Origin of the sequence: Paraburkholderia xenovorans (genome assembly GCF_046030735.1) — a bacterium.
GTDB classification, from domain to species: domain Bacteria; phylum Pseudomonadota; class Gammaproteobacteria; order Burkholderiales; family Burkholderiaceae; genus Paraburkholderia; species Paraburkholderia xenovorans_A.
In genome coordinates this window covers 1-230,239 of sequence record NZ_JAQQBV010000008.1, presented here as the reverse complement: position 1 = coordinate 230,239, position 230,239 = coordinate 1, and the positions used below count along the sequence as shown (strand labels likewise).

The 230,239-nt window shown below is 62.8% G+C and carries 198 protein-coding genes, 1 pseudogene and 1 riboswitch; of the genes and pseudogenes, 94 read left to right on the top strand and 105 right to left on the bottom strand.

Going from position 1 to position 230,239, the window contains the following annotated elements:
• Positions 1–202 (top strand): hypothetical protein (locus PQQ51_RS10680; protein ID WP_408496736.1); only part of this gene is annotated, 202 nt, incomplete at its 5' end.
• Positions 203–299: 97 nt separating this feature from the next.
• Here the strand turns inward: PQQ51_RS10680 and PQQ51_RS10675 are convergent.
• Positions 300–1,301, bottom strand: coding sequence for a LysR family transcriptional regulator (locus PQQ51_RS10675; RefSeq protein WP_408496735.1), 1,002 nt, complete (start codon positions 1,299–1,301; stop codon positions 300–302).
• Positions 1,302–1,500: 199 nt separating this feature from the next.
• On the opposite strand from PQQ51_RS10675, the gene PQQ51_RS10670 reads away from it, so the two are divergent.
• From PQQ51_RS10670 to scpC, 3 genes are all read left to right on the top strand, one after another.
• Positions 1,501–3,684 (top strand): FUSC family protein, encoded by a 2,184-nt coding sequence (locus tag PQQ51_RS10670; protein ID WP_408496734.1) that lies wholly within the window; start codon positions 1,501–1,503, stop codon positions 3,682–3,684.
• Between the two features lie 156 nt (positions 3,685–3,840).
• Positions 3,841–4,065 carry a hypothetical protein gene (locus tag PQQ51_RS10665; RefSeq protein WP_408496733.1) on the top strand — a complete coding sequence of 75 codons (225 nt, stop codon included), beginning with the start codon at positions 3,841–3,843 and terminating at the stop codon, positions 4,063–4,065.
• 107 nt (positions 4,066–4,172) lie between these two features.
• The gene (scpC, locus tag PQQ51_RS10660; RefSeq protein ID WP_408496751.1) at positions 4,173–5,687 is read left to right on the top strand and encodes a succinyl-CoA:acetate CoA-transferase ScpC; all 1,515 of its coding nucleotides are present in this window, start codon (positions 4,173–4,175) and stop codon (positions 5,685–5,687) included.
• A gap of 59 nt (positions 5,688–5,746) precedes the next feature.
• Here the strand turns inward: scpC and PQQ51_RS10655 are convergent, their stop codons facing one another.
• From PQQ51_RS10655 to PQQ51_RS10645, 3 genes are all read right to left on the bottom strand, one after another.
• Positions 5,747–6,001 (bottom strand): GlsB/YeaQ/YmgE family stress response membrane protein, encoded by a 255-nt coding sequence (locus tag PQQ51_RS10655; RefSeq protein ID WP_028197420.1) that lies wholly within the window; start codon positions 5,999–6,001, stop codon positions 5,747–5,749.
• Positions 6,002–6,165: 164 nt separating this feature from the next.
• Positions 6,166–6,873, bottom strand: a complete 708-nt coding sequence (locus PQQ51_RS10650; protein ID WP_408496732.1) for an MgtC/SapB family protein — start codon at positions 6,871–6,873, stop codon at positions 6,166–6,168.
• A 528-nt stretch (positions 6,874–7,401) separates the two neighbouring features.
• Complete coding sequence (locus tag PQQ51_RS10645; RefSeq protein WP_408496731.1) at positions 7,402–8,565, bottom strand: metallophosphoesterase; 1,164 nt, start codon at positions 8,563–8,565, stop codon at positions 7,402–7,404.
• Positions 8,566–8,950: 385 nt separating this feature from the next.
• On the opposite strand from PQQ51_RS10645, the gene PQQ51_RS10640 reads away from it, so the two are divergent.
• Both PQQ51_RS10640 and PQQ51_RS10635 read left to right on the top strand, forming a co-directional pair.
• Positions 8,951–9,280, top strand: coding sequence for a hypothetical protein (locus PQQ51_RS10640; RefSeq protein ID WP_408496730.1), 330 nt, complete (start codon positions 8,951–8,953; stop codon positions 9,278–9,280).
• Between the two features lie 161 nt (positions 9,281–9,441).
• Positions 9,442–10,059: an alpha-ketoglutarate-dependent dioxygenase AlkB family protein gene (locus PQQ51_RS10635; RefSeq protein WP_408496729.1), complete on the top strand. Its 618-nt coding sequence runs from the start codon at positions 9,442–9,444 to the stop codon at positions 10,057–10,059.
• Positions 10,060–10,063: 4 nt separating this feature from the next.
• Here PQQ51_RS10635 and PQQ51_RS10630 read toward each other — a convergent pair whose 3' ends face one another.
• The gene (locus PQQ51_RS10630) at positions 10,064–11,365 is read right to left on the bottom strand and encodes an MFS transporter (RefSeq protein WP_408496728.1); all 1,302 of its coding nucleotides are present in this window, start codon (positions 11,363–11,365) and stop codon (positions 10,064–10,066) included.
• Between the two features lie 70 nt (positions 11,366–11,435).
• On the bottom strand, positions 11,436–12,215 hold the full coding sequence (locus tag PQQ51_RS10625) for a putative hydro-lyase (RefSeq protein ID WP_408496727.1): 780 nt from the start codon (positions 12,213–12,215) through the stop codon (positions 11,436–11,438).
• A gap of 219 nt (positions 12,216–12,434) precedes the next feature.
• Here PQQ51_RS10625 and PQQ51_RS10620 point away from each other — a divergent pair, with 219 nt between their 5' ends.
• The 3 genes from PQQ51_RS10620 to PQQ51_RS10610 all read left to right on the top strand — a co-directional run bounded on the left by PQQ51_RS10620 (position 12,435) and on the right by PQQ51_RS10610 (position 14,072).
• A complete protein-coding gene (locus PQQ51_RS10620) occupies positions 12,435–13,376 on the top strand; it encodes a LysR family transcriptional regulator (protein ID WP_408496726.1) in 942 nt (313 codons plus the stop codon).
• Between the two features lie 133 nt (positions 13,377–13,509).
• Positions 13,510–13,758, top strand: coding sequence for an AbrB/MazE/SpoVT family DNA-binding domain-containing protein (locus PQQ51_RS10615; protein WP_408496725.1), 249 nt, complete (start codon positions 13,510–13,512; stop codon positions 13,756–13,758).
• Positions 13,752–14,072 carry a type II toxin-antitoxin system PemK/MazF family toxin gene (locus tag PQQ51_RS10610; RefSeq protein WP_408496724.1) on the top strand — a complete coding sequence of 107 codons (321 nt, stop codon included), beginning with the start codon at positions 13,752–13,754 and terminating at the stop codon, positions 14,070–14,072. The genes PQQ51_RS10615 and PQQ51_RS10610 overlap by 7 nt, the downstream gene beginning before the upstream one ends.
• A 19-nt stretch (positions 14,073–14,091) precedes the next feature.
• Here PQQ51_RS10610 and mdcH read toward each other — a convergent pair whose 3' ends face one another.
• From mdcH to PQQ51_RS10570, 8 genes are read right to left on the bottom strand one after another with little or no spacing between them, the layout of a single operon-like run.
• Positions 14,092–15,024: a malonate decarboxylase subunit epsilon gene (mdcH, locus tag PQQ51_RS10605; protein WP_408496723.1), complete on the bottom strand. Its 933-nt coding sequence runs from the start codon at positions 15,022–15,024 to the stop codon at positions 14,092–14,094.
• Complete coding sequence (locus PQQ51_RS10600) at positions 15,024–15,713, bottom strand: malonate decarboxylase holo-ACP synthase (RefSeq protein WP_408496750.1); 690 nt, start codon at positions 15,711–15,713, stop codon at positions 15,024–15,026. The genes mdcH and PQQ51_RS10600 overlap by 1 nt, the downstream gene beginning before the upstream one ends.
• On the bottom strand, positions 15,713–16,531 hold the full coding sequence (gene mdcE, locus PQQ51_RS10595) for a biotin-independent malonate decarboxylase subunit gamma (protein WP_408496722.1): 819 nt from the start codon (positions 16,529–16,531) through the stop codon (positions 15,713–15,715). The genes PQQ51_RS10600 and mdcE overlap by 1 nt, the downstream gene beginning before the upstream one ends.
• On the bottom strand, positions 16,528–17,376 hold the full coding sequence (locus tag PQQ51_RS10590) for a biotin-independent malonate decarboxylase subunit beta (protein ID WP_408496721.1): 849 nt from the start codon (positions 17,374–17,376) through the stop codon (positions 16,528–16,530). Before PQQ51_RS10590 ends, mdcE begins: the two co-directional genes overlap by 4 nt.
• Positions 17,373–17,687 (bottom strand): malonate decarboxylase subunit delta, encoded by a 315-nt coding sequence (locus PQQ51_RS10585; RefSeq protein ID WP_408496720.1) that lies wholly within the window; start codon positions 17,685–17,687, stop codon positions 17,373–17,375. The genes PQQ51_RS10590 and PQQ51_RS10585 overlap by 4 nt, the downstream gene beginning before the upstream one ends.
• Positions 17,675–18,661: a triphosphoribosyl-dephospho-CoA synthase gene (locus PQQ51_RS10580; protein WP_408496719.1), complete on the bottom strand. Its 987-nt coding sequence runs from the start codon at positions 18,659–18,661 to the stop codon at positions 17,675–17,677. The genes PQQ51_RS10585 and PQQ51_RS10580 overlap by 13 nt, the downstream gene beginning before the upstream one ends.
• Before the next feature lie 2 nt (positions 18,662–18,663).
• Positions 18,664–20,325: a malonate decarboxylase subunit alpha gene (gene mdcA / locus PQQ51_RS10575; RefSeq protein ID WP_408496718.1), complete on the bottom strand. Its 1,662-nt coding sequence runs from the start codon at positions 20,323–20,325 to the stop codon at positions 18,664–18,666.
• 8 nt (positions 20,326–20,333) lie between these two features.
• Positions 20,334–21,119: a GntR family transcriptional regulator gene (locus tag PQQ51_RS10570; protein ID WP_408496717.1), complete on the bottom strand. Its 786-nt coding sequence runs from the start codon at positions 21,117–21,119 to the stop codon at positions 20,334–20,336.
• A 79-nt stretch (positions 21,120–21,198) separates the two neighbouring features.
• On the opposite strand from PQQ51_RS10570, the gene PQQ51_RS10565 reads away from it, so the two are divergent.
• Complete coding sequence (locus PQQ51_RS10565; RefSeq protein WP_408496716.1) at positions 21,199–22,497, top strand: MFS transporter; 1,299 nt, start codon at positions 21,199–21,201, stop codon at positions 22,495–22,497.
• 136 nt (positions 22,498–22,633) lie between these two features.
• On the opposite strand, the gene PQQ51_RS10560 is transcribed toward PQQ51_RS10565, so the two are convergent.
• Together PQQ51_RS10560 and PQQ51_RS10555 are read right to left on the bottom strand one after the other, a co-directional pair.
• Positions 22,634–24,772, bottom strand: a complete 2,139-nt coding sequence (locus PQQ51_RS10560; protein ID WP_408496715.1) for a TonB-dependent receptor — start codon at positions 24,770–24,772, stop codon at positions 22,634–22,636.
• A 473-nt stretch (positions 24,773–25,245) separates the two neighbouring features.
• Positions 25,246–26,166: a DMT family transporter gene (locus PQQ51_RS10555; protein WP_408496714.1), complete on the bottom strand. Its 921-nt coding sequence runs from the start codon at positions 26,164–26,166 to the stop codon at positions 25,246–25,248.
• A gap of 101 nt (positions 26,167–26,267) precedes the next feature.
• Here PQQ51_RS10555 and PQQ51_RS10550 point away from each other — a divergent pair, with 101 nt between their 5' ends.
• On the top strand, positions 26,268–27,173 hold the full coding sequence (locus PQQ51_RS10550) for a LysR substrate-binding domain-containing protein (RefSeq protein WP_408496713.1): 906 nt from the start codon (positions 26,268–26,270) through the stop codon (positions 27,171–27,173).
• On the opposite strand, the gene PQQ51_RS10545 is transcribed toward PQQ51_RS10550, so the two are convergent.
• The 6 genes from PQQ51_RS10545 to PQQ51_RS10520 form a co-directional block, all read right to left on the bottom strand.
• The gene (locus tag PQQ51_RS10545; RefSeq protein ID WP_408496712.1) at positions 27,170–28,228 is read right to left on the bottom strand and encodes an ABC transporter ATP-binding protein; all 1,059 of its coding nucleotides are present in this window, start codon (positions 28,226–28,228) and stop codon (positions 27,170–27,172) included. The two genes, PQQ51_RS10550 and PQQ51_RS10545, sit on opposite strands and share 4 nt — an antisense overlap.
• A gap of 34 nt (positions 28,229–28,262) precedes the next feature.
• Positions 28,263–29,867, bottom strand: a complete 1,605-nt coding sequence (locus tag PQQ51_RS10540; protein ID WP_408496711.1) for an ABC transporter permease — start codon at positions 29,865–29,867, stop codon at positions 28,263–28,265.
• Complete coding sequence (locus tag PQQ51_RS10535; RefSeq protein WP_408496710.1) at positions 29,868–30,899, bottom strand: iron ABC transporter substrate-binding protein; 1,032 nt, start codon at positions 30,897–30,899, stop codon at positions 29,868–29,870. It lies immediately after the preceding gene.
• A gap of 57 nt (positions 30,900–30,956) precedes the next feature.
• The gene (efeB, locus tag PQQ51_RS10530) at positions 30,957–32,252 is read right to left on the bottom strand and encodes an iron uptake transporter deferrochelatase/peroxidase subunit (protein WP_408496709.1); all 1,296 of its coding nucleotides are present in this window, start codon (positions 32,250–32,252) and stop codon (positions 30,957–30,959) included.
• 34 nt (positions 32,253–32,286) lie between these two features.
• Positions 32,287–33,438, bottom strand: coding sequence for an NHL repeat-containing protein (locus PQQ51_RS10525; RefSeq protein WP_408496708.1), 1,152 nt, complete (start codon positions 33,436–33,438; stop codon positions 32,287–32,289).
• Between the two features lie 103 nt (positions 33,439–33,541).
• Positions 33,542–35,053 (bottom strand): carbohydrate porin, encoded by a 1,512-nt coding sequence (locus tag PQQ51_RS10520; protein WP_408496707.1) that lies wholly within the window; start codon positions 35,051–35,053, stop codon positions 33,542–33,544.
• Between the two features lie 342 nt (positions 35,054–35,395).
• Here PQQ51_RS10520 and PQQ51_RS10515 point away from each other — a divergent pair, with 342 nt between their 5' ends.
• The 9 genes from PQQ51_RS10515 (at position 35,396) to hutC (PQQ51_RS10475) (ending at position 43,956) form a co-directional block, all read left to right on the top strand.
• Positions 35,396–36,076, top strand: a complete 681-nt coding sequence (locus tag PQQ51_RS10515; protein WP_408496706.1) for a hypothetical protein — start codon at positions 35,396–35,398, stop codon at positions 36,074–36,076.
• A 214-nt stretch (positions 36,077–36,290) separates the two neighbouring features.
• Positions 36,291–37,127 (top strand): arylamine N-acetyltransferase family protein, encoded by an 837-nt coding sequence (locus tag PQQ51_RS10510; RefSeq protein WP_408496705.1) that lies wholly within the window; start codon positions 36,291–36,293, stop codon positions 37,125–37,127.
• Between the two features lie 12 nt (positions 37,128–37,139).
• Positions 37,140–37,820, top strand: coding sequence for a methyltransferase family protein (locus PQQ51_RS10505; protein WP_408496704.1), 681 nt, complete (start codon positions 37,140–37,142; stop codon positions 37,818–37,820).
• A 329-nt stretch (positions 37,821–38,149) separates the two neighbouring features.
• Complete coding sequence (locus PQQ51_RS10500) at positions 38,150–38,974, top strand: transporter substrate-binding domain-containing protein (RefSeq protein WP_408496749.1); 825 nt, start codon at positions 38,150–38,152, stop codon at positions 38,972–38,974.
• A gap of 94 nt (positions 38,975–39,068) precedes the next feature.
• Entirely contained in the window at positions 39,069–39,791 is a 723-nt protein-coding gene (locus PQQ51_RS10495; RefSeq protein ID WP_408496703.1) for an ABC transporter permease, read from the top strand.
• Positions 39,792–39,806: 15 nt separating this feature from the next.
• A complete protein-coding gene (locus PQQ51_RS10490) occupies positions 39,807–40,580 on the top strand; it encodes an ABC transporter permease (protein ID WP_408496702.1) in 774 nt (257 codons plus the stop codon).
• A gap of 64 nt (positions 40,581–40,644) precedes the next feature.
• Complete coding sequence (locus PQQ51_RS10485) at positions 40,645–41,436, top strand: ABC transporter ATP-binding protein (protein ID WP_408496701.1); 792 nt, start codon at positions 40,645–40,647, stop codon at positions 41,434–41,436.
• Positions 41,437–41,455: 19 nt separating this feature from the next.
• Complete coding sequence (locus PQQ51_RS10480; protein ID WP_408496700.1) at positions 41,456–43,099, top strand: HAL/PAL/TAL family ammonia-lyase; 1,644 nt, start codon at positions 41,456–41,458, stop codon at positions 43,097–43,099.
• Positions 43,100–43,272: 173 nt separating this feature from the next.
• Positions 43,273–43,956, top strand: a complete 684-nt coding sequence (hutC, locus tag PQQ51_RS10475) for a histidine utilization transcriptional repressor HutC (RefSeq protein ID WP_408496748.1) — start codon at positions 43,273–43,275, stop codon at positions 43,954–43,956.
• 19 nt (positions 43,957–43,975) lie between these two features.
• On the opposite strand, the gene hutC (PQQ51_RS10470) is transcribed toward hutC (PQQ51_RS10475), so the two are convergent.
• From hutC (PQQ51_RS10470) to PQQ51_RS10450, 5 genes are all read right to left on the bottom strand, one after another.
• Positions 43,976–44,719 carry a histidine utilization transcriptional repressor HutC gene (gene hutC, locus PQQ51_RS10470; protein ID WP_408496699.1) on the bottom strand — a complete coding sequence of 248 codons (744 nt, stop codon included), beginning with the start codon at positions 44,717–44,719 and terminating at the stop codon, positions 43,976–43,978.
• Positions 44,716–45,585, bottom strand: coding sequence for an amino acid ABC transporter ATP-binding protein (locus PQQ51_RS10465; RefSeq protein WP_408496698.1), 870 nt, complete (start codon positions 45,583–45,585; stop codon positions 44,716–44,718). The genes hutC (PQQ51_RS10470) and PQQ51_RS10465 overlap by 4 nt, the downstream gene beginning before the upstream one ends.
• Before the next feature lie 41 nt (positions 45,586–45,626).
• Positions 45,627–46,289: an amino acid ABC transporter permease gene (locus PQQ51_RS10460; RefSeq protein WP_408496697.1), complete on the bottom strand. Its 663-nt coding sequence runs from the start codon at positions 46,287–46,289 to the stop codon at positions 45,627–45,629.
• A 23-nt stretch (positions 46,290–46,312) separates the two neighbouring features.
• Entirely contained in the window at positions 46,313–46,963 is a 651-nt protein-coding gene (locus PQQ51_RS10455) for an amino acid ABC transporter permease (protein WP_408496696.1), read from the bottom strand.
• Positions 46,964–47,056: 93 nt separating this feature from the next.
• Positions 47,057–47,884, bottom strand: coding sequence for a transporter substrate-binding domain-containing protein (locus PQQ51_RS10450; protein WP_408496695.1), 828 nt, complete (start codon positions 47,882–47,884; stop codon positions 47,057–47,059).
• Between the two features lie 285 nt (positions 47,885–48,169).
• Between PQQ51_RS10450 and PQQ51_RS10445 the strand changes: the two genes are divergently transcribed.
• Together PQQ51_RS10445 and PQQ51_RS10440 are read left to right on the top strand one after the other, a co-directional pair.
• The gene (locus PQQ51_RS10445; protein WP_408496694.1) at positions 48,170–49,150 is read left to right on the top strand and encodes an isopenicillin N synthase family dioxygenase; all 981 of its coding nucleotides are present in this window, start codon (positions 48,170–48,172) and stop codon (positions 49,148–49,150) included.
• On the top strand, positions 49,147–50,547 hold the full coding sequence (locus PQQ51_RS10440) for an FAD-binding oxidoreductase (protein ID WP_408496693.1): 1,401 nt from the start codon (positions 49,147–49,149) through the stop codon (positions 50,545–50,547). The genes PQQ51_RS10445 and PQQ51_RS10440 overlap by 4 nt, the downstream gene beginning before the upstream one ends.
• A gap of 48 nt (positions 50,548–50,595) precedes the next feature.
• On the opposite strand, the gene PQQ51_RS10435 is transcribed toward PQQ51_RS10440, so the two are convergent.
• Both PQQ51_RS10435 and PQQ51_RS10430 read right to left on the bottom strand, forming a co-directional pair.
• Entirely contained in the window at positions 50,596–54,006 is a 3,411-nt protein-coding gene (locus tag PQQ51_RS10435) for an alpha/beta fold hydrolase (RefSeq protein WP_408496692.1), read from the bottom strand.
• Between the two features lie 220 nt (positions 54,007–54,226).
• Positions 54,227–55,063 (bottom strand): hypothetical protein, encoded by an 837-nt coding sequence (locus tag PQQ51_RS10430; protein WP_408496691.1) that lies wholly within the window; start codon positions 55,061–55,063, stop codon positions 54,227–54,229.
• Between the two features lie 296 nt (positions 55,064–55,359).
• Here PQQ51_RS10430 and PQQ51_RS10425 point away from each other — a divergent pair, with 296 nt between their 5' ends.
• Positions 55,360–57,255: an ATP-binding response regulator gene (locus PQQ51_RS10425; protein ID WP_408496690.1), complete on the top strand. Its 1,896-nt coding sequence runs from the start codon at positions 55,360–55,362 to the stop codon at positions 57,253–57,255.
• Here the strand turns inward: PQQ51_RS10425 and PQQ51_RS10420 are convergent, their stop codons facing one another.
• From PQQ51_RS10420 to PQQ51_RS10395, 6 genes are all read right to left on the bottom strand, one after another.
• Entirely contained in the window at positions 57,256–57,984 is a 729-nt protein-coding gene (locus PQQ51_RS10420) for a response regulator transcription factor (RefSeq protein ID WP_408496689.1), read from the bottom strand.
• A gap of 200 nt (positions 57,985–58,184) precedes the next feature.
• Entirely contained in the window at positions 58,185–58,358 is a 174-nt protein-coding gene (locus PQQ51_RS10415; protein ID WP_408496688.1) for a hypothetical protein, read from the bottom strand.
• A complete protein-coding gene (gene cydB / locus PQQ51_RS10410; RefSeq protein WP_408496687.1) occupies positions 58,333–59,337 on the bottom strand; it encodes a cytochrome d ubiquinol oxidase subunit II in 1,005 nt (334 codons plus the stop codon). Before cydB ends, PQQ51_RS10415 begins: the two co-directional genes overlap by 26 nt.
• A gap of 24 nt (positions 59,338–59,361) precedes the next feature.
• Positions 59,362–60,774, bottom strand: a complete 1,413-nt coding sequence (locus PQQ51_RS10405; RefSeq protein ID WP_408496686.1) for a cytochrome ubiquinol oxidase subunit I — start codon at positions 60,772–60,774, stop codon at positions 59,362–59,364.
• A 317-nt stretch (positions 60,775–61,091) separates the two neighbouring features.
• Complete coding sequence (gene relB / locus PQQ51_RS10400) at positions 61,092–61,379, bottom strand: type II toxin-antitoxin system RelB family anti-toxin (protein WP_408496685.1); 288 nt, start codon at positions 61,377–61,379, stop codon at positions 61,092–61,094.
• Positions 61,366–61,698 carry a type II toxin-antitoxin system RelE/ParE family toxin gene (locus PQQ51_RS10395; RefSeq protein ID WP_408496684.1) on the bottom strand — a complete coding sequence of 111 codons (333 nt, stop codon included), beginning with the start codon at positions 61,696–61,698 and terminating at the stop codon, positions 61,366–61,368. Before PQQ51_RS10395 ends, relB (PQQ51_RS10400) begins: the two co-directional genes overlap by 14 nt.
• Before the next feature lie 573 nt (positions 61,699–62,271).
• On the opposite strand from PQQ51_RS10395, the gene PQQ51_RS10390 reads away from it, so the two are divergent.
• The gene (locus PQQ51_RS10390) at positions 62,272–63,093 is read left to right on the top strand and encodes an alpha/beta fold hydrolase (RefSeq protein ID WP_408496683.1); all 822 of its coding nucleotides are present in this window, start codon (positions 62,272–62,274) and stop codon (positions 63,091–63,093) included.
• A 100-nt stretch (positions 63,094–63,193) separates the two neighbouring features.
• Here PQQ51_RS10390 and PQQ51_RS10385 read toward each other — a convergent pair whose 3' ends face one another.
• From PQQ51_RS10385 to garL, 3 genes and pseudogenes are all read right to left on the bottom strand, one after another.
• Entirely contained in the window at positions 63,194–63,733 is a 540-nt protein-coding gene (locus tag PQQ51_RS10385) for a DUF2867 domain-containing protein (protein WP_408496682.1), read from the bottom strand.
• Positions 63,734–63,922: 189 nt separating this feature from the next.
• Positions 63,923–64,861, bottom strand: a pseudogene (locus PQQ51_RS10380) (2-hydroxy-3-oxopropionate reductase); the annotation flags it as partial.
• A gap of 10 nt (positions 64,862–64,871) precedes the next feature.
• The gene (garL, locus tag PQQ51_RS10375; RefSeq protein WP_408496680.1) at positions 64,872–65,657 is read right to left on the bottom strand and encodes a 2-dehydro-3-deoxyglucarate aldolase; all 786 of its coding nucleotides are present in this window, start codon (positions 65,655–65,657) and stop codon (positions 64,872–64,874) included.
• A gap of 218 nt (positions 65,658–65,875) precedes the next feature.
• Between garL and PQQ51_RS10370 the strand changes: the two genes are divergently transcribed.
• Entirely contained in the window at positions 65,876–67,459 is a 1,584-nt protein-coding gene (locus PQQ51_RS10370) for an aldehyde dehydrogenase (NADP(+)) (protein ID WP_408496679.1), read from the top strand.
• A gap of 160 nt (positions 67,460–67,619) precedes the next feature.
• Here the strand turns inward: PQQ51_RS10370 and PQQ51_RS10365 are convergent, their stop codons facing one another.
• The 4 genes from PQQ51_RS10365 to kdgD all read right to left on the bottom strand — a co-directional run bounded on the left by PQQ51_RS10365 (position 67,620) and on the right by kdgD (position 71,350).
• The gene (locus PQQ51_RS10365) at positions 67,620–67,994 is read right to left on the bottom strand and encodes a DUF1493 family protein (RefSeq protein WP_408496678.1); all 375 of its coding nucleotides are present in this window, start codon (positions 67,992–67,994) and stop codon (positions 67,620–67,622) included.
• Between the two features lie 85 nt (positions 67,995–68,079).
• Entirely contained in the window at positions 68,080–68,823 is a 744-nt protein-coding gene (locus PQQ51_RS10360; protein WP_408496677.1) for a FadR/GntR family transcriptional regulator, read from the bottom strand.
• 98 nt (positions 68,824–68,921) lie between these two features.
• Entirely contained in the window at positions 68,922–70,274 is a 1,353-nt protein-coding gene (locus PQQ51_RS10355; RefSeq protein ID WP_408496676.1) for an MFS transporter, read from the bottom strand.
• 158 nt (positions 70,275–70,432) lie between these two features.
• Positions 70,433–71,350: a 5-dehydro-4-deoxyglucarate dehydratase gene (gene kdgD, locus PQQ51_RS10350; protein WP_408496675.1), complete on the bottom strand. Its 918-nt coding sequence runs from the start codon at positions 71,348–71,350 to the stop codon at positions 70,433–70,435.
• Between the two features lie 239 nt (positions 71,351–71,589).
• Here kdgD and garD point away from each other — a divergent pair, with 239 nt between their 5' ends.
• The 3 genes from garD (at position 71,590) to PQQ51_RS10335 (ending at position 75,034) form a co-directional block, all read left to right on the top strand.
• A complete protein-coding gene (gene garD / locus PQQ51_RS10345) occupies positions 71,590–73,179 on the top strand; it encodes a galactarate dehydratase (protein ID WP_408496674.1) in 1,590 nt (529 codons plus the stop codon).
• Between the two features lie 86 nt (positions 73,180–73,265).
• Positions 73,266–74,108, top strand: a complete 843-nt coding sequence (locus PQQ51_RS10340; RefSeq protein ID WP_408496673.1) for an NAD-dependent epimerase/dehydratase family protein — start codon at positions 73,266–73,268, stop codon at positions 74,106–74,108.
• The gene (locus tag PQQ51_RS10335; RefSeq protein ID WP_408496672.1) at positions 74,105–75,034 is read left to right on the top strand and encodes an SMP-30/gluconolactonase/LRE family protein; all 930 of its coding nucleotides are present in this window, start codon (positions 74,105–74,107) and stop codon (positions 75,032–75,034) included. The genes PQQ51_RS10340 and PQQ51_RS10335 overlap by 4 nt, the downstream gene beginning before the upstream one ends.
• A 69-nt stretch (positions 75,035–75,103) precedes the next feature.
• Here PQQ51_RS10335 and PQQ51_RS10330 read toward each other — a convergent pair whose 3' ends face one another.
• Positions 75,104–75,646, bottom strand: a complete 543-nt coding sequence (locus PQQ51_RS10330; protein WP_408496671.1) for a hypothetical protein — start codon at positions 75,644–75,646, stop codon at positions 75,104–75,106.
• Here PQQ51_RS10330 and PQQ51_RS10325 point away from each other — a divergent pair.
• From PQQ51_RS10325 to PQQ51_RS10310, 4 genes are all read left to right on the top strand, one after another.
• Complete coding sequence (locus PQQ51_RS10325) at positions 75,636–76,628, top strand: TRAP transporter substrate-binding protein (protein WP_408496670.1); 993 nt, start codon at positions 75,636–75,638, stop codon at positions 76,626–76,628. The two genes, PQQ51_RS10330 and PQQ51_RS10325, sit on opposite strands and share 11 nt — an antisense overlap.
• 137 nt (positions 76,629–76,765) lie before the next feature.
• Positions 76,766–77,245, top strand: coding sequence for a TRAP transporter small permease (locus tag PQQ51_RS10320; protein WP_408496669.1), 480 nt, complete (start codon positions 76,766–76,768; stop codon positions 77,243–77,245).
• 7 nt (positions 77,246–77,252) lie between these two features.
• Positions 77,253–78,605, top strand: coding sequence for a TRAP transporter large permease (locus PQQ51_RS10315; RefSeq protein ID WP_408496668.1), 1,353 nt, complete (start codon positions 77,253–77,255; stop codon positions 78,603–78,605).
• 71 nt (positions 78,606–78,676) lie between these two features.
• Positions 78,677–79,873, top strand: a complete 1,197-nt coding sequence (locus PQQ51_RS10310) for a porin (protein WP_408496667.1) — start codon at positions 78,677–78,679, stop codon at positions 79,871–79,873.
• Between the two features lie 129 nt (positions 79,874–80,002).
• Here the strand turns inward: PQQ51_RS10310 and PQQ51_RS10305 are convergent, their stop codons facing one another.
• The 3 genes from PQQ51_RS10305 to PQQ51_RS10295 are packed head-to-tail and all read right to left on the bottom strand — an operon-like array spanning position 80,003 to position 82,076.
• Entirely contained in the window at positions 80,003–80,194 is a 192-nt protein-coding gene (locus tag PQQ51_RS10305) for a 4-oxalocrotonate tautomerase (protein ID WP_408496666.1), read from the bottom strand.
• Positions 80,195–80,254: 60 nt separating this feature from the next.
• A complete protein-coding gene (locus PQQ51_RS10300) occupies positions 80,255–81,031 on the bottom strand; it encodes a class II aldolase/adducin family protein (protein WP_408496665.1) in 777 nt (258 codons plus the stop codon).
• Positions 81,032–81,056: 25 nt separating this feature from the next.
• A complete protein-coding gene (locus PQQ51_RS10295; protein WP_408496664.1) occupies positions 81,057–82,076 on the bottom strand; it encodes an urea transporter in 1,020 nt (339 codons plus the stop codon).
• Positions 82,077–82,328: 252 nt separating this feature from the next.
• Between PQQ51_RS10295 and PQQ51_RS10290 the strand changes: the two genes are divergently transcribed.
• Positions 82,329–82,883 carry a putative glycolipid-binding domain-containing protein gene (locus tag PQQ51_RS10290; RefSeq protein ID WP_408496663.1) on the top strand — a complete coding sequence of 185 codons (555 nt, stop codon included), beginning with the start codon at positions 82,329–82,331 and terminating at the stop codon, positions 82,881–82,883.
• On the opposite strand, the gene PQQ51_RS10285 is transcribed toward PQQ51_RS10290, so the two are convergent.
• The 9 genes from PQQ51_RS10285 to PQQ51_RS10245 all read right to left on the bottom strand — a co-directional run bounded on the left by PQQ51_RS10285 (position 82,858) and on the right by PQQ51_RS10245 (position 92,350).
• A complete protein-coding gene (locus tag PQQ51_RS10285; protein WP_408496662.1) occupies positions 82,858–83,847 on the bottom strand; it encodes an alpha/beta fold hydrolase in 990 nt (329 codons plus the stop codon). The two genes, PQQ51_RS10290 and PQQ51_RS10285, sit on opposite strands and share 26 nt — an antisense overlap.
• Positions 83,844–84,725: a metal-dependent hydrolase gene (locus tag PQQ51_RS10280; RefSeq protein WP_408496661.1), complete on the bottom strand. Its 882-nt coding sequence runs from the start codon at positions 84,723–84,725 to the stop codon at positions 83,844–83,846. Before PQQ51_RS10280 ends, PQQ51_RS10285 begins: the two co-directional genes overlap by 4 nt.
• A 97-nt stretch (positions 84,726–84,822) precedes the next feature.
• On the bottom strand, positions 84,823–85,731 hold the full coding sequence (locus tag PQQ51_RS10275) for an SDR family NAD(P)-dependent oxidoreductase (protein ID WP_408496660.1): 909 nt from the start codon (positions 85,729–85,731) through the stop codon (positions 84,823–84,825).
• Positions 85,732–85,767: 36 nt separating this feature from the next.
• A complete protein-coding gene (locus PQQ51_RS10270) occupies positions 85,768–87,387 on the bottom strand; it encodes a flavin-containing monooxygenase (protein ID WP_408496659.1) in 1,620 nt (539 codons plus the stop codon).
• 199 nt (positions 87,388–87,586) lie between these two features.
• Positions 87,587–88,594, bottom strand: coding sequence for a sulfonate ABC transporter substrate-binding protein (locus PQQ51_RS10265; protein ID WP_408496747.1), 1,008 nt, complete (start codon positions 88,592–88,594; stop codon positions 87,587–87,589).
• A 165-nt stretch (positions 88,595–88,759) separates the two neighbouring features.
• A complete protein-coding gene (locus PQQ51_RS10260; protein WP_408496658.1) occupies positions 88,760–89,638 on the bottom strand; it encodes a MerR family transcriptional regulator in 879 nt (292 codons plus the stop codon).
• A gap of 30 nt (positions 89,639–89,668) precedes the next feature.
• Entirely contained in the window at positions 89,669–90,262 is a 594-nt protein-coding gene (locus PQQ51_RS10255) for a GNAT family N-acetyltransferase (RefSeq protein ID WP_408496657.1), read from the bottom strand.
• Positions 90,263–90,436: 174 nt separating this feature from the next.
• On the bottom strand, positions 90,437–91,330 hold the full coding sequence (sapR, locus tag PQQ51_RS10250) for a sap1 transcriptional regulator SapR (protein ID WP_408496656.1): 894 nt from the start codon (positions 91,328–91,330) through the stop codon (positions 90,437–90,439).
• A 132-nt stretch (positions 91,331–91,462) separates the two neighbouring features.
• Positions 91,463–92,350: a DMT family transporter gene (locus PQQ51_RS10245; protein WP_408496655.1), complete on the bottom strand. Its 888-nt coding sequence runs from the start codon at positions 92,348–92,350 to the stop codon at positions 91,463–91,465.
• A gap of 113 nt (positions 92,351–92,463) precedes the next feature.
• Between PQQ51_RS10245 and PQQ51_RS10240 the strand changes: the two genes are divergently transcribed.
• The gene (locus PQQ51_RS10240) at positions 92,464–93,900 is read left to right on the top strand and encodes an aminotransferase-like domain-containing protein (protein ID WP_408496654.1); all 1,437 of its coding nucleotides are present in this window, start codon (positions 92,464–92,466) and stop codon (positions 93,898–93,900) included.
• 44 nt (positions 93,901–93,944) lie between these two features.
• Here PQQ51_RS10240 and PQQ51_RS10235 read toward each other — a convergent pair whose 3' ends face one another.
• The 3 genes from PQQ51_RS10235 to PQQ51_RS10225 form a co-directional block, all read right to left on the bottom strand.
• Positions 93,945–95,021: a TAXI family TRAP transporter solute-binding subunit gene (locus PQQ51_RS10235; RefSeq protein WP_408496653.1), complete on the bottom strand. Its 1,077-nt coding sequence runs from the start codon at positions 95,019–95,021 to the stop codon at positions 93,945–93,947.
• Between the two features lie 227 nt (positions 95,022–95,248).
• A complete protein-coding gene (locus tag PQQ51_RS10230; protein ID WP_408496652.1) occupies positions 95,249–96,502 on the bottom strand; it encodes a hypothetical protein in 1,254 nt (417 codons plus the stop codon).
• A gap of 396 nt (positions 96,503–96,898) precedes the next feature.
• The gene (locus tag PQQ51_RS10225) at positions 96,899–98,434 is read right to left on the bottom strand and encodes an MDR family MFS transporter (protein ID WP_408496651.1); all 1,536 of its coding nucleotides are present in this window, start codon (positions 98,432–98,434) and stop codon (positions 96,899–96,901) included.
• A gap of 77 nt (positions 98,435–98,511) precedes the next feature.
• Here PQQ51_RS10225 and PQQ51_RS10220 point away from each other — a divergent pair, with 77 nt between their 5' ends.
• From PQQ51_RS10220 to PQQ51_RS10210, 3 genes are all read left to right on the top strand, one after another.
• The gene (locus tag PQQ51_RS10220; protein WP_408496650.1) at positions 98,512–99,297 is read left to right on the top strand and encodes a TetR/AcrR family transcriptional regulator; all 786 of its coding nucleotides are present in this window, start codon (positions 98,512–98,514) and stop codon (positions 99,295–99,297) included.
• Positions 99,298–99,672: 375 nt separating this feature from the next.
• Positions 99,673–101,718 carry a glycosyl hydrolase family 28-related protein gene (locus PQQ51_RS10215; RefSeq protein ID WP_408496649.1) on the top strand — a complete coding sequence of 682 codons (2,046 nt, stop codon included), beginning with the start codon at positions 99,673–99,675 and terminating at the stop codon, positions 101,716–101,718.
• A gap of 355 nt (positions 101,719–102,073) precedes the next feature.
• Complete coding sequence (locus PQQ51_RS10210; RefSeq protein ID WP_408496648.1) at positions 102,074–102,586, top strand: response regulator; 513 nt, start codon at positions 102,074–102,076, stop codon at positions 102,584–102,586.
• Between the two features lie 118 nt (positions 102,587–102,704).
• On the opposite strand, the gene PQQ51_RS10205 is transcribed toward PQQ51_RS10210, so the two are convergent.
• From PQQ51_RS10205 to PQQ51_RS10195, 3 genes are all read right to left on the bottom strand, one after another.
• Positions 102,705–103,301 (bottom strand): Fur family transcriptional regulator, encoded by a 597-nt coding sequence (locus tag PQQ51_RS10205; RefSeq protein ID WP_408496746.1) that lies wholly within the window; start codon positions 103,299–103,301, stop codon positions 102,705–102,707.
• 103 nt (positions 103,302–103,404) lie between these two features.
• The gene (locus tag PQQ51_RS10200; protein ID WP_408496647.1) at positions 103,405–104,031 is read right to left on the bottom strand and encodes a glutathione S-transferase family protein; all 627 of its coding nucleotides are present in this window, start codon (positions 104,029–104,031) and stop codon (positions 103,405–103,407) included.
• 27 nt (positions 104,032–104,058) lie between these two features.
• Complete coding sequence (locus tag PQQ51_RS10195) at positions 104,059–104,685, bottom strand: glutathione S-transferase family protein (protein ID WP_408496646.1); 627 nt, start codon at positions 104,683–104,685, stop codon at positions 104,059–104,061.
• Between the two features lie 151 nt (positions 104,686–104,836).
• On the opposite strand from PQQ51_RS10195, the gene PQQ51_RS10190 reads away from it, so the two are divergent.
• On the top strand, positions 104,837–106,528 hold the full coding sequence (locus tag PQQ51_RS10190) for an ATP-binding domain-containing protein (protein WP_408496645.1): 1,692 nt from the start codon (positions 104,837–104,839) through the stop codon (positions 106,526–106,528).
• A gap of 30 nt (positions 106,529–106,558) precedes the next feature.
• On the opposite strand, the gene PQQ51_RS10185 is transcribed toward PQQ51_RS10190, so the two are convergent.
• Positions 106,559–107,506, bottom strand: a complete 948-nt coding sequence (locus PQQ51_RS10185; RefSeq protein WP_408496644.1) for a phosphoribosyltransferase — start codon at positions 107,504–107,506, stop codon at positions 106,559–106,561.
• 352 nt (positions 107,507–107,858) lie between these two features.
• On the opposite strand from PQQ51_RS10185, the gene PQQ51_RS10180 reads away from it, so the two are divergent.
• A complete protein-coding gene (locus PQQ51_RS10180; RefSeq protein ID WP_408496745.1) occupies positions 107,859–108,329 on the top strand; it encodes a putative pterin-binding protein in 471 nt (156 codons plus the stop codon).
• Positions 108,299–110,134, top strand: coding sequence for a hybrid sensor histidine kinase/response regulator (locus PQQ51_RS10175; protein WP_408496643.1), 1,836 nt, complete (start codon positions 108,299–108,301; stop codon positions 110,132–110,134). Before PQQ51_RS10180 ends, PQQ51_RS10175 begins: the two co-directional genes overlap by 31 nt.
• 128 nt (positions 110,135–110,262) lie before the next feature.
• Here PQQ51_RS10175 and PQQ51_RS10170 read toward each other — a convergent pair whose 3' ends face one another.
• On the bottom strand, positions 110,263–111,117 hold the full coding sequence (locus tag PQQ51_RS10170) for a helix-turn-helix domain-containing protein (protein ID WP_408496642.1): 855 nt from the start codon (positions 111,115–111,117) through the stop codon (positions 110,263–110,265).
• 377 nt (positions 111,118–111,494) lie between these two features.
• Entirely contained in the window at positions 111,495–111,719 is a 225-nt protein-coding gene (relB, locus tag PQQ51_RS10165) for a type II toxin-antitoxin system RelB family anti-toxin (RefSeq protein WP_408496744.1), read from the bottom strand.
• A gap of 163 nt (positions 111,720–111,882) precedes the next feature.
• Between relB (PQQ51_RS10165) and PQQ51_RS10160 the strand changes: the two genes are divergently transcribed.
• The 5 genes from PQQ51_RS10160 to PQQ51_RS10140 all read left to right on the top strand — a co-directional run bounded on the left by PQQ51_RS10160 (position 111,883) and on the right by PQQ51_RS10140 (position 116,758).
• A complete protein-coding gene (locus PQQ51_RS10160; protein ID WP_408496641.1) occupies positions 111,883–112,521 on the top strand; it encodes a C39 family peptidase in 639 nt (212 codons plus the stop codon).
• Positions 112,522–112,579: 58 nt separating this feature from the next.
• On the top strand, positions 112,580–112,840 hold the full coding sequence (locus PQQ51_RS10155; protein ID WP_408496743.1) for a hypothetical protein: 261 nt from the start codon (positions 112,580–112,582) through the stop codon (positions 112,838–112,840).
• Between the two features lie 114 nt (positions 112,841–112,954).
• The gene (gene lhpI, locus PQQ51_RS10150) at positions 112,955–113,899 is read left to right on the top strand and encodes a bifunctional Delta(1)-pyrroline-2-carboxylate/Delta(1)-piperideine-2-carboxylate reductase (RefSeq protein WP_408496640.1); all 945 of its coding nucleotides are present in this window, start codon (positions 112,955–112,957) and stop codon (positions 113,897–113,899) included.
• A gap of 207 nt (positions 113,900–114,106) precedes the next feature.
• Positions 114,107–115,588, top strand: coding sequence for a glucose-6-phosphate dehydrogenase (gene zwf / locus PQQ51_RS10145; RefSeq protein ID WP_408496639.1), 1,482 nt, complete (start codon positions 114,107–114,109; stop codon positions 115,586–115,588).
• A gap of 339 nt (positions 115,589–115,927) precedes the next feature.
• On the top strand, positions 115,928–116,758 hold the full coding sequence (locus PQQ51_RS10140; protein WP_408496638.1) for a DUF4397 domain-containing protein: 831 nt from the start codon (positions 115,928–115,930) through the stop codon (positions 116,756–116,758).
• Positions 116,759–116,881: 123 nt separating this feature from the next.
• Here the strand turns inward: PQQ51_RS10140 and icmH are convergent, their stop codons facing one another.
• The 3 genes from icmH to tssJ all read right to left on the bottom strand — a co-directional run bounded on the left by icmH (position 116,882) and on the right by tssJ (position 119,739).
• Positions 116,882–117,661, bottom strand: coding sequence for a type IVB secretion system protein IcmH/DotU (gene icmH / locus PQQ51_RS10135; protein ID WP_408496637.1), 780 nt, complete (start codon positions 117,659–117,661; stop codon positions 116,882–116,884).
• Complete coding sequence (tssK, locus tag PQQ51_RS10130; protein WP_074287743.1) at positions 117,658–119,004, bottom strand: type VI secretion system baseplate subunit TssK; 1,347 nt, start codon at positions 119,002–119,004, stop codon at positions 117,658–117,660. The genes icmH and tssK overlap by 4 nt, the downstream gene beginning before the upstream one ends.
• Positions 119,005–119,112: 108 nt before the next feature.
• Complete coding sequence (gene tssJ, locus PQQ51_RS10125; RefSeq protein ID WP_408496742.1) at positions 119,113–119,739, bottom strand: type VI secretion system lipoprotein TssJ; 627 nt, start codon at positions 119,737–119,739, stop codon at positions 119,113–119,115.
• Positions 119,740–120,125: 386 nt separating this feature from the next.
• Here tssJ and PQQ51_RS10120 point away from each other — a divergent pair, with 386 nt between their 5' ends.
• The 9 genes from PQQ51_RS10120 (at position 120,126) to tssA (ending at position 130,914) form a co-directional block, all read left to right on the top strand.
• Entirely contained in the window at positions 120,126–120,818 is a 693-nt protein-coding gene (locus tag PQQ51_RS10120) for a tetratricopeptide repeat protein (RefSeq protein WP_408496636.1), read from the top strand.
• A gap of 37 nt (positions 120,819–120,855) precedes the next feature.
• Positions 120,856–121,401 (top strand): type VI secretion system contractile sheath small subunit, encoded by a 546-nt coding sequence (gene tssB / locus PQQ51_RS10115; RefSeq protein WP_408496635.1) that lies wholly within the window; start codon positions 120,856–120,858, stop codon positions 121,399–121,401.
• Between the two features lie 14 nt (positions 121,402–121,415).
• Positions 121,416–122,903 (top strand): type VI secretion system contractile sheath large subunit, encoded by a 1,488-nt coding sequence (tssC, locus tag PQQ51_RS10110; protein ID WP_408496634.1) that lies wholly within the window; start codon positions 121,416–121,418, stop codon positions 122,901–122,903.
• Positions 122,904–122,977: 74 nt separating this feature from the next.
• Positions 122,978–123,481 (top strand): Hcp family type VI secretion system effector, encoded by a 504-nt coding sequence (gene tssD, locus PQQ51_RS10105; protein WP_012426791.1) that lies wholly within the window; start codon positions 122,978–122,980, stop codon positions 123,479–123,481.
• A gap of 88 nt (positions 123,482–123,569) precedes the next feature.
• Positions 123,570–124,049 carry a type VI secretion system baseplate subunit TssE gene (gene tssE / locus PQQ51_RS10100; protein WP_408496633.1) on the top strand — a complete coding sequence of 160 codons (480 nt, stop codon included), beginning with the start codon at positions 123,570–123,572 and terminating at the stop codon, positions 124,047–124,049.
• 94 nt (positions 124,050–124,143) lie between these two features.
• Positions 124,144–125,982 carry a type VI secretion system baseplate subunit TssF gene (gene tssF / locus PQQ51_RS10095; protein WP_408496632.1) on the top strand — a complete coding sequence of 613 codons (1,839 nt, stop codon included), beginning with the start codon at positions 124,144–124,146 and terminating at the stop codon, positions 125,980–125,982.
• Complete coding sequence (gene tssG / locus PQQ51_RS10090) at positions 125,946–127,040, top strand: type VI secretion system baseplate subunit TssG (protein ID WP_408496631.1); 1,095 nt, start codon at positions 125,946–125,948, stop codon at positions 127,038–127,040. The genes tssF and tssG overlap by 37 nt, the downstream gene beginning before the upstream one ends.
• A gap of 28 nt (positions 127,041–127,068) precedes the next feature.
• The gene (tssH, locus tag PQQ51_RS10085; RefSeq protein WP_408496630.1) at positions 127,069–129,744 is read left to right on the top strand and encodes a type VI secretion system ATPase TssH; all 2,676 of its coding nucleotides are present in this window, start codon (positions 127,069–127,071) and stop codon (positions 129,742–129,744) included.
• 57 nt (positions 129,745–129,801) lie between these two features.
• A complete protein-coding gene (gene tssA, locus PQQ51_RS10080) occupies positions 129,802–130,914 on the top strand; it encodes a type VI secretion system protein TssA (protein WP_408496629.1) in 1,113 nt (370 codons plus the stop codon).
• Positions 130,915–131,018: 104 nt separating this feature from the next.
• On the opposite strand, the gene PQQ51_RS10075 is transcribed toward tssA, so the two are convergent.
• The 5 genes from PQQ51_RS10075 to PQQ51_RS10055 all read right to left on the bottom strand — a co-directional run bounded on the left by PQQ51_RS10075 (position 131,019) and on the right by PQQ51_RS10055 (position 138,036).
• Complete coding sequence (locus PQQ51_RS10075) at positions 131,019–131,975, bottom strand: OmpA family protein (protein WP_408496628.1); 957 nt, start codon at positions 131,973–131,975, stop codon at positions 131,019–131,021.
• Positions 131,976–131,985: 10 nt separating this feature from the next.
• On the bottom strand, positions 131,986–132,978 hold the full coding sequence (gene tagF / locus PQQ51_RS10070) for a type VI secretion system-associated protein TagF (protein WP_408496627.1): 993 nt from the start codon (positions 132,976–132,978) through the stop codon (positions 131,986–131,988).
• A complete protein-coding gene (gene tssM / locus PQQ51_RS10065) occupies positions 132,975–136,859 on the bottom strand; it encodes a type VI secretion system membrane subunit TssM (protein WP_408496626.1) in 3,885 nt (1,294 codons plus the stop codon). The genes tagF and tssM overlap by 4 nt, the downstream gene beginning before the upstream one ends.
• 123 nt (positions 136,860–136,982) lie before the next feature.
• Entirely contained in the window at positions 136,983–137,234 is a 252-nt protein-coding gene (locus PQQ51_RS10060) for a hypothetical protein (protein WP_408496625.1), read from the bottom strand.
• Positions 137,191–138,036 carry a M15 family metallopeptidase gene (locus tag PQQ51_RS10055; RefSeq protein WP_408496624.1) on the bottom strand — a complete coding sequence of 282 codons (846 nt, stop codon included), beginning with the start codon at positions 138,034–138,036 and terminating at the stop codon, positions 137,191–137,193. Before PQQ51_RS10055 ends, PQQ51_RS10060 begins: the two co-directional genes overlap by 44 nt.
• 125 nt (positions 138,037–138,161) lie before the next feature.
• On the opposite strand from PQQ51_RS10055, the gene PQQ51_RS10050 reads away from it, so the two are divergent.
• Together PQQ51_RS10050 and PQQ51_RS10045 are read left to right on the top strand one after the other, a co-directional pair.
• A complete protein-coding gene (locus tag PQQ51_RS10050) occupies positions 138,162–139,151 on the top strand; it encodes a hypothetical protein (RefSeq protein ID WP_408496623.1) in 990 nt (329 codons plus the stop codon).
• A 132-nt stretch (positions 139,152–139,283) separates the two neighbouring features.
• The gene (locus PQQ51_RS10045; RefSeq protein ID WP_408496622.1) at positions 139,284–140,429 is read left to right on the top strand and encodes a nucleoside hydrolase; all 1,146 of its coding nucleotides are present in this window, start codon (positions 139,284–139,286) and stop codon (positions 140,427–140,429) included.
• 35 nt (positions 140,430–140,464) lie between these two features.
• On the opposite strand, the gene PQQ51_RS10040 is transcribed toward PQQ51_RS10045, so the two are convergent.
• Positions 140,465–141,421: a LysR family transcriptional regulator gene (locus PQQ51_RS10040; protein WP_408496621.1), complete on the bottom strand. Its 957-nt coding sequence runs from the start codon at positions 141,419–141,421 to the stop codon at positions 140,465–140,467.
• 194 nt (positions 141,422–141,615) lie between these two features.
• Between PQQ51_RS10040 and PQQ51_RS10035 the strand changes: the two genes are divergently transcribed.
• The gene (locus tag PQQ51_RS10035) at positions 141,616–142,230 is read left to right on the top strand and encodes a hypothetical protein (protein WP_408496620.1); all 615 of its coding nucleotides are present in this window, start codon (positions 141,616–141,618) and stop codon (positions 142,228–142,230) included.
• A gap of 113 nt (positions 142,231–142,343) precedes the next feature.
• Here the strand turns inward: PQQ51_RS10035 and PQQ51_RS10030 are convergent, their stop codons facing one another.
• On the bottom strand, positions 142,344–143,396 hold the full coding sequence (locus PQQ51_RS10030; RefSeq protein ID WP_408496619.1) for an NAD(P)-dependent alcohol dehydrogenase: 1,053 nt from the start codon (positions 143,394–143,396) through the stop codon (positions 142,344–142,346).
• Between the two features lie 319 nt (positions 143,397–143,715).
• On the opposite strand from PQQ51_RS10030, the gene PQQ51_RS10025 reads away from it, so the two are divergent.
• Positions 143,716–144,699, top strand: coding sequence for an AraC family transcriptional regulator (locus PQQ51_RS10025; RefSeq protein ID WP_408496618.1), 984 nt, complete (start codon positions 143,716–143,718; stop codon positions 144,697–144,699).
• Between the two features lie 41 nt (positions 144,700–144,740).
• On the opposite strand, the gene PQQ51_RS10020 is transcribed toward PQQ51_RS10025, so the two are convergent.
• The 3 genes from PQQ51_RS10020 to PQQ51_RS10010 form a co-directional block, all read right to left on the bottom strand.
• Positions 144,741–145,523 (bottom strand): molybdopterin-dependent oxidoreductase, encoded by a 783-nt coding sequence (locus PQQ51_RS10020; protein ID WP_408496617.1) that lies wholly within the window; start codon positions 145,521–145,523, stop codon positions 144,741–144,743.
• Entirely contained in the window at positions 145,520–146,152 is a 633-nt protein-coding gene (locus tag PQQ51_RS10015; protein ID WP_408496616.1) for a cytochrome b/b6 domain-containing protein, read from the bottom strand. Before PQQ51_RS10015 ends, PQQ51_RS10020 begins: the two co-directional genes overlap by 4 nt.
• A 107-nt stretch (positions 146,153–146,259) precedes the next feature.
• Positions 146,260–146,904, bottom strand: coding sequence for a hypothetical protein (locus PQQ51_RS10010; protein WP_408496615.1), 645 nt, complete (start codon positions 146,902–146,904; stop codon positions 146,260–146,262).
• A 165-nt stretch (positions 146,905–147,069) separates the two neighbouring features.
• Here PQQ51_RS10010 and PQQ51_RS10005 point away from each other — a divergent pair, with 165 nt between their 5' ends.
• Positions 147,070–147,741, top strand: a complete 672-nt coding sequence (locus PQQ51_RS10005; protein WP_408496614.1) for a heavy metal response regulator transcription factor — start codon at positions 147,070–147,072, stop codon at positions 147,739–147,741.
• Positions 147,738–149,150, top strand: coding sequence for a heavy metal sensor histidine kinase (locus PQQ51_RS10000; protein WP_408496613.1), 1,413 nt, complete (start codon positions 147,738–147,740; stop codon positions 149,148–149,150). Before PQQ51_RS10005 ends, PQQ51_RS10000 begins: the two co-directional genes overlap by 4 nt.
• A gap of 14 nt (positions 149,151–149,164) precedes the next feature.
• Here PQQ51_RS10000 and PQQ51_RS09995 read toward each other — a convergent pair whose 3' ends face one another.
• Positions 149,165–150,670, bottom strand: a complete 1,506-nt coding sequence (locus PQQ51_RS09995; RefSeq protein WP_408496612.1) for a sensor domain-containing diguanylate cyclase — start codon at positions 150,668–150,670, stop codon at positions 149,165–149,167.
• Between the two features lie 228 nt (positions 150,671–150,898).
• On the opposite strand from PQQ51_RS09995, the gene PQQ51_RS09990 reads away from it, so the two are divergent.
• Positions 150,899–151,831 carry a 2-hydroxyacid dehydrogenase gene (locus PQQ51_RS09990; protein WP_408496611.1) on the top strand — a complete coding sequence of 311 codons (933 nt, stop codon included), beginning with the start codon at positions 150,899–150,901 and terminating at the stop codon, positions 151,829–151,831.
• A gap of 13 nt (positions 151,832–151,844) precedes the next feature.
• Here PQQ51_RS09990 and PQQ51_RS09985 read toward each other — a convergent pair whose 3' ends face one another.
• The 3 genes from PQQ51_RS09985 to PQQ51_RS09975 all read right to left on the bottom strand — a co-directional run bounded on the left by PQQ51_RS09985 (position 151,845) and on the right by PQQ51_RS09975 (position 156,126).
• Positions 151,845–152,723, bottom strand: coding sequence for an SMP-30/gluconolactonase/LRE family protein (locus PQQ51_RS09985; RefSeq protein WP_408496741.1), 879 nt, complete (start codon positions 152,721–152,723; stop codon positions 151,845–151,847).
• A 251-nt stretch (positions 152,724–152,974) separates the two neighbouring features.
• The gene (locus PQQ51_RS09980) at positions 152,975–155,530 is read right to left on the bottom strand and encodes an adenosylcobalamin-dependent ribonucleoside-diphosphate reductase (protein ID WP_408496610.1); all 2,556 of its coding nucleotides are present in this window, start codon (positions 155,528–155,530) and stop codon (positions 152,975–152,977) included.
• 311 nt (positions 155,531–155,841) lie between these two features.
• Positions 155,842–156,126: a DUF3331 domain-containing protein gene (locus PQQ51_RS09975; RefSeq protein WP_408496740.1), complete on the bottom strand. Its 285-nt coding sequence runs from the start codon at positions 156,124–156,126 to the stop codon at positions 155,842–155,844.
• 346 nt (positions 156,127–156,472) lie between these two features.
• Here PQQ51_RS09975 and PQQ51_RS09970 point away from each other — a divergent pair, with 346 nt between their 5' ends.
• Positions 156,473–157,570 (top strand): AI-2E family transporter, encoded by a 1,098-nt coding sequence (locus PQQ51_RS09970; protein ID WP_408496609.1) that lies wholly within the window; start codon positions 156,473–156,475, stop codon positions 157,568–157,570.
• Positions 157,571–157,627: 57 nt separating this feature from the next.
• On the opposite strand, the gene PQQ51_RS09965 is transcribed toward PQQ51_RS09970, so the two are convergent.
• Both PQQ51_RS09965 and PQQ51_RS09960 read right to left on the bottom strand, forming a co-directional pair.
• Positions 157,628–158,488 carry an alpha/beta hydrolase gene (locus PQQ51_RS09965; protein WP_408496608.1) on the bottom strand — a complete coding sequence of 287 codons (861 nt, stop codon included), beginning with the start codon at positions 158,486–158,488 and terminating at the stop codon, positions 157,628–157,630.
• 140 nt (positions 158,489–158,628) lie between these two features.
• Entirely contained in the window at positions 158,629–159,738 is a 1,110-nt protein-coding gene (locus tag PQQ51_RS09960) for an OpgC domain-containing protein (protein WP_408496607.1), read from the bottom strand.
• Positions 159,739–160,261: 523 nt separating this feature from the next.
• Between PQQ51_RS09960 and PQQ51_RS09955 the strand changes: the two genes are divergently transcribed.
• The 5 genes from PQQ51_RS09955 (at position 160,262) to PQQ51_RS09935 (ending at position 168,518) form a co-directional block, all read left to right on the top strand.
• A complete protein-coding gene (locus tag PQQ51_RS09955) occupies positions 160,262–161,434 on the top strand; it encodes a porin (protein WP_408496606.1) in 1,173 nt (390 codons plus the stop codon).
• 431 nt (positions 161,435–161,865) lie between these two features.
• Entirely contained in the window at positions 161,866–164,694 is a 2,829-nt protein-coding gene (locus tag PQQ51_RS09950) for a xanthine dehydrogenase family protein molybdopterin-binding subunit (protein WP_408496605.1), read from the top strand.
• On the top strand, positions 164,691–165,413 hold the full coding sequence (locus tag PQQ51_RS09945; RefSeq protein WP_408496604.1) for a (2Fe-2S)-binding protein: 723 nt from the start codon (positions 164,691–164,693) through the stop codon (positions 165,411–165,413). Before PQQ51_RS09950 ends, PQQ51_RS09945 begins: the two co-directional genes overlap by 4 nt.
• Positions 165,410–166,672, top strand: a complete 1,263-nt coding sequence (locus PQQ51_RS09940; RefSeq protein ID WP_408496603.1) for a c-type cytochrome — start codon at positions 165,410–165,412, stop codon at positions 166,670–166,672. The genes PQQ51_RS09945 and PQQ51_RS09940 overlap by 4 nt, the downstream gene beginning before the upstream one ends.
• Positions 166,673–167,510: 838 nt before the next feature.
• Complete coding sequence (locus tag PQQ51_RS09935) at positions 167,511–168,518, top strand: peptidoglycan DD-metalloendopeptidase family protein (RefSeq protein WP_408496602.1); 1,008 nt, start codon at positions 167,511–167,513, stop codon at positions 168,516–168,518.
• Between the two features lie 159 nt (positions 168,519–168,677).
• On the opposite strand, the gene PQQ51_RS09930 is transcribed toward PQQ51_RS09935, so the two are convergent.
• On the bottom strand, positions 168,678–169,076 hold the full coding sequence (locus PQQ51_RS09930) for a hypothetical protein (protein WP_408496601.1): 399 nt from the start codon (positions 169,074–169,076) through the stop codon (positions 168,678–168,680).
• Between the two features lie 395 nt (positions 169,077–169,471).
• Here PQQ51_RS09930 and PQQ51_RS09925 point away from each other — a divergent pair, with 395 nt between their 5' ends.
• From PQQ51_RS09925 to PQQ51_RS09915, 3 genes are read left to right on the top strand one after another with little or no spacing between them, the layout of a single operon-like run.
• A complete protein-coding gene (locus PQQ51_RS09925; protein WP_408496600.1) occupies positions 169,472–169,927 on the top strand; it encodes a (2Fe-2S)-binding protein in 456 nt (151 codons plus the stop codon).
• A 1-nt stretch (position 169,928) separates the two neighbouring features.
• Complete coding sequence (locus PQQ51_RS09920) at positions 169,929–172,163, top strand: xanthine dehydrogenase family protein molybdopterin-binding subunit (protein ID WP_408496599.1); 2,235 nt, start codon at positions 169,929–169,931, stop codon at positions 172,161–172,163.
• A 12-nt stretch (positions 172,164–172,175) separates the two neighbouring features.
• Complete coding sequence (locus tag PQQ51_RS09915; RefSeq protein WP_408496598.1) at positions 172,176–173,471, top strand: c-type cytochrome; 1,296 nt, start codon at positions 172,176–172,178, stop codon at positions 173,469–173,471.
• A gap of 104 nt (positions 173,472–173,575) precedes the next feature.
• On the opposite strand, the gene PQQ51_RS09910 is transcribed toward PQQ51_RS09915, so the two are convergent.
• The 3 genes from PQQ51_RS09910 to PQQ51_RS09900 all read right to left on the bottom strand — a co-directional run bounded on the left by PQQ51_RS09910 (position 173,576) and on the right by PQQ51_RS09900 (position 175,888).
• Positions 173,576–174,232, bottom strand: a complete 657-nt coding sequence (locus PQQ51_RS09910) for an amino acid ABC transporter permease (RefSeq protein WP_408496597.1) — start codon at positions 174,230–174,232, stop codon at positions 173,576–173,578.
• 2 nt (positions 174,233–174,234) lie between these two features.
• Positions 174,235–174,996 carry an amino acid ABC transporter permease gene (locus tag PQQ51_RS09905; RefSeq protein ID WP_408496596.1) on the bottom strand — a complete coding sequence of 254 codons (762 nt, stop codon included), beginning with the start codon at positions 174,994–174,996 and terminating at the stop codon, positions 174,235–174,237.
• A 64-nt stretch (positions 174,997–175,060) separates the two neighbouring features.
• The gene (locus PQQ51_RS09900) at positions 175,061–175,888 is read right to left on the bottom strand and encodes a transporter substrate-binding domain-containing protein (protein ID WP_408496595.1); all 828 of its coding nucleotides are present in this window, start codon (positions 175,886–175,888) and stop codon (positions 175,061–175,063) included.
• A 306-nt stretch (positions 175,889–176,194) separates the two neighbouring features.
• On the opposite strand from PQQ51_RS09900, the gene PQQ51_RS09895 reads away from it, so the two are divergent.
• Positions 176,195–177,088 carry a LysR substrate-binding domain-containing protein gene (locus tag PQQ51_RS09895; protein ID WP_408496594.1) on the top strand — a complete coding sequence of 298 codons (894 nt, stop codon included), beginning with the start codon at positions 176,195–176,197 and terminating at the stop codon, positions 177,086–177,088.
• Between the two features lie 22 nt (positions 177,089–177,110).
• Here the strand turns inward: PQQ51_RS09895 and PQQ51_RS09890 are convergent, their stop codons facing one another.
• Positions 177,111–178,193 carry a calcium:cation antiporter gene (locus tag PQQ51_RS09890; RefSeq protein WP_408496593.1) on the bottom strand — a complete coding sequence of 361 codons (1,083 nt, stop codon included), beginning with the start codon at positions 178,191–178,193 and terminating at the stop codon, positions 177,111–177,113.
• A 411-nt stretch (positions 178,194–178,604) separates the two neighbouring features.
• Complete coding sequence (locus tag PQQ51_RS09885) at positions 178,605–178,961, bottom strand: BON domain-containing protein (RefSeq protein WP_408496592.1); 357 nt, start codon at positions 178,959–178,961, stop codon at positions 178,605–178,607.
• Positions 178,962–179,381: 420 nt separating this feature from the next.
• Here PQQ51_RS09885 and PQQ51_RS09880 point away from each other — a divergent pair, with 420 nt between their 5' ends.
• Complete coding sequence (locus PQQ51_RS09880; protein WP_408496591.1) at positions 179,382–180,113, top strand: DNA-3-methyladenine glycosylase; 732 nt, start codon at positions 179,382–179,384, stop codon at positions 180,111–180,113.
• Positions 180,114–180,386: 273 nt separating this feature from the next.
• Complete coding sequence (locus PQQ51_RS09875) at positions 180,387–180,731, top strand: DUF4148 domain-containing protein (protein ID WP_408496590.1); 345 nt, start codon at positions 180,387–180,389, stop codon at positions 180,729–180,731.
• 333 nt (positions 180,732–181,064) lie between these two features.
• Here PQQ51_RS09875 and PQQ51_RS09870 read toward each other — a convergent pair whose 3' ends face one another.
• Positions 181,065–181,505, bottom strand: coding sequence for a CBS domain-containing protein (locus PQQ51_RS09870; protein ID WP_408496589.1), 441 nt, complete (start codon positions 181,503–181,505; stop codon positions 181,065–181,067).
• Positions 181,506–181,781: 276 nt separating this feature from the next.
• On the opposite strand from PQQ51_RS09870, the gene ribA reads away from it, so the two are divergent.
• Positions 181,782–182,432: a GTP cyclohydrolase II gene (gene ribA, locus PQQ51_RS09865; protein ID WP_408496739.1), complete on the top strand. Its 651-nt coding sequence runs from the start codon at positions 181,782–181,784 to the stop codon at positions 182,430–182,432.
• Between the two features lie 106 nt (positions 182,433–182,538).
• On the opposite strand, the gene PQQ51_RS09860 is transcribed toward ribA, so the two are convergent.
• Positions 182,539–182,742, bottom strand: a complete 204-nt coding sequence (locus tag PQQ51_RS09860) for a hypothetical protein (RefSeq protein ID WP_408496588.1) — start codon at positions 182,740–182,742, stop codon at positions 182,539–182,541.
• A gap of 25 nt (positions 182,743–182,767) precedes the next feature.
• Positions 182,768–183,688 (bottom strand): NmrA family NAD(P)-binding protein, encoded by a 921-nt coding sequence (locus PQQ51_RS09855; protein ID WP_408496587.1) that lies wholly within the window; start codon positions 183,686–183,688, stop codon positions 182,768–182,770.
• 208 nt (positions 183,689–183,896) lie between these two features.
• On the opposite strand from PQQ51_RS09855, the gene PQQ51_RS09850 reads away from it, so the two are divergent.
• A complete protein-coding gene (locus PQQ51_RS09850; protein WP_408496586.1) occupies positions 183,897–184,781 on the top strand; it encodes an AraC family transcriptional regulator in 885 nt (294 codons plus the stop codon).
• A 71-nt stretch (positions 184,782–184,852) separates the two neighbouring features.
• Here the strand turns inward: PQQ51_RS09850 and PQQ51_RS09845 are convergent, their stop codons facing one another.
• The 3 genes from PQQ51_RS09845 to PQQ51_RS09835 all read right to left on the bottom strand — a co-directional run bounded on the left by PQQ51_RS09845 (position 184,853) and on the right by PQQ51_RS09835 (position 187,093).
• A complete protein-coding gene (locus tag PQQ51_RS09845) occupies positions 184,853–185,683 on the bottom strand; it encodes an anti-sigma factor family protein (protein ID WP_408496585.1) in 831 nt (276 codons plus the stop codon).
• A complete protein-coding gene (locus PQQ51_RS09840) occupies positions 185,680–186,198 on the bottom strand; it encodes a sigma-70 family RNA polymerase sigma factor (RefSeq protein WP_408496584.1) in 519 nt (172 codons plus the stop codon). The genes PQQ51_RS09845 and PQQ51_RS09840 overlap by 4 nt, the downstream gene beginning before the upstream one ends.
• A gap of 145 nt (positions 186,199–186,343) precedes the next feature.
• On the bottom strand, positions 186,344–187,093 hold the full coding sequence (locus PQQ51_RS09835; protein WP_408496583.1) for an anti-sigma factor family protein: 750 nt from the start codon (positions 187,091–187,093) through the stop codon (positions 186,344–186,346).
• Between the two features lie 187 nt (positions 187,094–187,280).
• On the opposite strand from PQQ51_RS09835, the gene PQQ51_RS09830 reads away from it, so the two are divergent.
• The gene (locus tag PQQ51_RS09830) at positions 187,281–188,372 is read left to right on the top strand and encodes a catalase family peroxidase (protein ID WP_408496582.1); all 1,092 of its coding nucleotides are present in this window, start codon (positions 187,281–187,283) and stop codon (positions 188,370–188,372) included.
• Positions 188,369–188,929: a cytochrome b gene (locus PQQ51_RS09825; RefSeq protein ID WP_408496581.1), complete on the top strand. Its 561-nt coding sequence runs from the start codon at positions 188,369–188,371 to the stop codon at positions 188,927–188,929. The genes PQQ51_RS09830 and PQQ51_RS09825 overlap by 4 nt, the downstream gene beginning before the upstream one ends.
• Here PQQ51_RS09825 and PQQ51_RS09820 read toward each other — a convergent pair.
• Positions 188,919–191,405, bottom strand: a complete 2,487-nt coding sequence (locus tag PQQ51_RS09820; protein WP_408496580.1) for a GcvT family protein — start codon at positions 191,403–191,405, stop codon at positions 188,919–188,921. The genes PQQ51_RS09825 and PQQ51_RS09820 overlap by 11 nt on opposite strands.
• 244 nt (positions 191,406–191,649) lie before the next feature.
• Here PQQ51_RS09820 and PQQ51_RS09815 point away from each other — a divergent pair, with 244 nt between their 5' ends.
• Complete coding sequence (locus PQQ51_RS09815; RefSeq protein ID WP_408496579.1) at positions 191,650–192,432, top strand: DeoR/GlpR family DNA-binding transcription regulator; 783 nt, start codon at positions 191,650–191,652, stop codon at positions 192,430–192,432.
• A gap of 143 nt (positions 192,433–192,575) precedes the next feature.
• Positions 192,576–196,013 (top strand): DEAD/DEAH box helicase, encoded by a 3,438-nt coding sequence (locus PQQ51_RS09810; protein ID WP_408496578.1) that lies wholly within the window; start codon positions 192,576–192,578, stop codon positions 196,011–196,013.
• Positions 196,014–196,032: 19 nt separating this feature from the next.
• Here PQQ51_RS09810 and PQQ51_RS09805 read toward each other — a convergent pair whose 3' ends face one another.
• Entirely contained in the window at positions 196,033–198,246 is a 2,214-nt protein-coding gene (locus PQQ51_RS09805; protein WP_408496577.1) for a glycosyl hydrolase family 28-related protein, read from the bottom strand.
• 377 nt (positions 198,247–198,623) lie between these two features.
• Between PQQ51_RS09805 and PQQ51_RS09800 the strand changes: the two genes are divergently transcribed.
• The 7 genes from PQQ51_RS09800 to PQQ51_RS09770 all read left to right on the top strand — a co-directional run bounded on the left by PQQ51_RS09800 (position 198,624) and on the right by PQQ51_RS09770 (position 208,419).
• The gene (locus PQQ51_RS09800; protein ID WP_408496576.1) at positions 198,624–200,852 is read left to right on the top strand and encodes a polysaccharide biosynthesis tyrosine autokinase; all 2,229 of its coding nucleotides are present in this window, start codon (positions 198,624–198,626) and stop codon (positions 200,850–200,852) included.
• A gap of 176 nt (positions 200,853–201,028) precedes the next feature.
• Entirely contained in the window at positions 201,029–202,330 is a 1,302-nt protein-coding gene (locus tag PQQ51_RS09795; protein ID WP_408496575.1) for a lipopolysaccharide biosynthesis protein, read from the top strand.
• Between the two features lie 97 nt (positions 202,331–202,427).
• Positions 202,428–203,828 (top strand): glycosyltransferase, encoded by a 1,401-nt coding sequence (locus tag PQQ51_RS09790; RefSeq protein WP_408496574.1) that lies wholly within the window; start codon positions 202,428–202,430, stop codon positions 203,826–203,828.
• Complete coding sequence (locus tag PQQ51_RS09785; protein WP_408496573.1) at positions 203,825–204,613, top strand: glycosyltransferase family 2 protein; 789 nt, start codon at positions 203,825–203,827, stop codon at positions 204,611–204,613. The genes PQQ51_RS09790 and PQQ51_RS09785 overlap by 4 nt, the downstream gene beginning before the upstream one ends.
• A gap of 67 nt (positions 204,614–204,680) precedes the next feature.
• Positions 204,681–205,898 (top strand): glycosyltransferase family 4 protein, encoded by a 1,218-nt coding sequence (locus PQQ51_RS09780; RefSeq protein ID WP_408496572.1) that lies wholly within the window; start codon positions 204,681–204,683, stop codon positions 205,896–205,898.
• 69 nt (positions 205,899–205,967) lie between these two features.
• Positions 205,968–207,428, top strand: a complete 1,461-nt coding sequence (locus PQQ51_RS09775) for a glucosamine inositolphosphorylceramide transferase family protein (protein ID WP_408496571.1) — start codon at positions 205,968–205,970, stop codon at positions 207,426–207,428.
• A complete protein-coding gene (locus PQQ51_RS09770) occupies positions 207,376–208,419 on the top strand; it encodes a glycosyltransferase (RefSeq protein ID WP_408496570.1) in 1,044 nt (347 codons plus the stop codon). The genes PQQ51_RS09775 and PQQ51_RS09770 overlap by 53 nt, the downstream gene beginning before the upstream one ends.
• A 64-nt stretch (positions 208,420–208,483) precedes the next feature.
• Here PQQ51_RS09770 and PQQ51_RS09765 read toward each other — a convergent pair whose 3' ends face one another.
• The gene (locus tag PQQ51_RS09765) at positions 208,484–209,878 is read right to left on the bottom strand and encodes a hypothetical protein (protein WP_408496569.1); all 1,395 of its coding nucleotides are present in this window, start codon (positions 209,876–209,878) and stop codon (positions 208,484–208,486) included.
• A 49-nt stretch (positions 209,879–209,927) separates the two neighbouring features.
• Positions 209,928–210,740 (bottom strand): helix-turn-helix domain-containing protein, encoded by an 813-nt coding sequence (locus PQQ51_RS09760; protein WP_408496568.1) that lies wholly within the window; start codon positions 210,738–210,740, stop codon positions 209,928–209,930.
• 1,357 nt (positions 210,741–212,097) lie between these two features.
• Between PQQ51_RS09760 and PQQ51_RS09755 the strand changes: the two genes are divergently transcribed.
• The 4 genes from PQQ51_RS09755 to PQQ51_RS09740 all read left to right on the top strand — a co-directional run bounded on the left by PQQ51_RS09755 (position 212,098) and on the right by PQQ51_RS09740 (position 217,627).
• Positions 212,098–212,832: a response regulator transcription factor gene (locus PQQ51_RS09755; RefSeq protein WP_408496567.1), complete on the top strand. Its 735-nt coding sequence runs from the start codon at positions 212,098–212,100 to the stop codon at positions 212,830–212,832.
• A complete protein-coding gene (locus tag PQQ51_RS09750; protein WP_408496566.1) occupies positions 212,829–214,271 on the top strand; it encodes a FecR domain-containing protein in 1,443 nt (480 codons plus the stop codon). Before PQQ51_RS09755 ends, PQQ51_RS09750 begins: the two co-directional genes overlap by 4 nt.
• Positions 214,272–214,373: 102 nt before the next feature.
• Positions 214,374–216,947: a CHASE2 domain-containing protein gene (locus PQQ51_RS09745; protein ID WP_408496565.1), complete on the top strand. Its 2,574-nt coding sequence runs from the start codon at positions 214,374–214,376 to the stop codon at positions 216,945–216,947.
• A gap of 74 nt (positions 216,948–217,021) precedes the next feature.
• The gene (locus tag PQQ51_RS09740; RefSeq protein WP_408496564.1) at positions 217,022–217,627 is read left to right on the top strand and encodes a DUF4136 domain-containing protein; all 606 of its coding nucleotides are present in this window, start codon (positions 217,022–217,024) and stop codon (positions 217,625–217,627) included.
• Positions 217,628–217,639: 12 nt separating this feature from the next.
• Here PQQ51_RS09740 and bluB read toward each other — a convergent pair whose 3' ends face one another.
• The 5 genes from bluB to cobA are packed head-to-tail and all read right to left on the bottom strand — an operon-like array spanning position 217,640 to position 221,482.
• Positions 217,640–218,335, bottom strand: coding sequence for a 5,6-dimethylbenzimidazole synthase (gene bluB / locus PQQ51_RS09735; RefSeq protein WP_408496563.1), 696 nt, complete (start codon positions 218,333–218,335; stop codon positions 217,640–217,642).
• Complete coding sequence (locus PQQ51_RS09730; RefSeq protein WP_408496738.1) at positions 218,319–219,617, bottom strand: cobyrinic acid a,c-diamide synthase CobB; 1,299 nt, start codon at positions 219,615–219,617, stop codon at positions 218,319–218,321. Before PQQ51_RS09730 ends, bluB begins: the two co-directional genes overlap by 17 nt.
• 31 nt (positions 219,618–219,648) lie before the next feature.
• Positions 219,649–220,251: a cob(I)yrinic acid a,c-diamide adenosyltransferase gene (cobO, locus tag PQQ51_RS09725; protein ID WP_408496562.1), complete on the bottom strand. Its 603-nt coding sequence runs from the start codon at positions 220,249–220,251 to the stop codon at positions 219,649–219,651.
• Positions 220,248–220,709 carry a cobalamin biosynthesis protein gene (locus tag PQQ51_RS09720; RefSeq protein WP_408496561.1) on the bottom strand — a complete coding sequence of 154 codons (462 nt, stop codon included), beginning with the start codon at positions 220,707–220,709 and terminating at the stop codon, positions 220,248–220,250. The genes cobO and PQQ51_RS09720 overlap by 4 nt, the downstream gene beginning before the upstream one ends.
• Positions 220,706–221,482, bottom strand: coding sequence for a uroporphyrinogen-III C-methyltransferase (gene cobA, locus PQQ51_RS09715; RefSeq protein WP_408496737.1), 777 nt, complete (start codon positions 221,480–221,482; stop codon positions 220,706–220,708). Before cobA ends, PQQ51_RS09720 begins: the two co-directional genes overlap by 4 nt.
• A 232-nt stretch (positions 221,483–221,714) precedes the next feature.
• Positions 221,715–221,993: riboswitch (cobalamin riboswitch) on the top strand.
• Positions 221,994–222,154: 161 nt separating this feature from the next.
• Between cobA and cobW the strand changes: the two genes are divergently transcribed.
• From cobW to PQQ51_RS09695, 4 genes are all read left to right on the top strand, one after another.
• Positions 222,155–223,258 (top strand): cobalamin biosynthesis protein CobW, encoded by a 1,104-nt coding sequence (gene cobW, locus PQQ51_RS09710; RefSeq protein WP_408496560.1) that lies wholly within the window; start codon positions 222,155–222,157, stop codon positions 223,256–223,258.
• Between the two features lie 6 nt (positions 223,259–223,264).
• Positions 223,265–227,065 carry a cobaltochelatase subunit CobN gene (gene cobN, locus PQQ51_RS09705; RefSeq protein ID WP_408496559.1) on the top strand — a complete coding sequence of 1,267 codons (3,801 nt, stop codon included), beginning with the start codon at positions 223,265–223,267 and terminating at the stop codon, positions 227,063–227,065.
• The gene (locus PQQ51_RS09700; protein WP_408496558.1) at positions 227,062–228,111 is read left to right on the top strand and encodes a magnesium chelatase ATPase subunit I; all 1,050 of its coding nucleotides are present in this window, start codon (positions 227,062–227,064) and stop codon (positions 228,109–228,111) included. The genes cobN and PQQ51_RS09700 overlap by 4 nt, the downstream gene beginning before the upstream one ends.
• Before the next feature lie 89 nt (positions 228,112–228,200).
• A complete protein-coding gene (locus PQQ51_RS09695) occupies positions 228,201–228,782 on the top strand; it encodes a vWA domain-containing protein (protein ID WP_408496557.1) in 582 nt (193 codons plus the stop codon).
• Positions 228,783–228,808: 26 nt separating this feature from the next.
• Here PQQ51_RS09695 and PQQ51_RS09690 read toward each other — a convergent pair whose 3' ends face one another.
• Positions 228,809–229,753: a flagellar brake protein gene (locus tag PQQ51_RS09690; RefSeq protein WP_408496556.1), complete on the bottom strand. Its 945-nt coding sequence runs from the start codon at positions 229,751–229,753 to the stop codon at positions 228,809–228,811.
• Positions 229,754–230,239: the final 486 nt, after the last annotated feature.

Sequence of the window (230,239 nt, the reverse complement as noted above, 5' to 3'; positions counted from 1 at the left end):
TAAAAAGGCGGGGTTTTTGCGTTTCAAGGCGCCATTGACGCGACACGAAACCCGCCGGCTCACGAAAGCGGGATTCTGCGTTCCGGCGTCCCGATGCGCGGAAAACGCCAGTCTGAAAAAGCGGCGCAAGAACCGCCGCTTCCCCTATCAATTCCCCTTCGACGACTATCCGGACGTACTACTCTCTCGTGGCGACGGGTAGCGGTCATTGCCAGCTACCTCGCGCTTTGCGCATCCAGTTTAAAGTTTCCAGCAGGCACATTGCTTACAAGCAGCAATGTGCAGGGTTGTTGTCCGCGTCAACGCGAAGCAGCATCTCCATCTCCACTGCCAACAGAGTGAACACCCATCACACAATCGTTCGCAATAGTTTCGCCGACTTCTGCAAGCAGCGCCTCGTCGCGAGCAATCACCTGTGGCAAATGATTGCGCAGGAATTCGACCCAGGTCCGAGTCTTCGCATCGATGAACTTTCGTGACGGGTACAGCGCGTAAATGTTCGTCTTCTGCAATCTGTATTCCGGCAACACGCGAACCAGGGTTCCATCGCGCAGTCCCGCGATCGCCGCGTAAAGCGGCACCATGCCGATCCCCATTCCCTCGCGAATCGCCACGATCAGCGACTCCGCGATGTTCACCTGCACGGGGCCATTTACTTCCATCGTTTCGCTGCCGTTCGGCCCGTCAAGAACCCATTCATGCGGCGGGAATGCCGGCGTATGCAGGATCAGGCATTCATGATTCACGAGATCGCCTGGCTGCATCGGCGCGCCATGCGTCTGCACATATCCAGGCGACGCGCACAGAATGTTGAACGTTGTACCAAGCGGCAACGAGACGAGCTCCGAATTGGGCAACGTGGAAGCGGCAACCACCGCGACGTCGCTGCTGCCTTCGAACAGATCAGGCATGCGCTGCGACAACGTGAGTTCGACAGTCACTTCCGGATACTGCGTGCGATAGCGCGAAATGGCCGGCAGCACGTAGTGCTGACCGATGCTAGCAAAGCTGTGCATACGCAGAACGCCGCTCGGACGCTCATGCGCACAGCTCGCTTCTTCTTCTGCGGTATCGACATCGGCGAGAATTTGCTGGCATCGCTTCAGGTAGCGCTCGCCCGCAGTGGTGAGCGCGAGTCGGCGCGTCGAGCGGTTCAACAGGCGTGTACGCAGGTGAGCTTCGAGTTCCGACACCGCGCGGGACATTGCGCCGGTCGTCGAACTGAGCGACTGCGCGGCGGCCGTAAAACTACCTGCTTCGACCACGCGCACGAACACTCGCATATTTTGTAACGTATCCATCGATCCTTCTATTTCACGGCAGAAGCCGTATTGTCCGCCTGTCGTCAGCGGGCATTGTTGTTCGTTCTGGAAGGGACGTTCCGAGCCAGTCCTATTAATGCGCGCACCGCATGCTCCTACAATCGGCGCCTTGCCTGCCGGTGTGCGCAGTGTCCATCGGTATCTCTCTCAGCGATAAACCGGGGCGCCTTGTCTCCTGATGAAACGCCAGCATGCGATCAAAGCGACGGCAGACTCGCGCCAGCAGTGGAGCGCCATGTTCCTGGCGCTCCACGTGCTCCGACCGACGATTCGCGATTGGGCGAACAGCGACGGCCTGACCTGGCTGCATCTGTTGAAAACGGTTACGGCGGGACTGTCGGCGCTCGGCATCGCGATGCTGCTGGATCTGCCGCAGCCGCGTATCGCGATGACCACGGTGTTCGTGCTGATGCAGCCGTTCAGCGGCATGGTGCTCGCCAAAAGTTTCTACCGGATCCTCGGCACTGCGGTGGGCACGCTCGCGGCGTTGGTGCTCGGCGCGCTGTTCGTCCAGCAACCGGAGTTGTACATGCTCGGCATGATCGGCTGGGTGGGCGCGTGTATCGCGGCGGCGGTGCGGTATCGGCATTTCAGATGGTACGGCTTTGTACTGGCGGGTTACACGGCCGCGCTGATTGGCATTCCGAATGTGACTGCGCCTCATGACCTGTTTCTGGCAGCGTTGACGCGCGCAGCGGAAGTGGCGGTCGGCATTGTGTGTTCGAGCGCGGTGAGCGCGCTGATCGTGCCTCAGCGCTCCAGCCTTGCATTGCGGCGTGCGCTGGAAACGCGCTACCGGAATTTTACTGCGTTCGCCATCGACGTGCTCGGCCGCGGAATCGAACGCGGCCGCTTCGAGCGGCACTTTGCGGACCTCGTCGACGAAATAGTCGGTTTCGAGGCGACGCGCACTTTCGCAGCTTTCGAAGACCCGTCGATGCGTTCACGCAGCCAGCATCTGAGCCGTCTGAACGGCGAGTTCATGGATGCGTGCGCGCGCCTTCACGCGCTGCACCAGTTGCGCAAGCGCTTGCGCGCGAGCGGGGCGGAGCGTGTCGTCGACGCTATTACACCGTACTTCGACGAGATGTCGGCGTTGCTTGCGTCGACGCGCGACGCAGGGGTGGACGCGTCGCGTGCCGCAGCGCGTCTGCGGCAGTTTCAAGCGGGCTTGCCACGCCGCGTGCGTGAAACGCGACGCCCGTTAGAGAGCACTCCAGTCGAATCGTTGGCGGAGTTCGATACAGGCGCGGAATTGCTGTATCGATTCGTTTCCGAATGGATCGGTTACTGCGAGACATACGCGGGTCTTGCACAGCGTCGTGCTGCAAAATCCGCGGCACGGCCTCGCAGCACGAGCCGTTATGTAAGCAAGACGAATGGTTTTGTCGTCGCGTTCACGTTCGTCCGCTCCGCCGTGGTGATGGCGATTGCCGGCTGGTTCTGGATCGAGACCGACTGGCTGAGCGGTGGTTTTGCGGTGATCGGCGCGGCGCTTGTTTGCGCGTTGACGTCTACCGCGCCGAACGCGTCGAAGATGGCGATACAGATGGCGCTCGGCGCCGCGCTCGCCACGATGACCGGCTATCTGTTCGCGTGCTACGTGTATCCCAACATCGACGGCTTCCCGCTGTTATGCGCGATGCTCGCGCCCGTGCTTGCGCTGGGCGCATTCATCGCGACACGCAAACTCTCCGCGGGATACGGCATCGGATTTTCCGTGTTCTTCTGCCTGCTGGCGGGACCGGACAATGTCATCACGTACGCGCCGGATCTGCTGATCAACAACGGGATCGCAATCACCGCGTCGTTGCTGTTGGCGGCGCTCGTCTTCACTGTGGTGTTTCCGGCCGACATGCCCTGGCTGATCGCGCGCATCGAAGCCGACTTGCGCGCGCAGGTCGTGTCCGCATGCAAGGACGAACTGCGCGGGCTCAATCAGCGTTTCCAGTCGAGCACGCACGATCTGACCTCGCAACTGCGCATGCTGCTGTCGCGTCGTTCACGGCGCCGCCGGCAGGCGCTGCGATGGACGCTCGTCACGCTCGAAGTCGGCCACGCGACGATTGATCTTCGCAACGAGCTGGTTTGCGCAGGTTATGCGCAAGCACTTCATCCGCGTTGGAACAGCAGCTTCGCGCGTACCTGCGATCAGCTCGCGCAACTTTTCACCCGACCGGATGCGCGTAGCCTCGAGAGCGCGATCAGTTCCGTGCGAGCGGCGACGTGGATCGCGCAAGACGTGCTCAAAACCGTCCATGCGGATCGCGACCGACGTCATGACCTGCAGCGCATCCTGAGTTGTTTGCATTTCATTCGCACAGCCTTGCTCGACAAGGACGCGCCGTTCAACACGCTTTGACGTATGCCGTTTCGCGATCCTTCTTCCAGTTGGAAAGATCACTTCCGCGTGGCGCCGTTTATCTGCAGGGAGCGCGGTCATATAGTTTTGTTGCTGCCTCAATGCTCTCCCAAAAGGATCTGCTACGAGGCGCAACCGAAAGTACTGGAGAACGAAATGAAAGCTTTGAAGATTGCCCTGATCGCCTGTGCCATGTCTGCTGCTGTAGCCCACGCGCAAACCGCACCGTCATCGGTTGAACAACAGCAAGTCGCGCAGGCGAATGTACAGCGTGCCCAGAGCTTCGCTGCGGAAAAGCGCGCGGTGGTACCGAAAGCGAAAGCGAGAACTGAAGAATGCGTCGGTCCTATGAGCTTTTGCAATCTCTACTTCGGCAGCTAGGCGGCGCCACGCATCACGCTAAAAAACCAATCCGGCTGCTGAGCGGAGCACACCGCAGATGTGCGCGCCGGTAGCCCGGACGGATGACTATGGAGAGACTCAGTTTCATGTACGAAGACCGGATTCGTTGTGCCGCGTTGCGCGGCAAGATCACGTCGGCGGCCGAAGCGGCGCTTCTGATTCAGGACGGCATGCGCGTCGGCGCCAGCGGGTTCACGCGCGCGGGCGACGCCAAAGCGGTCCCCGTCGCGCTTGCTGAGCGTGCCCGTCAGGAAGGCAAGCCGCTGCGTATCACATTGATGACGGGCGCGTCGCTCGGTCACGATGTGGATCGCATGCTAACCGAGGCACACGTGCTCGCGCGCCGCTTGCCGTTCCAGGTCGACAAGACCTTGCGCGACGCGATCAATCGCGGCGAGGTGATGTTTGTCGACCAGCATCTGTCCGAAACCGTCGAGATGTTGCGCGCCAACCAACTCGGCAAACTCGACGTCGCTATCATCGAAGCCACTGCGATCACCGAGACCGGCGGCATTGTGCCCACGACCTCGGTCGGCAACTCGGCCAGCTTCGCGATTCTCGCAGACAAGGTGATCGTCGAAATCAATCTTGCTCAACCTCGCGAACTCGAGGGGTTGCACGACATCTGGATTCCGGGTCGCCGTCCGCATCGCGAACCGTTGCCGATCGTTCGTCCGCAAGACCGGGTGGGCACGCCCGCAATCGACATTCCGCTCGACAGGATCGCCGCGATCGTCATCACCGACAAGGCGGATAGTCCGTCCACCGTGCTGCCGGCAGACGCGGAAACTCAGCAGATCGCCGGTCATCTGATCGAGTTTTTCCAGCACGAGGTGTCGCACGGGCGCATGCCGAAGCGCTTGCCGCCGTTGCAGGCGGGCATCGGCACGATTGCCAATGCGGTGCTCGCGGGTTTTGTCGAATCACCGTTCGAGGACTTCGAAATCTATTCAGAAGTACTGCAGGATTCGACCTTCGACCTGATGGACGCAGGCAAGGTCACGTTCGCATCCGGCGCATCGATCACGTTGTCGGCCGCGCGCCAGGCGCAGGTGTTCGGCGAGATAGAGCGCTATCGTGAGCGCCTCGTGTTGCGGCCGCAAGAGGTCAGCAATCATCCGGAAGTGATTCGCCGGCTTGGTTTGATCGCGTTGAACACCGCGCTCGAATTCGATATCTACGGCAACGTGAATTCGACCCATGTGGGTGGCACGCATATGATGAACGGCATCGGCGGGTCGGGCGATTTCGCGCGCAATGCGTCTTGCGCGATCTTTGCGACGAAGTCGATGGCGAAGGGCGGACGCGTGTCGAGCGTCGTGCCGATGGTGCCGCACTGCGATCACAACGAACACGACGTCGACGTTGTCGTGACGGAGCAGGGGCTCGCCGATCTGCGCGGACTGGCGCCGCGGGAGCGCGCGACATTGATCGTCGAGAAATGCGCGCATCCGCTGTATCGCGATCTACTGCGCGACTACTATCGCGATGCGTTGCAATGGGGTGGACAGACGCCGCATCGGCTGGACCAGGCTTTCGCCTGGCATACACGGCTGCGCGACACCGGCTCGATGCTGCCGGCGAAAGAAGCGGGTCTTTAAAAGAAACACGGCGTCAGCGGGCAATGGCCGCTGACGCCGCAAGACATAGGATGCTTCGCTCAGGTCCCGCGCCGCACGAGCCGGATAAGAAACAACAGAATGACCGCGCCGATCACAGCGGTGATGATCGAGCCGATCCAGCCGCCGCCGAGCGAAATGTGCAGCACGCCGGCCAGCCAGCCGCCGATGAACGCGCCGACAATCCCGACGATGATGTCGACGATCAGGCCGAAACCGCCGCCCTTGACCAGCACACCGGCCAGCCAGCCGGCGATCGCGCCGATGATGAGCCATGCAATGATGCCGTGTTCCATAATCGAGACTCCATGGTTGAGTGTGAATAATTCACGGTGACAGAGCTTAGTCGAAGGCTATGGGACAAGTCCACATTCAGGACGCGGAATTAACTTTATCTAAAACAATTGCAAGCTAAGTGTAGACGATGCGCACGAATATGGGTGGACTTACACATGCTGCATTACTCAGGTGTCGGTTCGGCCTCCCTGGCAGTCCAACTGACGCTGGACACGCTCTTTTCCATGCTGATGCGGCTCGCCATCTGCTCCAGCTTCGATTGATCTTTCGGATGCAGCTTCAAGGTGGCCGTGACGCGAATGCGTCCCGTCTCGTCGTCGACGTCTTCACTCGTCAGGCTTTGAAACGAAAGCGGCGCCGAGTACATCGAGTTGGATACCACGGTGCGAATGTGAATCTCATCGGTTTCGAGGCACACAATTGTCAGCACATACTCGCGGATCAGGTCGGCGTTTGAAACTGGCGTTGCGTTGATCATGCGGCTGACTTCGCGCAACACCGTGTTGGTCAGCAAGACCACGATAGTGCCGGCGAGGGCCGGGCCGTAGTGGCCTGCGCCGCACAGCACGCCGACCGCCGCCGAGCACCACAGCGTTGCTGCCGTGTTGATCCCCTGGATGGAACCCTTGTCGCGCATGATCACGCCGCCGCCAAGGAAGCCGACGCCGGACACGACGTAAGCGGCGATCTGCGTGATCCCGGCAGTGCCGTTGCCGGTCAGCACGCCGAGCGTCACGAACAGACAGGCGCCGCTCGCGACCAGCGTGATGGTGCGCAGGCCGGCATTGCGCTGCCGCATCTGCCGTTCGAGGCCGATCGCGACGCCGCAGGCGAACGCGGCAAGAAGCCGCCAGATGAATTCGATGGTCATCGGTAGATGGGAGTGACGTGCGTAACCGCACAGTGTGAACCACACGCGTGACAGCGTCGCGTATCCGCTCGCGGAACGCGATGAAGGTCAGGCGTGACGAAGCCCATGAGCCGAAGCGCACGACACGAACAGGAACGAACGAAGCGTCCGCAAACACAGCGGGCTGCGCAACGCTTCAATGGCAATACGAGGGTATCAACGACGCGCACCATCAGGCCCGAAGGCAAGACGGCGGCAGGCGGAAAACTAACGGCTGGCGCGGAAATCTTGCCGATCAGGCGATCGGGCGAATCGATGCTCGACGGGTACTACTGCTACTGTCCAAGATCGCAATTCCGGGTTGATGAACTGGGCGAATTTTAGGCGGCTCTGCAAATGTAAGTCAAGCCATCAGCGAATCTGACGATGTGCTTGCAATTCGCCAGGTTAAGGACGTTTTTTTCGGCATAAATACGGACTCCGAATATTGGCGGTATTCGTCGTCGAAACACTGTGTTTGCTCATTGGCGGATCGAAAGGCGGCCGCGGTCAGTCAGGCTCGCCCGGCACGAGCCGCAGCCGCGTGATCTCCGACGGCGCGCCGAGGCGCTTCGGCGGTCCCCAATAGCCGGTGCCGCGGCTGGTATAGACCCACAGTCCATTCAGGCGCGCGAGACCCGCTGTGAAAGGCTGCTGGAATCGAACGAAGAAATTCCACGGGAAGAACTGGCCGCCATGAGTATGGCCGGACAACTGCAGCGTGAAGCCCGCTGCTGCGGCGGCTTCAGCGGAGCGCGGCTGGTGCGCGAGCAGCACCTTGATCAGCACGTCGCCAGGTGCGCCGGCAATCGCCGCGGCCGGGTCGCTGCGATGCAGCGGATCGTGATGGCCCGCCGAGTAGTCGGTCACGCCGGCAATCATCGCGCGCGCGCCGTCGTGGTCGACGATCACGTGCTCGTTCATCAGCACGTTCAAGCCGAGCCGCCGGAATTCGTCGATCCATGCGTTCGCGCCGGCGTAGTACTCATGGTTGCCGGTCACCAGAAACGCGCCGTGCCGTGCGCTGAGTCGCGACAGCGGCTGCGTGTGATGGGTCAGTTGCGACACGCTGCCGTCCACCACGTCGCCGGTGACCGCGATCAGATCCGGCTTCAGGCGGTTCACGGCGTCGACGATCGCATCCACATAGCGGCGCTTGATGGTCGGCCCTACGTGAATGTCGCTGATCTGCACGATGGTGAAGCCCTCGAGCGCTTTCGGCAGATCGTCGATCGGTACTTCGATCGTCACGACTCGCGCGCGGCGTCGCGCGTTGAACAGGCCGACGAGCGTCGACAGCAGCGCCAGCAACGGCACGGCCGCGGCGGTGTCCATTCGCAACGCGGGCAATGCGAGCGTGTTCGGCCAGATTGCGTCGACGGTCAGCAGTGAGGCAAGCACGAGGTCGCGCACGAAGGTCAGCACCAGCAGCGACGAGAAGAAGCCCATCGCGAGCAATCCGATCCACGCAAGGCGGTCGCCGAGCGGCTGCCGCTTAATGGTGCGCGCCAGCATCCCGAGCGGGATCAGGAGCACCGACAGCACCAGCCACAAAGCACACAGCCAGCGGCCGGCCGCGTCGATCGGCAGATCGGGGATCAGCCGGAAACCGACGTAGATATGCAGCAGGATGCCAATCAGGATGATGCGAACAAGGAACGAGGAGCGGCGCATAGAGACGATAGAGGCGGGAAGGGGCCGCCACGAGCGGCGTGACGGCGGCGGCTCGGCGAGCGTAATGCGATTTCATGGTCGACGAGCCGGTTCATTCTACCGACATGTGCAGGCGCTTGCCGGAGCCGCCGGATTTCGCGGCGTGAGCTTGCTGGGCGACTCCTTCCGACGCGGGTTATAGCAGCGCAACTCGTGACGCGACGCAGCATCCCTGACTCGCTGCAGAGCCTTTCAACAAGGCCGCCGCACCCTAATTAAATGGGCTTTGAATTGCCTTCGCGAGTGGACTATTCTTGAAGAGAACCGGCTTGCAGACGGGCCGTCGCGGTCCGGCAGCGGTTCATTGCGTCGTCGGCACGAAGCGCGGCGCGGGAGGACACGCATCATGAAGCTGCTCAGATCAGGCAACCCCGAACGCCACTTTCATCACACGCATCACGTCGGGCGAGAGGGGAGTCATGTGATGCTGCCGCTGGTCGGCATTTCGTTGATGGCCGTTGCGCTGTACTTCGGCGTACGCGATGTCGACTTCTCGGAACTCGGCAAAAGCGCGCTATTCGATGTCGTGATGCTGTGCGTCGCGCTGGGCATTGCTGGGTTGTTCGGCGCGGTCGGTGCGTGGCTGCGATCGAGCGGCGACGATGCCGACGAGGGCTTCTGCTTCGTCGGCGCGGTGATCGGCGTGGTGGTGTTTTACATCGCTGTGCTTGGGTGAATACAGCGGCGCGGCGACATGCGTCGAGCGATGCCGGCGGTTTCGTCGCACGGAAGGGAACCGCTTCGGCGCGTTGCCTTTGCCTTTGCCGCGGCTGCCGCCGTCGTTGCCGCCATAATAGCGACGGTTTTCACTCGAACACGCAGTGCGTGCACAACCTCATGGCGGATCTTTTCGACGACCTGCCGACGCCCGACGTCGACTGGTATCCCGAGTGGCTCGCGCCCGCAGCGGCGACGAAGGCGCTGATGCAACTCATCGACGAAGTGCAGTGGCGGCAGGACACGATGGGCACACCGGCCGGCCGCGTGCCGTTGCCGCGCCTGACCGCGTGGCAAGGCGAGCCGGACGCGGTGTACGTCTATTCGGGAATTCGCAATGTGCCGCAGCCGTGGACGCCGACAGTCGCGGAACTGAAGGCCGCCGCCGAAACCGCGAGCCGCGCGCGTTTCAATAGCGTGTTGATCAACCGCTATCGCAGCGGCACGGACAGCATGGGATGGCACGCGGACCGCGAACCTGAACTCGGCGTACGGCCGGTGATTGCTTCCGTCAGTCTGGGCGTGGCGCGCACCTTCGATTTGCGGCACAACCGGACGGGCGCCGTGCAGTCGTTTTCGCTGAAGGGCGGCTCCCTGCTGGTGATGAAAGGCGACACGCAAGCCGATTGGCGGCACCGGGTGCCCAAGGAGCCGCGCGTGGCCGGCGAGCGCATCAATCTGACTTTTCGCTGGATAACACCGCGTGCGCCGCAACGTGGCGCTAACCAGAGATGCTAGCCGTCTACACGCCAAGCTCACGCCCTCTGGTTTCAGGCAACGTCAACGCGGCGAGAATCACCACGCCGTAAGCCGCCGCGGCGAACACGCCGATCGCACGACCGAGCGTCATGGTCTGCGACACATAGCCGATCAGGAACGGGAACGTCGCACCGACCGCCCGGCCGAAGTTGTAGCAGAAGCCCTGGCCGGAACCGCGAATGCGCGTCGGAAACAGTTCGGTGAGAAATGCGCCCATCCCCGAGAAAATGCCGGACGCGCAGAAGCCGAGCGGAAAGCCGAGAACGAGCATCGACAGATTGTCGAGCGGCAGTTGCGTGTAGATCAGCGCAATCGCGCACGAGGCCAACGCGAACGCAATGAACGCGCGTTTGCGGCCGAACCTGTCGCTGACATACGCGCCTGTCAGATAGCCGCAATACGATCCCACGATCACCACGCCGAGATAGCTGCCGGTGCCGATCACGCTCAGATGCCGTTCGGTTTTCAGATAGGTCGGCAGCCATGTGGTCACCGCGTAGTAGCCGCCTTGGACGCCGGTCGCGAGAATCGACGCGCGCAGCGTAGTCCAGACGATCTCGCCGCGAAAAATGTCGAGCAACGACGCGCGTGTTCGTGTCGCCGAGTCCGCTTCTTTCTGCTGACGATGCACTGCCGGCTCGTCGACGAAGCGCCGGATCCAGATCACGAACGGCGCGGGCGCAATGCCGATGGCGAACAGTACGCGCCACGCGTAGTCGGCGGGAACCAGCGAGAACACGGCTATAAAGAGCAGCGTCGACACGCCCCAGCCGATCGCCCAGCCGGCTTGCACCAGACCCACCGCTTTGCCGCGGTCGCGCGCACGGATGACTTCGCCGATCAGCACCGCGCCCGCGGTCCATTCGCCGCCGAAACCGAGCCCCATCAGCCCGCGCGCCCACAACAACTGCGAGAAGTTCTGCGCGAGCGCGCAGGCGAGCGTGAAGATCGCAAACCACAGAATCGTGATCTGCAAGGTCTTAACCCGGCCGATCCGGTCCGACAGCACGCCGGCCGCCCAGCCGCCCACGGCCGAACTCAGCAGCGTGACCGTGCCGATCAGGCCGGCGTCGCCGCGCGTGATGCCCCATGTGGCGATCAGCGTCGGAATCACGAAGCTCAGGAACTGCGTGTCCATCGCGTCGAGTACGTAGCCGATCTTGCAGCTCCAGAACGCGCGCTTCTCACTCGCGGAGATCTGCCGATACCACGCGAACGGGCCTTTTCCTGGACCGGGCGATTCGTAGCGCTCGGTGTCTGCGGTCAACTGCGCTTCGGTTTCCATGCTTGTGCTCCGGTCGTGATGGTGAACCGTGTCTTTCGCACGGCTTAAGGTGAGTCGAACAACGCGGCGGCTACAGCACCGCCAGCGTGGTGTTGGGGATGTCGGTGACGAGCATGTGTCCTGGCTTGTGCGCGATCGCGAATGGCAACCGCGCGCTCTCGATCGCCGCTTGCGGAGTGACGCCGCAGGCCCAGAACACCGGCAATTCGTCGCTGTGAACTTCGACTGCATCGCCGAAATCGGGCCGCGCCAGATCGCGAATGCCGATCAGCGACGGATCGCCGATGTGAACCGGCGCGCCGTGCACGGCCGGAAAACGGCTGGTGATCTGGATTGCGCGGATCGCGTCGGCGGCTTTCATCGGTCGCATCGAGACCACGCGGTTGCCGCCGAACACACCCGCGTTGACGTTGCGCTCGCGGGTGCGATACATCGGTACGTTGACCTGCTGGTCGATATGGCGCAGCGCGATGCCTTCACGCCGCAGCATTTCTTCGAACGAAAACGAGCAGCCGATCGCGAAGACCACCAGATCGTCGCGCCAGAGTTCGTTCAGGCTGCGCACTTCTTCGGCGCGCTCACCGTGGCGGTACACATAAAACGCGGGCACGTCGTTACGGATATCCAGATCGGCGCCGAGCGCGGGCACGCGCCAGTCGCCCGGCTCGCCGATGCCGAGCAGCGGACAGGCCTTCGGATTGAGCGTGCAGAAGCGCAGGAAATCGTCGGCGTATTGCTTCGGCAGGATTGCCAGGTTGGCTTGCGCGTAGTCGCCGCAGTAGCCGGCGGTCGGGCCGGAAAGGTGGCGGCTGCGTACCTGCTGACGAAATTCGGACGGCGTAAAGGACATGAACGGCTGGACTCCGGGTGAGTTTCGGGTGAGCTTCAGATAGCTGATACGAACCAGATTAGTAACGACAAAAATATCCATCCAGCGAGTTTTTCTTGCTTTTCGTTAAATTAAACTTAACGGAACCGGCGGCGATTTACGGCGATGATTCAATGCGTCGTGTCGTTAATAGAAGAACTTCGAGAGAACATCGGCAGAACTTATGGGAGATCTCGCGCAATGAATACCCGCTTTGTCGAAACGTTTCTGACGCTCGCGCGTCTAGGCAGTTTTCGCGCGACCGCAACCGCGATGCACGCGACACCCGCGGCGATTTCGCTGCGCATCAAGACGCTCGAAGCGGAGTTGGGCGTCGAGTTGATCGAGCGCGATGCCGCCGACTTTCAGCTCACAGTGAACGGCGAACGATTGCTCGCGCATGCACGGTCCGTCGTGCAGGCTACGCGCTCGTTGCAACTGGCTGCGCAGGACGAAACGCAGGTGACCAAGCGGCTGCGGCTCGGCGTGATCGAAACGGTGGTGCATAGCTGGCTGCCGGACTACATTCGCATGCTGAATGCCGAGTACAACCGCATCGTCGTGGATCTGAGTGTCGACTCGAGTGCGATCCTCGGGCCGCGACTGCGCGTCGGCGAACTGGACCTGGTTATTCAGGTGGAAGACACACAGGGCGATGCCGATCGGTCGATCATGTCGACGTTGCTGGCGAGCTACCCGGTGCGCTGGATCGCGCGTAGCGATCTGATTCCCGCGAGCCGCGCGAAGCATGTGCAGACGTTGCTGGCAAAACCCGTACTGACGTTCGGCCGCGGCACTGCGCCGCAAATCGCGGTGGAGGGCATTGTCGCGGCTCTTGCAAAACGCAACGGTGTGGCGTGGGCGGATACGCAGGTGACCTGCATGCCTTCGGTGGCGGTGATCGTGAAGCTGCTGCGCGACGGCTACGGGATTGCAGCGGTGCCGGCGCTGTTCGTCGAGCCGTTTCTCGCGAGCGGCGAACTCGGACAATTGCAGGTGCGTCCGCTGCCCCCGCCGATCAACGTCGAGATGGTGTATCGCGACGACGCCGACGTCGGTGTGCTGGCGGCGTCGCAAGTGGCGCGCAGCGCGTGCGATCGGTATGCGAAGGCGATGGGGCGGAAGTTGATTGAGCGGAGGTGAGCGGTGATAGCGCGATGAAAATCACCGCGTGGGACAGGCCATTCGTCCTATGCCATTTGACATGCTACACTGTAATAACATTGTGTTTACTTTTGCGTGTCGACCGCTTAGCATTTCACTTACAGGCGCTGCCATGAAAACGACCATCCGCAGAATGGGTAATTCCCACGGCGTACTGATTCCGAAACCGATTTTGGCCCAGTTGGGTCTGGAGGACGAAGTGGATATGCAAGTTGAAGGCAACGCGCTGGTGATCCGGCGTCCTCAGAAAAAAGCACGCGCGGGGTGGGCGGACGCAAGCCGGTCGCTGGCGGCGTCCCAAGGCGACACGCTGGTCATGGGCGAGTTTCCGAATTCGGACGACGCGGGGTTTGAATGGTAGCGCGCGGCGACGTCTGGCTCGTCGCGCTAGACCCGACCGTCGGCAGTGAGATTCAGAAAACGCGGCCTTGCGTGGTCGTTTCCCCGCCGGAGTTGCACGATCATCTGCGCACCGTCATCGTCGCGCCTATGACGACGGGTGGTCAGTCGGCGCCTTTTCGGGTGCCACTCACTTTCTTGCGAAAAAAAGGTTTGATTTTGCTCGATCAGATTCGCACGGTGGACAAAACGCGACTCGTGAAGCGCGCCGGCGCGGTGTCTGATCGCGCGCTGTCGGATGCGTTGTCTACGCTGCAGGAAATTTTTGTCGAGTAGGGGAGGGGCGTGTCGGTGCTCAGTTCGGCAAAAGCCGCCTGCGCGCCGTCGCCACCAGATTGTCGAATGAGAACGTGCTTGCGGCGAGCGCACTCGTGTCCGGAAAATTCTCGCGGGCAATATCCGTCAGCACCTGCCCGGGCGGCGCTTCGATCAGCACGCGCGCGCCCAATTCCTGCATCACCGTCAGCGCGTCGAACCAGCGGACGGTGTAGCGCATGTTGGTCGCGAGGTCGTCGCGGATGGCGTTGGCGGTGTACAACGGGCGGCCGCCGCGATTGCCTACGTAAGTGCTGTGCGGCGCGTTGAACGTGAGGTTCTGCGCATACGCGACCAATTCATCAGCCGCTTGCGCGAGCAATTCACCATGCGACGGCACGCTGACCGCAAGCCGCGTGGCCTTGCGCGCACCGGCCGCCAGTGCGCGATCGATAAAGCGGTCCAGCGCCGCATTGGCGCCTGACACGACGATCTGGCGCGGCGCATTCACGTTGCCGACATAGACCCGCTGGTTGCTCGCGTCAGCATGTTGGGCGGCTAACGTTTCCACCTCGTGTTCGGTCAAACCGGACACGGCTGCCAGGCCGTAACCGGACGGATACGCGGTCTCCATCAGCTCGGCGCGTTTGCGGACCATGCGTAGCGCGTCGGCGAAACCTATCGCGCCACAGCTCACCGCGGCCGCATAGGCGCCGACTGACAAGCCTGCGCTGATCTCCGGCGTGAGTTGCTCGTCGGCCAAGGCGCGCGCGATCGCTACGCCGGCGACCGTCAAGCCGATCTGCACGGCGACGGTGGAGCGCAACGCGTCGGATGTGTCCAGCGTGAGCACGTCGTTGCCGAGAACCTCGGACGCTTCATCGAGCGTGTGCTGAACGACCTCGCGCTTCGGCAGACGGTGAAGAAACCCGTCGGTTTGCGCGCCTTGACCAGGAAAAAGAAGCGCCAGCATCAGAGATAGCCGTGAGCCGGTGCCCACGGATCCGCAATCAACTGTGGGCCGCGAGCCTGGCGCGCCATCACGCGAGTTTTCCCTGCTGCCCATTCAACCAGTGCGACGCCACCAGCCGGTGTTTCAAGCTGCGCGTCCACGCGAATTCCGGCCTGGTGCGCGAGCGCTTGAAGCCGGTCGAGCAAATGGGCGGCGGCGTCGCGTGAAAGTTTTTCGGGTGTGCGAATCAGCAGATCGAGATCGCTGGATGCGGAGACGGTCGGTACGCGCGTGGCGAGTTCGAAGCCGGTGCTGCCGGTCGGCCCCCAGACGAGATCTACCCACTCTGCGCGGCGCATGTCGTGTCGCAATGCAGAGAGCGCCACGAAAGCCGGCAACGCAGCGCGCGGCGGTGGTTGTTCGAGAAGAGCCTCAGGCGCGACCGCGTGTTCGACATCGTCCACATGAACCCACGTGCCATACCGCTGCGACCGTTCAGTGCCGCGCAATCCCACCGCGACGAACCCGTCAGCCGCCAACGCGCGTCTCACCACCGCATACGGCGCCCGCTCGAAGGCCGCACGCACCCAGTCCGGCTCGCCATCGAAACGCGGCAAGCGGCGCAAGCGCAGCAAGTCGTGCGAACGCCACCGCGTATCGGCGGTCGACGCACGATCGGAATCGAACGGGGGCGCCGCGCAAATCTGCATCACTCGGCGTCCCATTGTTCCGCGAGACGCCGCCGCACTTCGATCGATGCCGCGCGGTTCTGTTGCGCCGCCGCCGATTCGAGCCGATGCGACAGATCGCGGCGGCCGTCTTCACGCGTGCTGCGGATCTGTTCGCGCAGCACCTGACGAACTCGCTCGACTTGCGCCGCATCCGGCGCATCCGCATCGACGCCTTCGATCAACTGATCGAGCAAACCGAGCTTCGCGAACGAGGTCATCGTGTACGACATCGGCACGACGGTTTCGCCGAGCTCGTCGAGCGCTTCGACCGTGCGGCGCGTGACGCGCGCGGCCGCTTCCTTGCCCATCGCATGAACCATCGTGCCGGGCGCGTCGAGCGCGACAATCCGGTTCGCCTGATAGCCGTGCGCGAGGAAGGCACCCGACATCGCCGGCCCGACGATCAGCGCGATCACCGGATGCCCGGCGTCGCGCGCGCTGGCATACGCATCCACGCCGGCCGCGCACGCGAGATGAATGCCGAGCATTTCCTCGCGATAGCCGTACGCCTGGCTTTTTACATCGACGATCGCGACGATCGGACGGCGCGTGCCGCTCGCTTCGTCCGCGGCAATGGCTTCGCGTACCGCGCGCCCGAGCAGCCAGCCCTGTTCAAGGCCGACGACGTTATCGGTCGCGCGCGGAAAGCGGTTGTCCGGATCGGGCACGACCGCGATGAAGCGCGCGGTCTCGTCGCCGAGCACGGCGTCGCCGCTCCAGACGGGCGCGGCGCTCGAAGGAACGCCCGCCAGCGCGCGAAACCAGCGTGCGCCGCGGCTTTGAGTGGTATCGCTCATGCTGGCTCCTTGCGGGCGTTGAACACCGCGCGCATCGTTTCGGGCGTGACGCCGGCCGGGTCGATTTGCGCGAGGCGGTTCAAAAACGTATCGACCTGTTCGCTACGATGCGCAGCCGGCAGACCTTGCGAGAATGCGGCGCGCACGGCCGCGTGAAGGGTTTGGGTATCGTCGTCGACCAACTGGTCGGCAAGCGCGGTCGCGGCGCGCTGTTCGCCGCCGATCAACTGCCACACGCGGCGCCGGTCGCTGGCATCGAGTTCGTCGATGCCGGCTTCCTGTTCGATCACTTCGGGGCCGTTCATCCCGAGCCGCCCCTGCTTCGTGACGATCAGATACGAACACAGCGCGGCCGCGAGCGACATGCCGCCGAAGCATCCGACCATGCCCGCGATCACGCCGACCACCGGCACATGGCGGCGCAGCGCGACGATCGCGGCCTGGATTTCGGCGATCACCGCGAGGCCCAGATTGGCTTCCTGCAAACGCACGCCGCCGGTTTCGAACAGCACGACGGGGCGCACGATCTTGCCGCGTTCGCAGTCGCGCAACGCCATTTCGAGCGCGGCGGCGATCTTGCTGCCCGAAACTTCGCCGATGCTGCCGCCCTGAAACGCGGACTCGATGGCGGCGATCACGGCCGGCTCGCCGTCGATCGTGCCGCGTGCGATCACGCAGCCGTCGTCGGCCTGGCAGACGACGCCTTGCAGCGGCAGCCACGGCGATTCGATCTTGTCGAACGGGCCGAGCAGTTCGCGGAACGTGCCGGCGTCCAGCAACGAGCGGGCGCGTTCACGCGCCGGCAATTCGATGAAGCTGTCGCGCAGCAGCGGTGCGGTACTCATGCGTCGTCTCCCTGTTCGGCGGCTTCGACCGCTTCCGCGAGCCGCAACGCGACCACGCCGGGCGTCGCGCCGAAGTCGTTGATTTCGATCTGCACCGCGCCGTCGTAGCGTGTGAAGAAACGGTCGAGCACGCTTTTCCAGATGTGGCTGTAGCCGTCGACGCTGGTGCGCACGACGACATGTGCGCCGAGCGCGCTGCCGTTATCGGCCGGCGCCAGTAGCACTTCCAGATCGCCCGAACCCACCACGCCGACGTGCGCGCGGGTCGTGACGGCGCGTTGCGCCGGATAGTCGAAGGTCAGATTTTCCATGTGACTGAACTCCCGCCGGCGTCAGGATGCGCCAGCATGTCGAGAAAGAGGGTGGCGGCGAGCAGATCGGCTGAGCCGCCGGGCGATGCGTTGAGCGACAGCAGATCGTGTTCGAGTGCGGCGAGCGCGGCGCGGCCTTCCGGTGTGGAACTACCGCCGGCTTCCAGCACGCGGCGTGCGCCCTGTTGTCCGGCCTGCAAGCCGGGCAGGCCGGCGCGATGCAGCAGGCAGGTGTCGTCGAGTGAGGCCATGATCGACAGCAGCGCGTCGACGCGCGCGGCGTTTTCGGCTATGCCGCGCGCGCGTGCAGCAAGCAGCGCCGGCAAGCCGATGTCGATCACGTGCGGAAAACCGTCTTGTGCCTCGCGCCGTGCGCCGCCCACCTGATAGCGCTGACGGGCGCGCTCGCCGTGACTGTCGCTGGGCGCGGCGAAGCGGTCCGGGAAGCAGGCGATTTGCGCGGCCTGCATGCAGACGTGCGACGCGTTTGCAGACCTGGCGCCGGCCGGCAGCGCCGCGCCGGCCACCAGCAAACCGACGATCCAGATTGCGCCGCGATGCGCGTTGCTGCCGCCGGTTGCATTCAACATGTCCGCTTCGCCGGCGCGGCCGATCTGCGCAAGTTCAGTGCGCAACAACGCGGACGGTTCGCCGCGCCGCCGCGCCGCTCGCGCGAGCGCGGCAAAGGTCGGTTCGAGCGCGTGCGCGGAGCGCAGCATGGTCGCGAGATCGAGGTCGCGATGCGCGCCGCTGCCGCGCCGGTCTACCAGTGCGGGCTTCGGCGTGAGCTCGGCTTCTTCGATCAGCGCGGATGCGGCGAAGCGTGCGAGTTGTTCATCGGAAAACGGAGAAGGCGACGGCGCGATACGAGTACTAAGCGTGTGTCCGGCAAACGATTCGGCAAACGATTCGGCAAACGCATCGCGCAAGCGCACGGGCAACCGCAGGGGCAACCGCAACACCGCGGGCGCCATGATCACCAGCTCCTGAAGCGCGCCGGCGGCGCGTACAAACCGCCCGACCACGTCACCAGATCGTCGATGCTGCGTGCAGCCAGCAACGAACGTTTCGCTTCGCCGCGCCGGATGCCGAGATCTTCCGGATACGCGACGATGCCGCGGCGGCGCAACTCGGCCGTTTTTTCGGGCTTCGCGCGCAAACCGATCGGCGTGACGCCGGCCACCGCGGCGAGCGCGGCGCGCCGCTCGTCGATGCCTTCGGCCTTGTGCAAATGCGCGATGCCTTCTTCGGTCACCACGTGGCTCACGTCGTCGCCGTAGATCATCACCGGCGCGATCGGCATGCCGCTTTTCGCGCCGACCGCAACCGCGTCGAGTTCGTCGACGAAGGTCGGCTCGCCGCCTTTCTTGTAGGTCTCGGCCATCTGCACGACGAGTTTCTGTCCGCGCGAAACCGGCCCGGTGTCTTTCAGCAGCTTGAGCCACGCTTCGCTCGAATGACGCCGCCCGCGCGGATCGTGGCCCATGTTCGGCGCGCCGCCGAAGCCGGCCAGCCGGCCGCGCGTGACGGTGGAGGAGTTCGCGTCCGCATCGATCTGCAACGTCGAGCCGATGAACAGATCGACGCCGTATTGTCCGGCCAGTTGGCAGAACACGCGGTTCGAACGCAGGCTGCCGTCGCTGCCGGTGAAGAACACGTCGGGGCGCGCTTCGATATACGCCTCCATTCCCACTTCGCTGCCGAAGCAATGGATGCTGTCCACCCAGCCCGATTCGATCGCGGGGATCATCGTCGGATGCGGATTGAGCGTCCAGTTGCGGCAGATCTTGCCCTTCAGGCCGAGCGATTCGCCATAAGTCGGCAGCAGCAATTCGATTGCCGCCGTATCGAAGCCGATGCCGTGATTCAGCGAGCTCACGCCGTACGGTTCGTAGATGCCGCGGATCACCATCATCGCGGTCAGCACCTGCAGGTCGCCGATGTGACGCGGATCGCGCGTGAACAAAGGCTCGACCGCGAACGGCCGGTCCGCCTGTACGACCACGTCGACCCACGAACCCGGAATATCGACGCGCGGCAGTTCGTCGACGATCTCGTTGACCTGCACGATCACGATGCCATGCCGGAACGCGGCGGCTTCGGCGATGGTGGGCGTGTCTTCGGTGTTCGGGCCGGTGTACAGATTGCCATGACGATCGGCCTTCTCCGCGCAGAGCAGCGCAACGTGCGGCGTCAGATCGACGAACATCCGCGCGTACAACTCGACGTACGTATAGATCGCGCCGATTTCCAGCTGGCCGTCTTCGAGCAATTGCGCGACGCGCAGACTTTGCGGTCCGGCGAACGAGAAATCCACCTTGTGCGCGATCCCGCGTTCGAACAGCGTCAGATGTTCAGGCCGGCCGATGCTCGAAATCAGCAGATGCACGTCATGAATCTTGTGCGGATCGACTTTGGCGAACGAACGCGACAGGAAGTCGGCCTGCTTCTGGTTGTCGCCTTCGAGGGCGACGCGGTCGCCGGGTTTGATCAGCGTTTCGAGCGCATCGACGATACGGTGGGACGGCAGGATGCCGTCTTCGAGCCACGGTGCGATGGCCGCGAGGCGACGGTTCTTTTCGTCGCGGCGCGTGGTCCATGAACGGGTGGCGGGAGGCGCTTCGGCGGGTTGGTTCATCGGCGGATTCAGCTCCCGTTGGTAGTGCGCGTGCGTCTCGCGCGGGGCTTGGGTTGATTCGCAAGCGCGGCTTCGGCCTGCGCGCGTTCGGTGAGAAAACGATGCAGCAGATCGCCCGTGCCCAGCAAATGCGCGACGACCAGCGTTTGCGCGGCCGGAATGTCGCGGCGTTGCACGGCGTCGAGCAGCGCGGCGTGTTCACTGTCGGACTCGCCCTTGTACGACGGCAAGCCGAACTTGAGCCGCAAGTAGCGTTCGCCGCGCTTATGCAGCGCGTCGATCATGCCTGCAAGTTGCGGACGGGCGGCGGGCGCGTACAGGCTCATATGAAACGCCACATTGCGCGCGACGTACAGCGACGGATCGGCTTCGCGCTCGGCGGCGCGGCACAGGCGGTCGGCTTCGCGCAACGTGGCGGCGGTGTGATTGGGAATCGCGAGGCTGATGGCGAGGCTCTCCAGCGCCGAGCGAATCTCGTAGATCTCGCGGGCCTCGTCCGCCGACAACGGCGCGACAGTTGCGCCTTTATTCACGGCCGCTCTGGCCCAGCCTTCGCTCTCCAGCTGACGCAACGCCTCGCGCACGGGAATCGCGCTGACGGAGAAATGCCGCGCGATTGCGTCCTGCCGCAGCGGCGCGCCAGGCGCCAGCGTGCCTTCGACGATCGCCGCGCGCAGCGCCTCGGCGATCACACGGGACGTGCTCTCGCGCGGCGCGGCAGCGGGGAGCGCGTCAGGAAGAAACGGGCTGCGCGCCGGGGCGTCCAGGGGAAAACCATCGATTGCGTCGCTCATAGTATCGAATATTATATATAAAAAGACGCGTCATGCGCACAAGGTACCCGAAAGATAACCGTAGTATCGGAGGAGCACGATGAATTCACTCACCGACCGCACACCGGTCGCACGGCGGCGCACGCCGCTCAATCGTTCGCAGATCGCGGGTTTTTGGGGCGCGTGGGCGGGATGGACGCTCGACGGGATGGATTCGTTCATCTACGCGCTCGTTCTCACGCCCGCGTTGACCGAACTGCTGCCGCGTTCCGGCTATGCGGCGACGCCCGCAAATGTCGGTCTCGCGGGTTCGATCCTGTTCGCGCTGTTTCTCGTCGGTTGGGGACTGTCGTTCATCTGGGGACCGCTGGCGGATCGCTTCGGCCGCACCAAGGTACTGGCCGGCACGATCTTCACGTTCGCGATTTTCACGGGCCTTGCGGCGACCTCGCACAACGTGTGGGAACTCGGCATCTATCGTTTCATTGCCGGAGTCGGGATCGGCGGCGAATGGGCGCTCGCGGGGACCTATGTCGCCGAGTCGTGGCCGGAAGACCGCCGCAAGATGGGCGCCGGTTATCTGCAAACGGGCTATTACGCGGGCTTCTTTCTGGCCGCGGCGCTCAACTATACGATCGGTGTGCACTACGGCTGGCGCGCGATGTTCCTGACCGGCGCGGTGCCGGTGGTCATCGCGATCATGGTGTTGCTGCGCGTGAAGGAAACCGAGAAGTGGCAGAAGGCGGAGGCGGGCGCGGCCAAGGTGAAACCGCTGCGCGAGATTTTCGGACCGGTCTACCGGCGCCGTACCTGGGTCGCGTGCATTCTGCTGACGATCGCGATCATCGGCTTGTGGGCGGGCGCGGTGTATGAGCCGTCCGCAGTCATTCAACTCGCGACGAAGGCCGGCATGGCGAAGAACGATGCGATCAGAACCGCGTCGATCGCAACCGGCTTGCTGTCGATCGCGACGATTCTCGGCTGCCTCGCATTGCCGCCGCTCGCCGAGCGCATCGGTCGCAAGAAGACGCTCGCGATTTACTTCCTCGGGATGGCGGTGGCGATCGTCGGCAGCTTCGGCTGGGCGTTCTATCTGCCGAACGGACTCGCGCCGTTCATCGCGTGGCTTTGCGTGCTGGGGTTCTTCGGCGGCAATTTCGCGTTGTTCAGCTTGTGGCTGCCGGAGCAGTTCGAGACCCGCGTGCGGGCGACTGCGTTCGCGTTCTGCACGTCGTTCGGACGGTTTGTCGGCGCAGGCGTCAACTTTCTGCTCGGCGCGGCCGTGCTGCGCATGCATACGCTCGGCGTGCCGGTCGCGTTGACGGCGCTCGCGTTCGTCGTCGGTCTGCTGGTGATTCCGTTTGCACCGGAGACGAAGGGAGAAGTGCTGCCGCAGTGAAGCCGGTCATTCAGGCGTTGCACTACGATCCATAAAAAAAACCGGGCGCCAGAATGCGCCCGGTTGTCGGCAGGTTTTCGCCTGGTTGTCGTTCAAAGGCGTCGACGCTATCAGAAGCTCGACGCCTTCAGCACTTTCACATATGCCACCGCGCCGACACCGTCAGCGTACGCGGCGCACCTGGCATGTTGTACATATCCGAGTTGCCGTGCGCCGAAATGTAGTACTTGCGGTCGAACAGGTTGTCCAGCGTCAACGCGACGTCCATCTTCTTGCCGTGATACCCGGCGCCCAGGCCGAACGTCACGTAAGAAGGCAGCGTCACCGCGTCGCTGGCCGACGCGAAGCGGGCCGACTGGAACTGCGCGCCCGCGGCCGTGTAGAAGCCATACACCAGATCGCGCTTCAACCACACGCTTGCGCTGTGCCGCGGCATCAGGCCCGGCGTGTTGTCGTGCAGAACCAGGCCGGCTGAACTCGCCTGCGCGGAACCGTCGACGTCGCCGTTCAAATACGTGTAGCCCGCGTACACCGACCATTTCGGCGCGATCTCGCCGGTCAGCGACAACTCGAGGCCGCGCGAGTGCTGCGTGCCGATCGGCAGCGAGTAAGTCGGATTCGTCGGATCGGCGATCTGTTGATTGGTCTGCTTCATGTCGAACAGCGCGACGCTCGCATTGGCGCGGCCCAGATCGAACTTCGAGCCGATTTCGTAGCTGGTGGTTTTTTGCGGCGCGAGTGTCGAACCGTTGGCGATCACGCCGCTGCTGATCAGCGTGTCGGCGAGCGGCGTGAACGACTGGCTATACGACGCGTACAACGACACCCAGTCGAGCGGCTCGTAAATCAGGCCGACACGCGGGCTCCACGCGCGATCCGTGCGATCCAGATTCACGTGCGCGGCCGTGTAGTCGTTGCGGGTCTGCGTCAGATAGTCGAAGCGCAGGCCGGCGAGCACCTTCCAGTGTTCGGTCAGCGAAATCAGGTCCTGCGCGTACGCGCCGGCGAGACCGAGCACGGTCGAGCCGTTCGTCTTCGCAGGGGTGCCCGGCGTGACGCCAGGCAAATCGACGAGTTGCGGATTGAAGAGGTTGTAGGTGGCCACCTTGGTGGTCGTATAAATCGTGTCGAACTTCTGTTGCTGCGACAGTTCCACGCCATACAACAACTCGTTCTTCAGGCCGAACAGCGAGGTTTTCTGCGTCAGCTCGAACATGCCGTCCACGCCGTGGTCGTCGCGAAAACGCGTGCTCTGGTCGAGCGTCACGACCGGATTCGCCGCGGTCTTGATCGGCTCATACGTGACGTAGTTTTTCCGTTCGAGCGAGAAGTCGTACGCGCGCACCGCGGCATGGAACGACAACGAATCGTTGAAGCGATGATCGAGCGAAGCGGTCGCGCTTTTGACTTCGATGTCGTTATACGACGTATTCGCGGCATCGGCCGATCCGTAGTACGTGTTGATCGGCACGTTGACCGGGCGCCCGAGGTAAGCGGGCAAGCCTTGATCCGATGTGCGGCGATCGTGCAGATAGTCGGCCTCGAGATTGACGGTCGTGTCCCGGTCGATACGGAACTGTCCCGAACCCGCGATTGCCTGGCGGTTCAACTGGAACTGGTCGCGAAAGCTGTTGGAGTTTTCGGTCGCACCGGTCAGGCGAAAACGCGCGGCGTCGTTTGCATTCGCGCCGACGTCGAACTCGGCACGCCGTTCGCCTTCGGTGCCGAGCGTGAGGCCCACCGTCTGTTGCGGATCGGCGCTCGGTTTTTTCAGCACGCGGTTGATCAGGCCGCCGGCCGAACCGCGGCCATATAGCACTGCGGCGGGTCCTTTCAGCACGTCGACGCTTTCGACGTTCGACAGGTCGCGATAGTAGAGCGCGTCGTCGCGGATGCCGTCCACGTACTGATCGGTGATGTTGTTGAAGCCGCGCAGCGTGATCTGGTCGCGCTGGCCGTCGCCGACCGAGAAGCCGATGCCCGGCACGTTGCGCAACGCGTCCTGCAGCGAGTTCGCGTTCTGTTCGTCGAGCAGCGTGCGCGGCACGACGTTGACGGTTTGCGGCACATCCATCAGCGACATGTTGGTCTTCGTCGCGGTGCGGGACGTGGTGGTGTCGTACGAGCGGTCGGTGCCCGCCTTGACGGCGATGGCAGGCAGCGTGTTGTCGGCGGCTCCGTTGGCGGCCGGCGCTTCCTGCGCCATCAGAGGACGCGCGCCGGCGAGAGACGACGCGAGTAAGAGTGCGTGGTACGTTTTTTTGTTGACGTTCATGACGACGTTCTTCGAGGATGAATCGGTGGTTTGAGTTGTGTAGCGATGCGAAAGCGCGCGCTGTGAACGCACAAAGCGGGCGTCAAAAAGCGCAGGCGCGCACGCACGGCAAAGCGGATGCCGTGTGGTCGGTCAGTCGAAAAGTAGCGGTGGGTTCCCCTGTAGCTGTCGAATGAATTCAAAAATTGAAACGGCCGGGGCGCCGCGAGTCAGCGCACGTGATGCGCGGACGTGACATCGGCTGCCTCGGAGGGCATGTCGATGTGGGGATGGGAGGTCAAACAAAAACCGGATCGTTGTCCGGCTTGTAATATCTAGAAATTATAGCGAGAACAATTCTCGTTTGTGCGGGAATGTAGAGAAATAAGCCTTTTTTAAAGGGCTATTGTGAGCAAAATGAAAGCTGATTGACTTATGAAAGACGCGCATCGCGCATTGCTTCACAGGTGTTGCGCAGCGACGCTGCGCGAGGCTCAATCCGTGCGATGTCGCGCGCGTGTTCCGGCACGCAGTATCGAGAACAACGGCCACCCGAGATTCACGCCGAGACTCGCCACGACGATCAGGACCATTCCCGCGAGTTGCGCCGGTGAAAGCGCGCGACCGTACACGAGCGCGTCGACCACGATGGCCGTCAGCGGATACACGAACAGCAGCACTGCGATGATCGGCGTGGTCAGCTTGGGCAGCGCGCCATAGATCAGCACGTACGACAGGCCGGTGTGCAGCACGCCCATGCCGACCAGCCAGAACCACTGCATCGGCCCGATATGTTGCGCGGTCAGCGGCGCGATGAACGGCAGACACACCACGCCGACAGCACACTGCGCAAGCGTCAGCAGATGCGGACGCAAATTGCCGAGCCCTTTCGCGATCAACGTGACGGACGCATACAGCACCGAGCCGACGAGTGCTTCGCCAATACCGATCAGGTAGCTCGTATGCCCCTGCAGATTGTCGGCGGCCGCGACACCGGAGGCCAGCACCAGCCCGACGAACGCGGTCGCGATCCAGCCGAGGCGATCGGCGCCGAGCCGCTCGTTGAACAACGCTGCGCCGATCAGTACGACCCAGAACGGCTGCACGTGAAACACCACGGTCGCGACCGCGATGCTGGTGCGATGGATCGCGTCGAAGAAACCGACCCACTGCGTGACCATCAGCACACCTGAAATCAGCGCGAGCGCGACCGTGCGGCGCGTGAAATGCGCTCGCGTGAAAAAGCCTTTCCACGCGCAGTATGCGGCGAGCGCGAGGAAACCGAACAGGCAGCGAAAGAACACCAGCGTGAGCGCGCCGAGCCGCGCTTCCTCGACGAAGATGCCGAGCGTGCCCATCAGAAGCCCGCCGCTGGCCAGCGTGATGGCGCCTTGTTGACGTTGGGTGAGGGACATGCCGGGCGTCTCCGTGATCGTAAAGCCCGAGTATTGCGTGGCTTGCGCGGCACCGGCAAACGAATTAAATTGAGAAATTCCATAAACTGGATTGATAAATCATGCACCCGGAATTCGACGTCGATTTGCTGCGGACCTTTCTGGCGGTCGTGGACACGGGCAGTTTCACGAAGGCCTCGACCACCGTGCATCGCTCGCAGGCAGCGGTGAGCATGCAGATCAAGCGTCTTGAAACGATGCTCGGCACCACGCTGTTCGCCCGCAATACGCGCAATCTGTCGCTCACGCGGCCCGGCAATACGCTGCTCGAATACGCGCGGCGCGTGCTGGCGCTGCATGAGGAAGCGTGGTCCGCGATCGTGCGGCCCGAGGTGAGCGGGCGCGTGGTGCTCGGCGCGCCGGACGATTACGTGTCGTCGTTGCTGTCGCCGGTATTGCGGCGTTTTTCGAACCTGTATCCGCATGTGGAGATCGAAATCGTCTGCGCGCAGAGCACGTCGCTCGCGCCGATGCTCGCGGACAACAAGATCGATCTCGCGTTCGTCACGCGCGACCGCAAACTGCGCGGTGAATTCGTGCGCAGCGAACCGATGGTGTGGGTGGGCGCGTCGGAGGATACGCCGGTGCTGGCGGCGTCGCCATTGCCGGTGGGACTGTACGAACCGGGCTGTGTCGCGCGGCAGCACACGCTCGCCGCGCTGGACGGCGCGCGCATCCGCTATCGCGCGGCGTTCAGCAGCGCGAGCCTGATGGGCCTCGTGGCAACGGTGGATGCCGGGCTGTCGGTGATCGCGCTCACGCGTTGCAGCGTGCCGTCACGATTCGCGATTCTCGGCGAAGCGCAAGGCTTGCCGACAATCGCGCCGCTGGAAATCGTGGTGGCGCGCAGCGCGAAATCGGATCGGCCGACCTGCGATTATCTGGCTGCGCAGATGGTGCAGGATTTGTCGGTGCGCCCTCCGGCGAGAGACGCCCAGTCAGGCCGTGGCACAAACCACGCCGTCTAGATCCGCGGATACGCGGTGACTTCGCCATCCACTGCCAGCCGCACGCGCTCGCCGGGACGCGGCGTCAGATAGCCCGGCACGCGCGCGCGAAGCTGCGTCTGCGTGCCGGATTGCAACTGCAGCGCGACGGCCGCGTCCTGCCCCTGGAAGGTCACTTCGCGCACGATGGCGTCAAACGATGCCGCACCGTCGGCCGGCGTTTCTTCGGCGCGCAAGAGGCGGATCTGCTCGGGCCGCACCATCACGTCGACGGCGCCGTTGCCCATCGGCGCGCTCAACATCAGTTCGCCCAGTTCGCAACTCACACGGTCTTGTCGCACGACACCCGGCAGCAACACCGCCTCGCCGACGAACGACGCGAGATCGCGCGTCACCGGCCGCCGGTACAGCGTTTCCGGCGTCGCCGTCTGGATCAGCTTGCCGTGCCACAACACGGCGACCTCATGACCGAGCGACAACGCCTCCGACTGATCGTGCGTGACCAGCACCGCTGTCGCGCCGGCCGCAGCCAGCGCACTCGCGACAGCCTGGCGCGTTTCGAGCCGCAGCGCGGCGTCGAGCGACGAGAACGGCTCGTCGAGCATCACCAGCGTCGGCGACGGCGCGAGCGCGCGCGCCAACGCGACGCGTTGCTGTTGTCCGCCCGACAACTGCTGCGGCGCGCGTTCGGCGTAGTCCGCGGTGAGGCCCACCAGTTCCAGCAGCTCGGCCACGCGATGCCGCGCACGCCGCTGCGTACGCGGCAGGCCGAACACGATATTGTCCGCAACCGACAGATGCGGAAACAGCGCGCCTTCCTGCGGCACATAGCCGATGCGGCGCTGTTCGGACGGGATATGCAGGTTGTCGCCGGCCACCATGCGGCCGTCGATTTCGACACTGCCGCGGTCCGCGCGCTCGAAGCCGCACAGGAGCCGCAGCAACGTGGTTTTGCCGCTGCCGGACGGGCCGAGCAGCGCGAGCAGCGTGCCGCGTTCGACGGACAGATCGATGCCGTGCAGCACCGGATGGCCGTCGAACGATTTTTGCAGTCCGCGGATACGAAGTTCGCTCATGAAAATCCGATAGAAAAAGCAGGGCGTCGGCCGCTCACGCGCGTTCGCCGAGCAGCGCCGATTTGCCGAGCAACGCGAACAGCAGCCCGGAGGCGAACAGGGAAATGCCGGTCAGCAACGCCGCGTACGGCGCGGCGGCGGCGAACGCCATCGTCGACGTATCGGCCCAGACTTGTGTCGCGAGCGTCTGGGTGTCGATCGGCGAGAGCAGCAGCGTCGCGTTCAGTTCGGTGACGACCGAGATGAACACCATCGCCGCGGCCGCGCCGAGTCCCGGCCCGGCGAGCGGCAGGACGACGCGAAACAGCGTCTGCGACCAGTTGAGACCCAGCGCCCGCGCGGTTTCTTCGAGACGCGGTTGCGCCTGCATGAAGGCGGCGCGCACGCTGACCAGCGCGATGGGCATGAACAGCATCGAGTACGCGATCACCAGCAGCGTCGCGCTTTGATACAACGGTTGCAGCGCGTGGACCGCGAGCGACACGATCGCCAATGCGATCACGAGACCCGGCACGCCTTGCGCGAGAAACACCGTGCGTTCGAACAGCGTGGCGACCCGTGTCGGATAGCGCACCAGCAGGAACGCGAGCGGTATCACGAGCAACGTGGTGAGCACCGCGGCCGCGAGGCCGAAACCGAGCGACGTCACGGTCGCGTTGAACAGCAGTTCGGGCGACACGTCGGCCGGCGTGACGGCGGCGGCTCCGGGCTGCGTCAGCCAGTAGCCGATCATGCCGAGCGGCACGCCGAGCGTCGCGATCGCGAGTGCGGCGAAACCGGCGACGACGATCCAGCGCCACGCGCCGAGCTCGTAGCGCAGCACCGCGCGACGCGTGCCGCGATCGACGCGTTCATAGCGCGCGGCGCCCCGCACGCGAAACTCGAAGGCCAGCACGACGAGGCAGATCACGATCAGCAGACAGGCGAGCAGGGAAGCACCGCCGCCGTCGAAACTGGTGCGATATTCCGCGTAGATCTGCGTGGTGAACGTGTGAAAGCGCAGCAGCGTGAACGCGCCGAACTCGGACAGCACGCCGAGCGCGACCAGCAGCATGCCGCCGAGCAGCGCGGGCCGCAGTTGCGGCAGCACGACCCGCACGAACGTGGTCCAGCGGTTGCAGCCGAGCGAGCGCGCGCTTTCTTCGAGCGCCGGGTCCATGCCGCGCAACGCGGCGGCCACCGGCAGATAGACGAGCGGGAAATACGCGGAGGTGAGCACCAGCAGCGCGCCGTTGAAGTCCTGCAGATCGAGACTCAGCGACACCCATGCATAGCTCGAGATAAACGCCGGCATCGCGAGCGGCGCGGCGCTGAGCACGGCCCACGCGCGGCGTCCGGGCAGATGCGTGCGCTCGACGAACCATGCGGCGGCCGTGCCGATCACGGCAGCGGCGACGGTGGTCGAGACCGTGATCGTCAGCGTGTTGATCAGCAGTTCGCCGACCAGCGGCCGGACGATCAGATCGATCGCTTCGCGGATCCCGAAGCTCGCGGCGCGCCAGAACGTAAACGCAATCGGCAGCAGGACCAGCAAAGCGCTGAGTGCTGCTGCCGCGAACAAACCGCGCGGTGCGCGCAAACGGCTGCGCACCGCGGCGGTCGTTACAACCGGTGGCCCGGCTGACAGAGCTTCGCTCATTTACAGCAGACCGGCCTGACGCAGCAGCTTGCCGGCCTGGCTGTCGTCGCCGAGTTGCTGGATGCTCAGCGCGGGCGGGTTCAGTTCGGCGATCGGCTTGAGGATCGGGTCCGGTGCGACGCCCGAGTGCAGCGGATATTCGAACATCACGTGGCTGTTCGCCATCAACTGCTGCGCGCGTTCGCTGACCAGGTACGCGAGGAATTTCTGCGCGCCGTCCGCGTTATGCGCGGACTTCAGCACCGCCGCACCCGACACGTTCACGAGTGCGCCGGCGTCGCCGTTGCCGAAGTGATAGATCGCGCTGCGGGTTTTCGAATCGCCGATTTCCGCATGCAGACGCGCCCAGTAGTAGTTGTTGATCAGACCCGTCGCGACGCCGCCACGGTTGACCGCGGCGACCACGCCTTCGTCGTCGTCGAAAATCTGCGAGTTGGCTTTCAGGCCCTTCAGCCACGCGACGGTTTGCGCTTCGCCTTTCAGCGCGAGCACGGCGCTCACGAGCGGCAGGAAGTCGCCGTCGCTCGGCGCGATGCCGACCTTGCCCTTCCACTCCGGCTTGGCCAGATCGAACAGCGATTGCGGCAGTTGCGACGGTTGCAGCTTCGCCGTGTTGTACGCGAGCACGTTTTCACGCGCGGTCACCGCGACCCATACGCCGGCCGGCGAGTTGAAGCGCGACGGCACGGTGGCGAGCGTCGAATCGGAGACCTTGCTCAGCAGGCCTTTCTCTTCGAGCAGCATCAGCTCGGGCGAGTTTTCCGTGAAGTACACGTCGGCCGGTGTGGCGGCGCCTTCCGTCACGAGTTGCGCGGCCATCGCCGGGCCTTCGCCGTTGCGGATTTTCACCGAGATGCCCGATTGCTTCTCGAAGTCCTTCGCCAGCAGATTGACGACCTGTTCGTGCTGCGCGTTATACAGCGTGATCGATGCCGCGTGTGCCGCCGACGGCACCGTCGCGAAAGCCGCGAACGTCAGCGCCGCGGCGCTGCTGATGAGGCGCAGACGCGCGCCAAACCCGATTTGAGCCATGATTCCGAAGTCCGTTATTAATGGTGTGGTTGATGATGTTGCGTGCGTGTTGCGGCGTTATGTCTCGAACAGCCCCGCGCCGATATACGAACCCGGCTTCGCGCCCGGCGGCACCGCGAAAATCGCGCTGCCGACGTGCGTCGTGAACTGGTTCATCATGTCGAACTTCGCGAGCCTGTCGTTGATCGGAATGAAGCCGGTGCGCGGGTCGCCCTGATGCGCGACGAAAATGAGACCCGCGTCGTACTCGGTCTCCTGGCGCCATGGCGGCCAGCGCTCGATGTAGAAGTTGGTGCCGTCGTTATACGAATACGAGCGGCGCAGAATCTGCGCACCGTTGTTGCTCGCCTGATTCGACAGACGCACGTGCGAGTTCTCCGGAATCACCGGATTGCCGTCCTTGTCTTCTTCCTTCAGGTCGACGGCGTCGAACTCGTTCTTCTTGCCGATCGGCGCGCCGCTGTATTTGTGGCGGCCGAACACCTGTTCCTGGAAATCCAGTTCGGTGTTGTCCCAGTGTTCGAGCGTGATGCGGATGCGCCGCACCACGGTGTACGTGCCGCCTTCCATCCACGGTGCGTCGGGCGTGGCGCGCGCCCACACGAATTCGTTCATCAAGTCCGGCTTGGCCGTCGACGGATTGTTGGTGCCGTCCTTGAAACCCATCAGATTGCGTGGCGTCTGGCCGCGCGGACCCGACAGGAAGCCGGACTGGCCCCAGCGCATCGCCGCGACGCCGTACGCGTGACGCGACAATTGCCGGACCGCGTGAAACGCCACTTGCGCGTCGTTCGCGCAGGCCTGGATGAACAGGTCGCCGCCGGTCTTTTCGGGGATCAACTGATCGCCGTTGAAACGCGGCAAATCGACGAGCGCGGCGGGGCGGCGCGATGCGAGCCCGTAGCGGTCCTTGCCTTCATGCGTGAAGAGACCCGGGCCGAAGCCGAACGTGATCGTCAGGCCGCACGGGCCGAGGCCGAGCACGTCGCCGGAATCGGGCGCGGCCTTGTTGGCGTCGGCGTCGCCTTGCGGCAGCGGCGCGGCCGTGTTGCCTTGCGTAAGACGCGCGGCGGCGTCGGTCCACGCGCGCAGCAGCGCGATCACGTCGTCGCGTTTGTCGGTGGTCAGGTCGAGCGCGGCCACATACGTGTGGCTCTGCTGCGACGTGACGATGCCGCCCTGATGCAATCCGTAGAACGGCTCGACGGCCATCTGCGGATCGACGCTGTGAGGTGCCGCTTTCGCGAGCGCGGCCTGCGGCGCGAGCCCTGCGCCGAGCCCCGCGCCTACCGCGGCGCCACCCGCCTTCAGAAAGCCGCGCCGTGACGGCCGCGGCGGTTGATCGTTTGCCATGATGACTTCACCTTCCGGCTTTCAATAAAAACGCTTATTTGGCCAGCACCAATGTGTTGACGTCGTCCTGCACGTAGTAGAAGCCGTCGCCTTCGGGCGTCATCGCGAGACCGAACAGATCGCCGTTACCCGGCGGCGATTGCGCCTTGTCGGTGTCGATCCAGCGCGCGTAGATCTGCTTGCCGGTGGCCGGATCGATTTCGACGATCTGGCCGTTCAGCGCGTTCGTGACGAGCAGGTGGCCGTTGGGCGCGGTGATCATCGCGAGCGGGCGATGCAGCAGGCCGTCCGCGGTCAGTTGACGGCCGACGCCGGCGCTGGTGTCGCGCGTCATCGGATCGTCGATCTCGGTGACGCGGTTGCCGATCGCATCGGACACGTACAGCTGTTTCTGGTCGGCGGAAAGCGCGAGGCCGGTCGGGCCGACGAGGAACACACCCTTGTCGGCCTGCGCGCCGAAGCCGCTGCCCACCACCGTTTCCTTCTTCACGACCGGCGGCTTGCCGGCCGGCACGTCGAGGTCGAGGCGCAGCACGGTGGCCTGCTTGAACACCGGCGGCGTGCCGTCCGCGCCGCCCACGCCGAAGCCGGCGTTGCTGACGAACAGCGTTGCGCTGGTGCCGTTGTCGACCACCGCCATGTTGCCCCACGGGTCATTGATGTTCGGGCTCGTGATGGTCGATGCGATCTGGCCGTTCGGGTCGATCACGATCAGGCAGCCGGCGCCCTTGGTGCCGGTCGTGCCGTCGTTGCTCGGCGTGCTGCCGACGATCACGTAGCCCGATTTGAGCATCGTCATCGCGGTGGACAGGCCGATCCCGCCCGGGCATTCCTTCAGATCGCGCGGCACCTTCGCGAACACCGTCATCTGTTTGGTGTCCGGATGATAGTTGATGATCGTGCTGCCGGTGCCTTGCAGATTGGTCGAGTTGTTGAAGTTGCCGACCAGCACGTCGCCCTGCTTGACGGTGCCCGCCGTGACCGGCGCGACCACGACCGCGTACGGGTTCTGGTCGCCGTTGTCCGGCACGGTATTGATCAGCGTGGTGTGATGCTTGACGGTTTCGAGGAAACCTAGCGGCTCGGCGCGTGCGACGCCCATGGCGGCCAGCGCGGCAGCGCCGACGGCCGTGGCGATCAGGGCCCGCGCGGCGCGCGGCGAAAAGAGGCGCGTGGGTCGGTTCATGAGTGGGCCTCCGTGCTGGCGCACGAAATGGTGAATGCGGTCATGATCGAAAGCATGAAGTTCGTTTTACGGGAAGCGTGAGTCATAAAAGGCGCGGTCGTCATCAGAACGTGATGTTGGTCCGCACGCCGACCACGAATGTGTTGCGCAGCGGTTGTGTCGGATCGCTCGGGTTCTGGCCGGCGCCCGCGTTGAACGTGTATTGCGCGTCGGCCTGCAGTTGCCACCACGGATTCACCTGATATTGATAGGTCGCTTCGAGCGTGGTTTCGTTGGTTCGTACGCCGTAAGGACCGGCGCTGAACGCGCGGGCGTCCTGATCGAGTCCGTTGACGTTATTGCCGACCTTGATATACGTGAGCGCGATGCCTGCGCTGTCGTAGTCGCGGCCCTTGAACGGCGCTTTCAGCACCACCCCGACGTTGGCCGCGAGGCTGACCAGATTGCGGTCGCCCGGCGCGCCCATCACGCGGGCGAACACGCCGAGGCTGCGCGGCTCGTCCGGGTCCGGACGCCAGATCATCTGGTCGGCCACCGCGTAGATGCTGTAGTCGCCGTGATGGTTCTGCGCGGTGCCGTTGGTGGCCGCCAGATTCGCGAGCGACACGCCGTTGGTGTCGTAACGCTGGTCGGCGAAACTGCCGTTGTTGTACCAGAGCCCGAGCTTGTACGTGCCGGGCAAACCGCCGCCGCCCATGCCGACCATTTCGCCGTCCGCCGGCTGGTTGATCGCGTACTGCAATTCGCCGATGAACAGCGTACCGTTGTGCAGGTTGAAGTTGGTGCCGCTCTTGTTGTCCGGATTGTTGCCGAGCGGGTCGCCGTCGAATACGCCTGCGAGCGCCGTCAACGAAGGCGTGATCTGGCCGCGCACACGCACGCCGAGGTCGGCGAGCGGATAGGCCGGGCCGCCCGAGGGCATGTCGTACGAGGGCAGCGCCGGCCAGCCGAACATCGTATTGACGAACAGCGCCGAATACGAGCTGGTGATGAATTCCTGGTCGATACTTTGCTGACCGATCTTCACGTCGACGCGCTTGTTCAGGAACGATTGCTGATACCACAACTCCCACAGGCGTGTGGTGTCGTCGGCTTCGATCCCGCTCGCCGTATTCAGCGTGCCGAGTTTGTTGGCGCTGAGGTTGGCGCCGTGAATCTGCAGCGCGCTCGCGTTGAAGAGACCGCCCGGCAGACCGAACGCCTTTTGCGTATCCAGTTGCACGGTCGCGGTCGTCAGGCCGTCGTAATCGGCGCCGCGCGCGAGGCCGCCGCGCAGGTTCGCGAGCACTTCGCTGGTTTCGGTGAGCGCGAACGTCACGCCGTATTTGCCGAGCCACGGGCGCAGTCCGCCGATGTCGCCGAGCAGTGTCTGGCGATTCCACACGCCGGTCCACTGATCGGTCTGCGTCGCCTTGATGTTCAGGTCGGCTTCCGGCGCTTCCGGCGCGGCGTCAGGGTTCGCTGCGGCCATCGCTGCGCCGGCTGTCAATGAGGCCCACGCGAAAGCGGTGCAAAGAACCACGCGTCGTTTCGACGGCAGACGCGAACGGCGCGTAACACTGTCGCGGAGCGAACGCGCTTTTGCAGCGGGTTCGTCGAGTTGAACGAACGTCATCGAAATCCTTTTATTGTGTTGTATCGACCAATTTCGTCATCGCGGCATGCGTCACCAAGGCCCCCCGGCGTTGGCTGCATTCGTACGCGATGCTCGATGAAGCGGATGGGCCAAATCGTACGCATGCAGCCTGGGTGCGTCAACACAAATGAGAACGATTCGCATCAATATTACTGACATATAACCCTTGTCTTTACGGACTGATACAAAAGAGTATTTGTGTGTAATTAAAAAAGAATTCGAATGTAATGATTTGGTATGCGTGTAGTCATACAGAACGCTCGACGCCATGCGATGTCGAAGCGCACGAGTGCCCCGAAAGAATCAAGTCAGGAGATTGAAATGAATAAACGCAGATTGTTGGTTTCGTTGCTGGCGAGCGCCGGTTTGGTGATGAGCGCCGCGGCGAATGCGCAGTTGAATCTGAAGCAGTTCGGCATAGGCGGTGGCAGCGGTTCGGCGGATGCCGGTGCGACTGCGTCGTCAGGCGGCGTGTCGCAGTTGTTGCAATCGTATGTGGGCGCAAATCAGCAGGTGTTGAGCGGCCAGTCGAGTCTTGCTTCGGCGATGGGTTTGAGCGGCGCCGCCGGTCAGGCGCAACAGGCCGCGGGGCTGCTGAGCGGCGGCACGCCGTCGGTGAGTCAACTGACGCAGGTGGGCAGCACGCAGCAGTCGCTCTCGCAGACGTTGACGCAGGCATTCGCCGGGCAGGCGAGCGGCGGCGCGTCGACACCGGTCAACAAGCAGGCTTTCACCGACGGTCTGACATCGCTGGGTAAGGGCGTCAGTCAGTACTCGAGTCTGCAGTCGGGATTGGGCAGTGTGGGGCAGATGAATCCGTCGTCGTTGCTTCAGTCGGGGCTGAACCCGCAGACGGCGCAGAGCGCTTCCTATATCGCTCAATCAGCACCGGGGCAACTGCAATCGTTGATGTCGACGCTGAGCTCGGCGGTGCAATTCGCGTCGAGTCACGGCATCAGCGTGCCTTCTATCGCGACGTCGGCGCTGAAAGGCGGGATGTAATGCGGTGTGTGCCTGCAAAGCTTTGTCAGTGCGGCGAAGCCTTGCAGGCCGGTTACGCGATGCCGACGATCGACCGCGAAAACGCGCAACACGCTGGCTGCACATCAGAAAAGCTATGATGACTGCTCAGTTAGTCGCTCAGTTAGTCGCTCAGTTGGCCGCCCGATCAGACGCCCGGCGGCGCACTATCCATAGCTCATAGAGACACCAGACAATGTCCCACTCAGTCGACCTTGCACGCTACTTCACCCGCATCGGCTATCAAGGTCCGCGTGAACCGACACTCGACGTGCTGCGCAATCTGCAAGCGCTGCACCCGCGCGCAATCCCTTTCGAGAACCTCAATCCGATCACGCGCCGTCCGGTCAAACTCGACCTCGAATCGGTCGAAGAAAAACTCGTCGCGCAGCACCGCGGCGGCTACTGTTTCGAACACAACGCATTGTTCGCCAACGTGCTGACGCAGTTGGGTTTCAGCATCGCGCCGCTGCTCGGGCGCGTAGTGTGGGGCCACCCGCTCGATGCGATCGTGCCGCGCACGCACATGGTTCTGCGCGTCGACATCGATAACGAAGCATGGATCGCCGACGTGGGTTTCGGCAGCGTGACGCTCACCGCGCCGTTGCGTCTCGCGGCCGGCCTCGCGCAACCCACGCCGCTCGGCACGTTTCGTCTTGCCGACGCATCGCACGGCGCGCTGCAACTCGAGGTGCAGTCCAAAGACGACTCGTGGGCGCGCATCTATCGTTTCGACTTGCAGCCGGTCGAGTGGGTCGATTACGAAACGTCGAACTGGTACACGTCCACATCGCCGGATTCGATCTTCGCAAGCACGTTGATCGTCTGCCGCGTGCTGCCGGAATCGCGTCTGTCGCTGTTCAACGATCAACTGAACGAGCGTGCCGGCAACGGTCAGCTCATCAGCGAACGAACGCTCGCCAGCGCAGACGAATTAGCTGCGTGCCTGCACGAAGCCTTCGGTCTGAATACCGGCGACATCGACCTCGCCGAACTGTTCGAACGCGTGCGCTCGCGCGCGGCACCCGCATAAACGGGCATCGCGATGATCGCGCGCCTCGTCCTGCAAACGGTGGTCTGGCTGGCTTGCATGGGCGCGTTGCTGTTCGGCGCGGCCGGCACGCTCGCATGGCCGGCCGCGTGGTGGTATCTGATCGAAACGGGCGCGTTGAGTTTGTGGATCGGCCTCTGGCTTGCACGCCACGATCCCGGTCTGCTCGCCGAGCGGCTCACGCCTATCGTCCAGTCGCAGCAAAGCCGCTGGGATCGCATCTTCATGGTGGGCGTCGCGCTGGCGTGGTGCGCGTGGCTCGTGCTGATGGGATTCGACGCGCAGCGTTTTCGCTGGTCGGCGCCGATGCCCGTGCCGCTCGTCAGCCTGGGTTCGCTGTGCGTGTTCCTCTGCCTCTTCATGTGCCGCTATGTGTTTCAGGCGAACAGCTTCGCGGCGCCGGTCGTGAAGATCCAGACCGCGCGGGGGCATAAGGTGATCGACAGCGGCCCTTATGCGTATGTCCGTCACCCGATGTATTCCGCCGCGCTGCTGCTGTTCGTCGGCACCCCGTTGCTGCTCGGCTCGTGGTGGGGGCTCGCGTGCGTGCCGGTGCTGGCGATCGGCATCGGCTGGCGCGCGGTGCGTGAAGAACGCGTGCTGGTCGAGCAACTCGACGGCTACACCGACTACACCACGCGCGTGCGTTATCGCTTCATCCCGCACGTCTGGTAATACGCCGGTTCACCCTGTGATTCCGCGCTTCGCCGCACCCTCCGGCGCAAACCTGTCTAGACAAAACGCACCACGCTGACGCAGCCTGCACGGTGTCGTGCACCTCTTCCTGCCTTTCGAAATGCCCTCAAAACCCTTGTCGGACGGTGCTGACTAGGGGTTTGCCCGATGATTTCGGCAATTTCATGCAAATCCTCTTGCGATCGATTTTTGACTCATGCAAGCTTGTCTATACAAATTACGCGGCAGTTAAAAATCAGTTCGACGGTTTCCCCAATCCAAGGAGTTTCGACGTGAAAGTGAAGCGCACGACGTTAGCAACAGCATTGATGGGCGCCGTCCTCGGCGCCGCGACCCTTTTCGCGGCACCGGCGCAGGCAAAAGAGTGGAAGACGGTGACGATCGCGCTGGAAGGCGGCTACGCACCGTGGAACCTGACGCTGCCGGGCGGCAAGCTGGGCGGTTTCGAGCCGGAACTGGTCGCGAATCTGTGCGAGCGGATCAAGCTGCAATGCAATCTGGTCGCGCAAGACTGGGACGGCATGATCCCCGGTCTGCAAGCCGGCAAGTTCGACGTGTTGATGGACGCAATCTCGATCACGCCGGAACGTGAAAAGATCATCGCGTTTTCGAAGCCGTATGCGGCCACGCCGGCCACCTTCGCGGTGAGCGACGCGAAGATCCTGCCGAAGGCCGCGCCGGGCGCGAGCGTCATCAAACTCTCGGGCGATCCGAAGACCGATCAGCCGACCGTCGACGCATTGCGCAAGCAACTGAAGGGCAAGACGATCGGCATCCAGTCCGGCACCGTCTACACCAAGTTCATCAACGACAGCTTCAAGGACATCGCGACGATCCGCGTGTACAAGACCTCGCCTGAGCGCGATCTCGATCTGGCCAACGGCCGCATCGACGCGTCGTTCGACGACGTGACGTATTACGCCGCCAACATCGACAAGAAGGAAACCGCGTCGATCGTGATGGCCGGTCCGAAGATCGGCGGCCCGATCTGGGGTCCGGGCGAAGGCCTCGCGTTCCGCAAACAGGACGCGGATCTGAAAGCGAAGTTCGACACCGCGATCAGCGCCGCGATGGCGGACGGCACGGTCAAGAAGCTGTCCACCAAGTGGTTCAAGACCGACGTCACGCCTTGAGCGGTTCGCGTGTTTCGCTGTAACGGCAGGCGCGCGGCACTCCGCCCGCGCCCGCCGGCTGGTTCGATCCGTTGTCATGGATGAGGGGTAGGGAATGGCTCTGATAGAGATGCTCGGCTTCGGGCCGGAGGGCTGGGGCGGCGTGTTGCTGCTCGCGGCATTGATGACCGTCGCGCTTACGCTGGCGGCGCTCGCGGTCGGCGCGGTGTTCGGCGCGCTGGTCGCGACGGCCAAGCTGTCGCGCTTTCGCACGTTGCGCGTGATCGGCGACATCTACACCACGGTGTTTCGCGGCGTGCCCGAACTGCTCGTCATCTACCTGTTCTATTTCGGCGGCTCGACGCTCGTGACCACCATCGGCCAATGGTTCGGCGCGGACGGTTTCGTCGGCGTGCCGCCGTTCGTGATCGGCGCGCTGGCTGTCGGCATGATCTCCGGCGCGTATCAGGCGGAGGTGTATCGCGCGGCGGTGCTGGCGGTGTCGCGCGGCGAACTCGAAGCCGCGCGCTCGATCGGCATGCCGACGCTGACCATGGCGCGCCGCATCCTGATCCCGCAAGTGCTGCGCTTTGCATTGCCCGGAATCGGCAACGTGTGGCAACTGAGCCTGAAGGATTCGGCGCTGATCTCCGTCACGGGGCTCGCCGAATTGCTGCGCACGAGCCAGGTGGCGGCCGGGTCCACGCATCAGTACTTCACGTTCTTCGTGGTGGGCGGCGCGCTGTATCTGCTGATGACCAGCATCTCGAACCGGATCTTCAACCGCGCCGAAGCGCGCGTGGGCCGATCCTTCAAACGCAACTTCGCGCGCAACTGACGAGGACCGGACATCATGCATTTCGACTTCGATTTCCTGTTCGACACGCTGCGCCAGTTGATCGCGGCCGTGCCGACCACGCTCGGGCTGTTCTTCTGTTCGCTGATTCTCGGCGGCCTGCTTTCGCTCGTGATCGTGACGATGCGCGTGTCGCCGAACTGGCTGCCGAACCGCTTCGCGCGCGCTTATATCCTCGTGTTCCGCGGTTCGCCGCTGCTGATCCAGATGTTCCTCGTGTACTACGGGATGGGGCAGTTCGGCGTGATACGCGAGAGTTTCCTGTGGCCGGTGTTGCGCGAGCCGTATATGTGCGCGGTGTTGTCGCTCGCGCTATGCACCGCCGGATATACCGCCGAGATCATTCGCGGCGGGTTGATGGCCGTGCCGGTCGGCCAGATCGAAGCGGGCTATTCGATTGGCTTGTCGGGCTTCGCGCTGCTGCGCCGCGTGATCGGTCCGATCGCGTTGCGCCAGTGCTTACCCGCGTATTCGACCGAAGCCGTGCTGCTGGTCAAATCGACCGCGCTGGCGAGTCTCGTCACCGTGTGGGAAGTCACCGGCGTCGCGCAGCAGATCATTCAGCAAACCTACCGGACTACTGAAGTATTTGTCTGCGCCGCGCTGATCTATCTGTTCCTGAATTTCGTCATCGTGCGCCTGCTCGGTTTGCTCGAAACGCGCCTGTCGCGCCATCTGCGCGCGGCGCCGGCGCAAAGCGCGCCGAGCCGGCCGCTGTCCGCGTCGAGTTCCACCGCGACACCGACGCCCGCGCCGACCGAAGCGCCTTAAAGCCACACGCGCCACACGCGCCACACGCGTAGCCCCGCTGAATTTGCAGAATCTGGAGAACCCCATGAACGCTACCGCACCCGTTGCACTGTCGGTCAAGAACATCCACAAGTCGTTCGGCGAGCATCACGTGCTCAAAGGCATTTCGCTCGACGCGCATCAAGGCGACGTGATCTCGATCCTCGGCGCGAGCGGCTCGGGCAAGAGCACCTTTTTGCGTTGCCTGAATCTGCTGGAAACACCTGACGACGGTTCGGTTTCGCTCGCGGGCGAAGAGCTGAAAATGAAGCGCCGCGGCGACGGCAAATTGCAGCCGAGCGACCGACGCCAGGTGGACCGCGTGCGCTCGCAACTCGGCATGGTGTTCCAGAACTTCAACCTCTGGTCGCATATGACGGTGCTGGAAAATCTGATCGAAGGACCGATGCGCGTGCAGAAGCGCAGCCGCGCCGAGTCGGTTGAAGAAGCCGAAGCGTTGCTCGCGAAAGTCGGTCTCGCGGAAAAACGCGGCCACTATCCGGCGCATCTGTCGGGCGGTCAGCAACAGCGCGTGGCGATTGCGCGCGCACTGGCGATGCATCCGAAAGTCATGCTGTTCGACGAGCCCACCTCGGCGCTCGATCCGGAACTGGTCGGCGAAGTGTTGCGCGTGATGCGCTCGCTCGCCGAAGAAGGCCGCACGATGCTGGTGGTCACGCACGAAATGGGTTTTGCGCGTCACGTATCGAATCGCGTGATGTTCCTGCATCAAGGCCAGGTGGAAGCCGACGGCACGCCGGACGAAGTCTTCGTCGAATGCAAGTCGGAGCGTTTCCGGCAATTCGTGTCGAGCCATCAAGACCGCACCACCAACTAAATCTTTAGCGAGCACTCTCATGGCCGTGATCCGTTCCGATCGTCCTCTCGACTGGACTCAAGTGGCGGCGGTGGCCGCCGGCGAACCGCTCGAACTTTCCGACTCGGCCCGCGCACGCATCGCAGCGGCGCGGGTGCTGGTCGAACAGATCGTCGAGCGAAGCATTCGTGCATATGGCGTGAATACCGGCGTCGGCGCGTTATGCGACGTGATCGTGTCGCCGAGCGAGCAGCGTACGCTGTCGCGCAACATTCTGATGAGCCACGCGGTCGGCGTGGGCGCGCCGCTCGGCGTCGCCGAGACGCGCGCGATCATGGCTGCGGCGGTCAACAACTTCGCACATGGTCACTCGGGCATTCGTCTCGACGTGGCCGACCGGCTCGTCGCGCTGCTGAACGCGGATTGCCTGCCGGAAGTGCCGGCGTTCGGCTCGGTCGGTTATCTGAGCCATATGGCGCATATCGCGCTCGTGTGTATCGGCGAAGGGTATGCGCGCTATCGCGGTGAACGGATCACGGGAAGCGCCGCGTTGCGGATGCTCGGCCTCGAACCGCTGGTGCTCGAAGCGAAAGAGGGCTTGAGTCTCGTCAACGGCACGCCGTGCGTGACGGGTCTCGCGGCGCTCGCGCTGGCGCGCGCAGAACGTCTGCTCGACTGGACCGACGTGGTCGCGGCGATGAGCTTCGAAAACCTGCGCGGCCAACTCGCTGCGTTCGACGCGGATTCGCTCGCGTTGCGCATTTCGCCGGGGCTGAACCTGGTCGGCGAACGGATGCGCACGGCGCTCGCCGACAGCGGCATTCTCGCCGCGGTGGTCGGCCAGCGCACGCAAGACCCGTTGAGCATGCGCACCATTCCGCACGTGCACGGCGCCGCGCGCGACGTGCTCAGCGCGACCGCCGAGGTGGTCAATCGCGAGCTCGCATCGATCACCGACAACCCGATCGTCGCCGGCACGCCGGACAACCCGCGCGTGTATTCGCAGGCGCATGCGGTGGGCGCGTCGATTGCTCTGGCGATGGACAGTCTCGCGACCGCGGTCGCGCAGGTCGCGGCGATGGCCGAGCGGCGTCTGGACCGCCTCGTCAATCCGCTCGTCAGCGGCATGCCGGCGTTTCTCGCGGAGCCGGGCGGCACCTGTTCCGGTTTCATGATCGCGCAGTACACGGCGGCCTCGCTGGTCGCGCAGAACCGGCGCCTCGCGATGCCCGCGAGTCTCGACGGCGGCATCACGTCGGCGTTGCAGGAAGACCACTTGTGCCACGCGACGCCCGCCGCGCTCAAAGCGCTGGAGATCGTCGACAACGCCGGGCGCATCGTCGCAATCGAACTGCTGGCGGCGGCGCAAGCATACGACCTGCAAACCGTCGACGCGCCGCGCGCGCCGCATACCGAAGCGCTATGGCAGCGCGTGCGCCGCGCGGTGCCGACCTATCGCGACGACCGTCCGCTCGCCGACGACATGAGCATCGCGTTCCGGATGATCGCCGACGGCGCGCCGCCGCTGCTGCCGAACCCGGGTAACATTCGCCCTGGCCCGGCCACCCCGGCAATCGGCGGCGCGGGCCTCGCCGCTCTCGCGAAGGCCGCCACGCTGGCGAGCGCGGGGCATCCCGGCGCGGCGTCCGCGAACGACGGTCTGGCCACGGCGCACATCGCCTGACGGAGACTAAGCCGGCGAGCGGGCTTACCCGCCGGCGAACCGGCATATTGCGCACCACCCACGAGGTCGACGTGAACACTATTACAAACACAAACGCGCAAACCGCTGACTTGCAGGGAAACCCGGACAACCCAGGTTGCCCAGCTCGCAATCAGGACATCCCTGTGAAGGCGATGCCCGCCTATGAGCAGATCAAGCGCTATGTGATCAAGCGCATCAGCGAAGGCGACTGGAAGCCGGGCGGTTTGATCCCGTCCGAAACGGAACTGGTGAAGGAGTTCGGCGTTGCGCGCATGACCGTTTCGCGCGCGCTGCGCGAGTTGACCACCGAACGCGTGCTCACGCGCGTGCAGGGCTCGGGCACTTTTGTCGCGCCGCAGCGTTATGAGTCGACGGTGCTGGAGATCCGCAACATCGCCGACGAAATCGCGGCGCGCGGCCATCGTCATTCGGCGCGCGTGTTGACGCTCGAGCCGAGCGACGACCCGCAGGCGCTCGAAGCGCTCGGCCTTGCCGGCGGCCCCGCGTTCCACTCGTGCATCGTGCACAGCGAGGAGGGCGAGCCGATCCAGTACGAGGATCGCTACGTCAATCCGAAAGTATTCCCCGATTACCTGCAACAGGACTTCACCGTCGAGACGCCGAACCATTACATGGTACGGCTCGCGCCGATCCAGCGCGCGGAGTTTCGCATCTACGCGCAGAAACCGGACGCGTATGTGCGCCGGCATCTGATGATGGAGATCGGCGAGCCGTGTTTGCAGTTGTGGCGCCGCACATGGGTCGGCGACGATGTCGCGACGTCGGTGCAGTTGTGGCATCCGGCTTCGCGTTTCCATCTGGCCGGCAACGTTTGAACGCGGCCGCGACGCGCGGCTAACCCTGCCGCTGCGACATATCCGGCGAGAACCGGCAACCCAGCCGATACCGTGAGCCCGGATGCACGAAGCGCGCGAACGTCACCGCTACGCCGCTCGTCCACGTGCGGCGCATGAGCGTGAGGCAGGGTTCTTCCGCGCGAATTTCCAGCAGATCCGCTTCGGCGCGCGTCGGCAAACCGGCGTCGACAACATGCTCGACGTCATGCGCGGGCACGATATCGAACAGATACTCCGAAGGCCGGATCGTCGAAAAGTCCTGCCGCAGGAATTCCGGCGCGATCGCCGGATTGACGTAGCGGTCTTCCAGTTGCACCGGCAAGCCGTTTTCGCGATGCACGCAGATCACATGAAAAACCGAAGCGCCCGGCGCGAGCCCGAGCGCATTCGATACGGTCACCGGCGCGGTTTCGCGTTGCGCAAGCACCGTGTCGTACCCGTACTCGTGACCGCGCGAGCGGATCTCGTCGCCGATATGCGCGATCATCAGCAGCGTGGATTGCGGCTTGGTCTGTGCGACGAAAGTGCCGACGCCCGACACGCGGGTGACGAGCCCTTCGTCGGCGAGTTCGCGCAGCGCGCGATTGACCGTCATGCGCGATACGCCGAGCGTGCCGACCAGATCGAGTTCCGACGGTAGACGATCGCCCGCTTGCCGCGCGCCCGATTCGATGATCCGGCGAATGTGCTGCTTGACCTGTTCGTAGCGCGCGGCCGGTAAGTCCGTAGTCAACGCGTTCATACCGGATCCGCTTCGTCGGGACCGCGCGCCCAGAATGCATTGCGATCGAAGTAGTTTTGCAGGAACTGCCGCCAACGCGGTTGCCCCGCGTCGTGGAATACGTCGCGTGGTGTGCCCTGCACGGCGATGCGGCCCTGGTCGATGAACATCACCTTGTCGGCAACCTGCGCGGCGAAGCCCATTTCATGCGTGACCACGGCCATCGTCATGCCGTCGCGCGCGAGTTGCTTCATCACCTGCAGGACTTCGCCGACCAGTTCCGGATCGAGCGCCGAGGTCGGTTCGTCGAACAGCATGATGTGCGGCTCCATTGCCAGCGCGCGTGCGATCGCCACGCGTTGCTGCTGGCCGCCTGACAGTTTCGCCGGATACGCATCGCCCTTGTGCGCGAGGCCGACGGTGTCCAGCATCGCGTTGGCGCGGCGGCGCGCTTCGTCGCGCGACAGGTGGCGCACGCGCAGCAGCGCTTCCATCACGTTGCCGAGCGCCGTCATATGCGGCCATAGATTGAACTGCTGGAACACCATGCCGACGTTGCGGCGCACGCGGTTGATCTCGCTCTGCGACGCGCGCACGCGTTTGCCGTTGCGCTCGCTATAGCCGAGCAGTTCGCCTTCGATGCGCACGTCGCCCTGATCGTAGGTTTCGAGCGCGGCGAGGCAGCGCAGCAGCGTGCTCTTGCCCGAGCCGGACGGGCCGATGATGCAGACCACTTCGGAGCGGGCGATGTCGAGGTCCACGCCGCGCAGCACGTCGACTTCGCCGAAGCGTTTGCGCAGGTCGCGTACTTCGATCAGCGGCGCATCCTGCGACGTACCGGTGTTCAACGTGGACGCGGGAGAGGGCATGTCGGCGATGGCGTTCATAGAAAGGTCCGGATTTCGTTCAGGCTTCGTTCACGCTTCGTTCACGCGATAAAGCGCGCGATGCGGGCCTCGGCCCACATGCCGGCGCGCGAGGTCAGCTCGACCAGCGCCAGATAGCACGCGCACAGCACCAGCAACGTTTCGACGAAAGCGAAGGTGGCCGAGCCGATGCCGGTCAGCACGAACGTGAGTTCGGGCACGGTGACGATCGACAACACCGCGGTTTCCTTGCTCAGCACGATGATCAGATTGGTCAGCGCCGGCACGATCAGCACCAGCATCTGCGGGACCTGAATGCGCAGGATCGCTTGCCAGCGCGTGAGTCCGAGGCAGGACGCCGCCTCCAGATGACCCGGCGGCACCGACTGAAAACCGGAGCGGAACGCTTCAGCGAAATACGCGCTGCCGTACAGACCCAGGCCGAGCACGCCGGCCGTCATCGGTTCGAGCGTGAGGCCGATCGACGGGCCGCCGTAGTACAGCAAAAACAGTTGCACCAGAAACGGCGTGCCGCGAAACAGCTCGATATAGAAGCGCAACAGGCCGCGCACCCAGCGTCCGCAAAAGAGTTGCAGCACCGCGATCAGAAAGCCGATCAGGATGCCGATCGCAACGCCGGCGGCCCAGGTGCCGAGCGTGGTCGCGAGACCGGCGGCGATCGGTTGCAGGTTGTGCGTGATGACGGTGGGGTCGAGCTTTTGCATGGCGGGGTCGCGCGGTGGTGGCGTCAGGCTTGCTGCAAACGGTATTCGGCGGCATGCGCGACGAGCGCCAGCGCACCGCAGATCACGAAATAGATCAGGCCCGCGGCGAGGTACGCTTCGAGCGGCCGGTAGGTGCTGGCCGCGATGTTCTGCGCGGTGCGCGTCAGCTCGGCCACGCCCACCACCGAGATCAGCGAAGAAGCCTTGATCAGCAGCACCATTTCATTGACGAGCGAAGGCAGCGTCGAGCGGATTGCCTGCGGCACCTGGATGCGCCGCAGCATGTCGAGCGGCGAGAGTCCGAGCATGCGTGCGGCTTCGAGATGGCCTGGCGGAATGCTGAGAAAACCGCCGCGCAGAATCTCGGCGATATAGGAAGCGGAACAGAGCGACACGGTGCTGATCGCGGCGACCACCGGCGACACGTTGATCCCGGCGAACGGCAGCAGGTAGTACACCAGCAGCAGTTGCACCAGCATCGGCACGCCGCGAAAGAAGAACACATAGGCGCCGCCGAACATGCGTGCGGCGCGTTTCGCGGAAAGCCGCGCCGCGCACACGCCGATGCCGACGAAAAAGCCGATCACGAGACCCGTCAGCGAAATGCCGATGGTGGCGAGCGCCGCATGCAACAGCAACGGCAAGCCCTGGGCGAAGACGGTTGTGCTGAACATGCGCGTCGCACTCGCTAGAACAGTAGGGCGATGCGGCTCGCAGCGGAGCTCGCATCGCGTGCATCAGGACATCGGCGCGTGGGCGCCTGTGTTTCAGTAATTCGGCGTGGGCATTGAAGTCGGTGCGTCCATCGCCACGCCGAACCACTTCTTCTGCAACGCGGTGAGGCGGCCGTCGTTATGCATCTTGACGAGCGCGGCGTTGAACGCGTCGGCGAGCGGCTTGCTGTCGGCGTCTTTACGCAGGCAGTACGCGAAGTACACCTTCGCGCCGAACGGCGGCTGCACGACGGCGAATGTCTCGGGGCGCTGCTTCGCGACATACGCGATGTTGGTCATCGAGTTTGCGACTGCCGCGATGCGGCCGGCGGCGAGATCCGCGTAAGCCTGATTGTTGTCGACGTACTCGCGGATTTCAGGCGGCTTCGGCAACGTGGCGACATAGGCCTTCAACTGATCGAGCTGCGCGGAGCCTTTGCCCGCGCCGACCGTCTTGCCGGCGATATCCGACGATTGCTTGAGCGCGGCATCGTTCGCGCGTTTGAGCAGCGCGTCGGTTGCATCCGCGATCGGCAGCGTGTACGTGTAGCGTTCCATGCGTGCCTTGGTGACGGTCAGCGGACCGCCCACCATGTCGAACTTGCCCGCTTCGAGACCCGGCAACACGCTCGGCCACGGCAGATCGATGAAGCGCACTTTCACGCCCAATTCCTTGCCGACTTCGGCGAACAGGTCTTTGTTGAAGCCCGCTTGCTGGCCGTTTTCGAGGAAGTCGAAAGGCGCGAATTGCATCTCGGTGCCGACCACCAGTTCGCCGGCTTTCTTCACTTTGGCGAGCTGGTCTTCCGCGTGGGCGCTAACGCTTGCCGCGCACAACGCCAGCATGACCAAACGACACTTCCAGCCTGCAAGGATGCTCATGAGTTTCTCCAGTTGGCAAAGCGGTGCCGCGCGAAAGCGCTTCGTCAGCGGGGCTCGGCGCGAGTCATGCGAGGCAGTATATACCGCAGTTTTTGCGCGAAATAAATAAACACGCGAGTAGAGAAAAGCCCTGATGCGAGTCGCCGCGATGCTGCTTGCGAGTGCTGTTTTGGCGGTATATACAACTGGGACGCAAGAGGCGATCGCGTGTGTCGCGGCCGGTGCGCGGCCGCCTCGTTCAGCGCTTTCGTCAGTCGAATCGCCAGCCCTTCAGGGAGCAACGCAATGCCCGTGACCCGCATTCCGATCATCGATCTCGCCGGCGTGCGTGCCGGCGATCCGCAAGCTCTTTTGCGCGTTGCACAGGACATTCGCGAAGCGTGCACGACGATCGGCTTCTTCTACATCGTCAATCACGGTGTGCCGCAAAGCGCGATCGATGCGGCCGAACACGCGGCGCGCGCGTTCTTCGCCTTTCCGGTGGAGACGAAGCGCCGTGCCGCGGTCAATCAGCGTCATCGCGGCTTCAATGCGCTCGGCGACGCGACGATGTATCAGGCGAAACGTCCCGACTACAAGGAGTTCTTCAGCATCGGTCTCGAGTTGCCGGAAGACGACCCCGACGTGCTCGCGGGTCAGGCGCTGCGCGGGCCGAACAATTGGCCGGACTTCATGCCCGAACTGCGGCCCGCGCTGTACGGCTATTACGAAGCGGTCGGCGCATGCGGCGCCGATCTGCTGCGCGCAGTGGCGCTGAGTCTGAACGTCGACGAACATTTTTTCGCGCCGCGCTACACGAAGCGGATGCAGCGCACGCAGATGGTCTACTATCCGCCGCAGCCGCCTCAGTCTGACGCGGATCAGTTCGGCGTCGCGCCGCATACGGATTACGGCTGCATCACGTTGCTGTGGCAGGATCGCGTGGGCGGCCTGCAAGTGCGCGAGATCGCCAACGACACGTGGATCGATGCGCCGCCTGTGGACGGCAGCTTCGTCGTGAACGTCGGCGATCTGCTGGCGCGCTGGACCAACGACCGGTTCCGCTCGACGCTGCATCGCGTGATCAATGCGTCGGGGCGCGAGCGTTATTCGATCGCGACGTTTTACGATCCGACCTACGGCGCGCGGGTCGATCCGCGTGAGCTCGGCGCGAGCGAGGCCGAGCTCAAGTATCAACCGGTCGCCGCGGGCGACTATATTCTCGGGCGCATCAACGATTCGATGGGCTACCGCAAAAAACACGCTGCACAGGGAACCACTGCATGACAGAACACAACCCCGCGTCGCTCGCGGCCACGCTCGACGCGTTGCGTGCGGCGCTCGGTGCGGACGCGGTGCGCGTCGGCGAACAGATCGGCGAACACGCAATGACCGACTGGACACGCCACGATCCGACGCGTCCCGCTGCATTGTTATTGCCGCGTAGTACTGAAGACGTGTCGCGCGCGCTGGCGATTTGCCATGCAGCGCATCAGCCGGTGGTGCCGCAAGGCGGGATGACCGGACTTGCCGGCGGTGCGATCGCGCGTGCCGCGGATATCGCGCTTTCGCTCGAGCGGCTCACGGGTGTGGAAGAGATCGACACGGCTTCGGCCACGCTGACGGTGCGCGCGGGCACCACGTTGCAGGCCGCACAGGAAGCGGCCGCCGAAGCGGGCTTCGAACTCGCGCTCGATCTCGGCGCGCGCGGTTCGTGCCAGATCGGCGGCAATCTCGCGACCAACGCGGGCGGCAATCGCGTGATCCAGTCGGGCACTGCGCGCGACCAGGTGCTGGGGCTCGAAGTCGTGCTCGCGAACGGCGACGTGCTCACGTCGCTCGGCAAGATGGTGAAGAACAACACGGGCTACGATCTGAAGCACTGGTTCATCGGTTCCGAAGGCACGCTCGGCGTGATCACGCGCGCGGTGCTGCGGCTTCATCCGCCGCGCGCGGCGCGGCATACCGCGCTGGTCGCGCTCGACGGCTACGATGCGGCGGTCGACTTGCTGCGGCGTCTGTCGACGCGCTTCGGCAACGACATCGGCGCGTTCGAGATCATGTGGCCGGATTTCTACGATTTCGGCGTGAAGCTGACCGGCACGCGTTCGCCGTTCGAGCATGCGCATCCGCTCTATGCGCTGATCGAACACGCGAGTTTCGATTCGGGCGACGACGGCGAACGCTTCTCCGCCGCGCTGACCGAAGCGCTCGACGCTCACGCGATCCGCGATGCGGTGATCGCGCAATCAGTGGCCGACGCACGCGCGTTATGGGCGATTCGCGAATGCACCGCCGAGTTTCCGGCACGGCTCGACGCGATCAACTTCGACGTGAGCTTGCCGATCGGCGGAATCGGTGTGTTCGTCGATCGCTGCCGCGCGGCGCTCGATCTGCGCTGGCCGGGCAACGAATCGTATTTCTTCGGCCATATCGGCGATTCGAATCTGCACGTTACTGTCGACGGTCATTCGATCCCCGGCGTCGATCATCACGCGGTGTATGCGTTCGTCTACGAGATGCTCGGGCCGTTGCACGGTTCGGTGTCGGCGGAACATGGGATCGGTTTGCTCAAGCGCGAGTTCTTGCCGATTTCGCGCTCGCCTGCTGAACTGGCCGCGATGCGCGCGATCAAGTTCGCGCTGGACCCGCACGGCATTCTGAATCCGGGCAAGCTTTTTTGAAGCCGGCGCGCCGCGTGAATCCACGCGGCGCCCGCATATTGTTCACTTTCAATGCGCGTCCAGATACCGTCCGATCACCGGGTACACGTCCACCGCTGCGTGCTTGCCGAAGATGCAGTCGATGTGTCCATAGCCCGGAATCAGATGCCGCTCGTAAGGCTGTTCGGGGAAACGTCGCCGCAGCATGTCGTAAGTGAGCTGGGTGCTTTCCGGCAGATATGTTTCGTTCCTGTCGCCATGGATGAAACCGATCGGCAGCCGCAGCCCTTCGAGTCCTTTCATGCCGTCTGAGCCGCTCAGATAGACGTCCCGGCCGTCGGCGTCGACGACCTTGCCCGCGCGCACCATCGCGGCCAGATGCTTGAACAGCGACATGTCGTGTATGCCGAGGATTTCCTGCAAGTTCGAATGCAGCGTTTCGTTCAGCTTCTCGTGTTCGTAGAGCAAGCCGTAGAGGAAGGTCGCGCGGTGGCAGATCGGATTGCCGCAGCCTTCGTCATGGTCGAGCGGATAGAGCCGCAATGCTTCGTCGAGCAGATTCTGCGGCCACTCGCCGTCTTGCGTGTAGGCGGTGAGATCGTTCACGCCGAGGTATTTCATGATGCCGGGCACATGCAGGCCCGCCTTGATCCGTTGCAACGTGCCCGGCACCGGATGCGTGGACACCTGCGAGATCACCGCCGAGCGCACGCCGTCGAGCCCCGCGAGCAGCGCCATGCTCAGCGCCACGCCGCCCAGGCAATGGCCGAGCACCTGAATGGTCGGCGCGCCCGTTACCTCGCGTATTTTGGCTATCGCGGACGGTATGTCTTCGCGAGCCACCTTGTCGACGTTGGTCGGCACCATCACGCTCGGCATTTCGATGCTGACCCGCAGATCGACCAGCCACACGTCGTAGCCCGCCGCGCACAGATATTCCACCAGGTTGGTCGCGATCAGGTCGGTGGAGAAGATGCGGCTCGATACGCCCGAGCCGTGGATCATCAGCAGTGGGCGCGCGGCCTGGTTAGCGGAATCGACGTAACGCGTGAGGCGCAGTGGAGTTTTGTCCGGCGTCTCGAAGAAGAACACTTGCGGCGCGGGCGCGCGCAATGCCCGCTTCAGACGCGGCGTCGCCCTCGAATCGAAGAATTGCAGCGGCGCGGCCACGCCGCCGTATTCGGTGAACAGCACGCCCGCGAAGAACTTGCCGAATTTCAACGTCCATTCGAGTCGCGTCTTCAGATCCGGTGTATGCGTGACTTCCAGCGTGCGTTGCTGCTTGAGGAAATTTTCCGGCGTGATGATCAGCGTCGCGTTGCCGATCACAGGCGCATCGGCTTGCGGCGATTCGCGCACTTCTGCGTAGAGCGTATTGGTCTGCTCCCATAGATTGAGCGGCGAGCTGCGCGTAATGATCTTTTGCCCGGTCAGATAGTACGGTTTGCCTTCGACCGAATCGAGCGTCATCCGGTAGTTCATGTTGCGCTCGTCGACATCCGACGGGTTCACTACGAACAGATTGAACGTGCCGTCGACAATGGTCAGCGGTTGCGCGGAGAGCGCGGGGCAGGTCAGCGTGCCGGCTGTGCGCGCCATGTGCTGCGGATTGGCGAGCATGTCGGCGAGATCGTCGGATTCGACGGTCAGCGTGAAGTCCATCGGCATCGCGCGATCCTCGCCGGGGATAACCGGCGTGTAGTGGCCGATCATCGTTTCGGTGAAGCGCAGGCCGATTTTTTCGGGCGGCGGCGTGTCGGCGGTGCCCTTCGACGCGTAATCGATCTGCCACCCACGCGACGCCGCGAGCAACGCGCAATTGCGCTCGGCCAGCGCGGAAATCGTCAACAACGGATTGACGCCGAGCGACATCGGCATCACCGCGCCGTCCATCACGTATAGACCTTCGTGAATCGCGCCGCTGGTTGAACCGCTGAACACGCGGCCCATATGGTCGACCACGCCATGCTGCGCGTCTTCGCCCATTCCGCAGCCGCCGAGCGGGTGCACGGTGACGATCTGGTTGCCGAGCAGCTTCGTGGAAATCGGATTGCGCAGATACCTGCCGCCGAGCGGCGTGCTCGCTTTCTCGAGCGTCGCTTCGATCGTCTGGAACACCGGCTGCTTGCCCGCGTTTTTCCATTCGATGCGTGCTCTGCCTTTGTCGTTCACGCTGATCCGGCCGCTTTCGTCGTCGTGCGCCATCACCAGGTAGGTTTGCGTGTGGTTCAACGCGCCGTGGTACGGGCCGCGCAAAATGCTTTCGATCGCGCGGGCGTCGTAGCCGAGCCGTTCGCCGAATTTGCGCGGCTGCGGCACGTCGACGCCTTCGAGCGGTGCCGCGCCGCCGAGCACACCGATCATCGCCGCGCCCACCGGTCCCGCAAGCGAACCTTCTTCGATGACGAAACCGTCGCGCACATTCGCCGTGTCGCGATGATCGATCAGCCCCGTGATGGTCGGGCCGACCGGTGGGATGTCGCCCGGCTTGTGCGCGCCCCAGCCGACGCCGTTGATCGTCTGCGCGGCGTTGTACGCGAAAGCGAGCACGTCGCCATTGCCGGTGAAATGCTGGCCGAGCATCGGCGACACGTCGAGCCCTTCGTTGCGTGAGCGCAGCAGCAGCGCGGTAGACCCGATCGTGCCCGCCGACACGATGACGATATCGGCGCTGACGAACAGATCGGGCGCGTCGTAGCTTTCGCGGCCCAGATCCACGAGCTGGTAGTTCACTGTCCAGGTTTGCGTCGCGGCGTCGCGCACCACCGAATGCACTGCGGCGCCCGTGAAAATCTGCGCGCCGTGCGTGACCGCATCGGGCAGGTAGTTCATATGCGTCGAATTTTTCGCGTCGTAATTGCAGCCCGAATTGCAATCGCCACAGCCGACGCAGCCTTTCTGCCCGACGCCCGCCGCGTTCGTACGGTCTTCGAACGTGACGGTGATCGGCGGCCGGCTGAAGCGGCTCTGCATGCCGAGCGCCTGCGCGGATTTTTCGAGTGCCTGTAGTTTCAGCAGCAGCGGAAAATCTTCGGGCACCGGCGACGGTTGCAGCATCGCGCGAGCCAGCGCATAACCGTGGTCGCGACCGGCTGCGTCGCCGCGCAATCCGGCCGGCCAGCGCGGATCGTCCCATACGCGCGGATCGGCTTCGAGCGCCACGTTCGCATTGATCAGCGAAGTGCCGCCGAGCCCGCAACCCACTACGGCGTTCACGTCCGGATTCACGTGGACTTCGAGCAACGCGAGCGGCGAACCGATTTGCGCGAGCGGCGTGTTGTACTGCACTTGCGCGGCGCCTTCGAGCGGCGTGCGCGGATATTCTCCGGCCATGAATTCGCGCCCGCGTTCCAGCACGCACACGCTGCGTCCGGCACGCGCCATCCGGCTCGCGGCAATCGCGCCGCCATATCCCGAGCCCACCACGACTACTTCGTAATGCGACTGGATCGCCGTGATGGCGCTCGATAAGCGGTTCATTCGACCACCTCGTCAGGAATGGGAAACGCCGGGTGGGGCGCCCGGACTTCGGAACAAAGACGGTGTGCGGCTAAAGCTTTTTTATCGTAGGCGGTGCGCTACGACAAAAAAAGGCGCATCGTACGTGGCGCGCGGAGCATGTATAAAGCGCGTGGGAAACGAAAACCGCCGGCGCGTTACCTTATTCGACACAAGCACTGCGTCCGGCATTCGTCTGATGTTAAGCCGCAACCCGCTCGATTTCGCTGTGTCCCATTTCGCGGGATTTGCCGGATTCGCCGGATTCGCCGGATTCCGCAGATTCCGCGGCGAGCAGATTCAGCGCGATCAGTATGGCGGCGCGGTTGTCGAGTTCGATGTCGATGCCGAGCACGTCGGTCAACCAGCGGCCGATACGCGTATTGGAAAAATCGCCGGCGCCGGCCGTCTTTTTCATCGTGACGCCGAGTTTGACGGCGCGATAGTGATACGAGGGCACGCTATGCTGAGCCGCAACCGCCGACAGTCCGCCTTTTTCTTCCGAGCACCAGCCGAGGCTGCCGGCCAGCACGATACGATCGGGTTCGTCGAGGCGGTCGATAAACGCGCGCGCCGCAGCGCGCACGCACTCTTCGTCCAGACCGTATTGCATCAGCACGCTTTGCACGGGGTCTTCCAGCGCTTGCGCGTGCAGATCGATCTCCTGCGCCATGCCTTCGTTTTCCATCGACACGTTGCGCTGATGGCCTGCGCTGCGCAGGCAGTCGATCAGGTAGCGGCGAAAATACGCGCACAGTGCGTAGCCGTTGGACGGCGCGCTTTCGGCGCACGCGCTGGTTTCGGTATGGCCGGGCGCGAGCCGCAGCACTTTGGCGTAAATGAACTGCGCGACCAGCTCTTCCTTGTCCTCGCCGAGCGCGTGCAATTCCTGTGGGTGATAGGTTCGCAGCGCCCGTTTGACCAGTTCGACCATCGACACCATTTCGTCGGCGGACAACTGGGTGCGCCGGCGCCACAGGTCGGGCAGGATCGCGTCGTCGAGATGGCGGACGAACGCGTGGCTTGGAACTGCGCCCATGAAGGCCTCCATTAGGGGAAAGGCAAGGAGCGCGGTGAGCCTTGCGGTGAGCCTTGACTACAGGCCGTGGAATGAAGAGAGGGGCTTTGAAACCGCGCTGAACGTGAAACCAGTATCGTTGCCGGCAGCGGCTTCGCCTATATGGATTAAGTGGTAGCCGATGGGTAAACCGTCGGGTAAACCATCCGGGTTGTCGGCCGGATTTGCGCAATGTGAACGGATTTGCCGTGACCGGCGATGCGACCGACGGCAATTCTTCTGGATCGAAACAAGTGCTCTGCACGGAGGCCGCCGCGATGCGGGTCGACCCTTTCCAGCGTGAAATCGATGAAGACCTCGTGCGCGTGCTGTACGCGCAGGATCCGATCGCGTTCTTTTCGCACTGGTTCTCGATAGCGGTGCTGGTGGCGATCTACTGGCCGGATATACCGTCGCCGCGGCTGTTCGTCGCGTGCTTCGGGTTTTATGCGGCGGCCAATTGCGGCGGCCTCGCGCTGTGGATCTGCCACCGCCGTTATCCGCGTCTCGTGTCGCCGCGCGGCTGGATCTATCTGCACGCGGTGCGCGGCATGCTGCTCTACAGCGCGCCGGGCTTCGCGGTGTGGTTCGCGTTCCAGAGCCCGCACCCGGATTTGCCGCTGTTGCACACGGTGATGCTCGTCACGCTGGCGGCGGGCGTGTTCATGTCGAACGGTTTCGATCTGCTGAATTTTTCGACCGCGATTCCGTTCCTGCTGTTTCCGTCGATCGTGCTGCATTTCGGCACGCATACGTTCGACCGCACGATACTCGCGATCGTCCTCGCGTTTTTCGTCTGCGCGATCAATGTCTATGCGCTGAGTTACCGCAAGCTGTTTCAGCGGGTCGTGCAGGCGCGGGTCGATCAGCAGTATCTGGCTGAGTCGCTGGCGGCGCAAAAGCGTGTCGCCGAAGAAGCGAGCCTCGCTAAGACGCGCTTCTTCGCCGCGGCGAGCCACGATTTGCGCCAGCCGTTGCATGCGATCGGATTGCTCGCCGCTTCTCTTAACGATCCTCTCAACGATCCGCTTCACGATCCGGCCGCTACGCCCGTTCAGCATGCGAAGACCGCGGAACATATCGTCTATAACGTCGAAGCGTTGAACCAGCTGTTCAACCAGGTGCTGGATCTCGCGCGGCTCGAAAGCGGCGTCACGCAGGTGATCCGGCTGCATTTTCGGCTCTCCGAACTATTCGAGCGGATCGGCAGCCAGTACCGGCCGCAGGCCGCGGCCAAAGGGCTCGCGCTGCGAATCGCGCCGACCGGCGTGATCGTGCATGACGACCCCGTACTGCTCGAACGCGTGCTGAGCAATCTGGTCTCGAACGCGGTGCGCTATACCGAAGAAGGCGCGATATGGGTGGGCTTCCGGCGCGCGGGCCGGTCCTCGGGCGGCTTTATCGAAGTGCGCGATTCGGGTATCGGCATTCCGCTCGACGAGCATCAGCGCATTTTCGAAGAGTTTTATCAGGTCGCCAATCCGCAACGCGACGCGCGCCAGGGCCACGGTCTCGGTCTGCCGACGGTCAGGCGGCTGGTGACGATGCTGGGCGGCGAACTGCAATTGCGTTCGGCGCCGGGCCGCGGTTCGGTGTTCCGCTTTCCCGTGCAAGGCGGCGACGCCGGCGGGATTGTCGCGAGTTTGAACGAGGGCGTGGCGGGCGGTCCGTCCGCGCAAGGGCGGCGCGTGCTCTGCATCGACGACGAACCGTCGATTCTCGAAGGCCTCGCCAGTCTGCTCGCGCGTTGGGGCTGCGTGGTGCGCGGCGCGCGCGACGAAGCGGACGCGCTCGCCGCGCTCGGCGACGGCTTCGTGCCGGACGCCGTGCTATGCGACTACCAGTTGGCGAATCATCGCACCGGCGCGCAGGCGCTGAGCGCCGTGCGCGCGATGCTCGCGCGGGCAGGGCATGAGGGCGTGGTGACGCTGTTGATCACCGGCGACATGGCGTCGGCCGAACTGGCGGCGCTCGCGTTGCAGGGTATTCCGGTGCTGCACAAGCCGGTTACGCCGGCGCGCCTGCGGCGCACGCTGGACATGCTGTGGCAGCAGGCGGATCTGGACAAGGGGCGGGCGGTGGCCGCCCGTGGTTTGTCGGTGGGCGACGGAGGGTTCGACTCGGCAGACGGTTCGCCCAGCGGCGACCACCGCCCGCCGCGCATGTCGTTCTAGCTACAAGGTCTTTCCCGCTTCGAGCCAGCCGTTGATCACGGCGATCGCGGTCGACCGGTTGTGCACGCCGAGCGCCCGGAAAATCACCGACAGATGCACCTTGACGGTACCCTCCGCAACGCCCAGTTCGCGCGCGATCATCTTGTTGGTCCAGCCGCGATGCACGAGCCGCATGATGTCCTGCTGCCGCGGCGAGAGGTTTTCCAGCAGATGTTGCTGGTGCGGTTGCAACGCGTGAATCTGCGCGCCGGGTTCGGCCGGCGCAGCGCCGCTGTCGCCAGGTGCGGAGGCGGCCGCTCGTGTCGGGTTGGCTTGCGTGTCGCGTGAGCCGAGCAGACTGAGCGCTTCCATCGGCACATAGGCGCCGCCGGACAACACCAGTTCGATCGCCTTGAGCATCACGCTCGCCGGTTGCCGCTTCGGCACGAAGCCGAGCGCGCCGGCGGCCAGCACCGCGCGCATTTCGTCGGGCGATTCTTCGGCGGACAGCACGACCACCGGCAGCGCGGGGTTCGCCTTCAGCAACATGTCGAGCGACGACGCGCCGCTCATCCCCGGCATGTGCAGATCGACGATCGCGAGATCGTGATCCGCATCGGGCCGCGCGGCGGCGGCGAGGGTTTCCCAACTGTCGGCTTCGTCGAACTGGGCGTCGGGGTCAAGTCCCCGCAGCAGACTTTTGACGCCTTGCCGGATCAGTTCATGGTCGTCGGCCACAAGAAACTTCATGATGTCTCCGCGAGACGGGCCTGCGCGTAGTGGAGTTCAATCGCCGCGTGTTTCGATCCGTCGCAGTATGAGTCAGGCTGGTCTCCCGCGCGTCGTTTGCGGCTTGCTAGGTAGACGAGCCGTAGGCTCCCTTTTTCAAGCGCACCGCGCAGGATGCCCGCAGATTATGCGCGACAGATCCAACCGGCAAGACGCCCCATTCATTTGACTGCGAATAATGTCGCGTTCATCAGAAGTTTGAACGCGAAGCCGAGCGACATCGCCGACGCCACACCGAAGCACCATAGCGCGATGAACCAGAGCCAGCCCGGCAGTTTGCGCGTGCCGGCCTTATGCCCGGCCAACTGCTTAATGATAGTGATGTTGGTCGCCATGCCTCACCTTCCCGCGAAATACCCAATAACCCATCGTCGTGTACGCGATGATGATGGGCAGAATCACCAGCGCGCCGACCAGCGTGAACATCTGGCTCGAGCGCGGCGCGGCGGCTTCCCACAGCGTCATGCTCGACGGAATCGCATACGGCCACAGGCTCACCAGCAAGCCGAGATAACCGAGCAGCACCAGCAGCAACGCGAGCACGAACGGCGTGTTGTGATGCCGCGCCCGCACCGCGCGATACATGAAGAACGCGCACACCGCGACGAGGAACGGCACCGGCAGCAGACGGTAGAACATGCCGTCGTGGAACCAGCGTTGCGCGATCTTCGGGTCCTGCAGCGGCGTCCACAGACTGACCATCGCGATGAACACCAGCAGCAGGATCGTGAGCGGCCATACGACGCGATGCAAGCGGCGCTGCAGATCGCCTTCGGTCTTCGCGACCAGCCAGCCGCAACCGAGCAGCGCGTAAGTGACCAGCAGGCCGAGACCCGTCAGCAGACTGAACGGCGTGAGCCAGCCGAACGCGTCGCCGGCATAGCCGCCGTCGATCACCGGGATGCCTTGCAGGAACGCGCCGAGCGCGATCCCCTGGAAGAACGTCGCGCCCGCCGAGCCGCCGATGAACGCGAGGTCCCACAGGTGTTTGGTGCGATTCGCCTTGGCGCGAATCTCGAACGACACGCCGCGAAAGATCAGGCACACGAGCATGAAGATCAGCGGCAGATACAGCGCCGACAGCACGGTCGCGTAGACCGCGGGAAACACCGCGAACAGCGCGGCGCCGCCGAGCACCAGCCAGGTTTCGTTGCCGTCCCACACCGGCGCGACGGTGTTCATCATCAGATCGCGTTCCTTTTCGTCGGGGAAAAACGGGAAGACGATGCCGATGCCGAGATCGAAGCCGTCGAGCACCACGTACATGAAAAGGCCCAGCGCGATGATCGCGGCCCACACTACGGTTACGTCCATTTCCATTCTCTTCGGCAGATGAGGTTAAGCGGCGTCGATCATGTGATCGGCGGCTGACAGCGGGCGGCGTGCGGTCTGGTTCGGCGTGTGCTCCGGCGCACCGGGCGGCGTCTGACCCGGCAACGCGGGACCCGAGCGCATCAGCTTGAGCATGTAGTAGATGCCGGTGCCGAACACGAGGAAATAGACGACCACGAACGCCATCAGCGAAATGCCAACCTGCTGCGTGGTGAGCGGCGATACCGCCTGCGACGTGCGCATCACGCCGTAGACGACCCACGGCTGACGGCCCGCTTCGGTGGTCACCCAGCCGGCCAGCAGCGTGATGAAGCCGCTCGGTCCCATCACGATCGCGAAGCGCTGGAACCCCTTCGATTCGAACAGACGCTCACCGCGCCGCAGCACCGCCGCGGCGATCGACATCACGATCATCAGCACGCCGAGTCCGGCCATGATGCGAAAGCTCCAGAACACGACCGTCGAGTTCGGCCGGTCCTGCGGCGGGAATTCCTTCAGCCCACGAATCTCGCCGTCCCAGCTATGCGTGAGGATCAGGCTGCCGAGATGCGGAATCGACACCGCGTAGCGCGTGGTTTCTGCCTGCATGTCGGGAATGCCGAACAGATTCAGCGCGGTGCCGCCTTTCTCGGTTTCCCACAGACCTTCGATCGCGGCGATCTTCGCGGGCTGATATTCGCGCGTGTTCAGGCCATGCTGATCGCCGACGAAAGCCTGGATCGGCGTGAGGATCAACAGCAGCCAGAGCGCCATCGAGAACATCTTTTTCACGGCCGGATCGCGCCTGCCGCGCAACAGATGCCACGCGCCCACCGCCGACACCACCAGCCCCGCGACGATGAACGCGGCGAGCGCCATATGCGCGAGGCGATACGGGAACGACGGGTTGAAAATGATCTTGAACCAGTCGAGCGGCACGACGTGGCCGTTCACCACGTCGAAGCCTTGCGGCGTTTGCATCCAGCTATTGGACGCGAGAATCCAGAACGTCGAAATCAGCGTGCCGATCGCGACCATCAGCGTCGCGCCGAAGTGAGCGCGCGGACTCACCCGCTGCCAGCCGAACAGCATGATGCCGAGGAAACCGGCCTCGAGGAAAAACGCCGTCATGACTTCGTACATCAGCAACGGACCGGTAATGGGACCGGCGAAGCTCGAAAAACCGGACCAGTTGGTGCCGAACTGATAGCTCATCACGACGCCGGACACGACGCCCATCCCGAAAGCCACGGCGAAGATCTTCGACCAGAACAGACACAGATCTTTGTAGTACGCCTTGCCGGTTTTCAGCCAGCGCCATTCGAGCACGGCGATGAAACTGGCGAGGCCGATGCTGAGCGCCGGAAAAACGATGTGGAATGAAACGGTGAACGCAAACTGGATGCGGGCGAGATCGAATGCCGAAATTGCGGAGTTCATGAGCGTGAGGAGCTTTAGGTGCGTCGAGCCCGGAGGCGGACTACGCGCGTCGACCGCTGTCGGTGCGCACTGCGCGAGGCAGTGGCCGAAGAGTAGGGGATCGGCGTTTTTTTTGCTGCACCGCGACGTGCGTCAAAAAACCACGTTGTTTTGCGCTCTTTTTCGCTTTTAAGACGGCAAAGCCTTGATGAGTATCAAGTTTTCCTGACTAGCTGTTTTTGTGCGAACGACGTGCATCACGCCAGACTGCGGCAATCGACCGCGCTGCAACAAGGGGGGCGACGCAGCGGTCGCAGTGCCACGCCGCGTCGAATTCACTACGCGATCGAGATGAACAGTTGCTTGCCGCAGGCGGCGGCATACCGGCGCAACGTGTCGATTGACGGCGAGTGCTGGCCGGACGCAAGCGCCCGTTCGAGCCGCGTGATGGCCGGCGCTTTCGTGCCCATGCGTTCGGCCACTTGCGCCTGCGTCAAACCCGCCTCGCGACGCGCTGCGAGCATCTGGTCCAGCAGCGCGAATTCTTCGCGATTCAGCCGTTCGTATTCGGCGCGTACTTCGGGATCGGCGAGCGCGCGGGCGCGCATTGCCTTATAGGTTGCCATTTCTGATCTCCAGCAGTCTTTTGCGCGCGATCTCGAGTTCGTTGCGCGGCGTTTGTTGCGATTTCTTGATGAAGCAGTGAAGCATCATGATCTTGCGTTCCACGACGGCGCAGTAGAACACCCTGGCGATACCCTCGGCGCCTTTGAGGCGCATCTCGAACAACCCGCCGCCCATGGATGCCGTATGCGGTTCGCCGAGATTCGGCCCGTATTCCTCCATGCGATCGGCTAACGCGATAAAACGTGCGAGGAGTGTTTTCGGCAATGAGGCAACGTTCACTTTGACGCGTTCGTTGTAGAAATCGATCGTAAATGCCATCTGAAATCATAGTAACAAATATGTTATTAACGTGCAAGCTACTGACCTGAGCGGTCTTTTGCTGGGGATCAGCTAAAGCCTGGCGAGCAGCAGTGCTTGAGATCGAACGACTCAGAGAGGGCGAAAGCAGGACCGCGATGAGCGGTTACGACGGCGTTGGCGTAATCAGGGTGTTCGTTCTGGTTTCCGGGCGGGGTTCTATCCGCAGTTCTGTCCGCAGTTCTGTCATTAGCCGACAATAACTCCATCGCCGCCGACTTTCTATCGGCCGATCGGCTAGTCAACAGCCCGGTTTGCTTCTACGATGCAAACAGCCACGCGGCGTTCGTCCAGACCGTGTGGTCGTCCCACGCAGTCATTCAACATTCGTTTCGACTAGTCATTCCGGCTTCCGCGCGGTGCATTGCGTTTTCATTCCGCGCCCGCACGAGTCCGTCATCAATACGTGTCGCTTACCGTGTCATGCTCGAACAGGCGTCTGGTCGCGCGAGCACTTGCCGCCCGGCCGGTCCTGGAGAGCACGCTTCATCCACCTGCCGGCGACGGCAGACTTCATCCAACAGGAGTCCGCAGATGAGCACGATCACCACGAAGGACGGTACGGAGATTTTCTACAAGGACTGGGGCAGCGGCCGCCCGGTCGTTTTCTCGCACGGCTGGCCTCTTAGCGCGGACGCGTGGGACGCGCAGATGCTGTTCCTCGGCAGCAAAGGTTTTCGGGTCATCGCGCACGACCGTCGCGGCCACGGGCGTTCGGCCCAGACGTGGGACGGCAACGACATGGACACCTACGCCGACGATCTCGCCGCGCTGATCGAGCATCTCGATCTGAAGGACGCGACGCTGGTCGGTCATTCGACGGGCGGCGGCGAAGTCGCGCATTACATCGGCCGTCACGGTACGAAGCGGGTGGCCAAGGCCGTGCTGATCGGCGCAGTGCCGCCGCTGATGCTGAAAACGCAAGCCAACCCCAACGGCACACCGATCGACGTATTCGACGGCATCCGCAAAGGCGTGGTCGACGATCGTTCGCAGTTTTTCAAGGACCTCGCGCTGCCGTTTTACGGTTATAACCGGCCGAACGCGAAGAAATCGCAGGGCGTGATCGATTCGTTCTGGGTGCAGGGCATGGCGGGTTCGATCAAGGGGCTATACGACTGCGTCAAGCAGTTCTCCGAAGTCGACTACACCGAAGACCTGAAAAAGATCGACGTGCCGACGCTGGTCCTGCATGGCGACGACGACCAGATCGTGCCGATCGATGCAGCGGGCCGGCGCACGGCGGAGATCGTGAAGAACGCGACGCTCAAGGTTTATCCGGGCGGACAGCACGGCATGTGCACCGTGGAGGCGGATAAGGTGAATGCCGATCTGCTGGCGTTTCTCGGCTCGTAACGCGGCGCTGCGCTGAGCTCTCGATTGAGGTTATGAAAGCGGCGCGCCGATAATCGTGCGCCGTTTTTATTTGCCGCGGCAGTCGCGTCGACATCGCTCATCACGTTGTCGGCCACCCGACACGCGCCGCATGTCGCAACGCCGAGCGAACCACCGCGCGATGGAACGGCGCGATCGCAAGAATATAGAAACGGCCGAGCCCGTTATGGCAGTGCACCACCGTCGATAGAACCAGATAGCGCGCACGGCCGTTGCCGATATCGCGAGTTTGCTGCAGCACCGAAAGCCGAAAATCGAGGTGGCTATCGTCCTCGCCGAGGATGATCTCGCGGGCACTGCGCGTGTAGATCCTGAAGATGTCGACACGCTCGCGCGAGCCTGTCGCCGCTTCCTTGCGCAACTGCGCCGACGTCTTGAGGCCGAAGCGCGCGACCAGCGCATCGCGCAGTTTCAACAAGTGCATGACCCATCCCGCCTGATGCGCGAACAGAAAGCGCGCGAGCAATTCCGGGTCGTCGATTGCGTTGTCCGGCAAGCGGACCGCGAACGCGTCGGCGAGATCGGGTGCGTCGTACAGGCGAGCGACGCCGGACTCGGCGGGCAAGGTCACGGAAAGCACGGAAAGGTCGGCGGCGGTCATGGGCGCGGATTGGACTCGATCGATTCGGCGAGGGCGAGGCAGCGCGGGTGAGCGCGCCGTCCCGCGTCGATTGTGTGGGATGAGGTCGAGTCTACGCCCACCCGCGCGAAGGGCGTCGCAAATCGTTCGGAGAGACCCGCGAACCAGAGCCGATGGATCGACTCATGCGCCGTGCCCCGAACGCGCCACTCAAGCGCTCTTCTGTCCGATCTCGTGATTGGCGAGTATTTCGAGCGCGCGCACCATCGCCGAGTGATCCCACGCGTTGCCGCCGTGCGCGACGCATGCATTGAACAGCGCCTGGCAGGTGGCCGTGTTCGGCAGCGACACGCCAAGCGATTGCGCGGTCGACAGCGCGAGGTTCAGGTCTTTCTGGTGCAGTTCGATCCGGAAGCCCGGATCGAAGCTGCGCTTGGTCATCCGTTCACCGTGCACTTCGAGAATCCGCGACGACGCGAAGCCGCCCATCAGTGCTTCGCGCACACGCGCCGGATCGACGCCGGCCTTGGAGGCCAGCAGCAACGCTTCGCCGACCGCCTCGATCGTCGCCGCGACGATCACCTGGTTGGCCACCTTGCACACCTGGCCGGCGCCGACCTCGCCGATCAGCGTGACGTTCTTGCCCATCATGTCGAACAGCGGCTTCACGCTGTCGAACGTGGCGCTCGCGCCGCCGACCATGATGGTCAGCGAGCCGGCCTTCGCGCCGACTTCGCCGCCCGACACCGGCGCGTCCAGGTACTCCGCGCCGCGCTCGCGCACGCGCGCCGCGAACTCGCGGGTGGCCATCGGCGAAATCGAGCTCATGTCCACGACCGTTTGCCCCGCGCGCAAAGCACCGGCGAGCCCGTTCTCGCCGAACAGCACGCGTTCGACGTCCGGCGTATCCGGCACCATGATGAAGATCACGTCCGCTTGCGCGGCGACGGCGGCCGGGCTGTCGCACGCGACGGCGCCTGCCTGTTCGAGGTCGGCCGGCACGCCGCTGCGCGTGAACGCGGCGAGCGCGACACCGTTCTTGAGGAGATTGGCCGCCATGGGCTTGCCCATGATGCCGAGTCCGATAAAGCCCGCTTTTTGCATGGAATGCTCCTGAGAGGTCGTCGCGGCCGTGGCGGCAGCCCGTCCGCTGACGGGTTCATGGGTGGATGAAGTGCTTCTGCACCGCTTGCGCCGCGCCTTTGAGCAAGCCCATGTCCGCGCACACGGCGATCACCCGGCAGCCCATCGACCGATAGCGTTCCGCATCGGCCTGCACCGGCGCGAGAATGCCGCTCGACTTGCCGGCGGCCTGCGCGCGTTCGAACACGTGGGCGATCGCCTGCTGCACGTCCGGGTGGGCCGCATTGCCCAGGTGGCCGTAGGTGGCGGCGAGATCGGACGGACCGACGAACACGGCGTCGATGCCGTCGACGGCGAGAATCTCGTCGATTGAATCGACGGCTTTGCGGCTCTCGATCTGCACGATCACGCAGACGTTGTCGTTCGCGATGTCGAAGTAGTCGGGCACGGTCGCATAGCGATTGCCCCGGTGGCTCACGGACACGCCGCGAATGCCTTGCGGCGGATAGCGCGTCGCGGCGACCGCGCGGGCCGCGTCTTTCGCGCTCTCGACAAAGGGCACGAGGAAGTTCGACACGCCGCTATCGAGCAGACGCTTGATGAACACGCTGTCGTTGGCCGGCGGGCGGACCACCGGTGCGCTCACGCTGTCCTTGAGCGCCATCAGCTGCGGGATCAGCGTGAGGACGTCGTTCGGCGCGTGCTCGGCGTCGAGCAGCATCCAGTCGAAACCGACGCCGCCGAGCAGTTCGGTCGCAATCGGACTGGCAAGCGACATCCAGCAGCCGATCAGGGTTTCGCCGCCGCACACGGCACGGCGAAAGCTATTGGGCAAAGACTGATACGGCGTGACGCTTGGCATGACTGTCTCCTCGAACTGCGATGGATCGGGGCGTTGCGGCGTTGCGGATGCTTGTTATAAGTTGTCGTATGTCTTAATCAGATTAGCATTCGTGCAATCTGCGGCGACAGGCGCGTATACCCGGATTTTGGTGGGAATGGGGTAAGCATCAGTTGCGCGGCTAGCCTCCTATGTTGTAGGATGACTTATATCTATAGCGGTCATTCAAGGAAAGCGAAATGTCTATTACCGGCGAAATGCTGATCGGTCGCAAAGCGGTGCGCGGCGAAGAAAAACCGTTGCGTGCGTTCAATCCTGCCACGGCAGCCGACATCGCGGAACCGGTTTTCGGTAGCGGCACGGTGGCGAATGTCGATGCAGCCTGCGAACTCGCGCGCGTGGCGTTCGATCCGTACCGGGCGCTGCCGCTCGCGGTGCGCGCCGAATTCCTCGAGCGTATCGCCGATGGCATCGCTGCGCTCGGCGATGCGCTGATCCAGCGCGCGCACGAAGAGTCGGGCCTGCCGAAGGCGCGTCTCGAAGGCGAACGCGGCCGGACGACCGGCCAGCTCAAGCTGTTCGCGCAAGTGGTGCGCGCCGGGCAGTGGCTCACCGCCACGCTCGATTCGCCGCTGCCGGAGCGCAAGCCGCTGCCGCGCTCGGACCTGCGCATGCAAAAGATTCCGCTGGGCCCGGTTGCGGTGTTCGGCGCCAGCAACTTCCCGCTCGCGTTTTCGGTGGCGGGCGGCGATACGGCGGCGGCGCTCGCGGCCGGCTGCCCGGTTGTCGTGAAGGCGCACCGTGCTCACCTCGGCACGTCGGAGATGGTCGGCCGGGTGATCCAGACGGTCGCGCAGGAAATGGATTTGCCTGAAGGCGTGTTCTCGATGATCGTCGGCGCGGGTAATTCCGTCGGCGAGGCATTGGTCGCGCATCCGGCGATCAAGGCCGTCGGTTTCACGGGTTCGCGCGCGGGCGGCACGTCGCTGATGCGCGTCGCGGCGGCGCGTGCCGAGCCGATTCCGGTCTATGCCGAAATGAGCAGCATCAACCCGGTGTTCCTGTTGCCGAATGCGTTGGCTCAGCGCGGCGACAGCATCGCGCGTGGCTTTGTCGATTCGCTGGTGCTGGGCGCGGGTCAGTTCTGTACCAACCCGGGTTTGGCGATTGCCGTCGACGGCGATGCGCTGAAGCGCTTCGTGGCAGTGTCGTCCGACGCACTGGCTGTCAAGCCGGCGCAAACCATGTTGACCAGCGGAATTCACGCAGCGTACGAAGAAGGCGAGAGCAAGCTGGAAGCGATACGCGGTGTCGAAGCGGTGGCGCGCGGTGCCGATGCAACCGGTCCGACTCAGGCGCGCGCCGCGCTGTTCGTGACCGACGCGTCGACGTTCCTGTCGACGCCCGCGCTCGAAGACGAAGTGTTCGGTCCGGCCTCGACGATCGTGCGTTGCAAGGACGAGCAGGAATTGCTGGCGGTCGCCGAGCATTTCGCCGGCCAGTTGACGGCCACCGTGCAACTGGACGCCAGCGACGTGCCGGCCGCGAAGCACCTGATGCCGATTCTCGAGCGCAAGGCGGGGCGTATCCTGGTGAACGGCTTCCCGACCGGCGTCGAGGTCTCGCACGCGATGGTGCACGGCGGCCCGTTCCCGGCGACGTCGGATAGCCGCGCGACGTCGGTTGGTACGACTTCGATCGAGCGTTTCCTGCGCCCGGTGTGCTATCAGGATTTCCCGGCGGAGCTGTTGCCGGAGTCGCTGGCTGACGGCAATCCGCTGGATCTGTGGCGCCGTCGTGATGGTGAGATCACGCGCGGGTGAGGTGTTTCGGCGCGCCGCTGGGGTTGTGGATGAGCGGTGCGCTGGAGTAGGGTGAAAGGCCAAGGCCGGGACATTTCCCGGCCTTTCTTTGTGGCAATCTGATATCACGTCAGGTCCGGGTGCGCTCACAACCCATCGCCGACTCGCCTCGCAGCACGCGTTATTGTCCGGGGTAAGCCGCAGCTTCAATCGCCTGCGTGTCCCAGCAGCCGGCGCGCATGGCGTCTGCGAGCATGCCGAGCGTCAATGCGTGAGCGGGTTTTTCGCGCCGTTTTGGCAAGAGCGAGCCGACGGCTCCAAGCACGTCAAGGCTATCGGGTCCGAAATAGCGGTTGTATGGAAAGTTCTCGGCCACGATGTCAAATCGTCCGGCCCACTTGTCGATGAATTGGATCGCGTCGATCCCGGTCAATCCCAAGTCAATTTCCACCCGGCTTTCAGGTTCGATACGCAAGTGCCCGAAAATCGGTTTGCCCAACTCTTCGCGCGCGAATGCTTCGAGTTTTTCCCACGTTTCGTCTTTTCGGTCGGTCATCGCGCCAACTTGTCCTCTGGCCTAAACAGAACAGCCCCGCAGCTCCAACAAAGAGCAACGGGGCTGTAAGCAAACCACCACCCAATCAGTTATTCGTTTCCACAGGCTCATTAGCACGCCGCAACCGCTCGCGGCTGTTCGACAGATGCATGCGCATCGCCGCGCGCGCGCCCTCGGCGTCGTGACGCGAAATTGCCTCCAGAATGCTTTCATGCTCCAGATTCACGAGCGACAAATAAGCGTCCGGCTCCGCGCGCGCGATACCCGCCGAATCCAGCCGATTGCGCGGAATCAGCGCGCTGCCCATCTGCGTGAGGATGTCGACGAAATAGCGGTTGCCGGTGGCGCGCGCCACGGAAATGTGGAATTGCAGATCGGCGTCGACGCTGTCCAGACCGTTGTGGCGGGTCGCCTCGATCGCGTCGAGCGCCGTGCGCATACGCGCGAGATCTTCCGGCTTCGCGCGCTGCGCCGCCAGACCCGCGCATTCCGTCTCCAGACTGATACGCAGTTCCAGAATCGACAACACGTCGCGCAACGTGGTGGCAGGCACCATGTCGATGCCCAGCTTTTCACGCTGCGGCTCCAGCACGAAGCTGCCGATCCCGTGGCGCGTCTCGATGATCTTGCCGGCCTGCAGACGCGAAATCGCCTCGCGGATAACCGTGCGGCTCACGCTCAGCGTGACCATCAGTTGCGATTCGGTCGGCAGTTTGTCACCGGGTTTCAGCGCATTGGACGCGATCTGCTCGGTGACATACCCGACGACGAACTCGGCCAGATTGCGAGCGCGTCGTGGCGGTGCTGCGGAAGCCAGTGGTGTAGCCATCGAAAACGCCCCTTGAATCAAATAGTTGCAGATATTTTCCTGTGTTTCATTATACCGTCGTCTGACGACTGATTATATAAACGCCAGATCATTTCGTGTCACGCGTGCCGTAGCTCGACCCGCTTGATGTCCTTCACGATCACGAGATAGCTGAATACGGTGAGCAACGCGTTCACCCCGACGAACACCAGCGCGCCGTTGAACGAGCCGGTCTTCGCGACGAGATAGCCGATCACGATCGGCGTCACGATGCCGGCCACGTTGCCGAACATATTGAAGATCGCGCCTGACAAACCGAGCGCTTCCTTCGGCGACGTGTCCGCAACGACCGCCCAGCCGAGCGCGCCGATCCCTTTGCCGAAGAACGCGAGCGACATCAGCGCGACGACGATCCAGTCCGTCGACACATAATTGCAGCCGATGATGCACACCGACAGCAGCATCCCGCCGACGATCGGCACCTTGCGCGCGACCGTCAGCGAGTGGCCGCGGCGGATCATCCCGTCGGACAGAATGCCGCCGAGCACGCCGCCGGAGAAGCCGCAAATCGCGGGCAACGACGCCACGAGGCCGGCGTGCAGGATCGTCATACCGCGCGCCTGCATGAGATAGATCGGAAACCAGGTCAGGAAGAAGTAGGTCAGCACGTTGATGCAGTACTGCGCGACGTACACGCCGACCAGCATGCGGTTGCCGAGCAGTTGACGCACCAGCGACCAGCCGCCGGCACGTTCGATATCCGCGGCACGAGTGGCTTTCGAATGGCCGCTGATCACGCCGCCGCCTTGCTGGATATAGTCGAGCTCGGCGCGCGACACACCCGGATGGTCGGCGGGATTCTTCATCACCTTCAGCCACGTGAGCGCGAGCAGCAGGCCGGTTACGCCCATCACGAGATAAACCGCGTGCCAGCTGAACGCATGCGTGAGCCACGCCATCAGCGGCGTGAAAATCACGGCCGCGAAATACTGGGCCGCGTTGAAAATGGCCGACGCCGTGCCGCGTTCGTTGGTCGGAAACCAGCTCGCGACCACTTTCGCGTTCGCCGGAAACGCCGGCGATTCGGCGACGCCCATCGCGAAACGCAGCACGAACAACGCGGTGACGGCCGCCGCCGCGCTGCCCAGCAGACCGATCGAACTTTGCAGCAACGTAAAGAGCGACCAGAGGAAAATGCTCGCCGCGTACACGCGTCGCGCGCCGAAGCGGTCGAGCAGCCAACCGGCCGGCAATTGCGACAACACGTACGCCCAACTGAACGCGGAGAAGATGTAGCCCATCTGGATCGCGTCGAGGCTGAATTCGGTGCGCATCGCCGAGCCGGTCACCGAGAGCGTCGCGCGGTCCGCGTAGTTGAATGTCGTGATGAGAAAAATCAGCAGCAGGATCGCGTAGCGGACTTTGGTGCGCTTCGCGGCGTCGGCGGGGTTCGCTGTGCGGCTCATTTCCATGGTCATCTCCTGAATCTTGTGCGCGGGAACGGGGTCCCGGGTTTTCTGGTGCGCGCGGCCGGCGTTGCCGCGATAAAAAACGCCCGGCGACGTTACCGTCCCGGGCGCTTCCTGAAGGCGTCGTGCGCGATGCGCACGGCTTGCCGGCGCCGGTCGCGTTACTGCGAGCCGAGCTTCTTGATCAGCACGTCGAGCTTCGCGACTTCTTCTTCGGTCAAATCGGTCAGCGGCGCGCGCACTGGACCGGCGCTGTGGCCGACCAGCTTCGCACCGGCCTTCACGATGCTGACCGCGTAGCCCGCGCGGCGGTTGCGAATGGCCAGATACGGCAGGAAGAATTCGTCGATCAGCTTGCCGACGGTCGCATGGTCGTCCGCGGCGATCGCGCGATAGAACTCCATCGCGGTCTTCGGAATGAAGTTGAACACGGCCGACGAATACACCGGCACGCCCAGCGCCTTGTACGCCGCGGCATAGACTTCAGCGGTCGGCAGGCCGCCGAGGTACGAGAAGCGGTCGCCGAGGCGGCGGCGGATCGACACCATGTTTTCGATTTCGCCCACGCCGTCCTTGAAGCCGATCAGGTTCGGGCAACGCGCCGCGAGGCCTTCGAGCATGTCGGCGTTAAGCTTGGAGTTCGCACGGTTGTAGATGATCACGCCCATGTTCGGCACCGACTTGCACACTTCTTCGGCGTGCGCGGCGATACCTTCCTGGCAGGCTTCGGTCAGATAGTGAGGCATCAGCAGAATGCCGTTCGCGCCGGCGCGCTCGGCTTCCTGCGCGTAGGCGATCGCCACGCGCGTCGGGCCGCCGGCGCCGGCGAGAATCGGCACCTTGCCCTTGCAGACTTCGGTCGCCGTGCGCACGACCTTCGAGTAGTCGTCGTGCGTCAGCGAGAAGAACTCGCCCGTGCCGCCCGCCACGAACAGTGCCGACGCGCCGTAGGGCGCGAGCCATTCGAGGCGCTCGGCGTAAGTGTCGGCGCGGAAGTCGCCTTGTTCGTCGAAGTCGGTGACCGGGAAGGAGAGAAGGCCTTCCGAAACGATCTGCTTGAGTTCCTGCGGTGTCGTCATGATGTATATCCAGGCGTCGGAATTGTGGTGACCGTAGGTCACGATTTTGGGTGGTGACTGAGAAATGGAGATTTCTTATACGTCATCGTACAACAACAAATCCGCTAACTCAACGGGGATTTAACGGCATAATGCGTGCCCTAGGGTAAATACGGAACCGCGACCGCATCTTTCATGTTGTAGGATGACGTATGAATAGCTGGCACAGCAGGCGCGCTGGCGCCAAAAGGATCGATGCAATGGATAATTCCCCGCTCTACATTCGCGTTCACCCCAATGACAATGTTGCGATCGTCGTCAACGACGGCGGTCTGGGCGAGGGCGCGGTATTTCCCGACGGCCTCGCGCTGCGCGAGCGTGTGCCGCAAGGGCACAAGGTCGCGCTGGCCGATCTGGCCGAAGGCGACGAAGTCATTCGCTATAACGTCGTGATCGGCTATGCGCTGAAGGCGCTGCCGAAGGGCAGCTGGATCAACGAACACGTGATTCGCATGCCGAGCCCGCCGGGCCTCGAAGACCTCCCGATCGCCACCATCAGGGCGCCGGAGATGCCGCCGCTCGAGGGTTTCACGTTCGAGGGTTATCGCAATGCCGACGGCTCGGTCGGCTCGCGCAACATTCTGGCGATCACCACCACAGTTCAATGCGTGGCCGACGTGGTGCAGCACGCCGTGACGCGCATCAAGGCCGAGTTGCTGCCGACGTACCCGAATGTCGACGACGTCGTGAGCCTCGGCCACACGTACGGCTGCGGCGTCGCGATCGACGCGCCGGACGCGATGGTGCCGATCCGCACGGTGCGCAATATCAGCCTGAATCCGAATTTCGGCGGCGAGGTGATGATGGTCAGCCTCGGTTGCGAAAAGCTGCAACCCGAGCGTTTGATGCCGCCGGGCACGATTCCGATCGCCGCGGCGGCGAATGTCGCGGAAGTCGCCGACATCGGCGATATCGAGGCGGATCTGAACGGCGACGTGGTGGTGTTGCAGGACGACTCGCACGTCGGCTTCCAGTCGATGATCGAATCGATCATGAAAATGGCCGACGGCCATCTGAAGCGGCTGAACAACCGGCGTCGCGAGACCTGTCCGGCATCCGATCTGGTGATCGGCGTGCAGTGCGGCGGCAGCGATGCGTTCTCCGGACTGACCGCGAACCCCGCGGTGGGCTTCGCGACCGACCTGCTGGTGCGCGCCGGCGCGACCGTGATGTTCTCGGAAGTCACCGAAGTGCGCGACGGCGTCGACCAGCTGACGGCGCGCGCGGCCAACGCGGAGGTTGCCGCGGCGATCATCCGCGAGATGCAGTGGTACGACGATTATCTGAAGCGCGGCGGCGCGGACCGCAGCGCCAACACCACGCCGGGCAACAAGAAGGGCGGCCTGTCGAACATCGTCGAGAAGGCGATGGGTTCGATCATCAAGTCGGGCAATTCAGCGATTTCCGGCGTGCTGTCGCCCGGTGAGAAGGTTCGCCAGAAGGGCCTGATCTACGCGGCCACGCCGGCCAGCGATTTCATCTGCGGCACGCTGCAAGTCGCCGCCGGCATCAACCTGCATGTGTTCACGACCGGCCGCGGCACGCCGTACAGCCTCGCCGAAGTGCCGGTCATCAAGGTCGCCACGCGCTCGGATCTGGCGCGCCGCTGGCACGATCTGATGGACATCAACGCAGGTACGATTGCGACCGGCGCCGCCACCATCGAAGACGTCGGCTGGGAACTGTTCCGCCTGATGCTCGACGTGGCGAGCGGGCGCAAACAGACTTGCGCCGAGAAACTCAAGCTGCACAATGCCTTGACGCTGTTCAACCCGGCGCCGGTGACCTGATCCGGGCTCGCCCGAACCGCTTTGAACCGCTTTGAACCGCCCGGCTGTCCCGATCTGATCGACGTAATCACCTAGTAGATAGACACATGACCGACTCAACGCTTGAACGCCCAGTGACACAGAAACCTTTTCGCCGCCTTCTGCTGACCGGCGCCGCCGGCGGCCTCGGCAAGCAACTGCGCGGCGCGCTCGCCGCGTGGGCCGATATCGTGCGTGTCAGCGATATCGTGCCGCTCGGTGAAACGGCTGCACATGAAGAAGCGTCGATCGTCGATATCGCCGACGAAGCCGCGGTGCTCGCGCTGCTCGAAGGCGTGGACGCGGTCGTGCACCTCGGCGGCATTTCCGTCGAGGCGCCGTTCGAAGACCTGCTCGAAGCGAATATCCGCGGGATGTACAACCTCTATTCGGCGGCGCAGAAGCAGGGCGTGAAGCGCATCGTCTACGCCAGCTCGAATCACGCGGTCGGTTTTCATCCGACCACGTCGGTGCTCGACATCGACGCGCCGCTGCGCCCGGACAGCCTGTACGGTGTGACGAAGTGCTTCGGCGAATCGCTGTCGCGCTATTACTTCGACCGCTTCGGGCTGGAAACCGTGTGTCTGCGGATCGGTTCGTCGTTCGAGCAGCCGAAGAACCCGCGCATGCTCGTCACCTATCTGAGCTTCCGCGACCTGATCGAACTGGTGCGCTGCTCGCTGTTCACCAATCGCGTGGGTCACGCGATCGTCTACGGCGTGTCGGACAACCGCACCAAGTGGGTCGACAACACGAAGGCGGCGTTCCTCGGCTTCCGTCCGCAAGACAGCTCGGTCGAGTTCGAGCATCTGTTTCCGGTCACGGCGCCCACCGCCAATTTCGACGATCAAACCCAGTACTACCAGGGCGGCCCGTTCGTGCTGGCCGGCCCGATGGAGCCGAAGCGATGAGCGCCGCGACGAATCCGCGAGTCGAACGGCTCGAAGGTGCCGGCGAGGTGCCCGCGCAGGTCGGCGAAAGCCCGGTGTGGCGTGCGGCGGAACAGGCGCTCTACTGGGTCGACATTCCGGCGCGCAAGATCGTGCGCTTGCGGGTCGACTCGGGTGAGCGGTCCGAATGGGTGATGCCGGAGCAGGTGGCCTGCATCGCGTTCGATCATCGCGGCACTGTGCTGGCCGGCTGCGAGACCGGGCTCTTTGCCGTCACGTTGCCGCAAGGCGCGCGTCACGGCGAGGCGGTTGCGGTGACCGGCAGGAAACTCGCCGCGCCTTCGTTTCCGGTCGCGGGCATGCGTTTCAACGACGGCCGCTGCGACCGGCAAGGGCGCTTCTGGTCCGGCACGATGGTGCAGGACATGTCGGCGGCCAATCCCGCCGGCGCGCTGTATCGCTTCGATGAAAAGGGCGTGCTGTCCGCGCCGGTGGTCGACAGCCTGATCACGCAGAACGGCCTTGGCTGGTCGCCGGACGGCACGACGATGTATATGTCCGACTCGCATCCGTTGCGGCGCACCATCTGGGCGTTCGACTACGACACCGAAACCGGCGAGCCGCGCAACCGGCGCGTGTTCGCCGATCTGCACGACTACGCCGGCCGTCCCGACGGCGCAGCGGTGGATGCCGACGGCTGCTACTGGATCTGCGCGAACGACGCGGGCCTGCTGCTTCGCTTTACGCCGCAGGGCAAGCTCGACCGGCAGATCGCCGTACCGGCGGTAAAGCCGGCCATGTGCGCATTCGGCGGCCGGGATCTGGATACGCTGTTCGTCACGTCGATTCGCCCCGGTACAGGCGCCACCGAACACGACGGCCATCTGTTTGCGGTGCGTCCGGGCGTGACCGGCCTGGCTGAGCCGGAATATGCCGGCGCGCTCTGAAAGCGGCTGGTAATCGTCTACGAACGGGCGCCGCGCAATTAGTCTGCCGGTGCCCGACAGTCGCCTGTTTTATTCATCACTCGTCGTACAACAAAGTGGCGAAAATGCCACTTTGCAGCCATCTCTTTTTCTCATCATCAGCCGCCCGGCATCCGCGTCATTTAACTCTAAATCCTTTGTTGACTTAGGGTTGCGCGTGATTTCCAGCCGGAAACTCTTACGCAAAAATTGGACTTGTCCGGGTAAATACCGGCTGTACAACTGCACCCTCGTTTTATAGACTTCATATGTCGTCGTACAACATATGAGCCCAAACAATTTGCTTTCGAGATAGCTTGGGTTCGCGGGACGAAGAGGGCGGGTGCTCTGCGTAATGTGTCGATCGCGCGGGCTCACGCCGATGCAGTTGAAGTGCAGAAGTCGTGTTGTCTGACAGGAGTGCTGAGTATCTGTGCCGGGGACTTTGCACAGGCCAGCGCGGCAAAGCGTCGTTGCCCCACGGGCGAGGATGGCCGAGCCGGAGACGCAATAAAACCATGTCACATCCGCGAGCGGCCCTTTCCAATCGACTGGATGGTTCAAAATTTCAAGGAATGTCACGATGAAAAACAAGTTCGCCACTTCCCGTGTTTCGCTGCTCGTCGCCGCTTCCGTGCTGGCCTTCAGCACCGTGTCGGCTCATGCGCGCACGTTCCGCGTGTCCGATGTGCATAGCGACGCCTATCCGACCAACATGGCCGTGAAGTACATGGGCGAGCAGATCAGCAAGGCGACGAACGGCAAGGACACGGTGAAGGTGTTCGGCAACAGCGCACTCGGTTCGGAAAACGACACGATCGACCAGGTGCGGATCGGCGCGCTCGACATGGCGCGCGCGAACGGCGCCGCGTTCAACGAAATCGTTCCTGAATCGATGATCCCGTCGCTGCCGTTCCTGTTTCGCGACATCGACCATTTCCGCAAGGTGATGTACGGCCCGGAAGGCCAGAAGATTCTCGACGCGTTCAAGGCGAAGGGCATGATCGCGCTGACGTTCTACGAGAGCGGCGCGCGTTCGATGTACTCGAAGAAAGCGGTCCATTCGCCGGCCGACATGAAGGGGCTGAAGGTGCGCGTGCAGCCGTCGGATCTGATGGTCGACGAAATCAGGGCGATGGGCGGCACGCCGACGCCGATGCCGTTCGCCGAAGTCTATACGGGCCTGAAGACGGGGCTCGTCGACGGTGCGGAAAACAATCTGCCGTCGTACGAAGAAACCAAGCATTTCGAAGTCGCTCAGGTCTACTCCGAAACCCAGCACTCGATGACGCCGGAAGTGCTGGTGTTCTCGAAGAAGGTGTGGGACACGCTGACGCCGCAGGAACAGGAGATCATCAAGAAGGCCGCGGCCGACTCGGTGCCTTACTACGTGAAGCTGTGGACCGCGCGTGAAAACGACGCAGCCAAAATCGTGACGAAGGGCGGCGCGACGATCGTGCCGGCTGCGCAGATCGACCGCGCAGCGTTCGTAAAGGCGATGCAGCCGGTGTGGGCGAAGTATGAAAAGACGCCGCAGATGAAGCAGCTCGTCGACGAAATCCAGGCCGTCAAATAAAGAACCCGTTGTGCCGTGACACGAAAAGCCGTGCAGATGTTCTGCCGGCTTTTCTGCTGCATGTTTCCTGTACCGCTGAAGTTGTACAGGATGCCTGAACGAACAAGATGAGTCAGTCGTATGCAAGGATGGGGTCAATGAGCTTCATGAAACGCCCAAATGATTTTCTGTTTCGCCTGCTGGTGGTCGTCGCGTCGGTGAGTCTCGCCGTGCTGTGCCTGCTGGTGATCTACAGCGTCGTGATGCGCTATGTGTTCAGCGACGCGCCGGATTTCGTCGAGCCGATCGCATTGCTGCTGGTCATCGTGATCGCGATGTTCGGCGCCGCGTTGAAGGTTCGCGAAGGCGGCCATATCGGGCTCGATTCGCTGGTGACGAAATTGCCGCCGAAAGGCCAGACCGTTGCGCATGCGTTCCAGCATCTGTGCCTGATCGCATTGGCGGTGGCGATTTTCTTCGGTTGTCTGCAGATGGCCGAAACGACGATGGACGACCGCATTCCGATTCTAGGCCTGCCGGAAGCGCTTCGTTATGTGATTCCGGTCATCGCCAGCGTCTGCATTGCACTGTTCTCGTTCGAGAATCTCCTGGCGCTTTTCGTACAGAAACAAAAATAGAACAATCATGGAACTTGCCCTTCTTTCTATCAGTTTTCTTGTCTTCCTCGTTCTCGGGGTTCCGGTTTCATTCGCGTTGGGGCTATCCTGCGTCCTGACCTATCTGTATGAAGGCCTGCCGGCTGCGACCGCGATGCAGTCGATGATCTCCGGCATGAACGCGTTCTCGTTCCTCGCCGTGCCGTTCTTCATTTTCTCCGGCGAGCTGATGCTGCACGGCGGTATCGCCGACCGTATCCTGCGTTTCGCGCAAGCCACTGTCGGGCATTTCCGCGGCGGCCTCGGCATGGCGAACGTGGTCGCCTGCACGTTGTTCGGCGGCGTGTCCGGTTCGCCGACCGCCGATACGTCGGCGATGGGCGGCGTCGTGATTCCGCTGATGAAGCGCGAAGGCTATAGCGCCGCGTATGCGGTCAACGTGACCACGCACTCGTCGCTGGCCGGCGCGTTGATGCCGACGTCGACCAACATGATCATCTACGCGTTCGCCGCACAAGGCATCACGGGGACGCTCAACGGTCACCAGATGAGCGGCGTGTCGATCGGCGATCTGCTGTTCTCCGGTCTGCTGCCCGTGCTGTGGGTGATGGGCTTCGTGCTGATCGCCGCGTACTGGCAAGCGGTGCGCTACGGTTATCCGCGCCGTCCGGACGGTTCGACCGAACTGCAGCGCTTTCCCGGCTGGTTCGCGGTGGGCCGCACATTCCTCGGCGCATTGCCCGGCCTGATGGTGATCGCGATCATCCTGGTGTGCGTGGCGAAAGGGATTGCGACGGCGACGGAGGCCGCGGCTATCGCGGTGGCTTATTCGCTGGTGCTGACCATCGTCGTATATCGCACGATGACGATGACGAAGCTGTTCCATGCGCTGTCGAAAGCGGCGAAAACCACTGGCGTGGTGCTGCTGCTGATCGGCGTGTCGAACATGTTGCGCTACCAGATGGCGTATCTGGAGATTCCCGATGCGATCGAGCGCATGCTCGACGGCGCGACCAGCATGCCGTGGCTGATGCTTCTGTACATCAACCTGATCCAGATTTTCCTCGGCACGTTCGTGGACATGGCAGCGCACATCCTGATCACGACGCCGCTGTTCCTGCCGATGGCGATGCATAGCGGCGTGGGTCCGGTGCAGTTCGGGATCATGATTCTGCTGAACTGCGCATTGGGTCTCGTGCATCCGCCGATCGGTTCGGTGCAGTTCATCGGTTGTGCAATCGGCAACGTGTCGATCGGCGAAACCACCAAGGTGGCATGGCCGTATTACCTGGCGATTTTCAGCGCGATCAACGTCGTGACCTATGTACCGATGTTTTCCACGTGGTTGCCGAGCCTGATCAATGGACACCCGGTTTTCTGACGAGTGCATTCGGAGTGGACGCTGTACAGACAGCGCCTAATTAAAAATAAGTTTTTTACAGAGGAGCACAAATGAAAAAGGCACTTGCAACCTCCGCCCTTGGGTTGGTCGCCCTCGGCGCGCACGCTCAGAGCAGCGTGACGCTCTACGGGATCATCGATACCGGCATCGGTTATCAGAGCAGCCAGGCGGCGCTCGGTTCGAACTCCGGCGGCCACTCGGTCGTGAAGGTGGTCAACGGCATCTGGGCCGGCAGCCGTTTCGGCCTGAAGGGCAGTGAGGATCTGGGCGGCGGCACCAGGGCGATCTTCCAGTTGGAAGAGGGCTTCAACAGCGCGACCGGTGCGCAAGGCGTCTCGGGTCTCGCGTTCAATCGCCAGGCGTATGTGGGTGTCGCCAATTCGACGTTCGGTTCGCTGACGGCAGGCCGCCAGTACACCGCGTACTACACGATGCTGTCGCCGTACAGCCCGACCACGTGGCTGACCGGCGCTTACGGCGCGCATCCAGGCGATATCGATTCGCTGGATACGCTGTACCGCGCGAACAACTCGCTGGTGTATACGTCGCCGAACATTCATGGCCTGACGGTCAGCGGCTCGTATTCGCTGGGCGGCGTGGCCGGCAGCCTGAATGCCGGTTCGACGTACAGCGCGGGCGCGCAATATGCGAACGGCCCGATCGGCCTCGCGGTGGGTTTCCAGCGCATCAATAACTCGACGCCGGGCGGCGGCGCGTGGGGCGCGGATTCCACGACGTCGAACGCGGGTGCTCAAGCCGGCGTGTCGGGCATCAACAACGGCTACCAGACGGCGCAAGCGCAGCAACGTGTTGCGGTGACGGGCGGCTATACGTTCACGTCGCAATGGGATATCTCGTTCTCGTATTCGAACGTGCAATACATCCCGGGTATCAACTCGAAGTTCAGCAACGAGGCAATCTTCAACACGGGTGGCCTGGTGCTGCACTACAAGCCGCTGCTGTCGCTGGATCTGGCCGCGGGATATAGCTACACGCGTGCTACGGAGTCGAACGGGATCACGAGTTCGGCCAGCTACAACCAGTTCAACCTGTCGCAGTACTACAGCCTCTCCAAGCGCACCGGCCTGTATGCGCTGGAGGCTTATCAGCGCGCGAACGGCAAGACGCTGGGCACGAGCGGCAACATCATCAACGCCACCGCCGATATCGGCGACGGCCAGAACGGTGCGCCTTCGTCGTCGCGCAGCCAGTTTGCTGCGGGCGTCGGCATCATCCACAAGTTCTAAGTATCGGGTGGAACGGCGGCGCGGTTTCGATACGCGTCGTCCGGCAGGACAGGAGCTGCGTGCGTTATGCCCGCAGCTCTTTTTTTTGGCTTGTTTTTTTGCGCTGAGTTTTGTGGCCGACGCTGCTGCTTACGCGTCTGTGTCGGACCACAGGCGGCCACCTGTCGCCCAGTTTTCTCGCTTCACGTCGGTGAGAACGATGTCGACGGAATTCGGCTCGACGCCGAGCGTTTCGCATGTTGCCTGGGTAATGGCTTTGACGAATTCGCGTTTCTGCTCGAGCGAGCGGCCTTCAAACAGTTCGATGTGAAACGTGGGCATTGCGGAGTCTCCGTGATGGATCGGGTTGAGTGTGAAGCTCGGAAAATCGGCGGACTGAATTCACTCGCGATAGCTGCGGTCGAGACGGTCGAGTTTGCGCAGCAGGGCCGGCCATTCTAGTACGCCTTCAACGGCACCGCCGTCATGGAGCTGTTCTGCGGTGCGCGCGCAAACGGAATCGTCGGGCACGATCAATTCCGCACCACCGGCCTGGGCCTGCAACTGGATCTCGCATGCCTTGATCAGCGTGGCCATCAGCACATACGCTTCGGCGACGGTGCGCCCCGCGGTCAGTGTGCCGTGATTGCGCAACAGCATCGCCGGTTTGTCCGCGAGATGCGCGACGAGGCGTTCGCCTTCCGCTGGTGTGAACGCGAGACCTTCGTAGTCGTGATACGCGAGGTGGCCATAAAAGCGCAGCGCGTGTTGCGAGGCCGGCAGGAGTCCCGCCGGTTGCGCGGACACCGCGATGCCCGCGGTATTGTGCAGATGCATCACGCAGAACGCGTCTTCGCGCGCCGCATGCACGGCGGCGTGCAACGCGAAACCGGTGGCGTTCACCGGATGCTCGCTCGTGCCGACCACATTGCCTTCGATATCGATCTTCACGAGGTTCGACGCGCGCACTTCGTCGAACGCGAGACCGAATGGATTGATCAGAAAGTGGCCCGGTTCGTCGGGCACGCTCGCCGAGATATGCGTGTAAATCAGGTCGTCCCAGCCGTTGAGCGCGGCGAGCCGGTAGGCGGCGGCCAGGTCGACGCGCGTGCGCCGTTCCGAGTCGGATTGCGGGCCGGTCTCGGCGATGCGGCCGGCGGGTGTGTGGGTGAAGGACATCGGTAGCTCCTGTCGCTGTCTTCTGTCATTGTTTTGCGTGCTGAACCTGCGCGGTCTGGCCCGGATGTCTCGCGGGTGCCGACGCCAGCAACTCGATCGCTCGCCGGGCGTTTGCGTGTTCAGGATGTGGGCTGCTGGGCACAGCGGCATTGCGTGCTGCGCTAACCGCCATACGCCTGCTAAAACCGAAGCGATTCGCGAACCACTGCATGCTCCATGTCGCCAGCACAAACGGTGCGGTCATCGCAGGCAAGCCGTAATATGCCGCGAGCGCTTCCAGCACGACAGAAAGCGCCACGCCGGCCGCGATTGTCGTGATGCCGCAGTCAGCCAGAGCGATCGCGGTCAGTGCGCCGTTGAATCCTAACAGGCCCACGCTGAACGAGCTTGTATGCGCGCCGATCAACAGATGAGCAAAGCTCGCGAAGCCCGCGCCGAACAAAGCCCACAACGCGTGTCGTCGCGATGCCGCTGCAATGCCGATCACCACCAGCAAACCCGGCAACGCACCTGACGCAAAACCGATCTGTGCGAAGCTGGAGAACACGCCAGTGCACCCTTGCACGACACTCAGCGCGTGATCTGGAGAAAGTTTGGTTTGCGGCTCCATGCCAGCTTTCATGAGCGGTAACCAGAGCCACGTAACGATCAGGCACGGGCTCGAAAAAACGCTGAGCCCGCGCGCGCGCAAACGGCGCGACCACGGCTCCAGCAACCACGCGGTGGCGGTCGCCGCGAGAAGCGCCACCGCGGCGGCTGTTGCGTTGTCGGCGATGAAGCTGAACGCGGCGAGGCCGGCCAGCGCACCGTTGAAACCGTGTAGACCGGCACGTGTGTCGTCTTCGTCGCAGCCGGCCAGCAACGCGCTTACGTTCGCCGCGACTGCACCCATCAGCGCCGCGCACGCGAGCCGCGGATCGTAGAGCAGCCACGCGGCGAGCAGGCACGCGCCGGTGAACGAGTCAGCTTGCAATGCGATCTGGCCGAGGCTGCGCAGCAAGGTGCGCAGCGCGGCGGATTGCGCTTCGGTTGCGGCGGCGTGCATGGCGTGAGATTGACCAGGTTCGATTGCGACGATGCGCGTCGCCGCCGAGGCGTGTGGACAGCGCCGTCGACGAGTCGCGCGGGATGCGAACCGCGAGCATAGGCCGCCGGCGCGCCGGCGGGCATGGCCGCACGTTGATAGTGGCTATTTGCAACACATACGCAGGGTAGGGACGTACAAGGGAATCGCAAGCTTTCGCGCTAGGATGGATGCCCGGTGCGCGTCGCGCGCCGCTATTCACGGAGACGGCGCATGCGCGAACTACGGTGGGCTTCGGAAGAGGGCGACGGTATCGAACATCTGGCGTTCGACGCGCGCGCGGACGGCTTCGCGGCGGAAAGCGCGGTGGTCGGGCAGCGTTACGGCAACGCGTACGGGCTGCACTACGCGGTGCGTGTCGACGCGCAGTGGCGCACTACCTACGCGTGGCTGAAAATCGTCGGCGGCGGCGAGCTTGAGCTATATGGCGACGGCAACGGTCATTGGAGCGATGGCCATGGTGTCGTGCTGGATGCAATCGAAGGCTGCGTCGATATCGATATTGCCGCCACGCCGTTTACCAATACGCTGCCGATCCGACGTTTGCAACTTGCAGAGGGCGAACGCCGCCCGATATCGGTCGCGTATATTTCGACGCCGGATTTGCAGGTCACGCGAGTCGAGCAGGCTTATTCTTGCCTCGCGCTGAATCGCGAGTATCGCTATGAAGGCATCTTTCGCGATTTCACCGCGGACATGCAGGTCGATCAGGACGGACTCGTGATCGACTATCCGACGCTGTTCAGACGCCTGCCGCTCGCGCGTTGACCGGCGCAGGCGTCGGCGCCATTCCCGCGCGATCCGCGCCATGCCGTTCGACAAAGCGTTCGATGCATGCCGCGATCCGTTCAGGCTCGCGCAATACCACCCAGTGGCCCGCATCGATCTCCGTGCGGCTATACGGGCCGAGCCAGGACTCGAGACCGAGCGATAGTTCCGGTCCGACATAACGGTCACGCAACGGCACGATGAATTGCACGGGCGCATGCGCGTGGCGCGCACGCGGGCGCAACAGCTTGTCGATGAAATTGGCGCGGTAGAGGTTCAGGCCGTTGAGCGCATTGCGCAACTGCGAAGGATCGCGCGCGGGCCGCACACGTTCGGTCAAACGTAGCCACAGCGGCCACATGCGAGCGCCGCCTGCGCGCCACACCAGTTCCGGCAGCAAGGGCAGATGAAAGAAGAAGATGTACCAGGACTTGAGCGTTTGCCGCAGGCCGCTGCCGAATGGGCGTTTTGCGGCCGGATGCCTGCGTTGTTCCTGGGCGCTCTCGTCCGGGACAACGGGCGCGTCAGGCCGTCCCTTGTCCCCATGCAGATTCAGCGACGCATGATCGAGACATGGTCCCGAGATCGATGTATACGACGCAATACGGCCCTTGAAAGCCGGATCGGTGACGGCTTCCCAGCTTTGAATGGAACCCCAGTCGTGCCCGACCAGATGAAACGGCCGCCCGCCACAAGTCGCATCCGCAACAGCCGCAAGATCGGCGGCCAGCCGTTCGAGCCGGTACGCCGAGCGGGAATGCGGCGCGTCGGACGAGCCCGCGCCGCGCACGTCGTAGCTGATCACCCGGTAACGCGTATCGAGTTGCGCACGCACCGGTTCCCATACCGCAGCCGAATCCGGGTAGCCGTGCACCAGCACCACCGGTTGCGCGTCGCGCGGTCCGCTGACGTAGACCGCGAGCCGCACGTCGCCGGCCTCGACCGACAGCGTATCGCGTATCACGCGGCCGCCTGCGCGCCGCGCCGTATGCCTTTGCGAGCGCTCGGCGTGACCGCGTTAGTGGCCTCGATCGCGGCGACGAGGCCGTCGATTCGCGCCAGTTGCGCGCGATTGTCGTAGTCCCACGGGTGGAAGCCGGGCCGGAAAAAGCTCAGCCATTCGCCGGCGATGCGCGGAAACACGCCATGACGCGGACCGTACAGATACTTGAGCACGCGCCACATGCCGCGAATATGGCCGCCGCGTTTGCGGTCGGCGATCATCAGACGAATGTGGTAATCGAACACGATCAGCCAGAACATCACCGTGGTGGAAAGCATCGTTCCGGTGCGCAGCAGATAGCGGCCGACGCCCGGCTTGAGCACCGTATTCCACACGTCGTAAGAGACGGATTTATGTTCGGTTTCTTCGAGCGCGTGCCAGGTCCACATCTGCGTATAGCCTTCCACCGATCCGCCGATGCGCGTCGCGTCCTCCAGCAGCAAACCGGCCAGCATCGCGGTGTAATGCTCGAGACACACCGTCACCGCAAGCTGATACGAATCCGGCAGGATCTTGCGGCCGAATTTCAGAATGGCCTGCAGCCGTTTGTCGAGCTTGTGCGCAGGCAGGCCGGCTTCCTGCAGCAGATCGTTGTATTCGATGTGCTCGCGCGTATGCATGGCTTCCTGGCCGATAAAGCCGAGTACCTGCTTTTTCAGTTCGGGGTCGTCGATCTGGTCGCGGTAGTTGCGCACGCTGTCCATGAAGAAACGCTCGCCGGCCGGGAACAGCAGCGAGAGCGCATTGAAGAAGTGTGTCACATGCGAGCCTTGCACGTGCCAATCGCAGGCACGTTCCTTAGGCAGATTGAAACGAAGGTCGCGGCGAACCGGCATCATGGCCTTTCTCCTGGTGTTCGGGTGATTCGTGATGTGCTGCGGATCCGGATGTCGGGTTCAGTTGGCGCAGCACGGTTTGCACTTTTCGCAGGCCGTATCAGGCGCGCCGGCTGTTCATCTGCGCGGCACGGCGCGCACGCTTTTCGGCGATGCGTTTCATGCGGCGCGTTTGCATTACCACCAGCGCCTGATACGCGGCGGGTAACGTGCGCGCGAGCCAGTCGGCGGCGCGCGCGTCGCGGCCGATCAGCACGCGCCGTTTGTTCTTGCGCACGCCGTCGAGAATCACGCGCGCGGCTTCGTCGGCGGTGGTGATGAAGAACTTCTCGAAGTCGTCCTTGCCTTGCTGTTCGTTTTCCAGCATGAAGCCGACCATGTTCGGCGCGATCCGGCTCGATTGCGCGATGCTCGTGCGAATGCCGCCAGGATGCACGCAGGTGGCCGAGACGCCGCACTTCATCAGGTCGAGCTCCTGGCGAAGCGCTTCAGTAAAGCCGCGTACTGCGAATTTGGTCGCGTTGTAGCCGCTCATGCCCGGTTGCGAGAACAGGCCGAACACGCTCGACGTATTGACGATATGCCCCGCGCCGGACGCCTTGAGGTACGGCAGAAACGCCTTCGTGCCGTGCACCACGCCCCAGAAATTGATGCCGACGATCCACTCCAGGTCCGCGTAATCCATCCCTTCGATGGTGCTCGACAGCGCGACGCCCGCGTTGTTGAACACGAGGTTCACGCGCTGATGCTGCGCCGCTGTTTCTGCGGCCCAGTCGAACATCGCCGCGCGGTCCGACACGTCGAGCACGCGCGTGGTGATCCGCAACGGCGCGCCGACGATCTGCGGCGCGGCCGCTTGCGCGAACTGCGCGGTTTCGGCGAGGCTCGTCGGGTTGCGGTCGGCGAGCGCGAGGTGGCAGCCTTCGCGCGCCAACTGGATCGCGAGCGAGCGGCCCATGCCGGAGCCTGCGCCGGTGATCGCGGCCACTCTATCGGTGAAGTTTTTCATGAGTTTGTCTCCTGTCCTCGTGCGTTGTTATGTGGGTCAGGTTGCTTCCGCGGAAGTCGTCGCGCTCGGGCCGGCTGCGTGCGCCGGTTGTTGCAACGAGCTGGTTTGTGCGCTTGCCGCGCTTGCCGGATGTGCCGGACGTGCGGCGGGCGAATACGCGACGTAATCGCTCATGCTGAAGCTGCTGGTGGCCTGGCGGAATTTGTACGCGAATCCCGGCCACAGCGTGGTGTTTTTGCCGGTCTTCGGGTCGAGATACCAGCTCTTGCAGCCGCCTGTCGACCAGATCGCCCGGCCGAGCTTCTGCTGGATCTGCTCGTTGTACGCGCGTTCGACCTGCGGGCGCACTTCGATCGCGTCGGCATGCTCGGCGTTCATCGTCTTCAGCGCGCGCAGGATGTACTCGACCTGCGACTCGATCATGAACACCATCGAGTTATGGCCGAGACCGGTGTTCGGACCCACGATCATGAAAAAATTCGGATAGCCAGGCAGTGCGGTGCCGAGGTATGCATGCGCGCCGTCGCGCCACGTATCGACGATGTCCACGCCGCCCCGGCCGCGCACCACGCCCCGCGGAAACGGATCGGCCACCTGGAAGCCGGTGCCGAAGATCAGCGTGTCGGCCGGGTGGCGCACGCCGTCGCTCGTCACCACGGCATCTGCTTCGATGCGCGCAATGCCGGTCGTGGTGACCGACACGTTCTCACGCGACAGCGCGGGGAAGTAGTCGTTCGAAATCAGGATGCGCTTGCAGCCCATCGTGTAGTTCGGCGTGAGCGTGGCGCGCAGTTGCGGATCGGGCACCTGACGGCGCAGATGGCGCTCGGCCACTTTCTGCGCGGTCTTCATCAGCGAAGGGTGAATCGCGAAGCCGAACGCGCGCGATTCGAGCATGCAGTAGAGCGCCGAACGCATGATCTTCTGCGTGAACGGCAGGTGTTTGAAGAGCCACTGTTCGAGCGGTTTCACCGCACGATCGGCTTTCGGCATGATCCACGGCGGCGTGCGCTGGAACAGGTTCAGATGCGCGACGCGCGGCGCGATTTGCGGCACGAACTGGATCGCGCTCGCGCCGGTGCCGATCACGGCGACGCGCTTGCCCTCGAGCGGATACGTGTGGTCCCAATGCTGCGAGTGAAACGCGCGGCCCCTGAAATTCTCGATGCCGGGAATGTCCGGCATCGCCGCGCGCGACAGGCCGCCCATGGCGGAGATCAGCACCCGCGCGGACCATTGCTGGCCGTTCGCGAAGCTCAGATGCCAGCGGTGCTGCGCTTCGTCGTACACGGCGGTGGCCAGTTCATGGCCGTAGCGCAGATGCCGCTGAATGCCAAAACGCTGCGTGCAGTCTTCCAGATACGCGCGGATTTCCGGCTGACGCGCGAACATGCGGGTCCAGCGCGGGTTCGGTGCGAACGAGAACGAATAGACGTGCGATTGCACGTCGCACGCGCAACCGGGGTAATGGTTGTCGCGCCAGGTGCCGCCGACCGAGTCGGCCTTTTCGGCGACGATGAAGTCGGTCAGGCCGGCCTGGCGGAGCCGGATCGCCATGCCGAGCCCCGCAAAGCCGGAGCCGATGATGGCGATATCGGTAACGATGGGCGACGCGTCGGGCGGCGCGGTGTCGTGGGGCATCATGCGAGCGTTCATCCGATCCGTCTCCTTGTTGTTCACTCTTAACTGTTACATTGTTTGATGTAACAATAGAGGCTGTCAACGGATGGCGCAAGCGAGCGGTTAGATGCCCAACTCTAGGGGTGAGTATTTCTATTTCATGATGTGGAATAGAACATGAAAAAGCGGACCCGCAGGTCCGCCTCGGTTTCATCCTGTTAATGGCCCGCCGATCTCACTTCGCGCTCAGCGCGGCGGTCGCTTCCCGGTTCTGCCACACGTTGTCCTTCACCGTGATTTTCTGCGGGATCAGATGGGCGCCGTAGAACACGTCGGCCACACCTTGCTGTGAACGCACGACGTCGTCGGTGATGGCCGTTGCGCCGTACGGATAGCGCCGCACCCACGTTTCCACGAGCTTCTGATCGAGCCCGACCTTCGGCGCGATCAGCGCGGCGGTTTCCACCGGATGCGCGTTCACCCACAGCCCGGTGGTGCGCAACTGGCCGAGAATCGCGGTGATCACGTCCGGATGCTGCTGCGCGAAGTCGCGCGTCGCTTCATAAAAGTTGTACGCGGGGTCGAGATTCGTATAGTCGACGAGCGGGCGCGCCTTCAGCGCCTGTTGCGCCGACGCGTAGTACGGGTCCCAGATCGCCCACGCGTCGACGGTGCCGCTTTCGAACGCGGCGCGCGCATCGGCCGGCGCCAGATAGACCGGCTGGATGTCTTCGTAACGCAGGCCGGCTTTTTGCAGCGCTTCGAGCAGCAGGTAGTTCGCGCTCGACCCCTTTTGCAACGCGACGCGTTTGCCCTTCAGTTCAGTCACGCTGTGCAGCGCCGAGTCGCCTTTGACCAGTATCGCTTCGCTATGCCGTCCGGCCGGCTCCGCGCCGACGTACACGAAGCGCACGCCGCCGGCCTGGGCGAACACCGGCGGCGGCGCGCCGGTATAGCCGAAGTCGAGGCCGTTCGCGTTCAGTGCTTCGAGCAGTTGCGGTCCGGCTGGAAATTCGAACCACTTGATGCTGTAGCCGAGCGGCTTGAGCTTGTCGTCGAGCGAGCCCTGCGCTTTGAGGATCGCGAGCAGCCCCGACTTCTGATAGCCGATGCGCAGCACCTTGGCCGTGTCGTTGCTCGCGGCGTTTGTGGTAGTGCCGGGGTTTTGAGCGACGGCGCTCAGGCTCGTGAGCGCGGCCAGCAACGCGGCAAGTTGAAGCGATGTTTTGACAGGACGGCCCATCCGGCGAATCTCCATGGCGTTTCGTTGGGTCGATTTTTCATCGATATTGAGAGCGGGAATCGTCGCATGGACGCCGCGCCGATCAAACGAAGCAATGGAGATTTGAATATGACGCGCGCGGGCCGTGTAGCCCGCGCCTGAGCGCCTGGTGGGCACGCCGCGCGCTTACTTGCCGGGTTTGGTTTTCTTGCCCGCGCCATGTTCGTCGCCCGCGCCTTCGGGCGGATGGCCGAGCTTCTTCGCCATGATCGCCGCGACGCGGTCGCCGAGATAGTCGCCCGACGCTTCCTCCAGCGCGCGGTTCATTTCGCTTTCGACCAGCACCATGGCGAGCGGGCGCACGCGCCAGATCGCTTCGACGAGCGCGGGCACATCGGCGGGCGGCGGCAGCGTATCGGCGTCGTAGCGGTCGAGCTGGCGGACCACCAGATCGACCAGCGCCTTCGCGACCGCATTGAAATGCGGCCGCGCGATACCCACGGCGTCGAGCAGATCGGCAAGCGGAATGCCTTCCTGCGCCATCGTCGCGCCGGCCGCGAGTGCCGACGGGCTGCCCGACACGAACGACAAACCGTTGCGCTCCAGCAGGCCGAGGTCGACCGCTTTGCCGAGCGCGCTCGGCGACGCTTTGTCGCCGAACATGTGCAGCAATTCAAGCAGCGAGTATTTTTTCGGCCGCTCGCGCGACCAGCGGCTGCCGATTGCGGATTCGAGGCCCAGGATCGAACGCAGATCGTGGCCTTCGTCGACGGCCATGATCAGGTCCTGGATATTCGCAAGCGTGTAGCCGCGGGTGAGCAGATGGTTGATCAGCTTGAGGCGCGACACGTGCGTGTCGTCGTACACGCCGACGCGGCCGCGTTTTTCAGGCGGCGCGAGCAGACCGCGGTCCTGGTACGCGCGCACGTTGCGCACCGTGGTGTCGGTGACGCGCGCGAGTTCGTCGACGGTGTATTCGTTGCGTGACGGGTCGCTGCCCGAAGCGGGGTTCGGAGCGGCGGCGTCGTCGGGAATGGGCGGGACGGGGGGCGGCGTATTGGGCATGGACGGGATTTTAACGCGGCCGCCCGCGCTTTAGCCGTGCGCTTGCAGCGCGTCGTCGGGCAAGGTGGACGCGCCCGCGCCGAGCGTGCGCTGCATCAGCGTGCTATCGAGCCAGCGTCCGTGCTTGAAACCGACCGCTTTCAACGTGCCGGTCAGTTCGAAACCGAGTTGCGCGTGCAGCGACATCGAGCCGCCGCTGCCGCCGTCGGCGATCACGGCGACCATCTGACGCCACGGTCCGGCTTCGCAACGCTCGATCAAAGCCTGCAGCAGCACGCGGCCGAGGCCGCGGCCGCGATACGCGTCGCTCACGTAGATCGAATCTTCGATCGTGTTGCGATAGGCGGCGCGGGGCCGGTACGGCGTCGCGTAACAGTAGCCGGCGACTTCACCGTCGATCTCGGCCACCATGTACGGCAGCCCGTGAGCGCGTACCGACGCGAGCCGCGTGCGCAGGTCGTCGACGGAAGGCGGGACTTCTTCGAACGACGCAACGCCGGTCAGCACGTGGTGCGCGTAGATCGTCTGGATGGCGGGCAAGTCGGCTTCCACGGCGTCGCGCACGAGCGGCGCGCTGAGCGGCGTGTCGGTTGAACTGGCGGAGGCGGGGCGGGTGGTACTCATACGTGTTCCTGTCGAGGCGGTATCTGTCTGTTGGGCTGTGTGCGAATACATTCAACTATGCCCGCCGCACGCGCGGATTTGAAGCGGGTCAAAAATCGTTTTGACCGGTCATGACATGCAGGCGGTATAGCTACGGACGGTTTGCAGGATTGTCCACACGCGTAGGTATTTGCGTCAACGCTCGAACTGGTCGAATTCGTTTTGCAGCTCGCGATTACGGGCCACGCGTTCGTCGATCGCCGGTCCGAGCCGTTCGACCACCGCCGAAATCAGCAGGTTGAACAGGCAGGTGAGCGGCGCGAGCGAATCCCAGAACTGGCCGACATCCGTTTTGACCTGCAGCAGATCGGCGTCGAAGTCGCGCGCCCACGGGCAATAGATGTCGGTGACGAGCGCGAACGGCAGGCCGCGGCGCGCGGCCGCTTCGCAATAGCGGCGCGCGATGGTCGAATAGGCGCGGGTATCGGTGACGATCAGATACGGCGACTTGAACTCCGAGTTCAGCGAGTCGACATATGAACCCGACATCCCGTCCGAGTAGAACACGCGCGGGCGAATATATTCGAGGTAGCTGTAGAACGCATTGCTGATACCGCGCGTGGATTGAATGCCGAGGATGTACACCGCGTCGGCATTCGAAATGCGTTCGGCGACGCGGGCGAACATCGGCGTTTGCGCGAGCTGGTACACGTGCTGGATCGCGCCGATTTCGAGCTGCAGCGAATGGGCGAGGGCGGTGTCAGGCTCGGCGGGAGGATTGCCGTCGGTCGAGGTCGCGTCGTGCTGGCCGGCTGTGCGGCGAAATGCGTCGAGCCGGTCGGTGATCAGCCACGGACGCTCCTGCGTGCCGCGCAATTCGCGTTTCAGGTCGTCGAGATTCTTGTAGCCGATGCTGCGCAGGAAGCGGCCCACCGAAATGCCGCTGGTGCCGGCTTGCTGCGCGATCTGATCGGCGTTTTCGAGGCCGAGCCGATCGAGGTTCGCCAGCATGTAACTGGCAACGCGTTTCGATGTGGGCGTGAGTTCGGCGAAGCGGGCTTCGACGGTTTGAGCAAAGGCGGTCGGCATCTTAGTCGCGGCGCGGGGCGAGTGGTGGGTCGATCACTGGAATGATGACATAGTCGACTCGCTTGCTGAGCGTAGAGCGGCGCGTGGAGTTGATCAAAGCGCTGATCGAAGCGCTGATCGAAGCGCCGCGGGTCAGACCGCCGGACGGGCCGGCGCGCTTTTCGAAAAGTGCCGCGCGCCCGCCACGCAGGCCACTACCACGACGGTGACCAGAATCATCGCGAGCGGCACCTGTTCGTGCAGCAGCAGGCCGGCGAGCAGCAAACCGAAGAACGGTTGCAGCAATTGCAATTGGCCGACTCCCGCAATTCCGCCGAGCGCGAGGCCGCGATACCAGAACACGAAGCCGATCAGCATGCTGAACAGCGATACGTACGCGAGGCCCCACAGCGCCGCGTGGCTCACGCCGTCGAACGAGGCCGGCCGCGTCCACCACGCGAGCGGCAGCATCAGCGGCAACGACAACACGAGTGCCCACGAAATCACCTGCCAGCCGCCAAGATGCCGCGACAGGCGCGCGCCTTCGGCGTAACCGAGACCGCACACGACGATCGCCGCCAGCATCAGCGCGTCGCCGAGCGGCGATGCGTCGAGTCCATGCCGTAACGCGAATGCGACCACAGCGCCGCTGCCGAGCGCCGAGAACAGCCAGAACGCCGCTTGCGGGCGTTCGCCGCCGCGCAGCACGCCGAAAATCGCAGTGGCGAGCGGCAGCAAGCCGATGAACACCACCGCATGCGCGGCATTCACGTGGCGCAGCGCAAGTGCCGTCAGCAGCGGAAAGCCGACCACCACGCCGAGCGCGACCACGATCAGCGGGATCAGATCGCGCCGCATCGGTCGCGCCTGCCGGAACACGAGCAGCAACAACAGCCCGAGTGTGCCGGCGATCGTCGCGCGGGCGACGGTGAGGAACACCGGGTCGAGGCCCTGCACCGCTATGCGCGTGGCGGGCAGCGAGCCGCTGAAAATGAGTACGCCGATGAGGCCGCTGAGCCAGCCGTTGGTTGTCTTGTCCATCGATGGAAATCCGTGCGTGAGAGAACGCCTTAAGCATCCTCCGATCGCGCGTAAACGGTAAGCTACGGATCAGTACAATTCACACAAACTGTACCTACTGTGGAGCAGTACAGATGGCGGAAAGCGAGTCTCAAAGCGCACTAAGTGTACTAGGCGCACTATCGGGCACCCGCGTCGGGACCGTGATGGACAGCCTGCGCGAGCGCATTGCCAGCCGTTCGCTGATGCCCGGCGCGCGCGTGCCGTCGATCCGCGCGATGACCGGAGCGCTCGGCGTGTCGAAGTCGACGGTGGTGGAGGCATACGACCGGCTGGTCGCGGAGGGCGTGATCGTCGCGCGGCGCGGTTCGGGATTTTTCGTGTCCGGTCATGCGCCGCCGTTCGCGCTCGCCGATCTGGGGCCGCGTCTCGATCGCGAAGTCGATCCGCTGTGGCTCACGCGGCAGTCGCTCGAGGCCGGCGCGAAGATGTTCAAGCCGGGGTGCGGCTGGATGCCCGCGTCATGGCTGCCGGAAGACGGCGTGCGCCGCGCGTTGCGTGCGGTGGCGCGCGATCCGCACGCGCTGCTGGTCGATTACGCGAGTCCGGGCGGCTTGCCCGCGCTGCGCCAGCAACTCGCGTGGCGGCTCGCGCAACACGGCGTGGAGGCGCCGCCCGAACAGATCGTGCTGACCGACGGCGGCACGCATGCACTCGATCTCGTGTGCCGTTTTCTGCTCGAACCCGGCGATACGGTGCTGATCGACGATCCGTGCTACTTCAACTTCCAGGCGCTGCTGCGCGCGCACCGGGTTCGCATCGTCGGGGTGCCTTATACGCCGAACGGTCCCGATCTGGCCGCGTTCGAGCGCGCGCTGATCGAACATCGTCCGCGCCTGTACGTGACCAATGCCGCGGTCCACAATCCGACCGGCGCGACGCTCGCACCTGCGATCGCGCACCGGCTCTTGAAGCTGGCGGGCGAGCACGATCTGCTGATCGTCGAGGACGACATCTTCGCCGATTTCGAAGGCGAACCCGCGCCGCGTCTGGCCGCATTCGACGGCCTCGCGCGGGTGGTGTCGATCGGCAGCTTTTCCAAGACCTTGTCGGCGGCGGTGCGCTGCGGCTATATCGCGGCGCGCAGCGCATGGATCGAGCCGCTGATCGATCTGAAACTGGCGACTTCGTTCGGCAACGGCCAGCTCGCGGCGAGCGTCGTGCATCGTTTGCTGGTGGACGGCACCTATCGGCGGCATCTGGAATCGATGCGCACCAAACTCGCCGACGCGATGGGGGAGACGATCCGGCGGCTCGGCTATGCGGGCCTTCAGGTGTGGACCCGCCCGCGCTGTGGGTTGTTCGTATGGGCGCGTCTGCCGGACGGACTCGATGCCGCCGAGGTCGCCCGTCATGCGCTCGCCGACAACGTGGTGTTCGCGCCGGGCAATGTGTTCAGCGCATCGCAAAGCGCCACCGGGTATCTGCGCTTCAACGTGTCGCAATGCAATCGCCCGAAGGTGTACGACGCGTTGCAACGCGCGATGGAGGTGTCGGCCGTGCGCGTTTAGCTGCGCTCAGGTCGACTCCCTTAGGTAACTTCACTCAGGTAACTTCATTTACACAGCAGAAGCAGCCGTTCCTGATCCGTGCAGGACGTGCGCGGCTTTTGCACGGCTTGCGTCGCCGCGGCCGCGCTCATCGCCGCGCTCTTGTTGACGAGGCACGCGCGCAGATGCTTCTCGACCGGGCCGTAGTATTTCCAGCCGCGCACGAGCGCCGGCAACTCGAGCTTCACCTGCTTCCACTTCGGATGGCCTTGCGCCTGCAGGTTGTCGAAGTTGGTGCACAGCGAGTCGGCGAAACGGTTCAGATTGACGACGGTATCGCGCAGCCCGTAATCGTAGGTGACGAGGAAGGCTTTGACGGTCAGCGTCGGCACGTCTTCTTTCAGCCAGTTCGGATAGCTGGCCGCGCGGATCGTTGCGGGAAAGTAGGTCTGTTTTGCGCGAGCGGTTTCGGGCGCGGCCGGGTCCACTTTCAACAAGCGGATCTGTTGCAGCAGTTCGGGATTCATGTCGTTGAACAGCTTGGCCGGCTGTCCGACCACGATGATCGCCACGTCCACTTTCTTCACGATCAACGCGGCAAGCGCGTCCTCGTTGCTCAGATGCTGGATGTTCTGGTCGGGAATCGGCTGACCGAACATCAGGTGATAAAGCGTGGTGGCCGATTGCGCGGTGCCGCTGCCTATCAGGCCGACGCTGATGCTCTTGTCCTTGATGTCCGCGAAAGTTTTTAGCGGCGAGTCGGCGCGCACCACGACGTTAATTTCTTCGTCGTAGAGCGGCATGATGAGCCGCAGCGGACGGATTGCGGTACCGGCGTCGGCGTTGCCCGCGTTCGCCATATCGAGGTAGGCCTGGTACACGTCGGACTGCACCAGCGCGAGCTTGACGCCCGGCTCGAAGCGCATGCGTTGCACGTTCTCCGCCGAGCCTTTCGATGCCATCACTTCGAGATCGATGCCGACCGGTGCGGCCACCCATTTCGCCAGATCCTGACCGAACTGGATATAGGTGCCTCGTTCCGGCCCGGTGACGATCTTGTAGTGCGCGGCTTCGGCAAGCGCAAACGACGACACGATCATCAACACCAGCCCCAGCCATCCCGTGAGAAGTCTCTTCAGCATGGTCGATCCACCTATCGTTCGGGTTTGAACAGCCGCTCGCGCCGACGTGTTCGACGCGCCGGTGCGAGAGGATTTGCTACGTCATGTTCGGCGCACGTCGCGTGCGATGTCCGTGGGTTGCCGCTCAGTCGCTGCGCAAATACGTGTTGCGGCGAGCTATGCGGAGATGCAGCCACTTCGCAGCCACTTCGTCGGCTGGTCAGACTATTCGGTATCCGTATGATTTTTCATTGACTCGCCTTGGCGGTCGCGGGTGACTTCGCGCCGCTGGCGCTCGGCCGGCTCCAGCCGGAATCCCTGATCGCTCGAGCGCGTGCTTCGGCGCTGTTCGCGTCGGCCACCGTGGCGCCCGCGTGCGGCGCGGTGGCTTGCGCGCCGTTCGGCTGCGGTATGGACGTTGGTGGCTGTGACGCAGCGTGTGACGCAGTTTGCGTCGCAACTCCGGCAGCGGCATGCGAATTGAGCGGCGCCCAGCCGGTTTCGCGAATCACGCGTTCGAGAATGCTTTTGGCGGCCGCGTTGCCGGTGTCGATGCTGAGCGCTTCGTTCGCATGCTGACGCGCGCATGGCCACGCTTGTTGCGCGGCGCACGTTTGCGCGGCCTGCAATGCGGCGTCGCGGCGCGCGGCCAACGGCTTCAGGTCGTTCAGCAGCGATTGCGCATCGGCATTGCCGGGTTGCAGCGCTTGCGTCGCAGCGAGAGCCGCCTGCGCCGTCGAGATGTCGTTGTTGCGGATCGCCTGGCGTGCGGTTTGGAGCGCTTGCGCGGCGTCGCGGAACTGCGGTGTGGGCGGGAGCACGGGTTTCGCCGGCGCGGGCGCGGCCATTTGTGGCGCGATAGGAAGCAGCAATGTGTTCGACGTGGAAGCGCCGGGCTTCGCGGCGATCGCCGGATTCGCAGCGGCGTTCTGATTCGCCGGTTGAGCGGACTGGGGCCGGGCAGCCTGCGTAGTCTGAGCAGGCGCATACGGTGCGATCGTGCCGGTGGTCGTTCTGGCGTCCTGCGTCGTGTCGTTCTGTTCGGTGTCGCGGCTTTGCAGATCGTGGTCGTCGCCGAATAGTTGATAGCCGACAAACGCCAGGCCGATTGCGACAATCGCGACGATCGCGAGCAGCACCTTGCGCACCGTGAGTCCACCGGGGCCTATCCAATGCGGGTGTTCGGCGAGCGGAGCAATCGGCGCGTCCGGCGATGCGAGAAACGGGGTGGGCAATTCCGGAGCGACACTCGCCGCGCTTTTCTGCGCGACGGGTGCGGCAGTGTCAGCGGTAGCGGTGGTCGGCGTGTCGATGTTGTTTCTCGGCGGCTTGTTCATCGCGCTGGCGCGGCTGCCTGGAATCACGACACGCTTGTGCGGACCCGCGTCGAGCGGATGCGCCGCGCCGCAATACGGGCAATAGTCGACTTCACGATACAGTGCGCCGCCACAGCGTTTGCAGGGCGTCGGAAAGCTTTGGCCGAGTAGTGTCTGGGTGGACATGCTGTGGACCCACCTGTTGGAAACGATGCCGGTACGGCATGCTCCAGATCGTGTTGAGGCAGGAGCAACGTCCGCGTAAATCACGATCCACATGCGCTAAAAGAGCGTTGGGCCGCACGTTTGCGCATGCGGTGCCGCTGCTTCCAATATGTGGCGTTTCGTTGAGCGCGTCAATCGCCGGTGATACCTAGCGTGTGTGCGTCAGCGCACATTTCCAGGTACGACGAAACACTGCATATGCAGGCAGGACGAACGGACGGTGAGCTTTTTGTACGCGGCGCGCGGAGTCGTCGAACAAACGCGCGTGAACATCATGACAGACGTGAAAACAGAACGAGGTCGAAGCGCATGGCGCCCGACCTTGTCTTTAAGTGCTTGTAGCGCGCACCGGGCGCATCAGTGCTGGCGCAGCGGATGATCCTTCAGCAGCCACGCGAGCGCGAAAGCCAGCACCACCACGCATGCGGCCGATAGATAAACCATGTGCAGCGCGCCCGCGAACGCTTGCAGATAGTCGCCGCGCAACGCGTCCGGCAACTGGTGGATCGCCGCGGGTCCGAGTGCGTGCGGCAATTCGGTGTCGGGTGGAATCAGCTTCTCGAGGCGCGAAGCGAGGCCGTTCGAAAATACTGCGCCGAACGTGGCTACGCCGATCGAGCCGCCGATCGAGCGGAATAGCGTGGCTCCCGAAGTCGCCACGCCCATATGTTTGAATTCGACCGTGTTCTGCACCGCGAGAATCAGCACTTGCATCACCATGCCGAGGCCGCAACCGAGTATGCCCATATCGACATACATCACATGAATCGGCGAATCGATCTGCAAACGCGCGAGCAACACCATGGCGACGGCGACGAGGAACGTGCCCGCGATCGGGAACATCCGGTATTTGCCGATCCTGCTGATCAGGCGTCCGGTCACCATCGACATCACGAACAGGCCGCCCATCATCGGCAGCATCTGCATGCCGGCCTCGGTGGGCGTCGAGCCTTTCACCACTTGCAGATAGAGCGGCAGGAACGTGACCGAACCGAACAGCGACACGCCGATGATGAAACCGATCAGACTGCTCAGCAAAAACGTGCGCTGTTTAAACAGTTCCAGCGGCATGATCGGCTCAACCGCGGTGCGCTCTTCGTGGATGAAACCCCAGATCGACACGAGCCCGATGCCGAGCGTGAACCACAGTTGCGGCGACGACCACGGCAGGATCGTGCCGCCCTGGCTCGTGAACAGGATGATGCAGGTGAGGGCGCCCGCGAGGAACGCCGCGCCCATGTAGTCGATCACGTGCTTCACCTGTTGCACATGCGGCTTGAACACGGCGCCGATCACGACTAGCGAAACGATGCCGAGCGGCAGGTTGATGTAGAAGATCCAGCGCCACGACAGATGTTCGACGAGAAAGCCGCCGAGCAACGGCCCGACCACGGTGGCGAGACCGAACACGCCGCCGAACACGCCCTGATAGCGGCCGCGCTGGGCCGGCGGGATCACGTCGGCGATCGCAGCCATCGTGACGACCAGCAGACCGCCGCCGCCGAGACCTTGCAACGCGCGCAGCACGATCAACTGGGTCATGTTCTGCGCGACGCCGCACAACGCGGAGCCGACCAGGAACAGGATGATCGCCGTTTGCAGCACGATCTTGCGGCCGAACAGGTCGCCGAATTTGCCGTACAGCGGCACCACGATGGTCGAGCTGAGCAGGTAGGCGGTGACCACCCACGACAGATTGCTCAGCCCACCCAGTTCGCCGACGATGGTCGGCAACGCGGTCGAGACGATCGTCTGGTCGAGCGCGGCGAGCAGCATCACCAGCAGCAGTGCTGGAAACAGCAGGCGGATCGGCGGGTGGTCGACGGGTTGCGCGGCGGCCTTGGAGTCGCCGTGCGCGAGCGCTGCGGGTTGAGTCGTTGTCGATTGATTCATGGGGCTGGGACGTTGAAATTAATTAATTTAGAAATTAATATATGCGACATCGCTCCACTCGTCAAACTGAAAAAGCAATGGCAAGGATTCCATCGGATGAACCCGCGGTGAAGCGGCCGCCCCGCAAGGCCCGGCAGATCGCGGAAGAGGGCGCTCAGTCGCCTGGTCGGTCTGGCGCGGTTGATGCCGTTGATGCGGCGAGTACGCGCGCTGCTGCGCCGCTCCGGCGTCCGGGCCGCCCCTCGGGCGCCGCGCGCGGTCCGGAGCAGCGCACCCGGTTGCTCGAAGCGGCGTTGGTGCTGTTCGCGCGGCAGGGCATCGTCGACACGACGCTCGGCGAGATCGCCCGTGAAGCCGGTTTTACGCCGGCGATGATGCATTACTACTTCAAGACCCGCGATCAATTGCTCGACGTGCTGATCGACGAGCGCTTCGCGCCGTTGCGATCGGGGTTAGGCACGCCGTTTCTGGAGAACCCCGACGATCCGGTGGGGGCCATCACCCAGCTCGCGCAGCGGCTGGTGCAGGTGGCGGATGAGTATCCGTGGTTTCCGTCGCTGTGGGTGCGCGAGGTGATCAGCGACGGCGGCTTGCTGCGCCAGCGCATGCATGAGCGCTTCGGCAATGCGCATCAGAAAGCGTCGCTGGCTTATATCGAGCGTTGGCAGAAGGAAGGGCGATTGAATCCGAATCTCGAGCCTTCGCTGGTATTCGTTACGTTGCTGGGGATGACGATTTTGCCGCTCGCGACTTCGAAGCTGTGGGGCAACGATCCGGCACGCTGCAAGATCGGCAGTGCGGAGATCGCGCGTCATGCGGTGGCGTTGCTGGTGCAGGGTGTCGGGCCGCGGAAGGCGGAGTGACTGGAGCGGCGCTCTGCCGGAAACGGGCCCGCACGTAAATGCCGCGTGTACCGTGATTTTTTAAATACGAAAAACGTAAAAATAAAATAACGATCGTTATTGATTTCGTATTTTTCTATTTTAAATATCGTCACCACTGAGACTGTTGTTTCAGTGGTGACGATATTTTTTCAACTACGCTTGCCGTTTCCTTGCTGAGATCGTAGAACGAATTGTTGGCGACTATAAGTTTTGAAGCCGCCGACCATTTTTGATTCGACTAACTGGTATGCCTTTCGTCAACGGGATGTCCGCTGAACGTTCGCCTGTTTGCAGAAAAAGCGGGACCTGGTGTCGAATCATATCCGATTACTTATTTTTCCCGGGAAACGGACGATGAAATTATTTCGGTTGATTTGTATTCTATGGCCGCTTTTACTTGGCATTGCCCATGCGGCACAGATTAAAGATTCGACACTATGCAATGGAGAGCCGGTTCCTGTCATTCCCGACGGCACGCTGGCGTGTGCGCCAGATGTAGGGGTGGCGCCTGATTCGGGGCAGGACGTTGCTGCGAAAATCAACTCCGCATTAACGCAGAATCCATATGGAATTTATTTTCCTGCTGGAGAATATGTGATAAATGAAAATATCGATCTGCATGGAAGTAACAATATAATCGGCTCCAGGGATGGAATTACGGTTTTCAGGAGTGTAAATAATTCGTCGCCGACAGTTGGGCAGGGATATTATTATGCGGGCGTGAATGATATGGCGATAAAAAATATTATAATGGATAATGTTGTTATTTATTTTTATGGAGAGCAGGGAAATATTGAAATTTCCAATAATGGGCTGATAAATACCGTCAGTGCCGGGTCGCAGCTGGCAGTTTCTCACAACAAATTTGTGGTCTCAGGGAATGTTTTGATGCGGGATGAAACGCATCCGGGCGAGGGGCTGAGCACTTACTGCAATAACGGCGCGACCGTGCAGAATAATCTGGTGGGCGAGATGTCTGATGACAGGTTATTGCCCGTGATGAACTATATTAAACCTGATGTCTATTTGCTGATCAATAAAATAAAAACGCTGGCCAAGAACGGGAAATTAACCTTGAACGACGATCAGGGAAACTTTCAGGACGCATGGTATGCGACGAGCTGTCTTACGAATTCGTCTTTTGTTGGAAATGTCATCATTGGGAACACCAGGGAATGTCTTTTCGAGAATCCGGACGGCACTTGTGAAAAGGCGCGCGACCACGTTACATACATAAAAGAGTATAACGGTGTGGACGTGGTGAACAACTATTATTCTGGATGGCCATATGACTCATCCGGTCAAATAAAATTCAGAAATGCTTCCTACCTTTATTTCGCGGGGAATTACCTCGATAAGGGGGTGGATTTCGACGCGCGACCATACGACAATTCGAGTGTGATGAAGATGGATCATACTTTCGTGTTTAACAATTTTATTGCTGACGGGATTGTGAGTTACTGGCAAAATTTTGCGGACACGGATGAAACGTACATCGACGCAAACAATTTCCTGGTGTTCAGTAACTTATTTGACGGCGCTGATCGATCAGCGACCTATGTTAACTCTACGCCCTATAGCACGCACGGTGAATTTCTGGCATCGGAGAACAACTTTCCGGATGGAACACCGGTCAATACCTATGACTTCACCGCTGTCGATCTGACTACGGCCCAGGCGCGCTTGCCTGCAGACAAGCAATATCTGCTCAAAGTAAAACCGATCCCGTTGTGGAAGAATATCGGAAATATTAGTGGACCTGCTCTGACGTATAACCAGCTTGTCAGACTTGATCTGACGTGGACCGATAGCGGAGAAAAGGACTTTATAGTGTACGATCCGGCAGGGAATACCGGTATGTTTCCAGCGTGGGACTGGCCGTATGCGCTGACGGATCTGATTAATACCAATGTGGGGCATGTCTGCGCTGGCATACTCGGCCAGACGTTGGCTACGTCAGGCCATTGCCCGTACATGACATCGGTTGCGTCCAGTTATCTCAACAACTTGTATACTATAAATGGTAAATCGGCTGAGCCGAAAATTAGCATAATTGATAAATATAACGATATCGGCCCAATACAAGGTGGAGATCTTGCTCAAAATCAGTCAGTCATCTTTACTATAAAGTTTGAAGATGGAACCAGTCATTCAGTGACGTACACGCCCAGCAGTTCAGACTGGCTGCCAGCCTACCGTTGGAAAAACGGATTGTCGACGGAGATCAATAACACCATTGATGGCGTCTGTGCTGGTCAGTTAAACGTGCAAGATAGGGCGGCCACCAGCAAATGTGAATTTGTGCAACCTGTGGGATCAAGCTATTTAAACGACATTGTCATGCTGAACGGCCAGTCTGCTACGTTTACAACCGAATTCATTACGACTCCGTCTAAATAGCGGGTTGCCATACCTGGGGCTCTACGACGCAAGGAAGACCTTGTACTTTGGCGCGTACACGCGCCGAAGTACATGTACCGGTCCGGGCACTGCGATGCCGCGCGTAACGCTGCGCCGCCTGCCATCCACGCCGCGTGTTCAACAACAACTTTCTTCACATGTCGCAACCCCGCGGCACGCAACGTGCTACGTCTGGGGTAAATGTCGGCACCGGCCAGCCAAAACAGTGGCGTCGAGCGCCGTTTTTTCATTCGCGTGCAATTTTGGCGCGTTGCGTTGCGCACGGATTGCGTGATGGCCATGTCTTACAATCACGGCCTGCGTGCAACTCGGCGCATGAATTCGAGTCGGAACCATGAACAGCAACATTGCAGCCGCGCAAACCGGCGGCACAGTGCAGGGCGATACCCTGGCCACGTCTGACGGCCTAACCGGTTTTATAGAGCAACAACAGAAAATGAACGGAGCATTGAGACTCGATCAAGCCACGATCGTGCTCGTCGAGGACGACCCGGATAGCCGGGAATCGTTGACCTTGTTACTGGAAGCTGAAGGGGCGCAGGTCGTCGCTGTGGCGGACGCGGAAGAGGGCGTGGAAGCGGCGCTGCGGCTATTGCCCGACGCCGTGGTGTGCGACCTCGAATTGCCCGCGATGGACGGCTTCTACCTGATCCAGCGCTTGCGCGATCACGAGATTCGCGGCGATCACGTGCCTTCGGTGGCGGTGGCGCTCACAGGTCACACCGACGACGCCTACCGGTTACGCAGCATCGGCGAAGGTTTCCAGCATTTCATGACGAAGCCGGCATTGCCGGAAGATCTCGTGACGCTGCTGCACGAAGCAATCAACGCTCGCGCCGCGGGCTGATCGGCAAACGGCGGGCCTGGAGTTTTCCAGGCCCGCCGCTTTCGTTGCGTTATGTTGCGTGATGTTTCGTTATGTTGTGCCGACGCAGCGATGGCTGTCGCCACCACCCGTCGCCGCATTATTTTGCGGCTGCTGCGGGCGTTGCCGTTTTTCCGGCCCCGGCTGCGGTTTGCGCGGCCGCTTCTGCCGCCTGGCAGTTGGAACACAAACCCTTCAATTCGATTTCATCGCTGGCGAGGCGATAGCCCGAGCTTTCGATTTGCGCGACGAGTGCCTGGCGCAGCTTCGGCTGATGCAATTCGGTGACGTTGCCGCACTGCTGGCAGACCACCAGAATGCCGTGCTGACATTGCGTCAGATCGTGGCACACGGTGAACGCGTTGATCGATTCGATCCGATGGACGAGCCCTGCCGAGAGCAGGAAGTCCAGCGCCCGATAGACCGTGGGCGGCGCCGATCCCGGATGGATCTGACGCATATCGTCCAGCAGTGAATAGGCTTTGGTGGCGCGCCCGGAATTCAACAGCAGTTCGAGCACTTTGCGGCGGATCGGCGTGAGTTTTTCACCGCGTTCGCGGCAGTATTCGTCCGCGAGCGCGAGAGCGGCCTCCTGCGACTCGCCGTGGGCGTGCCCATGCGTATCGCCTGGCTCATGGTGGTGAGCGGCTGCGGGCGAGGGTTGGTGGGCAGTGGCGGCGGGCTTGGCGATCTTCATGCGTCGATTATAAAGGGCATCGTGCTTGCTGTGCCTTCGCCAGCGAAGGGGAAAACGCGCGGGCAATGCGCGCCGCTCGCAAAAGCCGGCGCGCGGCGACAACTCAGTCCAGCTTCACCGCGAAGCCGCGCTGCACGCCGGGTCTCGCGAACAGGGTGTCGTACCAGCGCCGCACGTTCGGATAGGTGGCCAGATCCACCTTGTGCCGTTCATGCCGCCATGCCCAGCCGAGAATCGCGAAATCGGCCACCGAGAGTTCGCCTGCCACGAACTCCGTCTGCGCGAGACGCCGGTCGAGCACGCCGTACAGACGATGCGTTTCGTCCGAATAGCGCTTCAACCCGTAGTCGCGGTCCGCGGCCGATTCGAGCGCGGCGAAGTGATGCACCTGGCCGGGTATCGGTCCGAAACCGCCCATTTGCCACATCAGCCATTCGAGCACCGGCACCCGCTCGCGCAGCGTGGCCGGCAGGAATTTGCCCGTCTTTTCAGCGAGATACAACAGCACCGCGCCGGATTCGAACACGCTGATCGGCTGGCCGTCCGGCCCGTCGGTATCGACGATCGCCGGTATCTTGTTGTTCGGGCTGATTTGCAGAAACTCGGGTTGGAACTGCTCACCCTGGCCGATGTTGACCGGCTTGACCGTGTACGGCAGCCCCATTTCTTCGAGCGCGACGCTGACCTTGCGGCCGTTCGGCGTGCCCCATGCGTAGAGCGTGATTGTCATGTGGATGTGAGTGGATGGGCGAGTCGCTCAGGTGAGCGGGAAGTCGATGTATTTCTTGAAGCCCGAGCGCGTTGCAATGCGTGAATACCAGCGCTCCAGATTCGGCAGTGGCGCGCGCTCGACGCCTTCGAGCCCGAACCAGCGTTTCGCGTAAGCGCCGATCACGATGTCGGCCAGCGTGAACTTCTCGCCTTCGAGGAAGAAGCGGGCTTGCAAGTGCGTGTCCACGAGACGCCATAGCGAGGTGACCGCGGTGATGTCGGCGGCGAGTTTGGCCGTGTCGCGCTCGGCCTCGGGTGTGCGCACCAGACTCCAGAACACCGGACGCTCCGCCGGTTGCAGCGTGGAGAGCGACCAGTCGAGCCAGCGGTCGACGCTCGCGCGAAGCTTCGGCTCGGCCGGATAGAGGAGGCTCGATTCGCCGTATTGCAGCGCGAGGTAGCGCAGGATCGAGTTCGATTCCCACAGCACGAAGTCGTCGTCGACCAGCGTGGGAATCTTGCCGGTCGGGTTCATCGACAGATAGTCGGGTTCGTTGTTGCGGCCGAATTGCAGGCCCGCGTCGATGCGTTCGTATGGCAGCACCAGTTCGTCGCAACACCACAAAAGCTTCTGGACGTTGACCGAGTTGGTGCGTCCCCAGATCGTAATCATCCGGTAAATCCTTTTTTCTTTACTTCCCAAAGGAAGTCCCCATGGGGCTGTTGGCAAGCCGTGCCGGTTGCGCGGCGTTCAACCGGTAACGATACACGATGCACGAGACCGTTGCGTACAATGAGCGCACCCGAATACGACGAGGCACCGCATGGCCCGCATTGTTCCCGACGACTGGAAGAGCCTCGCCGCCACCGGCGCGGCGGCCCGCGAACGCGAAACCCTCGCGCGCCTCGAAACGGCGCTGCCCGACGACTACACGGTCTATCACGGCGTGCATTGGACGCGGCTGAACCAGAACTTCTCCGTATTCGGCGAGGCGGATTTCGTGATCGTGAGTCCCGCCGGGCGTCTGATGATCGTCGAGCAGAAAACCGGGTTCCTGCGCGAAACGCCGAAGGGACTGGTCAAGGTCCATCTTCAGACCGAACGCAATGTGGCGATCGCGCTTGCGCACACCGTCGAGGGGCTGCACCGGCGCTTTACCGCGGCGTTCGGCGCGGGCACGTATTTCATCGAAGAATTGCTGTATTGCCCGGACCATGTCGTCAAGGATGCGGCGATCGCCGGCGTGAATCCCGCGCGCATTGTCGACGCGACGCGCAAGGACCGGCTCGCCGCGATCATCCGCGAAGCGTTGCCGGCGGACGAGCCGCGCCTTGCCAGCGCGCCGAAGATCCACCATTTTCTCGCCGACGAACTGTCGCTCACGCCCGACACGAGCGCGCTGGTCGGCCAGGCCGGCACGCTCGTCACACGGCTCGCGGGCGGCCTCGCGACATGGGCGCGGCGGCTCGATTTTTCGCCGTTCCGGCTGCGCGTGATCGGCACGGCCGGCTCGGGCAAGACGCAACTGGCGGTGCAGGTGATGAAGGACGCGGTGGCGCGCGGCCAGCGTCCGTTGTATGTGTGTTTCAACCGGCCGCTCGCGGATCACATCGCGCGGGTCGCGCCGCCCGAAGCGAAGGTCGCGAACTATCACCAGTTGTGCGACTGGATCGCACGGCACGCGGGCCGCGAGCCGGATTTCCAGTCGGGCGACGTCTTCAACCAGCTCGAAACGATCTTCGCGGAAACGCCGATCGACGCGCACTGGCAATTCGACGTATTGATCGTCGACGAAGGACAGGATTTTCAGCAGCCGTGGGTGGCCGCGCTCGAGCGTTTGTTGCGGCCGGGCGCTGCGTGGTGGTGGCTCGAAGATCCGCTGCAGAATCTGTATATGCGCGAGCCGGTCACGCTGCCCGGCTGGACCACGTTGACGGAAACCACCAACTACCGCAGCCCGCGCGACATTCTCGATTACGTGCGCGACGTGGTGGGCGGCTCGGTGCCGGTCGCGGCGGCGCTTGCGTCGGGCAGTCCATTCGACGGCTCCGATATTTCCCTTTCCGTCTACGACGACGCGAATCCGGTTGAAGGCAGCATCGACGCGACCAAGCGCGCGATCACCCAGGCGTTGTCGCTCGGCTTTCGCAAGCAGGACATCGCGGTGCTGTCGTTTCGCGGTCGCGAAGGCTCGGCGATGACCGCGCAGGACCACCTCGGGCCGCATCGGTTGCGCAGTTTCACCGGCAAGTACGATCTGTTCGGTAATCCTGAGTATCGCGAAGGGGACGTGTTGTTCGAATCGATCTATCGCTTCAAGGGGCAAGCGGCGCCGTGCGTGATTCTCACGGAAGTCGACTTCGAGACTTTCGACGAGCGTACTGCGCGCAAGCTGTTCGTCGGCGCCACGCGCGCGACGATGAAGCTGATCATTGTGGCGTCGCAGCGCGCCGCGCGGCATTTGCATCTGCGCGACGCCAAAGAGGACATTAAAGCGGACATCAAAGCGGCGTAGGCCGGCGCACGGGTGTCGCGCCGTTCACGTTCACGTCCACGCGCGCGCACTTACCAGCATGCCGGTTTGCGTGCGCGCGTCCCACCAGATCACGCGCAGCAGCGGCGCCTGTTGTGCGATCAGCAGCGCCTGCACCGGATCGCTTTCGACAAAATGCGTGACGCCGCCGCGCAACGCCGCGCTCGCCTTATGCGCGGCCGCGCCGGCGGCGCTTTCGTCGTGCGTGTCCGGTGTGCGCATCACGAGATGCATATGGTCGAAGCCGTGCCGTTCGAGCCACGCTTCGGTGCGCGCGCGGTCGAGCTCCGGCCGGCCGGTGATGATCGTAAGAACCCGCTTTAGATCGATGCCGGGCAGCACGTCGAACGGCAGCAGCGCATCGCGTTCGGCGAGCGCGGCGGCGAGATCTTCGTCGTAACGCGCGAGCGGCACGTCGGGCAGCAGAATGCCGTCGAGGTCGATCGCGTAGGTCGCGTATTCGTGATCTTCGGCCATCGCGGGCGCGGCGCCTGCTTCGACGCGTTCCCAGTCGTCGCGATAACGCTGCGTGTAGGCCTGGCGTTCCCACGGGAACAACGCGAAGTAGCCGCGCGCGTCGATGGCGTAGTCGGGTTGCGTGCGGCTCAGATCGTCGACCGCGCCGGTCAGCGTGCGCACCTCGAGACCTTGCTGCTGCAGGAACGCGATGCAATCGGTCAGCGTATAACCGCGCCCCGCGATGTCTTCGCACAGCAGCACGTTTGAACCCGCAGGCGGGACCGGCAGCGTCGAATCCCAGGCCACCGTGCGGTTCTGGCGGTCGTAGCGCAGAAACGCAACCGGCGTGCCGACGGCGTGCGACACCATCAATGCAAGCGGCGCACCGCCGCGCAGAATGCCGATTGCCATCGTGAAGCGCTCGGCCAGCAATGCCGGTTGCAGCGACTCGATCCACTGGTCGAGCTGTTCGTAAGTCAGGGGCAAAACCGGCTTGTTCATGACTGTCAGGACGTCGCGTTGCGTGCGTGAGGCGGGTGTCCCGGCAACGGAAAGCGGCGCGTGGCGCGGCAGAGCGGCCGGCCCCCGTTTGTGGAACTCAGAAATTTGGCGATATTATGCATGCGGTTCAGAGATCGCGCGTCGGGAATACGCGCGTCGCCGCGCGCGGGGAAGCAGGGCCGTGCAGGGAAACCAGTTACGCGATGTTGCGTGAAAGCGCCGGCAAAAAACAGATGACGGAATAACAAAACAGATGACCAACATGACCGCAGTGGTAGTGGGCAGCGAGAGGCGCGGGCAACGCAGCATCGGGAGCGCGATGAAAAGTGTGTTCCGAAGCGCATGGTTTGCGATGAGCGCGATCTTCGTGCTGGCCGCATGGAGCGCGCAGGCGCAGTCGGCGTTGACGCTCGACGTCAAAGGCAAGATCAGCAAGACCACCGACGCGTCTCACCAGCTCTACCACTTCAGCGAGGCGCAATTGCTCGCACTGCCGGTGCATTCGATCACGACCGCGACCACCTGGACGCCGCGCTCGACCTTCACAGGACCGCTGCTGGCAGATATCCTGAAGGCCGTCGGCGCGCACGGCCGCGAGGTCGAGATCCATACGCTCGACGACTACACCTACACGGTTCCGGTATCCGACTGCGATCGCTACGGCGTGATCGTGGCCTACAGCATGAACGGTCGGCGCCTGAAGATCAGCGACTTCGGGCCGTTGTTTCTCATCTATCCGCGCGACGCGTTCCCTGACGAACTGGTGGGCGCCTCGAGCGATTCGAAATTCGTATGGCAGATCAAGGCCCTCATCGTCAAATAGTGCGCCACCCGTGGCGTCGCGTTCTGTATGTGCTGATCTGGTTGACTGCGCTCGCCGCGCCGGTCGGCGCGATCGGCTATCTGCTCTACGCCAACCTGCTCAATCCGCGCGCCACCGAACAGTTGACGGGCACGTATGACGGCTTCTATTGGGACGCCGCGCAATTGCAGATCGCCTACGCGCGTTTCGAGAACCAGTTGCTGCTGTATCAGTCGGGTGTCGACGACGACTACGCGCGTCTGACGCTGCGCTTCCAGTTGCTGCAATCCAAGCTGAACGTGATGGCCGGCTCGACGCGCCGGCTGACCGCGCAGTTCACGCTGCTGCAGCGGCAACTCGACGAACTCGATTCGCTCGACCATCTGCTGGACGGTATCTCGCCCGAGGTCGACGCGTTGCCGAAGAACCCGCAAGGCGCCCGTCAGATCGGCGAGCAGTTGCGCCAGCACTGGGCTGAAGTCAACGATCTTGCATTGAGCCGCCGTTTTGCCGATGTCGCCGATCGCGAAGCGATGAACCGCGATTTCATCGACAAGCGCCGCATCCTGTTCGCCGGCGGTTTATTGCTGCTGTTGCTGTCGGCCGCCGCGACCACGCTGCTCGTGTTCAACGGCCGGCGCCGCATGCGCCTGATGCGTCAGCAGCACGCGGCGCTGGAGGCGGAGCATCAGGCGAGCCGCGCGGCGCGCGAGGCGAGTCTCGCGAAGGACGCGTTTCTCGGCATGATCAGCCACGAACTGCGCACGCCGTTGCATGCGATCGTGTCGTCGATCGAATTGCTGGGATTCAACTTTCACACCGAGGCCGATCGCAAGGTGATTCAGCGGCTCGACACCGCGGCGCGGCATCTGGAAGCGCAGATGAAAGACCTCACCGACTACGCGCGGCTCGGCGCCGGCAAACTCGAATTGCGTCACGAGCATTTCGAGCCGCGCGAGCTGCTCGCGTCGATCGTCGACGAACACACGATGTCGGCGGCGGCGCGCGGTCTGGTGCTCGAGAGCGAGGTGAGCGGCTTGAACGGCAAGGTGGATTCCGATCCGCACCGTATCCGGCAGATCGTCAACAACCTCGTCACCAACGCGATCCGTTATACGGAAACCGGCACGGTGCGCGTGCAGTTGAAGCAGCGGCCGGCGCTGCTGGTGTTCGTCGTCAGCGATACCGGGCCGGGTGTGCCGCGCGGCCAGATTCCGCTGATCTTCCAGGAGTTCACGCAGCTCGATTCGTCGCGCACGCGGCGTTTCGAGGGCGCGGGAATGGGCCTCGCGATCGTGCAGGGGCTCGTCAAACTGTTCGGCGGCACGGTCGACGTCGCGAGCAAGGTGGGCGAGGGCACGACCTTCACGGTGACGATTCCGGTCACATCGGTCGCGACCGCCGAGCCGCCCGATGTGGCAGCCGCGCGCGCCGAGTCAGGCGGCGCGCGCCCGTGCGTGCTGATCGTCGACGACAACCCGCTGATTCGCGAATCGCTCAGCGAAATGGTCGAGCATATGAGTTTCGACGCGCACGCGGTCTCGAATGTCGACGATGCGCTCGCCTGGCTTCAGGTGCGGCGTTGCGACGTGGTGCTGCTGGATTTGCACATGCCGGAGCGCGACGGTTACACGTTTCTCGCGGACTTCGCCACGCAGGGAGGCCCATCGGCCAGTGTGCCGGTGATCCTGGTCAGCGCTTATGCGCCGGAAGCGGAAAGCGCAAGCGAGGCCGGGACGCAGCCGTTCTTCGAAGCGTTATCAAAGCCGGTACATTACGAGGAGTTGCGCAACGCGTTGCAGCGGGCGTTGGCTTCGCGGCATTGAGCGGATGCCGGCGTCACGGAATGTGACGTGGGATGTTGGGCGGAGGTGGGCGTCGGACCGAGCACGCACCTTCAACTACACGCCGGCTTTCTAGGGCTCGCGCTTGACAGCCTGTTCAACAGCCCTGATCAGGGCCGGTTCAGCCGCTTGGACAGATCGGCGACCAGGATCGCCATGCGCGCGGGCTTTTCATAGCACGCGACGTCGTAATTGCGGATCACCTGGCTGATCTCCGATTCGCTGGCTTTACCGGTCAGCAATTCGCCGGTCAGCACGAAGATCGGCGCATCCGGATTTTCCGACGCGCGCACTGTGCGAATCGCCGCCGCCGAAGTTTGCGAGCCGAACAGCCAGTCGATCACGACACCGTCGAACACCTGACTTTGCAACTGTTCGGCGAATGCGGCGAGGCCGTAGATTGCCACCGCTGCAAAACCGCTGCGCTCCAGGTAGTCACGCAGGTTATCGGCGGAGGCGCGATCGTCGTCGACTACCGCGATGGTCGGCTTGTCGGTTTCGGCGCGGCGCGGATAGATCTCGATCTTGTGGACTTCATACGCGTTCTGATAAAGCGCGCCGTCGTGACGCGCCACGCGCCATTGGCCAAGCTTGGAATACGCGACGAATTCCGGGCGGCTGCCCGGTTCGAGCGCGGCGCCGACCCATGCGGTGCATGCCAGTTCGAGCGCGCCCACGCTGAACACGGCTTCCTGGGCAACCGCGCCGACCATGCCGGGATCGAGCGACTGCGCGCCGAATAGTTGTGCGGCCGGTTCGCTGAATACTTCGGCGACCTTCTTGATCTGCGACAGGGTCCACGGGCTGTTGCCGCGCAGTTTGCGGTGCCCCTGGGAAAAACTCAGATCGAGGATTCGGCACAGTTCGGTGGTTTGCTGGCGTTTGCCGATGCCATGCCGGCTCATCAACTCGCGCACGCGCTCGGCAACGGCGATGGAGTCAGGTGAGTTCGTTTCGTTCGCCATACTGCGTGAAAATCCACCTTTTTCTGAAATAGGTTTAAAGGGCCGCGATACAAGGCTGCCCCCGCGGGGGACAGCCAATGTACCGTAAAAAGTATCGCGGTTTGTGTTTTTGTGTGACCGCCGCGCAGCCTGTCCGTGCAATGAAAAACTCGCTGATACGCGCTTTTTGTGATGCGTTTTGCATCAAGTTCATTTTACCGATTAAACGGCGTGCGGCTGGAAAATATTGCGATAGACGCAAGCGAGGCGCTCAATGCCCCATGTTTATTGGGGCGGCATTTTCGCGAGTTAGGTCGACGTATTCTTCATACCTTTGAAAATCCGCTCTGCCACTTTGCCGGGAAAGCGTTCGGGTAATTCGGCGGAGACCTGCTCGATTACCGCGGGCGTGCGCTTGATCGGCCGCTGGCGGCGCGGCTTGTGCCGGCACCGGCTGGGTCTTGTCGAGCACCTGCAATTGCAGCCCGTAGGTGAGCGAGGGTGAGGGCGGCGGCGTCTGTTTCCAGCGCAGAAATGCGGCTCTGACTCACACCGAGCCGAGCCGCGGCTTCGGCCTGAGTGAGACCGGTTTGCCGCCGGGCCGCTAGCAGCAGTTGGGCCATCTGGTCCGGCGTGGCGAGGAGATGGGGCATGGCGAAATATCTGTCTGGCGAATAAAAGCCAAATATTTGTGAGGCGAATAATTTTGCGCGCAGGTGCGATGGGAGTGCAGGATGTAGGGACGCGCCGCGCAGCCTGCTGTAAAGACCTCCACCAACCGACACCATGACCGAACCGACCTTACGTCACGCCGACGTTCCGTACTACACGCAATGGGGCAGCCCCGAATGGGTGCGCGAAATCGTCGAACAGCAGCGCGACCCTTGCGACGATCCCGACTGGCAGCGCAGCGGTTTCACCGATCCCGAGCGCTACCGTTTCTGGGCCAAGCGTCTGTGCGGCCTGACTTGTCTCGAATCCGCACTCGACTACTGGCGCATCGCGCACGCGCCGCGCTCGGCGCTTCTCGACGACGCATTGCGGCACGGCGCATACCGGCTGCGTGACGACGGTGGTGTCGACGGTTTGATCTATCGGCCATTCGCCGTTTGGGTGAACGAAGCATTCGGTCTTCAGGTGGACGTGCTGCCGCAGGCGCCGCTCGAAGAGATCGCGGCGCGCATCGACAGCGAGACGCTCGCGATCGTGTCGGTGAGTCCCGAGATCCGCTATCCGGAGCGGGCTAACCCGAGTCAGGGCGGTCATCTGATCCTGCTGCATGGGCGCGATCCCGCGGGTGTCTGGTTCCACAACCCGTCAGGCATTGCGCCGCATCAGGCGGATGTCTATCTGCCGTTCGTGACGATGGCGCGTTTTTTTGCGGGACGAGGTATGACGCTCACACGGGCCGCGCATGGGCGATGATCAGGCCCGTTTTCTGCTAAAGAGTTTCATATCGACCTCCGCACTATGGGAATTCAACATGAAACGAACCTACGCCCTGTTTGCCTCCAGTCTTGTTGCGCTGAGCGCGCTCAGCGCCGTCACCGCGGCGAACGCGGCCTCCGAAGAAGAGCAGTCCAAGGCCTGTCGCGGCGATGCGATGCATTTCTGCTCGTCTGAAATTCCGAACAAGGAAAAAATCACCGCATGCATGAAGCAGCACGTGAACGAGCTGAGTCCGGGTTGCCGTGCGATGTTCAAGGGCGGCAAGAAGGGCGACGCGAAAGCCGATTCGCAGTGAGCGCGGTCTGAGCGCTCGTCAACGAACGCGATCCGCCGACCTGCGGTTTTCTGGTGCGTTAAATTCGACGCAACCCGATGAACCACCCCTCGCAAGGAGTTGAACAATAAGCCTATGACTCGTCCGACCACGCAGATTTTCGACGCCGCCGCCACTGCGCGCCTGATTCCGTATGCAACGCTCGTCGACGCGTTGAAGCGCGCAAGCATCGATTACGCAGAGAAGCGCATCGTGAGCCCCGAGCGGCTCGTCGTGCCGCTCAACGCGGGCGGCATCATGCTGTCGATGCCGGCCACGGCGCCCGATCTGGCGATCCACAAGCTGGTCAACGTGTGCGCGAGCAACGGTCCGCGCGGGCTGCCGACGATCCACGGCCAGGTGATGGCATTCGACGCCGATACCGGCGAAACCCTTTTCATCCTCGACGGCCCGACCGTCACAGGGCGCCGCACGGCGGCGATGTCGATGCTTGGCATCCGCACCTTCGCGGCAAGCGCGCCGCGCGAATTCCTGCTGATCGGCACCGGCACGCAGGCCGCGAATCATCTGGAAGCGATCGGCGAACTGTATCCGGACGCGCGCGTGTGGGTGAAGGGCAGTGCGCCCGAGCGCGCCGAAGCGTTCTGCGCCGCGCATCGCGACAAAGCGCGCGATCTGCGGCCGCTAGAACAGGGGGCGCAGTCCGGCGCGAATCTGCCCGCATCGATCGACGTGGTGATCGCGCTCACCACCAGCAAGCAGGCCGTCTATGACGAAGCCGCGCGCGCGGGCCGGCTTGTGATCGGCGTCGGCGCGTTCACGCCGCAGATGGTTGAAATCGGCGCCCGCACGCTCGCCGGCAGCGCGCTTTTCGTCGACGACGAAGCCGGCGCAACGCACGAAGCCGGCGACTTCATCCAGGCGGGCGTGGACTGGGCGAAGGTCGGCGCAATCGCTGCGGTGCTGAAAAATGCCGCATCTTTACCACGCGAGCAACCGATTGTTTTCAAAAGCGTCGGTTGTGCCGCGTGGGATCTGGCGGCCTGCCGCGTCGCGCGCGAGGCCTTGTCCGGCGGCTGATCGCGGGCGTCGGCGAAGGTGGACGGCGGCGTCTTGCAACGGCCCGTGTTGGCATCTTGCGCCAACCTGAGGCACATGTTGCCGTGCAAACAATCTCAAAACGTTGCACCATAGGCGTTTGCCAGAAAAAAGTGCCGGTCAGCCGGCGCTTACGCTGTTTTCTGCCCTTGGCCCTCCGCCTATTCATCACGACGCCGCGACCGCGCTATGACGACCCAACACGCTTCTGCCACTCCCGACCTGCCGCTCGACATGATCATTTTCGGCGGCACCGGCGACCTGTCGTTCCGCAAGCTGCTGCCCGCGCTTTACATGGCGCACCTGCACTGCAATCTGCCGCCGGACACCCGCATTCTCACGATTGGCCGCAAGCCGTGGTCGCGTGAGGAGTACATCAACGAATTCATGGAGCTGAAGGCCAAGCCGTTCATCGAAAAGAAAGCGTTCGACGCCGCCGCGTGGGACAAATTTCTCGCGCTGTTCGAGTACGTGCGGATGGACGTCGATTCGGTCGACGACTACCAGCGCCTGAAAGAGGTGTCGCGCCCGAACGTGCGGCGCGTGTTCTATCTCGCGACGTCGCCGGATCTGTTCACGAATATCTGCGACAACCTGTCGGCAGCCGGGCTCGTCGACGAGAACTCCCGCGTCGTGCTCGAAAAACCGCTGGGCCACGATCTGGCCTCGGCGCAGGAAATCAACACGGCGGTCGGCAAGCATTTCAGCGAAGCGCAGATCTACAGAATCGACCATTACCTCGGCAAGGAAACGGTGCAGAACCTGATGGTGCTGCGCTTCGGCAATCCGATTTTCGGGCCGCTGTGGCAGGCGCCGTACATCAAGAGCGTGCAGATCACGGTGGCCGAGACGGTCGGCGTGGGCACCCGCGCAGGTTTCTACGACAAGACCGGCGCGTTGCGCGACATGGTGCAGAACCACCTGCTGCAACTGCTGTGCATCGTCGCGATGGAGCCGCCGGTGTCGCTCGATCCGGATGCGGTGCGTGACGAAAAACTCAAGGTGCTGCGTTCGCTGCGGCCGATGACGCCTGAGGACATCGCGCGCGATACCGTGCGCGGCCAGTACACCGCGGGCGCGGTGAGCGGCGAGGCGGTGAAGGGCTATCTCGAGGAAGAGAACGTGCCGACGAACAGCCGCGCCGAGACCTTCGTCGCATTGCGCGCGCATATCAACAACTGGCGCTGGGCCAATGTGCCGTTCTTCCTGCGTACCGGCAAGCGGATGCAGAAGAAGGTGTCGGAGATCGTTATCGAGTTTTCCGATCTGCCGTTCTCGATTATTCCGAGCGGTGGGCGCAATTACGGCAACCGTCTCGTGATCCAGTTGCAGCCGGAAGAGTCGATCCAGTTGCAGGTGCTCGCGAAGGAGCCGGGTAGCGGCATGCACATGTTGCCGGTGAACCTGAATCTGGACTTGCAGCAGGCGTTCACCGAGCGTCGCGCGGAAGCGTACGAGCGCTTGCTGATCGATGTGGTGCGCGGACGCCTCACGCACTTCATGCGCCGCGACGAACTCGAAGCCGCATGGGCATGGGCCGAACCGATTCTGGAAGGCTGGGCCAAGTCGGGCGACCGGCCGCGCGGTTATTCGGCGGGCACGTTCGGGCCGGCCGCTTCCACCGCGCTGATGGCGCGTGAAAACGCGGTGTGGGCGGAAGAGTCGCAATGATCCGGTGATCATGTATCGACGCTTCGGAAATCGAGGCGTTCTGTAAAAAGCGGCCCGCGGATGCGGGCCGCTTGCGTTTACGGCGACGAATTCGCTGATTCCTGGTTGACTGACTTTCGGCGAGAGCGCTTTCTGAGGGAGCGCGTTTCGACATAACAAAACGCGACAAAACTGCACTGAACTCGACGGTCCCGCGTTAGTGGATACGCTATCGTCTGGACACACTATCGGAAAGGAGAGGCGACAAGTTTCTATTTTAAAAATAAGTATATCTAATTAATATTTGTCAAATTTGACGCGTGTCAGATTCGAGTCTCTTTAATCAAACCGGTACTCGCCATGCTAAAGACTGCATTTAAGTGCGTAGCTTTGCCCGTAGCCCTGATAGCCACAGCAATTTCTCTTGCTGCTTGTGGTGGCGGTGGCAATAAAAATGATCTGGGCGATCGTCTGGGTATCAGCAATCCATCTGTGCGTTTCGTCAACGCGGCGCCGAACACGTCGTTGAGCCTTTATCGGAATGGCTCGAATAATGGGCTTAACGAGAACAACGTTGCATACAGCGGCATCACGAAGTTTTCCGATTTCGACGCCAACTTGTCCACGTTCTCGGTTCGCAACAGTAGCAATGTGGAGGTTGGTACCGCAGGCAGTATCAACGGCGCCACAGCGCATCGCTATCTGACGGTCGCATTGCCGAATATCGCAGCCGGAGCAGCGCCCGGTGCGATCAATCTGTCAGTGCTCGACGATCCCTACAATCGTAGGGCATCGGTGGTACCCACGGTGCGCTTCGTCAATGCAGTGCCTGGTGCTGCCGCTTTCGATATTTACGTGACGAAACCGGGAGACCCGATCGGCAATCCGTCCGCCCCGAATTTTGCCTATCAGTCTTTCTGGCCGGCGTCGGGTAACGACTCGCAGAAACTGGACGATGTAAACGGCAAATTCCGCGTGCGCATTACGGCAGCCGGCAACCCGGGAACGATTCTGTTCGACTCGCAGGAAATCGATCTCGATGCAAACGCGGATGAAGTGATTGCGATACTACCGACGCAGCCTGCGTCGGTAGCGTTGCCGGGTCCATTCAAGCGAGGCGATCTGAAACTCAGGCTTGACGACGGCAATCAACGTAACCACGCGAGCTTCGACGTGGTCGATCACCCGTAGCAGAAATGTAGCGCAGCGAGGCGCGGCCTCGCCTGAAAAACAAAACCCACGCTCCGAAAACGTGGGATCAGTTCAAATGGCCCGCTTCGTGCGGGCTTTTTTCTTGATGCCGTTAGCGAGGTCTTACGGCAACGAGATGGTCAAGGTAGCGGACTGCGGGCCGAGCTTCACCACCTGCGAATACGGCGCGAGCGTACGCAGCGTCTGATCGCGCAGATAGGTGTTCAGTCCGACGAACGCGAGCAGTCCGACCAGCGCGAAGACTGCCCCGATCGACCACAACGGCACTTCGCGTTTGAGGCGGTGCGCAACCTGATCCGGCAGCGGCCAATGCGGCGCGAACGGCGCGCGCTTGCCCTTCATGTGCGCGATTTCGTCGCCGATACGCGCGGTCAGATACGCGAGCTTTTCCGGTCCTTCGAGCAGATACTTGCCCTGGAAGCCGAGCAGCAGGCACATGTGAAACACCTCGAGCGACTGCAAACGCGCGGCGCCTTGCGCGCGGCATTCCTCGAGATACTGGAAGAATTTCTCGCCCGCGAGTTGCTCGCCGAACAGCACCAGTTGCAACGGGCGGCGCTCCCACTCGGTGCGGATCCTGAAGGTGGACGACAACACCGATTCGTCGATCGCCGCGCAGAACGCAAACTTGGACGCGTACACATCTTCCGCCGACGCATTCAGCTTCTTCGCGCCGCGTTCGAAGTCGCCGAGAAACTGCTGGATGCGCTGACTGAATTCCTGCGCGTCGCCGGGTTCGCGGCCGTTCTTCAACAGGAACAGCATGAAGAAACCGTCGTACAGCAGATCGAGCAGCGAGCGGACCTGGTAGCTCGGCTCGATCATCGGTGCAGGCGTCGCGGCAGGCGTGCTGCCGCCAAACAGGGAGGGCGCGTAGCTCATGATGTGACGGCGATCAGTTCGAGTTGAAGATCGTTGATGCCCGACGGCGCGTAGATCATTGCCGATTGGGCCTGCAACATACGGTCATACAGCGCGCCGCGCGATTCGCACGAGAAGTAGCACGCACCCGGGCGCACCGGAATTGCGGGCGGCACTTGCGGCGTATAGACGAGACGCACGCCCGGCATGGCCGAGAGCACCAGCTTGTCGACGTCGTCCGGCGCGCCGACCTTGAAGCGCGCGGGCACCGCTTCGACGAGTTCGGCGGTCGGCATGTCGGCCGAGACGGCGATGTAGAACAGCGTCTTGTCGTCGATCTTGCCGGAGTCGAGGCGGCCCGCATGGAACGACGGACGGACTTCTTCGAGCGCGATCGCGAAGTAGCGCGTGGAGATCACCGTTTCGAGCAGATCGCGCAGGATCGTGTCGAGGCGCGCGAAGCCGGGGCCCGGATCGTCGTGACGATAAGCGGGCAGATCGGAGAGCGCGTAGCCCTTCGAGAAGGTCATCAACTGGCCGGCCAGACGCAGCAACTCCTGGAACAACCGCTCGGGATGCAGTGCCGAATGCTGATACAGATGCGCGAGCGAAGCGAATGCCGCGCTCGCGGTATGCAGCAGCCAGAACGAAGCGATATCCCCCGAGCGGAATTCGATGATGTTCTTGGTCGGCTCACGATGAAAACCGTATAGCGCGTTGACCTTCGCCTGCAATGCATCGATCAGTTGCCGCAGCCGCTGATGCAGGATCGGCGATGCGTCGATCGCAAGGCACGGCGGCACGAACGTGTCGTCGATTTCGAAACCGGACGTAGCGGTGCGGCGCACGCGCACGAGCGGCACCGACAGCAACTGGTCGCGCGGCTCGCTATGGGCGATCAGTTTGACGCTGGTCTTGAGGAAGGTGATGTCGGCTTCGGCGGCGTCGGTGAAATGATCGGCCACCGGCGTTTGCTCGCTGACGTAACGCGACACGAAGCCCGCGTTGCTGTCTTGCGAATAGTTCGCGCCGGTCTCGCGCAGCGGATGCAGCGCAAGATAAAAAGTGAATTCGTTGATGCCGTCGGGCAGCGTGTCCAACGCGATCGGCGGCGGCAGGTCGTCGGCTTGCGGTGCGGAGTAGAGCGCGCCGTCCGGGAACACCAGCGATAGTTCGCTCACGCGCAGCACGTTGCTGCCGAGCGCGTCACGGTCGAGTCGCGCTGAGCGCACGCCCCAGTTGTACGGCTGGATTGCCTGGATCGATTCGAACAGACGCGCTTCGTGGTACGCGTCCTGACGCTGAAAATGCTGCGGCCTCAGAAACAGGCCTTCCCCCCAGAGCACTTTTGCGGAATAACTCATGTCAAACCTGTTATATGCGTTCAGCGTATGGCGTGCCCGGAGATAACCGACTCGAGCGCCGCATTGGTAATTCTTAAAGCACTGTTAAATGGTATTCGCCCGGCATCTTTAACCGCAGCTAACTGAAGAAAGCATATTCAACTGCTGAGCCGGCAATCCCTGTTCGGGCGGGATCACTGTGCCATTGGTCACGGTCATTGCACAGTTATGCAGGCCGATCATTATGCCGGATTTCTCCGACTTCGCCGGATCGAATGCAAATTTCCAGCGCTGCATTGCCGGATCGCGGAATAGCGCCACGATACCGAACGCCTGCGCCTCACGCGAGACTTTTTCGGTGACGGTATAGCGCTGCCCTGGGATCAGCGTCACTTCCCGTACACCGAGCAGATCGCCGCCCAGCACGGTTTTCTCCTTCGCCGGATCGGTAAATGCATCAAATGGCGCCTGCTGGAATGAAGTGGGGTCTTTCAGCACGTAAAGCCGCACGACCAGCGCCAATGGCCGTTTGTCGTTGGCGGCATTCAGATTCGGCGCGGCATATAAGGTAAGGCCGAGATCGCGCGGCGGCTTCTGTGCGTCCGGCACGTCGGGCTTGCCGAGTCCGGTGGCCTGCAAAGCCGCGTTGGCGGCGGCTCCCAGCATGGGAACGGCGGCCGCGCAGCCGCCCAGAAGGACGCACATGGCGGCGGTAGCGATCAACAGCGATGCATGGCGAACAACACGCGAATTCATATACATCGACCGGCTCGACGCCGTCTCCCCGTCAATACATCAATAACGAAATCAATCCGGCAATTGGGCGGCAACTCAATGCCGCGCAATGCCGATATATGCAACGCGCATTGCCGCGCTCATTGCCGGATATTGCTATTGCCCGCGTGCCAGTTAGCCCCTGGATGAGCGGAAATTTTTTCCACTTCTTTAATTCCCACTATTGAATCAGGAAACAATTTCTGCATGTTTCGTTTAAATGAACCGTATGCATTTTTTTTGTGCAATGCTTCTTCACACGAAAGTTGAATTATCGAAAATTGGCCTGTACTATACCCGCGCAGTTGAGGCAAAGCAAAACTCCGGTTTTCCCTTGAATTAAAAAAATCGCACGTCGGTGAAAAACGATGAATGAGCGTCTGTTAGTAAAACTATCTGGGGTAGTGTTGGCATGCGGCGTGATTGCCGGTTGCGCGACACAGGGCAACAACGCAGCGACCACGCCGGAGGCTTTTAATAAGCAACTCGCGGACGCCGATACAGTCGCCAAGGGCGGCGATCAGGATCGCGCAATCTCGCTTTATCAGCAGCTTTCCAAATCAGATCCGACACGTGAAGAACCGTGGTCGCGCATTGCGCAGATCCAGTTCACGCAGGGCCATTACGGCCAGGCCATCGTCGCCGCGCAAGAAGCGTTGCAACGCGACCAGACCGACCGGCAGGCGAAGAGCGTGCTGGCTGTCGCCGGCCTGCGCGTCGCCACGCAATCGCTCGGCGAATTGCGCCAGGATGCATCGCTCGCGGGCGACGCGAAGTCCGATGCGCAAGCCCTCGCGAAGCAACTGCGCGACACGCTGGGCGAAGCCACGCTGTTCCCGCCCGACCCGAACGACAAACCCGCGCCGAAGAAAAAGCGTGTGATCCGCCACGTCGCGAAGGGCAAGGCCGCGGAGACGCCGGATACGTCGGCGAATGCAACGGCTCCCGCCGCCACCCCGGCGGCTCCCGCAGCGGCCGCACCTGCCGCGCCGACGCCCGCCGCACCCGCCAAGGCCGCACAAAGCGGCGGCGCGTCCGATCCGTTCAGCGCGCTGCGCTGATCCACACGCCTGATTCATCAGCATCCGGGAGCCGACGATGGCGAAAAAAGAAAGCATTCAAAAACGCTTGCAAAAAGTGCGGCCGCCGCGCGTTCAATTGACCTATGAGGTCGAGCGCGGCGATGCGATCGAAGTGAAGGAACTGCCGTTCGTCGTCGGCGTGGTCGCCGATCTGGCGGGGCAGTCCGAAGTCGAGCAGCCGAAACTGCGCGATCGCAAGTTCGTCAACATCGATCGCGACAACTTCGACGACGTGATGAAGGCGATCGAACCGCGCGCGGCGTTTCAGGTGGAAAACCGCCTGAGCGAAGCGGGCGGCAAATTCGCCGTCGATCTGCGTTTCAAGTCGATGGCCGATTTCAATCCGGATGAAGTGGTCGCGCAAATCGAACCGCTCGCACGTTTGCTCGAAGCGCGCTCGAAGCTCGCGGATCTGCGCAACAAGCTGGCCGGCAACGACAAGCTCGAAGACCTGCTGAGCGAAGTACTCAACAACACGCAGCAATTGCAAACCCTGGCGAAAGATCAGGGCAACGCAGACCAGCACGCCGGCGCGCCGGATCACGACAAGCAGGGCGAATAAGTACGGGGTGTGAGATGAATCAGCAAACGGCAGCAGCCCAACTCGCCCACGCGCAGGGCACGGAATCCACGCTGCTCGACGAAATCGTCGAGAAAAGCCGCGTGGCCAAGTCCGATTCTGAACATGCGCGCGCGAAAGATCTGATCGGCGAACTCGTGCATCAGGTGCTCGACGGTACGGTGGTGGTGTCCGACAATCTGTCGGCCACGATCGACGCACGCGTCGCCGAACTCGACCGTTTGATCTCCGCGCAACTAAGCGCGGTGATGCATGCGCCCGAATTCCAGCGGATGGAAAGCACGTGGCGCGGTCTGGATTATCTGTGCAAGGAAAGCAATACCGGTTCGACGGTCAAGATCAAGGCGCTGCATGCGCCCAAGCGCGATCTCGTGCGCGACTTCAAGACCGCGATCGAATTCGATCAGAGCGCGCTCTTCAAGAAGGTCTACGAAGAAGAATTCGGCACCTTCGGCGGCGCGCCGTTCGGCACGATCATCGGTGACTTCGAAGTGACGCGTCAGCCGGAAGACGTGTACTTCATCGAGCAGATGTCGCACGTGGCCGCGGCCGCGCACGCGCCGTTCATCGCGTCGGCGTCGCCGGAACTGCTGGGCCTCGAAAGTTTCGCCGACCTCGGCAAGCCGCGCGATCTCGGCAAGGTGTTCGATACGGTCGAATACGCGAAGTGGAAGTCGTTCCGCGACGCGGAAGATTCGCGCTATGTCGGCCTGACGTTGCCGCGTTTTCTCGGCCGTCTGCCGTTCAACCCGAAAGACGGCGCCACCGCGGAAGGCTTCAACTTCGTCGAAGACGTGGACGGCACCGATCACAGCAAGTACCTGTGGTGTAACGCGGCGTGGGCATTCGCTGCCCGCCTGACGGCCGCATTCGACGACTTCGGCTGGTGCGCGGCGATTCGCGGCGTGGAAGGAGGCGGTCTCGTCGAAGATCTGCCTACGCACACATTCAAGACCGACGACGGCGAAGTCGCGCTGAAATGCCCGACCGAAATCGCAATCACCGACCGCCGCGAAAAAGAACTGAGCGACCTCGGCTTCATTCCGCTCGTGCACTGCAAGAACTCGGATTACGCGGCATTCTTCGCCGCGCAATCGGTGCAAAAGCCCAAGAAATACAGCACCGATAGCGCCAATGCGAACGCCGTGCTGTCCGCGCAATTGCAGTACATCTTCTCGGTGTCGCGCGTCGCGCACTACCTGAAGGCGATGATGCGCGACAAGATCGGCAGCTTTGCATCCGCGCAGAACGTCGAAGTATTCCTGAACCGTTGGATCTCGCAGTACGTGCTGCTGGACGACAACGCGACGCAGGAGCAGAAAGCGCAGTTCCCGCTGCGCGAGGCATCGATACAGGTTGCGGAGATTCCGGGCAAGCCAGGTGCGTATCGTTCGGTCGCGTTCCTGCGTCCGCACTTCCAGCTGGACGAGCTGTCGATCTCTTTGCGGCTGGTCGCCGACTTGCCGAAGCCGGCAAATTCATAAACCAGGTCTGAGGGCCCGTGCCGGCCGCGCGGGCTAGTAGTTAAAAAACCACCTCTTTGGGGAGTCGATGAGTTATGAAGGACATCTATTTAAAATTCGGCAATCCGGCGATCAAGGGCGAGTCCGCCGATAAGGATCATGCTGGCTGGATCGAGATTGATTCGTGGAGCCACGCGATCACGCAACCGCGTTCGGCAACGGCCTCGACGGCGGGCGGTCACACGTCTGAGCGTTGCGAGCACGCCGATATGCAGTTCACGAAAGATATCGACGTGGTCAGTCCGCTGATCTATCAACACGCATCGGGCGGCACGACGTTCGACGAAGTGACGATCGATTTCATGCGTTCGGACGGCGAAGGCAACCGCATCAAGTACCTCGAAGTCAAGCTCAAGTACGTGATCATCTCGAGCGTGACGCCGAGCGTGGTGGGCGAAGGCCTGCCGACCGAGCAGTTCTCGCTGAAGTACGCGGCGGTGCAGTGGAAGTACACGCAGCAGAAGATCGGCGGCAACCAGGGCGGCAACGCGCAAGGCGCGTGGAGCCTGACGAAGAACGACAAGACCTACGCGGTTTGATGCAGCAGCGCAGGCGGCGCGCGCGGCGGCTTGACCCCGCCCGTGTACGCCGCCTGCGCCGCGCATCGAGCCGGTTCTTCGGGATCCGATGAAACGCTTCGAACCCAGCTTTCTCGACAAGCTGTTCGACGACGAACCGCATCTGCCGGCTTCTCCGGCGATGCGGCAATTGTCGTTGGAAGAATTGAAGAGCACTGTCGCGCGCGACGTCGAGGCGATCCTGAACACGCGGATCGCGTTGACCGAGCACGAACTGGCGGCGCTGCCCGAGTGTCAGCGCTCGGTGCTCACGTACGGTCTGAACGATTTTGCGGGGCTGAGTCTCGCGAGTCATTACGATCGCACGTTCATCTGTAAATCGATTCAACAGGCAATTGCACGGCATGAGCCGCGCTTGCAGCAGGTGGCGGTCACGCTCGAACTGAGCGAACAGTCCACCAATGCGCTGAACTTTGCGATTCAGGCGTTGCTGGTGGTCCACCCGGCGGAAGAACCGGTGAGTTTCGATGCGATGCTGCAGCCTTCCACGCTGCAATATTCGGTGACGCGCGCACGCGCGAAGCTTTAACAGGCAAGAGCAGTCCAGTACCGCTTTGCGGCCGCCGTTACGCGCAACGGCGGCGCAACTCAGGCGGAGTAGTTTCAGGTCCGGGGATAGATCGATGGAAGAATTGCTGCCGTATTACGAGCGCGAATTATCATTTCTGCGGCGCTATTCGCGCGACTTCGCCGAGCGCTATCCGAAGATCGCGGCGCGTCTGGCCATGTCCGGCGAGCACTGCGAAGATCCGCACGTCGAGCGGATGATCGAATCGTTCGCGCTACTCGGCGCGCGCATCAACAAGAAACTCGACGACGATTACCCCGAATTCACCGAAGCGCTGCTGGAAGTGCTCTATCCGCACTACCTGCGGCCATTTCCATCGTGCTCGATCGCGCAGCTTGGCACCTCCGCTGCGTTGAGTCACCTCACCGAGCCGGTGCAGGTAGAGCGCGGCACCGAATTGAAATCGCGGCCGATTCGCGGCGTGCAGTGCCGTTTCCGCACCGCGTACGACGTGACGCTTGCTCCGGTGCGCATCTCCGAGGCGAAATATACGTCGGTGGCGATGGCGCCGAGCGCCACCGTCCTGCCGGGAAACGCGACCGCCATTGTGTCGATCACGTTCGAATCGACGGCCGCGCAACTCGATCTGTCCGCGCTGAAGGTCGACACGTTACGTACGCATTTGCACGGCGAGCAATCGTTCATTGCGGCGTTGGCGGATTGCCTGTTCGTGAACGGTATGGCCGCCTACGTGGAAGCCGACCGCCGCGGCGTATGGAAACAACTGCGCGAATCGCCGGTCGTGCAGGCCGGTTTCGATGAAGAAGACGCGCTGATCGACTATCCGGCCAAATCGCATCCGGCGTACCGGTTGCTGACCGAATACTTCGCGTTCCCCGAAAAATTCAATTTCGCCGACTTCGATCTCGCGGCGATGACGCGCGCGAGCGGCCGCTGCCAGCGCCTGACGCTGCACGTCGTGCTCAAGGAAGTGCGCAGCGATTCGCACATCGCGCGTCTGCTCGATTCGTTGTCCGCGCAGCACTTCCGGCTGTTCTGCACGCCGGTGGTCAATCTGTTCGAGCAGCATGGCGAGCCTATCCGTATCAGTCATCAGGCGATTTCGTATCCGGTGATCGCGGAAGCGCGCCGCGCGTTCGCGTACGAGGTGTATTCGATCGACTCGGTGAAACTCGTCAGGCAGCAGGCGCATGACGAATCGGTGATCGAATTCCGGCCGTTCTATTCGCTGCATCACGGCGAAGCGGCACGCGCCGGGCATTACTGGTTCGCGCGCCGCAACGACTGGGTCGCGCAGAAAAGCCCCGGCTACGAGACCGAAATCTCGATCGTCGATATCGACTTCGAACCGGCGGCGCCGCAAACCGATACGCTCAGTCTCGACCTCACGTGCACCAATCGCGATCTGCCCGCGGGCCTCGCGGTCGGCCTCGAAGGCGGCGATCTGTTTCTCGAAGGCGGCTCGCTGACCGGCAGCATCTCGATGCTGCGCAGGCCCACGCCGAGCGTGCGTTTCGAGCGCGGTCGCGCGTCGCACTGGCGGCTGATTTCGCATCTCGCGCTCAATCACGTGTCGCTGACCAACAGCGGTTTGTCCGCGCTGAAGGAAATGCTGGTGCTCTACGATGTGCGGCGCACGGCAGTATCGGCGCGGCACATCGACGGGCTGGTCGGCATCGAGCAGCGCGCAGCCGTGCAATGGCTGCCGGGCAAACCGTTCGCCACGTTCGTGCGTGGAATCGAAATCCGTTTGACCATCGACGAAGAACATTTTGTCGGCACGAGTCTCGCTTCGTTCGTGCGCGTGATCGATACATTCTTTGGGCTGTACGTGCATCTGAACAGCTTTGTACAACTGGTCGTCGTGTCGAAGCGCACCGGCGAGGAGATTCTGCGATGCAAACCGCGCAGCGGCGAATCGATCCTGGCGTAGTCGAGCAACTTCTCGACGAACCGCATCGCTTCGAATTTTTTCAGGCGGTGCGGATTCTCGAGAAGTGGTTCGCGCAGCAAATGCCGTCACATTCCGGACGTCCCGGCGACATCGTCGCGCAGCGTATTGCATTCCGTAATTCGCTGTCGATGTCGTTTCCGCCGAGCGAGCTACACGGCGCGCAGTCTTACGGCGCGGACGGAGCGGCGCTCAAGGACAAGCCGCAGCGCACGGCCGCGCTCGAAGACGGCTCGCTCGACAAGGTCGACCTCACGCCGGCGTTTTTTGGATTGCTCGGCGGGCAGGGCGCGTTGCCGCTGCATTACACCGAGCAGATCATCGCGCGTGAGCAGCTCAAGCGCGATCGTGCCGCGCGTGAATTCTTCGACGTGTTTTCGAATCGCGCGACCGCGTTGTTCTACGCGGCCTGGAAGAAGTATCGGCTGCCGTTTCACTACGAGCTCGACCGCGACGAACGCTATCTGCCGTTGCTGCTCGCGCTCGCCGGCGTGGCCGACGACGACACGCGCAATAGCCTGCAAAGCGGCGACGGCGCGCTATTCGACGAAGCAATCGCCGGTTATGCCCTGGCCGCGCGGCATCGGCCGGTGTCGGCTGCGTATTTGCAGCGCACGTTGTCGGAGTACTTCAAGGTCCGTGTGCGCGTCGAGCAATTTGTCGGTAAATGGTATGACGTGCCGCGCGATCAGTTGACGATGCTCGGCAGCATCAACGCGACGCTCGGCGCCACCGCGCTCGCGGGCGAGCGGGTCTGGCAGCGCGACATGCGTGCGCGACTCGTGATCGGTCCGCTCGACAAGGCGGACTACGAAGCGTTTCTTCCCGGCGCGGATCGTGCGGTGGCACTCGAAAGAATGCTGACGCTGCTCGCCGGCGTGACGCTCGAATACGAGGTATCGCTGGTGCTGCGCCGCGAGGAAGTGGGGCCGAGCCTGTTGTCCAAAGGCGCGCGCCTCGGCTGGGATGCGTTCCTCTGTACGAAGGCGGCAGACCGCGACCGCGCGGACGCCCGTTACGAATTGCACGTGATTCACTGACCACAACGATAGAACTGGATCGCACGACATGAGCACGTCACTCAACACCCTGATCGCCAAACTGAATCCGACCTGCCGTCAGGCGGCCTTGCTGGCGGCGAACAATTGTCTTGCGCGTGGTCACTACGAAGTGGACCTCGAGCATCTGTTGCTCGCGCTGCTCGATGAACCGGCGAGCGACGTCGTGCTGGTATTGCGGGCCAGCAAGGTCGATGCGCATGCGTTGCGCGCCGATCTCGAGCGCGAATTGCAACGCCTGAAAACGGGCAACACGCGCACACCGGTGTTCTCGAAGCATCTGATCGAGTTGCTCGAACAGGCTTGGCTGATTGCATCGCTCGATTCGCAGATCGGGCGCATTCGTTCCGGGCATCTGCTGCTCGCATTGCTGACAGCGCCTGATCTCGCGCAATTCGCCGAGCGCATGTCGCCACTGCTGCGCGACGTACGCGTGACCGATCTGAAGCATCAATTCGACGCGCTGACGGCGGGATCGCGCGAGGTCGAACGCAGCACTAACGCGGAGAACACTGGCAACGCGCAAGACAATCTCGCCGCATCGGAGATCGCACCTGGCGCGCCTTCGAAAACACCCGCGCTCGATACCTACACCAGCAACCTCACGCAGCGCGCGCGCGACGGCAAGATCGATCCGGTGATCGGCCGCGAAGGCGAGATTCGCCAGGCCATCGATATCCTGATGCGGCGCCGGCAGAACAATCCGATCATGACGGGCGAGGCCGGCGTCGGTAAAACGGCCGTGGTCGAAGGGCTCGCACTGCGTATCGCCGCCGACGACGTGCCCGCGCCGTTGAAGGGCGTCGCGTTGCACGTGCTCGATATGGGACTGTTGCAGGCGGGCGCGAGCGTCAAGGGCGAATTCGAAAACCGTCTGAAGAACGTGATCGACGAGGTGAAGAAGAGCCCGCATCCGATCATTCTGTTCATCGACGAAGCGCATACGATCATCGGCGCGGGCGGTCAGGCCGGGCAGAACGACGCAGCCAATCTGCTGAAGCCTGCGCTCGCGCGCGGCGAGTTGCGCACGATTGCTGCGACCACGTGGAGCGAATACAAGAAGTACTTCGAGAAAGACGCGGCTTTAGCGCGGCGTTTTCAGGTCGTGAAGATCGAGGAACCGAGCGAAACGCTCGCCGCGGCGATGCTGCGCGGGATGGCCGCGTTGATGGAAAAACACTTCAACGTGCGCGTGCTGGACGATGCGATCACCGAGGCGGTACGCCTGTCGCATCGTTATATCAGCGGACGGCAACTGCCGGACAAGGCGATCAGCGTGCTCGACACTGCTTGCGCGAAAGTGGCGCTGGCGCACAGCTCGACGCCTGCCGCGATCGACGACACGAAGAAGCGGCTCGAACGGATCGACGCCGAAATCGCCGCACTCGAACGCGAAGTGGCGAGCGGCGCATTGCATGACGAACGTCTCGCGGAATTGCGCAATCTGCGCGAAGAAGACCTCAAGGATCTTGCAGGCAACGAAGTGCGCTACGACAAGGAACGCGCATTGGTCACGGAGATCGTCGGCCTGCGCGCCGGGATCGACGCGGCCCGCGTGAGCAGCGCGGATGCCGGGCAAGCGGACAAAGCGCAGCAGGCACGCGCGACGCTCGCGACGCGTGTCGAAGAATTGCACGCATTGCAGGGCGCTCAACCGATGGTGCCGCTGCAGGTGGACGGCCACGTGGTCGCCGAAATCGTCGCGTCGTGGACGGGTATTCCGCTTGGCCGCATGGTGAAGGACGAAATTCAGACCGTGCTGAACCTGCAACCGCTGCTGGCCGCACGCGTGATCGGGCAGGATCATGCGCTCGATGCGATCGCGCAGCGCGTGCGCACCGCGAGCGCGAATCTCGAAGACCCGAACAAACCGCGCGGCGTGTTCATGTTCGTCGGGCCGTCGGGTGTCGGCAAGACCGAAACCGCGCTTGCACTCGCGGACGTGCTATACGGCGGCGAGCGCAAGATGGTCACGATCAACATGAGCGAGTATCAGGAAGCGCACAGCGTGTCGGGTCTGAAAGGCTCGCCGCCGGGTTATGTCGGCTACGGCGAAGGCGGCGTGCTGACCGAGGCGGTGCGCCGCAATCCGTACTCGGTGGTGCTGCTCGACGAAGTCGAAAAGGCCCACCCTGACGTGCTGGAAATGTTCTTCCAGGTGTTCGACAAGGGCACGATGGACGACGCCGAAGGCCGCGAGATCGATTTCCGCAACACGCTGATCATTCTCACGTCGAACGTCGGCTCGCAGGCCGTGATGCAGGCGTGCCTCAACAAGAGCGCCGAAGCGTTGCCGGATGCGGATTCACTCGCGGAAACCTTGCGCCCGCAACTGTACAAGGCGTTCAAGCCCGCGTTTCTCGGCCGTATGAAAGTGGTGCCGTACTATCCGATTTCAGACGACGTGCTCGCCGAGATCATCGAGCTGAAACTCGAACGGATTCGCCGTCGCATCGAATCGAATCACAAGGCGATGTTCGAGTGGGACGAGTCGCTGGTCGATGCCGTGCTCGCGCGCTGCACCGAAGTGGATTCGGGCGCGCGCAATGTCGATCACATTCTGAACGGCACGTTGCTGCCCGAGGTCGCGCAGCAGGTGCTGGAACGCATCGCGAATGGCGCTGCGATCGAACGCATTGCCGTGCGCGCGAGCGAAGCAGGCGAGTTCGATTACACCGTGGTGTAACGCGGCCCGTCGCTCTATCTGTTTTAACGCTGTACCGGATACTTATTGTTTTCTCTCATGCCGACTAACCTGAACACGTTGCTGGCGCCGATCGCCGAAGCCTCGCCTTGCGGAGAAGATCTGCTGTTCTCCGCCGATTTCGACGCGATCCAGCACGCGCGCCGTTTCGAAGACCCGTCGCTCGACCAGGGCGAATGGGTCACGGATATCAAGGAGGCCGACTGGCCGTTCGTGGTGGAGCGCACCAGCAGTCTGCTGCAAACGCAGACGAAAGATCTGCGGCTTGCGGTGTGGCTGACCGAAGCGCTCGCGATCGAAGACGGTGTTACCGGTCTCACGCAAGGCTATGCGCTGCTGACCGGCTTGTGCGAACGCTACTGGGAACAGGTGCATCCGCTGCCGGAAGGCGACGACACCGAGTACCGTCTCGGCAACGTCGCGTGGCTGGTCGGGCGCACCGGCGATCTGCTGCGCGCAACGCCGCTGACTTCGTCGCAAGGCAATTCGTACAGCACGATCGACTGGGACGTGGCCACGCACGTTGCGCAAGCCGTCAAACGCGATCCCGATCACGCGGACGATATCGCGCGCGGCAAGCCGTCGATCGAACAGATCGAGGCGTCGAAACGCGCCACGCCCGCTGCGTTCTATTCGACGCTGCTGGTCGATCTGAAAGCGTTCGAAGCCGCGTTGCTCGCGCTCGAACAGGAACTCGACCGGCGTGCGGCCGATTCCGCGCCGAGCTTCCGCCAGGCGAAAGACGCTTATGAAAGCGTGTATCGCCTTGCCGAACGCTTTGCCCGCGAACTCGGCGTGAGCGCCGAAGCCGCACCGCCTAAAGCGCCGAAGCCGGACGAGCACGAACGTGCCGAGCCGACGTTCAAGACCTCACCGCAACGCGAGGAGCCCGTGTTGACGACGACCTTACCGATCACGACCAGCGCGGTTGCTGGCATTCAAAGCCGCGCACAAGCCGTCGCGCAGTTGCGCGCGGTCGCGAAGTTCTTCCGCGCCACCGAGCCGCACAATCCGGCCGCATATTTAGCGGAGAAAGCGGCGGACAGCGCGGATATGCCGTTGCATCAGTGGTTGTCGTCGGTGGTGAAAGACGATGGGTCGCTCGCGCACATTCGCGAGTTGCTGGGTGTGAAGCCCGACGAAACCAGCTAACGGTTTTTCCCGAGGAGACGAGAGGAGCAAAACAAAAAGCCTGACATCATCGCTGATGTCAGGCTTTTTAACCGGTCGACGCAATAAACACGATACGTCCCGCTTCAGGACCCCGCGCGAAACTCGATGCGCCGGTTGCGCGCGCGACCATCGGTCGTATCGTTCGATGCGATCGGCTGATCCGGACCGACGCCGGTCGTCGTCATCTGCTCGGGTGGAATGCCTCTCGCGACCAGATAACCCTTCACCGCATCCGCACGCGCCTGGCTCAGCGCGATATTCGACGTGCGATTGCCCGCGTTGTCCGTATGACCGATGATCGCGACGGTTTTCGTCTGCAGCTTTGCGAGCACCGCGGCCATCTGGTCGAGAATCGCGCGGCCTTGCGGCGTGAGCGTCGCGCTGCCGGTTTCGAATTCGATTGTGCGGTTCGCGAGCGTCTGGTCGAGCAGACCCTGTTCGGACGCGCTCACACGCAACCCGTTCCTGATCGTGTAAGTCGGGTTCAGCGCATTGGCCATATCGCTCGCCAGTTGCTGACGCTGCGACTCGTTGCGCACTTCGCCCTTCACGTCGATCTGCGTGCCGTCGATTTTCAACTGACCTTTGCTGATCTGCTTCAACTGCGGGCCGATCAGCTTTTGCACATTGGCGGACCAGTTCGGCGGCGTTGCGACATCCGCGACTTCGATCTGATCGACCACGTTGGCCGCGCCGTACGTGTCGCGCAGACGCGAGAGCACAGCCGCCTTGGTCGCTTCGTCCGGCACCTTGCCGCCGGCCACGACCTGGCCCGGTGTGGCGTTGGCGGGCGGCGGCGCCGCGCTCACCGCGCCGGTGCCCGCGCCCGTGGTACCGCTCGCGAGGCCGGCCGTGGTGACAGCGGGGCCAGGCGCCGCGGACGAAGTCCCAGGCAATGCGCTCGTGCGAATCGAATTGCCGCTGTTGTCGACCGGCGTGACGCGCGCGGGTCCGTCGTTGTCGGCGTGCGCGAGCGGGCTGATCAGCAGCGCGGCGAGCAAAGCGGTGAATAACGCGGTCTTGCGTGCGGGTTGTTTCATCGACATCGCGTCATGCTCCCGTGAATGCTTCGCGGAACGTGTCGATGCTGACGCGCAGCGACAGTTGCGGTTGGTCGAGATAGCTGACGAGCTTGCTGATACCATGGTCGTTCTGTGCGTGTTCGTCGATCCATTCGGGATCGTCGATATCGATGTTGTGTGCCGCGTACGCTTGCGGATCGACCACGCTGTGCAGCGTTTTGGCCGACGCGCCGTTGAAGCCGATGATGAGCCGTTCACGCTCGGCAATCGTGCCGATGAAGATCGCGAGTTCGAAATCCGCCTGCGACACGAACGGCGCGATCAGTTCGAGCCAGAACGCGGCGACCAGCGTGCGGTAGAACGGATCGTTCGGCAGCGGCAGCGTGAGGCCGCGTTCGAGATGCGACGAGCCGCTCTGCATCACCGGACGCAGCAGCGAACCGAGCGCCAGCATCGCGCCGCGCAGCCGCACCGGGTGACCGCTTGCGAGCAGCATCTGTTCGAGACCGGCGAGCGTCTGATGCTCGACGAAATCGTTGAACGTGCCGTCGTGCGGATTGCCGGGACCGCCGCCGATTTCGATCGGCACCTGAGTCTCGCCGAGCGCCTGCAACGCGCCTGCCGGTTCGCTGGCGCTGATCAGCGGCTTCATTTGCGCCGACACGCGCGACCACAGCCGCGCGAACGCGAGCGGGCTGCGCGCGAGGAACGTCAGCGGCTTTTCGACTTCCAGCGCGGTTGCGGCAAGAAATGGAAAGCGCCGCGAGGACTGGTCCTGACTCACCATCATATGACCGGCGATCGCCAGCTTGCTGCGTGAGCCGAGGAACGCGAAGTGCATCGGCCGCGCGTTTTCGTAGACGATTTTCCAGCGCGGATCGTCGGTGAGCAGTTCCATCGCTTCGGCGATCCAGCGGTCGAGCGTGGCCAGCAACTGCGGGTTGTGCGCGCTTTTGACGAAGTCGCCGCGCGACGGGATCTTGCCGAAGTAGGCGATTTGCGCCTGCACGGTTTGCGTCATTGCGCACCCCCTGTGTTCGAAACCGCGGCGGCGGCCGTGGCCGGGCGAGCCGCTTGCGAGGCCCCCGTCGTCGCCGCGGCAGCCGGGGCTGTATTGTTGACCGACGCATTGACTGAATTCGCGGCCGCGCTCACGTCCGCCACCGAAGACGGCAGCCGCAAGCCACGCAGGCTCTGCTGTTGCGGCGCATCGCCAGCGCCGCCGGACGCCTGCGACGTGCTGATGATGCGCATGCTGACCGCCACCGTCACGGTGCCTTGCGTCCACGACAGGTCGAAGGTGCCGTCCGGACGACGCTTGCGCTGCGCCGAGTTGATCAGTTTCTCGAGACCGTAGCGGCCCGGCTCGTTGACCAGTTGCAGCGTGCGGCCGTCGAAGGTGGTCGCACTCAGCGTGGCGCCCGGCGAACCCGACGGATTCGGCCACACGAAGTTGGTCCACTGCGGCGGCGTATTGCGGTAGCGCATCTGCTGGCCGTCGATTGCGAGCGTGTATTCCGTCGTGCCGCTGCTCGGCTGCGGCAGGATCTGAAACACCGTTTGCGGTTCGGCCGAACTCGACGCGGACGAGGTCGCCGCGCCGCCGGCAAGCGGCGCCACCCAGCGCGCGAAGCCGCTGGTGAAGTCGGGCGTCAGCGCGAGACCCATGTCGCCCCACGTGCGCGCGGTGAGCGTGTCGCCGCGGCGTACCGCGAGCGGCCCGAGCGTGGTGCCGACGAACTTCGCGATCGAGCCGTCCGGTCCGAACACCTGGGCGATTTCACCGGCGCCGGCTTCGACCTTCGCATCGCTCGCGAACGGATACTTGCTGGCAAGCGAGCCCTGGAAGTTCTGATACACCTGCGCGTTCCACACCTTGTTCACTTCGACGCTGGCCGGCTGGATCACCACTGCATACGCGGCCATCAGCGGACGCACGAGCAGCGGACGCAGTGCCTTGCGTTGCGAATCGGTGAGGCCCGTCAGCATCTGTTCGTCGACGTACTTCAGCGAATCGGCGAGTTCGGAGCCGCTGCCGTCGAGCGTCTGCTGCATCAGTTGACGCGCGCCCGGTCCCGGATCGCCCTGGTTCCTGATCACGTTGAAGCGTGTACGGACCTTGGACAACGTATCCATATAGCCCTTCAGCATCGAACCGTTGTCGCCGGTCACGACGATGCGGCCCAGCGCCGAGAACTCCTGGCCGACCGGTCCCATCGGCACTTCGACCGGATTGCCGTTGATGTCGATGTTCGCGTTCAACTGAGCCGTCGGGGCGCGCGAGAACCACTGCTTGAACCAGCTGGTGACACCGGTTTGCGCCCGTTTCAGGTTCGCATTGAAGAGCGACGGGTTGTCCCACGAAGTCTGGTCGTAAGCGGTTTCGAGCACCTTGCGGATCGGCGAATCCTGCGGATCGCCGAGGCGGTTCATTGCATCCACCGCCTGACTGAAGCTGCCGAAGTTCTGTACGGCAATGCCTTGCATGAATTTCTGCCAGTGCATTGCGTACTCGGTCTTGTACATCGACACGAGTGCTTTCTGGATCTGTTCAGGGCTGCCTTCCAGCGTCAGGTCGTCGTGCGCGGAGACGTTCAACACCCAGTCTTTTGCCTGCAGTTCCTTGGTCGCGGCGTCGCGAATCGCGGGCTGCACGTACTGGAACCACGCGTCACGCGTGAAGGTGCCGGGGATCGCATAGCTGCCCGCCACCAGCGCCGTATTGTTTTCGCCGACGATGCGCGCAATCGTCATCGGCGCGAAACGGGTCGACGCGCGCGCCTTGATTTCTTCGTACACGCGTTGGCGGGCCGGCATGCCGCGCACCACGCGGCGCAGGTTTTCGCGCGTCTGGTCGACGAGGCCGAGGTTCTGGTCGATCATCGGCCAGTTGTCGTCGGATACGCGCGACAGGTAGAACGTGATCATGCGTTCGGCACTGCGGATCATTTCGTCGCGGGGCATGTTGCCGCGATTCGTTTCGAGCCAGCCGCGCCAGAAGCGCGCCACCTGATCGGTCAGGTGAGCGGTTTCCACGTGACGCTTGTCGCTCAGCATCAGGTACGTCTTGAGCGCGTTGTACGCGTCTTCGACGTTGGTGGGCGACGCGTCGCTGTAGAGGCCGCCCTGGTTGTTCGCGGCCATCGCGCTGTGCGCGGAGACCTGGACCGGCGCGGTGGCGTCCGGATTGCGGTTGAGCGGCGCCAGTTGATCCGGATGGGCGTTCACGTCCTTCATGAACGACGCAAGATTCTGCGAGACCGGATCGAGCAGGATCTGGCGCACGCCCGCGTAATACTCGGTGAGCAGATGCTGCTCGAGACGATCGCCTTGATACAGGCCGAGCGACACCGCGAGCGGTTTGTCGCGGCGGAACTGTTCGAGCTGGTCGATGCGGTCTTCGAGAATATCCATTGCCTGCAGACGCGATTGCAGGTCGTTGCGGTTCTGCTGCAAACGCACGACGTTGTCGAGGTCGGCCTTGACGTTGTCGGTGAGCTGCTGGTTGCCGATCGTCGACCATGTCCAGCCGCCGAGCGCGAGCGCGAGCACGGCGACGAAGCCGAAGAACGTCGCGTAGCGCAGGCGTGTTTTTGCGGGGCTCGCGAATTGCCGGACCGTTTGACGATCCGCGAAAATCACCTTCGAGAACAGATCGCGCAGGAAGAAGCCGTTCTTCGAGAACGCGCTGTGCGGCTTGGGCAGACTGTCCGCCGAAAGGCCGAAGCGGTTCGCAATGCGCGTGGCCGCGGCGCTGTTGGTTTCACCTTCCTGCAACGCGCTCGTGAAGTAGAAGCCGCGGAAAATCGGCTTGTACTGGAACGGGTTGGTTTCGAACAGCGTCGCGAGGAATGCGCGCAACGCGGGCTTGATGGTCGAGAACTCGAGCGGGAAACTCAATTGACCGGGCGAGAGCTTGTTGCCGCGATTGATCGACATCTGCGCGACGCTGATCTCTTTCAGGCCGTCGTAGAGTTCTTCGAAATGTTCGTCGAACAGGCCGACCACATCGCGCTTCTCGTCCGGCTCGTAGGGCAGCGTCGCGCCCCACACGCGGTCGTATTCATGACGCTCGCTGCCGCTGAAGAATTCGGTGAAGCCGGTAATCAGGTCGGCCTTGGTGAACATCACGTACACCGGCGCGAACACTTCGAGCTTCTCGGTCAGTTCCTGCACGCGCTGGCGCAGGTTCTTCGCGAGGTTGATCGCGAATTCCGGCTTGCTGCTCGTCAGCTCCGCAATACTTGCGGTGACGATGATGCCGTTGATCGGCGCTTTCGGACGGAAGCGCTTGAGCAGACCGAGGAAGCCGAGCCATTCGGTACGGTCTTCTTCATGCACCGAGTAACGGCCGGCCGTGTCGAGCAGAATGCCTTCCGTGGTGAAGAACCAGTCGCAATTACGCGTGCCGCCGATCCCGTGAATCACCGCGCTGTTCTTGTCGGCGAAAGGAAACTGCAGGCCCGAGTTCAGCACCGCGCTGCTCTTGCCCGCGGCCGGATTGCCGATCACGATGTACCACGGCAATTCGTACAACGCCGAGCCGCCCGACATCTGGCCGATCTTCGACGTCTTGATGGTCTTCACGGCGTCCACGAGCCGCGTGCGCAGCACGTCGAGTTCGGCCTGACGCGCGGGCGTGGGCGCCGGGCCGGTTTCAGTCTGTTTTTCCGCCTGCTGCTCGAGCATGTCGCCGAGCTTGTCGTTGGCGCGCCGCGCGCGCAGCCGGCGCACCGCCCACACCAGCAGCCAGAGTACGACGATCGCGCCGAGCACGATGGCCGGCCACATCGGATCGATCTGCAGGGTATCGGCGCCGATGAACAATACAGCAGCAAGCGCGAGCAGGCCGATGATCGAGAGCGTGCGTGTGTGGGTCAACACGTTAAGAATGCGTCGCATAGCCGTTCAGGTCTTGGAGATATGTGTTGTTGCGCGGAGTGTCACAAACAGCATGGCGCGCGCGCCCGCGCGGCCCGTGGAAATGCGTGGAGCGATGAAGGCAAAAGGAAAGGAAATCATGAGTCAGGCAAACGCGCGGGTAGTCAACGCGCGAGTAAAAGCATCAAAACAGGCGCAGATGGAGGCGAATACCGGACGAATGTCGAATCGGTGATGGACGATCTCGTAGATCGCAATTCCGGCAATGGCTGCATGCGTGCGGCATTGCGGCTTTTTACCGGAAAATCTGATTGAACGCCCCATTGCAACCTCTTTATTGCCCGCTTCGCGCTTAATGCCCGCGCCCCAGTACGAAGCCGGGTTTGTGATATTCAACGTGCCCGAGATCCATCAATTTCCAGCGACCACCCCACGTCAGACCGACCTGTTCGGCTGTCTGTCCGTATAGTTGATAACCTCGCATGGCCCAGGGATCTTTTTCTGAAATGACGAGCTTGCCGTCGCGCAAAAAAGCATTGTCAGCGGCAAGACCGTATTGGTGATAGCTCTGAAACGCTGCGGCATTGGTGACGTTACCCCCCATTTGCGCAAGCCGGTTTTGCCGCTCCGGACTGCGATAACCTTCCAGCAATGCCATTTCATACCCGTATTGCTCGTGCATGATTTTGTAGACGAGCAATAAACGCGTCCTGAAATCGGCGTCGAGCAAATTCCAGTCACGGCTCGCGTCTTTAAGCGCGGGCCGGATCTGCTCGACTTCCTGCGTGGCAAATACCTCCGGCGGCAGCGGCGGCGGGGGTACGAGCTGTTCGCCATTCAATAAGGCGGCGATTTTCTCGTCCGGTACCCGAGCCGTGTCATCGAATTGGAATAATTGCCTGCCGCGTAAAGCCAATGCCACTAATGGCGGCGTCGCAAGAATACCTGCGGTGGTAAAAATCAGCAAGCGTCGCTTTGCCAGTAACTTTTGCATATCGGCGACGGTTGATTGCGAAATTTTTGCCGAATTAACTAATTTACTGCGCGCGTGTATTGCACTGCGTGATGCCCGTCGCATAACGCGTCCATGAATATCGAGTGCCGCGCCTAATAAAGAGGCGCGTACCGCCGGCAATAGCAGCATTGCTGCGATCACGACCGCGATGGCGAAATAGGCAAAAAGTACAACGGCAATCAAAGGCGACCCCGGAAATTGGAAACAATTGTATTTTGTAATGCTTGCTCTTAGAATCAGGCCTGCTCGGAGAGGAGCCGGAACGGTATTATCACGGCGAAATAATCCAGGATTCAATGAGACAGTGAATGAGTGCGCCGGAAAGTTCAAATTCCAAAGCCCCGCCTAGCCTGTTATCCGATAAGGCTAAAGGCGCGGATGGCAATGGTTCGCGAATTCTTGCGAACCTGGAAGGCCGCGTCGAGCCGCCTGCCGAAAAACCACGTCGTTCGAAAACTCCGCTTGCGCTGGTTGCGTTGCTGGTGATTGCGGCCGGCGGCTGGGGCGCGTGGCATATGCAGCAGCGTGTGCATACCGGGACGGTGGCGTCGGCGACACCGGGCGACGCCGCGAAGGTCGCGGTGCCCGCAGCGGCCACACCCTCCGCGCCAGCGGCGAGCGGTGCTGGGCAGGTCGCGGCAAAAGCGTCGGCGCCGGCTGCGGCTTCATCACAAGCGGCTACGATCATCGCCGACGATAACGACAATGACAGCAAGGCTGCGGCGCCGTCCGCGAGTGCGTCGGCGGGCAATGACGGCAGCCGCCTGTCGCGCGCGCTAGCGGACGGCGCGGAGCCGAGCAATGCATCCGCGCCGGTGGCGGTCGTGTCGGTCGCCTCGGCGGTGAGCGTGCCGGCGGCGAAGCGCGGCAAGAGCGCTACGGCTGTCGCGAGCAATACGAAGCGCGACTCGCGTGAAACGCGTGAGGCCGCTACGCACGGTAAGAAAGAAAGTGTGAGCGCGCGTCATGCGAGCACGCCGACTGCGGTCGCTCAAACGAAGAAGCCGCGTTCGGCAAACGATAGCGCCAAAGCTTCGAAAGATGATTCGGATGCCGATCTATTGGCCGCGTTAGTGGCGCGTACCAAACCGGCCGACGCTAAAACACCGGCTGGCAATGAGCCGACCAGGGTAAGTGCTTCCGCACCGCAGGGTAATGCGAAATTGGCCGAACGCGTGAAAGAGTGCGGTCAACGCGGCTTCTTCGAAGATCAGCTTTGCCGCTGGCGCGTATGCGACGGTCATTGGGGTAAAGATCCCGCATGTCCGGGTTCCGCGCAGCAGGCACGTCAACCGTAATGGCGCGCCACTGCGGTGTTTCTGATCCGTACGCACGCCGAATAAGCAATCGGCATCGCAACTTGATTTCATTCGGCTAGTGTTTATGATGGGTCTCCTGATTTGAACGACAGTTTAAAAAAGGAGACATCAGTGCAGCGACTTCTCTCGGCGCTAGCGTGCGTGACCAGTGTGGCGGCTTTATCGGTGCTGTCGGCGTGTGGCGGCAACGATCTCATTGCGCAAACCGATCCGCCGAAAGTCATTATCGACAGCGACTACAACACGCTGAGCGACGACGGCCAACTGGGTGTGATGGCCGCGCAATTGCAGGCGCAGGGTTCACTGAAAGTACTCGGCATTACCGTCGTGTCCGGCAATCAATGGTTGAAGCAGGGCGTGGCGGATGCATTGAAATCGGTCGAACGTCTTGGTGTCGAAAATCAGATCGGCGTCTATGCCGGCGCGAACTATGCGCTGTCGCACGACTACGCGACCATCCAGGCCGAACTGAAACAATTCCCCGGTGGCGACGGCTATCTCGGCGCATGGAGTACACCCGAGCCGAAGTCGGACAGCGATCTCATCGCGCCGCCTGACGGTTTTGCTACGCATACCAAAATAAAGAGCAAGAGCGCAGTCGATTTCATCGTCGATTCGGTGAAGCAAAATCCCGGTCAGGTGACGATTCTGGCGATTGGCCCGTTGACCAATATTGCGCTCGCTACGCGTCAGCATCCGGAGATCGTGCCGCTGATCAAGCAGATCATTTACATGGGCGGCGCGATCGACGTGCCCGGCAACACCACGCCAACCGCGGAATTCAACTGGTGGTTCGATCCGGAGGCCGCCAGAGCCGTGTTGCGTTTGCCGATCAGACAGGTCGTGATTCCGCTCGACGTGACCGACACCGTGAAAATGGACAAGGCGTTATACGACCGTGTCGCGCACGATCCGAACAAGCAGACCATCATTACGCAACTGTTCAAGACGTTGAACGGTTATGGGTTCGATGGCAAGAACGGCTTCGAGACGAATCCGAATTACACGACGAACATCTGGGACACGCTAACACTCGCGTATCTGCTGCATCCTTCGTTTGCCACGCAGACGGTGGACGAATGGGTGGATGTGGATATGAGTTTTGGCGCGAACGACGGTAAAGCAACCGGTTATACGAGTTCGCCGCCGGCGGGTTTGCAGAAGATGACGATCGTCAAACGCTTCGACAATCCGCGTTTTTTCGACTTCTATGTCGATCTGCTGACGCGGCCGGTGCCGGTGAAGCTGCCTGATTAACTAACGCTTATCGCGCTGCGTGCCTGCAACCCGCTTCAGGCGGGATGCAGGCCACGCAGCAGTTGGTGCACGCGCGACATATCCTGATCGACGTGTTCCGCCTGCTCGAACAATTCCGCGAGCCAGTCGACGAAAGCGCGCACGCGCGGCGACACCCGGCGATTTTTCACATAGGCGACCGAGACTGGCATCGGCACGGGTTTCCATTGCGGTAGGACTTCGCGCAATTGTCCTGAGTCGAGATAGGGTTGAGCGGCGATACGAGCCGGCTGAATCAACCCGAGGCCTTGCAATCCGCACGTGAGATATGCCTGTTCGTCGCTGACTTTGACGAAGCCGTTCACCTTGACCTTTTGCGCTTCGCCGTCCACTTCGAAATCGAAGTCCACCTCGCGGCCGTTATGCGGCGACATGCAGTTGACTGCCACGTGTGTGCCCAGATCGATCAGATCGAAGGGCGTACCCCTACGAGCCAGATAGGCGGGGCTGGCGCAGGTGACGTGTTCTAGCGTGCCGAGTTGTCTGGCGACCAGATTCGAGTCGGGCAGCTCGCCGAGCTGGATGCTGCAATCGACTGCTTCCGCGACGAGATCGACGGTACGGTTGCTGACGCCGATGGCGAGATCGAGGTTCGGGTAGCGGGCGTGGAAATCCTCGAGTGCGGGCAGCACGAGGGCGCTTGCTACTGAGGCGGGCATTTCGATCCGGAGGCGGCCGGTCAGGTTCTCTGTTGCATTGCGCAGGCTTGCTTCCATTTCGTCGATATCGGCGAGGATTTGAGCGCAGCGTTCGTAGTATGACGCGCCTTCGGCGGTGACGCTCAGGCGGCGGGTTGTGCGGGTCAGGAGGGCTGTGCCTAGTAGGGCTTCCAGGTTCTGAACAATGGTCGTTGCGGTTGCCCGCGGGATGTTCAAGGACTCCGCTGCGCGGGTGAAGCTGTTGGTGTCCACGATACGGATGAAAGTGCGCATGGCGGTGATTCTGTCGATCATTGATGCACTCCAAAATAAGAGTTTTTGTTTCTTGCCTTTGTCGAGGGCATGTTTCCGTCTATCCCGACAATGCCGGTCATCTGAATTATTCAGGGATGCGTAACAGAGACACTTATCGTCTCAGCTGAAATTGTTTTATAGCGACAGCGGTTCTTCATGATCGACTGCCGATGGTAGCTTTACGGCAATGCGTGATGCCCGGCAGCAGGCAGGTTCCGCTCAATATTGAATGGCCCGAGCAGCCTGCTGAAAACTTCTATCAGGAAGGACTTATGAGCGATTCATCGACACCGAATCTCACGGCAATCCAGCGCAAGGCGATCATGCCTGCCCTGCGCATACTGCCTGGTGAAATGAACTCTCCGGCGGCAAGGGTGCTGCTGCTTGCTATCGGTTTGCAGGAAAGCGGCTTCGTGACACGTGAACAGTACGGCGGCGGTCCTGCCCGAGGTTATTGGCAGTTCGAGCAGGGTACTGAGGCGAGTCACGGCGGCGTATGGGGTGTCTATCTGCATCCTGCCTCTAGCGGCCCATTGCAGCATGTCTGCAAGCGCAGGCGGGTCCCCTTCGATCCTGTCGCGATCTATAACGAGCTTGAGCTTGATGATGTGCTCGCTGCCGCAGTGGCACGACTGCTGATGTACACGGACCCGTATCCGTTGCCCGACACAGACGATCAAAAAGGCGGGTGGGATTTATATGCAGTGCGTACATGGCGACCGGGTCAACCCCGGCCCGACGACTGGCCCGCTAACTTTGAACAGGGGCAAAACATCGTGAGTCCCGACACGTCTGACTGTTCACCTTGAAGAAAGCGCGCTCAATACACTGCTCGGACTGGCTACGCTGACAATCATGGGGCCGCACATTTCACCATGGTTTCAGCGCTGACACTCGACACTCGCCAGTCCGCATAAAAAAATCAACCCCTCAAAGAATCCAGATCAACAACAAACCGATACTTAACATCACTCTTAAGCATCCGTTCATAAGCCTCATTAATCCCCTGCATAGGAATCACCTCAACATCAGAAGTAATCCCATGCTCGCCGCAAAAATCCAGCATCTCCTGCGTTTCGGCAATCCCACCAATCAACGACCCCGCCAACCGGCGACGCTTGAAAATCAGATTGAACACTTGCGGCGACGGATGATCATGCTCCGGTGCTCCGACCAACGTCATCGTCCCATCGCGCTTCAGCAGATTCAAAAACGGATTCAAATCATGCTGCGCAGCAACGGTATTCACGATCAGATCGAAGCTATTCGAATGCGCTTCCATCTCGTCAGCGTTCTTCGAAATCACAACCTCATGCGCGCCAAGCCGCTTCGCGTCCTCGATCTTCGACGGCGACGTCGTGAACAACACGACATGCGCCCCCATCGCGCGAGCCAGCTTCACCCCCATATGGCCCAAGCCGCCAAGGCCCACAATCCCGACCTTCTTGCCGGGACCGGCACCCCACGTGCGCAACGGCGAATACGTGGTAATGCCCGCGCACAGCAACGGCGCTACACCCGCAGGATCCAGATTGGTCGGCACCCGCAGCGTGAATGCCTCATCCACGACGAGTTGCGTCGAGTAGCCGCCATAAGTGATCTGACCATCGACGCGGTCGACGCCGTTATACGTGCCCACAAAACCATTCTCGCAATACTGCTCGAGATCTTCCTTGCAACTCGCACACGTGCGGCACGAATCGACCAGACATCCCACGCCGACCAGATCGCCGGCTTTGTACTTCGTCACACTGGAGCCGACAGCCGTCACGCGGCCGACGATCTCGTGGCCCGGCACCACCGGATACACCGTGTTCTTCCATTCGTTGCGTGCCTGATGCAAATCGGAATGGCACACACCGCAAAACAGGACTTCCATCTGCACGTCATGGGCGCGCAATTCGCGGCGCTGGATTTCGAACGGGGCGAGCGGCGCTTGCGCGTCGGTCGCTGCATAGGCATAAGTCGTGCTCATGGGTAGCTCCAGCAAAAGAGGGTGACGTCGCAAGGCGCCTGCGATGAGCGACGCGTGTCGCCGATGCGGCCAACCTTGCCAGGAACCGGGATCACGGCGCCAGCGGCGGCAGACGAATTCATCACTTCGATCAATCGGCCACCGGCCCGGCGCAGCGCGGAACAGGATGATCCGGCAGGGTTCCCATGTTAGGAGCCGGGTCGAGGTCGGGGAATACCTGAAGGTCTTGAAGATTTGCCTAAAACTCCTGGCGAGAAGCGCGGTAGGCTGTTTGATGATAAATTTCAGGCACTTTTCTCTTGCCCGTCACTATATCGTCATGTCAGCTCATTCTCCCGAAACTGCCGCGACCCGGCGCGTCTCAGTCGACCCCGCCCAGCAGCGCCTCGTCGAATTGTTCGACATGCTTGCACCCAAGGGCGGCATTACGGCCTCGAGTCTCGAAGGCGTCACGTTGATGCGCGTGAACCTGCCGGTGCCGCGCAGTCCGGTGATGTACGAGCCGAGCATCGTGATCGTCTGCCAGGGGCGCAAACGCGGTTTTATCGGCGATCAGGTGTTTCAATACGACGCGCAGCAATATCTGGTGTTGTCGGTGCCGCTGCCGTTCGAATGCGAAACCGAGGCGTGTCCGGAAGAACCGTTTCTCGCGATCTCGGTACGGGTCGATCTGACCATGGTGGCCGAATTGCTGATGGCGCTGAACGAAACGCAAGGCGCCGCGCAAAACGAGCCGCTCGGTGTTTACTCCACGCCGTTGGACCCGCCGTTGTCCAATGCCGTGCATCGTCTGATGGAAGCGTTGGCGTCGCCGCTCGATGCGCGCATTCTCGCGCCCGGCGTGGTCCGCGAAATCTGTTATCGCGTGTTGACGGGCGAGCAGGGCGACGCGATTCGTGCGGCGCTCACGCATCAGAATCATTTCGGCCGAATCGCGAAGGCGCTACGGCGCATCCATGCCGACTATCACGACGCGCTCGACGTCGATACGCTCGCGTCCGAGGCCGGCATGAGCGTCGCGGTATTCCATGCGCAATTCAAGGCCGTCACGGCCACCTCGCCGATGCAATACGTGAAGACCACGCGCTTGCATCATGCGCGTCTGCTGATGGTGCAGGATGGGTTGAATGCGGGCGCGGCCGCGGCGCGCGTCGGTTATGAAAGCGCGTCGCAATTCAGCCGCGAATTCAAGCGGTTGTTCGGCCTGAGCCCGGTCGACGAAGTCAAACGCATGCGCGCCGTGTACGACGCGCCGGCGCCGCGCGTGGTCAAGCCCGTCGCGCGCTATGTGACCGCGGTTTGACTGCGGTGTGACCGCGGTTTGAACGCAGTCGGCGCAATGGGCTACAAGCCGCTGAACCAGTTATAGCCCTGGTCTTCCCAATAGCCGCCAGGGTTCGTGTTGGTCACGAAAATCGCCGCGATGTGTTTCGGGTTCTTGAAGCCGAGCTTGGTCGGCACCCGCAGTTTCAGCGGGTAGCCGTATTTGGCGGGCAGCGGTTCGCTGCCGAAATCGAGCGTCAATTGTGTTTGCGGATGCAGCGCCGTCGCCATATCGAGGCTCGAGTAATAACGGTCCGCGCATTTGAAACCGACATAACGCGCGCTCAGATCCGCGCCGATCCGTTCGAGGAACGTGCGAAACGGCACGCCGCGCCATTGACCGATCGCGCTCCATCCTTCGATGCAGATATGGCGCGTGATCTGCGAAGTCTGCGGCAACGCGCGTAATTGCTCGAGATTCCACGTGCGTTTGTCCGACACGAGCCCCGACACTTCCAGTCGATACGTCGAGCCGTCGATATCCGGTACGTCGAACTCCTGATAAAACGCGTTGAACGGGAACGGGTTGGTGATATCCCGCGCGGAATAGGTCGGCGCGAGTTTGTTGCGGTCGAACAGCCACCCCTGTACGCGATCGTTCCAGCGCGACATCGCCCATAGCACCTTGTCGACGGAATCGCCGTCCTGCATGTTGCAGCCCGACAGCATCGCGAGCGCGCCGATCGACAGCGACGAACGCAGAAAGAGCCGCCGTTGCAGGCGCTCGATTTGCGGTTTATGGTCGGCGAGAACGATGCGCCCCGCTCGCGAATCTCGGCGGTCTCCGTGTTTCGAGTCGCTCATGCTTCGCTCCTTGTGTGCGTGGAATGGCGGGCGCGGCCGGTTAGCATCGGCAGCAATGTGCGCGGTACGAGCAACACCAGCGCCAGATGCACGACAACAAAGCCGACCACGCCGGCCATTGCGATGAAATGCACGCGGCGCGCGAAGTCGAAGCCGCCGAATAACGCGGTGAGCCACGAGAATTGCACCGGCTTCCAGATCGACAGTCCCGAAGCGACCAGCAGCACGCCGAGCAGCAGCACGAACAGATAGAGTGCGCGCTGTACCGCGTTGTATTTGCCGGTATCGTGCGGCAGCTTGAATCGCATCGCGAGCGCGGCGTCGTGCAGCACGTCGCGTGGATGCACGGGAAACAGCTTGCGGCGCAAGTGCCCGCGGCCGATGCCGTACGCGAGATACAGCAGGCCGTTCGCGCACAGCAGCCACATCGCCGCGAAATGCCACGCGATCGAGCCGCCCAGCCAGCCGCCTACAGTCGCCCACACCGGAAACCTGAACGGAAAGAACGGCGAAGCGTTATAGATCGCCCAGCCGCTCATCACCATGCAAACCATCGCAAACGCGTTGATCCAGTGCGTGATTCGCACGACGAGCGGGTGCACGATAAAGCGCGCTTGAGGTTCAGACATGGTGAGCGTTCGACCGGCAAATTAAACGTGGCGCGCCGCGTCCGTGAAAGCGACGCGGCGTTCGGGAAAACAGAAAGCGGCGAGCCAGAAAGCGGCGGGCGCTTCTGTTACATCGGCGGCGTCAGCCCATGTTCGCCTGCGGAGATGAAATTCGCGGTCATCGAACCGTCGGCTTCCTTGTGCGCGAACAGCACGACCTTCGCGCCCGGCACGAGCAGCGAGCGGTCGCCGGCTTCGAGCGCGACGATAGGCACGTCTTGCGGAATTACAACTTTCTTCTCACCGTCCTTGTACTTGACCGTGATCGTGCGGCCGTTGCTGACCACCAGCGAGCCGACCGTGCCGTTGGTCATCGAGCTGTTCGCGCCGAGATCCCACGGACGGTGGCCTTCGCCGGCGCCGCGCATGCTGGCCGGGAATACGTGTACTTCGAGTGCCTTCAGCGTGCCGTCGGCTTGCGGAATCGCGGCCGTGCCGACGTAGCTGTCGGGCTTGATGTCGTTCACGTTGGCGACCGTCACGCCGCGGATCGGCGTGTCCTTGGGAAGCTTGACGTCGACATCCTTGCCGTCGCGCGTGTGTACTTTGAGCAGGTCGGCGTTCAGGGACGTGACCGTGCCACGTACGCCCGTCGGTGCGTTGGCGGGCGCCGCGTTTTGAGCCTGGGCAAAGGGAGCTGCCGCGAACAGGGCGCCGGCCATCAGCGCGGGAGCGGCGATAGCGCGCATCGCGGAAGCGGAAACGATCTTCATGTGTCTGTCTCGGGTGGTGAAGGATGGGGACAGATTAGGCGCGAGATCGGCTCCGGCGGGTGACAGACGGATGACAAAAACGTCATGAACGGCCGGCGACGTCCACGTAGAATGACCGCCATAACTTTGTCCAACGCAATCCACCGCAAGCGCGCGCCAGGCATCATGAGCATTCTCGTCATCGAAGACGATCCGAAAACCGGCGACTACCTGAAAAAGGGGCTGCGCGAGAGCGGCTATGCGGTCGACCTCGCGCGCACCGGCACGGACGGCCTGCACATGGCGCTCGAAAACGCGTACGAGCTGGTCGTGCTCGACGTGATGCTGCCCGGCATCGACGGCTGGGAAATCATGCGCACGCTGCGCGCGCGGCGCGATCTGCCGGTGATTTTCCTGACCGCGCGCGACCATGTCAGCGACCGCATCCGCGGTCTCGAACTCGGCGCGGACGATTACCTCGTCAAGCCGTTCTCGTTCACGGAACTCGTGTTGCGCATTCGCACGCTGTTGCGTCGCGGTGTGATCCGCGAAAGCGACGTGTTCGAAATCGCCGACCTGAAGCTCGACGTGCTACGCCGCAAAGTGACCCGCGAGGGTGTCGAGATTCCGCTGACGAACAAGGAGTTCATGCTGCTGCATCTGCTGGTGCGGCGCCAGGGCGAAGCGCTGTCGCGCACGCAGATCGCCTCCGAAGTGTGGGACATGAATTTCGACAGCGACACCAACGTGGTCGACGTGGCCATCAAACGGCTGCGCGCGAAGGTCGATCATCCGTTCGAGAAGAAGCTGATTCATACGGTACGCAGCATCGGCTATACCTTCGGCGACGGCTCATGAAACTGTGGACCGGGCGCTCGCTGACAGCCCGCACCACGGTGCTGTTCGCGTTGATTGCGAGCGTGGTGATCGGCATGCTCGGCGCGTATTTTTATCACTCTGCCGAGTTGTCGTTGCAGCGCCGCGCAGACCTGGAACTGACCGGCCGTGTCGAGCATTTCAGCCGGATCGTGCGCGATCTGTACTCGGTCGGCGAGTTGAAGAGCCGGCCGTTGCTGTTCGAAACCATGCTCGGCGCCGAACAGGACGTGCTGCTATTTCGCCGCCCAGGTGAAACGCCGTTTATCGATGTCAATCCGGGCAACCTCGCGGTGCCTCTGTTGCAGCCGATGACCGGCGAGCGCTTGCCGACCCTCACGGATATTCGCCAGACGCGCCTGCCGAACGGCGTGCCGGTGCATTGGGCGATAGCCACGGCGAAGGCGCGCGAAGATGGCAGCGAAGTCGAAGTGATCGCCGCGCATCCGATGACTCAGGAAATGCGGATGCTCGCGGAGTACCGCAATCGCATCGTGCTGGCGACGCTCACCGGCATGCTGGCTGCCACGCTGCTCGCGTATTACGTGTTGCGGCACGCGCTGCGGCCGGTGCGCGAGATCGCCACGCGCGCGGCGCAGATCAGCCCGACGAGTCTATCCGTACGGCTCGACAGCGAATCCGCGCCGCTCGAATTGCGCCAACTCACACATGCGTTCAACGCGATGCTCGATCGTCTCGCGGACGGTTATCAGCGCCTGTCGCAGTTCTCCGCGGATCTCGCACACGAAATCCGCACGCCGGTCGGTGCGCTGATCGGCCAGACCCAGGTGACGCTCGCGAAGACCCGCGATGCCGATGAATATCAGCAACTACTCGAATCCAATCTCGAAGAGCTGAGCCGCTTGAGTCACATCGCGGAGAACATTCTGTTTCTCGCGCATGCGGACCACGCAACGTTGACGATCGGGCGCGAACCGGTCGATCTGCACAGCGAACTCGTCAGGATCGCTGACTATTTCGAAGGCCTGGCCGACGAACGCGGAATGCGCTTCGAAGTGGCGGCCGCGGGCGTGGCGTCGGTCGATCCGCTGCTGTGCCGCCGTGCGATCAACAACCTCGTCGTGAACGCGGTGCGCTACGGCGCCAGCGACACGGTGGTGCGCCTGAGCGGCGTGCAGGACGAGGCGGGCGCGACCGTGGTGGTCGAAAACGACGGCGCGCCGATTCCCGTCGACCAGCTGGACCGTCTGTTCGACCGGTTCTATCGCGCGGATACGGCGCGCAGCGCGTTCACGGAGTCGAGCGGTCTTGGGCTCGCGATCGTCAAGGCGATCATGCATTTGCACGGCGGCACCGCGCGAGTGGCTTGCCCGGTGCCGGGCGTCGTGCGCTTCGAATTGCGCTTTCCGCTCGGTCGGGCGGCGGTCTGATCAGGTCGCGCTTTTCACTCGTCCGCCGGCCCCCGCATCGGCTGATTCGCATAGTGCGCGCGCTTCTCCTCGTACATCAGCAGATCGGCGCGCTGCACGCCGGCTTCAAGGCGATCGCCGCGCTCGCAGGTCGCCGAGCCCATCGAAAAGCTCAATAGCGAGCCCGGATAGAACTGGTTGTTCAGTTCGACCAGTTGACGGATCGCGTCGATCATCGCGGCGCCGCCGCGTTCGTCGGTGTCGGGCAGCAGAATCGCGAATTCGTCGCCGCCGATGCGAGCCGCGTGAAACGGCGCCTCGGTCGCCTTGGCCAGCACCTCGCCGGCGCGCCGCAGCAGCGCGTCGCCGGCCGCGTGGCCGAGCTGGTCGTTCACGCGCTTGAGGCCGTTCAGATCGGCCATGATGATGGTCACCGGCCACGGTCCCTTGCGTTCGAGCCGGTTCAATTCGTCCATGTAGAACGAGCGGTTGCGCAGTTTGGTCAGCACGTCGTGCTTGCCGAGAAACTCCAGATAGGCTTCCGCCTTCTTGCGCGCGGTGATGTCGGTGAGCGCGACCAGCACGAGGTCCCAGTGGCTCTCGTGACCGGGAAGCACCGAGAATTGCAGATGCACGTGCACCTCGGCACCGTCGAGCGAGTAGTTGAGTACTTCGCGCTGCTGGAACAGTTTGCCGTCCCACAGGTCGATCAATTGCTCGCGAAAGTGCGGGCGCATGTCGTCGCGGAAGACTTCGGACAGGCGCGAGAGCAGCATCTTTTTATCTTTCGCCGCGAACAGGTCGAGCGTGTGCTGGTTCACGTCGAGCACGTGGATTTCCTGCATGCAGCGCTCGACGAACTCCGGATGCACGTCGGTGAAAACGCGGAAATCGCTGATACCGGCCGCGCGCGCCTCATCGAGCAGCCGCTTGACCGCGCTGAAATCCTCCACCCACAGCGACACCGGCGAATACTCGAACAGGCCGCGCGCATAGTGCTCGGCCAGCGTCACGCGATGCCGCGCGCCCTCCAGTTCGGTGATGTCTTCAACCGAGACCAGCACGCGATCCCAGCGCGCTTCGTGGCCGGGCAGGATCGCGCCTTTGAGCAGCACGTCGAGGCGCTGGCCGCCGAGCGTGTAGTTGACCGTCTGGCTCGTGAACTGTGATTGTCCGGCCCACAACTGGCACAGTTCCTCCAGATGTGTCTTGAGCATGTCGTCGCGGAATACCGAGGCCAGGTTGCTGGTGAGCGCGTCGAAATCCGCCGCCTCGAACTGCGTGAGCGTCTTACGGTTGACCTTGATCACGCGGATGCTGTGCGCGCATTCGGCGACGCGTGCCGGATTTTCCGCGAAATGGGCGCGCAGGTCGGTCACGCCCTGTGCGCGCCACTGGTCGAAAAGCGCGTGTACGCCGCTGAAGTCCTCCAGCCACAGGGAGACGGGCGCAAGTTCGAACATCTCGGAGTCGTCTTGCAAGGGGACTTCCTTCGGCGGGTTATTGCCGGGCGCGGAGCCGCGCGGGAGGGTATCCAGCATGAGAGTCTCGTTATCGGAATTCCGGCTATTTTAAGGCGGCTTCGGTTTGGCGAATAAAACCGCCGGCACGCGAGTAGGCCGGCGTGCCTGAGCCCAGGTCGAGTCCGATTCTAGCTGCAGCGGCCGGCGCTCATCCTCATGGTGCACACAGCGCGCTCGCGAGAGCCTTGCTACACTCGACGCTCGCCGTTTTCCCCATCGGTCATCGCTGTTAAAAAACCCCACGCCATGAAGCCCACCCTGCTGATTCTGATTCACCTGAACGACACCAGCCGCGCGTCGGTCGAAGCGGCCTTCGACGTCGTCTATGCACCCGACTCCGACCAGCGCTCCGCTGCGATCGCCAAACAGGGCGCCACGATCCGCGCGGTGCTGACCAACGGCACGACCGGTTTGACGGCAGCCGAAATCGACCAGATGCCGCAGCTCGAATTCGTCAGCGCGCTCGGCGCCGGTTACGAAAATCTGGCCGTCGACCACGCTCGTGCGCGCAATATCGTGCTCGTGAACGGCTCGGGCACCAACGACCATTGCGTGGCCGACCATGCTTTCGCGCTGCTGCTGGCCGTGGTGCGCGACATCCCGCAACTCGATCAGGCGACGCGCGCCGGTGTCTGGCGCGATCACCTGCCGATGCGGCCGAACGTGTCGGGCAAGCGGCTCGGTATCGTCGGGCTCGGCAACATCGGCGAGAAAATCGCGCGCCGTGGCGCCGGCTTCGAGATGGAGATCGGTTATCACAACCGTAAGCCGCGTGAAGGGTCTGCGCTGCGCTATTTCAACAGCGTCGAAGAACTGGCGCGGTGGTCCGATTTCCTGGTGGTGGCGACGCCCGGCGGTGCGGGTACGAAGCATCTGATCGATGCGACGGTGCTGGAGGCGCTGGGCGCGAACGGCTTCGTGGTCAATGTGTCGCGCGGCAGCGTGGTCGATACCGCGGCGCTCGCGCATGCGCTCATCGCGGGGACGATCGCGGGCGCAGGGCTGGATGTGTACGAAAGCGAGCCGACGCCGCCCGAGGAACTGGTCGCGCTCCATAACGTGGTGCTGACGCCGCATGTGGGCGGCCGCTCGCCGGAGGCGATCACGGCGTCGGTCGATAATTTTCTGGCGAATGCGAAACGGCACTTCGCGGGTGAAGCGGTGTTGACGCCGATCTGACGACGGCAACGTTTCATTCCCGAAGTGGATTGGGAACCTTTAGAAGCTCGCTTCGCGATTCCCCGCCATACGACGTATCGTGGATCGCGGTCACGAAAACGGCTTTCCCATCCGGTGAAATGGCGAGGTTAGTGTGGTGCTCGCCAGGAAGTTTGACGGAGCGAAGCAAGGTGCCGCCCGGCGAGAAGACCGCGAAACCACCGCCGCGATACAGTGCGACGAATACGTTCCCGTTCCGGTCGACGCGCACGCCGTCCGGCGTCACCGCGGTCTCTTCCTGCGTCCCGAGAAGCTGGCCCAGGTCGACGAATACCTGGCGCTCGCTCAATCCGCCGTCCTCGGCGATCGAGTAGACCAACAGTCTGCTCGCCTCGCTTTCCGCTACATACAGCCGTTTTCCGTTTGGAGAGACAGCCAGTCCGTTCGAGTAGCGAATGTTCGACGCCACTTCCCGCACGCGCCGGTCGGCGCTGCGGTAATACACTTTCCCAGGCGTGACTGCCGATCCCGACGCCGTGAAGTACACACCGCCTTTCCGATCGGCAGTGAGGTCGTTCGGGTAGACGAACGGCACGCCTTTGTCGTCTGAGCGGATTGTGTCGATCAGCCGTCCGTCCTGCGTGATCTCGGCAATCGTTCCGCTGTCGTAGCAGGCAACCAGCAAACGGGTCCCTGTCTGGACGAGGCCATTGGCCGCGCAGCCATCCTGATGCCACACCCGCTGCACGGCGCCGTTCTTTGCGAGGCGGAGTACATCCGAAGCGTTGTAGTCGACGAAGTACAGCGTATCTCCGACGAATATCGTGCCTTCGGAATATTGCAGACCGGTAGCAACGGTCTGGACGTCGACCGGTTCGCCCGCGAACGCTTTTCCAATGGCAACGAACAGCACCAACGCTGTCGCCGTCTTCCAGTAAAACGATTGCCATGAAGCGGGGAAGCGATGTGTAGGGAAAGTATGAGTCATGGAATCGCTGGGTCTGGATGGACGAGCATTACGTCGGCGAGGGCCGACTTTGAGTGCGCACACCATAGCATATTTTCGTATTTAGTTTGATATGCCCGTATTTGCGATGCCGCAGTACCTCGATCAATAACGCTCGGATTTTTCGCGCTTTGATAAACGGCAGGTCGATCAGCTTTTCATCCGCACGCGCCGACTTCTCCACACGCGGTACAGAAATCGCAGCCGTCCTTGCGAATCACCGCGTTTGCGCCGCACGATCCGCACTTGCGTCCCAGCATCGTGTGCAAGCCTTGCGCGCCGCCGGCCTGGGTCAACGACGCGTCGTCGCCGTCGCCGGGATGCACGCGAACCCCGAAATCCGCAGACAACGCCGTCTCGGCTTTCATCTGCCCACGCGGCAATCGCGCGAGCATCCGCGAAGGCACCTGATTGCCTTCCGCATCGAGAAAGCCGCGCCGATGCAGAATCTGTTGAATCGCAAACGCGAGCGCGGCGACTTCCGAATCGTGCCAGCGCGGCGAACGATGCCCGTCGAGTCGTTGCACGTCGCCGAGCCGAACCTGACCGCGATCCCACGACACCTTGCGCATATCCTGCAGATTGCGCGCGACGAACCCGCCGCGCGCCGCGAGCGACAGCGAGCGCATCGTCGCCGTGATCCATTGCTGCGATTCGTCGCGCTGCCCGGTAGGGATGAAGAACTCGATCGGCCGCTCGATCGTGACTTCTTCGCCGCCGAGACGCCCGGTGACCTCGATGAACGATACAGCCACATACAGCGATTTTTTGCCGGCCTGGGTCAGATACTCGACCTTCTCGATGATGGCCGGCAATTCCCCTTTCGGCCGATGATCGATCGCGATACGCAACGGATCCTGGTCGGTGTCGGCGAGCGTATCGTCCGCCTGACGCTCCGGCGGGCTCACGCTCAGCACTGCGCCGAGTGTTTCATTCGGGCGATAAGTCGCAAGACCCTTGAGACCGTTTTTCCATGCATCGAAGTAAAGGCTTTCGAACGCTTCGAACGGATAATCCGCCGGCACGTTCACCGTCTTCGAGATCGACGTGTCCACATACGGCTGCACCGCGGCCATCATGTCGAGGTGGTCGCGCGCGGACATCTCCAGTGCGCTGACGAAATAGTCCGGCAGTTTCGTGACGTCGCCGCCGAGTTCGCGATAGAGGCGGTACGCGTAGTCTTCGACATCGAACGATTCGCGGCCGCCGTCGGCCATCACTTTCATGCGCGTGTAGGTCCACGAGAACGCCGGCTCGATGCCGTTCGACGCGTTGTCCGCAAACGCGAGACTGACCGTGCCGGTCGGCGCGATCGAAAGCAGGTGGCTATTGCGGATGCCGTCGCGACGGATCGCCGCCTTGAGATCGTCCGGCAAACGCGACGCGAAGGTGCCGGCTTCCAGATAACGGTCGGCGTCGAATAGCGGAAACGCACCGCGTTCGCGCGCGAGTTCCACCGATGCCCGGTACGCTTCGTCGCGCATCAGGCACGCGATGCGCACGGCGAAGTCGCGGCCTTCCGGCGAGTTGTAGCGCAGGCCGAGCATCACCAACGTATCGCCGAGGCCGGTAAAGCCCACGCCGATACGGCGCTTCGCACGCGACTCGTCGTATTGCTCCTGCAGCGGCCACAGCGTCACGTCGAGCACGTTGTCGAGAAAGCGCACCTGCGTGCGGGTGCGTTCGGCGAGGCCGTCCCAGTCGAACGAAGGCTTGCGGCCTTGCGCCTGCGCGAACGGATCGATCACGAAGCGCGTCAGGTTCAGCGGCCCCAGATTGCAGCAGCCATAGGCCGGCAGCGGTTGCTCACCGCACGGGTTCGTTGCGCGGATGGTTTCGACCGCGCGCAGGTTGTTGTCTTCGTTCATGCGTGAGATGAACACGATGCCCGGCTCGGCGACGTCGTAGGTGGAGCGCATGATGCGATCCCAGATCTCGCGGGCCGGGCGCTCGCTATACACCCACAAGCCGTCTTCGCGCTGCCGCATGTCGCCGGCCGCGCGCAACGCCGGCGACGGCGCCGCGCGGTGCACGAGTTGCCACGGCTGGTCGTCTTCGACGGCGCGCATGAATTCGTCGGTGACGCCCACGGACACATTGAAGTTGTTCCAGCGGCCTTTCGAATGCTTGGCCTCGATGAATTCGAGTAGATCCGGATGATTGCAATCGAGCACGGCCATCTGCGCGCCGCGCCGCGAACCGGCGCTTTCCACGGTGCGGCACGACGCGTCGAACACGTCCATATAGCTGCACGGGCCGGACGCCGCCGAACTCGTGGTATGAACGCGCGCGCCTTTAGGACGGATCGCCGAGAAGTTGTAGCCGACGCCGCCGCCGCGCCGCATGGTTTCCGCGGCTTGCAGCAGCGCGACGTAGATGCCTGGCAGACCCTGTTCGTCGACACCCTGAATCGCGTCGCCGACCGGCTGAACGAAGCAGTTGATCAGCGTGGCGGCGATCCCGGTGCCGGCCGCGCTCATGATGCGGCCCGCGCCGAGCGCGCCGTGCCGCAGATTCTCCACGAAGCGTGCTTCCACCGACTCGCGCAGCGCTTCCGGCTCGGCTGCGGCGACGCCGCGGGCGACCCGCCGGAAGACGTCGTCGGCGGATTGCTCGTCGCCTTTCGCGTATTTTTCCAGCAGGACGTCGACGGAGAATTGCTGTGGCGCAACCCGTTGTTCGGGCGCGCGGGTTGCCGGGGTGTCTTCTGCCATGATGTCGCCTTTTGCTGTGCCGCAGAGCGGGTCGCGGCGCGGTGGAGGTGTCGGTGACGCGTGGTGATCGCTGGTGACTGCTTGTGAATAGTGCGCGGTGGGTCGGGCAGCCGGCCTGACGTGGCGCAACGAAGCTCACCTTAACGCAGGTGGCGAAGAGCCGCAATCGGGCTTTTGGAGGGCGCAGCGGAGGTCGGGCGGAGGGGGAGCAGAGGAACAGAAGCAGACGGCGCCCCGTGGAAATCAGGCGCCGCCGGTATCGCAAACCGCATCAGGCGGCATCAATCTGTATCAAGCCGAATCGAATCGCATCAAGCTTCGACGAGATCGCACAGCACTTCGGCACAGATCATCGCGGAAGCATTCGACGGTGCCGGGCGCTCGGCTGGTTTGAACACCGCGTCGCCGCGGCGAATTTTCCGTCGCGTGACCGCGCAGGTGCCCGAGGTATGTGCCGAGCGCCGCCGCCAACGCTGTTCGCCGTAATGACAGCGCCCCGGCTCGACCCAGCGGATCACCAGCGTCGTGTCGGAGCGCTCGAGAATTTCGATGCGTATGCCATTGGTACCGTCAAGGGGGATGGACTCTAAGGTCATCATCATCGGCTCCGTATTGTGGTGTGCCGAATGTAGTCCCGTGAGCGCCGGATAGCCATTGTGCCGCGGTTGAAACACTGTTCTCCAAATAGCAACAATGAGACTTGACATTCTTGTGCATACGAAACGGCGGGGCTTTTGCGGCCCTAAATCCGCGCGAATGCGCAATAGAGCGATTTTTGCAACGCAGTGTTGTTCGTAGTGTGACGAGAGCGCCGCCTGTAAAGGCCGGCGACGCTTCCTTTAAGATGTGGGTCATCGATGAGCGGCGAGGCAACGGCAGTGTACCGGCTTTGGATTTTTCCGGTCGGCTCGCACGCATCTCCACAGGAACAGAAGAGGTCACATGATTACACCCCCGCCGGTCACACCACGGTCGTCACAATCGCAGGAGCCGTCCGCATCGCACGAGCGGCGCAAGAAGCAAAAAGCGGCTTCGCTCGTGCTGTATGTCGGACTGGTGCTGCTGGCGCTGTGGGTCGTGCGCGATTTCATCGCGGTGGCGGCATGGGCTGCCGTGATCGCGATCGCGTTGTGGCCGCTGCTGCGCAAGGTCGAAGGCAACCGCTGGTTCACCGGGCGCACCACCTTGATCGCCTTCGCATTGACGCTTGCGATTGCGTTGCTGGTGGTGCTGCCGGTCGGCATTGGCATCGCACAGGCGTTGCATGAAGCACACGACCTGAACGAATGGTTCAAGACCGCGCAGGAAAACGGCATTCCGATGCCGGACTTCATCGAACATCTGCCGATGGGTGTGCAGCAGGTCAGCACCTGGTGGCAGGCCAATCTCGCGCAGCCGCTGCGCGACTCGGCGGCACTCAAACAGCTTCACAGCACCACTGTGATGACGCTCGGCCGCCACTTCGGCGCGCGCGCGGCGCATGGTTTGATGGTGTTCGGCTTCATGCTGGTCACGCTGTTCGTGATCTTCCAGGCGGGGCCGCGCCTGTCCGCTTCGCTCGTCAAAGGCATGCGGCGCGGTTTCGGCGACGACGGCGCGGAACTGCTCGAACGGATGGCCGCCGCGGTGCGCGGCACGGTGTCGGGGCTGGTCGTGGTGGGGCTGGGCGAGGGCGTGCTGCTGGGCGTCGCGTACTTCGTGTGCGGCTTGCCGCACGTCGCATTGCTCGCGCTCGTCACGGCGATCGCGGCGATGCTGCCGTTCTGCGCGCCGGTCGTGATCGCGCTCGCGGCGCTGTGGCTGTTCTCGCAGGGCTCGGTGGCGGCGGCCATCGGACTCGCCGTGTTCGGTTCGGTGGTGGTGTTCGCGGCCGAACACTTCGTGCGACCGCTTCTGATCGGCAACTCCACGCGCCTGCCGTTCCTGCTGGTGCTGTTCGGTATTCTCGGCGGCGCGGAGACCTTCGGTTTGCTCGGTCTTTTTATCGGTCCCGCACTGATGACCGTGCTGATGGTGCTGTGGACGGATCTCGTGCAGTAGTTGCACGCGGGCGTCCTTCAGTGCGGCCGATGCGCCCGGCACCAGGGAATCGCCGCGTCATTTCTCCTGATCGCGCGCCGCCTGCTTCACGCAGCCGAGCGTGTATTTCAGCGCGGCGGGCAGCAATGCGCTCCACACGTCCCACGTGTGAGCGCCGTCGATGATGCGCAGCGCCGCCGGATTGCCGGCCAGCCGCAGATGCGTGTAAAGCGTCGACGCATCGGCCTGGATCGCGAGATCGTCGTCGCCGGCGGCGATGAACATCGGCACCCGGTACGGCCGGCTCATGTAGCGCTCCCATTGCGCCGGATAGTTGAGCGCGTGCCAGACGCGCGGATCGAACTGCCGCTCGCCGAAGACGCCCACGCGGCGCGCGGCCGACGCATACGGCGGCTCGTTTGCATAGATCGCCGGGCTCAGCAGCAACGCGCCGCAGAAGAGTTCGGGTTGCGTCAACGCGTAACGCAGCGCGCCGAAGCCACCCATCGACACCCCGCCGATCATCCGTCCGCCGCGCTGCGTCGCTACCGCGTAGCGCGCTTCGATCTCGGGCAGCAGGTCGTCGAAGAATGCTGTCTCCATCTTTTCCTTGCGGTCGACGTACCAGTCCGTGCCGCCCTGCGGCATCACGATCGCGACCGGCGGTATCTCCTTGCGCTCGATGAGCGCGTCGGCGGCGGTTTGCAGATGGCCTTGCGTGAGCCAGTCGTTGGCGTCGCCGTTATTGCCGTGCAGAAGATAGAGCACCGGAATGCGCGCGGCGTCGTGTCGATAGCCGCTCGGCAGATAGATCGTGTACGACCAGTCGCGGCCGAGCGCGTCGGAATGGAAGCTGCGGCTGATCACCGTGCTGGCGATAGCCGGTGCGCCGACGGCGGTGCATAGCGCGAGGAGTGCGGAATGTAGGAATAGACGCATGGCAAAGTAGGAAGCCGCCGCGCAGTTTGCGGGCGGCCGTTATGCTAGCAGGATCGGCAGGAAAAATCGGCAGCGAGCGATATCGGGATGCACGACGCATGCTTCCCGGCACGTTGCGTCGCGCGCGACCCAAGCCGCGTTCAAGGCCAGGTTCTGAGACCCAGCGCGGACAGGCGCCCGACGAGGCGCTTGAGCGGCTCCGCCAGCATCGCCACCGCGAACAGCGCACCCACCGCGACTGCATCGGCAACCAGCCCGAGCGGATAGTTCAGGTAACCGTCGGTTGCCCAATACAGCACCGAATCGACGACCAGCGAAATCACCGCACCGGCGATAAAGCACAGCAAACCCTTGCGACCGATCACACCGACCCACGGCAGCCACTGTGCGAGCTTGCGGGCCCAGCCGAGCTGGATCAGATTCGACACCAGCCACGCGATCGCGAGGAAATTCACCGCGCGCAGGTATGAGAGGTTCTGCTTGAGCGCGCCGTCGAGCGGTTCCGTTTCGATGAACAGCTTGTAATAGGCCGCGGCCGCCACCACCGCAAACGCCAGCACGCTGACCAGCCAGCCGAGACGGTGCGTGCTGGCCCGCTGATAAACCGGCTGACAGCGCGCGAGCACACCGAACACGAACAGCAGTTGCCATGCGAACGGGTTGAAGTCCCAGTGCTGGTCCGGCGCGGCGGGCAGATAGTCGACGATGGCCGGCGCGCCGGCCCACAGCGCGACGCTGCCGGCCAGCAGCAGCCACGGCTGGCGGCGCGCGAGCGGCAGGATCAGCGGCGCGAGCAGCGCGAAGAACGCGTACATCGGCAGCACGGACGCGAGATACGGTTGACGGCGGAACAGCAGGATGTCGCGCAACGCGGCGACCGGGGCGTCCATCAGATCGTCGAGATCGGTAGTGGCGAGATTCGGGCCGTCGATGCTGAAGGCCGTGAGCACCGCGCTGACCAGCAGCATCAGGCCGGCGGTGACGAGGAACGCACGATAGATTTCGAGCGAACGCCGCAGGAAGCGGCTGCGCGCGCTCGCCTCGCTACGCCGCTCGGCGAGCGCCGCATAGGCGGTGGCCGTGGCGAAGCCGCCGAGGAACACGAACACTTCGGCGGCGTCGCACAGCGCGTAGGCATGCAGCGTGATGCGCGACAGAATGCTGCCGCCGATATGGTCGACGACGATGATCAGAAGGACCAGCCCGCGAAAGAAATCAAGCTCGATCAGGCGGGATTGCGACTTTTGCATGGAGTTGCGCCAAAAGCAGCCCTGTGCGACGGCGCGCTAAACCAGCGCGGCGGGCATCTCACAAGGCTTTGATATTTGAGTGGGGCGGTTGCGATTGCCTCGGCAACCGCGCCGTCGTTCTGAACCGGCCACGCGGCACGCTGGCCGAGGGCAGTAAAAATGACCCGTCCGGCGACGTGGAGTTCCGCCGCAGCGCCGCAAAAAAGCTTTCGATTATATTTCTTTCCATGACAAAGCCGCCGATTGCCGTGTAGCACAAAGCCGCGAGAGCGGCAAAACCCGTGCTGAGCCGGCCAGAACGCGTGCCGCATACCTCAATCTGTGCGGCGAAAAAAGCGGTTGACGCCCGCAGTGGAGATTTCGCAACGTTTTGAGATAAGGCGCGATCCCCCAATGGACGGACAAGTAACGGCGTGTGAGGATTTCCTTGAAGCTTGTAGGGGTTCACGAAGGCGCAGTCAGAGCGTCATAAGAAACGCGGTCGGATCGAGTTGTCCCATTACTCGAGTGCAGGGAGATCTTCATGACCAAGCAAGTGTTCGCGCTGGCTTTCTCCGCCGCTTTGCCTGCCATTCTGTTTGTCTTTTGCCCGACGCCGGCTTCGGCGCAGACGAGCGTGACGCTGTACGGCGTCATCGACGAGGGCATCAACTACACCAATAACGTCGGCCGCGGCCATGTCTATGAACTGGCGAGCGGCGATGCGCAGGGCAGCCGCTGGGGCCTGAAGGGCGCCGAGGAACTGGGCGGCGGCCTCAAGGCGATCTTCCAGCTGGAAAACGGCTTCGACGTCAGTTCCGGGCGCTTCAACCAGGGCGGCCGGATGTTCGGCCGCCAGGCTTTTGTCGGGTTGAGCGCGGACTCGTACGGCACGCTGACGTTCGGGCGGCAGTACGACTCGGTTGTCGATTATCTGGCGCAGACCACGGCCAACGGCAATTGGGCCGGCCTGCTGTTTTCGCACCCCTACGACAACGACAACACCGACAACACGTTTCGCCTCGACAATACGGTCAAGTACACGAGCCCGTCGCTGTCGGGCTTCCAGTTTGGCGGCACGTACAGCTTCAGTAACGACACCAGCTTCGCGAACAACCGCGCGTACAGCCTCGGCGGACAGTATGGCTATGGCGGTCTGCTGGTGGCGGCCGCCTACCTGCAGGGCAACAATCCGGGCAACGGCGCCAACGGTGCGATCACCGCGAACGACGCCAGCTTCATCGCTGCCCGGATGCGCGTGTTCGGCGGCGGCATCACGTACAACTTCGGTCCGGCCACGGCAGGCTTCGTGTACACCAACTCGAATTATCTCGATCCAACGGCCAACGGCTATCTCGGCATCACGCCGCTCGCGCCGCCCGGTGTGCTGCTGAACTCGCTGAAGTATCAGAACTTCGAGGTGAACGGCAAATACCAGATCACGCCGATGCTGTTCGTCGGCGCGCAGTACGTGTATACGATGGAAACCTATGATGCGTCGACCGGCGGCGTGAAGCCGAAGATTCATTCGTTCGGTCTGATGGCGGATTACAACCTGTCCAAACGCACCGACGTCTACATTCAGGGCGAGTATCAGCAGGTCACCGGCGACTCGACCTATTCGATCCTCGACGATGCGTTCACGCCCGGCACCCAGTCGCCGTCGTCGACGTCGAAGCAGGTCGTGGTGCGCGCGGCGATCCGGCATAAGTTCTAGCAGGCCGCGTGAAACAACGGTCCATACCCGATTCGTTATTTCCGAGATATGCAACGAAATTTGACTCACGCTGCGGTGAAACAGCGCGATAATCCGGGCCCTTGTCCTGTGCAGGACAAGAAAAGGGCAACTCACGGTAGTTCAAGGTTCAGTCAGATCGACTGGAGCGGTGCCGAAGTGATGGCCGCTTCACGTCGCCGGTAAGCGCGGGCGCGCATCACGCTCGCGATTCGAACACCTCCCTCGTGGTGATAGCCGTCCCGCGCGCATGTGCTGCGTGTATGCGGAGCACGCATGCACGCGCGTTCGCACATTCGCGCGTGCGCCGTCGCTTGCCACGTTCGTTCTGCTTCAGAGGGCGTCTTCGCGAAGGCACCGAAGCGAATCCACTGACGAACGGGTTGCCGCCGTGTTCATTAAAGGAGAAGTCCATGGGGAAACTCGACCTCACGCGTCGTAGTTTTCTGAAGGCGAGCGTCATGGCGGGTGTGTCGGTGTATCTCGCGCCGATCGGCAGCCGCGCATTCGCTGCGTTATTCGAAGAAAAAATTCTGACGCCGGTTCAGTGGGATGCCGCGAACGGCCAGGCGAAATTCCGCATCGACGGAATCGCGAAGGTGACCGGCTCGAAAGTGTTCGCGCGCGACATCCGCGCTGCCGACATGCCGCACTGGCCGCAACAGCAGTCGCACGCTTTCATCCTGCGCACCACGCAAGCCGACCGCAGCTACGAGGGCTTCGATCTCGCGTTGCTCGGCGACGAGTTGCAACCCGATCGCATCGTGACCGCCGCCGACCTGACGCGCGACGGCCTGATTTTCCCCGCGTTCTACGGCGACGACATGCTGCTGCCGCCGGGCAAAACACCCGCGTACCTCGGCCAGGCGGTCGCGATCCTGATCTATCACGACTTCGCGCGCTTCCGTTTCGCGAAAGACAAACTCAAGTTCCAGGATCAGGTCATCCGTTACGGCGCGCAGACCGGACCGCTGGAGCGCGATCCGTGGGGCACGTTCCGCTTCGTGCGCATCGGCGGCAAGACGCCGTACGACGACGACACCTTCTCCAGTCTGAAAGACGCGCCGGTGTTCCCGAGCATGATGCGCAAGCACCAGCCGGTGTGGCCGGACGGCGTCGAACACGGCAAGCTCGACGAGCAGGGCATGTTCCACGCGGCGCAGATCCAGCAGGAGCTCGATCATCCGTCGGCGGACTGGCTGGTGCTGGAGCGCGAGTACAACACGCAGTCGATCGACACCGCCGCGCTCGAACCCGACAACGCCAACTGCTGGTACGACGCCGCGACGCAATCGCTGCACATGGTCGTGCCCACGCAAGCGCCGCAGGAAGTCGTGGAAAGCGCGGCCGGCATGGTCGCGAAATGTGCGTTTCCGGTGAAGAACCTGTTCGTGCATCCGTGCTACACCGTCGGCTACGGGTCGAAGGATCACTTCAACGTGCCGTTCTACGGTCTTGTTTGCGCGATGTATGCGGACGGCCGGCCGGTGCGGCTCGCGAACGATCGCTACGAGCAGTTCCAGACGTCGTTGAAACGCCATGCGTTCAGGATGAACTACCGGATCGCGGTCGACAGGAACACCGGGCTGCTGCAATCGTTCAAGGCCGAGATGGAAGCGAACGGCGGCGGGCGCTGCAACTTTTCGCCGTCGGTGGCGATGGTGGGCGCGACGGCCGCGCAGTCGATCTACTACTTTCCGAAGAACGATCTGTCCGCGATAGCGATCGCGTCGCGCGCGATCGACGCGGGGTCGGCGCGCGGCTACGGCACGCTGCAAAGCATGGCCGCGACCGAGATGATGGTCGACGAAATCGCCGCGCGACTGAAGCTCGATCCGATCGATTTTCGCCTGAAAAACGCGCTGCGCTCGGGCATGAAGAATACTCAGGGCGCGGTGCCCGCGGGCGCGATTCGCGTCGACGATGTGTTGCACAAAGCGAAGCTGCATCCGCTGTGGGTGAATCGGGCGAAGCGCAAGGCCGAGTTTGAGGCCGCGCATCCGGGCAAGCGTTATGGCGTCGGCTTTGCGTGTGTGCAGAAGGACTTCGGCACCGGCGCGGAGACCTCGTTCGCGAAGGTCGAGTTCACCGCCGATGGCAAGATCAGCCTGTACCACACGGCAGCCGAAATCGGCACCGGCATGTCGACGTCGCAGGCGATCGCGGTGGCGAAGTGGCTCGGCAAGCCGGCCACCGACGTCCATGTCGCGATCACCGACTGGCCCGATCTGCCGGTCGTCACGAGCGGCGATCCGTACCTGATGTCGCAGGCGGATCAGGACAGCCTGGCCGCGAATCCGCGTTGGTCGCCGGGTTATGCATCGCCGTCGAGCGCGACGAATTCGGCGTTCTATTTCACGCACAGTACGCGCGAAGCGGCCCGTGTGGTGTTCGCGCACGGCTTGTGGCCGGCGGCGAGAGCGATCTGGAGCGAGGGCGGCGGCGGTGGCCAGGCCGCGCCGCTGGTCGTGCGTATCGAGGACGCGCGCTGGGCCGACGGCAAGCTGTCCGCCGCCGGGCTCGAACCGCTGCCGTTCGAACGGCTCGCGAAAAAAGCGCATGAACTCGGTCTCGTGACCGGCGCGACCGTGCACGTGTTCAATCGCTGGCAGTGGACCGAAGCGGACTTCGAGATCGACGGCAGTGTCGAACGTCTGCCGCTCGACGGTCTCGCGCTGCGCTACGGCGACAACGCATCTGCCGATAAAAAGAAATGGCAGACCACGCCGAATCAATACCGCGTGCTCGACCGTCAGCGTGTGTTCATTCCGCCGGTGCAACGCAATAACGCCGCGGTCACGTACTACAGCGCGGTCGGCACGCTGGTCGAACTGTCGGTGCATGAAGCGAGCGGCAACGTCGAGTTGCTCGCGCATCACTCGATCATGGAGTGCGGCAACCAGATCTCGCCGCAACTCGTGTCCGGCCAGTTGCAAGGCGGTCTCGCAATGGGCATTGGCCACGCGTTGCACGAATATCTGCCGCTTTACGAAGACGGCCCCGGCAACGGTACGTGGAACTTCAATCGCTACCGCTTGCCGCGTGCAACCGATGTCGCCGTCTGGAAGCAGACCGGCGAAGTGCTGCCGCCGCTGACCGATACCGATCCGCCGAAGGGCATCGCCGAAGTCGTGATGATTCCGGTGGTCGGCGCAATCGTGAACGGCATCGCGCATGCGATCGGCCATCGCTTTACCGACTTGCCGGTGACCCCGCAACGTATTCAGGAGGTGCTCGCATGACGGCTCCCAATCAAACTTCCGCGCGTGCCGATGCGGCTTCCGCTGGGGCGAGCGCTAGCGCGGCTTCCGGGCCGGTGACGGCATCGGCTGCCGTTTCGGCGAGCGCGCCGGCCGCTCCGGTGCTTGAGCGTCCGTTGACGCATTTCCGCACGCTGCCGGTCACGATCAAGGTGAACGGCGAACTGGTCGGCCCGACCGATGTGCCCGCCGGTCTGATGATGATCGACTATCTGCACGAGTACCTGCACCTGACCGGCTCGCGCCTCGGTTGCGGGCAGGGTATTTGTCACGCGTGCGTGGTGATCGTCGACAAGCCGGACGGCACCAGCGAAGAAGTGCGCACCTGCATCACCGGCGCGAATTTCTTCCATGGCAAAACGATCCGCACGATCGAAGGCCACGCGAAACGCAACGAGGCCGGCGAAGTCGTCGCGCTGTCGCCGATCCAGCAGAAGTTTCTCGAACACTTCAGTTTTCAGTGCGGTTACTGCACGCCGGGTTTCGTCAACGCGGCGACGGTGTTGATCGAGCGACTGAAGCGTCAGCCGATCTTGCTGAGTCAGGTGGAAGAAACCATCACCGCGGCGCTCAACGATCACATCTGCCGCTGCACGGGCTATGTGCGTTACTACGAAGCCGTCAAGGACGTCGTGATGACCACGCCGGGGCTCGTGAAGGACGCTGGTTCGAAGGACGTTGCCCAAGGGAGCGTCGCATGACGAACCGTTCGATCCTCCTGCGCCGCGTGCTGCTGTTGCTCGGCACGGCAGTATTGTTGAGCGCGTGCGGCAAGCGCGACGACTCCGCGGCGCTCGCCGCCGCCGCCGCTGCGATGGGCCCGCAATCCACCGCCGCCGATCCGCTCGCGCGCGGCCGTTATCTCGTGAAGGCCGCCGACTGCGCCGCCTGCCACACCACCGCGGACGGTGCGCCGTTCGCCGGCGGCGTGAAACTCGCCTCGCCGTTCGGCACTTTCTACGGCACCAACATTACGCCCGACAAGGATCACGGCATCGGCAACTGGAGCGCCGGCGATCTGTACAACGCGCTGCACGATGGCGTCACGCCACACAAGCCGTTGTATCCGGCGATGCCGTACACGTCGTACCGTCAACTGTCGCGTGCCGATAGCGACGCGATCTACGCGTATCTGATGGCGCAGAAGCCGGCGGCAGTGGTCAATCACGAGCCGGAATTGTCGTTCCCGTTCAACCTGCGTTTCGGCGTGCGTTTCTGGAACTGGGTGTTCCTGCACGACGCGTTGCCGGATGCATCGAAGGGGACGTCGCCTGATTGGAATCGTGGGCGCTATCTGGCGAACGCGCTCGGCCATTGCGCCGAATGTCACACGCCGCGCGGCAAGTTCGGCCAGCTCGACGGTGCGAAATCGTTGACGGGCTCGGCGCTCGGCCGCGTCGCGGCGCCCGACATCACACCGCACGGCCTCGCTGCGCGCGGCTGGACGGCGGCGGACTTGCAGACGTTTTTCGCCACGGGCATCGCGCCGCAAGGGTCGGCGTTCGGTGAGATGTATCCGGTCGTGCACCTGAGCAGCCAGTACATGACGCGTGACGATCTGCGCGCAATGACCACGTATTTACTCGGCGACCAGGCGCCTGAGCCGCAGCCGTTGCATTCGGTGTCCGCCGATGCCGCGCAGCTTGAAGCGGGTCGCAACGTGTATCTCGCGGTGTGCGCGGGTTGTCACGGGTTGAGCGGCGAGGGCAAACCGCATGTCGCGGTGCCGATGCACGGCAATTCGACTGTGCGTCAAAGCGATCCTCATAATTTGATCGTCGCGATGCTCGACGGCATCGGCGCGCAGGATTTTCCCGGTCTCGAACGGATGCAGGACATGCCGGGCTTCGCGACGCAATTGAGCGATGCAGAAGTTGCGCAACTTGCGAATTATCTTCGCGCGACGTGGGGTGGTCAGCCGGCCGATGTGACGGAGGAGGGGGTGAAGGCGTTGCGGTGAGCTTTGCTGTGGTGACGAAAGCATAACGTCAGCGGTTTCGCATGTTGGAAGAACAAGCCGGCGCCTTCTGGGCAGCCGGCTTTTTTGTCGCCCAGCGCGTCGAACGCAAATGAACTCCAGCACAGGGGTGTGCTCAAACAGTCTCGCACCCGCGTCAAGTTGCGGTGCAGTTCAATCTGGTCGTAGATCACATTTCACGCACCATCCGGTCGGCTATGTGAAGTACCAGGGGCAGTATTACAGCTAGCCCATATCTTGTTGCAGCGAGCCGTTCACCCCATGTTCGGCTCGCTCGCTTGCCGCGACTTTTCCATTCCACTAACTCCCGGCTCAAGTTCTTCACCACCGTGCCGTTAAAGAAGGCGTTGTCGTGTGATCGGCGGGGCGCAGCTATTTTCGGGCTTGCGACACCGGTCGCGAAAGCAGGTTGTGCGATCAGCGCGATGCGCTGAACAGTCCGCATACAACCCGTTCGACAACGAACAGTTCGACCGCAATGGCGTGGGCCGATGCCGCGTGTTGTGGGCAGACGTGAGGCGTCTGCAATACCCCTGCGTAAGCTTTGTATCAATGTGTGTGGCGCAGCGCGTTTTCTGCAAATCGCACTTTACAATTCCGCGTGAATTTTAATCATTAATCTGGCCCTTTTCGCAGACGATCGTCACGTTTCGACGTTGTCGGCCGGTATCGGACAGGGCAGATTGATCGGCAGGGCACGGGTGAGCGCCGCACGAGGCGGACTTGCCGTGTCGCGAGGACAGCAGCGCGTCGACGAGCGCGCGCGTCTTGAGCGATGAGGCGGTACCCGGCTCGCCGAAGAATGAGGCAGGAGCCGAATATGTCGGGAAAGCGTTTCGACAGAACGATCAAGGCCGGTCTGACTGGCGTGTGGGTTGCGTTGGCAGTCAGCGGTTGTGTGAATGTAGGCCAGCAGAATGCTACGGCGGATGCAGCGGCTGCGTCCGGCGTGCCGGCGACGGCGTCTAGCGGTGCGAACGCATCGACCGCTGCGCCGGCCTCGGATCCAATAGCGGCTGCGTCGCTGAAATCAGGCGCTAATGCAAGCGCGCCGTTGAAGAAATCCCCGCCGTTGGTCTATCGGGTCAAGCGGGGCGATTCGTTGGTGCGTATCGCGCAGCATCATCACTGCAGCGTCAAACAGTTGCAGGCTTGGAATGGTCTCAAGGGATCGTCACGGTTGAAGCTCGGGCAGGTGTTGCATGTCGCGTCGCCGGAAACGGTGCGCGCAGTTAACGCTGCCAATGCCGCCAATGCCGCCGCGGCTGCTGCGGCGAAAACGGCGGCTGCGGCTGCTGCTGCACCATCGTCGTCAGCGGCGGTGGCCGCAGCGGCTCCGGTCGTGGCACAAGTATCGGACACGTCGGCGGTGCAGTCACCCTCCGCAACCCAGTCCACCGTCCCCGACTCCGCCGAGGTGCGCGAAGTCACGCAGCAAACCACACGGCACGCGAACGGCGTGTCGCTGGCCTGGCCGGCGGGCGGCAATGTGGTCGAGGGATTCCAGCCCGGCGAAACGCGCGGTATCGAAATCGCCGGCAAGCCCGGCGATCCGGTGCGCGCCGCAGCCGACGGCAAGGTGATGTACGCCGGCACCGGTCTGAACAGCTACGGCAGTCTGATCATCGTCCAGCACAACAAGGACTTTCTGACGGCCTACTCGCATAACCGCAAGCTGCTGGTGAAAATCGGCGACGTCGTGCGGCAAGGTCAGCAAATCGCCGAAATGGGCGACGAAAACAACTCGCGTGTGTCGCTCGGCTTCGAGTTGCGCCGCGACGGCAAGCCGATCGATCCGATGCCTTATCTGCCGCAAGGGCGCGGTTAACCACACACACGCATACGCACGGCGGCGGTGCGTCACCTGCACCGCCATTCGATGTATCCGCCGCCACCGCTGCGTGGATATATGGCAGTAGCCCCGCGAAGGCCGCGCCATGCTCGCGCACATGCCGCACGAACGGAGGCCGCCAGCAGGCGAGCGCGGTTACTTCGCTTCGGTGCCCCGCAACAACTGCGATACCTGACCGTGGTGATGAAGGATCGCCGGGTCGGCCTGCAACAGCGGCAGATAGCGCGGCAGGAAACTATTGTTGGGCGTGTCGGCGGAAAACAGACCCGTGACCGCCTGGGCCGCGGCCAGCCTGTCGGCGGCATCTGCTTCCTTGTCGTCGAGAATTTCGTCGACGTTCGCGATCACAGTCGAAAGCGGCGTGAGCCAGCGAAATCCCGACCCGTTGATCAGCACCTGAAGAAACGCGGCCGGCGTGACCGGACCGAATTCCTTTTCATACGACGCGCGCTCGTGATCGAGAATCGACTTGTGCAGCGCCAATAAAGGTCTGCGAATGTCCGAGAGGAATTGAGTGCATTGCTGGTCGTTCATGTGCCGCTCCTTTCGGAAAGTCAGCCCGGAGAATGCCGGGAGATCGGGTTCAGCCCATCGCTTGCTTCTAATCGCTCATGCTAGCAAACTCGCTCGACGTTTGAAGCAGGAAGGATCGTTCGTCGTGTGAACGAATGGCGTCCGCTTGATCCTAAGCGCGAACGATCGCAACGCCCTCAATGTACAACGTGCGGGCGAACTTCTCTTTGCGCGACTACAATTTCCCAGATTCTTCCAGCGCGCCTCGGGTGCGCCTGCCTTCACGTATCGACCGCACGATCGTTGCGTTTCGTATTAGCGCGGCTTGTCGAATAAACCCGGCAAGTCGTTGCGTTTTGGTTTGACCTCGCTGTCTAAAACGACTCACAAACAATAATCCCCACCCGGAGCAGCCCATGACAACACTCACGATCAACGGCCAGACTCATACTGTCGACGCGCCGCCCGACATGCCTTTGCTGTGGGTCTTACGCGATATCGTCGGCTTGACCGGCACCAAGTTCGGTTGCGGCATCGCGCAATGCGGCGCGTGCACCGTGCATCTCGACGGCGTCGCGGTGCGCTCGTGTGTGCTGCCGGTCGCCGCGGTCGGCGACAAGAAGATCACGACGATCGAAGCGGTGGGCAACACGCCGGCCGGGCAGAAAGTGCAGCAGGCATGGCGGCAGATCGACGTGGTGCAGTGCGGCTACTGTCAATCGGGGCAGGTGATGTCGGCGGCCTCGCTGCTGGCGAGCAACCCCGACCCCACCGATGCGGACATCGACGCAGCGATGGCCGGCAACATCTGCCGCTGTGGGACGTACAACCGCATCCGCGCGGCGATCAAGCAAGCCGCGAAGGGAGCCTGACATGTCCCAGGGATTGCTCGATGCACAGAACGGCGCGCAGTCGCCGCGTAGTGGCGTCACGCGCCGCACCTTTCTTAAATTCGGCGTGACGGTAGGCGCCGCGGCCGGCGGCGGCTTGCTGCTCGGCTTCAGCCTGCCGGCGGCGAGTCAGGATCAGAAGGCCGGCAAATCGGTGATCGGCGGCGACGCGGTGGAGACGCCGCAAAGCGGCGTGTTCGCACCGAACGCGTTCATCCAGATCGACACGGCGGGCAAGGTCACGCTGGTGATGCCGAAGGTCGAGATGGGCCAGGGCGTCTATACGTCGATCCCGATGCTGATCGCCGAAGAACTCGAAGTGTCGCTCGATTCGGTCACGATCGACCACGCGCCGCCGAACGAAAAGCTTTTCATGGACCCGAACCTCGGCGGCCAGTTGACCGGCGGCTCGACGTCGATCCGTTACGCGTGGGAGCCGATGCGCAAAGCCGGCGCGACGGCGCGTACGGTATTGATCAGTGCCGCGGCGCAGCAATGGCAGGTTGACCCAGCGAGCTGCCATGCGCAGGCGGGGCAGGTGATTCACGCGGCCAGCAATCGCAGCATCGGCTACGGCCAGTTGGTGAATGCCGCCGCCGCGCTGCCCGCGCCGCAAAACGTCAAGCTGAAAGACCCGAAGGATTTCAAGCTGATCGGCACGCCGGCGAAACGTCTCGATTCGCCGGAGAAAGTGGACGGCACCGCGGTGTTCGGCCTCGACGTGCGTCTGCCCGACATGGTCTACGCGGCGATCGCGAACTGCCCGGTGTTCGGCGGCACGCTCGCGAGCGTCGACGATACCAACGCGAAGAAGATCCCGGGCGTGCGCCAGGTGATCCGTATCGACAACGCGGTCGCGGTGATCGGCGATCACACGTGGGCCGCCAAACGCGGCGTGCAGGCGCTCGCGATCAAGTGGAACGAAGGCGCGGGCGCGAACGTGTCGATGAAACAGATCGTCGGCGATCTCGCGGCCGCTTCGCAGCGCAACGGCGCAGTGGCGCGCAAGGACGGCGATGTCGGCAACGCGTTTTCCAACGCGAAAACGCGCGTCGACGCGGTGTATCAGCAGCCGTTCCTCGCGCACGCGACGATGGAGCCGATCAACTGCACGGTCCATGTGCGTGCCGACGGCTGCGATGTGTGGCTCGGCTCGCAGGTGCCCACGCGAGTGGTCGACGCAGCGGTGGCCGTGACCGGTTTGCCCGCCGACAAGATCGTCGTGCACAACCATCTGATCGGCGGCGGCTTCGGCCGGCGGCTCGAGTTCGACATGGTCACGCAGGCGGTCAAGATCGGCAAGCAACTGTCGACGCCCGTGAAGGTGGTGTGGACGCGTGAAGAAGATATTCAGCATGACATGTACCGTCCGTACTACTACGACAAGATCTCCGCCGGACTGGACGCGAACGGCAAGCCGATCGCGTGGCAGCACCGGATTGTCGGATCGTCGGTGATGGCGCGCTTCGCGCCGCCAGCCTTCAAGAACGGGCTCGATCCGGATGCGGTCGAGGTCGCGTCGGACCTGCCGTACGATCTGCCAAATCAACTGGTCGACTACGTGCGTCAGGAGCCGCACGCGGTGCCCACCGCATTCTGGCGCGGTGTGGGGCCGACGCGCGGCACGTTCGTGGTCGAGAGTTTCATCGACGAACTGGCGGCCGAGGCCAAAGTCGATCCGGTCAAATACCGTCAGAACCTGCTCGGCAAAACGCCGCGCGCGCTGAATGTGCTCAACACCGCCACGCAGGCGGCGAACTGGGGCAAGGCCGTGCCGAAGGGACAAGGGCGCGGCGTCTCGGTGATGCACGCGTTCGGCAGCTTCTTCGCGATCGTCGTCGACGTGACGGTCGACAACGGCGAAGTGGCGGTGAATCACGTGGTGTGTGCGGTCGATTGCGGAATGGTGGTGAATCCGAACACGGTCGAAGCGCAGGTGCAAGGCGGGATCATTTTCGGCATCACCGCGGCGCTCTATAGCGAGATCACGATCAAGGACGGCCGCGTCGAGCAGAACAATTTCACCGACTACCGGATGCTGCGGATCGATCAGACGCCGCCTATCGACGTGCATATCGTGAAGAGCAGCGAGGCGCCCGGCGGCATCGGCGAACCCGGCACCGCGGCGCTCGCGCCTGCTTTGACGAACGCGATTTTTGCGGCCACCGGTACGCGGCTGAGGCAATTGCCCGTCGGCAGCCAACTGCAAACCGTCTGAGCGGAGCCCGACATGAAAAATACACTGAAGGGTTTGGTCGCGGCGCTCTGTGTAGCGCTGCCGTTTTTTGCGCCGGTTACGGCTCGCGCTGCTGCGCAGTCCGCAGCCGATCCGGCGCTCGTCCAGCGCGGCGCGTATCTGGCGAAGGTCGGCGATTGCGTCGCCTGTCACACGGCGCCGAAAGGCAAGCCGTTCGCAGGCGGCCTGCCGATGACCACGCCGATGGGCAAGATCTACACGACCAACATCACACCCGATCCGCAAACCGGCATCGGCGGCTATACCGAGCAGGACTTCGCGAGAGCGATGCGCGAGGGCGTCGCGAAAGACGGCCACAACCTGTATCCGGCGATGCCGTACCCGTCCTATGCGAAGGTCAACGACGACGACATGAAAGCGCTCTACGCGTATTTCATCAGCGGCGTGGCGCCGGTGCAGCAGGCGAATCGCGAGCCGGATATCAAATGGCCGTTGAACATGCGCTGGCCGCTGAAGTTCTGGAACATGGTGTTCCTCGACAAAGGCGTGTACCAGGACAAGCCGGGTAAAGATGTAGCGTGGAATCGCGGCGCGTATCTGATTCAGGGGCTCGGACACTGCGGCTCATGCCACACGCCACGCGGCATCGCGTTCCAGGAGAAGGCGCTCGACGAAAGCGGCAGTGCGTTCCTGAGCGGCGGCGTGCTCGACGGCTGGTTCGCCGCGAATCTGACCGGCGAGCATAACGTCGGTTTGGGGCGCTGGAACGAGCAGGATCTGCAGGCGTTCCTGAAGACCGGAGCGAATCGCCACGCGTCGGCGTTCGGTTCGATGACCAGCGTGATCAACAACAGCACGCAGGGCATGAGCGACACCGACATCGCCGCGATGACGACGTATCTGAAGTCGCTGCCGCCGGTCGGCGGCAACGGTGCGCCGCCTTATAACTACGATCCGCAGGCGACCAAAGTGTCGTTGAACCGTCCCGCGAACAACGAAGGCGCGCGCGTCGACACCGCGTATTGCATGCACTGTCACGGCGTCGACGGGCGCGGTTTCGCGCCGTTGCTCGCGCCGCTGGCGGGCAATCCGAACGTGCTGGAAAAAGACGCGTCGTCGCTGATCAACGTGACGCTGAACGGCACGGAAGACATCGTGATCGGCGGCGTGCCCGCGCCGTATCCGATGCCGAAGTACGCGCCGGTGCTCAACAATCAGCAGATCGCCGACGTGCTGACCTTCGTGCGGGCCGGCTGGAATAACGGCGCGCCGGCGGTCACCGTGGATGACGTTGCGAAACTGCGCAAGTCGACGCAGGCGGCGAAGTGATCGCATCTTCCTGACTCTCGTTGCAAAAAAAGCGGCAACCGTTTTACGTCACGGTTGCCGCTTTTTCGTGGGCGCATCAGGCATCAGCCATCATGCGCGGCCGTTCACCGGTGCTGTCCCACCTTCTGCCGTTTCTCCAGCACCCGCGCGTACCACGTCAACGGGAAGCACATCGCAAAGTAGATCACCGCGACCATGCCGTAGATCGGGAACGGGCGGAACGCGGCATTGGTGATCATCGTGCCGGTCTTCGTCAGTTCGGTGAAGCCGATGATCGACGCGAGCGCGGTGCTTTTCACGACCTGCACGAGAAAACCGACCGTCGGTGCGACCGCGATCTTGCGTGCCTGCGGCCAGACGATATAGCGCAACTGCTGGCCGAACGTCATCCCGAGACTGGCTCCGGCGGCCCATTGCCCGCGCGGCACCGCCTCGACGCAGCCGCGCCAGATGTCGACCAGATAGGCGCTCGTATAAAGCGTGAGCGTGACGGCCGCCGCGACCCATGGCGACACGTCGACGCCGACCAGCGGCAGCCCGAAGAACGCGAGGAACAGTTGCATCAGCAGCGGCGTGCCCTGGAACACTTCCACGTACACGATTACCACGCGGCGCAGCCAAGGCAAAGGCGACACGCGCATCGCAAGCAGGATCAGCCCGACCACGCCGCCGCCGACAAACGCGATCAACGACAACAGCACCGTCCAGCGAGCGGCGAGCAACAGATTGCGGGCGATGTCCCACAGCGTGAATTCGACCATGATCAGCGCTCCGTCGGCAGAGTGCGGGCGCCGCGCCACATCAGGCGGTTGCGCCAATTACGCGGCGCGCTGCCGCTGTTGCCGCTGCTGCTGCCGCGTGCCGCCCGGCCCGCGAACAGTCCGCGGCCGAGCCGGTTCATCAGTTGCCGCAACACGATCGACAGCACCAGATACGTGACGGTGATGATCACGTAGCTCTCGAACGAGCGGAAGTTACGCGACTGGATGAAGTTGGCCGCATAGGTCAGATCGGGCACCGAGATTTGCGACACGACCGCCGAGCCGAGCATCACGATCAGCACCTGGCTCAATAGCGCCGGAAACACGTTGGCGATTGCCTGTGGCAGCACCACGAAGCGGAAAATCTGCCGGTGCTGCAAGCCGAGCGCCTGCGCCGCCTGCACCTGTCCGCGCGAAATCGAGTCGATGCCGGCGCGCACGATCTCGATCGCGTACGCGCCGAGATTGACGGTCATCGCCAGAATCGCGGCCTGTATTTCGTCGATATGAATGCCGACGCTCGGCAAGCCGAAGAACACGAAGAACAGTTGCACGATGAACGGCGTGTTGCGGATCACCTCCACATAACTGGCGACCAGCCAGCGCGCCCACTTTGGACCGGCCACGGCCACGCTCGCGCCTGCGATGCCGACGAGCCCGCCGAGCACCGTGGACACCGCGGTCAGCCCGAGCGTGACGGCGGCGCCGCGCACGAGCATCCCCGCATACAGGCCGAAGCCGCTGAAATCGAACGCATACGTCATGACTTGGCGCTCATCGTGAGGTCAAACTCCGGCGCGCACCGGCGTGCGGCGCGCGCAAAAAAGATCAGAGATCGGCCGGCAGCGGCGCGCGCAGCCACTTTTGCGAAATCGCGTTCATGGTGCCGTCCTTGCGAGCCCTGGCAATCGTTTCGTCGATTTTCTGCTTCAGACGCGGCTCGTTCTTGTTCAGGCCGACATGGTCCGGCGAGCTGAACAGCGAGAATTTCTGCTCCGGATCGTTCGCGGGATGCCGCGCCAGAATGGTCGCGCCGACGTCGTTGCCGACGACCATCAACTGTACCTGACCAGAAATAAACGCCGATATTGCGCCGTTAGGATCGTCGAATCTTTTGATGTTCGCGGTGGGCGGCGCGATCTTCGAGACGCTCAGGTCCTCCAGCGTGCCGCGCGCGACCGAAATCGACTTGCCGGCGAGGTCCGCGGCGTTCTTCACAGGCAGCGACTTCGGGCCGAATACGGCGAGGTAGTAGGGGGCGTACGGCTGCGAGAAGTCGATCACCTTTTCGCGTTCCGGCGTCTGACCGACTGAAAGCAGCATGTCGGCTTTGTGGTCGGTGAGATAGGCCATGCGGTTGTCGCCGGTGACCTGCACGAGTTCGACCTTCGCGTTGAGCGACTTGCCGATCAGGTTGGCGACGTCGATGTCGTAGCCCATCGGCTTCATGTCCGGGCCGATCGAGCCGAACGGCGGGTAGTCCTCGAATACGCCGATGCGCACGGTGCCTGTCTTCGCGATATTGTCGAGCGCATCGGCGTGCGCGGCGGACGGGAACCCGCACAGCGCGCCCAACGCCGTGAATGTCAGCGCGGCGGCGAGTGTGGCGAACACGCGGCGACGCGTGAGCGGGTGGGCAACGTGTGGCTGATTCATGGTCTTTCCTCTGTCGAAAACGTCGGTGCTTGTGACGCTGCCGCGCGCATCGTCTGTCTGCGCTGCCCGATCGGCGCGCGTGCGGCAGGATGGTTTGTGTGTGGATGCACTCTAGGTAGGCCAAAATCCTGCGCCAAACGAAATCTGCGCATGGAAGCCATGATTTAAGCTCATGCACTGTGCGCGCCGCACATGGCCCGCAGCAGATTCTGATCGCGTATCCTGTGGGCCTGGCGGGCGCCGCGCACATCATAGGCCCATACGCTCGCGCAATGACTTTTTCTGATTCCACGCCGGACACTTTCGATGCGTCGCCTACCGCCGCTCAATGCGCTGCAGATCTTTGAAACCGTCGCGCGCCACGGCAGCTTCACGCGTGCCGCCGACCATCTCTGCCTGACCCAGGGCGCGGTCAGCCGGCAGATTATCGCGCTCGAGGATTACTACAAATTCCCGCTCTTCAAGCGTCATGCGAAAGGCTTGACGCTGACTGCCGAAGGCGAATTGCTGCTGCCCGCGGTGAAGGAAAGTTTCGCGCGCATCGAGGAGATTTCGCTGCGCCTCACGCGCCAGCGCACCGACCTCGCGTTGAAGGTGCCGACCTGCGTGATGCGCTGGATGCTGCCGAAGATCATGCGCTTCCAGGCCGAGTATCCCGACCTGCATGTGCAGATCACCACGACCTGGCAGCACGACGTCGATTTCCAGCTCGAACCGTTCGATGCCGCGATCATCTATGGCTCGTCGCCGGGCGCGGACGTGCAGGCGGTGCCGTTGTTCGAGGAGCGTTTGACGCCGGTGTGCGCGCCCGAACTGCTGAAAGACAAACCGTTGAACGGGATCGCCGATCTCGTGCGGCACACGTTGCTGCATCCCACACGCGATCATCGCGACTGGAAGATGTGGTTGTCCCGCGTGGCCGAAGCCGGTGAGCCGCAAGCGCAGACGATCGACGCCGAACACGGCCCGAGCTTCGACACGCTCGACATGGCGACCAATGCGGCACTGCAAGGATTCGGCGTAGCGATCAGCGATCTGGCGTTGATCAACGAGGATGTCGCGGCGAGGCGTCTGGTGCGGCCGTTCGATACGGTGCTCAAGACCGGCTGGCGCTATTACTTCATCTATCCGGATTCAGCCGCGCATCAGCAGAAGCTCAATCTGTTTCGCGACTGGATTGCCGCGCATTGGGAAGAGTAGGCCGGCGCGGCCGGCCACCGCTTCAAGGCGCGAACGACAGGAACAGATACGCGGCGAACAGCGACAGATGCACCGCGCCTTGCAGGATCGTGGTGCGGCCGGTGCTGAGCGTGAGCGTGGCCACGACCAGCGTGAGCATGAGCAGCACGGTTTCCTTGCCGTCGATCCCGAGCACGAGCGGTTGTCCGGTCCACAGGAACACGCAGGCCACCGTCGGAATGGTCAGCCCGATGCTGGCGAGCGCCGAGCCGAGCGCCAGATTCATGCTGTTTTGCAGACGATCGGCGCGCGCGGCGCGCACCGCGGCGAGCCCTTCGGGCAACAGCACGAGCGCGGCGATCACGATACCGACCACGGCCGGCGGCGCGCCCGCGTTTTGCACCGCGGTTTCGACCACCGGCGACATCACCTTGGCCAGCAACACGACCGCGACCAGACACACCAGCAACAGAACCCCGCTGATGAGCGCGAGGGTGTTGGTGGGCGGCGCGGCGTGGACGTCTTCGTCGGGCACGCCGGCCAGAAAGTAATCGCGATGCCGCACGGTCTGCACGAACACGAACACGCCGTACAGCACCAGCGACGACACGCCGGCGAATGCCAGTTGCGAGCTCGACAGGAACGGTCCGACCCGCGTCGTGGTGTAGTTCGGCATCACCAGCGTCAAGACGGACAGGGACGCGAGCACGGCCAGCGCGGCCGCCGCGCCACGGCCCTGAAAATCCTGTTCGCGATGGCGGATGCCGCCCACCAGCAGGCAAATGCCCATGATGCCGTTGCAGACGATCATCACCGCGGCGAACACGGTGTCGCGAGCGAGGCCGGCTTTTTCCGGCCCGGACGTCAGCATGACCGACACGATCAGCGCGACCTCGATCACGGTGACGGCCACCGCCAGCACCAGCGTGCCGAACGGTTCGCCGACCCGATGTGCGACGACTTCCGCGTGGTGCACCGCTGTGAAGACCGCCGCGCACAGCGCCACGCCGACCAGCACGAGCAGCAGCGCATTGTCCGGCAACGCATAGGCGACGCCAAGCACGAGCCACGCGATAAACGGCGCGGCGATGGTCCAGCGGGGCAAAACGGTCGCGGATGTGGTCATTCAGGGCTTCCTTGAGTGCTGGGTGGAGGGCTGGCGTAGCGGCCTGAAGTTTTCGACGCAAGCGGACATCTAATGCATAGCGTCAACAATGCGTCCTAACGCATTAAATTGTAAGGGATATTTGTTTGGTCTGAAGTATTTTCGGACCTTTGCGCGCAGCAACGCTCGCTGTGCCTCTTCGGCTTATGCGCAACGGCCTGCTGTGCTGCATCTTAAGGGGTAGTCGCGCGGAAATGCGTGGGCAAAGTGTGGCGAGTCGTCGCTCAATGCCGGTTGCATCAAACGAACGGCGATCACGGCGACCAATACGAAAAACCGGTCATGCGGTTCCGGGCGCACCGCCATGCAGCGAGGCTGTGCGCCCGGTGCTACTGCGAAAGCGCGATAGCGCTCGATGTTGCCTGAAGTTGCTTATTGGCCGACCGGACGGATCGTCAGCGCGTTCTTCACCGACGTCACGCCGGCCACGCCCTGGGCCGCCTGGGTGGCCAGATCGACCTGCGGTTGCTCCGGCACCGAACCCGACAGCGTCACAGCACCGCCGCGTGCGCGCACGGTGACGTTGGCGATGCTCAAGCCCTTCGTCTTCGACAGCGCCGAGCGCACCTTGCGGCCCAGCGCGCGGTTGGCGCTCTTGGTCGCCTTGGCGCTGGTGGCCGACGAGTCAGTTGCCGGGGCCGTCGCATCGCTGCTTTGCGCATACGCACTGAGGGATGCCAGCACGATCAGCGCGCCGCCGACCATCTTGATTGCCTGGAATGCTTTCATTCAACTTCTCCTGTTGTCATGAATACGACGCCCCCCGGGATGAGGGCGGTGTGTTGCACCAGCGGGTACTGCGGGATCAAATCTGGATGGAGCGTTACTGCGGGTCGTGCGATTCTTGCAAACGGCTTTCTGATCAGGCGGGCGGAACGCTCGCATGCCGGCAAAGGCTGTGCTGCAGGCCGGAAACACACGATACTCCAATTAGTGCCATGGTGAAGGCACAGCGGCCATGAAGTGAGGTGTCCGAACAACGATTCGGCCGACCAAAGCAGGGCGTTGGCGTCGGTCCGCTTGATGGGGGCTTTTTGCGGCGTCTTGCGTCTTCTTGCGCGACGGGTGCTGCGTCGGCCTTGTCGTGTATTCGTGGCGTATCTCCGAAAACCTCGCGCGTCGCGCTGCCCAACACAGGTCGACAATTCCATGCCGGATCAGCCGCTTCCCATCATCCCGTTGCTTCGTGACGATTTGCCGCTCGATACGGTCGAGTTGGCGCGCTTCATGGTCGGCAAGTATCTCGTGCACGATCTGCCTGAAGGGCGCCTGAGCGGAAGAATCGTCGAAACCGAAGCGTACCCGCTCGGCGATTCGACCAGTCATGCGTTCATCGGGCGTCGTCCGCATAACGGTTCGATGTTTCTCGCGCCGGGCCACGCGTACGTGCGGTTGACGTATGGGCTTTCGTACATGCTCAACATGTCCGCCGAAGCCGAAGAGGTCGGTGCCGGAATTCTGATCCGCGCGATCGAGCCGCTGGAAGGCTTGCCGCTGATGGCATTGCGTCGGCCTGGCGTGCCGCTGCGCGACCTCGCGCGGGGGCCGGGACGGCTCACCATTGCGCTCGGCATCGACAAGTCGTTCGATGGTCGCGATCTTTGCACCGGCCGAGGCTTGTGGATCGGTTCAATGAAAACCGGCAAAAAAGCAGGGAAAGCGCCGATCGGCATCACGACACGGATCGGCTTGTCGCGTGAAATGCATCGGCCGTTGCGGTTTTTCGAACCGGGCAGCTCATTTGTCAGCGGGCCGCGTAAGTTGCTGTTGACACCGCTAGTCGACGCATCGGACGCATCGGACGCATCGGACGCATCGGACGCATCGGATGCATCGGATGCATCGGATGCATCGGATGCATCGGGCGGCCCGCAAGTTTGACCGTCGCCGGTCACGAATCGGCAAATGGATCCGGCGTGGAAGGGTTTTTGGAAACGTCAGACACAAAGCGTTACTAAGCCGACAATTATTACAGTAAAGCTGGCACTCCAATAGCATTTGCCAGTAACAATCACGCGATTCTTGCGAAAAAAACAATTATGTATATCGCGATCAAGGGTTTTCCCTTGATGATCCGACGCCTAGACTGAATTCACTCGCTTCTCACATGGTGTGGCAAGCGAAGCAAAAAAACCAAGTCTGGAGGTCAATATCATGAAGTCGCTTATCAAGGCAGTCGCCATTGCAGCCGTTCTCGCCGCCCCGGTCGCTTCGTTTGCTCAATCGAGCCAGCAACCGGTCACCCGCGCGGAAGTCCGCAATCAGTTGATCCAGTTGGAACAAGCGGGCTACAACCCGGCCACCTCGAACGATCCGACCTATCCGGCCGACGTGCAAGCCGCTGAACGCCGTGTCGATGCACAGAATCCGCCGGTCGCGCAAACGCAGGAACCGGTCGCCGATACGAGCGGCTACGGCTCCGCGACCAACGGTTCGTCGCAATCGGGTGGCGTGGTCCAGCCGATGTCGCGTCCGAAGTCGGTGTATTTCGGTAACTGATCTGAAGTAGTGGAATGTTCGACGCGCACGCTGGCCGGGGAGTCGGCCAGCGGCGAGTCGAATCACCAGGCGAAACAAGCGCTGGTTTGAAGAGATGAATATGCGCGCAGTAGGGCGCACCTGTCGAGACTTTGCAGCAAAACGATCACGAGCTTCACGCATGAGCGCGCATCGTGCGCTATCGCGTCTGGGCTGCGCGTGCCTGAGCCCGTCGTTGCGCCGCGCATGCCGCGGTCCACAATTCGAGGAACCTCCGCTGCCGCAAGGTAGCTTCGCCCAACCTTTTCGAGGATTGGGCTTTTTTTGACCCTTGCTATGGGCGCACGCCCGCGTTCAGGGCCGTTCGCCGTGAATATACGATTCGAGTTGCTGAATGGTGAATTGCTGTTCGGCGATGATGTTCTTCACGAGGTCGCCGATCGATACCATGCCGACCAGCCGTTCGTTCTCGATCACCGGCAGATGGCGCATGCGGCGTTCGGTCATCAGCGCCATGCAGTCGTCGGTAGTCTGGTCAGGACGGACGAAGCGCACCGCCTTGCTCATGATGTCGCGCACCGGCGTCGCCTTCGACGAGCGGTCCATCAGCACGATTTTGCGCGCATAGTCACGTTCGGTGACGATCCCGGCGATGCTGTCGCCCTCCGTCACGACCAATGCGCCAATGCCTTTCTCGGCCATCAGCTTGATCGCATCGTAGACGGAATCGTCGGCCTCGACGGTGAACACGGCGGTATTGGGTTTCGTTTTAAGAAGCTGTGCAACGCTTGTCATGGAGCGGCTCCGTTTCGCAGTGCAGCACGCCGGCGCGGCATGCTGTCGTGAGGGACAGGCTGTTTCAGTATAGGCGCGACGGGTCTTTGAAGAACCTCGGGAATACCTGTGGCTCCTCAAGCGTTCAATTGGATATCGGCCCCACGTGGCGATGCGACCCGTGCATCGCCACGTGGGCATCCGGTGCGTCTTGCCGATTAGCGCTAAACTCTGCGTCTGTTCACATTTGTTATCCCCGGTTCGATCGGGTTCACACAAGCACCCTTGCCCAACGCCATGCTCACGTCTCACGATCCGTCGCCTGTAACTGACGGCGCAGTCAACGGCGAATGCGTCGTTCTCGACGCTACCGCCACGCTCCCCACGCGCTACGGCACGTTTACTTCCTATGTGTTTCGCGTGGTCGAAAGCGGCGCCGAACATCTCGCGCTCGTGATGGGCGACGTCGCCAACGGAGCGTCCGTGTTGACGCGCCTGCACTCGGAGTGTCTGACCGGCGACGTGCTCGGCTCGTATCGCTGCGATTGCGGCGAACAGCTCGATCTGGCGCTGCGCTATATCGCAGCCGAAGGCTGCGGCGTGCTGCTGTATCTGCGCGGTCATGAAGGGCGCGGCATCGGCCTGTCGAACAAGATTCGCGCGTATGCATTGCAGGAGCAGGGCCGCGATACCGTCGAGGCGAATCTCGATCTCGGCCTGCCCGACGATTCGCGCGAGTACGATTCGGCGGCGGGTATTCTGCGCACGCTGAAGGTCACCTCGGTGCGTCTGATGAGCAACAATCCTGAGAAATTCGACACGCTGTCGAAGCACGGCATTCCGGTATGCGAGCGCGTCGCGCTGGCCATTCCGATGCGCGAGGAAAACGAGCGTTATATCCGTACGAAGCAGGCGAAGTTCGGTCACTACTTCGACGAGAACGAGTAATCGACCGCATGCGCGCCGGCCCGGGCGTTTTTAAAAACGTCGGGCGACGCTGAAACGTCGATTTCGACAATAGCCTGTTTGTTATATCCAGGCCGCTCCCGGCGAATCAGAACAAACCGAAATCGTCGTTGCTGTCGGGGATCGCGTTGAGTATGTCGCGCAGTGCCCGCCAGCTTATCAACCCCAGAAAACCTGTCGTGATCGCCGCTAGCCAATAGTGGGTGCGGTGGTTCACGCGCGTTTGTGGGTTTCGACGCGGCGCAATGCGTCGCGCTTCTACCGATGCTCGCAGTAATGGGCAGGTCGCCATGGCATGTCTCCGGTCGCGAGTACGGTTAGCGTGCGGCCGCGGCCGCAGTCGCGGGCGGAGCGGCGTCCGCGCGAGTCAGGATCGCAGCGAACACGTCGGCCAGCGCAGTCGCGCCGAAACGCCGCTCGCTGATCGATGTGTCGATGTCGATACGGCCCGCGTTGTGTGCATCGTAGAGATCCATGATGAGACGCGCGTGGTTGTCGCCGAGTCCCGCGCCGTGGAGCATCGCGGACCATTCTGCGCGCGGCATTGCATGGGCCGGGATCGGGCGCTGCGTCAGTTCGCCGAGCGTGCGTGCGACATCCAGTGCGCTGACGCGCGTGTCGCCTTCGATGCTCACCACTCGCGGCGATACCTTCGCCGGTCTGTCGTCGAGCAACAATTCGGCGGCCAGCAGGCCGACGTCCTGGGCGGCGACCGTCGGAAACAGCTTGTTCAGCGGATCGTGCAGACTCGGCAACACGCCTGTCGCGAGCGCGACCGGCAGCACGCGAGCCCAGTTATGCATGTGTTCCGCGGCGCGCAGAAACGTCGTGTGAGTGGGGATGGGTGAGAGTTGCGTTTCGAGGTAGTGAAACAGCGTCGTGATGCCGGTACCGCTCGCGTGTTCCGCGCCGTAGTCGGAAAGCGCGAGAAGGCGTTGCGGCGGATTTGCGTTTAACGCTTCGGCGCCGACGTCGATCATGCGGCGCATCGTGGTTGCCGGGTCGGCGTCGGCATGCGGCACGGGACACAACATCTGCACCGCGTAGGCGCCTTCGAGTGCGCGCGCGACCGAAGCCGGATCGAGCAGATCGGCAACGACGACTTCGCAGCCAATTTCGGTTAGCACTGTGCCCTGCGTGCGCTCACGCACTACAGCGCGCACTTCGCGGCCCGCCCGGCGCAATGCCGCCGCGCTCACCCGGCCTACATTTCCTGCTGCTCCAAAGATGACGAACACGTGTGGCTCCTTGTCGTATCGGTGTGTCGTCATCATAGGGACACCGGGCGCGGCAAACGCGCGGGCTCGGATCGTCGTGCGCAGATTCGGATGATTGTTTTACGGTGCGGTATGCAGGCAGATCGGCGGTGCCCGAGTCGAGTCGAGCGTGACGTAAAAAAACGCAGCACAATGCGCGTACATCATTCGCCACCGCCGGAGGACGCCCATGAATGCCGTGACACCGATACCGCAGCCGCACAGTGGCTCCCGCATTGCGTTGCGCTCCAGCAAAGCGCTGGGCTGGCAGGGCTTCGGCGCGGAGTTGGTGACTGTGTCCGCGGGGCTGCACCGGATTCCCGCACTCCAATACCATCGGATCGGCGTGCATGTCGGCGCGCCGGTCAGGGCGCGTTGTCTGTGCAACGAACGGCGCTTTGCGCGGATTCAGGCGCACGGCGATGCCGATGTGATTCCCGCGGGCCTCGAAGGGCAGTGGAGCGATGAAGCGGCCTGCACGATTTTCAGCGTGTGGATCGGTGAGGACTTTGCGAAAAAAACCTTCGAACAACTGGAGTTGAAGACGAGCGAGGCGCGGCTTCGTCCGCAATTCCAACTGCGCGATCCGCGTTTTCAACATCTGGCGTGGGCACTGCGCGCCGAACTCGAAGCCGACGACGTATCGGATCCGCTTTATGCCGAGAGCCTGTGCACGGCGATGGTCGTGCGCCTGGTCGGCCGCGCGCCGGAGATCGACAGGCTCGACGAAAAACGCCGCGTGCTCGCGCCGAAAACGGCCGCGCGCGTGATCGAGTTCATAGAAACGCATCTCGATCGGCGTCTCACACTCACTGACCTCGCCGCGCAGGCGGAACTCAGCGTGCCGCATTTCAAGGCCTTGTTTCGCGAGACGCTCGGCACGCCGGTGCATCAATACGTGGTGCGGCGGCGCGTGGAGCGTGCCCGCGCGTTGCTGCTCGAAGGCCGGCTGAGCGCAAGCCGGATTGCGCTCGATACGGGCTTTGCGCATCAGAGTCATATGGCGCACTGGATGGGGCGTTTGCTTGGGGTCACGCCGCGGGAGCTGATCAGGACAAGAGGGGCGCAGGCGTAATCGGCCGACCGTACCGCTTGCGCTCCGCGTCGCATAAGACGCGCGACACGTAGTGACGGCATCCTCACGCGTCAACCCGGCGCCACCCCCGTGAGCTGCGAATACACGTCGTGCGACAACTGCAGCAGCTCCTTGCGATCGATTCCACCCGACACCGCGTAGCCGAAATCGCCGTCGACCCAGTAGAACACGTTCACCGGGCCGTCCTGATAGAGCTTGAACGCAGTGGTGTTCGAATTCACCTGACGGTGCGAAATGCACAGCGTCACGCGTTCGCCGTTCGGCCCGCGATACATGAACTGCGCGGTCGGCCCATCGGCGCCCGGCAGCAGGCGTCCGCCGGACAGCATGAAGCCGCTCTTCGAGAGCATTGGCGGATGCACGTTCGTGCCGAGTTTATTCGACAGCCACTGCACGAAATCCTGCTCATGATCGGCCGTCATATCGACCGGGCGGTCGACGGCAGGCATATAGACGACGTGCGCTATCGCAGCCTGCCGCGCGAAGACTTCAGACGAGTCCGCACTGACCGGGCGCGTGTCGGAATGGCCGCCGCCCACAGGCGCCACGACGTCGTGTCCCATATGCGTGCCCACGCCGATCCCCACGCCCATCACGAGCGCCGCGGCCATCCCCGCGAATTGCGGCCAGTTGGCGGCGATCCGCCAGCGGCGCTTTGCGGTCAAAGGTGCTTGCAGGCGCTTGGGCACGGGCTCGCTCAGCACGCGGTCGTAGCGTTCATGAAACATGTTGTTCAGCGAGAAATAGTCGCTGATGCGCGCGGCCAGTTCGGGGTTCTGTTCGAGCGCGCGTTCCACCGCGACGCGTCGTTCGTCGGACAGCGTGCCGTCCACATACGCGTGCAGTTCTTCTTCGCCGATCGGTATCTGTTGATCGCTCATCGCACCACCTGTAATTTCGCGCCGGGCTGCGTGCCCGCCATCAATGCCCGAAGCCGCTCACGTCCTCGCGAAAGGCGCGACATCACCGTACCGATCGGAATGTTCAGCGCCAGTGCGACATCGGCATAGCTCATTTCCTCGAGGCCGACCAGCAGCACGACCTCGCGCTGTTCCATCGGCAGACGCTGCAATGCGTAATCCAGATCGCGCATTTCCAGCGAACGGCCTTGTTCCGACGGCACCGCGTATTCGCTCTGGTCGACGCTTTCGTCGTCGACGGCCACGTGAACGGCGCGCGCCGATGCTTTGCGCGCCTGGTTCGCGAACACGTTGTGCATGATCGTAAACAACCACGCGCGCAGATCGGTGCCGGCCTGAAACAGCTCGGTGCGGCCGAGCGCGCGTTCGAGCGTGTCCTGTACCAGGTCGTCGGCGAGATCGCGATTGTTGATCAACGCTCGCGCGTAGCGCCGCAGACGTGGGACATGCTCCATCAACTCGTCACGGACATCCATTTTCCATTCCCATCGTGGCGCTTCTCGTGGACGCCGGATTGGCGGCCGCCGGCGGAATTGCCACGCGTATCGGGTGGGCGAACACGGTTGCGCGCATTTTATTCCGTTCCTTTTTTCGACATGCGTTTATTTGCATTGCAGGGACTCAGTGCATCGTCAGTGCGTCGGCGGCGAGCATCAAGCCGTGCGTACGGGCGTCGCCCGCGACCACGAAGCGTTGCCGCTGCGCGACCCAGGTCAGCAAGCGGATCTCGCCGATGCGGCGCGCGGCCCATTGCGGCTGCGCCGGCGCCAGTAGCGCGAACGAGGACAGCACCACGACAGGCTTGTTGTCGCCGTTCAGATAGAGGAATTCGCTGGCGCGCTGGAAGGGCCCGAGCGATAGCACCCGCCGGTCGATCAGCCGCAAGCCGATGGCCGTCAGATCCGGCGCCGACACATCGCCGCGCGTCGGTGTCGCGGCCGGGAACGGCCGGGCGGAGTTTTCCGCGAGCGCCATCACGGCAGCGTTGTTGAGTGCCTGCGCGGACGTCTGCGTGGCGGCGAGCCAACCGCTCGCCGCCGCCAGCAGCAGAAGCAGGGTGACGAGCGCGTTTGCCACTTTGCTGCGGCGCAGGCGCGTGCCGAACAGTCGGAATGAGCGGTCGAATGCGCGATGCCCGCGCGAGGCTGGGCGTGCGAGCGGTTCGTCGATGGGGTCGTCGGTAGTCTGGAAGGCGTTCTGGATCTGCGCGTTCAGCCTGCCGTAGAACGCCACCCGGCGCGCCTCCGCCGGATCCTTGCCGAGATAGTCGCGCAGGAAGGCGGTGCGCTCAGGCGTCAGCGTGCCATCGGCGTAGGCCTGAATGTCCGCCTCGGAAAGCGGCGAAACGGGAGGGGCGTCGGATGGCTTCATGGTGTCTGCTTGCGTCGAGGGGCGGCTGTCGATAGGGCGAACACATGTGGGAGCGGGTTTATTCCAACTGTTTTTCGGCCCGCCAAGCCGGGTTGTCAAGGGATTTCCGTGCTGTTAGCCCGATGGAATAGATCTCGCCCTCGCGTGTTAGCCGATGCGTGTGCCCATCCCACAGTCAAGGAGCCTCGTGACCAAATCCCCTGTTCCCCATTCAACGCCGGTGTGCGTGCCATGCAGGCTCGCGGCGATCGGCGCGGTCGTGCTGGCGCTCGCGGGCGGCTTTGCCTACACCGCCGGCTGGCTGACGTCCGCGCGCCTCACCGCGCCGCGTCTGATCGATACGTTCGAAAAAGTGGCCGGCAAACCGCATCCGGGCTTCCGGCGCAATCATGCGAAAGGACTGTGCGTGTCGGGCTATTTCGACAGCAACGGCGACGGCGCTGTGCTGTCGCACGCGGCGGTCTTCACCGTGGGCCGTACCCCGGTGACCGGCCGTTTCGCGGTGCCCGGCGGCAACCCGTCGGCGCCCGACACGAGTGTGCCGGTGCGCAGCATGGCCTTGCTGTTCCAGTTGAACAACGGCGAGCAGTGGCGCACCGGTATGAATTCGACGCCCGTCTTCGCAGTGCACACGCCCGAACAGTTCTACCGGCAATTGCTGGCCTCGCAACCGGACCCCGCAACCGGCAAGCCGGACCCGGCGAAGATAAAAGCTTTTTACGCGGCGAATCCGGAGACGCAGCCGTTCCGGGCCTGGGTGCAGGCGCATCCGCCGTCGTCGAGTCTGGCGAACGCGGCGTACTACGGCATCAATGCATTCCGTTTCACCGACGCGACCGGCACCACGCGCGCCGTGCGCTGGGCGATGGTGCCTGAGACGCCGTACGCGCCGATCACCGACGCGCAAAAAAGCGCAAAGAATTTCCTGCAAGCCGATCTCGATCAGCGTCTGCAAAACGGACCGCTGCGCTGGCATCTGATCCTGACGGTCGCGCAACCCGGCGATCCGACAGACGACGCGACGCTGCAATGGCCCGACAATCGTCAGCACATCGATGCAGGCACGCTGGTGCTCGAGCAGACGAGTTCGCAGGAAGACGGTGCATGCCGGGACGTCAACTTCGATCCGACCGTCCTGCCGGCCGGCATCAGTCCGTCGGACGATCCGCTGCTCGCCGCGCGCTCGGCCGCGTATGCGCTATCGTACAAGCGCCGCACGCGGGAAGAGGCGTTGCATCCCGAGCTTCATCGAACCCAGACAAGCGGAGACCGCTCATGACGCCGACGCACTCACATTTCAGTCCGCTCGCGCGATTGCTGCACTGGATCATGGCGCCGCTGATCATCGCGATGCTGTTTATCGGCGTGGGCATGGTCGCCACCGTTTCGCACGCGCATGACATGCTGATCGCGCTTCACAAGCCGCTCGGCATCGCGTTGCTGTTGCTGGTGGTGGTGCGCGTGGGCGTGCGTCTCACGCGCGGCAGCCCGCCGCTGCCTGACGATCTGGCGCTCTCGCAGCGTGTCGCCGCGAGAGCTTCGCATCTGGTGCTGTACGTATTGATGGCAGCAATGCCGTTGATCGGTTGGGCGATGCTTTCCGCGGGCGGTTATCCGGTCACGCTATACGGCCCGCTGCATTTGCCGCCGATCGCGCCGCACGACGTCGTGCTCTTCGCGGGGCTGCGCGCGCTGCATACGTGGCTTGCATTTGCATTGTTCGCGACAGTGCTGCTGCATCTCGCGGCGGCGCTTTTTCATGGTCTGATCCGCCGCGACGGCGTGTTTTCGAGTATGGCGCGCGGCGCGCGTCGTGAGCGACGGACTAGCGTCTGACGCGCTCGGAACGCGGATCGTACGGCGCCTTCAGATGCACGGTTGCCGGCAGCAACTCGCCGGCGACGTCGATCGCGTAACTGCCGCTCGTCAGATAGCCGGCATCGGCCGAGCCATCCGGGTTGTTGACGTAGCCCAGCGCCACCGGGCAACCGAGCGTGTGTCCGAACGCGGCCGAACTGACGAAGCCGACCGCCTTGCCGTCGCGCAGAATCGCTTCGCCGCCCCATAGCATGCGAGTTGCGGCAGCGTCGGCGGTGAGCACCACCATGCGGCGGCGCGGCGGCTCGGCGCGCAGTTTCAGCAACGCGTCGCGGCCGCGAAACGGGATCTCCTTGTCGAGCTTGCACGCGAACGACAGACCCGCTTCGAACGGATTCGTATCCGGCGTCAATTCGCGCCCCCATGCGCGGTAGCCTTTCTCGATACGCAGCGAGTCGATCGCATAGTAGCCGGCATTGACGAGGCCGAACGCGCGGCCCGCCGCCTGCAAGGTCTCGTAGACGCCGAGCGCGAATTCCACCGGCACGTACAACTCCCAGCCGAGCTCGCCGACGTAGGTGACGCGGGTGGCGCGCACCGTCGCGTAACCGAGGTCGACTTCGCGGCTCTGGCCGAACGCGAACGCTTCGTTGTTCCAGTCGGCTTTGGAGACGCTTTGCAGCAACTCGCGTGAGCGCGGGCCCATCACGGCCAGCACCGCGTATTGCCCGGTGACGTCGACGAGTGTGCAGTGGCTGTCGGGCGGAATCGCTTTCTCGATCATGTCGAAGTCGCGCGTGGTTTGCGCGGTGCCCGTGACGAGCAGGTATTGGTCATCGGCGATGCGCGTCAGCGTGAAGTCCGATTCGTAGCCGCCGCGTTCGTTGAGCATGCCCGTATACACCGTAGTGCCGGGCGGTACGGCCACGTCGTTGGCGACGAGACCTTGCAGCACGTTTTGGGCATCGCGTCCTTTGACGAGGAATTTGGAGAACGACGTCATATCGAACAACGCGACGGCTTCGCGGCACGCGCGATGCTCGGCGCCACTCCACGGCAGCCAGTTTTGCTGGCCGAACGCGTAGTCGATTTTTGCTTCGGCGGGTGTGGGTGCGAAAAAGTTGGCGCGCTCCCAGCCCATCTTGCTGCCGAAGCACGCGCCGTCGTCGCGCAACATCGAATAGAGCGGCGAGCGACGGAACGGACGTGCACTGTCGAGTTCGCGATTCGGCCACGGCATCGCGTAGTGCAGGCCGAGCGTTTCCTTCACGCGGTCGTGCAGCCAGTTGTCGTTGCCGTTGAAGCGCGCAAAACGGCGGATGTCGACCGGCCACAAGTCCATCGTCGGCTCGCCCGCGACGATCCATTCGGCGAGCGCCATCCCCGCGCCGCCCGCGGATGCGATGCCCATCGAGTTGAAACCCGCGCCGACGAAAAAGCGCCGCAATTCAGGCGCCTCGCCGAGCATGAAGTTGTTGTCCGGTGTGAACGATTCCGGACCGTTGTAGAACTGTCTGACCTGCGCCGTTTCGAGCGCGGGCACGCGTTGCAGCGCATTTTCCATCAGGATTTCGAACTGATCCCAATCGTCGGGCAACAACTGGAATTCGAAATTATCGGGGATGCCGTTCATTCCCCACGGCTTCGCGTTCGGCTCGAAGCCGCCCATCACGAGGCCGCCGACTTCCTCCTTGAAGTAGATGAAGCCGTCGGGGTCGCGCATCACCGGCAGATCGGGATGCACGCCCGCGATGCGTTCGGTGACGATGTAGTAATGCTCGGCCGAATGCAACGGCACGGTCACGCCGCACAGTCGGCCGACCGCTTTCGCCCACTGTCCCGCGCAATTGACGACGATCTCCGCTTCGATCGTGCCTTCTTCGCCGTCCTTGTTGCGCCATGCGAGACCGCTGACCTCGCGTGCTTTGCCGTCTTGCGCGGCACGCGTATGGATCGCCGTGACGCGGGTGTTTTCGACGATGCGCGCGCCGCGCATGCGCGCGCCGCGGGCCAGCGCCTGGGTCAGATCGGTGGGATTCGCTTTGCCGTCGCCGGGCAGCCAGACCGCGCCGAGCAGGTCGTCGGTGCGCATTACCGGCCACAGGTCGCCGGCTTCCTGCGGGCTGATCACGTCGCAGGTCACGCCATAGGCGCGCGCGACGGCGGCGGTGCGTTTGAGTTGCGTCATCCGTTCGGCGGTGCGGGCGACCGACAGCGAGCCGCATTGCTTCCAGCCGGTGGCGAGCCCCGTGTCTGCTTCGAGCTCCGCGTAAAGGGCGGTCGAATAGCGGATCAGCTTCGTCATGCTTTCCTGCGCGCGTAACTGGCCGACGAGACCCGCCGCGTGCCAGGTCGTGCCGCACGACAGTTGGCCCTGTTCGAGCAGCACCACATCGGTCCAGCCCAGCTTCGCGAGGTGATAGGCGACCGAACAGCCGATGATGCCGCCGCCAATGATGACGACGCGCGCGTGGGTGGGGATGGGTGTGGACATGTGTTGATATTGGTTGAATAAGGTGTGTAGATTGCAACAAAAATTATCAAAAAGCAACGAGGCTGGCTTTTTGACAAATGGATCCGAGGTCCAACAAAGTTCAATAACGCGCTGGCAAACGCATAGAGTGTGGTTTTTCGTGGATTGCATAGAGTGTGGTTTTTCGTGGATTAAGGTTGACCTGAATGGGTCAAAAACGAGGCTTTTGCTAAACTCCCCACTCATCCTCCCGCACTCACGCCCCATGTTCTCCACCCAACGCCAAGCCGAAATCCTCCGTCTCGTCCGCGAACAGCGCACCTGCACGATCACCGATCTGGCCGGCCGCTTCGACGTATCCGACGAAACCATCCGCCGCAATATCAAATCCCTGATCGCAGACGGCCTGCTGATCAAGGTGCACGGCGGCGTGATGCTGCCCGAGCGTCTCGACGAACCGCCGTTCGAGCGGCGCATGGTGGCGAGCCGCGAAGCCAAGCAGGCGATCGGCGCGCGCATCGGCGAACTGGTGCGCGACGGCGATTCGCTGATTCTCGAAGGTGGCACGACCTGCGTGCATATCGCGCAGGCGCTCGCCGCGCGCTCGCGGCTCACGGTCGTGACCAATTCCATCGAAGTGGCGCGCGTGCTGGCGCCGCGCAACGGCAATCGCGTGTTCATCGCGGGCGGCGAGCTGCGCCCGGACGACTGCGCGGCGGTCGGCGACAACGTGCTCGCTTTCCTGCGCCAGTTTCACGTGCGCTACGCGATCGTCTCGGTCACCGCGATCGATCAGCAGGGCCGCTTCATGGACGCGCTGCCCGCCGACGTCGCGTTTTCGCTCGCGGCGTTCGCGCAGGCGGAGCAGCGCGTGGTGGCGGCGGATCACGCGAAATTCGGCCATAGCGCGCTGGTGCACGCGTTCGGACCTGACGCGGTCGACCTGCTGGTGACCGACGAGGCGCCCGCCGCCGCGCTGGCCGGCGTGTTCGCGGCGGCGGGGCTGGCGGTGAGCATCGCGGGCAATTCCGAGCAACGCGTAAAATGACCGGTTATCACGAGCAAACGATGCCGTACGGGAACTGACCGGTCGATGCAACCCTGTCATCGCTGATATCCGGGCGACGTTTGCGCGAACGCAAAAGGGAAAGGTGTGCCCGCCATTGCCGGCTTGAATAGGAATACAGCCTGATGTCGTCAGTTTTCTTTGATCGCGAGAGGATTGCGGAATGGCTCGGTGACCACACCGTGGCCAAAGCGCGTTCGGTGGGCGCGGTCACCCAGGTGAAATGGCATGGCAGTACGTTGAGCGGCGACGTGCAAGGCACGCAAACCTTGCCGTACCGCACGCGAGTGCGATTTCGCACCGACGGTGGCAGGCCCTGGGCACAGAGCGACTGCAGTTGTCCGGTCGGCCGAGATTGCAAGCACGTTGCCGCGCTGCTGCTTGCCGAGCTCGCGTATCACGACGAGATGGACCACATCGTCCGGGTCAGTTCAGACGAAAGCGACCCCGCCGATTATTCGCAAGGCACGCCGCAGAGGGCTGTCGAGCCGGCGTCCGGGGTGCGGCCCGAACTGGTGAGCTGGCTCGAGCGCTTTCGTGCGCGCGCCGAAGCTGCGGACGCCGACGCGCAAAAGGCGGGCGCCGCGCGCACCCAGACGCTTGCGTATCACCTGAACTGGTCCAACTTCCACAATCGCCACGAGGTGGTGCTGTATCGCGCGCGCTGCAATCCGGACGGCGTGATCGTCGCAATCGACGAAGCCTGGACCAACGTGGAAGCCGCGCTGCTGAAACAGCCCAAATTCGTCTCCGACGACGACCTGTCGATCCTGCGCGGTTTGTGGCTTGGCCGTTCGCGCGAAGACTTCGGGCAATTCATTCTGCGCGGCACGAGCGGCGCGGAGATGCTGCACAAGCTGATGGCGACCGGGCGTCTGTTCTTCGAATTCGACCAGGTCGCCGGCCATGGCGGCCCCATACCGCTGTCGCGCGGCGCCGACCGGCCTGGGCGCATCGAATGGGAGCCGCTCGCCGACGAGCGGCTGCGGCCCGTGCTGCGGACCGAACCGCGCGCCTCCATGGTGCTGCCCACCGAACCGGTCTGGTATGTGGACGGCGTCGCGAACGAAGCCGGCATTGTCGAGTCGTCGTTGCCGTTCCAGCAGTTGCCCGACTATCTCGCGATGCCGCCGATCTCGCTCGCCGAAGCGCCGCTGGTCGCGTCGGTGCTGCGCGAGATCGCGCCCGATCTGCCGCTGCCGCCCACGCACGACGCCTCCGCGATCCGCGTGATCGACGTCGATCCGGTCCCGGTGCTCACGCTCAACAGCCACGCGTTCCCGGCCTCCAGCAAAGCGGCGATGCGCAAGACCGAAGCGGTCGAACTGGCCGGCGTCAGCTTCGACTACGAAGGCGTCAGCATCAACGTGGACAGCAGCGTCACGCTGGTGCCGATGCCGGGCGGCGACGTGATCCATATTCGCCGTCGTTACGAGGTCGAGAAAAAGCGGCTGCTCGAACTGCGCAAGACCGGCTTGCAGAAAGTCCCGACCAGCCGCGTCTACGCGTCGCGCCTGTTGCCCGACACGATGCTCGGATTGCCGGATGCCGACGCGTGGTCCGGCTTCGTCAACGAGGCCGTGCCGGAACTCGTCGCCAAAGGGTGGCGCGTGACGATGGCGCCGGAGTTCCGCTACAACGTGATCGAGATCGACGCGATCGACGGCACTGCTCATCAGGCCGGCGACGGCTGGTTCGATCTGGAAATGGGGATTCGCATCGGCGAGCGCAACGTGCGGCTCGAGCCGCTGCTCGCCGACCTGTTCCGCCGCGACCGCCGCTGGCTCGGCGGTTCGCTCGAAGCGATCGCCGACGACGAGCCGATCGAACTGAAGACGGAGGAGAACAAGCGTCTGCGGTTGCGCGCCGACCGCCTGAAACCGGTGGTGCGCGTGCTGGTCGACCTGTTCGACGCGCTGGGCGGCTCACTTGCCGACGGCGCGCCGCTGCGCGTGCCGGCCGTCGACGCGGGGCGGCTGGAAGCGCTCGACAGCACCGGCCGCTGGCAATTCAAGGGTGAAGATTCGATCCGTCAACTGGCGCGGCGTCTGCAGGCCGGGCCCGGTCTGCACGAAGTGCCGGTGCCGCGCGGCCTGCGCGCGGAATTGCGCGTCTATCAGCAGCAAGGCCTGAACTGGATGCAGTTTCTGCGCGAACACGATCTCGCGGGCGTCCTCGCCGACGACATGGGTCTCGGCAAAACCGTGCAGACGCTCGCGCACATCCTCGCCGAGAAGGAGGCGGGGCGGCTCGATCGTCCTGCGCTGATCGTCGTGCCGACCACACTCGTGCACAACTGGCGCGAGGAAGCGCGCCGCTTCGCGCCCGAGCTGAAAGTGCTCGTGCTGAACGGTCCGCAGCGCAAGGAGCGCTTCGAGCAGATCGGCGAACACGAACTGATTCTCACGACTTATGCGTTGCTGTGGCGCGATCAGAAGGTGTTGGCGGAGCACGACTACCACCTGCTGATTCTCGATGAGGCGCAGTACGTGAAGAACGCGACCACCAAAGCCGCGCAGGCGATTCGTGGACTGCACGCACGGCATCGGCTGTGTCTGACCGGCACGCCGCTCGAGAATCACCTCGGCGAATTGTGGTCGCAATTCGATTTTCTGCTGCCGGGTTTTCTCGGCACGCAAAAGGATTTCACCAAACGCTGGCGCAATCCGATCGAGAAGAACGGCGACGGCGTGCGCCGTTCGTTGCTCGCGCGCCGTATCCGGCCGTTCATGTTGCGTCGTCGCAAGGACGAGGTCGCCAAGGAATTGCCGGCCAAGACCACGATCGTGTGTTCGGTCGATCTGGAAGGCGCGCAGCGCGATCTTTACGAAACGGTGCGCACGGCGATGCAGGAGAAAGTGCGTGCCGCGGTCAGCGCGCAGGGCCTCGCGCGCAGTCACATCATCGTGCTCGATGCGCTGCTGAAGCTGCGCCAGGTCTGCTGCGATCCGCGTCTCGTGAGAAGCATCAAGACCGGCAGCGACGCGGACGTGAAGAGCGAAAAAGCGGAAAAAGTCGCGCGCGTGATGGGTTCGGCCAAACTCGATCTGCTGCTTTCGATGTTGCCCGAACTGATCGACGAAGGGCGGCGCGTGCTTCTGTTCTCGCAATTCACCGGCATGTTGGCGCTGATTGCCGAAGCGCTTCAGCAGGCCTCGATTCCGTATGTGATCCTGACCGGCGACACGGCGGACCGCATTACGCCAGTCGAGCGTTTCCAGAAAGGCGAGGTGCCGTTGTTCCTGATCAGCCTGAAAGCCGGCGGTGTGGGTCTGAATCTGACCGCTGCGGACACCGTGATCCACTACGACCCGTGGTGGAATCCGGCCGCGGAGAATCAGGCGACCGACCGCGCGCATCGGCTGGGCCAGGACAAACCGGTATTCGTCTACAAGCTGATCGCCGCCGGTAGCATCGAAGAGAAGATCGTCGAGTTGCAGGAGCAGAAGGCGGGGCTCGCGGACAGCATTCTTTCCGAAGACGCCGCCGGTGCCACCAAGTTCTCCGACGACGATCTCGATGCGTTGTTCGCGCCGATGCCGGAAATCGAAAGCGCGCGGTGAGCGGCTTGTCAGCCGGCTTTCACGTCGATAGTTCGATCCAGTCGGTGCCGGGCACGTGCGAGTCGCCGTCGGTTTCACGCAGCCAGCCGTAGATTGCCGAAGCAGTGCCGGCGTTGTCGCCGGTACCTGCAAGCCGCAGCCTCGAATCGCGGACGAAATCGCCACGCTGCCACGTTCCCGCCACCGGCGTGCCGGCTGCGCCGAACTTCGGCGCAGCGACCACCGGCAAGATCAACGCGGCTCCGGCCGGCCCTAACAGCACGTTTCCCAATGCGGCGTTCGTGTAGCGAGATGCAGGCGGATTCGCCGATAGCTCGATGCGGGCGAACGCAGCTTGCGCTGGCGGAACAATGTGTTGCGAGTAGATCGTGACCGTCTGGTGGTGGGTGATGAAACCGTATCCGTTGGTGGGCGAAACGGCGCCGAGCAGGAACACGCCCGAATTCGCCCCTTGCCCGATCAGGCGTTTGCTCGCATCGTGAAACGTTAGCTGGATAGCGAAATCGTCGCCTGCCGGCGTGCTGCCGTTGAGCAGTTCGACATAGATGTCGGCGGAAAAGTCATAGCACGTGGCGGCGTCCACAGAAACAAACCATGCGATCGAATTGCGTGCGCTGAGCGACGCCGCGTACATCCATCTGCCGCCACGCATCACCGGTGTGGCAAAACCGGCTGACGACGCGCGGTCGATTGCATCGTCCGACAAATACGACATCGCGATATGGCGTGTGCCGACCGCCGACGCGAAATCGGGCGCGAGACTCAGCACGGCGTCGGTTCGCGTGGACAGCGAAAACGTTTCGTGACCGCAATGAATCACGCCTACACCTGTGATATTGCGAAGCGTGTAGAGCCGGTGGTCGAAAGTGGCAGTCGTATTGCCGACGGCATTGGTAGTGCCGTCCGCCAATTGCTGGGCAGCACTGAGCGTAAGTTGCTTCGTGAAGTTTCCGCGGCCGATATCCAGGCCGTCGATATCGACCGTCGTGCCCAGATTCTCGATACGAATGAGATCGACCACATTCTTGAACGCCACATAGGGCGGGACATTTTCGCCATTGCACTTTCGTATGCGCAATACACCTTGGGTAGTGCTGAGTTGCGCGATGCCGCCCATCAGATAGCAATGATCCAGGTAAAGATTCGATCCGCCCGAATCCGTTTTCTCGACGATCGCATAGGTGTGTCCTTGCGATACGGGCGGTGCGGAAAGAATGCAATTGCTGAACAGGATATCGCCCGCATTGGCGAGCCGGATGGTGTGCAGCGCCTGTTCATTCGCGTTTTCGAACGAGCAGGTATCGAATTCGATATTGACGCTTTGCGGCCGGCCGATCTCCAATGCGCCGCATTGACTCAGCAGCGGCTTGCCGCTTGCATCGAGCGCGCTCGCGGCCGCGAACTTGCCGTCGGAAAACTCCAATACTTCAGCGCGAAATACGCAACGCGATATTCGCATTTGCGCGAAGTCGACGGTGAGTGTGTCGCCGCCATGAGGCGGGTCGATTTCAATTCCATTGCGCCCGTCTTTGACATAGCGTTGTGCGATGCCCGCTGAAAAACACACAGCTACCGAGCGGATCTCCACTTCATCGAGCACGTTGTGCCAGAAGGTTCCATTACCGACGATGCCGTAGAACGGCGTATACACCGTGGTGCCGAGATATTGGCGGCCGCCCGTCAGCGTGAGTCTTCTCAAGCCGACGAAGCCCTGCATGAAGATCATCGGCTTCTTCACGGTAGTCATCGGCACGCGGCCCGCCCACAGCAGATAGGTGGAATGAGGACCGTCGCCGATCAACGTAATCGCAATGACGTTGTTCGCGACGTTGCTTTGCTGTGGACTGTAATTGTGCGCGAGCTCCAATGTGTCGCTGATCAGATACTGGCCGGCAGGAATATAGATGTTCCTGCCCGTTGCAAACGCGCGCGATATCGCCGACTTGAATGCCGCGGTATCGTCGGTTCGACCGTCGCCTTTAGCGCCGAACTGGGTGACGTTAAGTGGATCGCCGCACGGAAGACACGGCTCGGCGGCCGGTAACGTGGGCAGCGCAGCCTCGCGAACGTCCGGGGTGGAAGCGGGACTTGTCGCGGCCACGGAGGGCGCTGATGCCGCTGATGCCGCTGCACGCTCACCGCTCGAACCTTCCGCCGGTGTCTGCACCTTGCCGCATGCGCCTAATGCCCAACTCGCGAGGCAAGCCCTCAACGCGTCTCTTCTTGAAGGCAATGACCGTCTCCATTCACAGAGAAGAAAAACACAATGCCGCTTCCGAATGACTGTGGCGCCGCGCTACGACATCGCGAGATTCTGACCGCACCACTGCAAGTTCGAGCATACCTGTGCAAGTCATCGCGTACGAGGCCAGAGTGAATCCGGATTGTTCCTGACTCGCCAACATGTTGTCAGCATCAGTCAACCCGGCTTCGATGAATTTAAATCTGTCTATATTCAACGCACAAGCTCATTTGGGTAATTTGCCCGACATTTGTGAGCGATTGCGTGGTTCGCTGCCTGGCGCCGGCTGACGAAGCCGGCACGACAGGTGTCCGTTGCAAAACACTTCGACCACCGATTCCATGAGCCAGGCCGCCGAAAACCGCCCAATGTATTTTGAGCGCGACGAGCGAATTCGCTTCGTCGATCAGTTTGCGTTGTTAATCGAGAACTGGAAATTAGTTGTTTTTACATCGTTTCTGGTTTTTATGGCGGGTCTCGCCTATGCGTATCTGACTCCGCCCACATATCGTGCGGACGCGATCATTCAGGTCGAGCCTGACGGTCCGTCGAGCGGCGATCGCGGCAGAGAACAGGTGGGACAACTCGAAGCGATTTTCAATTCGCGCGGCAAGACCAATGCCGATACGGAAATGGAGTTGATGCGCTCGCGCCTCGTGGTGGCGCAGACTGTGCGTAAGCTCAATCTCGATATCGTGGCAACGCCGCGCTATTTCCCGGTATTTGGCACGCGCTGGGCATCGCGCAGTCAGCCCGGCGATCTGGCTTCGCCGATTCTCGGCTTGTCGCAATTCGCGTGGGGCGGCGAGAAGATTGAAGTCTCGCGTTTCGATGTGCCGCGCTCGCTGGAGAACGTTCAGTTCACGCTGATTGCGAAGGGTAATAACCAGTTCGATCTTATGAACGGCAATGGCGTGAGGTTCGCCACTGGCGTGGTCGGCACACCGTTACATGTGACGAGCGCGTCCGGTCCGATCGATTTGAAGGTCGACACGCTGATCTCGCAGCCCGGTTGCGAGTTCCGTCTCACGCGTGCGTCCACGCTGGAAACCATTACCGCGCTGCAGGAAGCACTCTTCATTGCGGAGCGGACCAAGGAAACCGGTGTGGTGTCGATGTCGCTCGACGGACACAATCCGGCGCATATTGCCAAGGTGGTCAATACGGTCGCTAACGAGTACATCCAGCAGAACATTCAGCGTCGTTCGGCCGAAGCACAACATTCACTGGATTTTTTGCAGGGCCAATTGCCGGTACTGCGCACGGAGCTCGAACGCTCGGAACAGCAGTACAACGAGTTCAGAAACAGTAAGGGAACGGTCGATCTCAGCGAGGAAGGCAAAACGCTCGTCAAGCAGGTCGCCGACGAACGGGCCAAAGAAGTGACGCTGATGCAGCAGCGCGCGGAATTGACACAGCGTTTCACCGCATCGGCCGCATCGGTTAATGCGCTCGATGAACAGATCGCAATACTGAGGCAGGAGCAGGGTTCGCTGGCTCAACGCGTATCCCGGTTGCCCGATACCGAACAGCAGGCGCTGCGTCTCGAACGGGACGTCCGGGTCAATAGCGAGCTTTATACGAATCTGCTCAATAGCGCGCAGCAGTTGCGCGTGATCGAGGCGGGGCAGATCGGCAGTGTCAGACTCGTCGACACCGCGATGACACCGGAGAAACCCATCAAGCCGAAACGGACGCTGATCATGTTCGGCTCCGCGCTGCTGGGCTTGATTCTGGGCGCGGTCGCAGCGCGTGTGCGCTCCGCGTTACGCGACGAAGCGGACCGCTCGGTCGAAATAGAGCGCGTGTCCGGCATTCCTGTGTTCGCGGTGGTGCCGCGTAGCGCGCGGCAGGCTTATATCGAGCGTCGTGTACGGCGCGGGCGCGAAGTCGAACGCGTACTGGCGATGAACGCGCCGCAGGACACCGCGGTGGAAAGTCTGCGCGTGCTTCGAACCGCTCTCGACGGAAACGGTGCGCCTGTCGCACTTGGAGCTGGAGGTGTCGTAATGATCACCGGCACCCGGCCGGGTGCGGGCAAATCTTTTCTCTCGGTCAATTTCGCGGCCGTATCGGCGGTAGCGGGGCGGCGCGTTCTGCTCGTCGACGGCGACATGCGTTGCGGCGATCTGCATGCGCAGTTCAAACTCGGCTACCGCGCGGGACTCTCCGACGCGCTCGCCGGACAAGAGGTGACCGGCCTGATCGTGCACGACGTCATGCCCGGAGTCGATCTGTTGACCCGCGGACTCATCAACGCGGCGCCGGATCATCTGCTGCTCGGCGGCGCGGCGCAGGAAATCTTCGACACGCTGGCTCGCGCTTACGACATTGTCATTGTCGACACGCCGCCGGTACTCGCGGTCACCGATGCGAGCTTGCTCGGAAAGTTTGCGAAAACGACGCTGCTGGTAGTCCGGCACGGCAGTCATTCATTCGAAGAGATCGCGGAATCCAAAAAACGTTTGGGACAGGTGGGTGTCGCGGTAAGCGGCATTCTGGTCACGGATGTCCGGCAAACGTCTTACGGATATGCATCCGGTTACGCGAAGTACTACACGTCACAGCATGGCGTATTGGGACAGGCCCGTGCATAACGTGCGTAACGTGTTTAGCGTCGGTAACCTGGGTAACGCAGGTAACGCAGGTAACGCGCTTCGATGATCACTGGCCCCGTCTCGCGGCATGTTCAGCGGCGGATCGTTCATCGCTTTCGGCTTCTCGCAACCGAGGAGGTCGACGCATTGTTGTCATCGTCCAAACCATGAGTCGCATGTTCCATCGAATTTCTCTCGGGCTCGGCGCGAATCTCTTCGGACAGGTCGTGACAGTCGCTATCCAGTTGTTGTCGCTGCCGATTTTTCTGCAGTTCTGGAGCCTGTCGCGCTACGGCGAATGGCTGATGTTGTCCGCGATACCCGCGTACCTGTCGGCAATGGACGTGGGGATTCTGTCGGTCGGCATGAACCGGATGGCGATCCTTGCCGCGGGCGGTGACGTCGCATCCGCGGAGCGCATCTTTCAAAGCATGCTGGCGTTCGCGCTGGCGGCGATTGCCGTAGTGGGCGCGATCGTATTGCCAGGGTTGTGGTTGTTCAGTTTCGGCGACTCGGGTGTGAGCGTGGAGCACCGGGTGGCGTTGTCGCTGCTGATCGGCGCTTCTCTTGCGTGTGTGCTGAGTGGATTGTTCGAGTCCGTGTTTCGCGCCTGCGACGACTACCCGATGGGGATCATCGCGTTGAATCTCGGCCGCGTGGCGGAATGGCTCGGCAGCATTGTCGGCCTTGTCGTGGGACGCTCGCTTGCCGATGTGGGCATCGGATATTTTCTGGGCAGACTGATCGCAAATCTATTGACGTGGTTGTACATCCGGCATCGTTATCCGCAATATCGCTGGAGTATCAGCGGCGCAAGCAAAGCGGAATTGACCAGCATGGTCGTTCCAGGCTTGTCCTATATCTCGCTGCCGGCCGCCAATGCGTTGAGCCTGCAAGGAATGGTGCTGCTAGTGGGCAGCATGTTCGGCACGCCGACACTCGCGATCTTCAGTGCTTATCGGACACTGGCGAGAATCTGCTTCCAGGCGGTCAACATGTTGACCCGGGTTCTATGGCCTGAATTTTCACGACGTTATGGCGAAGGCGCTTTCGCGACGATGCGCGGGCTCTACCGATACGGCACGATGGCGACGATTGTCGCGTCGATCGGCGGCGCACTGGTTCTTTATGTGGCGGGCCCGTTCGTGATCAAGCTCTGGACGCATGGGCGGATCGCGTACATTCCGCATCTTTTTAACATCCTGCTTCTCGTGACCGCGTTCTCAGGTTTATGGCAGGTGGGATTGATTCTGTTGACGGCCGTCAACAAGCTGGGCGCGGTATCGATCATTTATGTCGTCGCATCCGCACTGAGTCTGGGTTGTGCTTTCCTCGCGGGTCGCAGCTACGGGCTGGAAGGCGCGGCACTCGCAATGATACTCACCGAAGTAGCGATGGCGGGTACCTGTTATCTCTACGTAAAGGCCTTTTTTGACGAGCACAGTAAAAGCTGCTCCGCGTCCCTTGTGACGCAGTGATGTAACACATTCAAATCTTACTCAAAAAATAGCCGCATATCGGTATGGGCGAGGCATTTTTCTTCTAAATAAGTATAACTAATTAATTACTGAATTATTGCTGGAGATCCGGATGTTTAAGGTCATCGTCTCAAATGGCGTATTTCGCTTTCACCTGGTAGCAGCCGCGATGGAAGCGGCGAGGAGAGGCGCACTCGACATTTTTGTGACGGGTGCCTATCCGAAAGGACGCTTCGCGCGTTATTGGCTGGCGAATTTCGGAAAGAAATCGGCACGACTCGCGCGTTTTTTTGACCGCGCATCGGAAAGTGTGCCGGACGAAAGGGTCGTGTCGATCTGGAGCGCGGAGCTGCTGATTCAAGCCGGCGTGATATTCGGCAGAATATTCGGGCTTCATGAAGTCAACGAACGTTTGCAGGGCGCGGGCCTGCAGATATACGGCAGGCTGGCGTGCTGTGCTGTCGAACGCAGCAATGCCGATATCTATCATTTTCGTGCGGGTTACGGCGGCCGCTCGGTCGCATTGGCGAAAGCAAAGGGAATGCTCTGCCTGTGCGACCACTCGGTGGTGAGTCCGCTCGTCTTCGATTTCATGGTGGAGAACGGCGGAAAACTGCCCGATCGCGAAACCATGGCCGCAACGAAGCTATCGCCGATGTGGAAGCGCGTACTCGCCGATATCGAGGCTGCGGATCACATACTGGCCAACTCGGAACTGGTTAGAACCACGCTGATCTGTCATCGCATTCCGCGCAGAAAAATCAGCGTCATCTATCAGGGGCTGGACGAGAAGTTCATTGCCGGCATTCCGCGCGAAATAAGCCGCAACGGGCCGGGACATCTTCTTTTCGCAGGCGAAGTATCGCGGCGAAAGGGCTTCGACGTGATCATCCAGGCGCTCGAAAAAATTCCATCGTCGGAATGGGTGTTGACGGTAGCGGGGAATGTGAACGAAAAGGCGACCCAGGATTACAGCGCATTTCTACGGCGTGAAAACGTTCGTCATGCCGGTTTCGTATCGCGTGAGGCGCTCGCCGAACTGATGGTTGCGACACCGATTTTCCTGTTTCCTTCGTTGGCCGAGGGCTCCGCCCGTGTGGTCTTCGAAGCACTCGCGTGCGGTTGTTACGTCATCACCACGCCCAATGCCGGCAGCGTCGTAGAAGACGGCCGGCATGGGAGCCTGGTGAAACCCGGCGACCCGCACGCGCTTCAGGCCGCAATTCTGGCGGCTCTCGCCAATCCGTCACGCGTTCAGGAGGTAGGCGCAAGCAACCGGAGTTTCGTGCGCACGCACTACGGCCAATCATCGTACGGGGATCAACTGGACGCGCTCTACAAGCGTCTGCTAGGGCACGCAGATGCCGTTTTGCCTCATGGCGCCCGTGTTGGCGCCGTGTCCGCGCGGCCACTTGCGTTGAGCGATCACGATCCGCTCGGCCCTGAGGCTTTCTCTACCGCTGCATCTTTGGATACTCATGAAAAGGAGCAGGGATGAACAAGATCTCCGTTGTCACCATTTCCTACAACAAGGGCAAGTTCTTGCGACGATGCATCGACTCGGTATTGTCGCAAACCGGCGTAGCAGTCGAGATGATCATTGTCGATCCGGGCAGTACGGACGATAGCCGTGCGATTATCGACTCTTATGGCGACAAAGTCGTGCGTGTGCTGGAACCGGACAATGGTCCCGCCGAAGGGCTGAACCACGGTTTTAACCGGGCCACAGGGCACATCTACTGCTTTGTCAATGCCGACGACTTCCTGCTGCCCGGCGCGTTGAGTTTCGTCGACCGCTTCTTCGAGCGCGAGAACAAAGTCGCCGTGCTGCACGGCGGCGGCTATATCGCCGACCAGGAAGACGCACTCGTCAGACGCTACTTTCCATCTCATTTCGGTAAGCGGTTCTTCGCCTATCAGGCGATCAATCTCTTTCAGCAAGGGTTCTTTTTCAGGGAGTCCGCATATCGGGAGGCCGGTGGCTTCAACATGAATAACCGCGTGTGCTGGGATGCCGAACTGTTCCTGCAATTCAAGCTGCGCGGCATGCGTTTTTATGGTGTATCGCGTCCGTTGGGTGCATTTCGTCGCTATGAGGAAACCATCACCGGTGGCCCGGACTACATCCGCAAACTGGATGCCGAGTACATCCGGCTCTTTGCAGAAGCGATGGGGCGCGGCAGAGCAGCTTACGACAGAACGCTTGCTCAGGCATTCTGGGGCGCCAAGCAATTCACCATTCTCTTCATCATGCTTCGATCGTGGGTGCGTGGGTATGCCTGATCGAATCCCTCGCGGCGATGAGACGCCGCGTGCGCTGCACGCGATCAATCTTTAGCGGAATCGAACGATGAGAATTGCTTACGTCACGCCATACGATGCGCACGACCCCAATGCCTGGTCAGGCGCGGGATATCAGATACCGAAGGCGCTTGCGGAGGCGGGCGCCGAGGTCATCTATATCGGCGGCCTGCGCAAACGTCCCAGTCCGCCGGCGTTCACGCGAGCGGTTTATGCGCGGCTTGCGGGTAATGTTCATCAGCTCGAACGGGAACCTTCGGTGGTACGCCGCTATTCGGCACAAGCGCAACAGCGCTTGAAAGATCTCGCGGTCGACGCGATTCTGTCGCCGGGATCGATCGCGTTGACGTATTTGCAGACGACCGTCCCGAAGGTCGTCTGGACCGACGCCACCTTTTCAGGTCTGATCGACTACTACCCCGAGTTCAGAAAAATGACGGGTCGCAATCGCCGCGACGGCGACGCACTCGAGCGAACCGCTTTGCGCTCGTGCGCGTTGAGCGTGTTCAGTTCCGACTGGGCGGCAGAGTCGGCGGTCAGGCTTTATTCGCTGAATCCGGAGCGCGTGAAGGTGATCCCGTTCGGATCCAATTTCACGAGCGGTCTCGATGAGTCGAATATTCGCGAGCTGACAACGCGACGCCTGAGCAGTCCGCAAGTCAGACTGCTGTTCATCGGCCTTGCATGGGCACGCAAGCGTGGCGACTTTGCACTCGCCGTGACGCGGGAATTGCGAGCACGTGGGATTGACGCTCAACTCGATATCGTGGGCTCGAATCCGGGAGCGGGGGAGTCGTGGGCAACCGAGTATGGCTTCCTTTCCAAGAGCAATCCCAAGGATGCGGAAACCATCCAGCGCTGTTTCTCGGAAGCGGCTTTTCTCATTCATCCCGCGGTGGCGGAATGCAATGCCAATGTATTTTCGGAGGCGTGCTCGTTTGGGCTGCCTATTCTGGCCAATAGAACCGGTGGTATACCGACATCGGTGCGGCCTGGCGAGAATGGGCATTTGTTCGAAACAGGAGACTCGCCTGAGCAATGGGCCGACTTCATCGAGCAGACGCTTCAGGATCAGTCGCGCTATACGGCTCTCTGTATGGGCGCATTCGGCCAGTTCAGTACGCGGTTACGCTGGTCTGTAGCGGGCGCGACTATGCTGCGTTCAATTGAAGCTTTGATACACCGCACTCCGGAGCGAATCGCGTCGGACCTGTGTGCGCTACCGAACCTACGCGACGAGGAAGGATGGTTGAACTTACAAAGGTAATTGAAAGTAAGATAACCTTGGTGGTGCCGCTAGCGAGCGAAAAACCAGCGCAGAAGGAGTATCGGCGTCATGCACTTCCCGCGTATGCTTGAAACGTGGATGCGGATCGAGCAGAGGCTGTCGAAGCGTATATACGATACGTTGCCTCAGGCCCCCGCAGTGGGCGAAGATTTGCTCGTATTGTTCAATGGCAATTCCGGAATCCATTCTCTTTATAAAGTACTGCTCGCTTTAGAAACGCCGCATATCCAGATAGTGTGGATATCGCCGCACGATGGGCAGGCTCGGCTTCTTTGCGAGTCTCATGTTGCCGTTCCGGAAAGGTACTTTTTCTGCGCGTCGTTGCGGCTTTGCATGGGCCGTTACGAAACGCTTCTTGCGAGAGCGCGTGAGCGCAAACACGATCTCGACCAATGTTCGCCGATAGTTCTTCCGCGCATACAACAACCGGCGGTGCAGGTTTTTTCCGCGGAAATCGTGCGCTTCGCCGTTCGTCATCTGAGTTACCGGCTTTTCAGGAAGATCTCGGCCTTATTTGTTAGAAGGGAGCATTGGGCGCTCGCCGCGATGTCAAGCAACGACTACACGGCTTCGCGGCAATCCGATGATACGTCGCGTGATGAAACTGAAACGCCATGGCGGAAGCTCGGAGGGCGCCCGGATCGTTTTTACGCCGATCCATTTCTCTGGCTCGATCAGTCCGGCCGCTATCACTTGTTCTTCGAAGATTTTCCCTACGACGAAGGGCGTGGCGTCATCAGTCACGTGCAGATCGATGCATCGACGCGCCGTATGATCGGAGAACCTCGCGTGGTACTGAAACGTCCCTATCATCTTTCTTATCCGTACGTTTTCGAATACGAAGGAGAAGTCTTCATGATTCCGGAGACTTCGGAGAACAGAACCGTGGAGGTCTATCGGGCAAATGCATTTCCATCCGGCTGGGAATTGCACCGGATACTGCTGACCGACGTGATCGCCGCGGATACCACGCTCCACGTGGAAGACGGCAACTGGTGGATGTGGACGAGTCTCGCGCGCGATGGAGAGCCCAACTACGATGAACTATCGGTGTATTACGCGGACAGTCCGTTCGGACCCTGGACACCGCATCCGATGAATCCGGTGATATCGGATTGCCGTTGCGCACGTATGGCGGGCAAAGTGTTCAGAGACAGGAACAACAGACTCGTGAGACCCGCGCAGGATTGCGAGAAAGACTATGGCGCATCGCTGCGCTTTTGCGAAATCACGGAACTCACCAGAACGACCTATAGGGAGCACGTGATATTCAGCTGGACAGCACCGAGAGCTTACGACGGCGTGCACACGTGGAATGCCGCTGGGGATCTGGCTATCGTGGACGTCAAGAGCCGGCTTTGGCATTGGCCCGGGCGAAGCGTTCCGTTTCCACGGATGGAGGAACTAGAAAATGAAGATCGCGATTTTATGCTTCGGCCGACTTGGCCGGGGCGGGATGGAGACAGTGATCAGCGGCGTACTGAAGGAGATGGTCCGGCAAGGGCATGAAGCAAAACTGTTTCTTCTCGGAGGGTCGTATCACGAGGAATGGCTGGCGGGATTGAATCATCGCACGATAGGTCGGGTGAACGAAAAGCGCTGGCTCCGTTACTTCAAATACGCGACGGTGCTGCCCGCGATGCTGAGAAATTTCAAGCCCGACGTGATTGTCGGCGCGGACGGCCCGGCGTTGCAGTTGGGCTGGTTGATTCGTCGCGTCTGTCTGCCGTCCGCGCCGATCGCGTCGTGGATGCATGGGCCGATCGTGCCGGCTATCGAACCGGCGCTGCATCTCGCCGATTTCCATCTATGTATTAACTCGGATAACCAGCGGCATTTGCGAAACGATCCAGCTGTGCGAGGCCGCAATGTCTACCTGATACACAATCCGGTCGAGGTGGACCGGGATCTGCCGTCGATTCTCAGAACGGAGAACGCTGCGCATTTCGTGTACGTCGGCCGGCTGACTTACGACAGCCCGAAGAACGTTCGCGATTTCATTCGTGCGCTCGGCATGACCGGTGGGAACTGGAGCGCGTCGATTGTCGGAGATGGACCGGACCGGGAGCGCCTGATGTCGCTTGCGAGCGAACTGGCGATCGACGGGAGGATGACGTGGCTCGGCTGGCAGGAGCGGCCTTGGGATCATGTGGAGTCCGCTTCCGCGCTGGTCATGACATCCGAATACGAAGGCTTTGGCATGGTTCTCGCTGAAGCCATGGCAAGAGGCGTTGCCTGTGTCAGTTCCGATTGTGCGGGAGCGCGGGATATCGTTCAGAACGACGTGAACGGTTGGCTTTTCCCGGTGGGCAATACGGCCGCGCTCGCGGCTATTCTCGGCGAAATCACTCGCGCGGAACGCCGGTTGCCTCGTGTCGATTCGGTGCGTGCGTCCGTGGCACGTTTTTCAGCGTGCCGAGTGGTGGAAGCGATGGTGAATGCGTGCCTCGTCGAAAGGGCAGCCCGAATGGGTTCGCCTGTCAAGGTCATTGCGGAGTGAGTTCAGCGAGTTCCGCACGCTGATCGTCACGCGTCAAATACGCGTCAAATACGCGTTATGCGCGTTAAGAACGCTCTTCCGACAAGCGTCGAGTGTCCGGCACGATAACTCGTCGTGCGCGTCGCGGCTGCAGCATGCGGACCGCGACGTTGCGTAGAGCCAGCAGCACCATCGGAAACAGATAGAACCACGTGATCAGTATGATCGGCCCGCGCATGACCAGATAAAGCGTGATCAGCGCGGCGAGATAGAGCCCGCATTCCACGCCCAATGGCCTGATTGCGCGCACCCGGTCGTACATCCGGTAGGCCGTGCGCGTCAGCCACAGATAGCCGAGGTTGTAGAGCACGATACCGAAGAAGCCTGAATCGATGATCCGGTCAAAGAGAAAATCGAAGTACATCGGCATCTTGACGATATGAGCGTCGTACAGCAGCGCGGATACGTCGAAATTGGGTTTTCCGGGAAATAGCGCGCGTGGGGTGAATGAACTCACCACCTGCATCAGGTAGTACCCGTTGTGATAAATGTGATGGTCGATGATGTACTGAATGTAGCCGAGGTACTCCAGCGTCGCGTCGGCATGCGTCAGATAGTTGCTGTTCTCCGCGGTCGACATCAGCGTAGGAAGCGCGCGCATGTCGCCCGTCACGGCTTCGAAAAGCGACATGTGCATCTGCTTCTGCCAGTCGGCGATCAATGCGACGGCCAGCAGTGCGGCTATCAGGAAAGCGGTTCGCAAGGAGAAGATTCGTCCATCCATGCGTGGTCGCGTGGCGAGTGCTGCCAGTCCGGTCACCACCATCGGCACCAGCATGCTGGTCCGGTTCGCGGCGCCTAGCGAAAAAATCGCGCTGGCGTAAGCGCCCGATAACAGTAGCGCGATCCAGCGTCCGCGGCGTGCATAAGAAAGCTGATTGGTGGCAAAAGCCACCAGCATGAATGAACTGAGCATCGATGCAATCGGCAGAGAAGAATCCCATTGCACGACGATTGCGTAACCGACGCTCACTACGAGGAAGGCAAAGAACCGCAATCGTTCTCCGTGTACTTCCGGCGTGTCGATCCGGAGCTCGGCAACGTGGACGCGGTCTTTCCAGAACAGCAGCACGAGAAAAGTCGAAGCGGTAACGCCATAGCTATACAGGCTCATCGCGCCGCCAAACGGCTGAATCTGCGTACTGTCGCCCTGTAATAGAAAGAAGATGCCCGAACAATGATTGGCCGCCCATACGCTCAACGCGAAAAGATAGATGACCCGATAGTCGAGCAGGTCCCGATAGCGTCTCGCGACCGCAATGAACAGGCTGAGCGGGAACAGCACGCTCGCCGCGGCGCCCCACGCCGGATCGGCAAGCGTGAGAAGCGGTGTTTCGATTCCGATCAGGATCGGTATCAGCGGCACGTGTCCGATGTGCGATCTGTGAGGCGTCTGAGCGGGACTTGTCGGTTGACGCAAGGTCGATACTCCGGGGTGGGTTCGCAAGCGAGTGGTTCTCGCTTCCCGTTCAGGCGCGGGGACGCGGATTATCCGCAACCAGGTTTTGCGCAATCACCTCGGCACGGGCTCGATTGCGGAATTCGCTCGGCGATATGCCGAAGCGTTTGCGAAAGAGTTTCGCCAGTTGTGCACCGTTGCCCATGCCGCTGCGGCGTGCAATTTTGTCGATCGGAAGATCGGATTCGGCCAGCAACTTGCATGTGCGATTCAGGCGAGCGCGCAACAGGTACTCGGACGGCGTCAGGCCTGTTTCGTGCCGGAAGCGGCGCAGGAAATTGCGCTCGCTCATCGCTACGGTTCGCGCGGCGTCGGCCACGGAGATCGGCTGTTCGCAGTTCTCGGTGAGCCACTGCGCGGAGCTGCGTATCTTTTCATCGCCGAGTGCTCTTTCACTCGGCGTATCGATGCAGATACGCCTGACGTTCTCGGCAATGACGAGATGAATTTCGACGGGGCGCGCGGTGGCCGCGCCCAACTCGTTGTTGACGAACATCCACGCCGGCGCGACAAACTCGCGATGCTCCTCGCCCGAACTCAGGATGGAGGCGAGGCGCGCGCGCGTATGCGACGCGAGGAGTAGCCGCAAATCGTCCGCACCTTGCGCGCCAGTCGGCCCGATCGGCACGAAGTGTTCTCCGGTCAACGTGTCGGGATCGGCTTCATGGTCGATTGATGCCGGGACTGAAGGGGACACCGGCTGGGACACCGACGCAGACACCGAAGGGGACACGATAGCAATCTGCACATTCGAATCGCCGCGGCGATTTGACTGCTGTTTTTTGTCGGGCGGCGGCCACGCGACGTGGTCGGATTTGTTCATCGGGTCTCCCGGAAAACGTCACGATTGCTGGTATGGCTGTCCAGGACTGCGGCAAGCTGTCTGCCAGATGAATCCTGTGATTCGGATAACCAGACAACTTGAAAGATTGCCGTACATCGCACTGCGCGAAGATATTCACGGCGTGCAGCGCGAATTCAAAGTCGAAACAGGATCGCGCGCTACTGTTGGCGCGTAGTTACCGGTTTGTTCGCTACTCGGGGTGAAGCTATCAGGTGGGACCTTCGTACTGAATAATCTATCCAGCCGTTGATTCCACGACAGTGCTGTGAATTCAGATTTCCCGACGATCTGAACATCTGATTTGTCTAAGTTAATTCCGCTCAGTGAGAGGAATAAGAACCGACGAATAGAACCGCGAATGAATCGATGTGCACAGCGGGCGCGATACAGCGATGCGGATATCACCGTGCTGAATCACGGGTACTTCTGCGAGCCGGGAGCATGTCACGTGAATTCACCAAGAGGATACCTCTTTAAAAACGATGCGTGCGCATCTAAAGCGAGCATTGAACGGCCAACCTTGGCCGACAGAGTCGATAACAATTCACGGATAGGAAATGAATATTTCAATCATATGGTCATATTCGACGCGACGATTTTTATGATCTGATCGATGCGTTTTTCAGCGGCGGATTTCGTTGGCATTATGCGAAGGGGCGGGCGGAACGGCGGCCCTATAAATGGCCGCTCAGAAACCGTCTGACAATTTTTAAACCATTTATTTTGAGATAGTTCCTATACTGTCGCCAAATTGTCAAATTCGCGGCTTTCGAAGATAACGGGGCGACGGCGCGGCAAGGCAATACAGAGCAGCAACGAGCGGCAACAAGCAGCAACGACAGCGAGCAGCCAACACAGATAAAGACCGGTAGCAACGGTAAGCGATAGCGAGGGGAAGGAAAGCAGGCGGGGCCAACCACTGCGCGGGCGAGACCAACAACCCGAACGTACGACTGAAGGCGCGTTTGAACGCCTACGCGTACGCGCAGAACCTGAGAGCGTGAAAGCATGGCCGGCGACCCCTATCGGCGCCCGGCCATGCCGGCTCGCCGTCCAGCACGGACGGCTGGTGTCCAGCAAGAGGGCGCCCGTTTTTCGATTATGATGATTTGGCCCCCTCGGCCGTCGGCGTGACAAGGTGGGCGGTTTGCGCCACATTTTGGGATGAGGTCGGGCCGCGCCGAAAGCGGCTTGAATGCAGGGTCCAATAATCGAATAGAGCGAAGCCGGAGAGGTAATCGGAAGCCAGATCGTCGGTGCTTGCGCCGTCATTCCTGGCCGTCTGCCGGCGAACCGGCCACTAGTTACGAAGGGCAATGTCGCGTTGCGGGGTGTTATGAGAATTGCAGTTCTGGATGATGATCCGGCGCAAGCCGACCTTGTGTGTCAGACGCTTTCGGCGTCGGGCCATATTTGTCACGCATACGGCGCGGGCCGTGAACTGGTGCGTCAACTGCGGCGCCAGACCTTCGATCTGCTCGTGCTCGACTGGAACGTGCCCGACATGTCCGGCGAAGAGGTGCTGCGCTGGGTTCGCGAAAGCCTGTCGGAGCGCTTGCCGGTGTTGTTCATGACGAGCCGTGGCGGGGAAACCGATATCACGTCGATCCTCAACATCGGCGCGGACGATTACATCGTCAAACCGGTCTCGGCGGCGGTACTGCTGGCGCGCGTCAGCTCGTTGCTGCGTCGTGCTTATCACCTGAAGCCGGCAGCGGTGAAGGAAGTGTTCGGCGAGTTCGAGTTCGATCTGAGCGCGAAACATGTGGTGGTGCGCGGCCAGATCGTGGCCGTCACGCAGAAAGAGTTCGAGTTGGCGCTCCTGCTGTTTCAGCACCTGAGCCGGCCGCTATCGCGCACGCATATCCTCGATGTGATCTGGAAGCAGGCCACCGACATTCCGTCGCGCACGATGGACACCCACGTGTCGATGCTGCGCAGCAAGCTGGGTCTGCGTCCCGAGCATGGTTACCGGCTGACGCCGATTTACGGTTACGGCTACCGGCTCGAGAGGATTGAAGCCGGGGCTTCGCAGGCCGCCGACGAAAGTCCCGCAACGGGGGACGCGTGACGCGTGCTCCGCAACCGGCCGCGCCAGTGCGGCGGGCCGGCTCCGTGCTCGTGGCGGCCAGCCTGATTGCGATGACGTGCTTCGCGTCGTCTTCGGTGGACGCGCATGCGTCGCGTTCGCCGAAGCCACGCCCGCAGACTACCGCGCCGGTCTACGTCGCGTATGTCACGCACGAAGGCGACACGCTGTATGAAATCGCCGGCCGTTATCTGCGCGACGCGGGCGATTGGGCCGTGCTCAGCCGTTTGAATCATGTGCCCGCGCCGCGTCGGATGCCGGCCGGTGTCGCGTTGCGTCTGCCGGCCGACAGGCTTCGGCAGGACCCGGAATCGGCGCGCGTGATCGCGACCAGCGGCCCGGTCGACCATGCATTCGGCAAGACGAAGACGCTTTATACGCCGCTGATCGACGGCACGACGCTTGGCGAAGGCGATCGCATTCGCACCGGTCCAAACGGTTTCGTCACGCTGGAGTTGGCGGATGGCTCGCATGTGTCGGTGTCGCAGGAAGGCGTGCTCGATATCGGCCGGCTGCGGCGCACGGTGCTGACCGGTTCGGCCGATCGCGTGCTGCAACTGCAGCGCGGTGAAGTGCAGAGCGAGGTCACGCACGCGACCCGCAAGGACGACCGCTTCCAGATCCGTTCGCCATCGGTGGTGGCGGGGGTGCGCGGCACGCATTTCAAGGTGGGTTACGACAGCGAAACCCGCGCCACGGCGGTCGAGGTGCTGGACGGCGCAGTCGGCGTCGACCCGCTCGCGAGCGACAAGGCCGACGCCGCGCCGCTGCCCGGCGTGCCGTTGCAGGCGTCCGCGCAGCTCGTCACCGCGCGCTTCGGCAATATCACGCGCGCGGGCGACGCGGTCGGCGCGCCGGTCGAATTGCTGCCCGCACCGGCGCTCGCCGCGCCGGCCAAAGTGCAGGACGGCAAGACGGTCGCCTTCGACCTGGTGCCGTCCGCGGGTGCCACGGCCTACCGCGTGCAGATCGCGCGCGACGCCGATCTGCTCGACCTGATCCGCGATTTGCGGGTGGGCGAGCCGCATGCGGACTTCGGCGACCTGGCCGATGGAACCTATTTCGTGCGCATCGCCGCGATCGACGCTCATGGACTCGAAGGCTTGCCGCAGGTCTACGGCTTCGAGCGGCGTCAGTTGGGCCTCACGGCATCGGCGGCGCCGCGCGCGGGCAGCCGCGATTTCGAATTCCGCTGGTTCGTCAGCCGTTCGACGGTCGAAACACGGTTTCGCTTCGTGCTGGCCACGACGGCCGATCTCGCTCATCCGCTCGTCGACCGTACGGATCTGACGGGCGGCCAACTGGCGGTCAGCGATCTGCCGGCCGGCGTCTACTATTGGACCATCGTCGCCGAGCAGTTCGAAAACGGCCGTTTCTATGAGAAGAGCAGCACCGTGCGCTCCTTTACGCTGGCGCGCTGACGCTGATAGATTGAGGGGCGCGAAGCGTTGAAGCAGCCAGACGCTGCCATACCCACGCGCCGCAAATAAACCCGCCACGCACTTCAGGGACCTCGTAACGTCTTGCCCAACACCTACTCGCGCCTGAGCCTCGATCCGCGCGCCCGTCTCGGACGGCGCGCCGGGCGCCGCTTCCTGTTCGAATGGGGGGCGCTGGGCTGTCTGGGAATCGTGGTGATCCTGCTCGGCTCGGTTGGCCTGCTGACCGCGAGCGTCGATTATCTGGTCTACGACGGCTTTCTGAGCCGGCGCGCGCAGCCGCCGCTGTCCGACATCGTGGTGCTCGAAATCGATAACGCCAGCGTCGCGCAACTCGGACGCTGGCCGTGGCCGCGCAGCGTCCATGCGCGGCTGCTCGAAAAGATCGCGAAGGCGAAACCGGCGGCCGTGGTGTACGACGTGCTTTTCACCGAAGCCAATCCGGACGACGCGGAACTCGCACGAGCCATTGCGCTGACCCCCACGTATTTGCCGATTCTGCTGGGGTCGCCCGATAGCCGGGGATACCGCGTCGCGGTCGAACCGGTGACGCCGCTCGCACGGGCAGCCGCGGGTCTCGGCCACATCAATCTGGAAGTGCACAGCGACGGCATCGTGCGCAGCGTCGCCCGGTTCGAGGGCGACGCCGGATCGAGCTGGCCGCAACTGATGGTGCCGGTCGCGCAGGCGGTCGAGCGCGGCACGTTGCAATTGAACGGACGCTCGCCCCTGTCGGCGGCCAGCGCCTCGGACGCTTCAGCCGTAGGCGGACTCGGAACGGCCGCTAAAGCTCCACCCCAAGCTCCACCCCAAGCCGCCCCCGCATCCGAAGACCGCTTCCTGATCCCATTCGGCTCGAACGCGCAAAGCTACACGAAGCTGAGTTTCGCGAGCGTCCTCGCGGGCGAGGTTCCCGAGGCCACGTTACGCGGGCGCATCGTGCTGATCGGCGTGACGGCGTCCGGCTTGTACGACCGCTTCGCGACGCCCGTGTCCGGCGAACTGGGGCCGCTGCCGGGCGTTTATATCCACGCGAACGTGCTCGACGCGCTGCTGACCGGCCGCGAGATCGAGCCGGTGCACCGGTGGTGGTCGTTCGTCGTTTCGCTCGTGCCGCTCGCCGCGCTGCTGGCGGGTTTTCTGGTGTTGTCGCCGCGCCGCTCGCTATTGCTGACCGGTGCGCTCTGCGCGCTCGCCGCGGCCGGCAGCGCAGCTTTGCTTTACGGATTGCGGCTGTGGATGTCGCCGGTGCCCGGGATCGTCGGCATGATCGTCGTGTATCCGATCTGGAACTGGCGGCGCCTCGAGATGACCGTCGCGTATCTGCGCGACGAATTGCAACGCCTCGCCGACGAACCGCATCTGCTGCCGCAAACGCCCCAGACGCCGGAGGGCGGCCGCGAGTTCGGCGGCGACGTGCTCGAGCAGCATATGGCGTTGATGGCGCAGGCGGCGCAGCGCGTGCAGGACATGAAGCGCTTCGTGTGGGACAGTCTGGACAGCGTGCCCGAACCGATTCTCGTGAGCGACGTACGCGGCATCGTGCTGATCGCCAATCATGCGGCGAAGGCGCATTTTGCGCGCCTCGGCGCGCCGCTGCCCGAGGGCCGGCCGATGCAGGCCGTGCTCGGGGGCCTCACGCTGGTCAAGACGATCGACCGGGGCGCGGCGTCCGACGCGGACAACAACCTGCTCGCGCACGCGCACTGGCCGGCGCTGCTCGATCCGGCGCACGGCGGGTTTGCCGCGCTGATGGCGCAGGGCGTCGAGGTGCGCGACGCCGACGGGCGCGATCATCTGCTGCGTTACGCGAACTGCACCAACGAGCAAGGTGTGACGACGGGATGGATCGCGGGTCTCGTCGACGTGTCGGCGTTGCATGCCGCCGAACGGCAACGCGAGGACGCACTGCGGCTGCTGTCGCACGATATGCGCTCGCCGCAGGCGTCGATCATCGCGCTGGTGGAGATTGAGCGCGCGCGCGGCGAATCGGCGCTCGCGCGCGGTCTGCTGGAGCGGATCGAACGCTATGCGCAGCGTGCACTGACGCTCGCCGACGACTTCGTGCAACTGGCGCGGGCCGAGTCGCAAACGTATGTGCTCGAGCCGGTAAGCCTCGCCGAACTGATCATCGACGCCAGCGACGAGGTCTGGCCGCAGGCGCACGCGAAGCGCATCACGCTGCACACCGAGGGCGACGCCGACGAGGGGCACTGGATCTGCGTGGATCGTTCGTTGATCACGCGCGCGCTCGTCAACATTCTGAACAACGCGATCAAGTACAGTCCGCCGGATACACGGATCACATGCAGTCTCGGCAGTTTGGGGACGGCGGCGTCTACGTCCAGGGCTGGGTCTGGGTCCGCGTCTGCGTCTGTTCCCCCGGCAATGCGTGTGTCCTGCACGATCCGCGACGAAGGTTACGGGATTCCGGAAGAGCGGCAGGCGGAGCTGTTCGAACGCTTCCGGCGCTTTCACGAGAAGGACCGGCCCGACGTGGGCGGTGCCGGGCTGGGTATGGCGTTCGTGAAGACCGTGGTGACGCGCCATGGCGGCGAAGTGCGCGTGGTCAGTGCGCCAGGCCAGGGAACGGCCTTTACGATCGATCTGCCGGCATGGGAGGACGCGCAAGCCGACGTTCCCGCGAAGCCGCATTGAAGATGCATGAAGCCGCGCGTCGGCAACTAAAAAAATCTGAATCAGCAAAGCAACCTGGCAACACGAGAGAGAAGATGGCGAAAGCGATACTGATCTGTGCCGCGCTGGTCGCGGCGAGTCTTACTGGCTGCGCCGGTTTGAACGCCGACGTGCATACCGCGCATCCTTCGGCCGCGCTGCAAGGCGAGCGTACCTATACGATCGCGCGGACGCCGTCGCAGGACGCCAGCGCGGATCATTCACAGTTCGAAGCGTTATTGCGCAATGAACTGTTGAAGCACGGTTTCGTCGTGTCGACGGACAAGCCCGCGCATTATTTGCTGTCGATCGCGTATGACACGCGGCCGGCAACGGTCGGCGTCACCGCGACGGACTGCGCGGGCGACGAGTGCGGCCGTCCAACGGCGCCGGCGCCGTCGTTTGCGTTGTTCGGCGGACGCGCTTACCAGCACGCGCTGAGCTTGCGTTTTTTCGAGCGGGCTAGTGGCGTCGAAGTCTACAAAGTGCGCGCGACGAGCAGCGATCGCGACGCCGATCCGCTGCACGCAATGCCGGTGCTGGTGAAAAGCGCGCTGGCGAAATTTCCATTCGATGCGCCGCCGGACTGGCGTGTGAAGCTGCGAGCCGACAAGACGGGCGGCGTACCGGACGTGGTCTCGGTGAAGCCGTTGCAGCCTTGAGGAATGCGGTCTTCAGCCGTGCGGTTCATCCGTGTCCGGCTTAACCGCTTGATCCGCTTGATCCGACTGATCCGGCCAGCGGTTCTCGAACACGCAGTCGGCGAGCGGCATGCGGGTCGCCCAGCGCTCGGTTTCGAGCATCGGCTCGTCGTAAAACCGGTCGACGTGACCGAGACACAGAATCGCGACCGGCCGCGCGCCTTCCGGCATCTGCAGCAATCGGCGCACCGCGTCGACATCGAATAGCGACACCCAGCCCATGCCCAGCCCTTCGGCGCGCGCAGCGAGCCACATGTTCTGGATCGCGCACGCCACCGACGCGAGGTCCATCTCCGGCAGCGTGCGGCGGCCGAACACATGCCGCTCGCGGCCGTCCATCAGTGCGATCACCAGCAGTTCGCCGCACTCCAGCATGCCTTCCACTTTCAGCTTCATGAACTCTTCGCGCCGCTTGCCGAGCGCGTCGGCGGTCGCCATGCGCTCGCTTTCGACGCTCGCGTGCAGCTCCGCGCGCAAGGCCGGATCGGTGACGCGCGCGATGCGCCACGGCTGCATATAACCGACGCTCGGCGCGTGATGCGCCGCGTCGAGCAGACGCTGTAGCACAGCAGGATCGACCGGGTCGCGCACGAAATGACGCATGTCGCGCCGCTCGTAAATCGCGCGGTAGACGGCGGCGCGCTCGGAGTCGTTAAAAGGCTTCGCCATGGAACAGGGCGGCCGCGAAGGCCGGGTTGGAGGGCCAATAAGCGTGCATGTAGGTCGCGACGATCGGGCCGGCGCGGTACACGGCCTCGCCCGGCGCATCGCTTTGCGCACGGGTGGCCGAGCGCAGCGGCGCGAGCGGCGTGATCAGTTTCGAGTAGTGGAAGGTGTGGCCGGTCATCGGACCGTGCAGGCCGTCGATCTGCTGCATGCCGAGCGCGGCGAAGCGGGTTTGCATGGTCGCGTGGCCGGGCAGCAGGCCGAGCATCGGTGTGGTCACGCCGCCGGTATCGGTGAGCTGGTCGAGCAGGTAGAGCATGCCGCCGCATTCGGCGACGACGGGTTTGTCCGCTGCGGCGTGCGCGCGGATCGTCGACGCGCTGTGCGTGTTGCGCGAGAGCGCCGCCGCATGCAACTCCGGGTAGCCGCCGGGCAGATAGAGCGCATCCGCTTCGGGCGGCACGGGCTCATCGGCGAGCGGCGAAAAATACGCGATGCGCGCGCCGAGCGCTTCAAGCAGCGTGACGTTCGCCGGGTAGATGAACGAGAACGCCGCGTCGCGCGCGATCGCAATGTGCTTGCCTTCCAGCAGACGCGACGGCACATCCGCCGGCAGCGCGCCGAATTCGACCGGCGGCGGCAGGTCGGCCAGTGCGGTGTGCGCGAGCGCATCGGCGGCGCGTTCGAGGCGCGCGTCGAGGTCGTCGATCTCCGCGGCTTGATGCAAGCCGAGATGGCGATCGGGCAATTCGATCGCGTCGTCGGCGGCGATGTGGCCGCACCAGCGCAACGTCGGCGGCAGCGCTTCGGCAAGCATCTGCGCGTGCCGCGCGGAGCCGACCCGATTGGCCAGCACGCCGTAAAACGGCACCTGTGGCCGGAATTGCGCGAGGCCGAACGCGACCGCGCCGAACGTCTGCGCCATCGCTTTTGCCGAGATCACCGCGAGCACGGGCACGCCGAACACGGTCGCGAGATCGGCGCTGCTCGGCGTGCCGTCGAACAGGCCCATCACGCCCTCGATCAGGATCAGGTCGGCCTCGGCCGCCGCTTGCGCCAGCAGCGCGCGGCAAGCGGCTTCGCCGACCATCCACAGATCCAGCGACAACACCGGCGCACCGCTCGCGCGCGCGAGAATCATCGGATCGAGAAAGTCCGGGCCGGTCTTGAACACGCGCACGCGCCGACCCTGGCGCCGGTGGTAGCGCGCGAGACCCGCGGTGATCGTGGTCTTGCCTTGACCCGATGCCGGCGCGCTGATGAAGAGCGCCGGGCACGAGCCGATGGAAGCGCGCTCGGACGATCCGCTCATTGCGTCAGAACTCCACGCCGGCTTGCGCTTTCACGCCTTGCTCGCGATACGGATGCTTGACGATCCGCATTTCGGTGACGAGGTCGGCGGCTTCGATCAACGCGTCGGGCGCGTGACGGCCGGTCACCACCACGTGCAGCATGTCGGCGCGCGCATTGATGACCGCGAGCACTTCGTCGAGCGGCAGGTATTCGTATTTCAGCACGGTGTTCAGTTCGTCGAGGATCACCATCTGATAGTCGCCGCTTTCGATCATCCGGCGCGCTTCGTCCCAGCCTTTGCGGGCGGTGGCGATGTCGGCGTCGCGATTCTGCGTGTTCCAGGTGTAGCCGTCGCCCATCGTCACGAAATCGCAGTGGGCGATCGCGCCGAGAAAATCGCGCTCCGACGTATGCAGCGCGCCCTTGATGAACTGCACGACGCCGAGACGCATGCCGTGCCCGAGCACTCGCACGGCCATGCCGAACGCGGCGGTGGTCTTGCCCTTGCCCGTGCCGGTGTTGACGATCAGCAGACCCTTTTCGAGCGTGGCGGCGGCCTGCTTTTTCTCGTGGCCTTCGCGGCGGCGCTCGGTCATGCGTTGATGCGATTCGGGATCGGTCTTCATGGACGGTCCTGTGTTGGGGTGTGAATGGATTCGAAGCCGGTGCGAACGGGCGACGCGATCGCCACCGCCGCCGTGACGCCATCGAGTATCGTCTTGCGCACGATCAACCTCGCGTCCGGCGTGCCCAGCTTGCTCGCGGCGAGCAACGCGCAGGGTTCGCACACGCCGTCGACGCCGAGATGTTCGCGTGCGGCCGCCGAGGGTGCCGTCGCCGCGCGAGGCAACGCAGCGATCTGCTCGCGGCTGAACGTTTCCAACGGCAACGCGTGACGCGCACAAAATTCGCGCAAGCCGGGCTCGTCGGCTTTCAGATCGACGGTGGCAATCGTGGCGATGTCGGCAACGCCGAGCGGGTCGCCGTCATTGTCGCAAGTGCCCAGCGCCGCGCGCACGGCGGCTTCGATCTGCGCGGCGGAGCAGTTCTGCCGGCAACCGATGCCGACGCTCAACGTCTTCATCGCGTGAAATCCGTGTCGGGGTGAAGCGTCGCGTCAGCGGCTTGCGTGGAAACCGCCTGCGCCAAAGCCAGCGACGCCACACCGCCGATCACGACGATCGCCGGCGACCCGAGCCCGGCGCTTGCCACCGCCTGCGAGAACTCGCCGAGCCGGGCAAGCGCATGACGTTGTTCGGGACGCGTCGCCGATTCGATCGCCGCGCACGGCGTGTCGGCGCTCATGCCGGCTGCGAGCAACGCGCCGGCGATATCGCCGAGCCGCCGCATGCCCATATAGATCACGAGCGTCATCCGCGTGGCGACGAGCGCGTGCCAGTCCGGTTCGGCGCTGCCCGCCCCGTGACCGGTGACGAATACGACGCCTTGCGCGTGATCGCGATGCGTGACCGGAATGCCGATCGCCGCCGGCGCCGCGATGCCCGCAGTAATCCCGTTGACGACTTCCACGTCGATGCCCGCTTCATGCAGCGCCTGCTGTTCTTCGCCGCCGCGGCCGAACACGAACGGATCGCCGCCTTTCAAACGCGCGACGCTGCGCCCGGCCCGCAGATGATCGAGCATCATCGCGACAATACCGGCCTGCGGCGTCGACGGATGGCCGCCGCGTTTGCCGACGTACACCACCAGCGCATCGGCGCGCGCGAATTGCAGCACGTCCGGATTCACCAGATCGTCGACCAGCACCACATCCGCTTGAGCGAGCGCGCGGGTGGCCTTGAGCGTCATCAGTTCGACGTCGCCGGGGCCCGCGCCGATCAGCCACGCGCGGCTCATCGCGACGTGCATGGCGCGCGCCATGTGATGACAGCGGGGAAGAGGGCGGCCGTGAAGACGGCCCATTGAGCATCAGAGGTCATGCGGCGCTACAAATATCCGTTTTACTGCACAGGCGAACGCCTGTGCGGGGCACCAAATGCGCGCACGATAGCACACGGCACGCGTTCCCAGCACCCCGGACAAGCACCCGCATGCCCCGTGTTTCCTTGACGGCACGGGGCTGCGCGCCTAAACTCGCACGCACTTTGGTGCACGTCCGCGCGCTTGCGCGCGGGCGGTTAAACGGGAAACAGGGGCTCTTCTTTCGCGGATGAGTCAACCTGTGCTGCCCCCGCAACGGTAAGCGAAAAGCGGTGTCTGGATGCGTTGTTCAGCGCCGCGGAGCCGGCTTCGATGTCCACGCGCAAGGCCGCGTCGGCATATCACCACTGGGCGAGAAATCACTCGCCCGGGAAGGGGAAGCGGCGCTTTCGCCAGCCCGGATACCGGCCAGAGAAGCAATGACGAACGCCGCGGGGATGCGGCGTCGCGTTCATGACCTCATTCTCGTTTTCTGTTGCCGCGGCAACGCTGTTCTTCGTCCCCGTGTTCGTCAATGTGCCGGCTTAGCAATGCGCACGATAGACGACACACGGACGCGGACCGGCCACTCCTACGGATGGACCCACGATGCAAACTCAAATGCGCAAGATTCCCGTCACCATCGTCACGGGCTTTCTCGGCAGCGGCAAGACCACGCTGCTGCGGCATATTCTTCAGCATGCGGGCGGCAAGCGCATCGCGGTGATCGTCAACGAGTTCGGCGAACTCGGCATCGACGGCGAAATCCTGAAAGGCTGCGGCATCGGCTGCGATGAAAACGGCGTCGAGACTGAAGGGCAATTGTATGAACTCGCGAACGGATGCCTGTGCTGCACCGTGCAGGAAGAGTTCTTTCCGGTGATGGAAAAGCTCGTCGAACGTCGCGGGCAGATCGATCACGTGCTGATCGAAACCTCGGGCCTCGCATTGCCGAAGCCACTCGTGCAGGCGTTCAACTGGCCGCAAATCAAGAACAGCTTCACCGTCGACGCGGTGGTCACCGTCGTGGACGGTCCCGCTGCGGCGAGCGGCCAGTTCGCGGAGAACCCGGTCGCCGTGGATGCGCAGCGCAAGGCCGATCCGAATCTGGATCACGAGTCGCCGCTGCACGAACTGTTCGAAGACCAGTTGTCCGCCGCCGATCTGGTGATCCTGAACAAGACCGATTTGCTCGATGACGAAGCGCAGAGCGCGGTCGAAAAGCTGATTCGCGAAGAGATTCCGGCGCAGGTGAAGATCGTGCGCTCGCACATGGGCCAGCTCGATCTGCCTACGCTGCTCGGTCTCGAAGCGGCGTCGGAAGAAACGATCCATCTGCGCCACGACCACCACGGTTCCGCTGAAGACGCCGATCATCACCACGACGAATTCGATTCGGTGGTGGTGCACGCGAGCGCGCCTTCGCGCGAAGCGGTGATCGCCGCGCTGCAAACGCTCGTCGAAACGAACACGATCTATCGCGTGAAGGGCTTTGCCGCGCTGCCGGGCGCGGCGATGCGCCTCGTGATTCAGGGCGTGGGCCGTCGCTTCGACAGCTATTTCGATCGACGCTGGCAGGCGGACGAAAAAGCAGGCGACGCATTGCAAAGCCGCTTCGTGCTGATCGGCGAAGATCTCGATCAGCCCGCGCTGCAACGCGCGTTCGACGCCGCGTTGAACGTGCCGTCGGCCGCCGCCGTGCAACAGGCGTAAGCGGCCATGCATCTGCTGCGCACGACGCCGGGCGGTTTTGTCGACGACACGCAAGGCGTGATCCGCATCGATCAGCAGCCCGCCGAGATCGTCGTGCTCAGTTCCGCGGACACCACGCTGTCGTTGCTCGCGAGCGTGGTGCCGCGCCTCGGCGACGGTTTTCCGAGCCTGCGTCTCGCGAACGTGACGTATCTGCGGCAACCGGCATCGGTCGATTTTTACGTCGAAGACGTGTTGCAGCATGCGCGCGTCGTGGTGGTCGATCATCTTGGCGGCGAAGCATACTGGCCGTACGGGATCGAGCAGGTCGTCGCGCTCGCCGAGCGCAAACAGCAGACGCTGGCGATGTTCTCCGGCGATCTGCAGGAAGATCCCAACCTGCTCGCGCGCAGCACCGCCGACGCCGATCTGTGTCATCAACTGTGGCGCTATCTGCGCGAAGGCGGTCCGCAAAATGCCGAGGCGTTCTTGCGCTGCATCGCGTTCCGTCAGTTCGGCTGGGGGCGCGAGCCTGCGCCGCCGCGCGCGTTGCCGGCCGCGACGCTTTACCATCCGCAGCACGATACGCCGACCATGGCCGACTGGCAGGCGCGTTGGCGTGAAGGCGCGCCTGTCGCCGCGATTCTGTTTTATAAGGCGCATTTGCAGGCGGCCAATACGGTCGTGTTCGACGCGCTGATCGACGCACTCGAAGCACAGGGTCTGAATCCGCTGCCGATCGCGATCACATCGCTCAAAGACGCACTGAGTCGCGACGTCGTGCAGCAGTTGTGCGCGCAACATGACGTCGCGCTGGTGCTGAACACGACAGCGTTCGCCGCGTCCGCGATCGACGACCCCGAACCGCTCGCGCTCGCCGGCGATGCGCCGGTCATGCAGGTGATTCTGAGCGGCGGCAATCGCGACGACTGGGTCAAAGACAATCAGGGGCTCAACTCGCGCGATATCGCGATGCATATAGCGCTGCCCGAAGTGGACGGCCGCATCATCACGCGGGCGATCAGCTTCAAAGGTCTTGCGTATCGTTGTCCGCACACGCAGGTCGACGTCGTACGCTATCAGCCGGATCTCGAACGTGTCGGTTTTCTCGCTGAGTTGAGCCGGCGCTGGTGCCGTCTGCGCACGCTCGATAACGCGCAGAAAAAAGTCGCACTGATTCTCGCGAACTATCCGATGAGCGAAGGGCGGATCGGCAATGGCGTGGGGCTCGATACGCCGGCTTCGGTGGTCGGCATTCTGTCGATGCTGCAGGCCGAAGGCTATCGGCTCGACGAGCTTCCCGCGGACGGCGACGCGTTATTGAAGAAACTGACCGAAGGCGTGACCAACGATCCGGTGGTGCGCGATTTGCGGCCGGCATTGCAAAGCCTCGCGCTCGACGACTATCTCGCGTATTTCTCACGGCTTCCCGTTGAAGTCCGCGACGCGCTGAATGCGCGTTGGGGCACGCCCGATCAGGACCCGACGTTGCGGCGCGGCCGCTTCATGATTGCGGGCTGGCGCTGCGGCCAGGTGTTCGTCGGCATTCAGCCGTCGCGCTCGCGCGAGCAAGGCGACTACGCGAGCTATCACGACGCCGAACTCGTGCCGCCGCATGCTTATCTGGCGTTCTATTTCTGGCTGCGTCATCAGTTCGGTATCGACGCGGTGGCGCACGTCGGCAAGCATGGCAACCTCGAATGGCTGCCGGGCAAAAGCGTCGCGTTGAGCGATGCCTGCTGGCCCGATCTGATTCTCGGGCCGATGCCGCATCTGTACCCGTTCATCGTCAACGATCCGGGCGAGGGCAGCCAGGCGAAGCGCCGTGCGCAGGCGGTGATCATCGATCATCTGATGCCGCCGCTCACGCGTGCCGAAAGCTATGGGCCGTTGCAGGATCTCGAACGCCAGGTCGACGAATACTATGAGGCGCTGATGGTCGACCCACGCCGTGCGAAGCTGCTGCGGCGCACGATTCTCGCGACGATCGTCGAACATCGTTTGCATGAGGAGTTGAGTCTCGACAAACCCACGGGCGAAGACGACGAAGACGTGCTGCTCACGCGAGTCGATGCGTGGTTGTGCGAGTTGAAGGAAGCGCAGATTCGCGATGGGTTGCACACGTTCGGACAGTCGCCGGCAGGGGTTCAGCGGCGCGATACGTTGCTGGCGCTGGGGCGGTTTCCGGTCGGCGACGGACAGGGTGGCAAGGCCGGCCTGATCGATGCATTGGCGCGCGATCTGCGGATCGATCATCTGTTCGATCCGTTGTCGGTGGATTGGTCCGCGGTGTGGGAAGGTCCGCGGCCGGATCTGTTGCAGCGGGTCAGCGATGCACCGTGGCGGCATTGCGGCGATACGCGCGAGCGTCTGGAGCTGCTGGCGGCCGACATGTTGCGCGAGGTGTGCGGCGATGCTGCCGGCGCTTCAACCGTCGTGGCGGAGAACTTGCCGCAAGCCGAACGCGTGATCGAGCGTTTGCGCGATGACATTCTGCCGCGGCTCGACGCGTGCGGTCCGCAGGAAATGCGCAACCTCAAACGCGGCCTCGAAGGGCGCTTCGTGCCGCCGGGACCAAGCGGCTCGCCGTCGCGCGGCCGCCCGGACGTGCTGCCTACCGGCCGCAATTTCTATTCGGTCGACACGCGCGCGATCCCGACTCAGGCGGCGTGGTCGCTCGGTTTGAAATCGGCGCAGCAACTGATCGAACGTCATTTGCAGGAGAAGGGCGACTATCCGCGCGCGATCGGCCTTTCGGTTTGGGGTACCGCGACGATGCGCACCGGCGGCGACGATATTGCGCAGGCGCTTGCGTTGCTCGGTGTGCGGCCGAAATGGGCACCGGGCAGTCATCGCGTGACCGACTTCGAAATCATGCCGATCGAAGTATTCGACCGTCCGCGTATCGACGTGACGTTGCGCGTGTCCGGTTTCTTCCGCGATGCGTTCGCGAACGTGATGCATCTGTTCGATGCCGCCGTGCAGGCTGTAGCCGAACTCGACGAGCCCGAAGATCTGAATCCGATTCGCGCGCGCGTGCTGCGCGAACGCGACGCGTTGATCGCGGGCGGCATGGACGCGGCCGAGGCGCGCAAACGCGCCGGCTGGCGCGTGTTCAGTGCGCGGCCCGGCGCGTATGGCGCGGGTCTGCAGGACATGATCGACTCGCGGCAATGGCAAACCGATGCCGATCTCTCGAACGCGTATCAGGCCTGGGGCGGTTATGCATACACGCAGAAAAGCGCCGGCGTGGAAGCGCGCGACGCTTTCGGCGTACGTCTCGCCGCGATGGACGTGGTGCTGCAGAACCAGGACAACCGCGAACACGATCTGCTCGATTCGAACGACTACTATCAGTTTCAAGGCGGCATGGTCGCGGCCGTGCGACATCTCGCGGGCAATCAGCCGAACGTGTATCACGCCGATCACAGCAATCCGGCCGCGCCGCGGGTGCGCACGCTGCATGAAGAGATCGCGCGCGTGATCCGGTCGCGCGTGGTCAATCCGAAATGGCTCGACGGCGTGAAGCGTCACGGCTATAAGGGCGCAGCGGAAATTGCGGCGACCGTCGACTATCTATACGGCTACGATGCGACCGCGCGGGTGATTGCGGATCATCAATATGCGCTCGTCGCCGACGCTTATCTGAACGACGCCGACACGCGCGAGTTCATGCAGCGGCACAATCCTCATGCGCTGCATTCGGTCTGTGAGCGTTTGCTCGAAGCGATGCAGCGCGGCTTGTGGCAAGCGCCGGGCGACTATCGCTCGCAAGTGGAGCAGCATCTGCTCGCGAGCGAGCAACGGATCGAAGGAATGCAGATATGAACACAGTGACGCAGCGGCCTGCTTTTCCGTTTGCCGCATTGATCGGTCAGACGCCGTTGCAGCAGGCGCTTCTGCTTGCGGCAATCGATCCTGGTCTCGGCGGCGTGCTCGTTAGCGGCCCGCGCGGCACGGCGAAATCGACGGCGGCGCGTGCGCTCGCCGAGTTGTTGCCCGAAGGCCAGTTGGTGAACCTGCCGCTCGGCGCAAGCGAGGATCGTCTGATCGGCACGCTCGATATCGAAACCGTGCTGCGCGATGGATCGGTGCGTTTCTCGCCGGGCTTGCTCGCGAAGGCGCATCGCGGCGTGTTGTATGTCGACGAGGTGAATCTGTTGCCGGACGCGCTCGTCGATGCGTTGCTCGATGCTGCGGCGAGCGGCGTGAATACCGTCGAGCGCGACGGTGTGTCGCATAGTCATGAAGCGAGCTTCGTGTTGATCGGCACGATGAATCCGGAAGAGGGTGAGTTGCGCCCGCAACTGATCGACCGCTTTGGATTGATGGTCGAGCTACAGAATTGTTTCGACGCGCAGGTGCGTCAGCAGATCGTGAAGGCACGGCTGGCGTTCGATCTCGATTCCGTTGCGTTTCGTGCTGAATATGCACCGCAGCAGGAGGCTTACGAAGAGCGGATTCGCGCGGCGCGCGCAGCATTGCCCGCACTGACATTCGACGAGTCCGTGCATGCGCATGTCAGCGCGCTTTGCATCGCGGCGGCCGTGGACGGACTGCGCGCCGATCTGGTGATGCTGCGTGCGGCGCGGGCGTTGGCCGCGCTCGAGCAGGCGGCGGCTGTCACGATCGGGCATGTCGAGCGTGTCGCCGAGGCGGTATTGAGGCATCGACGACACGATGATCGCGGCGCGAGTGAGAGTCAGGCGCCGCAACAGGCTTCTGGCGAAGGCGGTGAGCCGTCAGCGGCGCGCGAGTCTGTGAACTTTGCCGCCGAGCATGCCGGCGAGAGCGATTGGGGCTATCTGCCGCCGCAGTCCACGGGTGTCGCGCAGGTCAAAGGCGTGATCCCGCTCAACACAAAAAAACGCTGAGCCATCGGAAGGGCGCCGCCGCTGACTCGCGCAGCGGTTTTCGATGGCGGCAAGCTGGGGGCGCAGGTTCTCGCGATCGTCTGCAAGGCATGCCGGGCAAGCGCATCGCATGGCCGCTCACGCTGGCGGCGATGCGTCAGCGGAAGTTAAACGCGGAACACTTGCGGTTCGTGCGTGAAGTCCCGCGAGGCGGAGTGTTGCACTGCTTCGTGCTCGATTGTTCGGGGTCGATGCTCGCGGGCCAACGCCTTGCGCTCGCCAAAGGGTTGCTGAGCGCGTTGTTCGACCGCGCTAGCAGCACGCGCGCCGAGGCCGCGCTGGTCTGTTTCGGCGGCGCCGGTGCGGACTTGCGCTTCGGTCCCGCAGTGCCGCGCTGGTGGAACGAGCGATGGTTGCGGCCGGTGGGTGGCGGAGGCGGGACGCCGCTTGCGTCCGGCGTGAAGCGCGCGGCGCAATTGCTGGAGCAAAGCGCGCGGCGTAAGCCGGCACAGCAGCGCTGGCTGTGGATTCTGACCGACGGTCGCAGCGGCGACCAGCCTGCGCGTCCCGTCGATGCGGACGAGATCGTGTTCGTCGACTTCGAGCGCGAGACGATACGGCTGGGACGTTGCGAAGCGCTGGCCAGCGCGTGGGGCGCGGCGTATTTCACGCCGGAAGAACTGATTCGCTAAGCGGCGCGCCATGAGCTATTGCACGCTTATTTCAGTCCATTGGACCAATAGAGCACGTCGTCCTGGCGGTCGAACACGAAGACCTTCATCGCCATCTGCTGCGCGCCGTCGAGTTGGTCGAGCTCGATGCCATGAACAGTCGGCTCGCCCTGCGCGCCGGGTTTCTGCACATTACGAATCACCGCGGTGGTTTCGATCTCGCTGTCCAGATCCGTCGATTGCAAACGGAATGCGATACGCAGACGCTCGCCCACCGCGCCCAGCGTCCACGACGCGCTCAGCGACATGCCGACCGCGCTGACGCCCTTTGCAAGCCCGAGACCCTCGTACGAGTTACCCGTTTCGCCGATGCCGAAGCGAACCGGGAGGTGCGAGCGCACGCGGATCGATTTGCGCTCGCGCAGGCGGCGGATCACGCCGGGTTTCGATAGCACGACATAGTCGAACGGCGAGCGGCAAATAGCCTCGACGGTGCAGACGAAGCGGAATACCGCCTGGCTCGCAATAGCGACGATTTCGATGTTCTCGCCGAGGCCGAGCTGAACCATGCGGCCTTCGTGCAGTGGCGGAGTGATGAAGAGCGCCTGATTCGGCGCGAATCCGATGATGCGGCATGGATGCATGGGCGCACCGCTGCCAAGTTGCGCACGGATTCCGATCAGCGCACCAATGGTCAGGTGCATGTCCTTGAGCGCGAGGTTGCCAGTGGGTTCGACCGGCTCCGAGGCAGCGGGCTCCTTATTCGATGTGGCTTCCAGCAGGTCGCCGCGCTGCGGTTTGAAGTTGTCGAACAGGAATTTGCGCTCGTCCGTGGTCGCCAGAATGGCGCCGCTCGCGAACAGTAGCGTGCCGTCCGGGGCGGTTATCGGCCATTCCAGCGGCGTACCTACCGGCACGGCATCGATGCTTAATGTCGCCGACGCGGCTTCCGGCGTCGACTCCGCGACTGAGGCTTCTATTGTTTTTTCCATTGTCGGCTGTGAGATAAGTAGCGGGATAACCTTGCTTACGGCCGTGAAAGGTTATGGCTTTAGCTTTTTACCGATCTTATCGAAAGAGGCGCTTCTTTGTTGGTTGGCTTTGGCGATAGATGTGTATTGCATCGATCATCGACTAACAAATCGGCTTGTGAGTACTTTTAAGAATTAGTTCGGTTGACTAAACAAATAAAGTGTCGCGGCGAGTCTGATGCTTTTTTAAGCGCCGCAATCTTTCTGAAAATAATTGCGCAATTGGGGTTGACGGGGTGCGTACCGCATCGCATAATTCGCCTCCCGTTTGATGACGGACGCGAAGAAAGCAGAGCTTCCAAGCGATTGATCTTTAAAAATTAACAGTCGATAAGTGTGGGCGCTTGATGCGCGATGCGGCGGTGGGCTCTTAGGAGTCTGCTGCATAAAGCAGAAGTATCAAGTCTCACACAGTAATGAAAGGAAGGTTTGGTCATCGAGAGATGG

Coding starts and splice junctions, on each gene's coding strand:
- PQQ51_RS10675 (WP_408496735.1), bottom strand. CDS start 1,301: ATGGATACGTTACAAAATATGCGAGTGTTCGTGCGCGTGGTCGAAGCA.
- PQQ51_RS10670 (WP_408496734.1), top strand. CDS start 1,501: ATGAAACGCCAGCATGCGATCAAAGCGACGGCAGACTCGCGCCAGCAG.
- PQQ51_RS10665 (WP_408496733.1), top strand. CDS start 3,841: ATGAAAGCTTTGAAGATTGCCCTGATCGCCTGTGCCATGTCTGCTGCT.
- scpC (WP_408496751.1), top strand. CDS start 4,173: ATGTACGAAGACCGGATTCGTTGTGCCGCGTTGCGCGGCAAGATCACG.
- PQQ51_RS10655 (WP_028197420.1), bottom strand. CDS start 6,001: ATGGAACACGGCATCATTGCATGGCTCATCATCGGCGCGATCGCCGGC.
- PQQ51_RS10650 (WP_408496732.1), bottom strand. CDS start 6,873: ATGACCATCGAATTCATCTGGCGGCTTCTTGCCGCGTTCGCCTGCGGC.
- PQQ51_RS10645 (WP_408496731.1), bottom strand. CDS start 8,565: ATGCGCCGCTCCTCGTTCCTTGTTCGCATCATCCTGATTGGCATCCTG.
- PQQ51_RS10640 (WP_408496730.1), top strand. CDS start 8,951: ATGAAGCTGCTCAGATCAGGCAACCCCGAACGCCACTTTCATCACACG.
- PQQ51_RS10635 (WP_408496729.1), top strand. CDS start 9,442: ATGGCGGATCTTTTCGACGACCTGCCGACGCCCGACGTCGACTGGTAT.
- PQQ51_RS10630 (WP_408496728.1), bottom strand. CDS start 11,365: ATGGAAACCGAAGCGCAGTTGACCGCAGACACCGAGCGCTACGAATCG.
- PQQ51_RS10625 (WP_408496727.1), bottom strand. CDS start 12,215: ATGTCCTTTACGCCGTCCGAATTTCGTCAGCAGGTACGCAGCCGCCAC.
- PQQ51_RS10620 (WP_408496726.1), top strand. CDS start 12,435: ATGAATACCCGCTTTGTCGAAACGTTTCTGACGCTCGCGCGTCTAGGC.
- PQQ51_RS10615 (WP_408496725.1), top strand. CDS start 13,510: ATGAAAACGACCATCCGCAGAATGGGTAATTCCCACGGCGTACTGATT.
- PQQ51_RS10610 (WP_408496724.1), top strand. CDS start 13,752: ATGGTAGCGCGCGGCGACGTCTGGCTCGTCGCGCTAGACCCGACCGTC.
- mdcH (WP_408496723.1), bottom strand. CDS start 15,024: ATGCTGGCGCTTCTTTTTCCTGGTCAAGGCGCGCAAACCGACGGGTTT.
- PQQ51_RS10600 (WP_408496750.1), bottom strand. CDS start 15,713: ATGCAGATTTGCGCGGCGCCCCCGTTCGATTCCGATCGTGCGTCGACC.
- mdcE (WP_408496722.1), bottom strand. CDS start 16,531: ATGAGCGATACCACTCAAAGCCGCGGCGCACGCTGGTTTCGCGCGCTG.
- PQQ51_RS10590 (WP_408496721.1), bottom strand. CDS start 17,376: ATGAGTACCGCACCGCTGCTGCGCGACAGCTTCATCGAATTGCCGGCG.
- PQQ51_RS10585 (WP_408496720.1), bottom strand. CDS start 17,687: ATGGAAAATCTGACCTTCGACTATCCGGCGCAACGCGCCGTCACGACC.
- PQQ51_RS10580 (WP_408496719.1), bottom strand. CDS start 18,661: ATGGCGCCCGCGGTGTTGCGGTTGCCCCTGCGGTTGCCCGTGCGCTTG.
- mdcA (WP_408496718.1), bottom strand. CDS start 20,325: ATGAACCAACCCGCCGAAGCGCCTCCCGCCACCCGTTCATGGACCACG.
- PQQ51_RS10570 (WP_408496717.1), bottom strand. CDS start 21,119: ATGAGCGACGCAATCGATGGTTTTCCCCTGGACGCCCCGGCGCGCAGC.
- PQQ51_RS10565 (WP_408496716.1), top strand. CDS start 21,199: ATGAATTCACTCACCGACCGCACACCGGTCGCACGGCGGCGCACGCCG.
- PQQ51_RS10560 (WP_408496715.1), bottom strand. CDS start 24,772: ATGAACGTCAACAAAAAAACGTACCACGCACTCTTACTCGCGTCGTCT.
- PQQ51_RS10555 (WP_408496714.1), bottom strand. CDS start 26,166: ATGTCCCTCACCCAACGTCAACAAGGCGCCATCACGCTGGCCAGCGGC.
- PQQ51_RS10550 (WP_408496713.1), top strand. CDS start 26,268: ATGCACCCGGAATTCGACGTCGATTTGCTGCGGACCTTTCTGGCGGTC.
- PQQ51_RS10545 (WP_408496712.1), bottom strand. CDS start 28,228: ATGAGCGAACTTCGTATCCGCGGACTGCAAAAATCGTTCGACGGCCAT.
- PQQ51_RS10540 (WP_408496711.1), bottom strand. CDS start 29,867: ATGAGCGAAGCTCTGTCAGCCGGGCCACCGGTTGTAACGACCGCCGCG.
- PQQ51_RS10535 (WP_408496710.1), bottom strand. CDS start 30,899: ATGGCTCAAATCGGGTTTGGCGCGCGTCTGCGCCTCATCAGCAGCGCC.
- efeB (WP_408496709.1), bottom strand. CDS start 32,252: ATGGCAAACGATCAACCGCCGCGGCCGTCACGGCGCGGCTTTCTGAAG.
- PQQ51_RS10525 (WP_408496708.1), bottom strand. CDS start 33,438: ATGAACCGACCCACGCGCCTCTTTTCGCCGCGCGCCGCGCGGGCCCTG.
- PQQ51_RS10520 (WP_408496707.1), bottom strand. CDS start 35,053: ATGACGTTCGTTCAACTCGACGAACCCGCTGCAAAAGCGCGTTCGCTC.
- PQQ51_RS10515 (WP_408496706.1), top strand. CDS start 35,396: ATGAATAAACGCAGATTGTTGGTTTCGTTGCTGGCGAGCGCCGGTTTG.
- PQQ51_RS10510 (WP_408496705.1), top strand. CDS start 36,291: ATGTCCCACTCAGTCGACCTTGCACGCTACTTCACCCGCATCGGCTAT.
- PQQ51_RS10505 (WP_408496704.1), top strand. CDS start 37,140: ATGATCGCGCGCCTCGTCCTGCAAACGGTGGTCTGGCTGGCTTGCATG.
- PQQ51_RS10500 (WP_408496749.1), top strand. CDS start 38,150: ATGGGCGCCGTCCTCGGCGCCGCGACCCTTTTCGCGGCACCGGCGCAG.
- PQQ51_RS10495 (WP_408496703.1), top strand. CDS start 39,069: ATGGCTCTGATAGAGATGCTCGGCTTCGGGCCGGAGGGCTGGGGCGGC.
- PQQ51_RS10490 (WP_408496702.1), top strand. CDS start 39,807: ATGCATTTCGACTTCGATTTCCTGTTCGACACGCTGCGCCAGTTGATC.
- PQQ51_RS10485 (WP_408496701.1), top strand. CDS start 40,645: ATGAACGCTACCGCACCCGTTGCACTGTCGGTCAAGAACATCCACAAG.
- PQQ51_RS10480 (WP_408496700.1), top strand. CDS start 41,456: ATGGCCGTGATCCGTTCCGATCGTCCTCTCGACTGGACTCAAGTGGCG.
- hutC (WP_408496748.1), top strand. CDS start 43,273: ATGCCCGCCTATGAGCAGATCAAGCGCTATGTGATCAAGCGCATCAGC.
- hutC (WP_408496699.1), bottom strand. CDS start 44,719: ATGAACGCGTTGACTACGGACTTACCGGCCGCGCGCTACGAACAGGTC.
- PQQ51_RS10465 (WP_408496698.1), bottom strand. CDS start 45,585: ATGAACGCCATCGCCGACATGCCCTCTCCCGCGTCCACGTTGAACACC.
- PQQ51_RS10460 (WP_408496697.1), bottom strand. CDS start 46,289: ATGCAAAAGCTCGACCCCACCGTCATCACGCACAACCTGCAACCGATC.
- PQQ51_RS10455 (WP_408496696.1), bottom strand. CDS start 46,963: ATGTTCAGCACAACCGTCTTCGCCCAGGGCTTGCCGTTGCTGTTGCAT.
- PQQ51_RS10450 (WP_408496695.1), bottom strand. CDS start 47,884: ATGAGCATCCTTGCAGGCTGGAAGTGTCGTTTGGTCATGCTGGCGTTG.
- PQQ51_RS10445 (WP_408496694.1), top strand. CDS start 48,170: ATGCCCGTGACCCGCATTCCGATCATCGATCTCGCCGGCGTGCGTGCC.
- PQQ51_RS10440 (WP_408496693.1), top strand. CDS start 49,147: ATGACAGAACACAACCCCGCGTCGCTCGCGGCCACGCTCGACGCGTTG.
- PQQ51_RS10435 (WP_408496692.1), bottom strand. CDS start 54,006: ATGAACCGCTTATCGAGCGCCATCACGGCGATCCAGTCGCATTACGAA.
- PQQ51_RS10430 (WP_408496691.1), bottom strand. CDS start 55,063: ATGGGCGCAGTTCCAAGCCACGCGTTCGTCCGCCATCTCGACGACGCG.
- PQQ51_RS10425 (WP_408496690.1), top strand. CDS start 55,360: ATGCGGGTCGACCCTTTCCAGCGTGAAATCGATGAAGACCTCGTGCGC.
- PQQ51_RS10420 (WP_408496689.1), bottom strand. CDS start 57,984: ATGAAGTTTCTTGTGGCCGACGACCATGAACTGATCCGGCAAGGCGTC.
- PQQ51_RS10415 (WP_408496688.1), bottom strand. CDS start 58,358: ATGGCGACCAACATCACTATCATTAAGCAGTTGGCCGGGCATAAGGCC.
- cydB (WP_408496687.1), bottom strand. CDS start 59,337: ATGGACGTAACCGTAGTGTGGGCCGCGATCATCGCGCTGGGCCTTTTC.
- PQQ51_RS10405 (WP_408496686.1), bottom strand. CDS start 60,774: ATGAACTCCGCAATTTCGGCATTCGATCTCGCCCGCATCCAGTTTGCG.
- relB (WP_408496685.1), bottom strand. CDS start 61,379: ATGGCAACCTATAAGGCAATGCGCGCCCGCGCGCTCGCCGATCCCGAA.
- PQQ51_RS10395 (WP_408496684.1), bottom strand. CDS start 61,698: ATGGCATTTACGATCGATTTCTACAACGAACGCGTCAAAGTGAACGTT.
- PQQ51_RS10390 (WP_408496683.1), top strand. CDS start 62,272: ATGAGCACGATCACCACGAAGGACGGTACGGAGATTTTCTACAAGGAC.
- PQQ51_RS10385 (WP_408496682.1), bottom strand. CDS start 63,733: ATGACCGCCGCCGACCTTTCCGTGCTTTCCGTGACCTTGCCCGCCGAG.
- garL (WP_408496680.1), bottom strand. CDS start 65,657: ATGCCAAGCGTCACGCCGTATCAGTCTTTGCCCAATAGCTTTCGCCGT.
- PQQ51_RS10370 (WP_408496679.1), top strand. CDS start 65,876: ATGTCTATTACCGGCGAAATGCTGATCGGTCGCAAAGCGGTGCGCGGC.
- PQQ51_RS10365 (WP_408496678.1), bottom strand. CDS start 67,994: ATGACCGACCGAAAAGACGAAACGTGGGAAAAACTCGAAGCATTCGCG.
- PQQ51_RS10360 (WP_408496677.1), bottom strand. CDS start 68,823: ATGGCTACACCACTGGCTTCCGCAGCACCGCCACGACGCGCTCGCAAT.
- PQQ51_RS10355 (WP_408496676.1), bottom strand. CDS start 70,274: ATGGAAATGAGCCGCACAGCGAACCCCGCCGACGCCGCGAAGCGCACC.
- kdgD (WP_408496675.1), bottom strand. CDS start 71,350: ATGACGACACCGCAGGAACTCAAGCAGATCGTTTCGGAAGGCCTTCTC.
- garD (WP_408496674.1), top strand. CDS start 71,590: ATGGATAATTCCCCGCTCTACATTCGCGTTCACCCCAATGACAATGTT.
- PQQ51_RS10340 (WP_408496673.1), top strand. CDS start 73,266: ATGACCGACTCAACGCTTGAACGCCCAGTGACACAGAAACCTTTTCGC.
- PQQ51_RS10335 (WP_408496672.1), top strand. CDS start 74,105: ATGAGCGCCGCGACGAATCCGCGAGTCGAACGGCTCGAAGGTGCCGGC.
- PQQ51_RS10325 (WP_408496670.1), top strand. CDS start 75,636: ATGAAAAACAAGTTCGCCACTTCCCGTGTTTCGCTGCTCGTCGCCGCT.
- PQQ51_RS10320 (WP_408496669.1), top strand. CDS start 76,766: ATGAGCTTCATGAAACGCCCAAATGATTTTCTGTTTCGCCTGCTGGTG.
- PQQ51_RS10315 (WP_408496668.1), top strand. CDS start 77,253: ATGGAACTTGCCCTTCTTTCTATCAGTTTTCTTGTCTTCCTCGTTCTC.
- PQQ51_RS10310 (WP_408496667.1), top strand. CDS start 78,677: ATGAAAAAGGCACTTGCAACCTCCGCCCTTGGGTTGGTCGCCCTCGGC.
- PQQ51_RS10305 (WP_408496666.1), bottom strand. CDS start 80,194: ATGCCCACGTTTCACATCGAACTGTTTGAAGGCCGCTCGCTCGAGCAG.
- PQQ51_RS10300 (WP_408496665.1), bottom strand. CDS start 81,031: ATGTCCTTCACCCACACACCCGCCGGCCGCATCGCCGAGACCGGCCCG.
- PQQ51_RS10295 (WP_408496664.1), bottom strand. CDS start 82,076: ATGCACGCCGCCGCAACCGAAGCGCAATCCGCCGCGCTGCGCACCTTG.
- PQQ51_RS10290 (WP_408496663.1), top strand. CDS start 82,329: ATGCGCGAACTACGGTGGGCTTCGGAAGAGGGCGACGGTATCGAACAT.
- PQQ51_RS10280 (WP_408496661.1), bottom strand. CDS start 84,725: ATGATGCCGGTTCGCCGCGACCTTCGTTTCAATCTGCCTAAGGAACGT.
- PQQ51_RS10275 (WP_408496660.1), bottom strand. CDS start 85,731: ATGAAAAACTTCACCGATAGAGTGGCCGCGATCACCGGCGCAGGCTCC.
- PQQ51_RS10270 (WP_408496659.1), bottom strand. CDS start 87,387: ATGAACGCTCGCATGATGCCCCACGACACCGCGCCGCCCGACGCGTCG.
- PQQ51_RS10265 (WP_408496747.1), bottom strand. CDS start 88,594: ATGGGCCGTCCTGTCAAAACATCGCTTCAACTTGCCGCGTTGCTGGCC.
- PQQ51_RS10260 (WP_408496658.1), bottom strand. CDS start 89,638: ATGCCCAATACGCCGCCCCCCGTCCCGCCCATTCCCGACGACGCCGCC.
- PQQ51_RS10255 (WP_408496657.1), bottom strand. CDS start 90,262: ATGAGTACCACCCGCCCCGCCTCCGCCAGTTCAACCGACACGCCGCTC.
- sapR (WP_408496656.1), bottom strand. CDS start 91,330: ATGCCGACCGCCTTTGCTCAAACCGTCGAAGCCCGCTTCGCCGAACTC.
- PQQ51_RS10245 (WP_408496655.1), bottom strand. CDS start 92,350: ATGGACAAGACAACCAACGGCTGGCTCAGCGGCCTCATCGGCGTACTC.
- PQQ51_RS10240 (WP_408496654.1), top strand. CDS start 92,464: ATGGCGGAAAGCGAGTCTCAAAGCGCACTAAGTGTACTAGGCGCACTA.
- PQQ51_RS10235 (WP_408496653.1), bottom strand. CDS start 95,021: ATGCTGAAGAGACTTCTCACGGGATGGCTGGGGCTGGTGTTGATGATC.
- PQQ51_RS10230 (WP_408496652.1), bottom strand. CDS start 96,502: ATGTCCACCCAGACACTACTCGGCCAAAGCTTTCCGACGCCCTGCAAA.
- PQQ51_RS10225 (WP_408496651.1), bottom strand. CDS start 98,434: ATGAATCAATCGACAACGACTCAACCCGCAGCGCTCGCGCACGGCGAC.
- PQQ51_RS10220 (WP_408496650.1), top strand. CDS start 98,512: ATGGCAAGGATTCCATCGGATGAACCCGCGGTGAAGCGGCCGCCCCGC.
- PQQ51_RS10215 (WP_408496649.1), top strand. CDS start 99,673: ATGAAATTATTTCGGTTGATTTGTATTCTATGGCCGCTTTTACTTGGC.
- PQQ51_RS10210 (WP_408496648.1), top strand. CDS start 102,074: ATGAACAGCAACATTGCAGCCGCGCAAACCGGCGGCACAGTGCAGGGC.
- PQQ51_RS10205 (WP_408496746.1), bottom strand. CDS start 103,301: ATGAAGATCGCCAAGCCCGCCGCCACTGCCCACCAACCCTCGCCCGCA.
- PQQ51_RS10200 (WP_408496647.1), bottom strand. CDS start 104,031: ATGACAATCACGCTCTACGCATGGGGCACGCCGAACGGCCGCAAGGTC.
- PQQ51_RS10195 (WP_408496646.1), bottom strand. CDS start 104,685: ATGATTACGATCTGGGGACGCACCAACTCGGTCAACGTCCAGAAGCTT.
- PQQ51_RS10190 (WP_408496645.1), top strand. CDS start 104,837: ATGGCCCGCATTGTTCCCGACGACTGGAAGAGCCTCGCCGCCACCGGC.
- PQQ51_RS10185 (WP_408496644.1), bottom strand. CDS start 107,506: ATGAACAAGCCGGTTTTGCCCCTGACTTACGAACAGCTCGACCAGTGG.
- PQQ51_RS10180 (WP_408496745.1), top strand. CDS start 107,859: ATGAGCGCGATCTTCGTGCTGGCCGCATGGAGCGCGCAGGCGCAGTCG.
- PQQ51_RS10175 (WP_408496643.1), top strand. CDS start 108,299: ATGGCAGATCAAGGCCCTCATCGTCAAATAGTGCGCCACCCGTGGCGT.
- PQQ51_RS10170 (WP_408496642.1), bottom strand. CDS start 111,117: ATGGCGAACGAAACGAACTCACCTGACTCCATCGCCGTTGCCGAGCGC.
- relB (WP_408496744.1), bottom strand. CDS start 111,719: ATGGCCCAACTGCTGCTAGCGGCCCGGCGGCAAACCGGTCTCACTCAG.
- PQQ51_RS10160 (WP_408496641.1), top strand. CDS start 111,883: ATGACCGAACCGACCTTACGTCACGCCGACGTTCCGTACTACACGCAA.
- PQQ51_RS10155 (WP_408496743.1), top strand. CDS start 112,580: ATGAAACGAACCTACGCCCTGTTTGCCTCCAGTCTTGTTGCGCTGAGC.
- lhpI (WP_408496640.1), top strand. CDS start 112,955: ATGACTCGTCCGACCACGCAGATTTTCGACGCCGCCGCCACTGCGCGC.
- zwf (WP_408496639.1), top strand. CDS start 114,107: ATGACGACCCAACACGCTTCTGCCACTCCCGACCTGCCGCTCGACATG.
- PQQ51_RS10140 (WP_408496638.1), top strand. CDS start 115,928: ATGCTAAAGACTGCATTTAAGTGCGTAGCTTTGCCCGTAGCCCTGATA.
- icmH (WP_408496637.1), bottom strand. CDS start 117,661: ATGAGCTACGCGCCCTCCCTGTTTGGCGGCAGCACGCCTGCCGCGACG.
- tssK (WP_074287743.1), bottom strand. CDS start 119,004: ATGAGTTATTCCGCAAAAGTGCTCTGGGGGGAAGGCCTGTTTCTGAGG.
- tssJ (WP_408496742.1), bottom strand. CDS start 119,739: ATGAATTCGCGTGTTGTTCGCCATGCATCGCTGTTGATCGCTACCGCC.
- PQQ51_RS10120 (WP_408496636.1), top strand. CDS start 120,126: ATGAATGAGCGTCTGTTAGTAAAACTATCTGGGGTAGTGTTGGCATGC.
- tssB (WP_408496635.1), top strand. CDS start 120,856: ATGGCGAAAAAAGAAAGCATTCAAAAACGCTTGCAAAAAGTGCGGCCG.
- tssC (WP_408496634.1), top strand. CDS start 121,416: ATGAATCAGCAAACGGCAGCAGCCCAACTCGCCCACGCGCAGGGCACG.
- tssD (WP_012426791.1), top strand. CDS start 122,978: ATGAAGGACATCTATTTAAAATTCGGCAATCCGGCGATCAAGGGCGAG.
- tssE (WP_408496633.1), top strand. CDS start 123,570: ATGAAACGCTTCGAACCCAGCTTTCTCGACAAGCTGTTCGACGACGAA.
- tssF (WP_408496632.1), top strand. CDS start 124,144: ATGGAAGAATTGCTGCCGTATTACGAGCGCGAATTATCATTTCTGCGG.
- tssG (WP_408496631.1), top strand. CDS start 125,946: ATGCAAACCGCGCAGCGGCGAATCGATCCTGGCGTAGTCGAGCAACTT.
- tssH (WP_408496630.1), top strand. CDS start 127,069: ATGAGCACGTCACTCAACACCCTGATCGCCAAACTGAATCCGACCTGC.
- tssA (WP_408496629.1), top strand. CDS start 129,802: ATGCCGACTAACCTGAACACGTTGCTGGCGCCGATCGCCGAAGCCTCG.
- PQQ51_RS10075 (WP_408496628.1), bottom strand. CDS start 131,975: ATGAAACAACCCGCACGCAAGACCGCGTTATTCACCGCTTTGCTCGCC.
- tagF (WP_408496627.1), bottom strand. CDS start 132,978: ATGACGCAAACCGTGCAGGCGCAAATCGCCTACTTCGGCAAGATCCCG.
- tssM (WP_408496626.1), bottom strand. CDS start 136,859: ATGCGACGCATTCTTAACGTGTTGACCCACACACGCACGCTCTCGATC.
- PQQ51_RS10050 (WP_408496623.1), top strand. CDS start 138,162: ATGAGTGCGCCGGAAAGTTCAAATTCCAAAGCCCCGCCTAGCCTGTTA.
- PQQ51_RS10040 (WP_408496621.1), bottom strand. CDS start 141,421: ATGATCGACAGAATCACCGCCATGCGCACTTTCATCCGTATCGTGGAC.
- PQQ51_RS10035 (WP_408496620.1), top strand. CDS start 141,616: ATGCCCGGCAGCAGGCAGGTTCCGCTCAATATTGAATGGCCCGAGCAG.
- PQQ51_RS10030 (WP_408496619.1), bottom strand. CDS start 143,396: ATGAGCACGACTTATGCCTATGCAGCGACCGACGCGCAAGCGCCGCTC.
- PQQ51_RS10025 (WP_408496618.1), top strand. CDS start 143,716: ATGTCAGCTCATTCTCCCGAAACTGCCGCGACCCGGCGCGTCTCAGTC.
- PQQ51_RS10020 (WP_408496617.1), bottom strand. CDS start 145,523: ATGAGCGACTCGAAACACGGAGACCGCCGAGATTCGCGAGCGGGGCGC.
- PQQ51_RS10015 (WP_408496616.1), bottom strand. CDS start 146,152: ATGTCTGAACCTCAAGCGCGCTTTATCGTGCACCCGCTCGTCGTGCGA.
- PQQ51_RS10010 (WP_408496615.1), bottom strand. CDS start 146,904: ATGAAGATCGTTTCCGCTTCCGCGATGCGCGCTATCGCCGCTCCCGCG.
- PQQ51_RS10005 (WP_408496614.1), top strand. CDS start 147,070: ATGAGCATTCTCGTCATCGAAGACGATCCGAAAACCGGCGACTACCTG.
- PQQ51_RS10000 (WP_408496613.1), top strand. CDS start 147,738: ATGAAACTGTGGACCGGGCGCTCGCTGACAGCCCGCACCACGGTGCTG.
- PQQ51_RS09995 (WP_408496612.1), bottom strand. CDS start 150,670: ATGCTGGATACCCTCCCGCGCGGCTCCGCGCCCGGCAATAACCCGCCG.
- PQQ51_RS09990 (WP_408496611.1), top strand. CDS start 150,899: ATGAAGCCCACCCTGCTGATTCTGATTCACCTGAACGACACCAGCCGC.
- PQQ51_RS09980 (WP_408496610.1), bottom strand. CDS start 155,530: ATGGCAGAAGACACCCCGGCAACCCGCGCGCCCGAACAACGGGTTGCG.
- PQQ51_RS09975 (WP_408496740.1), bottom strand. CDS start 156,126: ATGACCTTAGAGTCCATCCCCCTTGACGGTACCAATGGCATACGCATC.
- PQQ51_RS09970 (WP_408496609.1), top strand. CDS start 156,473: ATGATTACACCCCCGCCGGTCACACCACGGTCGTCACAATCGCAGGAG.
- PQQ51_RS09965 (WP_408496608.1), bottom strand. CDS start 158,488: ATGCGTCTATTCCTACATTCCGCACTCCTCGCGCTATGCACCGCCGTC.
- PQQ51_RS09960 (WP_408496607.1), bottom strand. CDS start 159,738: ATGCAAAAGTCGCAATCCCGCCTGATCGAGCTTGATTTCTTTCGCGGG.
- PQQ51_RS09955 (WP_408496606.1), top strand. CDS start 160,262: ATGACCAAGCAAGTGTTCGCGCTGGCTTTCTCCGCCGCTTTGCCTGCC.
- PQQ51_RS09950 (WP_408496605.1), top strand. CDS start 161,866: ATGGGGAAACTCGACCTCACGCGTCGTAGTTTTCTGAAGGCGAGCGTC.
- PQQ51_RS09945 (WP_408496604.1), top strand. CDS start 164,691: ATGACGGCTCCCAATCAAACTTCCGCGCGTGCCGATGCGGCTTCCGCT.
- PQQ51_RS09940 (WP_408496603.1), top strand. CDS start 165,410: ATGACGAACCGTTCGATCCTCCTGCGCCGCGTGCTGCTGTTGCTCGGC.
- PQQ51_RS09935 (WP_408496602.1), top strand. CDS start 167,511: ATGTCGGGAAAGCGTTTCGACAGAACGATCAAGGCCGGTCTGACTGGC.
- PQQ51_RS09930 (WP_408496601.1), bottom strand. CDS start 169,076: ATGAACGACCAGCAATGCACTCAATTCCTCTCGGACATTCGCAGACCT.
- PQQ51_RS09925 (WP_408496600.1), top strand. CDS start 169,472: ATGACAACACTCACGATCAACGGCCAGACTCATACTGTCGACGCGCCG.
- PQQ51_RS09920 (WP_408496599.1), top strand. CDS start 169,929: ATGTCCCAGGGATTGCTCGATGCACAGAACGGCGCGCAGTCGCCGCGT.
- PQQ51_RS09915 (WP_408496598.1), top strand. CDS start 172,176: ATGAAAAATACACTGAAGGGTTTGGTCGCGGCGCTCTGTGTAGCGCTG.
- PQQ51_RS09910 (WP_408496597.1), bottom strand. CDS start 174,232: ATGGTCGAATTCACGCTGTGGGACATCGCCCGCAATCTGTTGCTCGCC.
- PQQ51_RS09905 (WP_408496596.1), bottom strand. CDS start 174,996: ATGACGTATGCGTTCGATTTCAGCGGCTTCGGCCTGTATGCGGGGATG.
- PQQ51_RS09900 (WP_408496595.1), bottom strand. CDS start 175,888: ATGAATCAGCCACACGTTGCCCACCCGCTCACGCGTCGCCGCGTGTTC.
- PQQ51_RS09895 (WP_408496594.1), top strand. CDS start 176,195: ATGCGTCGCCTACCGCCGCTCAATGCGCTGCAGATCTTTGAAACCGTC.
- PQQ51_RS09890 (WP_408496593.1), bottom strand. CDS start 178,193: ATGACCACATCCGCGACCGTTTTGCCCCGCTGGACCATCGCCGCGCCG.
- PQQ51_RS09885 (WP_408496592.1), bottom strand. CDS start 178,961: ATGAAAGCATTCCAGGCAATCAAGATGGTCGGCGGCGCGCTGATCGTG.
- PQQ51_RS09880 (WP_408496591.1), top strand. CDS start 179,382: ATGCCGGATCAGCCGCTTCCCATCATCCCGTTGCTTCGTGACGATTTG.
- PQQ51_RS09875 (WP_408496590.1), top strand. CDS start 180,387: ATGAAGTCGCTTATCAAGGCAGTCGCCATTGCAGCCGTTCTCGCCGCC.
- PQQ51_RS09870 (WP_408496589.1), bottom strand. CDS start 181,505: ATGACAAGCGTTGCACAGCTTCTTAAAACGAAACCCAATACCGCCGTG.
- ribA (WP_408496739.1), top strand. CDS start 181,782: ATGCTCACGTCTCACGATCCGTCGCCTGTAACTGACGGCGCAGTCAAC.
- PQQ51_RS09860 (WP_408496588.1), bottom strand. CDS start 182,742: ATGGCGACCTGCCCATTACTGCGAGCATCGGTAGAAGCGCGACGCATT.
- PQQ51_RS09850 (WP_408496586.1), top strand. CDS start 183,897: ATGAATGCCGTGACACCGATACCGCAGCCGCACAGTGGCTCCCGCATT.
- PQQ51_RS09845 (WP_408496585.1), bottom strand. CDS start 185,683: ATGAGCGATCAACAGATACCGATCGGCGAAGAAGAACTGCACGCGTAT.
- PQQ51_RS09840 (WP_408496584.1), bottom strand. CDS start 186,198: ATGGATGTCCGTGACGAGTTGATGGAGCATGTCCCACGTCTGCGGCGC.
- PQQ51_RS09835 (WP_408496583.1), bottom strand. CDS start 187,093: ATGAAGCCATCCGACGCCCCTCCCGTTTCGCCGCTTTCCGAGGCGGAC.
- PQQ51_RS09825 (WP_408496581.1), top strand. CDS start 188,369: ATGACGCCGACGCACTCACATTTCAGTCCGCTCGCGCGATTGCTGCAC.
- PQQ51_RS09820 (WP_408496580.1), bottom strand. CDS start 191,405: ATGTCCACACCCATCCCCACCCACGCGCGCGTCGTCATCATTGGCGGC.
- PQQ51_RS09815 (WP_408496579.1), top strand. CDS start 191,650: ATGTTCTCCACCCAACGCCAAGCCGAAATCCTCCGTCTCGTCCGCGAA.
- PQQ51_RS09810 (WP_408496578.1), top strand. CDS start 192,576: ATGTCGTCAGTTTTCTTTGATCGCGAGAGGATTGCGGAATGGCTCGGT.
- PQQ51_RS09800 (WP_408496576.1), top strand. CDS start 198,624: ATGTATTTTGAGCGCGACGAGCGAATTCGCTTCGTCGATCAGTTTGCG.
- PQQ51_RS09795 (WP_408496575.1), top strand. CDS start 201,029: ATGTTCCATCGAATTTCTCTCGGGCTCGGCGCGAATCTCTTCGGACAG.
- PQQ51_RS09785 (WP_408496573.1), top strand. CDS start 203,825: ATGAACAAGATCTCCGTTGTCACCATTTCCTACAACAAGGGCAAGTTC.
- PQQ51_RS09780 (WP_408496572.1), top strand. CDS start 204,681: ATGAGAATTGCTTACGTCACGCCATACGATGCGCACGACCCCAATGCC.
- PQQ51_RS09775 (WP_408496571.1), top strand. CDS start 205,968: ATGCACTTCCCGCGTATGCTTGAAACGTGGATGCGGATCGAGCAGAGG.
- PQQ51_RS09770 (WP_408496570.1), top strand. CDS start 207,376: ATGGAGACAGTGATCAGCGGCGTACTGAAGGAGATGGTCCGGCAAGGG.
- PQQ51_RS09760 (WP_408496568.1), bottom strand. CDS start 210,740: ATGAACAAATCCGACCACGTCGCGTGGCCGCCGCCCGACAAAAAACAG.
- PQQ51_RS09755 (WP_408496567.1), top strand. CDS start 212,098: ATGAGAATTGCAGTTCTGGATGATGATCCGGCGCAAGCCGACCTTGTG.
- PQQ51_RS09740 (WP_408496564.1), top strand. CDS start 217,022: ATGGCGAAAGCGATACTGATCTGTGCCGCGCTGGTCGCGGCGAGTCTT.
- bluB (WP_408496563.1), bottom strand. CDS start 218,335: ATGGCGAAGCCTTTTAACGACTCCGAGCGCGCCGCCGTCTACCGCGCG.
- cobO (WP_408496562.1), bottom strand. CDS start 220,251: ATGAAGACCGATCCCGAATCGCATCAACGCATGACCGAGCGCCGCCGC.
- PQQ51_RS09720 (WP_408496561.1), bottom strand. CDS start 220,709: ATGAAGACGTTGAGCGTCGGCATCGGTTGCCGGCAGAACTGCTCCGCC.
- cobA (WP_408496737.1), bottom strand. CDS start 221,482: ATGAGCCGCGCGTGGCTGATCGGCGCGGGCCCCGGCGACGTCGAACTG.
- cobW (WP_408496560.1), top strand. CDS start 222,155: ATGCAAACTCAAATGCGCAAGATTCCCGTCACCATCGTCACGGGCTTT.
- cobN (WP_408496559.1), top strand. CDS start 223,265: ATGCATCTGCTGCGCACGACGCCGGGCGGTTTTGTCGACGACACGCAA.
- PQQ51_RS09700 (WP_408496558.1), top strand. CDS start 227,062: ATGAACACAGTGACGCAGCGGCCTGCTTTTCCGTTTGCCGCATTGATC.
- PQQ51_RS09695 (WP_408496557.1), top strand. CDS start 228,201: ATGCCGGGCAAGCGCATCGCATGGCCGCTCACGCTGGCGGCGATGCGT.
- PQQ51_RS09690 (WP_408496556.1), bottom strand. CDS start 229,753: ATGGAAAAAACAATAGAAGCCTCAGTCGCGGAGTCGACGCCGGAAGCC.